Origin of the sequence: Variovorax sp. PBS-H4 (assembly GCF_901827205.1) — a bacterium.
Lineage (GTDB): Bacteria > Pseudomonadota > Gammaproteobacteria > Burkholderiales > Burkholderiaceae_C > Variovorax.
In genome coordinates, this window is sequence record NZ_LR594675.1 from 5,871,776 (window position 1) to 6,095,770 (window position 223,995).

The 223,995-nt window shown below is 67.2% G+C and carries 212 protein-coding genes (2 of these 212 only partly in view); 73 read left to right on the top strand and 139 right to left on the bottom strand.

Going from position 1 to position 223,995, the window contains the following annotated elements:
* Positions 1-353 carry the 5' portion of a PsiF family protein gene (locus E5CHR_RS27945; RefSeq protein ID WP_162583036.1) on the bottom strand. The gene continues 10 nt to the left of window position 1, outside the view, so only the first 353 of its 363 coding nucleotides appear in the window; the start codon lies at positions 351-353; its stop codon lies beyond the left edge, outside the window.
* A 126-nt stretch (positions 354-479) separates the two neighbouring features.
* On the opposite strand from E5CHR_RS27945, the gene argS reads away from it, so the two are divergent.
* The 7 genes from argS to E5CHR_RS27980 all read left to right on the top strand — a co-directional run bounded on the left by argS (position 480) and on the right by E5CHR_RS27980 (position 8,521).
* Positions 480-2,165, top strand: coding sequence for an arginine--tRNA ligase (gene argS / locus E5CHR_RS27950; RefSeq protein WP_162583037.1), 1,686 nt, complete (start codon positions 480-482; stop codon positions 2,163-2,165).
* Positions 2,166-2,179: 14 nt separating this feature from the next.
* Positions 2,180-2,911 carry an SPOR domain-containing protein gene (locus E5CHR_RS27955; protein WP_162583038.1) on the top strand — a complete coding sequence of 244 codons (732 nt, stop codon included), beginning with the start codon at positions 2,180-2,182 and terminating at the stop codon, positions 2,909-2,911.
* A gap of 85 nt (positions 2,912-2,996) precedes the next feature.
* Positions 2,997-3,641 (top strand): thiol:disulfide interchange protein DsbA/DsbL, encoded by a 645-nt coding sequence (locus E5CHR_RS27960; protein WP_162583039.1) that lies wholly within the window; start codon positions 2,997-2,999, stop codon positions 3,639-3,641.
* A gap of 185 nt (positions 3,642-3,826) precedes the next feature.
* A complete protein-coding gene (gene lptA, locus E5CHR_RS27965; RefSeq protein WP_162583040.1) occupies positions 3,827-4,513 on the top strand; it encodes a lipopolysaccharide transport periplasmic protein LptA in 687 nt (228 codons plus the stop codon).
* A gap of 14 nt (positions 4,514-4,527) precedes the next feature.
* Positions 4,528-5,310, top strand: coding sequence for an LPS export ABC transporter ATP-binding protein (gene lptB / locus E5CHR_RS27970; protein ID WP_162583041.1), 783 nt, complete (start codon positions 4,528-4,530; stop codon positions 5,308-5,310).
* A 14-nt stretch (positions 5,311-5,324) separates the two neighbouring features.
* Positions 5,325-6,914 carry an RNA polymerase factor sigma-54 gene (locus tag E5CHR_RS27975; protein ID WP_162583042.1) on the top strand — a complete coding sequence of 530 codons (1,590 nt, stop codon included), beginning with the start codon at positions 5,325-5,327 and terminating at the stop codon, positions 6,912-6,914.
* A gap of 2 nt (positions 6,915-6,916) precedes the next feature.
* A complete protein-coding gene (locus E5CHR_RS27980; RefSeq protein ID WP_232062220.1) occupies positions 6,917-8,521 on the top strand; it encodes a phospholipase D family protein in 1,605 nt (534 codons plus the stop codon).
* Between the two features lie 63 nt (positions 8,522-8,584).
* On the opposite strand, the gene E5CHR_RS27985 is transcribed toward E5CHR_RS27980, so the two are convergent.
* From E5CHR_RS27985 to E5CHR_RS28010, 6 genes are all read right to left on the bottom strand, one after another.
* Positions 8,585-9,253, bottom strand: coding sequence for a YceI family protein (locus E5CHR_RS27985; RefSeq protein ID WP_232062221.1), 669 nt, complete (start codon positions 9,251-9,253; stop codon positions 8,585-8,587).
* Between the two features lie 9 nt (positions 9,254-9,262).
* Positions 9,263-9,850 carry a YceI family protein gene (locus tag E5CHR_RS27990; RefSeq protein WP_162583043.1) on the bottom strand — a complete coding sequence of 196 codons (588 nt, stop codon included), beginning with the start codon at positions 9,848-9,850 and terminating at the stop codon, positions 9,263-9,265.
* The gene (locus E5CHR_RS27995) at positions 9,847-10,458 is read right to left on the bottom strand and encodes a cytochrome b (RefSeq protein WP_162583044.1); all 612 of its coding nucleotides are present in this window, start codon (positions 10,456-10,458) and stop codon (positions 9,847-9,849) included. The genes E5CHR_RS27990 and E5CHR_RS27995 overlap by 4 nt, the downstream gene beginning before the upstream one ends.
* A 199-nt stretch (positions 10,459-10,657) precedes the next feature.
* Complete coding sequence (locus E5CHR_RS28000; protein WP_162583045.1) at positions 10,658-10,927, bottom strand: hypothetical protein; 270 nt, start codon at positions 10,925-10,927, stop codon at positions 10,658-10,660.
* A 120-nt stretch (positions 10,928-11,047) separates the two neighbouring features.
* A complete protein-coding gene (locus E5CHR_RS28005) occupies positions 11,048-12,952 on the bottom strand; it encodes a sensor histidine kinase (protein ID WP_162583046.1) in 1,905 nt (634 codons plus the stop codon).
* Complete coding sequence (locus E5CHR_RS28010) at positions 12,952-13,614, bottom strand: response regulator (RefSeq protein ID WP_162583047.1); 663 nt, start codon at positions 13,612-13,614, stop codon at positions 12,952-12,954. The genes E5CHR_RS28005 and E5CHR_RS28010 overlap by 1 nt, the downstream gene beginning before the upstream one ends.
* A 118-nt stretch (positions 13,615-13,732) precedes the next feature.
* Here E5CHR_RS28010 and E5CHR_RS28015 point away from each other — a divergent pair, with 118 nt between their 5' ends.
* Together E5CHR_RS28015 and E5CHR_RS28020 are read left to right on the top strand one after the other, a co-directional pair.
* Positions 13,733-14,977: a THUMP domain-containing class I SAM-dependent RNA methyltransferase gene (locus E5CHR_RS28015; protein WP_162583048.1), complete on the top strand. Its 1,245-nt coding sequence runs from the start codon at positions 13,733-13,735 to the stop codon at positions 14,975-14,977.
* 399 nt (positions 14,978-15,376) lie between these two features.
* A complete protein-coding gene (locus E5CHR_RS28020) occupies positions 15,377-15,514 on the top strand; it encodes a hypothetical protein (RefSeq protein WP_162583049.1) in 138 nt (45 codons plus the stop codon).
* A gap of 34 nt (positions 15,515-15,548) precedes the next feature.
* Here E5CHR_RS28020 and E5CHR_RS28025 read toward each other — a convergent pair whose 3' ends face one another.
* Together E5CHR_RS28025 and E5CHR_RS28030 are read right to left on the bottom strand one after the other, a co-directional pair.
* Positions 15,549-16,127, bottom strand: coding sequence for a GNAT family N-acetyltransferase (locus E5CHR_RS28025; RefSeq protein ID WP_162583050.1), 579 nt, complete (start codon positions 16,125-16,127; stop codon positions 15,549-15,551).
* A 59-nt stretch (positions 16,128-16,186) separates the two neighbouring features.
* Positions 16,187-16,615, bottom strand: a complete 429-nt coding sequence (locus E5CHR_RS28030; protein ID WP_162583051.1) for a CBS domain-containing protein — start codon at positions 16,613-16,615, stop codon at positions 16,187-16,189.
* A 233-nt stretch (positions 16,616-16,848) separates the two neighbouring features.
* On the opposite strand from E5CHR_RS28030, the gene E5CHR_RS28035 reads away from it, so the two are divergent.
* Both E5CHR_RS28035 and E5CHR_RS28040 read left to right on the top strand, forming a co-directional pair.
* The gene (locus E5CHR_RS28035; RefSeq protein WP_162583052.1) at positions 16,849-19,734 is read left to right on the top strand and encodes a C1 family peptidase; all 2,886 of its coding nucleotides are present in this window, start codon (positions 16,849-16,851) and stop codon (positions 19,732-19,734) included.
* A 675-nt stretch (positions 19,735-20,409) separates the two neighbouring features.
* Positions 20,410-20,811, top strand: a complete 402-nt coding sequence (locus E5CHR_RS28040) for a putative toxin-antitoxin system toxin component, PIN family (protein ID WP_162583053.1) — start codon at positions 20,410-20,412, stop codon at positions 20,809-20,811.
* A gap of 98 nt (positions 20,812-20,909) precedes the next feature.
* Here E5CHR_RS28040 and E5CHR_RS28045 read toward each other — a convergent pair whose 3' ends face one another.
* Complete coding sequence (locus E5CHR_RS28045; protein WP_162583054.1) at positions 20,910-21,821, bottom strand: hypothetical protein; 912 nt, start codon at positions 21,819-21,821, stop codon at positions 20,910-20,912.
* Positions 21,822-21,923: 102 nt separating this feature from the next.
* On the opposite strand from E5CHR_RS28045, the gene E5CHR_RS28050 reads away from it, so the two are divergent.
* Both E5CHR_RS28050 and E5CHR_RS28055 read left to right on the top strand, forming a co-directional pair.
* Entirely contained in the window at positions 21,924-22,694 is a 771-nt protein-coding gene (locus E5CHR_RS28050) for a YecA/YgfB family protein (RefSeq protein WP_162583055.1), read from the top strand.
* Positions 22,684-23,922 carry an MFS transporter gene (locus E5CHR_RS28055; protein ID WP_232062222.1) on the top strand — a complete coding sequence of 413 codons (1,239 nt, stop codon included), beginning with the start codon at positions 22,684-22,686 and terminating at the stop codon, positions 23,920-23,922. Before E5CHR_RS28050 ends, E5CHR_RS28055 begins: the two co-directional genes overlap by 11 nt.
* A gap of 16 nt (positions 23,923-23,938) precedes the next feature.
* On the opposite strand, the gene E5CHR_RS28060 is transcribed toward E5CHR_RS28055, so the two are convergent.
* The 6 genes from E5CHR_RS28060 to E5CHR_RS28085 all read right to left on the bottom strand — a co-directional run bounded on the left by E5CHR_RS28060 (position 23,939) and on the right by E5CHR_RS28085 (position 28,021).
* The gene (locus tag E5CHR_RS28060; RefSeq protein ID WP_162583056.1) at positions 23,939-24,244 is read right to left on the bottom strand and encodes a GNAT family N-acetyltransferase; all 306 of its coding nucleotides are present in this window, start codon (positions 24,242-24,244) and stop codon (positions 23,939-23,941) included.
* Positions 24,241-24,726 carry a nuclear transport factor 2 family protein gene (locus tag E5CHR_RS28065; protein ID WP_162583057.1) on the bottom strand — a complete coding sequence of 162 codons (486 nt, stop codon included), beginning with the start codon at positions 24,724-24,726 and terminating at the stop codon, positions 24,241-24,243. Before E5CHR_RS28065 ends, E5CHR_RS28060 begins: the two co-directional genes overlap by 4 nt.
* Positions 24,727-24,746: 20 nt before the next feature.
* Positions 24,747-25,256: a CinA family protein gene (locus tag E5CHR_RS28070; protein ID WP_443083102.1), complete on the bottom strand. Its 510-nt coding sequence runs from the start codon at positions 25,254-25,256 to the stop codon at positions 24,747-24,749.
* A 5-nt stretch (positions 25,257-25,261) separates the two neighbouring features.
* Positions 25,262-25,822: a phosphatidylglycerophosphatase A family protein gene (locus E5CHR_RS28075; protein ID WP_162583058.1), complete on the bottom strand. Its 561-nt coding sequence runs from the start codon at positions 25,820-25,822 to the stop codon at positions 25,262-25,264.
* A gap of 92 nt (positions 25,823-25,914) precedes the next feature.
* Positions 25,915-27,405 (bottom strand): hypothetical protein, encoded by a 1,491-nt coding sequence (locus E5CHR_RS28080; RefSeq protein WP_162583059.1) that lies wholly within the window; start codon positions 27,403-27,405, stop codon positions 25,915-25,917.
* Positions 27,406-27,745: 340 nt separating this feature from the next.
* The gene (locus E5CHR_RS28085) at positions 27,746-28,021 is read right to left on the bottom strand and encodes a hypothetical protein (protein WP_162583060.1); all 276 of its coding nucleotides are present in this window, start codon (positions 28,019-28,021) and stop codon (positions 27,746-27,748) included.
* Between the two features lie 179 nt (positions 28,022-28,200).
* Between E5CHR_RS28085 and E5CHR_RS28090 the strand changes: the two genes are divergently transcribed.
* Together E5CHR_RS28090 and E5CHR_RS28095 are read left to right on the top strand one after the other, a co-directional pair.
* Positions 28,201-28,815 (top strand): response regulator, encoded by a 615-nt coding sequence (locus tag E5CHR_RS28090; RefSeq protein WP_162583061.1) that lies wholly within the window; start codon positions 28,201-28,203, stop codon positions 28,813-28,815.
* On the top strand, positions 28,815-30,614 hold the full coding sequence (locus E5CHR_RS28095) for an ATP-binding response regulator (protein WP_162583062.1): 1,800 nt from the start codon (positions 28,815-28,817) through the stop codon (positions 30,612-30,614). The genes E5CHR_RS28090 and E5CHR_RS28095 overlap by 1 nt, the downstream gene beginning before the upstream one ends.
* A 26-nt stretch (positions 30,615-30,640) precedes the next feature.
* Here E5CHR_RS28095 and E5CHR_RS28100 read toward each other — a convergent pair whose 3' ends face one another.
* Positions 30,641-30,844 carry a hypothetical protein gene (locus E5CHR_RS28100; protein ID WP_162583063.1) on the bottom strand — a complete coding sequence of 68 codons (204 nt, stop codon included), beginning with the start codon at positions 30,842-30,844 and terminating at the stop codon, positions 30,641-30,643.
* A gap of 104 nt (positions 30,845-30,948) precedes the next feature.
* Here E5CHR_RS28100 and E5CHR_RS28105 point away from each other — a divergent pair, with 104 nt between their 5' ends.
* Positions 30,949-31,764, top strand: a complete 816-nt coding sequence (locus E5CHR_RS28105; RefSeq protein WP_162583064.1) for an isocitrate lyase/PEP mutase family protein — start codon at positions 30,949-30,951, stop codon at positions 31,762-31,764.
* On the opposite strand, the gene E5CHR_RS28110 is transcribed toward E5CHR_RS28105, so the two are convergent.
* The gene (locus E5CHR_RS28110; protein WP_162583065.1) at positions 31,765-32,421 is read right to left on the bottom strand and encodes a helix-turn-helix domain-containing protein; all 657 of its coding nucleotides are present in this window, start codon (positions 32,419-32,421) and stop codon (positions 31,765-31,767) included.
* Between the two features lie 69 nt (positions 32,422-32,490).
* On the opposite strand from E5CHR_RS28110, the gene E5CHR_RS28115 reads away from it, so the two are divergent.
* Both E5CHR_RS28115 and E5CHR_RS28120 read left to right on the top strand, forming a co-directional pair.
* Positions 32,491-33,264: an aldolase gene (locus E5CHR_RS28115; RefSeq protein WP_162583066.1), complete on the top strand. Its 774-nt coding sequence runs from the start codon at positions 32,491-32,493 to the stop codon at positions 33,262-33,264.
* 11 nt (positions 33,265-33,275) lie between these two features.
* Positions 33,276-34,364 (top strand): TRAP transporter substrate-binding protein, encoded by a 1,089-nt coding sequence (locus E5CHR_RS28120; protein ID WP_162583067.1) that lies wholly within the window; start codon positions 33,276-33,278, stop codon positions 34,362-34,364.
* Between the two features lie 17 nt (positions 34,365-34,381).
* Here E5CHR_RS28120 and E5CHR_RS28125 read toward each other — a convergent pair whose 3' ends face one another.
* Together E5CHR_RS28125 and E5CHR_RS28130 are read right to left on the bottom strand one after the other, a co-directional pair.
* A complete protein-coding gene (locus E5CHR_RS28125; protein ID WP_197893914.1) occupies positions 34,382-35,287 on the bottom strand; it encodes an aspartyl/asparaginyl beta-hydroxylase domain-containing protein in 906 nt (301 codons plus the stop codon).
* Between the two features lie 204 nt (positions 35,288-35,491).
* Positions 35,492-36,244: a helix-turn-helix domain-containing protein gene (locus E5CHR_RS28130; protein WP_162583069.1), complete on the bottom strand. Its 753-nt coding sequence runs from the start codon at positions 36,242-36,244 to the stop codon at positions 35,492-35,494.
* Between the two features lie 158 nt (positions 36,245-36,402).
* On the opposite strand from E5CHR_RS28130, the gene E5CHR_RS28135 reads away from it, so the two are divergent.
* Complete coding sequence (locus tag E5CHR_RS28135) at positions 36,403-37,266, top strand: autotransporter domain-containing protein (RefSeq protein WP_162583070.1); 864 nt, start codon at positions 36,403-36,405, stop codon at positions 37,264-37,266.
* 102 nt (positions 37,267-37,368) lie between these two features.
* Here E5CHR_RS28135 and thiL read toward each other — a convergent pair whose 3' ends face one another.
* The 4 genes from thiL to apaG all read right to left on the bottom strand — a co-directional run bounded on the left by thiL (position 37,369) and on the right by apaG (position 41,290).
* On the bottom strand, positions 37,369-38,331 hold the full coding sequence (gene thiL, locus E5CHR_RS28140; RefSeq protein WP_162583071.1) for a thiamine-phosphate kinase: 963 nt from the start codon (positions 38,329-38,331) through the stop codon (positions 37,369-37,371).
* A gap of 11 nt (positions 38,332-38,342) precedes the next feature.
* The gene (locus tag E5CHR_RS28145; RefSeq protein ID WP_162583941.1) at positions 38,343-39,461 is read right to left on the bottom strand and encodes a YbdK family carboxylate-amine ligase; all 1,119 of its coding nucleotides are present in this window, start codon (positions 39,459-39,461) and stop codon (positions 38,343-38,345) included.
* Between the two features lie 68 nt (positions 39,462-39,529).
* Positions 39,530-40,798: a cation:proton antiporter gene (locus E5CHR_RS28150; RefSeq protein WP_162583072.1), complete on the bottom strand. Its 1,269-nt coding sequence runs from the start codon at positions 40,796-40,798 to the stop codon at positions 39,530-39,532.
* A gap of 96 nt (positions 40,799-40,894) precedes the next feature.
* Positions 40,895-41,290 (bottom strand): Co2+/Mg2+ efflux protein ApaG, encoded by a 396-nt coding sequence (gene apaG / locus E5CHR_RS28155; RefSeq protein ID WP_162583073.1) that lies wholly within the window; start codon positions 41,288-41,290, stop codon positions 40,895-40,897.
* Between the two features lie 50 nt (positions 41,291-41,340).
* Between apaG and rpe the strand changes: the two genes are divergently transcribed.
* The 3 genes from rpe to ligD all read left to right on the top strand — a co-directional run bounded on the left by rpe (position 41,341) and on the right by ligD (position 45,723).
* Positions 41,341-42,042: a ribulose-phosphate 3-epimerase gene (rpe, locus tag E5CHR_RS28160; protein WP_162583074.1), complete on the top strand. Its 702-nt coding sequence runs from the start codon at positions 41,341-41,343 to the stop codon at positions 42,040-42,042.
* A 10-nt stretch (positions 42,043-42,052) separates the two neighbouring features.
* The gene (locus E5CHR_RS28165) at positions 42,053-43,045 is read left to right on the top strand and encodes a succinylglutamate desuccinylase/aspartoacylase domain-containing protein (protein WP_162583075.1); all 993 of its coding nucleotides are present in this window, start codon (positions 42,053-42,055) and stop codon (positions 43,043-43,045) included.
* A 95-nt stretch (positions 43,046-43,140) separates the two neighbouring features.
* Complete coding sequence (ligD, locus tag E5CHR_RS28170; protein ID WP_162583076.1) at positions 43,141-45,723, top strand: DNA ligase D; 2,583 nt, start codon at positions 43,141-43,143, stop codon at positions 45,721-45,723.
* Positions 45,724-45,726: 3 nt separating this feature from the next.
* On the opposite strand, the gene E5CHR_RS28175 is transcribed toward ligD, so the two are convergent.
* Entirely contained in the window at positions 45,727-46,545 is an 819-nt protein-coding gene (locus E5CHR_RS28175) for a transglutaminase-like domain-containing protein (RefSeq protein WP_162583077.1), read from the bottom strand.
* 283 nt (positions 46,546-46,828) lie between these two features.
* On the opposite strand from E5CHR_RS28175, the gene E5CHR_RS28180 reads away from it, so the two are divergent.
* A complete protein-coding gene (locus E5CHR_RS28180; RefSeq protein WP_162583078.1) occupies positions 46,829-46,969 on the top strand; it encodes a hypothetical protein in 141 nt (46 codons plus the stop codon).
* Positions 46,970-47,005: 36 nt separating this feature from the next.
* A complete protein-coding gene (gene katE / locus E5CHR_RS28185) occupies positions 47,006-49,186 on the top strand; it encodes a catalase HPII (protein ID WP_162583079.1) in 2,181 nt (726 codons plus the stop codon).
* Between the two features lie 72 nt (positions 49,187-49,258).
* Here the strand turns inward: katE and E5CHR_RS28190 are convergent, their stop codons facing one another.
* The 5 genes from E5CHR_RS28190 to E5CHR_RS28210 form a co-directional block, all read right to left on the bottom strand.
* On the bottom strand, positions 49,259-50,143 hold the full coding sequence (locus E5CHR_RS28190) for a 2-hydroxy-3-oxopropionate reductase (protein ID WP_162583080.1): 885 nt from the start codon (positions 50,141-50,143) through the stop codon (positions 49,259-49,261).
* 12 nt (positions 50,144-50,155) lie between these two features.
* A complete protein-coding gene (locus E5CHR_RS28195; protein ID WP_162583081.1) occupies positions 50,156-50,953 on the bottom strand; it encodes an HpcH/HpaI aldolase family protein in 798 nt (265 codons plus the stop codon).
* A gap of 19 nt (positions 50,954-50,972) precedes the next feature.
* Complete coding sequence (gudD, locus tag E5CHR_RS28200; protein WP_162583082.1) at positions 50,973-52,307, bottom strand: glucarate dehydratase; 1,335 nt, start codon at positions 52,305-52,307, stop codon at positions 50,973-50,975.
* 8 nt (positions 52,308-52,315) lie between these two features.
* A complete protein-coding gene (locus E5CHR_RS28205; protein WP_162583083.1) occupies positions 52,316-53,275 on the bottom strand; it encodes a Bug family tripartite tricarboxylate transporter substrate binding protein in 960 nt (319 codons plus the stop codon).
* Positions 53,276-53,416: 141 nt separating this feature from the next.
* Positions 53,417-54,448: a LacI family DNA-binding transcriptional regulator gene (locus tag E5CHR_RS28210; protein ID WP_162583084.1), complete on the bottom strand. Its 1,032-nt coding sequence runs from the start codon at positions 54,446-54,448 to the stop codon at positions 53,417-53,419.
* A 163-nt stretch (positions 54,449-54,611) separates the two neighbouring features.
* Here E5CHR_RS28210 and E5CHR_RS28215 point away from each other — a divergent pair, with 163 nt between their 5' ends.
* Both E5CHR_RS28215 and E5CHR_RS28220 read left to right on the top strand, forming a co-directional pair.
* Positions 54,612-56,300 (top strand): serine/threonine protein kinase, encoded by a 1,689-nt coding sequence (locus E5CHR_RS28215; protein WP_162583085.1) that lies wholly within the window; start codon positions 54,612-54,614, stop codon positions 56,298-56,300.
* Positions 56,297-57,511, top strand: a complete 1,215-nt coding sequence (locus E5CHR_RS28220) for an OmpA family protein (protein WP_162583086.1) — start codon at positions 56,297-56,299, stop codon at positions 57,509-57,511. The genes E5CHR_RS28215 and E5CHR_RS28220 overlap by 4 nt, the downstream gene beginning before the upstream one ends.
* A gap of 80 nt (positions 57,512-57,591) precedes the next feature.
* On the opposite strand, the gene E5CHR_RS28225 is transcribed toward E5CHR_RS28220, so the two are convergent.
* The 4 genes from E5CHR_RS28225 to E5CHR_RS28240 form a co-directional block, all read right to left on the bottom strand.
* Positions 57,592-57,879: a hypothetical protein gene (locus tag E5CHR_RS28225; protein WP_162583087.1), complete on the bottom strand. Its 288-nt coding sequence runs from the start codon at positions 57,877-57,879 to the stop codon at positions 57,592-57,594.
* Between the two features lie 175 nt (positions 57,880-58,054).
* The gene (locus tag E5CHR_RS28230; RefSeq protein ID WP_162583088.1) at positions 58,055-58,528 is read right to left on the bottom strand and encodes a ferritin-like domain-containing protein; all 474 of its coding nucleotides are present in this window, start codon (positions 58,526-58,528) and stop codon (positions 58,055-58,057) included.
* A 162-nt stretch (positions 58,529-58,690) separates the two neighbouring features.
* Positions 58,691-60,979, bottom strand: a complete 2,289-nt coding sequence (locus E5CHR_RS28235) for a hypothetical protein (protein WP_162583089.1) — start codon at positions 60,977-60,979, stop codon at positions 58,691-58,693.
* Positions 60,980-61,206: 227 nt separating this feature from the next.
* Positions 61,207-61,713, bottom strand: coding sequence for a hypothetical protein (locus E5CHR_RS28240; protein ID WP_162583090.1), 507 nt, complete (start codon positions 61,711-61,713; stop codon positions 61,207-61,209).
* 234 nt (positions 61,714-61,947) lie between these two features.
* Between E5CHR_RS28240 and chrA the strand changes: the two genes are divergently transcribed.
* Entirely contained in the window at positions 61,948-63,288 is a 1,341-nt protein-coding gene (gene chrA, locus E5CHR_RS28245) for a chromate efflux transporter (protein WP_162583942.1), read from the top strand.
* Between the two features lie 53 nt (positions 63,289-63,341).
* Here the strand turns inward: chrA and E5CHR_RS28250 are convergent, their stop codons facing one another.
* The 6 genes from E5CHR_RS28250 to hisC all read right to left on the bottom strand — a co-directional run bounded on the left by E5CHR_RS28250 (position 63,342) and on the right by hisC (position 69,325).
* Positions 63,342-64,538 (bottom strand): CaiB/BaiF CoA transferase family protein, encoded by a 1,197-nt coding sequence (locus E5CHR_RS28250; protein ID WP_162583091.1) that lies wholly within the window; start codon positions 64,536-64,538, stop codon positions 63,342-63,344.
* Positions 64,531-65,481 (bottom strand): hydroxymethylglutaryl-CoA lyase, encoded by a 951-nt coding sequence (locus E5CHR_RS28255; RefSeq protein WP_162583092.1) that lies wholly within the window; start codon positions 65,479-65,481, stop codon positions 64,531-64,533. The genes E5CHR_RS28250 and E5CHR_RS28255 overlap by 8 nt, the downstream gene beginning before the upstream one ends.
* Before the next feature lie 101 nt (positions 65,482-65,582).
* Complete coding sequence (locus E5CHR_RS28260) at positions 65,583-66,488, bottom strand: aldo/keto reductase (RefSeq protein WP_162583093.1); 906 nt, start codon at positions 66,486-66,488, stop codon at positions 65,583-65,585.
* Positions 66,485-67,774 (bottom strand): NTP/NDP exchange transporter, encoded by a 1,290-nt coding sequence (locus E5CHR_RS28265; RefSeq protein WP_197893879.1) that lies wholly within the window; start codon positions 67,772-67,774, stop codon positions 66,485-66,487. Before E5CHR_RS28265 ends, E5CHR_RS28260 begins: the two co-directional genes overlap by 4 nt.
* Positions 67,771-68,145, bottom strand: a complete 375-nt coding sequence (locus E5CHR_RS28270) for an NADPH-dependent F420 reductase (protein ID WP_162583094.1) — start codon at positions 68,143-68,145, stop codon at positions 67,771-67,773. The genes E5CHR_RS28265 and E5CHR_RS28270 overlap by 4 nt, the downstream gene beginning before the upstream one ends.
* 184 nt (positions 68,146-68,329) lie before the next feature.
* Positions 68,330-69,325: a histidinol-phosphate transaminase gene (hisC, locus tag E5CHR_RS28275; RefSeq protein ID WP_162583095.1), complete on the bottom strand. Its 996-nt coding sequence runs from the start codon at positions 69,323-69,325 to the stop codon at positions 68,330-68,332.
* 215 nt (positions 69,326-69,540) lie between these two features.
* Here hisC and E5CHR_RS28280 point away from each other — a divergent pair, with 215 nt between their 5' ends.
* The 3 genes from E5CHR_RS28280 to sugE all read left to right on the top strand — a co-directional run bounded on the left by E5CHR_RS28280 (position 69,541) and on the right by sugE (position 72,559).
* On the top strand, positions 69,541-71,718 hold the full coding sequence (locus E5CHR_RS28280) for a malate synthase G (RefSeq protein WP_162583096.1): 2,178 nt from the start codon (positions 69,541-69,543) through the stop codon (positions 71,716-71,718).
* Between the two features lie 5 nt (positions 71,719-71,723).
* Positions 71,724-72,134: a PaaI family thioesterase gene (locus tag E5CHR_RS28285; protein WP_162583097.1), complete on the top strand. Its 411-nt coding sequence runs from the start codon at positions 71,724-71,726 to the stop codon at positions 72,132-72,134.
* A gap of 104 nt (positions 72,135-72,238) precedes the next feature.
* Positions 72,239-72,559 carry a quaternary ammonium compound efflux SMR transporter SugE gene (sugE, locus tag E5CHR_RS28290; RefSeq protein ID WP_162583098.1) on the top strand — a complete coding sequence of 107 codons (321 nt, stop codon included), beginning with the start codon at positions 72,239-72,241 and terminating at the stop codon, positions 72,557-72,559.
* A 37-nt stretch (positions 72,560-72,596) separates the two neighbouring features.
* Here the strand turns inward: sugE and E5CHR_RS28295 are convergent, their stop codons facing one another.
* On the bottom strand, positions 72,597-73,364 hold the full coding sequence (locus E5CHR_RS28295) for a ProQ/FINO family protein (protein WP_162583099.1): 768 nt from the start codon (positions 73,362-73,364) through the stop codon (positions 72,597-72,599).
* 226 nt (positions 73,365-73,590) lie between these two features.
* Between E5CHR_RS28295 and E5CHR_RS28300 the strand changes: the two genes are divergently transcribed.
* Positions 73,591-73,926, top strand: a complete 336-nt coding sequence (locus E5CHR_RS28300; protein ID WP_162583100.1) for a proteophosphoglycan ppg4 — start codon at positions 73,591-73,593, stop codon at positions 73,924-73,926.
* A 5-nt stretch (positions 73,927-73,931) separates the two neighbouring features.
* On the top strand, positions 73,932-74,585 hold the full coding sequence (locus E5CHR_RS28305; RefSeq protein ID WP_443083103.1) for a L,D-transpeptidase: 654 nt from the start codon (positions 73,932-73,934) through the stop codon (positions 74,583-74,585).
* Positions 74,586-74,591: 6 nt separating this feature from the next.
* Here E5CHR_RS28305 and E5CHR_RS28310 read toward each other — a convergent pair whose 3' ends face one another.
* A complete protein-coding gene (locus E5CHR_RS28310; protein ID WP_162583101.1) occupies positions 74,592-75,524 on the bottom strand; it encodes a LysR substrate-binding domain-containing protein in 933 nt (310 codons plus the stop codon).
* Between the two features lie 82 nt (positions 75,525-75,606).
* Here E5CHR_RS28310 and E5CHR_RS28315 point away from each other — a divergent pair, with 82 nt between their 5' ends.
* Positions 75,607-75,918 (top strand): DUF2917 domain-containing protein, encoded by a 312-nt coding sequence (locus E5CHR_RS28315; RefSeq protein WP_162583102.1) that lies wholly within the window; start codon positions 75,607-75,609, stop codon positions 75,916-75,918.
* A 22-nt stretch (positions 75,919-75,940) separates the two neighbouring features.
* Here the strand turns inward: E5CHR_RS28315 and E5CHR_RS28320 are convergent, their stop codons facing one another.
* A complete protein-coding gene (locus E5CHR_RS28320) occupies positions 75,941-76,900 on the bottom strand; it encodes a LysR family transcriptional regulator (RefSeq protein WP_162583103.1) in 960 nt (319 codons plus the stop codon).
* Positions 76,901-77,027: 127 nt separating this feature from the next.
* Here E5CHR_RS28320 and E5CHR_RS28325 point away from each other — a divergent pair, with 127 nt between their 5' ends.
* The 4 genes from E5CHR_RS28325 to E5CHR_RS28340 all read left to right on the top strand — a co-directional run bounded on the left by E5CHR_RS28325 (position 77,028) and on the right by E5CHR_RS28340 (position 80,731).
* A complete protein-coding gene (locus E5CHR_RS28325) occupies positions 77,028-78,035 on the top strand; it encodes an isopenicillin N synthase family dioxygenase (RefSeq protein ID WP_162583104.1) in 1,008 nt (335 codons plus the stop codon).
* Positions 78,036-78,086: 51 nt separating this feature from the next.
* Positions 78,087-79,082: a Bug family tripartite tricarboxylate transporter substrate binding protein gene (locus E5CHR_RS28330; protein ID WP_162583105.1), complete on the top strand. Its 996-nt coding sequence runs from the start codon at positions 78,087-78,089 to the stop codon at positions 79,080-79,082.
* A gap of 159 nt (positions 79,083-79,241) precedes the next feature.
* Positions 79,242-80,498: a 6-phosphofructokinase gene (locus E5CHR_RS28335; RefSeq protein WP_162583106.1), complete on the top strand. Its 1,257-nt coding sequence runs from the start codon at positions 79,242-79,244 to the stop codon at positions 80,496-80,498.
* On the top strand, positions 80,498-80,731 hold the full coding sequence (locus tag E5CHR_RS28340) for a cysteine-rich CWC family protein (protein WP_162583107.1): 234 nt from the start codon (positions 80,498-80,500) through the stop codon (positions 80,729-80,731). The genes E5CHR_RS28335 and E5CHR_RS28340 overlap by 1 nt, the downstream gene beginning before the upstream one ends.
* Here the strand turns inward: E5CHR_RS28340 and E5CHR_RS28345 are convergent.
* Complete coding sequence (locus tag E5CHR_RS28345; RefSeq protein WP_162583108.1) at positions 80,694-82,022, bottom strand: zinc-binding metallopeptidase family protein; 1,329 nt, start codon at positions 82,020-82,022, stop codon at positions 80,694-80,696. The genes E5CHR_RS28340 and E5CHR_RS28345 overlap by 38 nt on opposite strands.
* 124 nt (positions 82,023-82,146) lie before the next feature.
* Here E5CHR_RS28345 and E5CHR_RS28350 point away from each other — a divergent pair, with 124 nt between their 5' ends.
* From E5CHR_RS28350 to E5CHR_RS28370, 5 genes are all read left to right on the top strand, one after another.
* Positions 82,147-83,601: an MFS transporter gene (locus E5CHR_RS28350; protein WP_162583109.1), complete on the top strand. Its 1,455-nt coding sequence runs from the start codon at positions 82,147-82,149 to the stop codon at positions 83,599-83,601.
* Positions 83,602-83,627: 26 nt separating this feature from the next.
* Positions 83,628-84,392 carry a class II glutamine amidotransferase gene (locus tag E5CHR_RS28355; RefSeq protein WP_162583110.1) on the top strand — a complete coding sequence of 255 codons (765 nt, stop codon included), beginning with the start codon at positions 83,628-83,630 and terminating at the stop codon, positions 84,390-84,392.
* A gap of 214 nt (positions 84,393-84,606) precedes the next feature.
* The gene (locus E5CHR_RS28360; RefSeq protein WP_162583111.1) at positions 84,607-85,053 is read left to right on the top strand and encodes a hypothetical protein; all 447 of its coding nucleotides are present in this window, start codon (positions 84,607-84,609) and stop codon (positions 85,051-85,053) included.
* A gap of 10 nt (positions 85,054-85,063) precedes the next feature.
* Positions 85,064-85,543 carry a phage holin family protein gene (locus E5CHR_RS28365; protein WP_197893880.1) on the top strand — a complete coding sequence of 160 codons (480 nt, stop codon included), beginning with the start codon at positions 85,064-85,066 and terminating at the stop codon, positions 85,541-85,543.
* Entirely contained in the window at positions 85,540-86,484 is a 945-nt protein-coding gene (locus tag E5CHR_RS28370; protein WP_162583112.1) for a DUF3618 domain-containing protein, read from the top strand. The genes E5CHR_RS28365 and E5CHR_RS28370 overlap by 4 nt, the downstream gene beginning before the upstream one ends.
* 4 nt (positions 86,485-86,488) lie before the next feature.
* On the opposite strand, the gene gshB is transcribed toward E5CHR_RS28370, so the two are convergent.
* The 12 genes from gshB to E5CHR_RS28430 all read right to left on the bottom strand — a co-directional run bounded on the left by gshB (position 86,489) and on the right by E5CHR_RS28430 (position 100,611).
* Positions 86,489-87,433 (bottom strand): glutathione synthase, encoded by a 945-nt coding sequence (gshB, locus tag E5CHR_RS28375; protein WP_174255760.1) that lies wholly within the window; start codon positions 87,431-87,433, stop codon positions 86,489-86,491.
* Positions 87,433-88,710 (bottom strand): benzoate/H(+) symporter BenE family transporter, encoded by a 1,278-nt coding sequence (locus E5CHR_RS28380; RefSeq protein WP_162583113.1) that lies wholly within the window; start codon positions 88,708-88,710, stop codon positions 87,433-87,435. The genes gshB and E5CHR_RS28380 overlap by 1 nt, the downstream gene beginning before the upstream one ends.
* 27 nt (positions 88,711-88,737) lie before the next feature.
* Positions 88,738-90,606 carry a potassium transporter Kup gene (locus E5CHR_RS28385; protein ID WP_162583114.1) on the bottom strand — a complete coding sequence of 623 codons (1,869 nt, stop codon included), beginning with the start codon at positions 90,604-90,606 and terminating at the stop codon, positions 88,738-88,740.
* Positions 90,607-90,768: 162 nt separating this feature from the next.
* Positions 90,769-92,067 carry a glutamate--cysteine ligase gene (gene gshA, locus E5CHR_RS28390; RefSeq protein ID WP_162583115.1) on the bottom strand — a complete coding sequence of 433 codons (1,299 nt, stop codon included), beginning with the start codon at positions 92,065-92,067 and terminating at the stop codon, positions 90,769-90,771.
* Between the two features lie 143 nt (positions 92,068-92,210).
* Positions 92,211-93,503: a glutamate-5-semialdehyde dehydrogenase gene (locus tag E5CHR_RS28395; protein WP_162583116.1), complete on the bottom strand. Its 1,293-nt coding sequence runs from the start codon at positions 93,501-93,503 to the stop codon at positions 92,211-92,213.
* 81 nt (positions 93,504-93,584) lie between these two features.
* Positions 93,585-94,646, bottom strand: coding sequence for a DNA polymerase III subunit delta (gene holA, locus E5CHR_RS28400; protein ID WP_162583117.1), 1,062 nt, complete (start codon positions 94,644-94,646; stop codon positions 93,585-93,587).
* Positions 94,646-95,167 (bottom strand): LPS-assembly lipoprotein LptE, encoded by a 522-nt coding sequence (locus E5CHR_RS28405; protein ID WP_162583118.1) that lies wholly within the window; start codon positions 95,165-95,167, stop codon positions 94,646-94,648. The genes holA and E5CHR_RS28405 overlap by 1 nt, the downstream gene beginning before the upstream one ends.
* 8 nt (positions 95,168-95,175) lie before the next feature.
* Positions 95,176-97,839: a leucine--tRNA ligase gene (gene leuS, locus E5CHR_RS28410; RefSeq protein WP_162583119.1), complete on the bottom strand. Its 2,664-nt coding sequence runs from the start codon at positions 97,837-97,839 to the stop codon at positions 95,176-95,178.
* A gap of 122 nt (positions 97,840-97,961) precedes the next feature.
* Positions 97,962-98,423 (bottom strand): ExbD/TolR family protein, encoded by a 462-nt coding sequence (locus E5CHR_RS28415; protein WP_162583120.1) that lies wholly within the window; start codon positions 98,421-98,423, stop codon positions 97,962-97,964.
* A gap of 15 nt (positions 98,424-98,438) precedes the next feature.
* Positions 98,439-99,137, bottom strand: a complete 699-nt coding sequence (locus E5CHR_RS28420) for a MotA/TolQ/ExbB proton channel family protein (RefSeq protein ID WP_162583121.1) — start codon at positions 99,135-99,137, stop codon at positions 98,439-98,441.
* A 19-nt stretch (positions 99,138-99,156) separates the two neighbouring features.
* Positions 99,157-99,969 (bottom strand): 4-hydroxy-tetrahydrodipicolinate reductase, encoded by an 813-nt coding sequence (gene dapB / locus E5CHR_RS28425; RefSeq protein WP_162583946.1) that lies wholly within the window; start codon positions 99,967-99,969, stop codon positions 99,157-99,159.
* Between the two features lie 75 nt (positions 99,970-100,044).
* Positions 100,045-100,611, bottom strand: coding sequence for an outer membrane protein assembly factor BamE (locus E5CHR_RS28430; RefSeq protein ID WP_162583122.1), 567 nt, complete (start codon positions 100,609-100,611; stop codon positions 100,045-100,047).
* A 90-nt stretch (positions 100,612-100,701) separates the two neighbouring features.
* On the opposite strand from E5CHR_RS28430, the gene fur reads away from it, so the two are divergent.
* Positions 100,702-101,121 carry a ferric iron uptake transcriptional regulator gene (gene fur, locus E5CHR_RS28435; protein ID WP_068681825.1) on the top strand — a complete coding sequence of 140 codons (420 nt, stop codon included), beginning with the start codon at positions 100,702-100,704 and terminating at the stop codon, positions 101,119-101,121.
* A gap of 53 nt (positions 101,122-101,174) precedes the next feature.
* Here fur and hprK read toward each other — a convergent pair whose 3' ends face one another.
* From hprK to E5CHR_RS28455, 4 genes are all read right to left on the bottom strand, one after another.
* The gene (hprK, locus tag E5CHR_RS28440; protein WP_162583123.1) at positions 101,175-102,134 is read right to left on the bottom strand and encodes an HPr(Ser) kinase/phosphatase; all 960 of its coding nucleotides are present in this window, start codon (positions 102,132-102,134) and stop codon (positions 101,175-101,177) included.
* 28 nt (positions 102,135-102,162) lie between these two features.
* Positions 102,163-102,630: a PTS sugar transporter subunit IIA gene (locus tag E5CHR_RS28445; protein ID WP_162583124.1), complete on the bottom strand. Its 468-nt coding sequence runs from the start codon at positions 102,628-102,630 to the stop codon at positions 102,163-102,165.
* Between the two features lie 93 nt (positions 102,631-102,723).
* Positions 102,724-103,053: a ribosome hibernation-promoting factor, HPF/YfiA family gene (hpf, locus tag E5CHR_RS28450; RefSeq protein WP_162583125.1), complete on the bottom strand. Its 330-nt coding sequence runs from the start codon at positions 103,051-103,053 to the stop codon at positions 102,724-102,726.
* A 235-nt stretch (positions 103,054-103,288) separates the two neighbouring features.
* Positions 103,289-105,388 carry an ATP-dependent helicase gene (locus tag E5CHR_RS28455; RefSeq protein ID WP_162583126.1) on the bottom strand — a complete coding sequence of 700 codons (2,100 nt, stop codon included), beginning with the start codon at positions 105,386-105,388 and terminating at the stop codon, positions 103,289-103,291.
* Between the two features lie 210 nt (positions 105,389-105,598).
* Between E5CHR_RS28455 and corA the strand changes: the two genes are divergently transcribed.
* Positions 105,599-106,588, top strand: coding sequence for a magnesium/cobalt transporter CorA (gene corA / locus E5CHR_RS28460; RefSeq protein WP_162583127.1), 990 nt, complete (start codon positions 105,599-105,601; stop codon positions 106,586-106,588).
* Positions 106,589-106,624: 36 nt separating this feature from the next.
* On the opposite strand, the gene E5CHR_RS28465 is transcribed toward corA, so the two are convergent.
* The 4 genes from E5CHR_RS28465 to E5CHR_RS28480 all read right to left on the bottom strand — a co-directional run bounded on the left by E5CHR_RS28465 (position 106,625) and on the right by E5CHR_RS28480 (position 111,358).
* Complete coding sequence (locus E5CHR_RS28465; RefSeq protein ID WP_162583128.1) at positions 106,625-108,301, bottom strand: long-chain-fatty-acid--CoA ligase; 1,677 nt, start codon at positions 108,299-108,301, stop codon at positions 106,625-106,627.
* Between the two features lie 93 nt (positions 108,302-108,394).
* Positions 108,395-109,882, bottom strand: coding sequence for an NAD(P)(+) transhydrogenase (Re/Si-specific) subunit beta (locus E5CHR_RS28470; protein WP_162579641.1), 1,488 nt, complete (start codon positions 109,880-109,882; stop codon positions 108,395-108,397).
* A gap of 2 nt (positions 109,883-109,884) precedes the next feature.
* Positions 109,885-110,217 (bottom strand): NAD(P) transhydrogenase subunit alpha, encoded by a 333-nt coding sequence (locus tag E5CHR_RS28475; protein WP_162579642.1) that lies wholly within the window; start codon positions 110,215-110,217, stop codon positions 109,885-109,887.
* 25 nt (positions 110,218-110,242) lie between these two features.
* Positions 110,243-111,358, bottom strand: coding sequence for a Re/Si-specific NAD(P)(+) transhydrogenase subunit alpha (locus tag E5CHR_RS28480; RefSeq protein WP_162582233.1), 1,116 nt, complete (start codon positions 111,356-111,358; stop codon positions 110,243-110,245).
* 237 nt (positions 111,359-111,595) lie between these two features.
* Between E5CHR_RS28480 and E5CHR_RS28485 the strand changes: the two genes are divergently transcribed.
* From E5CHR_RS28485 to E5CHR_RS28495, 3 genes are read left to right on the top strand one after another with little or no spacing between them, the layout of a single operon-like run.
* Positions 111,596-112,312 (top strand): response regulator transcription factor, encoded by a 717-nt coding sequence (locus tag E5CHR_RS28485; protein ID WP_232062223.1) that lies wholly within the window; start codon positions 111,596-111,598, stop codon positions 112,310-112,312.
* Between the two features lie 22 nt (positions 112,313-112,334).
* Positions 112,335-112,769, top strand: coding sequence for a DUF4019 domain-containing protein (locus tag E5CHR_RS28490; protein WP_162583129.1), 435 nt, complete (start codon positions 112,335-112,337; stop codon positions 112,767-112,769).
* A gap of 10 nt (positions 112,770-112,779) precedes the next feature.
* Positions 112,780-113,265 carry an NUDIX hydrolase gene (locus tag E5CHR_RS28495; protein ID WP_174255761.1) on the top strand — a complete coding sequence of 162 codons (486 nt, stop codon included), beginning with the start codon at positions 112,780-112,782 and terminating at the stop codon, positions 113,263-113,265.
* Between the two features lie 62 nt (positions 113,266-113,327).
* Here E5CHR_RS28495 and mnmA read toward each other — a convergent pair whose 3' ends face one another.
* Positions 113,328-114,437 (bottom strand): tRNA 2-thiouridine(34) synthase MnmA, encoded by a 1,110-nt coding sequence (mnmA, locus tag E5CHR_RS28500; protein WP_162583130.1) that lies wholly within the window; start codon positions 114,435-114,437, stop codon positions 113,328-113,330.
* A 186-nt stretch (positions 114,438-114,623) separates the two neighbouring features.
* Between mnmA and E5CHR_RS28505 the strand changes: the two genes are divergently transcribed.
* Positions 114,624-116,234, top strand: coding sequence for a WS/DGAT/MGAT family O-acyltransferase (locus E5CHR_RS28505; RefSeq protein ID WP_162583131.1), 1,611 nt, complete (start codon positions 114,624-114,626; stop codon positions 116,232-116,234).
* Positions 116,235-116,279: 45 nt separating this feature from the next.
* Here the strand turns inward: E5CHR_RS28505 and E5CHR_RS28510 are convergent, their stop codons facing one another.
* A complete protein-coding gene (locus E5CHR_RS28510; protein ID WP_162583132.1) occupies positions 116,280-117,260 on the bottom strand; it encodes an LLM class flavin-dependent oxidoreductase in 981 nt (326 codons plus the stop codon).
* 103 nt (positions 117,261-117,363) lie between these two features.
* Between E5CHR_RS28510 and E5CHR_RS28515 the strand changes: the two genes are divergently transcribed.
* Complete coding sequence (locus E5CHR_RS28515) at positions 117,364-117,828, top strand: EVE domain-containing protein (protein WP_162583133.1); 465 nt, start codon at positions 117,364-117,366, stop codon at positions 117,826-117,828.
* An 18-nt stretch (positions 117,829-117,846) separates the two neighbouring features.
* Here E5CHR_RS28515 and E5CHR_RS28520 read toward each other — a convergent pair whose 3' ends face one another.
* The 16 genes from E5CHR_RS28520 to ssb all read right to left on the bottom strand — a co-directional run bounded on the left by E5CHR_RS28520 (position 117,847) and on the right by ssb (position 135,034).
* On the bottom strand, positions 117,847-119,817 hold the full coding sequence (locus tag E5CHR_RS28520) for a polysaccharide biosynthesis protein (protein WP_162583134.1): 1,971 nt from the start codon (positions 119,815-119,817) through the stop codon (positions 117,847-117,849).
* Positions 119,810-120,175: a VanZ family protein gene (locus E5CHR_RS28525; protein ID WP_162583135.1), complete on the bottom strand. Its 366-nt coding sequence runs from the start codon at positions 120,173-120,175 to the stop codon at positions 119,810-119,812. Before E5CHR_RS28525 ends, E5CHR_RS28520 begins: the two co-directional genes overlap by 8 nt.
* A 2-nt stretch (positions 120,176-120,177) precedes the next feature.
* A complete protein-coding gene (locus tag E5CHR_RS28530; RefSeq protein WP_162583136.1) occupies positions 120,178-121,353 on the bottom strand; it encodes a DegT/DnrJ/EryC1/StrS family aminotransferase in 1,176 nt (391 codons plus the stop codon).
* Between the two features lie 2 nt (positions 121,354-121,355).
* Positions 121,356-122,015: an acetyltransferase gene (locus E5CHR_RS28535; RefSeq protein ID WP_162583137.1), complete on the bottom strand. Its 660-nt coding sequence runs from the start codon at positions 122,013-122,015 to the stop codon at positions 121,356-121,358.
* The gene (locus E5CHR_RS28540; protein ID WP_162583138.1) at positions 122,012-122,617 is read right to left on the bottom strand and encodes a sugar transferase; all 606 of its coding nucleotides are present in this window, start codon (positions 122,615-122,617) and stop codon (positions 122,012-122,014) included. Before E5CHR_RS28540 ends, E5CHR_RS28535 begins: the two co-directional genes overlap by 4 nt.
* Entirely contained in the window at positions 122,614-123,735 is a 1,122-nt protein-coding gene (locus E5CHR_RS28545; protein ID WP_232062224.1) for a glycosyltransferase family 4 protein, read from the bottom strand. Before E5CHR_RS28545 ends, E5CHR_RS28540 begins: the two co-directional genes overlap by 4 nt.
* The gene (locus E5CHR_RS28550) at positions 123,732-124,805 is read right to left on the bottom strand and encodes a glycosyltransferase family 4 protein (protein WP_162583139.1); all 1,074 of its coding nucleotides are present in this window, start codon (positions 124,803-124,805) and stop codon (positions 123,732-123,734) included. Before E5CHR_RS28550 ends, E5CHR_RS28545 begins: the two co-directional genes overlap by 4 nt.
* Positions 124,802-125,737, bottom strand: coding sequence for a glycosyltransferase family 2 protein (locus E5CHR_RS28555; RefSeq protein WP_162583140.1), 936 nt, complete (start codon positions 125,735-125,737; stop codon positions 124,802-124,804). The genes E5CHR_RS28550 and E5CHR_RS28555 overlap by 4 nt, the downstream gene beginning before the upstream one ends.
* The gene (locus E5CHR_RS28560) at positions 125,734-126,681 is read right to left on the bottom strand and encodes an EpsG family protein (protein ID WP_162583141.1); all 948 of its coding nucleotides are present in this window, start codon (positions 126,679-126,681) and stop codon (positions 125,734-125,736) included. Before E5CHR_RS28560 ends, E5CHR_RS28555 begins: the two co-directional genes overlap by 4 nt.
* 20 nt (positions 126,682-126,701) lie before the next feature.
* A complete protein-coding gene (locus E5CHR_RS28565; protein WP_232062225.1) occupies positions 126,702-127,964 on the bottom strand; it encodes an oligosaccharide flippase family protein in 1,263 nt (420 codons plus the stop codon).
* A 17-nt stretch (positions 127,965-127,981) separates the two neighbouring features.
* Positions 127,982-129,004, bottom strand: a complete 1,023-nt coding sequence (locus tag E5CHR_RS28570; RefSeq protein WP_162583143.1) for an NAD-dependent epimerase/dehydratase family protein — start codon at positions 129,002-129,004, stop codon at positions 127,982-127,984.
* Between the two features lie 13 nt (positions 129,005-129,017).
* Positions 129,018-130,388, bottom strand: coding sequence for a nucleotide sugar dehydrogenase (locus E5CHR_RS28575; RefSeq protein WP_232062226.1), 1,371 nt, complete (start codon positions 130,386-130,388; stop codon positions 129,018-129,020).
* A gap of 63 nt (positions 130,389-130,451) precedes the next feature.
* Positions 130,452-132,671: a polysaccharide biosynthesis tyrosine autokinase gene (locus E5CHR_RS28580; RefSeq protein ID WP_162583144.1), complete on the bottom strand. Its 2,220-nt coding sequence runs from the start codon at positions 132,669-132,671 to the stop codon at positions 130,452-130,454.
* Positions 132,668-133,147 carry a low molecular weight protein-tyrosine-phosphatase gene (locus E5CHR_RS28585; RefSeq protein ID WP_162583145.1) on the bottom strand — a complete coding sequence of 160 codons (480 nt, stop codon included), beginning with the start codon at positions 133,145-133,147 and terminating at the stop codon, positions 132,668-132,670. Before E5CHR_RS28585 ends, E5CHR_RS28580 begins: the two co-directional genes overlap by 4 nt.
* Entirely contained in the window at positions 133,144-134,277 is a 1,134-nt protein-coding gene (locus E5CHR_RS28590) for a polysaccharide biosynthesis/export family protein (protein ID WP_162583146.1), read from the bottom strand. The genes E5CHR_RS28585 and E5CHR_RS28590 overlap by 4 nt, the downstream gene beginning before the upstream one ends.
* A gap of 232 nt (positions 134,278-134,509) precedes the next feature.
* The gene (gene ssb, locus E5CHR_RS28595) at positions 134,510-135,034 is read right to left on the bottom strand and encodes a single-stranded DNA-binding protein (RefSeq protein ID WP_162583147.1); all 525 of its coding nucleotides are present in this window, start codon (positions 135,032-135,034) and stop codon (positions 134,510-134,512) included.
* Between the two features lie 120 nt (positions 135,035-135,154).
* Between ssb and E5CHR_RS28600 the strand changes: the two genes are divergently transcribed.
* The 3 genes from E5CHR_RS28600 to atpE all read left to right on the top strand — a co-directional run bounded on the left by E5CHR_RS28600 (position 135,155) and on the right by atpE (position 140,037).
* Positions 135,155-136,531, top strand: a complete 1,377-nt coding sequence (locus tag E5CHR_RS28600) for a chloride channel protein (protein WP_162583148.1) — start codon at positions 135,155-135,157, stop codon at positions 136,529-136,531.
* Between the two features lie 62 nt (positions 136,532-136,593).
* Entirely contained in the window at positions 136,594-139,641 is a 3,048-nt protein-coding gene (gene uvrA / locus E5CHR_RS28605; RefSeq protein ID WP_162583951.1) for an excinuclease ABC subunit UvrA, read from the top strand.
* Positions 139,642-139,794: 153 nt separating this feature from the next.
* Positions 139,795-140,037: a F0F1 ATP synthase subunit C gene (gene atpE / locus E5CHR_RS28610; protein WP_068684783.1), complete on the top strand. Its 243-nt coding sequence runs from the start codon at positions 139,795-139,797 to the stop codon at positions 140,035-140,037.
* 231 nt (positions 140,038-140,268) lie between these two features.
* Here atpE and E5CHR_RS28615 read toward each other — a convergent pair whose 3' ends face one another.
* The 8 genes from E5CHR_RS28615 to gtdA all read right to left on the bottom strand — a co-directional run bounded on the left by E5CHR_RS28615 (position 140,269) and on the right by gtdA (position 148,369).
* The gene (locus E5CHR_RS28615) at positions 140,269-141,186 is read right to left on the bottom strand and encodes an acyl-CoA thioesterase (RefSeq protein ID WP_162583149.1); all 918 of its coding nucleotides are present in this window, start codon (positions 141,184-141,186) and stop codon (positions 140,269-140,271) included.
* A 90-nt stretch (positions 141,187-141,276) separates the two neighbouring features.
* On the bottom strand, positions 141,277-141,468 hold the full coding sequence (locus E5CHR_RS28620; RefSeq protein WP_162583150.1) for a hypothetical protein: 192 nt from the start codon (positions 141,466-141,468) through the stop codon (positions 141,277-141,279).
* A 117-nt stretch (positions 141,469-141,585) separates the two neighbouring features.
* Complete coding sequence (locus E5CHR_RS28625) at positions 141,586-142,932, bottom strand: FAD-dependent oxidoreductase (RefSeq protein ID WP_162583151.1); 1,347 nt, start codon at positions 142,930-142,932, stop codon at positions 141,586-141,588.
* Between the two features lie 122 nt (positions 142,933-143,054).
* Positions 143,055-144,017, bottom strand: coding sequence for a Bug family tripartite tricarboxylate transporter substrate binding protein (locus tag E5CHR_RS28630; protein WP_162583152.1), 963 nt, complete (start codon positions 144,015-144,017; stop codon positions 143,055-143,057).
* 149 nt (positions 144,018-144,166) lie between these two features.
* Positions 144,167-145,126 carry a Bug family tripartite tricarboxylate transporter substrate binding protein gene (locus E5CHR_RS28635; protein WP_232062227.1) on the bottom strand — a complete coding sequence of 320 codons (960 nt, stop codon included), beginning with the start codon at positions 145,124-145,126 and terminating at the stop codon, positions 144,167-144,169.
* 154 nt (positions 145,127-145,280) lie between these two features.
* Positions 145,281-146,492, bottom strand: coding sequence for a 3-hydroxybenzoate 6-monooxygenase (locus tag E5CHR_RS28640; RefSeq protein ID WP_162583153.1), 1,212 nt, complete (start codon positions 146,490-146,492; stop codon positions 145,281-145,283).
* Positions 146,493-146,523: 31 nt separating this feature from the next.
* Positions 146,524-147,228, bottom strand: coding sequence for a fumarylacetoacetate hydrolase family protein (locus tag E5CHR_RS28645; RefSeq protein WP_162583154.1), 705 nt, complete (start codon positions 147,226-147,228; stop codon positions 146,524-146,526).
* A gap of 70 nt (positions 147,229-147,298) precedes the next feature.
* Positions 147,299-148,369, bottom strand: a complete 1,071-nt coding sequence (gene gtdA / locus E5CHR_RS28650) for a gentisate 1,2-dioxygenase (protein ID WP_162583155.1) — start codon at positions 148,367-148,369, stop codon at positions 147,299-147,301.
* A gap of 131 nt (positions 148,370-148,500) precedes the next feature.
* Between gtdA and E5CHR_RS28655 the strand changes: the two genes are divergently transcribed.
* The 4 genes from E5CHR_RS28655 to E5CHR_RS28670 all read left to right on the top strand — a co-directional run bounded on the left by E5CHR_RS28655 (position 148,501) and on the right by E5CHR_RS28670 (position 157,541).
* Complete coding sequence (locus tag E5CHR_RS28655; protein ID WP_162583156.1) at positions 148,501-149,415, top strand: LysR family transcriptional regulator; 915 nt, start codon at positions 148,501-148,503, stop codon at positions 149,413-149,415.
* Between the two features lie 54 nt (positions 149,416-149,469).
* Complete coding sequence (locus tag E5CHR_RS28660; protein ID WP_162583157.1) at positions 149,470-149,919, top strand: acyl-CoA thioesterase; 450 nt, start codon at positions 149,470-149,472, stop codon at positions 149,917-149,919.
* Positions 149,920-150,069: 150 nt separating this feature from the next.
* A complete protein-coding gene (locus E5CHR_RS28665; protein ID WP_162583158.1) occupies positions 150,070-155,295 on the top strand; it encodes a HAMP domain-containing protein in 5,226 nt (1,741 codons plus the stop codon).
* On the top strand, positions 155,280-157,541 hold the full coding sequence (locus E5CHR_RS28670; protein WP_162583159.1) for a response regulator: 2,262 nt from the start codon (positions 155,280-155,282) through the stop codon (positions 157,539-157,541). Before E5CHR_RS28665 ends, E5CHR_RS28670 begins: the two co-directional genes overlap by 16 nt.
* 9 nt (positions 157,542-157,550) lie before the next feature.
* On the opposite strand, the gene E5CHR_RS28675 is transcribed toward E5CHR_RS28670, so the two are convergent.
* From E5CHR_RS28675 to E5CHR_RS28710, 8 genes are all read right to left on the bottom strand, one after another.
* A complete protein-coding gene (locus E5CHR_RS28675) occupies positions 157,551-157,913 on the bottom strand; it encodes a response regulator (protein ID WP_162583160.1) in 363 nt (120 codons plus the stop codon).
* Positions 157,914-157,960: 47 nt separating this feature from the next.
* Complete coding sequence (locus E5CHR_RS28680; protein ID WP_162583161.1) at positions 157,961-159,115, bottom strand: hypothetical protein; 1,155 nt, start codon at positions 159,113-159,115, stop codon at positions 157,961-157,963.
* Positions 159,112-160,101: a hypothetical protein gene (locus E5CHR_RS28685; protein ID WP_162583162.1), complete on the bottom strand. Its 990-nt coding sequence runs from the start codon at positions 160,099-160,101 to the stop codon at positions 159,112-159,114. Before E5CHR_RS28685 ends, E5CHR_RS28680 begins: the two co-directional genes overlap by 4 nt.
* A 459-nt stretch (positions 160,102-160,560) precedes the next feature.
* Positions 160,561-161,841: a fumarylacetoacetase gene (fahA, locus tag E5CHR_RS28690; RefSeq protein ID WP_162583163.1), complete on the bottom strand. Its 1,281-nt coding sequence runs from the start codon at positions 161,839-161,841 to the stop codon at positions 160,561-160,563.
* A complete protein-coding gene (gene hmgA, locus E5CHR_RS28695) occupies positions 161,838-163,157 on the bottom strand; it encodes a homogentisate 1,2-dioxygenase (protein ID WP_162583164.1) in 1,320 nt (439 codons plus the stop codon). The genes fahA and hmgA overlap by 4 nt, the downstream gene beginning before the upstream one ends.
* 14 nt (positions 163,158-163,171) lie before the next feature.
* Positions 163,172-163,396 carry a DUF2783 domain-containing protein gene (locus E5CHR_RS28700; RefSeq protein ID WP_162583165.1) on the bottom strand — a complete coding sequence of 75 codons (225 nt, stop codon included), beginning with the start codon at positions 163,394-163,396 and terminating at the stop codon, positions 163,172-163,174.
* Positions 163,393-165,138: an FAD-dependent oxidoreductase gene (locus E5CHR_RS28705; RefSeq protein ID WP_162583166.1), complete on the bottom strand. Its 1,746-nt coding sequence runs from the start codon at positions 165,136-165,138 to the stop codon at positions 163,393-163,395. Before E5CHR_RS28705 ends, E5CHR_RS28700 begins: the two co-directional genes overlap by 4 nt.
* A gap of 23 nt (positions 165,139-165,161) precedes the next feature.
* Positions 165,162-166,121: an MBL fold metallo-hydrolase gene (locus E5CHR_RS28710; protein WP_162583167.1), complete on the bottom strand. Its 960-nt coding sequence runs from the start codon at positions 166,119-166,121 to the stop codon at positions 165,162-165,164.
* Positions 166,122-166,245: 124 nt separating this feature from the next.
* Here E5CHR_RS28710 and E5CHR_RS28715 point away from each other — a divergent pair, with 124 nt between their 5' ends.
* A complete protein-coding gene (locus E5CHR_RS28715) occupies positions 166,246-167,070 on the top strand; it encodes an IclR family transcriptional regulator (RefSeq protein WP_162583168.1) in 825 nt (274 codons plus the stop codon).
* A gap of 10 nt (positions 167,071-167,080) precedes the next feature.
* Here E5CHR_RS28715 and E5CHR_RS28720 read toward each other — a convergent pair whose 3' ends face one another.
* The 8 genes from E5CHR_RS28720 to tsaB form a co-directional block, all read right to left on the bottom strand.
* Positions 167,081-167,581 carry a GFA family protein gene (locus E5CHR_RS28720; protein WP_162583953.1) on the bottom strand — a complete coding sequence of 167 codons (501 nt, stop codon included), beginning with the start codon at positions 167,579-167,581 and terminating at the stop codon, positions 167,081-167,083.
* A 213-nt stretch (positions 167,582-167,794) separates the two neighbouring features.
* A complete protein-coding gene (locus tag E5CHR_RS28725) occupies positions 167,795-168,142 on the bottom strand; it encodes a GFA family protein (protein ID WP_162583169.1) in 348 nt (115 codons plus the stop codon).
* A 65-nt stretch (positions 168,143-168,207) separates the two neighbouring features.
* Positions 168,208-169,677, bottom strand: a complete 1,470-nt coding sequence (locus E5CHR_RS28730) for a DUF1501 domain-containing protein (protein WP_162583170.1) — start codon at positions 169,675-169,677, stop codon at positions 168,208-168,210.
* A 10-nt stretch (positions 169,678-169,687) separates the two neighbouring features.
* Complete coding sequence (locus E5CHR_RS28735) at positions 169,688-171,550, bottom strand: DUF1800 domain-containing protein (protein ID WP_162583171.1); 1,863 nt, start codon at positions 171,548-171,550, stop codon at positions 169,688-169,690.
* A 176-nt stretch (positions 171,551-171,726) separates the two neighbouring features.
* On the bottom strand, positions 171,727-172,551 hold the full coding sequence (pyrF, locus tag E5CHR_RS28740; RefSeq protein WP_162583172.1) for an orotidine-5'-phosphate decarboxylase: 825 nt from the start codon (positions 172,549-172,551) through the stop codon (positions 171,727-171,729).
* A gap of 32 nt (positions 172,552-172,583) precedes the next feature.
* Complete coding sequence (locus E5CHR_RS28745; RefSeq protein WP_162583173.1) at positions 172,584-173,360, bottom strand: uracil-DNA glycosylase family protein; 777 nt, start codon at positions 173,358-173,360, stop codon at positions 172,584-172,586.
* A 10-nt stretch (positions 173,361-173,370) separates the two neighbouring features.
* Positions 173,371-173,946 carry a ribosomal protein S18-alanine N-acetyltransferase gene (gene rimI / locus E5CHR_RS28750; protein WP_162583174.1) on the bottom strand — a complete coding sequence of 192 codons (576 nt, stop codon included), beginning with the start codon at positions 173,944-173,946 and terminating at the stop codon, positions 173,371-173,373.
* Positions 173,947-174,004: 58 nt separating this feature from the next.
* The gene (gene tsaB / locus E5CHR_RS28755; RefSeq protein ID WP_162583175.1) at positions 174,005-174,709 is read right to left on the bottom strand and encodes a tRNA (adenosine(37)-N6)-threonylcarbamoyltransferase complex dimerization subunit type 1 TsaB; all 705 of its coding nucleotides are present in this window, start codon (positions 174,707-174,709) and stop codon (positions 174,005-174,007) included.
* A 76-nt stretch (positions 174,710-174,785) separates the two neighbouring features.
* On the opposite strand from tsaB, the gene dacB reads away from it, so the two are divergent.
* Together dacB and E5CHR_RS28765 are read left to right on the top strand one after the other, a co-directional pair.
* The gene (gene dacB, locus E5CHR_RS28760; RefSeq protein WP_162583176.1) at positions 174,786-176,216 is read left to right on the top strand and encodes a D-alanyl-D-alanine carboxypeptidase/D-alanyl-D-alanine endopeptidase; all 1,431 of its coding nucleotides are present in this window, start codon (positions 174,786-174,788) and stop codon (positions 176,214-176,216) included.
* Between the two features lie 134 nt (positions 176,217-176,350).
* Complete coding sequence (locus E5CHR_RS28765; RefSeq protein WP_162583177.1) at positions 176,351-177,706, top strand: lipase family protein; 1,356 nt, start codon at positions 176,351-176,353, stop codon at positions 177,704-177,706.
* 17 nt (positions 177,707-177,723) lie between these two features.
* On the opposite strand, the gene E5CHR_RS28770 is transcribed toward E5CHR_RS28765, so the two are convergent.
* The 3 genes from E5CHR_RS28770 to purE form a co-directional block, all read right to left on the bottom strand.
* Complete coding sequence (locus E5CHR_RS28770; protein WP_162583178.1) at positions 177,724-178,728, bottom strand: L-threonylcarbamoyladenylate synthase; 1,005 nt, start codon at positions 178,726-178,728, stop codon at positions 177,724-177,726.
* Positions 178,729-178,891: 163 nt separating this feature from the next.
* Positions 178,892-180,061: a 5-(carboxyamino)imidazole ribonucleotide synthase gene (locus E5CHR_RS28775; RefSeq protein WP_162583179.1), complete on the bottom strand. Its 1,170-nt coding sequence runs from the start codon at positions 180,059-180,061 to the stop codon at positions 178,892-178,894.
* Positions 180,058-180,600, bottom strand: a complete 543-nt coding sequence (purE, locus tag E5CHR_RS28780) for a 5-(carboxyamino)imidazole ribonucleotide mutase (protein WP_162583180.1) — start codon at positions 180,598-180,600, stop codon at positions 180,058-180,060. Before purE ends, E5CHR_RS28775 begins: the two co-directional genes overlap by 4 nt.
* 36 nt (positions 180,601-180,636) lie before the next feature.
* Between purE and E5CHR_RS28785 the strand changes: the two genes are divergently transcribed.
* Positions 180,637-181,557: a tetratricopeptide repeat protein gene (locus tag E5CHR_RS28785; protein ID WP_162583181.1), complete on the top strand. Its 921-nt coding sequence runs from the start codon at positions 180,637-180,639 to the stop codon at positions 181,555-181,557.
* A gap of 157 nt (positions 181,558-181,714) precedes the next feature.
* Positions 181,715-182,155 (top strand): META domain-containing protein, encoded by a 441-nt coding sequence (locus tag E5CHR_RS28790; protein WP_162583182.1) that lies wholly within the window; start codon positions 181,715-181,717, stop codon positions 182,153-182,155.
* A gap of 11 nt (positions 182,156-182,166) precedes the next feature.
* Here the strand turns inward: E5CHR_RS28790 and E5CHR_RS28795 are convergent, their stop codons facing one another.
* The 7 genes from E5CHR_RS28795 to E5CHR_RS28825 form a co-directional block, all read right to left on the bottom strand.
* The gene (locus tag E5CHR_RS28795) at positions 182,167-182,820 is read right to left on the bottom strand and encodes a Crp/Fnr family transcriptional regulator (RefSeq protein ID WP_162583183.1); all 654 of its coding nucleotides are present in this window, start codon (positions 182,818-182,820) and stop codon (positions 182,167-182,169) included.
* Positions 182,821-182,898: 78 nt separating this feature from the next.
* Positions 182,899-183,555, bottom strand: a complete 657-nt coding sequence (locus E5CHR_RS28800; protein WP_162583184.1) for a helix-turn-helix transcriptional regulator — start codon at positions 183,553-183,555, stop codon at positions 182,899-182,901.
* A gap of 131 nt (positions 183,556-183,686) precedes the next feature.
* Positions 183,687-184,592 (bottom strand): phosphoribosylaminoimidazolesuccinocarboxamide synthase, encoded by a 906-nt coding sequence (locus E5CHR_RS28805; RefSeq protein WP_162583185.1) that lies wholly within the window; start codon positions 184,590-184,592, stop codon positions 183,687-183,689.
* A 174-nt stretch (positions 184,593-184,766) separates the two neighbouring features.
* Positions 184,767-185,831 (bottom strand): class II fructose-bisphosphate aldolase, encoded by a 1,065-nt coding sequence (fba, locus tag E5CHR_RS28810; RefSeq protein WP_162583186.1) that lies wholly within the window; start codon positions 185,829-185,831, stop codon positions 184,767-184,769.
* A gap of 99 nt (positions 185,832-185,930) precedes the next feature.
* Entirely contained in the window at positions 185,931-187,379 is a 1,449-nt protein-coding gene (gene pyk, locus E5CHR_RS28815) for a pyruvate kinase (RefSeq protein ID WP_162583187.1), read from the bottom strand.
* A gap of 102 nt (positions 187,380-187,481) precedes the next feature.
* Complete coding sequence (locus E5CHR_RS28820; RefSeq protein WP_162583188.1) at positions 187,482-188,675, bottom strand: phosphoglycerate kinase; 1,194 nt, start codon at positions 188,673-188,675, stop codon at positions 187,482-187,484.
* A gap of 82 nt (positions 188,676-188,757) precedes the next feature.
* Complete coding sequence (locus E5CHR_RS28825; protein ID WP_162583189.1) at positions 188,758-189,669, bottom strand: LysR family transcriptional regulator; 912 nt, start codon at positions 189,667-189,669, stop codon at positions 188,758-188,760.
* Positions 189,670-189,759: 90 nt separating this feature from the next.
* On the opposite strand from E5CHR_RS28825, the gene E5CHR_RS28830 reads away from it, so the two are divergent.
* From E5CHR_RS28830 to E5CHR_RS28845, 4 genes are read left to right on the top strand one after another with little or no spacing between them, the layout of a single operon-like run.
* Complete coding sequence (locus tag E5CHR_RS28830; RefSeq protein ID WP_162583190.1) at positions 189,760-190,314, top strand: VOC family protein; 555 nt, start codon at positions 189,760-189,762, stop codon at positions 190,312-190,314.
* On the top strand, positions 190,311-191,432 hold the full coding sequence (locus E5CHR_RS28835) for an alpha/beta hydrolase family protein (RefSeq protein WP_162583191.1): 1,122 nt from the start codon (positions 190,311-190,313) through the stop codon (positions 191,430-191,432). Before E5CHR_RS28830 ends, E5CHR_RS28835 begins: the two co-directional genes overlap by 4 nt.
* An 8-nt stretch (positions 191,433-191,440) precedes the next feature.
* The gene (locus tag E5CHR_RS28840; RefSeq protein WP_162583954.1) at positions 191,441-193,093 is read left to right on the top strand and encodes an FAD-dependent oxidoreductase; all 1,653 of its coding nucleotides are present in this window, start codon (positions 191,441-191,443) and stop codon (positions 193,091-193,093) included.
* A gap of 2 nt (positions 193,094-193,095) precedes the next feature.
* Positions 193,096-193,299, top strand: coding sequence for a DUF2783 domain-containing protein (locus E5CHR_RS28845; protein WP_162583955.1), 204 nt, complete (start codon positions 193,096-193,098; stop codon positions 193,297-193,299).
* Here the strand turns inward: E5CHR_RS28845 and E5CHR_RS28850 are convergent, their stop codons facing one another.
* Genes E5CHR_RS28850 through def form a run of 5 tightly spaced genes read right to left on the bottom strand, consistent with a single transcriptional unit; the run spans position 193,300 to position 196,381 of the window.
* The gene (locus E5CHR_RS28850; RefSeq protein ID WP_162583192.1) at positions 193,300-193,650 is read right to left on the bottom strand and encodes an AzlD domain-containing protein; all 351 of its coding nucleotides are present in this window, start codon (positions 193,648-193,650) and stop codon (positions 193,300-193,302) included. It abuts the gene before it with no gap.
* Positions 193,647-194,387, bottom strand: coding sequence for an AzlC family ABC transporter permease (locus tag E5CHR_RS28855; RefSeq protein ID WP_162583193.1), 741 nt, complete (start codon positions 194,385-194,387; stop codon positions 193,647-193,649). Before E5CHR_RS28855 ends, E5CHR_RS28850 begins: the two co-directional genes overlap by 4 nt.
* Entirely contained in the window at positions 194,387-195,337 is a 951-nt protein-coding gene (fmt, locus tag E5CHR_RS28860; protein ID WP_162583194.1) for a methionyl-tRNA formyltransferase, read from the bottom strand. Before fmt ends, E5CHR_RS28855 begins: the two co-directional genes overlap by 1 nt.
* Before the next feature lie 7 nt (positions 195,338-195,344).
* Positions 195,345-195,851 carry a hypothetical protein gene (locus tag E5CHR_RS28865; protein ID WP_162583195.1) on the bottom strand — a complete coding sequence of 169 codons (507 nt, stop codon included), beginning with the start codon at positions 195,849-195,851 and terminating at the stop codon, positions 195,345-195,347.
* Positions 195,848-196,381 carry a peptide deformylase gene (gene def / locus E5CHR_RS28870; RefSeq protein WP_162583196.1) on the bottom strand — a complete coding sequence of 178 codons (534 nt, stop codon included), beginning with the start codon at positions 196,379-196,381 and terminating at the stop codon, positions 195,848-195,850. The genes E5CHR_RS28865 and def overlap by 4 nt, the downstream gene beginning before the upstream one ends.
* Positions 196,382-196,560: 179 nt before the next feature.
* Between def and E5CHR_RS28875 the strand changes: the two genes are divergently transcribed.
* From E5CHR_RS28875 to E5CHR_RS28885, 3 genes are all read left to right on the top strand, one after another.
* Positions 196,561-197,763, top strand: coding sequence for a LysM peptidoglycan-binding domain-containing protein (locus E5CHR_RS28875; RefSeq protein ID WP_232062228.1), 1,203 nt, complete (start codon positions 196,561-196,563; stop codon positions 197,761-197,763).
* Between the two features lie 18 nt (positions 197,764-197,781).
* The gene (gene dprA, locus E5CHR_RS28880; protein ID WP_162583198.1) at positions 197,782-198,924 is read left to right on the top strand and encodes a DNA-processing protein DprA; all 1,143 of its coding nucleotides are present in this window, start codon (positions 197,782-197,784) and stop codon (positions 198,922-198,924) included.
* Positions 198,925-198,989: 65 nt separating this feature from the next.
* Positions 198,990-199,499: a DUF494 family protein gene (locus tag E5CHR_RS28885; protein WP_162583199.1), complete on the top strand. Its 510-nt coding sequence runs from the start codon at positions 198,990-198,992 to the stop codon at positions 199,497-199,499.
* 9 nt (positions 199,500-199,508) lie between these two features.
* On the opposite strand, the gene E5CHR_RS28890 is transcribed toward E5CHR_RS28885, so the two are convergent.
* The 5 genes from E5CHR_RS28890 to E5CHR_RS28910 form a co-directional block, all read right to left on the bottom strand.
* The gene (locus E5CHR_RS28890; RefSeq protein ID WP_162583200.1) at positions 199,509-201,914 is read right to left on the bottom strand and encodes a DUF1631 family protein; all 2,406 of its coding nucleotides are present in this window, start codon (positions 201,912-201,914) and stop codon (positions 199,509-199,511) included.
* 131 nt (positions 201,915-202,045) lie between these two features.
* Positions 202,046-202,996, bottom strand: a complete 951-nt coding sequence (gene secF, locus E5CHR_RS28895) for a protein translocase subunit SecF (protein ID WP_162583201.1) — start codon at positions 202,994-202,996, stop codon at positions 202,046-202,048.
* Positions 202,997-203,010: 14 nt separating this feature from the next.
* Positions 203,011-204,891, bottom strand: a complete 1,881-nt coding sequence (secD, locus tag E5CHR_RS28900) for a protein translocase subunit SecD (protein WP_162583202.1) — start codon at positions 204,889-204,891, stop codon at positions 203,011-203,013.
* 47 nt (positions 204,892-204,938) lie between these two features.
* Positions 204,939-205,271, bottom strand: coding sequence for a preprotein translocase subunit YajC (yajC, locus tag E5CHR_RS28905; RefSeq protein ID WP_162583203.1), 333 nt, complete (start codon positions 205,269-205,271; stop codon positions 204,939-204,941).
* A gap of 219 nt (positions 205,272-205,490) precedes the next feature.
* Positions 205,491-209,096 carry an indolepyruvate ferredoxin oxidoreductase family protein gene (locus tag E5CHR_RS28910; RefSeq protein WP_162583204.1) on the bottom strand — a complete coding sequence of 1,202 codons (3,606 nt, stop codon included), beginning with the start codon at positions 209,094-209,096 and terminating at the stop codon, positions 205,491-205,493.
* Positions 209,097-209,277: 181 nt separating this feature from the next.
* Here E5CHR_RS28910 and E5CHR_RS28915 point away from each other — a divergent pair, with 181 nt between their 5' ends.
* The 4 genes from E5CHR_RS28915 to E5CHR_RS28930 all read left to right on the top strand — a co-directional run bounded on the left by E5CHR_RS28915 (position 209,278) and on the right by E5CHR_RS28930 (position 213,246).
* Entirely contained in the window at positions 209,278-209,790 is a 513-nt protein-coding gene (locus E5CHR_RS28915; protein ID WP_162583205.1) for an Lrp/AsnC family transcriptional regulator, read from the top strand.
* Positions 209,791-209,796: 6 nt separating this feature from the next.
* Positions 209,797-211,425 carry an MFS transporter gene (locus tag E5CHR_RS28920; protein ID WP_162583206.1) on the top strand — a complete coding sequence of 543 codons (1,629 nt, stop codon included), beginning with the start codon at positions 209,797-209,799 and terminating at the stop codon, positions 211,423-211,425.
* Positions 211,426-211,555: 130 nt separating this feature from the next.
* Positions 211,556-212,536 carry a tripartite tricarboxylate transporter substrate binding protein gene (locus tag E5CHR_RS28925; protein WP_174255809.1) on the top strand — a complete coding sequence of 327 codons (981 nt, stop codon included), beginning with the start codon at positions 211,556-211,558 and terminating at the stop codon, positions 212,534-212,536.
* Positions 212,537-212,721: 185 nt separating this feature from the next.
* Positions 212,722-213,246, top strand: coding sequence for an Rrf2 family transcriptional regulator (locus tag E5CHR_RS28930; protein ID WP_162583208.1), 525 nt, complete (start codon positions 212,722-212,724; stop codon positions 213,244-213,246).
* A gap of 13 nt (positions 213,247-213,259) precedes the next feature.
* On the opposite strand, the gene E5CHR_RS28935 is transcribed toward E5CHR_RS28930, so the two are convergent.
* Positions 213,260-214,471 (bottom strand): NAD(P)/FAD-dependent oxidoreductase, encoded by a 1,212-nt coding sequence (locus E5CHR_RS28935; RefSeq protein WP_162583209.1) that lies wholly within the window; start codon positions 214,469-214,471, stop codon positions 213,260-213,262.
* The gene (locus E5CHR_RS28940) at positions 214,461-214,844 is read right to left on the bottom strand and encodes a VOC family protein (RefSeq protein ID WP_162583210.1); all 384 of its coding nucleotides are present in this window, start codon (positions 214,842-214,844) and stop codon (positions 214,461-214,463) included. Before E5CHR_RS28940 ends, E5CHR_RS28935 begins: the two co-directional genes overlap by 11 nt.
* 145 nt (positions 214,845-214,989) lie before the next feature.
* On the opposite strand from E5CHR_RS28940, the gene E5CHR_RS28945 reads away from it, so the two are divergent.
* Entirely contained in the window at positions 214,990-215,532 is a 543-nt protein-coding gene (locus tag E5CHR_RS28945; protein ID WP_162583211.1) for a GAF domain-containing protein, read from the top strand.
* Positions 215,533-215,539: 7 nt separating this feature from the next.
* On the opposite strand, the gene E5CHR_RS28950 is transcribed toward E5CHR_RS28945, so the two are convergent.
* The 11 genes from E5CHR_RS28950 to dbpA all read right to left on the bottom strand — a co-directional run.
* Positions 215,540-216,322 carry a hypothetical protein gene (locus E5CHR_RS28950; protein ID WP_162583212.1) on the bottom strand — a complete coding sequence of 261 codons (783 nt, stop codon included), beginning with the start codon at positions 216,320-216,322 and terminating at the stop codon, positions 215,540-215,542.
* A 1-nt stretch (position 216,323) separates the two neighbouring features.
* A complete protein-coding gene (locus E5CHR_RS28955) occupies positions 216,324-216,572 on the bottom strand; it encodes a hypothetical protein (RefSeq protein WP_162583213.1) in 249 nt (82 codons plus the stop codon).
* Between the two features lie 224 nt (positions 216,573-216,796).
* Positions 216,797-217,018 carry a hypothetical protein gene (locus E5CHR_RS28960; RefSeq protein WP_162583214.1) on the bottom strand — a complete coding sequence of 74 codons (222 nt, stop codon included), beginning with the start codon at positions 217,016-217,018 and terminating at the stop codon, positions 216,797-216,799.
* Positions 217,019-217,269: 251 nt separating this feature from the next.
* The gene (locus E5CHR_RS28965; protein WP_162583215.1) at positions 217,270-218,460 is read right to left on the bottom strand and encodes an amidohydrolase family protein; all 1,191 of its coding nucleotides are present in this window, start codon (positions 218,458-218,460) and stop codon (positions 217,270-217,272) included.
* Positions 218,457-219,272 carry a 2-oxo-tetronate isomerase gene (gene otnI, locus E5CHR_RS28970; protein ID WP_162583216.1) on the bottom strand — a complete coding sequence of 272 codons (816 nt, stop codon included), beginning with the start codon at positions 219,270-219,272 and terminating at the stop codon, positions 218,457-218,459. The genes E5CHR_RS28965 and otnI overlap by 4 nt, the downstream gene beginning before the upstream one ends.
* 17 nt (positions 219,273-219,289) lie before the next feature.
* Positions 219,290-219,952, bottom strand: a complete 663-nt coding sequence (locus E5CHR_RS28975) for a class II aldolase/adducin family protein (RefSeq protein ID WP_162583217.1) — start codon at positions 219,950-219,952, stop codon at positions 219,290-219,292.
* Positions 219,949-221,211: a 3-oxo-tetronate kinase gene (gene otnK, locus E5CHR_RS28980; protein WP_162583218.1), complete on the bottom strand. Its 1,263-nt coding sequence runs from the start codon at positions 221,209-221,211 to the stop codon at positions 219,949-219,951. The genes E5CHR_RS28975 and otnK overlap by 4 nt, the downstream gene beginning before the upstream one ends.
* Before the next feature lie 8 nt (positions 221,212-221,219).
* Positions 221,220-222,116, bottom strand: coding sequence for an L-threonate dehydrogenase (gene ltnD, locus E5CHR_RS28985; RefSeq protein WP_162583219.1), 897 nt, complete (start codon positions 222,114-222,116; stop codon positions 221,220-221,222).
* A gap of 229 nt (positions 222,117-222,345) precedes the next feature.
* A complete protein-coding gene (locus E5CHR_RS28990; RefSeq protein WP_162583220.1) occupies positions 222,346-222,672 on the bottom strand; it encodes a hypothetical protein in 327 nt (108 codons plus the stop codon).
* Between the two features lie 69 nt (positions 222,673-222,741).
* Positions 222,742-222,912 (bottom strand): hypothetical protein, encoded by a 171-nt coding sequence (locus E5CHR_RS28995; RefSeq protein ID WP_174255762.1) that lies wholly within the window; start codon positions 222,910-222,912, stop codon positions 222,742-222,744.
* 34 nt (positions 222,913-222,946) lie between these two features.
* Positions 222,947-223,995 carry the 3' portion of an ATP-dependent RNA helicase DbpA gene (gene dbpA / locus E5CHR_RS29000; RefSeq protein ID WP_232062229.1) on the bottom strand. The gene runs 358 nt beyond the window's last position, so the window shows 1,049 of its 1,407 coding nt (coding positions 359-1,407); its start codon lies beyond the right edge, outside the window; the stop codon is at positions 222,947-222,949.

The following is a 223,995-nucleotide window of genomic DNA, read 5'->3' on the forward strand; positions in this document are numbered from 1 at the left end:
GGCTTGGACGAGAGGCATTCCTTCATGAAGGCCTTGCGCTCGTCGCCCTTCAGCGTCTTGGCCTTGGCGTCGGCGTTGCAGGTCTTCATTTTGTCCTGCTGCGTCACCGGCTTGGCCGAGAGGCAAGACTTCATGTAGGCCTTTCGCTCGTCTCCCTTCTTGTCGCCGGCCTCCTTGTTGCAAGTAGTCATCTTGCTTTGCTGGGTGGTGGTGGGGGCATTGGCGGTAGGCGAGGTCGGAGTGGGGGCCAGCGCCGGAGCGGTCTTGGCGGCCGGAGCGGCCTTGTCCTGCGCGTGCGCGGCTCCGATGGAAAGACAGGCGGCCATAACCATCAGGGGGAGAAGCTTCTTCATGGTGTGATGTCCTCGGGTGGGTTGTGAAGGCAGCCCCGGCCGGGGGCCGCCCATGCTAACGGGTGCCCCGCACCCGCGGATGACGTCGCCGCACAAGTGCGGGTTTGCCCCCGGTAAAATCCCGCGATGCTATTGGTCAAACAGGCGCTGCTCGCGGCACTCGCGAACACGCTCGAATCCCTTTCCCCCGGCGCCGGCGCCAAGGCGGTCTTCGAATCGCCCAAGGTCGCCGCCCATGGCGACCTCGCCTGCACGGCCGCCATGCAGCTCGCCAAGCCGCTGGGCCGCAAGCCGCGCGAACTCGCCGAGGACATCAGCACTGCGCTGCGCGCCACGCCGGCGTTCCAGCAATGGGTCGATGCCATCGAGATCGCCGGCCCGGGCTTCCTCAACATCCGCCTCAAGACGGCTGCCAAGCAGCAAGTGGTGCACGAGGTGCTCGCCGCGCGCGAAGCGTTCGGCCGGGAGCCCGGCACGGGCGAACGCGTGCTGGTCGAGTTCGTCTCCGCCAATCCCACCGGCCCGCTGCACGTGGGCCACGGCCGCCAGGCGGCGCTGGGCGATGCCATCTGCAACCTGCTCGCCACGCAAGGCGCCCAGGTGTATCGCGAGTTCTACTACAACGATGCCGGCGTGCAGATCCAGACCCTGGCCACCAGCACCCAGCTGCGCGCCAAAGGCTTCAAGCCGGGCGATCCGCAATGGCCCGAGCAGGCCTACAACGGCGAGTACATCGCCGACATCGCCGAGGACTTCAAGGCGAGGAAGACGGTGCGTTCGGACGATCGCGAATACACCGCCAGCGGCGATGTGGAGGACATCGATTCGATCCGCCAGTTCGCGGTGGCCTACCTGCGCCACGAGCAGGACCTGGACCTCAAGGCCTTTCAGGTGCGCTTCGACAACTACTACCTCGAGTCCAGCCTCTACACCAGCGGCCGGGTCGAGGCCACGGTGAAGAAGCTCGTCGAGGCCGGCAAGACCTACGAACAGGACGGCGCGCTCTGGCTGAAGTCGACCGACTACGGCGACGACAAGGATCGCGTGATGCGCAAGGGAGACGGCAGCTACACCTACTTCGTGCCCGACGTCGCGTATCACATCGCCAAGTGGGAGCGCGGCTTCCACAAGGTGGTGAACATCCAGGGCACCGACCACCACGGCACCATCGCACGCGTGCGGGCCGGCCTGCAGGCCGTCGGTACGTTCGACAAGCTGGGCATTCCGCCCGGGTACCCCGACTACGTGCTGCACACCATGGTGCGCGTGATGCGCGGCGGCGAGGAGGTCAAGATCAGCAAGCGCGCCGGCAGCTACGTCACGCTGCGCGACCTGATCGAGTGGACCAGCACCGACGCCGTGCGCTTCTTCCTGCTGAGCCGCAAGCCGGACACCGAGTACACCTTCGACATCGATCTGGCGCTGGCGCAGAACAACGACAACCCGGTCTACTACGTGCAGTACGCCCATGCGCGCATCTGCTCCGTGCTGGCGGCCTGGGGCGGGGACGCGGCGGCACTTGCGCAGGCGGAGCTTTCGCCGCTCGAGAGCCCGGCCGCGCAGTCGCTGCTGCTGATGCTGGCCAAGTACCCCGACATGCTGGCCGCCGCTGCCGAAGACTTCGCGCCGCACGACGTCACCTTCTACCTGCGCGAGCTGGCCGCGGCCTACCACAGCTACTACGATGCCGAGCGCATCCTGGTCGACGAGGAGCCGGTGAAACTGGCCCGCCTGGCGCTGGTCGCCGCCACCGCGCAGGTGCTGCACAATGGCCTCGCGATTCTCGGCGTGAGCGCGCCGCGCAAGATGTGATTGCTACTCTCACCATGACTCAAAGACGACAACGCGGCAACATCGTCATCGGCCTGATCATCGGGCTGGTGCTGGGCCTCGGCGTGGCACTGGGCATCGCGGTCTACGTGACCAAGGTGCCCATTCCCTTCATGACCAAGACCCAGCGCGGCGGCCCCGAACAGGACGAGGCCGAGGCGCGCAAGAACCGTGACTGGAACCCCAACGCCCCGCTGGCCGGCAAGGCCGGCGCCGTGCGTGCGCCGGAGCCTCCGGCCACGCCCGCGGCACCCGCGGCACCGCCGCCTTCTGCCGCTGCCCCCGCTGCGCCGCAGCCTGCCCCCGTCCCCGTGGTGGTGCCGCCCACCGCTCAGCAGCAGCAGCAGCAACAACAACAGCGCGCTGCGCGGCCGCCGGTGCCGGCCGAATCCAATGCACTGCCACCATCGAGCGACCCCATCGGCGATCTCGCGCGCGCCCGTTCCGGCGCAGGCGCCACCACGGCCGCCGCCCCGCCCAGCAGCAGCGATCCCTTCATGTACTTCGTGCAGGCCGGCGCCTTCCGCACCCCCGAGGACGCCGAGACGCAACGCGCCAGGCTCTCGCTGATGGGCGTGGAGGCACGCGTCACCGAGCGCGAGCAGGCCGGCCGCACCGTCTACCGGGTGCGCGCGGGGCCTTTCAACAAGAAGGAAGATGCCGACCGGCTCAAGGACAGGCTCGACGGCGGCGGCCTCGAATCCGCCCTGGTGCGCGTGCAGCGCTGAGCCTTTGTCTTTTCACACCTGCGTAGTCCCGGGGAACTCCGGCGCCATCGCGGGCTCTGTCAGCCGCACAGGAGAACCTTTACACATGAAACGCCGTGACTTTTCGCTGGCCGCCACCTCGCTGGGGCTGCTTCCTCTGATCTCCCCCGCGCACGGGCAGGCGCTGGCGCCCAAGGCGGGCACCGACTACGCGGTGCTCGACAAGCGCGTGCCGGTCGATGCACCGGCCGGCAAGGTCGAGGTGATCGAGTTCTTCTGGTACAACTGCCCGCACTGCAACGCGTTCGAGCCCGCGCTCGAGAGCTGGATCAAGAAGCTGCCGCCGCACGTGGCCTTCAAGCGCGTGCCGGTCGCCTTCCAGGCCAGCTTCCAGCCGCAGCAGAAGCTCTACTACGCGCTCGAGGCGATGGGCAAAGTCGACGAATACCAGCTCAAGGTGTTCAACGCCATCCACCAGCAACGCCAGAACCTTTCAGGTGAGCAGCAGATCATCGACTGGGCCGCCGCCAACGGCCTGGACAAGGGCAAGTTCACCGAGCAGTACAAGTCCTTCAGCGTGGCTAGCAAGATCCAGCGCGCCAAGCAGTTGCAGGACGCCTACCAGGTGGCAGGCGTGCCCTCGATCGGCGTTGCGGGCCGCTGGTATGTGGATGGCGATCTCGCAAAGAGCATGGAGCGCGCCCTGCAGGTCACCGACTACCTGGTCGGCGAAGCGCGCAAGAGCGCCTGAGTCGGCTCCGTTCCCGCAGGAAGCCCGCCTTGGCGGGCTTTTTCATCGCGGCTGCCCCAATGAAAACGCCCTGCGAGGCCTGCGGCCAGCTCAGCAAGAGAAGCATGGCGGAGCCGTCATCATCCGGGTGCCCCGAAGTCCGATCCGCGAGGCCGCATACAATTCTCAGCAAGTTTCGTGCCTTTATGACTTTGTTTGCATTTCCCTCCAGCCCCATCCACCTTTGTCGTGCTTTCGTTTTCGCCTCGATGCTGGCCGGGCTTGTCCCGCTGGCGCAGGCCGAGAAGGCCGACCGCACCAAGCCAATGAACATCGAGGCCGATGCGATGCGCTATGACGACCTCAAGCAGACCAGCGTCTTCACCGGCAACGTGGTGGTGACCAAGGGCACGATCATCATCCGCGGAACCCGCATCGACGTGCGGCAGGATCCGGAGGGCTACCAATACGGCGTGGTCACCGCGGCGCCCGGCAAGCTGGCCTACTACAAGCAGAAGCGCGACGCCGGCACCGACGAGTGGATCGAGGGCGAGTCGGAGGTGATCGAGTACGACAGCCGCGCCGACAACGTGAAGTTCATCCGCCGCGCCGTGATGCGCCGGCTTTACGGCGCCACCGTGAACGACGAGAGCAGCGGGCCGCTGATCGTCTACGACCAGAGCAACGACACCTTCACCGTCAACGGCTCCTCGCTGCCGCCCAACGCCGGCGTCGCGGCGCAGGGCGGGCGCGTCCGGGCCATCCTCACGCCCAAACCGGCGGCCTCCGCCCCCGGTGCCGGCAGCCGGCCGGCCACGGCGCCTGCCGCCGCACCAGCAAGCGGCAGCGGACTGCGCTCGACCACCACGCTCGGCGGGGAAGAACGCAAGTGAGGGCAGACCCAGAGATGGCCGTCCACCGCGCCGGCGACGCAACGGGCAGCCGCCTCGAGGCGCGCGGCCTGCAGAAGACCTACGGCAGCCGCAAGGTGGTCAAGGACGTTTCGCTGGGCGTCGACAAGGGCGAGGTGGTCGGCCTGCTGGGCCCCAATGGCGCCGGCAAGACCACCTCCTTCTACATGATCGTCGGCCTGGTACGGGCCGACGCGGGCGAGATCAGCATCGACGGCGTGCCCATCGCGCACATGCCGATCCACCGCCGCTCCCGCATGGGCCTGAGCTACCTGCCGCAAGAGGCCTCGATCTTCCGCAAGCTGACGGTCGAGGAGAACGTGCGCGCGGTGCTCGAACTGCAACGCGAGCCGAACGGCGACGGCCGGCCGCTGCCGCTGTCGAAGCAGCGCATCGAGGAGCGCCTGAGCGAGCTGCTGCACGACCTGCGCGTGGACCACCTGCGCGATTCCCCCGCGCTGGCGCTTTCGGGCGGCGAGCGCCGCCGCGTCGAGATCGCGCGCGCGCTGGCCACGCAGCCACGCTTCATCCTGCTGGACGAGCCCTTTGCAGGCATCGACCCGATCGCGGTCATCGAGATCCAGCGGATCATCAACTTCCTCAAGGAGCGCGGCATCGGCGTGCTCATCACCGACCACAACGTGCGCGAGACGCTGGGCATCTGCGACCACGCCTTCATCATCAGCGACGGGCATGTGCTGGCACAAGGTACGCCTTCGGAGATCGTCGACAACGCCGAGGTGCGGCGCGTCTACCTCGGCGAGCATTTCCGGATGTAGGGGCTCGCCATCCAATGAAGCAAGGGCTCTCGCTGCGTGTCTCGCAGCACCTGGCGCTCACGCCGCAGCTGCAGCAGTCGATCCGCCTGCTGCAGCTGTCCACGCTCGAGCTGAGCCAGGAGGTCGAGCAGATGCTCGACGAGAACCCTTTCCTGGAGCGAACCGCCGATGAAGCCCCGCGCGAGGAGTTCGGGCTGGAATCCGCCGACACACCGGTGCGCGAGGATGACCGCCAAGCCGAGGGGGAGAGCGAGTTCATCGCGGGTCCGGCCCCGGCTCCGATCGACAGTGCTCCGACCTCGGCAGCCGACAGCGAGACCGCCGCCACTGCCGAAAGCGCGGAGGGCGAGCCCGACTGGGAAGGCGACGGCACGGTCGACCTGGTGCCGGACGACAGCGAATGGGGCGGCGACGCGCCCGCGCGCAACAGCGGCACGGCCGACGGCGAGCGTCCCGATGCGACCGAGCTCGCCAGCAGCCAGGAGTCGCTGCAGTCCTTCCTGCACCGCCAGGCGCTGGCCTTGCGCCTGGAGGAGAACGACCGCGCCGCGCTGCGCTTCCTGATCGAATCGCTCAACGACGATGGCTACCTCGAGGACTCGCTGCCGTCTTTGGCCTCGGGCTTGGCCGGCGACGACAACGACCAGTTCGACGAACTGGTGCACCACTTCCAGGTCGCGCTCGGCCTGCTGCAGAGCCTGGAGCCGGTCGGCGTCGGTGCGCGCAGCCTGGCAGAGTGTCTCGCGCTCCAGCTGCGCGCGCAGCAGGAAGAAGACGACACCGAGGAAGACAGGCAGGTGCGCCGGACGGCGATTGCGGTCTGCAAGCAGCCGATGGAGCTGCTCGCCAAGCGCGACTTCAAGCGCCTTGCCACGCTCACCCGCAGCAACGAAGAGGAAGTGCGCGCCGCCCTGCAGCTGATCGCACGGCTGGAGCCGAAGCCGGGGCGCCGCTTCGCCAATGTCGAGCGCAACATCGTCATCCCCGACGTGATCGTCACGCGCATCGGCCACGGCACCAGCGCCAAGTTCCGCGTCATGCTCAACCCCGAGGTGATGCCGCGGTTGCGCGTGCACGACATCTACGCCGGCGCGCTGAAGGCGCACAAGGGCGAAGGCAGCCAGGCGCTCTCGCAACGGCTGCAGGAGGCGCGCTGGTTCATCAAGAACATCCAGCAGCGCTTCGACACCATCCTGCGCGTGTCCAACGCGATCGTCGAGCGGCAGAAGAACTACTTCGTCCACGGCGAGCTCGCCATGCGCCCGCTGGTGCTGCGCGAGATCGCCGACGAGCTGGGCCTGCACGAATCCACCATCAGCCGCGTGACGACCGCCAAGTACATGTCCACGCCTTATGGCACGGTCGAGCTCAAGTACTTCTTCGGTTCGGCGCTGGGCACCGAGACCGGCGGAAATGCCTCCAGCACCGCGGTGCGCGCGCTGATCAAGCAGTTCGTGAGCGCCGAGGACGTGAAAAAGCCGCTATCGGACAGCCAGGTCTCCGAGATGCTCAAGGAGCAGGGCATCGAGTGTGCGCGCCGCACCGTGGCCAAGTACCGCGAGGCGCTGCGCATCGCGCCGGCCAACCTGCGCAAGGCCTTGTAGCGATGCGCGTGCACCCGAGCTGCCTGCTGCAGTGGGTGCGCCTGGGCCTGGCGTTGGCGGCGGTGCTCTTCCTGGCCAGCGGCTGCGCCATGCTGCCCGCCGAGTTCGAGCGCACGCCCTCGAGGGCGGTGCCGCTGTCCCCCGAAACCGCGCTCGGCCGCATTGCAAAGAGCTCACAACCCGACCCTGACCTGAGCGGCTTCCGCCTGATGCCTGGCGGCGATTTCGCGCTCGACACCCGGCTCGAGCTCGCGCGCCGGGCCCAGCGCACGCTGGACGTGCAGTACTACCAGATCCACAACGACGAGACCGGCCGCTACCTGCTGCGCACGCTGCGCGATGCCGCCCAGCGCGGCGTTCGCGTGCGCCTGCTGATGGACGACCTGTACACCTCGGGCGAAGACGAACTGCTGCTGAGCCTGGCCGCCACGCCCAACCTCGAGCTTCGCCTGTTCAATCCTTTTCCCGCGGGGCGGGGCAGCATGCTCCGCCGCTTCTCGGCCTCGCTGCTCGACTTCGGGCGCGTCAACCGGCGAATGCACAACAAGCTCTTCATCGCCGACGGCGCGATGGCGGTGGCCGGCGGGCGGAACATCGGCAACGAGTACTTCACGCAGACCGCCGGCGCCAACTTCATCGACCTCGACACCTTCGTCGCCGGCGCGCTGATCCCGCGGCTGGCCAGCCTCTTCGACCAGTACTGGAACAGCGAGTACGTGCGCCCCCTCGAGACCGTGGTGGCCGCCTCCCTGGCGCGCGAGGAACGCCAGCGCCGCTTCGAAGCGCTGAGCAGCCCGCAGAGCACGCCGCCCCCGCGCCCGCCCGCACCCAACGACGTGCTGGGCTACAGCCCGATCGCGGAGGACATCAAGGCCGGCAAGCTGGACCTGATCTGGACCCGCGCCGAGGCCTACGCCGATTCGCCCGAACGCGTGATCGGCAAGCAGGTGACCTACGGCGGCATCCCGCTGCTGGACGTCGACAGCGTGCGCTACAACGTGATCGAGCAGATTCGCCGCGGCCGCTCCGACGTGACCATCGTCTCGCCCTACCTGATCCCCGGCAAGGGCGGGCTGGAGGCGATGCGCGAGGTACGCGGGCGCGGCATGAAGATCAGCGTGGTCACCAACTCCCTGGCCGCCACCGACGAGCCGGTGGTGCACACCGGGTACCGGCGTTACCGCGAAGACATGCTCAGGCTCGGCGTCGAGATCTACGAGCTCAGCTCGCAGCGCACCCGGCGCAGCGTGCGCCTGGGGCTATTCGGCACGCAGATCGGGCGCCTGCATGCGAAGTCGGCGGTGATCGACGGGCGCACGCTCTTCGTCGGGTCGATGAACTTCGACCCGCGCTCCGACGTCGTCAATACAGAGATCGGGCTGATCATCTTCAGCCGTGAAATGGCGCAACAGGTGCTCAAGCTGATCGAGGTGCTCAAGCAGCAGGGCGCCTACCAGGTGCGCTTCGCGCCCGGCACCGAACGCATCGAATGGGTCAGCGAGGAGGCCGGCGTCGAGCAGGTGCTGACCAGCGAGCCCGACTCCACCCTCTGGGATCGCGTGATGCTGGAGATACTGGCGCCGCTGGCGCCCGAGAGCTTGCTGTAGCCGGCGGTCGTCGCTCGTGGCCACGGCGCCGGCTGAAGCTCTTCGCTCGGCCGGAACTCGCGCTCAGCCCGGCCCGCCGGTGATGTTCACCGCCTCCACCTGCACCAGCAGCCGCACCTTGTCCTCGAATCCGAACGGAATGCCCCAGGTGATGCCCCAGTTGCTGCGCTCCACCGTCGTCTCGAAGTCGCCGCCGCAGACCTGGCGCTTGATGAGCGGGCTCAGGTAGCAACCGAAGCGGTTGGCCTTGAGCTTGACCGGCCGGGTCTGGCCCATCATGGTGAGCGAGCCGTCCACCTCGGCCACCTTGTCGCCGCTGAAGTCGATCCTGTCGGCCACGAAGCGGGCGACCGGGAACTCGGCGACATTGAAGAAATCCTTGCTCAGTACATGCCGATTGAGCAGATCGACGCCGGTGTTGATGGAGCCGATGTCCATCGTGATGTCGATCTTGCCGCCCTTGCCCGTGGCGTCGATCCTGATCGTGCCGTCCTTGGTACTGAAGCGGCCGCGGTTGGTGGTGGTGCCGTAGTGGCCCATCTCGTACATCACGAAAGTGTGCGTGGGGTCGACCACATAGCTCGCGCCCTTGACCGGTCCACCGGCCGGCTGCGCGGCCATTTCCGGCGCAGTCTGCGCAGCGGCGAGGGCAACGCCGGCCAGCAGCGCGGCGGCGCAAAGGGACTTGGTCAGCTTCATGGCGGGCTTGGGCATGGCGGTGATTGCGTGCATGGCGAGGAGTCAGAGGGGACGCAGGCCTGTGAGGACCAGCTTGAAGCGCACCTGCACTTCGTCGCCGATCATCGCGGTGTCGGCCCATTCGCCTTCGCCGACCTTGAAGGCGAGGCGCTGGATTGCAAAGCTTCCGGCGGCGGTCGAGCGGTCCGCGGATTGGGTGATCGTCACGGGCACCGTGAGTTCCTGGGTATGGCCCTTGATCGTCAAGCGTCCGGCGATCTCGAAGCGGCCGCCACCGAGGCTCTTGATCGCGCTGGACTGGAAGCTGGCTTTAGGGAAGCGCGCGGTGTCGAACCAGGGCGCCTTGGGCAGTTCGGCATCGCTCTGCGGCACGCCGAGCGTGGCGCTCGCCATGTCGATCTGCAGCGCCACGGTGCCGCCCTCGGGCTGCTTCGGATCGAAGGCGATCTGGGCATCGAACTTCTGGAACTGGCCCTCGACCGGCACGCCCATCTGCTTGCTGACGAAACCGATCCGGCTGGAGGCCGGTACGAGCTGCGCCACGGGCTCGGCGCCAGCCATCGTCGTGGCCGAAGCGAATGTCAGCGCGGCCACGCACAGGGCGCGCCACGCGGGGTCGAGAAGGCTCATCTTGCGTGTCCCTGGTGCGAAAACGGCCACATGCGATCCATCAAGCCGTCGTGGTCGATGAAGTGGTGCTTGAGTGCCGCCATCGCATGCAGCAGCACCACGGCCCCCAACGCGAAGGCGCAGCCGTGGTGCAGCGGTTTCAGCACGGCCTCGGCGAACGCCTTGTCCACCGCCACGAGGTCCGGCAGCGGCACCAGGCCCAGCCAGACGACGGGAAAGCCGAGCGCCGAGCTGTAGGCCCAGCCAGACAGCGGCACCGCGAAGAGCAGCAGGTAGAGCAGCAGGTGCGTGCCGCGGTGCGCCACCAATTGCCAGCCCGGCATCGCACTCGTGATGCAGGTCGGCAATGGCGGCGGCTGATGCGACAGCCGCCACAGCAGCCGCAGCGCCATCAGTCCCAGGATGGTGATGCCGGCCCACTTGTGCCAGTTGAAGAGCTTGAGCCGCAGCGGCGAGAAGGGCAGCCCGCTCATGTAAAGGCCGACGCTGAAAGAGGTGACGATCATCAGCGCGAGCAGCCAGTGCAGCGCCATGGCGACCGCCCCGTAGCGCCTTGCGGCAACGCGGTGGGTGGCTGCGGGCTCCGGATTCAGCGGCTCGACGTGCATGGGCGGAGCATAAGGCCACCGCTGCACGCCAGCCCCGCCGGCGGGAGGGAGTCGAGCTAGCCGAGGCTCCAGCGCGCGATCAGCAGCAGCCCAGGTCCCAGCACCAGCAGCAGCATGAAGGGCACGACCGCCCAGGGCGCGTCTTGCCGCTTTGTGTTTTCCAGTGTCTTCATGGCAATCTTCCCTCGATGGCAGACGCTCAGAAGGTGGCAACCGCTTCGTCCGGCACCGGTTCGGCGTTGTGCAGCACCTCGCTTGCAGCCGGGACCGCGAAGGCCCTGACGTCCGTTTCCATCGGCGCGGCAACCGCGGAGGCGGAAGCTTGGCTTGCCCTCACCTCCCAACGGCCAAGCAGGATCATTGCCGCAAGCAGCGCAACGGCCAGCGTCGCGGAAAACAGCAGTTGCGGCATGCGGCGCCGCAGGCGGGCAGGCCGATTGACGAAGACCGTGTGCGGATGCGGTTGCATGGCGGTTCCTTCCTTGCCTCATCGAAATGCGCGACGTGCGCATGGATGGACTCTAGAAAAGAAGGGCGCCGCCGAAAATTCCGCATTCGCGGCGGGCATCCCGCATTCGCGGGAGTCGGCTCAGGCTGCCGCTGCCATGGAAGCCGCCATCGGGAGGCGCAGCACGACGCAGCAGCCGCCCGTGCCCGCCGGGCGAAGCGCGAGCGTGCCGCCCAGCCGCTCGGCGCGCGAGCGCATGTTGAGCAGCCCACGGCCGCCCTGCCGGCCAGGCTCGGCATCCAGCCCGCAGCCGTTGTCTTCGATCTCCATCTCCAGCATCTCGCCCGCGCACCGCAGCCGCACCTGCACCCACGTGGCGCGCGCGTGCTTGAGCACGTTGGTCAGCGCCTCCTGGGCCACGCGCAGCAGTTGCAGCGCGGCGTGCGGCGAGACCGTCGCGCTGCCGTCGGGCAGGTCGACGTCCCAGCCGGAGCGCACGCCGGCCGCGAGCAGCTGCGGCTCCCAGCGGAACCGGAAGTCGCCCAGGGCCGCCCCCAGGTCGTGCTCGCCGGAGGCCAAGGCGTCCAGCGCCAGCCGCATGTCGGCGATGCAGGCGCGCAGCGCGCCAGCGATCTCGCCCTCGTCCATGTCGCCGCGTTCGACTCGCGACAGCGAGGTGAAGAGCTGCGAGCCCAGGCCGTCGTGCAGGTCCCGCATGATCAGTTGGCGCTCCTCGGCGGCGGCATGCTCGCGCTCCAGCGCGGCCAGGCGCGCGTAGTTGTCGGCCAGGGCGCGCTCGCGATCGGCCACCCGCGTCTCCAGTGTGCGGTTGAGTTCCTCCAGCGAATGAAGAGTGCGCAGGAAACGCGCCGTCAGCAGCGCCCCCATGGCCAGCAGCAGGGTGTTGGAGCCGTAGTGAAGCAGGTGGATGCGGTGGCCGGTCCATTCCGGAAAAAAGCGCCCGAGCAGGCCCGGGTCCCAGGTCAGCAGGTAGTCGTGGATCCCCACCAGCACTGCGAAGGCCATCACGGCTGAGAGCGCGGCGGCGGTCAGCGTACCGCGTCGCCGCGCATACACGAAGGCGACTGCGATGATCAAGAGTCCCACGCCCACCATGCCGCCCTGCCACCAACGCGCGATGGCCTGCTCCGCCGCGAAACCGCCCAGCGCAAACCAAAGCGGCCCCACCAGCCCGTAGCCGACCAGCGCCCGGTCCAGCCACACTCTGCGCATGCCCGCGTAGTGAAGCGTGAACACCGCCATGACGATCACGAACCCACCCGTGGCGCATTGGTAGAGGACGCGCCACCACTGCCACGCAGCAATCGGCAAGGTGTCGATCAGGAACGTCATGGTTCGCACGGCCCAAAGTACCGCGGCCAACCCGAACAGCCCGTAGAGCGACTCTTCCGGGCGACGCCACCAGATGAAGGCGACGAAGCCGGCCACCAGCAGCGAGACCAGCACGGTGAGCTCGGGCACCGTGCGAACCCAGAAGAGGCGCCGGTTGTGCAGCGGCTGGATTTCGTCCTGCGGCCCGATGCTGATTTGCGGGAACCGCAGCGGATAGTCCCTGGAAGGCGTGGCGCGGATGGCGAGCTCGTTGTAGCCAGGGCGCAGCAACGACGCGGGCAGCAGCGCCGCCTGCGGCCGGTAGGTGCGCGCATGGACCGTTTCGCTGCGCTCCGCCACGCTGCCGATGAGGCTGCCGTTGAGCCAGATCTCGCCGCCGTCGTAGAAGTACGGCACGTAGACGGCCCATTGAACCTGGCGCGCGGGGTCGTCCGGGTAGTCGAAGCCGAGGCGGTACCAGGCGGGCGCGCGCGCCAGCGCCGGGCGCGAATAGCCGGCGTCATCGGGCAAGGTCACCGGCTGCCAGGCGGCGCCTGGCGGCGGCGGCGTCCGCTCCACCGCAGGGGCCGAGAGCACGGCGACGTTGCGCGGCGACTGGAGCGCCGCCGCAGAGCCGCCCGCGATGCCGACCAGGACCAGCAGCAGCAGCGCCAACCCCGCCGCCCGCGCGCAGGGATGGCGCGTGCCGCGCATCACAGAAGCCCCATCTGGCTCGCTTCGTACACCGCCTCGCCGCGCGAATGCACGGCCAGCTTGCGGTAGATCTTCTTCACATGGGCCACCACCGTGTGCGGCGAGATCCCGGTCAGCTCGCCGATGGTCTCGAAGCTCAGGCCCTTGGCAGCCAGCCGCAGGATCTCGGTCTCGCGCTCCGTGAGCGGCGAAGGCGGCGCCTCCCTGGGCGCTGGCTGCGCGGGCGGCGTCGGCGCAGCACTGATGCGAAAGCGCGCCAGGACGCGCCGTGCGATGCTCGGGCTGATGGGCGAGCCGCCGGCGCGCAGCTCGTGGATGCTGGCCGCGATGTGCCCGGCGCCCGCATCCTTCAACAGGTAGCCGGTGGCGCCGGCCTCGATCGAGGCCACCACGTGCTGGTCGTCGCCGAACATGGTGACCACCAGCACGTCGCACTGCGGATGCCGGCGCGCCGCGTGGCGGATCACTTCCACGCCGTCGATGTCGGGCAGCCCCAGGTCGACCAGCATCACGTCGGGCGGCTGGGCATCCAGCATCGCGATCGCCGCGCGCCCGGTGCCCACCACGCCGGCGAGGGCGAGGCCCGGGTCGGCGAGCACCGCCTCCGAGAAGCGGCGCATGAACTCGGGTGTGTCTTCGACGATCAGCACGCTGGTGGTCATGGCAGCCCCTGTTGCGATGCGGCAATGCGACCGGGGGATTTTCCCACCGCGCCCGCGCCCGGCCATAGCGCAAACGCGGTACGGGACGCATGGGATACTGGCCGGCGATTCCCCCGACATGAACGACCTTTCCCTTTTCCTGCCCTGCGCCGCCGGCGTGGAGGACTTCCTGGCCCAGGAGGTGCACGCGCTGACCGGCCGCGCCGGCGATGAGCTCCTGGTCCTGCGCGGCGGCGTGCGCGTGCGCGCCGACTGGCGCGAAGCCCTGAAGCTCAACCTGCACTGCCGCCTCGCCCAACGCGTGCTGATCGAGCTGGCCCACGCGCCCTATCGGGACGAGCACGATCTCTACGACATCGCAGGCGGCGTGGCCTGGGAGCTCTGGTTCACGCCGAAGAACACTTTCAAGATCGAGACCACGGCCCAGCACAGTCCGCTCAAGAGCCTCAACTTCGCGACCTTGCGCATCAAGGACGCCATCGCCGACCGCTTCCGCGCCAAGGCCAACGGCGTGCGCCCCAGCATCGAGACCCAGTGGCCCGACGCGCGCGTCTTCGCGCACCTGGACGCGGAGCACTGCACGCTTTACATCGATAGTTCCGGCGAGCCGCTCTTCAAGCGCGGCTGGCGCCAGGACAAGGGCGACGCGCCGCTGAAGGAGACGCTGGCTGCGGCCATGCTGGCCGCCAGCGGCTGGTGGAACCCCGAGCGCGGCGAGGTCTCGCAGGTACCGCTGTACGACCCGTGCTGCGGCAGCGGCACCATCGCCATCGAGGCCGCGCAGCTGGCGTTGGGCATTGCGCCAGGGGCCCAGCGGCGCTTCGGCTTCGAGAAGCTGCTGCCCTTCCAGGCGCATGTGTGGCAGGGTCTCAAGGCCGAGGCACAGGCCGCGGTGAAGGAGGCGCTGCCGCTGCCCATCTTCGGCTCCGACGTGTCGCACCGCATGGTCGACTTCGCCGAACGCAATGCCGAGCGCGCGGGCGTGGCCGGTGCCGTGCAGCTGCGCGGCGGCGACGCACTGCAGCGCATGCCGCCGGCCGAGTCCGGCGTGATCGTGCTCAACCCGCCCTATGGCGAGCGCATCGAGGTCGCCGGCGTGGCGCGCGAGGGCCGCGGCAACCGCGGAAGCCGTGAAGAGGCCCAGACCGAGGACGGCGGCGAGTTCTTCGTGCAGCTCGCCAGTCACTGGAAGAAACACTACGCCGGCTGGACCGCCTGGGTGCTCACGCCCGACCTGCAGTTGCCCAAGCGCATGCGGCTCAAGGAGTCGCGCCGGGTGCCGATGTGGAACGGGCCGATCGAGTGCCGGCTGTTCCGCTTCGACATGGTCGCGGGCTCCGCGCGCAGCAGGACGGTTGCATAAAGCACACAGAGCGCAAGGAGAACGCGCCCCCCGGTTGACCCTGCCATGTTGCCTTGCAACAATCTCGCATCTTCATTTCGGAGCCTCGTGCGTGGACAGTGCCAGTCGAATCAGCGATGTGACGCGAACCCCGTCGTTTGCGGCATCTTCGGCACCCCAGTAGCGCAGCTCCCATGCGCTGCACGCCGAATCCGCCGCAGCGCAAAGCCTGTTACCCGCAGGCGCTTCTTCTTTCCCAGGTCCGCCTCGCCTCGCTGATGCATGCAGCCGTTGGTGCGCAGCCGCGCACTGCATGGCCGCAGTTGCCTGGATCGTCTTCCCGCGGGCTCTTCACTGCGAAGGAGCCTTGTCATGTGCCCACGGACGAACGCCAATCCGCCCGCTCACACGAGTGATCGGGTGACTTCATCGCCTGGCCCGGCCGAAAAGGAAAGCCCGCTGGACCAAGCCCAGTCGCTGGACCGGACCGGCCTGTGGCCCTGCCGGCGCATCCGCAACTTCCTGCTTGCGCAGCAACCCGCGCGCGCGCAGCGCTGAAGGTGCCGAGGGCGCAGTGAACGGAGCAACGGCCTCAGAGATCGATACGGTATCGCCACTCGGGCGTGCCGCCCAGCTCAGGCATCTTGATGAACTTCTCGACGAGGACGCCGCCGTTGGTGCAGATCACCCGCTGCGATGCCAGGTTCTCGGGACTGGTGGTGATCTCGACATAGCCCAACCCTTCGGCGCGGGCGTCGCGCAGTATCGACCCGAGCGCTCGAGTGGCGTGGCCCCGGCCACTCTTCCATGGCACCACGGCGTACCCGATGTGGCCCAGGCAGTACGCAGGCAAGGCGTTGCTGCCGCGCTGCCAGCGCAAGGAAATGCTGCCGCAGAACTCGCCGTCCCAGATCCAGCGCCGATAGCCGGGCAATCGGGGCACGACGGTACCGTCCGGCAGCGCGACCGGCAGCCCGGTGGCTTCGCGGTCGACCATCCCTGCGAGAAAGCGCGCGGGGTCGGCCCTGATCCGCGCCAGCTCCTCGAATCCCGCTGCGGGCACCAGGTTGTTGGGCGACCAGCCGCGCTCGAGCGCCGCAACATAGCTGGAAAGATATTTGCGCGCGGGCCAGACCAGTTCGCTGGCCGCGCAGTCATCGGGATGAGGCATGTTGTGAGTACTTCGCTTGCGCCGACCTCGACGCCGTCGCAGCGCAGCATGCCACGGCCTCAGCTCTGGATGTAGTTGCGCAGCTGCTCGATGGTCTCTTCGTGGTCCGCAATGATGTCGTCCATCAGGTCGCGGATGGAGATCATGCCGGCCACCCGGTCACCGTCCACCACCGGCAGGTGGCGGATGCGCTTCTGGCTCATCAGTGCCATGCACTCGCGCGTGCGGGTGGAAGGCGTCACCGTCAGCACATCGGGCGTCATCAGCTCGGCCACCAGCACCTCCTTTGAATTGCGCCCCTGCAGCGCGACCTTGCGCGTGTAGTCGCGCTCGGAGATCACGCCGACCAGCTTGTCGTGCGTCATGACCATCAGCGCGCCGACCTCGTGCCGGGCCAGTGCCTCCAGCGCGTCGAACATGGTGGCGCCCGGTTCGATGCGCCAGACGGCCGAGTTGCGGCGCTTGAGCAGTTCGGAGACGGGTTTCATGGGGTCGCAGCTCCCGAAGAGGGTTGGATCACCGCAGCCCATGCAAGGGCCGCGCCAGCGCCCATCGTAGACGCTGCGCGCGACATCCGGGATGCAATGCACGGCGCGCGAGCGGGGGCATCGGCACGAATGTCGCGGCCGACGGTCTAGCCGGTTCGAGGGATGGACACCCGCCGGTGCACGCAGCACCATGCGTCGCGCGGCGGACACCCATCGCCGCCCGAGGAGCTGCGATGCACATCCTGATGAGCAAGGGAAGCGCCGGAGAAGACGTCGATCGGCTGCGCTCTGCGCTCGCCAAGGCCCTTGGCGAGGACGCGAAGCTGTTCCCCTCGCTACAAGCCTCCGGCACGCCGATCGACGAAGACTTCGATGCCGCGATCCGCCGCTGGCAGGCCGGCGTCGGCCTGATCGGCGACGGTGTGGTCGGCCCACGCTGCCAGCTGCTGCTGGACCTGCTCGCGATCGACACCAGCAAGTTCGAGCTCACGCTCAACGTCGGCCACGTGAGCCGGCTGTTTCCCGCCACCAAGCCGGCCAACATCGCGCGCTACCTGCCCTACATCGAGGCCGCGCTCGGCGTGGCGGAGCTGACGGACCGCGCGATGATCCTGTGCGCCCTGGGCACGATCCGCGCCGAAACCGAGGGCTTCGTGCCTATCGCGGAGGGGCAGTCCAAGTTCAACACGCCGCCGGGCGGCGCGCCCTTCAGCCTGTACGACACGCGCGCCGCGCTGGGCAACAGCCGGCCCGGCGACGGCGAGCGCTACCGCGGCCGCGGCTTCGTGCAGCTGACCGGGAAGGACAACTACACCCGCTACGGCCAGCGCATCGGCGTTCCGCTCGACGCCGTGCCGGACCGCGCCAACGCCCCGGAGGTCGCGGCGGTGCTGCTCGCGCTCTACCTCTCGGACAAGGCGAGCAAGGCCCGCCAGGCGATCAGCAGCGGCGACTTCGCGCAGGCGCGCCGGCTGGTCAACGGCGGCGCGCATGGCCTGGACCGCTTCAAGGACGTGTTCGAGCGCGCTGCTGTGGTGTGGCCCGCACCGCGTGTCGGTGTGGGCGCCGCCCGTCGCGCAGCCGCCGCTTCCGGCGGTGAGGCAGCGGCTTCGCGCCGCTCCACGGTCTCCCGCACCCGCAGGGACGCAGCCGACCTGCGCGACCGGCTGTTTATGCCGAGCGCGATCAGCCTGCCCGACGACTTTCCGCCAGCCGAGGAGGTGCGCCAGTACCTGCCGGCCTACGCGCGAGCCGGCCTGATCCTGGACCAGGGCCGCGAAGGCGCCTGTACCGGCTTCGGCCTCAGCTGCGTCATCAACTACCTGCGCTGGGTCAAGTCGGGCCTGCCGCGGAAGATGGAATCCGTGAGCCCGCGGATGCTCTACACCCTGGCGCGCCGGCACGACGAGTACGAAGGCGAGAACTACGAGGGCTCGAGCTGCCGCGGGGCGCTCAAGGGTTGGTTCAATCACGGCGTCTGCCTGGAAACGGACTGGCCGTACCTGCCCGAGAAGGCAAACCCCGCCAAGTACGGCTTCGCGACGCGGGCAGCGCAGAACACGGTGGGCATCTACTACCGCATCGACACCGGCTCCATCACCGACGTGCAGGCCGCCATCGCGCAGCACCGCGCGGTGTTCGTGTCCGCCTTCACTCACGCCGGGTGGGACGCCGTCCCGACCGCGGCCGCGCCCAAGCGACATGCCGATCTGCCGCTCATTGCCTTCGACGGCCGCCGCTCCGAGACGGGCGGCCACGCCTTCGCACTGATCGGCTTCAATGCGCAGGGCTTCATCGTGCAGAACTCCTGGGGCAAGGGTTGGGGCGCGGGCGGCTTCGCGGTACTGGGCTACCTCGACTGGCTGGCCCACGCCATGGACGCCTGGGTGGTCTCGCTGGGCGTGCCCGGTGTGATTGCCGGCCAACTGGCCGCCGGCGGCAGCGGCGCCGCGGGCCTGACCAGCGCCGACCGCAGCAAGTGGTGGGACACCGGCATGGCCTACAGGCACAGCGTGGTGCTTGGCAACGACGGCCGCGTGAGCCGCTACCTCACCGAGGACGAGCCGCCGCGCAAGCTGCAGCAGCAGGCGTGCGTCCTGCCCGACGACTGGTTCCGCAAGCAGGCGGCGGCGCGCAAGCGGCTGGTGCTCTACGTGCACGGCGGCCTCAACGATGAGGACGAGGCGATCAAGCGCGCCAGCGCCATGGGCCGCTACTTCACCGGCAACGGCTGCTACCCCCTGTTCCTGGTCTGGAAGACGGGCTTTCTGGAATCGGTGACCGACGTGATCGCCGACGCTTTCAGGCGCGAGCCGGCCCGCGCCGGTTTCGGCGAATGGTTCAGCGAGCAGACCGATTTGTTGATCGAGAAGACCGTCGGCCGCCCGGCGGCGCGCCCGCTGTGGAGCGAGATGAAGGAAAACGCCGGCCTGGCCTTTGCCGAGCGGCGCGGCGGCGACCTGCTGCTGGACGCGATGCAGGCCCTCTGCGCAAACTGGGGCGAGCAATTCGAGCTGCACCTGATCGGCCATTCGGCGGGATCGATCGCCATCGGCCACCTGCTCGCTGCGCTGGCGGCTCGCAAGCGCGCCGGCCGCGATGGCGGCTTGAGCGGGCGCGTGGCCTCGATCAACCTTCATGCACCGGCCTGCTCGGTCTCCTTTGCGAACCGTCACTACGGCGGCGACGCGGCCGTGATGGAGCGCCTGCACATGGAGGTGCTCACCGACGAGATCGAGCGTCGGGACACCGTGGGGCCGATTTACCGCAAGTCGCTGCTGTACCTCGTCTCCAACGCGTTGGAGGCCGACCTGCACACGCCGATCCTCGGCCTGGACCGCGTCAACGACGAAGGCGACTCGGGCTGGGACGGCTCCTCCGACACCGGCGAGGCACTGGCGCTGTGGCGCCAAGCCGCCAAGGCCTCCAAGCTGGAGGCCCGCACCCATCGCATCGAGGGGCCGCGCATCGAGGTGGCGCTCGGTGCCGACGGACAGCCGCTGCTGCAGGCGGCGACGCATGGCGGGTTCGACAACGACATCGGGCTGATGACGCGGACGCTGGAGCGCATTACCGGCGGCGAGCTGGCGCTGCCGGTAGAGGATCTGCGGGGGTTTTAAGTGGCGGCGGGCGGGGGGAGAAGAGTTGATGCGGCATGGCGCGATACCGCCCCCGACGAGGAACGGTTCGATCTTCATGGCCAAACTCCGTTGTAATTGAGCACTGCTTTGAAATCGTCCGCAAAGTGCGTCGCACCTGTCCTGAGGCCGGATCAAGCAACCAGCATCCCGTGTGCGGGCGAAATTACTGTTGACCTGCGCTGTCCGATTTGCAGCAGTATCTGAAACTTTGAGAGACTTGGTGAGCCTTCTTCTCTCTTAAGACATATCCAAGCGGTCGAACTCTCTCGCAAAAGCTTCAAGGCACTCACCGACGTTCAAGTGATATTTTCAGAGAGCCGTAGCCGCTGCCAGTTGAAGAAATACCGTATCGGCAAGAACATCGTCGCATTGCTAAAACGGCACGCCTCGTAGCTCCGCAACCAGCGCGAGATACATGGCGATCGAAAAACATCGATGTGCGCGATATCAATACGTGCGCTGGCAATACGTGCGCTGGCAATGCAGCGATTTTTTTATTCACCGGCGAACCTCTCTTTTTTTGGTGTCGCGGACTGTAGTCGAGGCGAGAGCAAACCAAAACTGGTTTTATATCGCGCGAATCGTGCGACTCTCCTTTCGGTACATGTCCTGCGGCATCTCCCCGATCGTGAACAGCCGCTAGCATCGCCGCCCATGCGCATCGTCATCGACACCAACATCGCCCTCGACCTGCTGGTCTTCGACGATCCGAGTTGCGCGGCGCTGCTCGCCGCGCTTCAAGCCGGGGAACTGCAATGGATTGCCACCCCTGCGATGCGCGACGAGCTGGCGCGCGTGCTCAGCTATCGGCTGGTCGCCGAGCGCCTGGCGCGCAAAGGCCGCGACGCCGAGCACGTACTCGCTGCTTTCGATCGGCACGTGCAGCCGATGCAAGAGGTGCCACCCCGCGCGCTGTGTTTGTGCAGCGACCCCGACGACCAGATCTTCGTCGACCTCGCGGTGGCGCAGCGCGCGCGGTTGCTGAGCAAGGACCGCGCGCTGCTCGAGATGCGCAAGCAGCTTGCGGCGCTTGGCGTCGAGGTCGCCACGCAGTGACGCCATGCGCTCGCCGCAACGCATACCCGAGCCGGACCGCGACGGACCCGCATCAAGATTGGGTGAATGCGCCCTGAGCCGGCGCGCCAGCCTCGCGACTAGCGCGTCGCCGGCGGCGGGTCGGCGCAATACCAGCGCCACAGCAGGCGCGCCACCGCACGCGAGCGCTGCGTGTCCCGTCCCCATCGCCGCCCCGCCGGCAGGTGCCGCAGCCAGCGCATGCGCCGCGCCGCCAGGGCCAGGCGCCCGCGCACTTCGTCGCTGGCCTCGGCAAGCGCCGCATGCCAATGGGTGCCGGCGGCTCCCGACGAGGCGGCGCGCACCAGCATGGCGGTGGAGTGCAGGTAGCTGAGCCAATCACGCACCTGGCACTCGGCCAACGGCAGGGTCTCGCCGGGGTCGTCCTCGAAATCGATGTAGCCGATCGCGCCATCGGGGCACAGCACGAGGTTGCGGTCGAAAGCCTGGCTCAGGTAGGTACCGTGCGAGTGAACGTTGGCGATGGCGTCCAGGCCCTCGCGCCACACCGTCAGCAGGGCGCTCGGGCCGACGGCCGCGGCGTGGTCGAGTCGCTCCTGCAGCACCACCGGCGGCCGGCCGCTTTCGCCGAGATCGGAGATCAGCAGGCCATCGGGCTGCTGCGCCAGCACCGCCGGCACGCGCAGGCCGGCAGCGCCCAGGGCGCGCAGACGGCGGGCCTCGGTGGCGATGGCGGCTTCTCCGCCCGGATTGGGCACCGGCGTCAGCACATCCAGTCGCAGCAGCCCTGCCACCATCGCCATCACGTGGTAGCCCAGCTTGCCGTGGGGAGGGCCTGCCTTCTTGAGCCAGACGCGCTCGCTGCCGAGCCGGTGGCTGGCCACCGCCTTGTGCTGGTGCGGCAGCGTGGCGCGCAGGAATTCCGCGTAGTCGCCCGGCTCGAGTGGGGGCTGGTGGGTCTCCAGAGGCGCTGGCGCCGATGCCAGGCTCTTGCGCGTTTGTACGCGCGTAGCGCGTTTCACGGAGTTCATGAGGCCAGGGCTGCCTGTGCGGGTCCGAGGGCCGAGGACGGGGCTGGTGAAATGACGGGTCTCCGGGAGCTTGCTGCATCATAGAGGGCTGCCGCACCTGCCATGACCACGACGCCCCCGCCCTCCCCCGATCAGCCGCCCCTCGGTCCCGAAGACTTCGACGCGCTCGACCAGGCGCTTGACGCCATGCGCGAGCACGACGAGGAAATCCCGCAGTGGGAGTTCTGCGAGGGCTTCATGGCCGCCCTGGTGTGCATGCGCCGGCCGGTCGAGGGCGCGGAGTACTGGCCGGTGCTGCTCGGCGAGAGCTTCGTGCCGGCCCGGCAGATGGAGTTCGTGTGGCGCTGGAAGCGGCGCTGGCTTGAAATGGAAGAGGGCCTGGATGCCGAGGTGCAGTCGCTCGACGACGAGCGCGCCTGGCAGCCCGAGGTGCTCGACACGCGCGGCGCCGTCGCGGCGTTGCCGGAGGAAGAGCGTGGCGAAATTCCCGAGGAAGACATTCCCTCCTTCGCGCAGGTCTGGGCGCTGGGCTTCATGTACGCAGTCGAGAACTGGCCTGAGGAATGGACGCCGCCGCGCGACAAGGAGGCGGCTGCCATCCTGGACGAGGCGCTGGACGCCATCGTCGCCCTGACGGAGGACGACCGCGGCAAGCCCACGCTCTCGATGTACAGCGAGGAGGGTCCGCCCAGCGTGAGCCAGCAGCGGGTGGACGACTTCGGCGACGCCATCTGGGCGGTGTACGACCTGCGCCGGCTCTGGCGCAGCCAGGGGCCGCGGGTGGAGACCCTGCGCAAGGAAGCCACGCCGGGCCGCAACGACCCGTGCCCCTGCGGAAGCGGAAGGAAATACAAGAAGTGCCATGGCGCCTGAGGTGAGCCCGACGCTGCCGGCCCGCAGCGCATGGGCCATGGTGCTGACACTGTGCACGGCCTTCGCGCTCAGCCAGGCCTACCGCACGGTGGGCGCGATCATGGCCGGGCCCTTGCAGGCCGAGTTCAATCTGTCGGCGCAGGACCTGGGCCTGTTTTCCGGGGCTTTCCACTTTGCCTTCGGCGCCATGCAGCTCTTCATGGGCATTGGCATCGACCTGCACGGCGTGCGGCGCACGGTGCTCGTGGCCTTTCCACTGGCGATCGCAGGAGGACTGTTGTCCGCGATGGCGGCCAGCTTCCCGCTGCTGATCGCCGGGCAGGTGCTGATCGGCGTCGGCTGCGCGCCGGCCTTCCTGGTGTGCACCGTGTTCATTGCACGGCACTTCCCCGCGGCACGGTTCGCCTCGGTCTCGGGGCTGGTCCTGGGCATCGGCGGATTAGGCATGCTGCTGACCGGCACGCCCCTCGCGTGGTTGGTGGAGACCCGTTCGTGGCGCATGGGCTTCGCAGTCCTGACGGCCGCTTCGGCGCTGGCCTGGCTCAGCATCCTGTCGTGGGTGCGCGAGCCGGCGCGCGACGAGGCGCAGCCGAAGGAATCGCTGCTTGCCGCGCTTCGCCGCTTCGGCGCGCTGTTCGCGATGCCGCACACGCTGGGCATCCTGCTGCTGGGCTCCGTGTCCTATGCGGCCTTCATCTCGCTGCGCGGGCTGTGGCTGGGGCCGCTGCTGGTGGAGCGCCACGGCTACTCGCTGGTGCAGAGCGGCAACGTGGCACTGGTCATGTCGGTCGTCTCGCTGTTCGGGCCGCCGTTGTTCGGCCGGCTGGACCGCGACGGGCCGGTGCGCCGGCGGCGCATCGTGGCCTGCTGCGCGGCCTACGCCGCGCTGTTCGCCGCAATCGGCATCTTCCACGCGGCCTGGATCGATATCGCGTGCGCCATCGTGATCGGGCTGCTCTCGGGCTTCATCGTGTGGGAGTACGCCGACGTGAGGGTCGCCTACCCGGCTGCGCTCACCGGCCGCGCGATGGCGGTGTTCACCATGGCAATGTTCCTGGGGGTCGCGATGATGCAGTGGCTCACCGGCCTGGCAGCCTCGCTGGCGCAATCGCGGGGCATCGAACCCTACAGCGCCGTGCTGGGGACCATCTCCGCGCTGCTGGTGGCGGGCTGCGCGGCCTTCGCATGGCTGCCGGCGCCGCCGGGCGCGGTGGCCGGCAAGCCCTAGTCGCCGCTGCGGTTGGCTAGATGTGGAAGGCGCGCTGCGTTTCCGGCCGCACCAGGTCCACATACTCGCGGTGCTTGCGGATATAGCCAGCGATGAACTGACACGCCGGGATGACGGCCACGCCCTGCGCCCGCGCCTCGTCGAGGACATGCCGCGCGAGCGCCGAGCCCACGCCCTGCCCCTCGTAGGCGGGGAGCACCTCGGTGTGGGTGAACATCACCGCGTTCGAGAGCAGGTTGTATTCGCAGTAGCCCGCGAGCTGGCCTTCGATGGCGGCTTCGTAGCGGTGGGATTCGGGGTGGTTTGTAATGGTGATCGTCATGGTGTGCGCGCCATGTAGGCGGCGAGGTTCTTGGCGGCGCCGGCGCGGACCTTGTTCTTCAGCATCGGCGTCCAGCCCAGCAAAAGTCCGGGCGGCCCGAGTGCCTGGCGAGACCAGGCCCAGAAGTCGAAGCGGTCGCGCTGGGTTGCGATCAGGCCCCCGGGCGTGAAGCCGAACTCGGAGTCGATCGCGTTGTCGACGATGCGGCCGGTGCTGCTGAATCGGTAGTGCGCATCCCAGTGGGCACGGCCGGTGGCACCATCGGCCTGGACGTCGCGCCACTTGAGTTTCCATACATCGGCGCCCTTGGCGCGCGTGGCCTCGCACAGCATCTTCCACATCGCGCCGACTTCACGGCCGCTCTTCAGCGAGAAGGCCTCGTCGTCGAGGCGCGCATCCGGCGCGTAGCAGGACGCCATGGAGTCGCCGTCGAGCCTGGCAAAGGCCTCGTAAAGGCGCTGGATCGTGGCTTCGTTGGGCATGGGCGGGGATCGTAGCCGAGCTAGGCGCTGCGCAACAGCGCAAGCAGCGTCGCGAGGGCGTGGTGCACCGTGGCTGTACGCACGCGGGCCCGATCACCGTCGAAGCGCCGGCGCTCGGTGTGCACGCGGCCCGCGACCGCCCAGCCGAACCAGACGGTGCCCACCGGCTTCTCCGCGCTGCCGCCTGTCGGGCCGGCCACGCCCGTCACGGCCACAGCGACCTGCGCTACCGACCGCGCCACCGCGCCCGCAGCCATGGCGCGCACGACCGGCTCGCTGACAGCGCCCTCGGCCGAGATGAGCGCCGCGTCGACACCCAGCAGTTCGGTCTTGGCGGCATTCGAGTAGGTGACGAAGCCGCGTTCAAACCAGTTGCTGGACCCGGGCAGATCGGTGCAGGCGCCCGCGATCAGCCCACCGGTGCAGCTCTCGGCCGTCGCCAACATCCAGCCGTGGTGCTGCAGCAGTTCGGCCAGTTGGAGCACCAGCGCGTGCGTGTCGAATTCGGGTGCAGGAGAAGCATGGTTCATGGTCATCACCAGCTGCGAAAGAGGGCGATCACCAGCAGCGTGCAGAAGGCCGCCACCAGATCGTCGAACAGGATGCCGAAGCCCGCCGCCTTCCACGACATGGTGGCCGGCGTGGCCTGGCGCTGCTTGAAGAGCTGGTCGGCCCAGGCCACCGGGCCGGGCTTGGCAGCATCGAAAAGGCGGAACAAGGCGAAAGCCACCAGCTGAGCCAGCAGGCCGGCCGGCAGCACGAGCCATAGCACGAGCCAGAAGCCGACAACCTCGTCCCAGACGATGGCGCCGGGGTCGGCGATGGCCATGTGGCGCGCAGTCACGGTGCAGGCCCACCAGCCGAGGGGCAGCGCGGCGAGGATGATCCACCCGAGAGCGCCCGCCGGAAGCCAACGTTGCATCAGCATGAAGGCGGCCCAGGCCCACAGCGTGCCCACGGTGCCGGGCGCGCGCGGGGCGAGGCCGGCCCCGAAGCCCAGCGCGACCATGTGCGCAGGGTGGACGAGCATGAATCGCAGCGTGGGGCGCCGCAGCGGCAGGATCGGCAGTGCGCCGGAGGCAGGAGCGGATGGCATGGCACGACAGTGTCGCCCAAGATGCGCATCGGCACCCTTTCGACGTTACGGACCTTCGGGAAGAGAGATCCGTGCCTGCCGGCCTATCGCACTCACTTGGGCCCGGTGGTGTAGCACTTGGCAAACTCGACCGGATTTGAAAAGACCTCGACATTGACGTCGTATTCAAACACGCTGCCGCCCAGGGCGACGGTGCCGTCGCTCAACGCATCAACGACGGATCTCAGCTTGAGTGGCGCACTCCCAGTTGCAACACCCGGGACGATGGCGACGTATTGGCCATTGCTGTTGTCGCGAGGCAGTGTGACACCGTTCAACGTCACGTATGCATTGCCATAGTTGTTATCGCTTTCAGAGAAACCGAAATTAATCTGTTCACTCATTGAAGGGCACAGTTTCAAGGTAACGATGTTGTCTTTGAAGAAATAGTCGTCCCTGTACAGGGGGTTGCCCTGGACCGTCGCCAATTGGCGCCCGGGTTGCGTCGCCGTCATCGGCGTCAAGGTCACCGACACGGTCTTGCTGACAGCAGCCAAGTTCGCCGTCGCCCCGAGTGAGAAGGTCAAGGACGTCGTACCGGCTTTCACTGGATTCAGGACAACGCTGGGGCGGGGATAGTTGTCAGTGTCCCAGGATGCAGATCCAAAGTCTGGATTGCTCAGCGTGATCGTCGGTGTTCTTGCTTCCCCAGAGATCTCGTCATAGGTTTCGGCACCGACCGGGATGACCAGTTTATATGTGTAGGGCTGCGTCAAATCCGAGAGGGAAATTGACGACTTCCGCTTTTCGACAATCAAGTTGCCTGAGACCGTCCCGCCCTCGTAGTTGGCGCTGGGCACCTGCGTTGCCGTAATGACAGCAGTCCCGGCTGCGAATGCGGTGAGTGTCCGTCCGTCGCTTCCGAGGAACGCAACAGCCTCCTTCGAAGTCGACATCATGTTGGAAATTGCGTATTTGATGGCGCCGGTACTCTTTGTTCTGGCCTGGAGCAGGGCAGTTGATCCGAAAGCCTCGAGCGTCACTGTGGGCATCGCCAGATTCGACTGAGCCTTTTTAACCGTCAAGAGGATGTTTGCCCCCACCAATTGAGGTCCGGTCGGGTCAGCGATGTTTGCAGTGATCTGGGATGTGCCGGCGCCCACGATCGTCACCTTGCTGCCGGAAATCGTCGCGACTTCGGAATTGCTGCTGTAGAAGACGAGCGGTAGGCTGATGCCGGCCGGGCCGTTAAGCTTGAACGCAGGGTCTCCAAAGGTCCTGAGCACAGGCCCCCAAGGCACGCCCGGATCAGTATTCGATATTCCGGAGATGGGAGCCAGATTGATGCTGGAGGGTGGCGTGGTGGTGCTGCCCGAGGTGAATGAGGTACTGCTCCCGATGCCGCTGATGGGACTCAGGGCGACGGCCTGCAGACTGCCTCCCGACTTATCCGCAACGGAGGCGTCCGCGAAGCCGCCTGTTGCGTCTCCGGAACCGCCGCCGCCGCACGCTGCCAGCATCACGCTCAAGAGCAAAGCCGCGGCGATGCTGCTTGGTTTGCTTGCCTTGAAACGGCGCCTGATAGCGCCAGGAAAAACCTGCATGTCAGAACCCCTTTGAAGATGATTCGACCAGCAAGCGCAGAGAACCAACCTCTACGACAACCACCCAACAGGCGACTCTGGTCAAGAGCCGGAATTCTATTTTTTGCAATTCATATGAATCTGATGAATAAATTCACAGCGGATGCAACTGCAGAGAAAACGCTCGGTCGCCTGGCTGTGGATCAGCAGGACCACGAGTAGTGGCGACTCAGAAGGCCGTGCCTGCTCAGGAAACCCAAGATGCTGCCGCTGGGGGCCGGCGCTTGCGGCCGGTTGCTACTCGGGTTGCTTCACCTCGCCGGCCTTGGCGAAGCTTCGGGTGAAAGCTGAAGCCTGGGCTTCAGGCGGGCTGGAAATGCTGCTGAATCCGCTGCGCCACTCGCTTGGGGTGGCGGCGTAGCGCGTCGACTGGACAGGAGCCGACGAAAAGCCCGTCCATGTTGAGTTCGACGGTCGGGAAATAGGGGCCCAGCGATGCGCCAGCGTCGTACAGGCAGAACGCCAGCGAGTCGAAGGTGCCGCTATCGCCTGCGGCCCCCGCGCCGGCGACGAAGGCGCTGATGCGATAGGTAAAGGCGTGCGAACCGACACGTTGGATTTCGACCAGGGGCTTCATTCGACGGCAGACAAAGAGACAGGGGCGTGGATTTGTTGGGCTCGATGGTCGCTGCCGAGCGCAATTACGTAAATAGTCCAATTGGACCGGCCGCACGGCAAGGGGACTTGGGCAGAATGGCCGGACGCGCCCTCGCCTCTAGCCGCTCCCGTCTTTCTCCCGTCTTTCTCCCGTCTTTCATGCTGCCGCCCCGCATTCTTCTCGTCGACGACCATGCCCTCTTCCGCAGCGGGCTGCGCATGGTGCTGACTGCCGGCATCGCGGACCTGAAGGTAGCCGAGGCCGCATCGCTCGAGGAGGCCCTGCGGACCTCCATGCAGGACCCGGCCCTGGTGCTGCTGGACATCCAATTGAATGGCCTCAACGGACTGGAAGGCATCGCGCTGGTCCGGCGCAAGTGGCCGCAGGCGCTGGTAGTGATCTTGTCCTCTGAAGTCTCGCCGCAAAAGGTCCGGCTCGCGATGGAGCGCGGCGCGGCTGCCTTCGTCTCCAAGGCCGAACCGGCCGACAAGATCCTGGCGGTGATCGGCCAGTTGCGCCAAGGCCTGCCGGTTGCGGCCGATGAGCTGGAGCCCGGCGAGGGGGGTGCGGACTCGCAGCCATTGCTGACGCCGCGCCAGAGCGAGGTGCTCGACCTGATGTGCCAGGGCTTGTCCAACAAGCTGATCGGCCGGCGGCTCAACCTGTCCGAGAACACCGTGCGCGGCCATGTGCAGGCGGTGCTCGCGGCGCTGCAGGTCTCGAGCCGCTCCGAGGCCGGTTTCGCTGCGCGGCAGCGCGGCCTCGTGGCCTGATGATCGACAAGCCACGCCTGCCAGAGGAGCGCATGCTGGTGGAGCAGCTGCGGCTGCAGCTCGGCAACATCAGTGCCTCGGTCGTTCCGACCATCCTGCTGGCCCTGCTGCTGGTCTGGGTGCTCTCCAACGACTCCAACAGCCTGGCGATGCGGGCCTGGGCCGGCGCCATCATCCTGCTCAAGCTCTATCTCGCGTGGGATGCACGGCGCCTGCTCGCGTCCGAGATCAGCCCCGCGAGCGCGCGCCGGCTGCTGGCGCGCAAGATGGTGCTCAACGCCGTCGACGGCGTGGCGTGGGGCTCGCTGGCGTGGGCCGCCCTGGGCACCACCACCATGGCAGGCAACGTGCTGGTGGTGGCGGTGCTGGCGGGCGTGGCGGGCAGCTCCATGTCGTCTTTGGCGCCCATACTGCCGGCCTTCGTCGTCTTCGGCACCGCCGAGCTGATCGTGCTTGGAGCCAAGCTGTGGTCCATGGACGACCCCGCCTACGATGCCTTGGGCGTCGCCGCGATCATCTACACCGTGGCCCTGCTCGGGCAGGCGCGCAACGGCTCGCGCGCCGCGCGCCGGGCGATCGGTCTGCGCTTCGAGAACCTGGGGCTGATCGAGCGCCTGCGCATCGAAACCGAACACGCGCAGGCCGCGCACCGGGCTGCGGAAGAGGCGAACCTTGCCAAATCCCGGTTCCTGGCGGCAGCCAGCCATGACCTGCGGCAGCCGATCCATGCGCAGGGCCTGTTCCTCGAGGTGCTGTCACGCACCAAGCTTTCGGCCGACCAGTACGACGCGCTGGCCAACGCGCGCGCTACCTGGCAAGCCTCGGCCGAGATGCTCGACACCCTGCTGGACTTCTCGCGCATCGAGGCTGGCGTGGTCGAACCGCAAGCGCAGGTCTTCCCGCTGCAGCCGCTGCTCAACAAGATCGAGAACGAGCTGGCGCCGCAGGCCGATGCGAAGGGCATCGTTTACCGCTCGCGCGAGACGCATGCCGCCGTGCGCTCCGATCCGGCGCTGGTGGCGTTGATCCTGCGCAACCTGGTGTCGAACGCGATCCGCTATACCGAGCAGGGCGGGGTGCTGGTCGCCTGCCGCGCGCGCGGCGATCAGGTGTTGCTCGAAGTCTGGGACACCGGCATCGGCATCGAGCCCGCGCAGCACCAGGCGATCTTTCGCGAGTTCCACCAGCTTGGCAACGCCGAGCGCGACCGCCGCAAGGGCCTCGGCCTGGGCCTGGCCATTGCGCAGGGGCTGGCGCGGGCCCTGGGGCAGGAGCTCTCGCTCGCGTCGGTGCCAGGGCGCGGCAGCGTGTTCCGGCTCACGCTGGCCGCAGCGCGCGCCGGGGTGCTCGCCGAGGTCGGCGAACCGCTGCCGCCGCGACCCCGTGTTTTCGACCTGCGCGTGCTGGTGATCGACGACGACGAGTCGGTGCGCACCGGCATGCGCCAGCTGCTCGCCGCCTGGGGCTGTGTCTGCGACGTGGCCGACTCCATCGAAGAGGCCCAGGCGCTGGCGCGCGCGCACCGGCCGGGGCTGGTCATCAGCGACTACCGGCTGCGCGAGCTGCGCACCGGCGCCGAGGCCATCGCGGCCTTGCGTGCGGAGTTCGGCGCCAACCTGCCGGCGCTGCTGATTACCGGCGACACCGCGCCGCAGCGCCTGCGCGAAGCGCGCGCCACCGGCGTCCCGCTGCTGCACAAGCCGGTGCTGCCCAGCCAGTTGTATCGGGCGATGACTGCGGTGCTGAATGGGCGCGAGCTCGATTCCTCTTTCGCGTCGCTCGAGGCGCGGCGGGCCTGAGCCTCAGCCGCGGCGCCGGCGCCGCTCTACTCGCAGCGAAACCGCACGCCCTGCTCTGCCGGCGCCTTGCCCAGCATGCGGGCGCTCAACCCCTTGTCGCGGCAATGGGCGTCGGCCTGGACGTAGGTGGTCGTGCGCAGCGTGCCGTCGCGCAGCGGGACGACCTGGTTGGGTGGCACCCCGCAGCCAGTAACGAGCAAAGCGACAACGAGGGGGGCAAGCCAGTTCATCCGGGTATTTTGCAGTAGTTCCCTGGGTGTCTTCTGCGCGGCCGTGCTCTATAACCGGAGGCCGGGCCTCGTCCGAAGCCCGCCACCCCGGGAGCCTTGATTCCATGACCCGCACCGTCGCCGAAAAGCGCGCCCTCTTCCGCCAGCTCCATGCCGAGGGCTGCTTCGTGCTGCCCAACCCGTGGGACGTGGGCAGCGCACGCTTCCTGGAAAGCCTGGGTTTCAAGGCGCTGGCCACGACCAGCTCCGGTTTCGCGTGGTCGCGCGGCCATGCCGATGGCGCGCTGGCCCGCGAACAGGTCCTGGCCCATTTGCGCGAGCTCGTCGCCGCCACCGAACTGCCGGTGAACGCCGACTTCGAGAATGGCTTTGCGGCAGACCCGCAAGGCGTCGCGCAAAGCGTGCGCATGGCCATCGACACGGGCGTTGCCGGGCTGTCGATCGAGGACTCGACCGGGGACCCGGACCGCCCGCTCTACGACATCGAACTGGCGGTGACACGCCTGCGCGCCGCGCGAGCGGCCATTGACCAGGAGGGCGGCGAAACGCTGCTGGTCGGCCGGGCCGAGAATTTTTTCCAGGGGCGCCCCGACCTTGACGACACCATCGTCCGGCTCAAGGCCTATTCGGAGGCCGGCGCCGACTGCCTGTACGCGCCAGGCATCCGCACGCGGGAACAGATCGCTGCCGTGGTCGCCGCGGTGGCGCCCAAGCCGGTCAACCTGCTGGTCGGCTCGACCAGTGAGCTGACGCTGCAGGACATCGCCGCGCTCGGCGTGCGGCGCGTGAGCGTCGGCGGAGCGCTGGCGCGTGCAGCGTGGGGTGGGTTCATGCGCGCAGCGCGCGCGCTCGAGCAAGGGCGCTTCGAAGGCTTCGCCGATGCCGCCTCGGGGGTGGAGCTCAATGCGCTGATGCGCTGATCACTGCGCGGACAGCACCAGCAGCGCCCGCGCCTGCGCCCGTCCGACGCGCGCGATTCGGTGGTTCAAATAACCCGGGAAGTGGATGCAGTCGCCGACGTGCAGGCGCTCGGTCCGCTCGGGGAAGATGACGTCGATGGTGCCAGCCAGCACGTAGAGCATCTCCTGCCCCTCGTGCTGCGCCTGCAGCGAGCCGCCGCTCTGCCCAGGGTAGACGATGAAGGCCTCGAAGGCGCTGACCGAATTCCCGTGCAGCAACGGCGCGAAGCGGTGCGCCGCGGGCTCCTCCGCCGCGTAGCCGGGCGCCAGTTCGGCGCCGCGCGTGATCTTGATGTCGGCCTTGTCCAAGGTCTCGCCGACCAGGTGGCCCATGCTGGTGCCCAGCGCCTTGGCGAGCCGCGCCAGCATGTGGATGGAGGGTGTCTTGAGGCCGCGCTCGAGGCGGGAGACATGGGCCTTGTGCACGCCCACCGCATCGGCAAGTTCCTCCACGGTCATGCTCCGCAGGCGCCGCAGTGCCTTGATGCGCGGCCCCACGCTCTGGAAGGCGGGGACGGGCGCGGCTTCGTCCGGCGCCGGCGCGGCCGCAGGAGTGCGCAGCTTCCTTGCAGGCGACGCGGCCGCGGAGGCATTGCGGACGGGAGTTCTGGTGGCCATGGTGCTTTCGATGTTGACACAGGTCAACACGTTGACCAGAATAGGTCAACAAGTTGACTTGGAGCGCGCATGCAAGACGATCAGGACATCAAGGCGGCGGTCTACCGCGATCTGCAGGACAAGACCCGTGCTTCGTCGTGGAGCACGGTCGAGCAGCTGGTGCTGGCTTGCCGCATGCTCGCGGCCGAGGGGCACTGGGCCAACGGCCTGGCGGGGCAGATCACGGCGCGCGGCGAGCGGCCCGGCACGTACTACACGCTGAAGTTCGGCATCGGAGCGGACGAAGCGTCGCCTCAGGGCTTCATCCTTACCGACGACGACCTGCGCCCGCTCGATGGCATGTCGCTGCCCAATCCGGCGACGCGCTTCCACCTGTGGGTCTATCGCGCCAATCCAGCCGTGCAGTGCATCGTCCATACCCATCCGGCGGCGGTGTCGGCGCTGTCCATCATCGGCCAGCCGCTGATCGTCGCGGGGATGGATGCCACGCCCTTCTTCGAGAACTGCGGCTACCTGCCGGACTGGCCGGGGCTGCCGATCGGCAACGACGAGGGGCGCCTCATTTCCGAGGCCCTCGACGGACGCAAGGCACTGCTGCTCGCGCACCACGGCCTGCTGACCGCGGGCGCCACCGTGGCCGAGGCCGCGACGCTGGCGATCTGGATGGAGCAGGCCGCTTCAGTGCAACTGCGCGCCGCGGCGGCCGGCACCATCAAGCCGGTGCCCGCGCACCTGGCGCGCGAATCGCGCGACTTCCTGCTGAAGCCGCAGATCACCGACCTCACCTTCCAGTACTTCGCACGCCGCGTGCTGCGTGCTGACCCTGCCTGTCTCACCGCCTGAGGAAAAGCGCGATGCAACGACGTTCCCTGCTGGCCGGCGCTGCCGTCGCCGCGACTGTTTCCGCACCCGCCATCGCCCAGGGCGCGCCAACCGTTCGCTGGCGCATGCCTTCGAGCTTTCCGAAGTCGCTGGACACCGTGTTCGGCGGCGCCGTCGCCATCGGGGAGATCGTGCGCAAGCTCACCGACGGCCGCTTCACCATTTCGCCCTTTGCGGCCGGCGAGCTGATGCCGCCGCTGGCGGTGCTCGACGGCGTGCAGAACCGCAGCGTCGAGTGCGGCCACACGGCCGGTTTCTATTACGTCGGCAAGGAGCCGGCGCTGGCCTTCGACACCGGCATTCCCTTCGGCATGACGCCACGCCAGCACACGGCCTGGATGACCCACGGCGGCGGGCTGTCGATGATGCGCGAGATCTACGATCGCTTCGACGCGGTGCAGATCCCCTGCGGCAACACCGGCGCCCAGATGGGCGGCTGGTTCCGCAAGGAGATCAAGCGGGTGGAAGATTTCCAGGGGCTGCGCATGCGCGTGCCGGGGCTGCTGGGCCGTGTCTACGCCAAGCTCGGCGTGACGCCGCTGCAACTGGCCGCTGCCGACGTCTATCCGGCGCTCGAGAAGGGCACGCTCGACGCGGTGGAGTTCGTCGGTCCCTACGACGACGAGAAGCTGGGCCTGGCCAAGGTGGCGCGCTACTACTATGGGCCGGGTGTGATGGAGCTGGGCGCTTCGCTGTGCTTCATTGCCAACAAGAAGGCGTGGGCCGAGCTGCCCGACAGCTATCGCGCTGCGCTGGAGGCCGCGTGCGCGCAGGCCGGCGCCGAGATGCTGGCCAAGTACGACGTGGGCAACGTGCCGGCGCTGAAGCGGCTGGTGGGCAGCGGCGCCAAGCTCAACTACTGGTCCAAGCCGATCATGGACGCGCTGCACAAGGCCACGCAGGAGGTGCTGAAGGACGAGGCCGCGGCCAACCCGGTCTTCGCCAAGGTGCACGGCAAATGGCGCGAATTCCTCGACGAACAGCTGGTCTGGTCATCGGTGAACGACGGAGCGGCCGAACAGTACATGCTGGGGACCCGGCGCGCGTCAGTGGCGCGCTGAAACCTGGCGAGCGGTGCTCAGAAGAACAGCCAGTAGAACAGCCCGCCGAAGATCGCCCATTTGACGAGGTAGTAGCTGGGCTTGTTCCAGGCCTTCAGGCGCTTGCCGAGCACGCGGATCTTGTAGACCTGCGCGAAGGCCTTGTTGAGCCCACCGATCGGCTCGCCTTCGACGTTCTGCGTGGCGGCGGCCTTGATCATGCGCCAGCCGATCTCACGGTTGATCCAGCGCGCCAACCAGTTGTTCAGCGGCCGCTCGACGTCGCAGAACAGGATCAGCCGCGTCTCGTTCGTGAGGTTCTCGGCGTGGTGGATGTAGGTCTCGTCGAACATCACGGCCTCGCCGTCCTTCCAGTGGTAGGCCTGGCCGTCGACGAAGATCCTGCAGTTCGGCGCATCCTGCGGCACCTTGAGGCCCAGGTGGTAGCGCAGCGAGCCCGCGAAGGGATCGCGGTGCCGCACCAGGTTGCCGCCTGGCGGCAGGATCGCGAACATCGCCGCGCGCACCGAGGGAATGCCCGCCAGCAGCTCGGTGGTCTTCGGGCACAGGCCCTTCGCCGAAGGCAGGAAGTCGCCGTACCAGTTGAGATAGAAGCGCTTCCAGCCGGTACGGAAGAAGGAGTTGAAGCCGATGTCGGTGTACCCCGCCGCTGCCTTGATGTGCCCCTCGTCGAACAGCGCCAGGCCTTCGTCGCGGATGGTCTGCCAGTTCTGCTGGAGCACGTCGAGTTCGGGAAACTGCTTCAGGTCGAGGTAGGGCTTCGACGGCACCGACGAGAACCAGTACATCAGCACATTGAGCGGCGCCAGGAAGGTCGAGTGGTCGCTCAGTTGCCGGCCGATCCGGTGCCGCACCTGGCCTCTGAAGTGAACGAAGAGGCCGGAGGCCAGGAAGACCGCGGGGATCAGGAGCTTGTACGACAGGAAGCTGAACATCGAGGGCGCGACGCGCGAGCAACGTCGAAAGCGGCGAAGGCTGGAATTCTCGCCGAATCTCGCTTGGCGCGGAGTATTGGGCTGGGACGGATGATCCAGTTCCAGTCGGGCCGCCGTCCGCCTCGGTCATGCGCATCCCAAGTCCTTGCCCTGCGCGTCCGCCATGGGGCCGCGAGCGGATTTGGGCGCATTTCACCGCCCAAGGGGGTCGCTTCGTCGCAGCATTTCGAATGCGCGCGGCTCCCACTCGCGCATCGCTAGCAGCACCCCTGTGCCGCGCCGGAGGGCCAAGGGCGTTGCCGCCGATTCCTGATGCAACCTGGCCAGCTTGGCACGCAACAGGCGCAACTCCGCTTGAAACTCGGAGAACGCCGAGTTCGTCAACATGCCGTGAGAAAAATGCAAGGTTGCTTCGCTCTGGTCGAAACTGCAGTCGAGGAAATCATCCCTCAGTCCCAGTTCCACGAAGAACGTCTGGATCGGGCCATTGGGTATCCAATCGAAATCGCGGGCGATGCGCAACCGAATCCGGTCACCAGGAAGCAGTTGGATCAAGCCCATCCTGTCAAGCGTGAGCAACTGGCTCAAGCATTCAGCTTTAGTCAACCGATATGCGGCCACGATCTCCGACAAGGTCCAGTGATTGAGCGCGCATACGGTCACCAGCATCAGCGCGACATCCGACACCAACTGCTCCTCGTGCTCGAGGCTCAACGTGCGCAGTTGGCGCACCGACGATGCTGATTCTTCAACAAGCTCGGCCATCGTGAAGCCAAGGAACGCGCCAAGCTGAGAGAGTCTCTCGACGGTGAGGCGCTTGGCAGAGAACAGCCGCTTCACGGTCGGTTCGGAAAGCTTGAGCCCCTCGGCGACATCACGGTAGGTGAATCCCTGGCTTTTCAGTTGGCGTTTGATGGTCGCCAGCAGCTGCGTCACTTCAGACATGTAACGTATCAAAATGTGATTCTTAAATTACCAATTTGATCACTTTTTAAAGAACGAATTAGAAATCGTCTCGTCGTGGCATGCTGCCGCCCCCGGGACGCAGTCTTCTTGAATTGCACCGGAGCTGCGTTCTTTCGTACTTACCTATTTTGAATTAAATGAATTCTATTTATTTCTCGCGACAACTCGACAATTCAAATCTTTTTGAGCCATCCAAACGCACGCTCGGCATGCGGGCTCGTGCCTTGGCTGTCGGCCTTTCATGCACGGCGTTTTTTTCGTTGGCCCACGCCCAATCGCCATTTTTCGGACCGAGTGCAGACCTGACGATGCTCGGCAACATGTACCAACGACTCGGCGACGAGCATTCCGCCAGCCCGTCTTCAGCCGGTCCATTCCGGAGCACTTGGGGACGCGGCATCTATTCCGACAGCGGTTTCGCATCGAACAGCCACGCAGAGGGTGGCCAGGTCGGTACCGACCTATGGGCCAATGGCAATTGGCGCACGGGCGCCTACACAGGCTACCTGACGGGAGGCAGCGGGAACAGCACTTCGTACCTTGGCGCCTATGCGACCTGGAAGGACGCGAGCGGACTCTACGTCGATGGCGTGCTGCAGGGTGGTCGGCGCCGCTACGGTGATTCCAGCCTCGCGGTCTCCGTCGAGGTCGGCAAACCCTTCGCCTTGAGCCAAGACTGGAGCGTCGAGCCTCAGGCGCAACTGGCCTACCAGGATCACGGCAGTGGCTGGACCGGGCGCTTGGGCGGGCGCGTCAAGGGCGACTTCATCACGGGCGCGGGTCGTCTTCAGCCATACGTGAGCATGAATGTCTACGACAACAACACGGACGCCGAGACGGTTGCCTCCAGCACGCGCTGGGGCGCCGCCGTCGGAGCAACGCTATCCCTGACTTCAGCGACCAAGCTGTACGGCGAAGTCGGCGCACTCCGGAATGTCGCGGGGGATTCGATAGCGAAATCCTCGATTCAAGGCTCTCTCGGAATGAAGACGCACTGGTAGCGACAACAAGTCAGCCCGCCAGCGCGAGGGGCCTGACGGTGCAACCCGCCACATAGCTCACCTCGGTTCACCCGAGTCCGGGCTCGTGCCAGCCAGGTCCGACTAAGCCTGGAAATGATCGAAGGCCGCGAAGCGCTGTGAGACCGGCGCGCCCCTCGCGTCGACGATGCGCAGGCCCGGCGCCGCCTCGATGCGGCCGATGCGCGCGACCGGCGTGGCGCTCTGCCGCGCGGCCTCGAGCACGACAGCGGCAGCGGCGGCTGGCGCGGTGAAGAGCAGTTCGTAGTCGTCGCCGCCCGCAAGCGCGCAGTTGCGGCGCAGCGCGGGGTCCAGTGCGGCCGCGGCGGGGCTGCCGATCAGGGCGCAGGCGGCATCCGCGTCCACCGTCGCGCCCACGCCGCTGGCGGCCAGGATATGGCCGAGGTCGCCGACCAGCCCATCGCTCAGGTCGACGGCGGAACTCGCGATGCCGCGCAGCGCCAGCCCCAGCGCCACGCGCGGCTCGGGCTGCTCCATGCGCCGGCGTGCCGCTTCGAGGGCCTCGGCCGGCAGTGCCAGCGTGCCGCGAAAGACTTCGAGCGCGAGGCGCGCATCGCCCAGTGTGCCGCTGACCCAGAGCTCGTCGCCAGGTTCGGCGCCGGAGCGCAGCAGCGCCGTCCCGGCCGGCACCTCGCCGAAGACGGTGATGCAGAGATTGAGTGGACCGCGCGTGGTGTCGCCGCCGACCAGCTCGCAGCCGTGCGCGTCGGCCAGCGCGAACAGGCCGCGCGAAAACGCCGCGAGCCAGGCTTCATCCACGGCCGGCAGTGCCAGCGCGAGGGTGAAGGCCAGCGGCTTCGCGCCACAGGCCGCCAGGTCGCTCAGATTGACCGCGAGCGCCTTGTGGCCCAGCCGTGCCGGGTCCACGGTGGAGAGGAAATGCCGGCCCTCGACCAGCATGTCGGTGGACACCGCGAGCTGCATGCCGGGCGCGGGCGCGAGCAGCGCGCAGTCGTCGCCGACACCGAGCGGCGAACGCGCGGCCGGGCGCTTGAAGTACCTGTCGATGAGGTCGAACTCACCCATCGTCGCCACCTTCATCCGTGCCGAAAGCGCAGGGCCGCCTGCCGCACCACTTCGGCCAGCAGCCGCTCCTTGGCCTGGCGCTCGCGCAGCCAGCGCGCGTCGTTGCGGTTGGCCTCCACGCTGGTGCGCAACTGGCCCAGGGCCTGGGTGGCGTCCAGTGCCTCGCTGTGCCATTCGAGCTGGGTCATCGTCATGAGGATGTGGTCGCGCAGCGGCATGTGGCTGCCGGTGGCAGGGTCGACATAGAGCGCGTCCAGGCCGAATCGGCAGGCCTGGAAGCGGTTGTAGGTGTAGACCAGGTAGTCGTCTTCGGTCGGCGTGAAGGGCTGCTCCTGCAGGAACCAGGCAGCCAGCGACTGCACGTAGCCGGCCAGCGCCGCGGCGCGCTCGACCGTGAGCGGGGTGTCGAAGACGCGGATCTCGATGGTGCCGAACTCGGGCTTGGGCCGGATGTCCCAATAGAAGTCTTTCATGCTGCGCACGACACCGGTCCGGGTCATGCGCTCGAAGTAGTTGCCGAACTCGCGCCAGCTGAGCGTGAAGGGCGCGCGGCCCGACAGGGGAAAGGCGAAGACCGAGTTGAGCCGCGCCGAGTCGAACTGGGTGTCCTGCCCCTGCACGAAGGGCGACGATGCCGACAGCGCGATGAAGTGCGGGATGTAGCGCGACATGCGGTGCAGCATCAGCAGGGCGCCGTCGGCATCGGGGCAGCCGATGTGCACATGCTGGCCGAAGATCGTGAACTGCTTGGACAGGTAGCCGTACAGCTCCGACAGCTCGCGAAAGCGCGGCTTGTCGTAGATGCGGCGCTCATGCCACTGCTGGAAAGCGTGCGTGCCGCCGCCGACCACCGCGATGTTGAGCTTGTCGGCGTTCCTCACCAGCGCGTCGCGAATAGGCGTGAGCTGCGCCACCACGTCCTTGGCCGAATGGCAGATGTCGGTCGAGATCTCGATCATGCTCGAGGTCATCTCGGGCACCACGCTGCCGGGCAGCGGGGTCTGGGCCATCAGGCGCAGCATGTCCTCGGCATAGGGCGCGAGGTCGTAGTCGTGGGTGTTGACCAACTGGAGCTCCAGCTCGACGCCCAGCGACAGCGCCACCGATTTGTTGAAGGGCTCCAGCGGCACCACGCGGCTCTCGGGGGAGCCGGGGAGCGGCGGCGTTCCATCGGGCGGCAGGCCGGTTTCGAAAACACTCATCTCTGCGTGTCCTCTGTCACGCTGAAGGCCTCGGGCAGCCAGGGCCTGGAGCTTTCGCCGGCGCCGTGGATGGCGACGGTGGCGAGCACCGCACCGAGCACCTCCATCAGCAGGATGGCCGGCAGCGCGATCTGCGTGATCATCGCGCCCAGCAGCGGCGAAGCGGTGACGAAGGCCGAGGTGATCAGGAGCGCGATGGACGACAGCGGCGACATGGCGCAGCCCACCCAAAGCGCCTGGCGCCAGCTTGCGCCGCTGCCCGGGTTGGCAATGGCCACGCCCGCAACCTTGGCGACGGTGCGCACGACGATCACGGCCAGCACCACGCTGGCGACCGGCAGGCTCCAGTCGGCCTGCGCCGCCACCACCGAGACCAGCACGAACATCAGCATGGTGAGCAGCGAAGCGGCTGTGCCCAGCTGCCGCGGCCAGACCCAGGGTTTGGGATGCAGGGCCTTGAGCAGCACACCGCCGATCAGCGCGGCGAGAGGAGCCGAGCCGCCGAAGTGCGCGGCCAGCGCGGCACCGGCCGCGATGATCGCCAGCAGCAGGATGGAGGTGTTCTCGCTGGTGGGGCTCATCACGCGCAGCGCCGAGCGCAGCGACAACGCCATCAGCGCGCCCACCACGAACGACAGGCCCAGCACCACCGCCACGGGGTAGAGCTTCTGGAACAGGCCGAGCGGCGCGTGCTCGATCAGCCCGGCTTGCGCATAGCCCAGCGCCAGCGCATAGAAGGTGTTGAGCGTGGCCAGCGTCAGCGCGCGTTCGGTGACCGGGCCGGAGCCGCGGGTGTCCATCACCACCCGGCTGAGCACGGCCGGCGAGGCGACGATCGCCATCAGCGCGACCGGATTGGCCACCGGGTCGGGCACGTCCATCCAGTGCAGCGCCCAGAACACGCCGAGGTAGGTCAGCGTGGCTTCGAGCAGGCTCTGCACCAGCACCATCGGGTTGTGGCGGAACCAGCGCAGCGGCAGCCGGCCGCCGGCTTCGAACAGCACGATGGCAACGCCGAGTTCGAGCAGGAACAGGCTGATGCCCTGCAGCGGCCACATCGCGCCCTCGAAGCCCGCCAGGCCCACCACCGTGCCGACCACGGAGTAGCCGACCACCTTGGGCATGCCCGTGTAGCGCTGCACCAGGTGGCCGGCCGCGGCGGCCGCGGCCAGCAGCAGCGACCACAGCACCGTGGGCAGGCCGGCCGAGGGCCGCACCCAGTCGGACCAGAAACCCAGCAGGTCGTGGGGAATGAAAGAACTCATCAGGCCAATCTGTTCAACAAAGGGCAAACGCCGGACAGGCGCCGCGCCGCGAGCAGAGCGCACAAGGCGTTCGTGGCTCGAAGAAGAAGGTCGCGTTCAGTGCAGCACGCGCGAGACGGGCGGGCCGCCCGTATCGGCTTCGAGCACGAACACGGGAATCGCGATGTCGAAGCGCTCGCCGTGCTCGGTCACGAAGAAGTAGCTCCCATGCATGGTACCGCTGGGCGCCTCCAGCCGGCATCCGCTGGTATAGCGGAAGGACTGCCCGGGGGCCAGGAGCGGCTGCTGGCCGATCACGCCGAGGCCCTTGACCTCCTGCGTCTTTCCGGCCGCGTCGTTGATGAGCCAGTGCCGGGAGATCAGCTGCGCCGCCACGCGTCCCGCGTTGGTCATGGTGATCGTGTAGGCGAAGGTGTAGACCCGGTCTTCGGGCGAAGACTGGTCCGGCAGGTAGCGCGGGTCGACCTGGATGCTGATCGGTGGACTGGACATCGGGGCAATGTTAACAATTGGATGAAGACGGCCTGCGACAATTCACGCCCATGAGCAGCAGCCGCACCTTTCGCATCGCCCCTTCCATTCTCTCGGCCGACTTCGCGCGCCTCGGCGCCGAAGTGAACGATGTGATCGCCGCCGGGGCGGACTGGATCCATTTCGATGTCATGGACAACCACTACGTGCCGAACCTCACCTTCGGCCCGATGGTTTGCCAGGCCCTCAAACCGCACGCCAAGACCGCCGGCGGCACGCCGGTGCCGATCGACGTGCACCTGATGATCGAGCCGGTCGATGCGCTGGCCGCTGCCTTCGCTCAGGCCGGGGCCGACTACATCAGCTTCCATCCCGATGCTTCGCCGCACATGCACCGCAGCATCCAGGCCATCAAGGCCGCCGGCTGCAAGGCCGGGCTGGTGTTCAACCCGGGCGCCGGGCTGGAGCCGCTGGACTGGGCCATCGACGACATCGACCTGATCCTGATCATGAGTGTGAATCCCGGCTTCGGGGGCCAGAGCTTCATCGATTCGGCGCTGCGCAAGATCGAGCTCGCGCGCAAGCGCATCGATGCCAGCGGGCGCGACATCCGCCTGGAGGTCGACGGCGGCATCAAGACCGACAACATCGCGCGCGTGGCCAGTGCCGGCGCGGACACCTTTGTCGCCGGCAGCGCGATCTTCAATGCAAAGAGCTACGCAGGCGTGATCGCCCAGATGCGTGCGCAACTCGAGGCCGAGCACCAGCCCTGAGCCAACCCAGATGAGCGAGCAGCAGCCGACCGCACCCGACCTTCTGCGAATCCACGAGTTCGCCTCCCTCGAGCCCGGACCGAGGCTGATCGTCCTGGGCGGCGTGCATGGCGACGAAACCTGTGGCACTGCAGGCATCGAGCGCACGCTCATCGAGCTCGACCGCGGCGCCCTGCAGCTTCTGCGTGGTCAGCTCACCCTGGTGCCCGTGGCCAATCCGATGGCACGCCGGCTGGGGCGGCGCGAAGGCGAGCGCAACCTCAACCGCCTGTTCAAGCCCACGCCTGCCGGCCAAGTCCCAGCAGATTACGAAGCCCGGATCACCGACCTGCTGTGCCCGCTGCTGGAGCGGCACGACGTGCTGCTGGACCTGCACTCCTTCCAGAGCGCGGGCGAGGCCTTCGCGATGATCGGCCCGCGCGACAACGCCGGCACGCTGGAGCCCTTCGCCCGCGCCTTTGAGGAAGGGCAGCTCGCACTTCATTTGGGCACGCGGCGCGTGGTCGAGGGTTGGCTCGACATCTACGCGGCCGGCCTGGCGCAGCGCGCCGGCGGCAACGCGCCCGACGAGGCCGCTCTGGCCTTCGGCTGGGGCACCAACGAATACATGCGCACCCGCGGCGGCTACGGCGTCACGCTCGAATGCGGCCAGCACCAGGACCCCGCCGCGCCCGAGGTTGCGCACCGCGCCATCCGTGCGGCACTCCGCCTGCTGGGCATGATCGCGGCCGATCCCCGTGCCGAGCCGCCGGCCGCGCCTGCGCTGCTGCGCTTGACGCGCGTGACGGACCGCGACAGCGAAGACGACCAGTTCGTGCGCGAATGGGCCACCTTCGACCCGGTGGCCAAGGGCGAGCCGATCGGCGTGCGCGCCGATGGCAGCGTGCTGGTAGCCGAACGCGATGGCTTCATCGTGTTCCCGAACTCGGCGGCGCTGCCCGGCACCGAGTGGTTCTACTTCGCCGTCGAGAGCGAGCGCGACCTGCGTCTGCGCGCCGCCTAAGGGTCGCGCCGACGCCGGGCCCTGACGCGGGGGCCCTCCGCGTTCCTACATTCGGGCCCGCGGCGGCGTCCTAAGTTCTGCTCCGGAGAATTGCCATGCCCGTAGCCAAGACAAAGACCAAGACCAGGAGCGAGGCGCTGGCACCCTACCGCCGCAAGCGCGATTTCAAGACGACTCCGGAGCCCCACCAGGTGGGCCGCGTCGGCCCGGGCGGCCATGCCTTCGTGGTGCAGAAGCACCATGCCCGCCAGCTTCACTACGACTTCCGGCTCGAGCTCGACGGCACGCTTAAAAGCTGGGCGGTGCCGAAGGGCCCCTGCCTCGATCCGTCGGTCAAGCGCATGGCGGTGCATGTCGAAGACCATCCGGTGTCGTACGCGGACTTCGAAGGCACCATCCCGCCACGCCAGTATGGCTCCGGCACGGTGATCGTCTGGGATCGCGGCGAGTGGGAGCCCGAGGGCGATGCCGCGCGCGGCCTGGCCGAAGGGAAGCTCAAGTTCGAGCTGCGCGGCGACAAGCTGCGCGGCCGCTGGACCCTGGTGCGCATGCGCGGCAAGGGGGAGAAGCAGGAGCCCTGGCTGTTGATCAAGGAGCAGGACGGGGAGGCACGCTTGCTCGCCGACTACGACATCGTCGATGCCGAACCCGACAGCGTGCTGAGCGGTCGCGATGTCGATCACCCGCCGGCGGTGACCTATGGCCGGAACACCGCGCCCGCCCCCAAGGCGGAGCCCGTCCCGCAGCCCCAGCCCGCGCCTGCCCGCGCGCCGCGCAAGGCCGCGACACCGAAGCGCCGCACCGCTGCGCTGCCCAAGGAGCTCCAACCGGAGCTCGCCACGCTGGCATCCGCACCGCCTGCGGTGCCTGGCGACTGGCTCTACGAGCTCAAGTTCGACGGGTACCGCCTGCTGGCGCGCATCGAGGGCGACGAAGTCCGCTGCATCACGCGCAACGGCAACGACTGGACGTCGAAGCTCCCGACCTTGGCCAAGGCATTGGCGAAGCTGCCCACCCGATCGGCCTGGCTCGACGGCGAGATCGTGGTCGCCGGCAAGAATGGGGCGCCGGACTTCCAGGCGCTGCAGAACGCTTTCGATCACCGCGCGACGGCCGATATCGTGTATTGGCTCTTCGATGCGCCCTTTTTGGATGGAGAGGACCTGCGGGCGCTTCCCGTCGAAGAGCGCAGGGCGCGGCTCGCACGGATGCTGGGCACCAAGCCCCCCGCCGGCCTGCGGTTGTCCGAGGCCTTCGAAGCGTCGCCGGGCGAACTGCTCGCGTCGTCGGCAGAGCTGGGCTTCGAGGGGATCATCGCCAAGCGCAGGAACTCGCCGTACGTCTCGCGCCGGTCGCCGGACTGGATCAAGCTCAAGAACCAGCGGCGCCAGGAGTTCGTGATCGGCGGCTACACGGCGCCGCAGGGCTCGCGAACAGGCTTCGGCTCCCTGCTGCTGGGCGTGTACGGCGACCGGGGCCAGTTGCAGTACTGCGGCAACGTGGGCACCGGCTTCGACGCAGGCCGGCTGACGGACATCAAGGCCCGGCTCGACACGTTGGCGAGCGACGCGTGTCCCTTCGAGAAGCGGCCCGCGGGCGTCAAGGCGCAATGGGTCGAGCCCCGGCTGGTGGCCGAGGTCGCCTTCGGCGAATGGACCCGCGACGGCCGGGTGCGCCAGGCCGTGTTCCAGGGACTGCGCATCGACAAGCCGGCGTCGCAGATCCGGCGCGAACTGGCGCAGGCACCGGCTGCCCAACCTTCCGACCATGAAGCGAGCCCATCGATGAAGGCATTGCACATCACCCACGCCGAACGCGTGATCGACCAGGCCAGCGGCGTCACCAAGGGCGAACTGGTCGCCTTCTACGACCAGGTGGGGCCGCTGATGGTCCCGCACCTGAAGGGCCGCCCGGTCGCGCTGGTGCGCGCGCCGGAAGGCGTGGGCGGCGAGCTCTTCTTCCAGAAGCATGCAAACAGAAACGAGATGGCGGGCGTGAAGCTGCTGGACCCGGCGCTCGACCCCGACCACGACCCGTTGCTGCAGATCGACAGCGTGCAAGGCCTGCTCTCCGCCGCCCAGATGAACGTGCTGGAGCTGCACACCTGGAACGCCACTTCCAACGCGATCGACCGGCCCGATCGCATCACACTGGACCTCGACCCCGGCGAAGGGATCGAATGGGCCACGATGCAGGAGGCGACCCTGCTGGTGCGCACCCTGCTCGACGAACTGGGGCTGCCTTCATTCCTGAAGACCAGCGGCGGCAAGGGCATGCACGTGGTGGTGCCGATAAGGCGGCACTACGGCTGGGACGCGGTCAAGGGCTTCGCGCAGGCGCTCGTGATCCACCTGGCCGAGACCATTCCCGATCGATTCGTCGCCAAGAGCGGGCCGCGCAACCGGGTGGGCAAGATCTTCGTCGACTACCTGCGCAACGGCTTCGGCGCGACCACGGTGAGCGCATGGTCGGCGCGTTCGCGGCCTGGGCTGGGGGTTTCGGTGCCGGTCGAATGGGACGAGCTGCCGATGCTCCAAAGTGCCGCGCACTGGACTGTGCGCACCATCGGCGAGCGCGTGTCGGTCGGCAACAAGCCCTGGGCGGCCATGGAGAAAAGCCGCAAGGGCCTCGCGTCGGCGATGAAGCGCCTGGGCTATGCGCCCCCCGACGCGCCCTGACCGTCAGCCGACCACTTCCTCGGTCACCACCTCGAAGCGCTCGAGCGTGTGATTGCCGAACACCATGGTGATCGGCACGTCGGCAGCATCGCGGCCGTGCGCAATCATGATGCGGCCGATGCGCGGCGTGTTGTGCCTCGCATCGAAGGTCCACCAGCGGTCGCCGAGGTAGACCTCGAACCAGGCACTGAAATCCATGGGGTATGGCACCGGCGGGATGCCGATGTCGCCGAGGTAGCCGGTCACGTAGCGGGCGGGCACGTTCATGCAGCGGCACAGCGTGATCGCGAGATGGGTGAAGTCGCGGCACACGCCCACACGCTCGCGCCAAGCCTCCAGTGCGGTTCGCGTAGGGCGGGCGCTTCCATAGTCGAAGACCAGGTGCTGGTGCACGTAGTCGCAGATCGCCTGCACCAGCGTCCAGCCCTTGGGCACCTGGCCGAAGGTGCTCCAGGCGAAGGCCAGCAGCTCGCCGTCGACTTCGCAGTAGCGGCTCGGCAGCAGGAAGCGCAGGGTTTCCACCGGCAGCTGGTCAGGCGTGTGTTCGACCGCGCCGAGGTTGACCGGGTCGGGCCAGCCCGTGTCGAAGACCTGTGCCTCGTTGCGCAGGCGCACCCGCGTGACGCCCGAGGGCACGCGGACCCGTGCGCAATGGTTGTCGAAGACGTCGCGGTAGAAGTCGGTCGCGAGCGGCGGACTGAGGGTGATGCTCTCGCTGCCGACGATGTCGCCGGCACGCAAGGGATGCACCTGCAGCATGTAGATCAGCGCGGTCGGCGCGCTCACGCCGAGTTCGATGTCGTAGCCGATTCGGATGAGCATGGGCGGTGAAGTTCGCGAAAAGGAAGAGGCAGGAAGGGTCGGTGGAGCATCCTAAGCGGCGATGCAAGATTCGTGCGGGGCTTGCAGCGCGATTGCACGTAGGCCGGACTTCGAACCCGTCAGTTCGGTCCTACCGCAAGCCGCTGAGGCCTCCCACAGACGCCGGTGCGCGGCCACTACGGGCGTTTTTGCCTGCGCGGCCTAAGCTGCGTCATCGCACACGGCTGCATGTCGGCCGTGCCCCCACGCACCCGCATCCCCACCGACGACCCGGAGCGAAATCATGGAGCTTTCCTCGCTGTTCAACGCGCTTGACGCGGCATGGATCGACGACGTCATCCTCTGGTCCGTGATGTCGGTCACTGGCATTGCCGGCCTTGCGGTCGTGGTCAACGCCCTGGACGTCTTCTACGATGCCGGCTGATGCCGCGGCGCTCCGGAACAACTGAAGGAACGCCTGATGACCCCCGCCAAGAAACCCGCCGGCAGCCGCCGCCCCAAGCCGACGAACGGCAGCAACGACAAGCTCGAGCAACTCGCCGAATCGGTCGCCGAGAGCGCACCGCGCATCACCACCAACCAGGGTGTCCAGATCCCGGACAACCACAACTCGCTGCGCGCAGGCGTGCGGGGACCCTCGCTGCTGGAAGACTTCATCCTGCGCGAGAAGATCACGCACTTCGACCACGAGCGCATTCCCGAGCGCGTGGTGCACGCGCGCGGTGAAGCGGCGCACGGCTACTTCGAGGTCTACAAGTCGATGTCGCAGTTCACTTGCGCCGACTTCCTGCAGGACCCGTCGGTGAAGACGCCGGTGTTCGTGCGCTTCTCGACGGTGGCCGGCTCGCGCGGCTCGGCAGATACCGTGCGCGACGTGCGCGGCTTCGCCGTCAAGTTCTACACGCGCGAGGGCAACTACGACTTGGTGGGCAACAACATTCCGGTCTTCTTCATCCAGGATGCGATCAAGTTCCCCGACCTGGTCCATGCGCTCAAGCCCGAGCCGCACCACGAGATGCCGCAGGCCGCGAGCGCGCACGACACCTTCTGGGACTTCGCATCGCTGATGCCCGAGACCACCCACATGCTGATGTGGGCCATGTCGGACCGCGCGATCCCGCGCAGCCTGCGCATGATGGAGGGCTTCGGCGTCCACACCTTCCGCTTCATCAACGCGCGCGGCGAAAGCCACTTCGTCAAGTTCCACTGGAAGCCCAAGCTGGGTATCCACGGCCTGGCCTGGGACGAGGCCCAGAAGATCGCCGGCAAGGACCCGGACTTTCATCGCCGCGACCTGTGGGAAGCGATCGAACGCGGCGACTTCCCCGAATGGGAGCTCGGCGTCCAGATGATTCCGCAGAACAAGGAGCATTCGCTGCCCTTCGACCTGCTCGACCCGACCAAGCTCATCCCCGAGGAGCTGGTGCCGGTGCAGCGCATCGGCCGGCTGGTGCTCAACCGCAACCCGGACAATTTCTTCGCCGAGACCGAGCAGGTCGCCTTCCATCCCGGCCACGTGGTGCCGGGCATCGACTTCAGCAACGACCCGCTGCTGCAGGGCCGCCTGTTCTCGTACACCGACACGCAGCTCTCGCGGCTGGGCGGGCCCAATTTCCACGAGCTGCCGATCAACAAGAGCGTCTGCCCCTTCCACAACTTCCAGCGCGACGGCATGCACCGCCAGGCCATCGCGCGCGGGCACGTGGCCTACGAGCCGCATTCGCTGAACGACGGCAAGGAGTTCCGCATCGATGGCGGCAGCGCGGGCTTCCAGTCCTTTCCCGAGGAGATCGAGACGCCGAAGGTGCGGCGCCGCAGCCCCAGTTTCGACGACCACTTCACGCAGGCGCGGCTATTTTTCAACAGCCAGAGCGTGCCCGAGAAGGAGCACATCATCGCGGCCTTCCGCTTCGAGCTCTCGAAGGTCGCGGCGCCGATCATCCGCCAGCGCATGGTCGACAACCTTGCGCTGGTCGACGAGAAGCTGGCGCGCCGCGTGGCCGAGCCGCTGGGCATCGGTGCGCCCGATCCGAAAGCGGCCGCCGGGCGGGCCGGCTACCGCGAGCACCGGATGAAGCTGTCGATCGAGGAATCGCCGGCGCTGCGCATGGCCGACACGGGCGACGGTTCGATCAAGACCCGCCAGGTGGCGATCCTCGCGATGGATGGCATCGACTCTGCTTCGCTCAAGCCGATCCGCGAGGCCATCGAGCAGGCCGGTGCGAAATGCAAGGTGGTGGGGCCGCGGCTGGGCACGGTCATCAGCGCGTCGAAGCGACAGCTCGAGGTGGACGCCACCTTCCTCACCATGCCTTCGGTGATGTTCGACGCGGTACTAGTGCCGGCCGGCGCGCCGGGCGCCGAGGCCATGGCGCGCAACGGCGACGCAGTGCATTTCGTGCTGGAGGCCTACAAGCACTGCAAGGCCATCTGCACCGTGGGCGAGGGTGTGCAACTGCTGTCGCGGCTGGGCATCGGCGCCGAGCCGCCCACCGATGCGGCCGGTGTCGTGGTGGCGCAGACACCGACCACCAACCTCGGCGACAACAGCGCGGCGCTGAAGATCGCGCACGACTTCATCGCGGCGATCGCGAAGCACCGGCATTGGGACCGGGCGCATGTCGAGGGGGTGCCGGCTTAACGGGCTGGCGCAGTGACACCGTGGCGCGCGGCTCCGCCAGGGTACCTGCGCGGCTGACGCGGCCCGCCGCGTCTACTCGCTGTCCGGCGCCACCGGGTGCGCGGCCATCTGCTCGAGCGCCTTGACCAACGCCGAGTGATCCAGCTGGTCCCAGCCGTGCGCGGCGCAGGACTGCATCAGCTGCGCGGCCGAGGCGGTCTGCGGCAGTGCAACCCCCATCGAACGCGCACCGGCCAGCGCCAGGCTCAGGTCCTTCTGGTGCAGCGCGATGCGGAAGCCCGGGTTGAAGGTGCGCTTGATCATGCGCTCCCCATGCACCTCCAGGATGCGGCTGGCCGCGAAGCCGCCCATCAGCGCCTGCCGCACCTTGGCCGGATCGGCGCCTGCCTTGCTCGCGAACACCAGGGCTTCGCCCACGGCGGCAATGTTGAGCGCCACGATGATCTGGTTCGCCACCTTGGTGGTCTGGCCGTCCCCGTTGCCGCCCACCAGCGTGATGTTCTTGCCCATCTTCTCGAACAGCGGCTTCGCACGCTCGAACGCGGTCTCGGGTCCGCCGACCATGATGGTCAGGCTGGCCGCCTTGGCACCGACCTCGCCGCCCGAGACCGGCGCGTCCAGGTAGTCGCAGCCGAGCTCGTTGATCTTCGCGGCGAAGCGCTTGGTGTCGATGGGCGAGATCGAGCTCATGTCGATCACAAGTTTGCCCTTCGACAGGCCGGCTGCCACGCCTTCCTCGCCGAACAGCACCTGCTCGACGTCCGGCGTGTCCGGCAGCATGAGGATCACCACCTCGGCCGCGCGCGCGACTTCGGCGTTGGTGCTGCAGACGGTGGCGCCTTTCAGCGCGTCCGGCACCTTGCTGCGGGTGCGCACGACCATTTCGTGGCCAGCCTGCATCAGGTTCTGCGCCATCGGCGCGCCCATGATGCCCAGGCCGATGAATCCGATCTTCATGTCGATGTCCTTTCAGTAGGTGGCGGAGTTGGAAGGCGTTGCGGTGGGCGGCGTGGCCCGCATCGTGGCCAGCACTTGCTGCGCGCCGGCCGCCATCAGCCGCGCGTCCGAGCTCACGGTGACGAACTGGAACCCCTTGGCGATGCGCGCCAGCGCGCCCTCGGGCGTGCCGTTGTGGATGCCGGCGACCAGGCCGTGCGCCTTGGCGCGGGCCAGGATGTGATCGATGGCTTGGGCGACCGGGGCGTCCACGTCGTCGAAGACGGGCCGGCACCCGAGCGCCAGCGACAGGTCCGAAGGGCCGATGTAGACCGCATCCAGCCCCTCGACCGAAAGGATGTCGTCCAGGTTCTCCAGCGCCTGCGCGGTCTCGATCATCGCGAAGGTGACGATGGTGTCGTTCGCCTGCTGCGGGTAGTCGGCGCCGCCGTAGAGCAGCGCGCGCACCGGGCCGAAGCTGCGGGTGCCGCGCGGCGCGTAGTGGGTGTAGGCGACCAGGCGCTGGGCGTCCTCGCGTGTGTTGACCATCGGGCAGATCACGGCGTAGGCGCCCGCGTCGAGCGCCTTCATCAGCGCACCCGGCTCCAGCCAGGGGACGCGCACGACCGGCACGGTACCGGTGGTGGAGATGGCCTGCAGCATCGTGACCATGGCCTGGTAGTCGACCACGCCGTGCTGCAGGTCGATGGTCAGCGAATCCCACCCCTGGTGGGCCATGGTCTCGGCCGAGAAGCCATTGGGGATGGCAAGCCAGCCGTTGACGGCAGCCCCACCGGATTTCCACAGCGTGCGCAGGCGGTTCTCTCTCATGGGGCTTCCTTCAGGAGGTTCAGCGGACGAAGGCGGGACGCTTCGGGTCGAAACGCCAGCCGGGAAGCAGATATTGCATCGCAACCGCATCATCGCGCGCGCCCAGGCCATGCGCCTTGTAAAGCTGGTGCGCCTTCTCGATCTCGGCCATGTCCAGCTCGACGCCCAGTCCCGGCTTCTTCGGAACCTGTACCAGGCCGCCTTCGATCTTCAACGGCTCCTTCGTCAGGCGCTGGCCGTCCTGCCAGATCCAGTGCGTGTCGATCGCGGTGACGCGGCCGGGCGCCGCCGCGCCGACCTGCGTGAACATCGCGAGCGAGACGTCGAAATGGTTGTTGGAATGCGAGCCCCAGGTCAGGCCCCAGTCGCGGCAGGTCTGGGCCACGCGAACCGAGCCCGCCATGGTCCAGAAATGCGGGTCGGCCAGCGGGATGTCCACCGACTGCAGCGCCAGCGCGTGACTCAGCTGGCGCCAGTCGGTCGCAATCATGTTGGTCGCGGTCGGCAGGCCGGTGGCGCGGCGGAACTCGGCCATCACCTCGCGGCCCGAAAAGCCCTCCTCGGCACCGCAGGGGTCTTCGGCATAGGCGACCACGCCGCGCATGTCCCGCATTAGCCGGATCGCGTCCTTGAGCAGCCAGCCGCCGTTCGGGTCGAGCGTGACGCGGGCTTGCGGAAAGCGCTCGTGCAGCGCGGTCACGGCCTCGATCTCTTCCTCCCCGCGCAGCACGCCGCCCTTGAGCTTGAAGTCGTTGAAGCCGTAGCGCGCCTGCGCTGCCTCGGCGAGGCGCACGATCGCCTCGGGAGTCATCGCCTTCTCGTGGCGCAGGCGCGACCAGTCGTCAGCCGCATCGGCCTCACGGGCATAGGGCAAGTCGGTCTTGTCGCGATCGCCGACGTAGAAGAGGTAACCCAGCATCTCCACGGCATCGCGTTGCTGGCCTTCGCCGAGCAGCGCGGCAACCGGGACGTCCAGGTGCTGGCCCAGCAGATCGAGCAGCGCGGACTCGACGGCCGTCGCGGCATGGATGGTGGTGCGCAGGTCGAAGGTCTGCAGGCCGCGGCCGCCGCTGTCGCGGTCCGCGAACTTCTGTTGCACCTGCTGCAGCACCCGCTGGTGGGCACCGATGGGCTGGCCGACCACCAGTTCGCGTGCGTCCTCGAGCGTCTGGCGGATCTTCTCGCCGCCCGGCACCTCGCCGACGCCGGTCCGGCCTGCGCTGTCGGTCAGGACGAGCAGGTTGCGGGTAAAGAAGGGGCCGTGGGCGCCGCTCAGGTTGAGCAGCATGCTGTCGCTGCCGGCGACCGGGATCGCGCGCAGTTCGGTGACGACGGGAGTGGCGTTGTCGGACATGGTGGGCCTCAGTCGATCGTGATCTTGCCGGTCTCGATCACTTTCTTCCAGCGGTCGAACTCCTGTTTCTGGAAGCTTGCGAACTGGGCCGGTGTGTTTCCAACCACCTCGAGGCCGATGGCGGTGAACTGCTGCTTGACTGCAGGCTCGTTCAGCGCCGCCACCATCGCCTCGCTGGCCTTGGTGCGCACCGCAGGCGGCAGCCCCTTGGGGGCGACGATGGCCTGCCACGAGTAGACCTCCACGTTCTTGACCCCGGCCTCGGCCATCGTCGGCACGTCGGGCAGGACCGGCGAGCGCTTGGCGCCGGTCACGGCCAGCGCCTTGAGCTTGCCGCTCTTGATGTGCGGCACCACCGCGTTGACGTTCTGGAACGACGCTTCGACCTGGCCGCCGAGCAGGTCGGTGATGGCCGGCGCGCCGCCCTTGTAGGGCACGTGCAGGCCCATGGTGCCGGTCTCCTGCCAGAACAGCTCGGCCGTGAGGTGGTCGCTCGAGCCGTTGCCGGACGAAGCGAAGGTCATCTTGCCGGGGTTCTTCTTCTCGTGGGCGATCACGTCGGCGACCGTCTTGTGCGGCGAAACGGCAGGCACCACCAGCACATTGGGATCCTGTACCGCCACGGTGATCAGGTCGAAATCCTTCAGTGCGTCGTACTGCAGCCCCTTGATGAGGTGCGGTGCGATCACCAGGGGCCCGAGTGACGTGACGAGAAAGGTGTTGCCGTCCGGCGTGGCGCGCTTGACCAGCGTCGCACCGATAGTGCCGGTGGCACCGGCCTTGTTGTCCACCAGGAAAGGCTGGCCGAGCTTCTCGGTCAGCTTGGGACCTATGGCGCGCGCGACCATGTCGGTCGAGCCGCCGGCCGGGAAGGGGACGACCAGCGTCACCGGCTTCTGGGGCCATTCCTGGGCCTGGGCGAGGCAGGCAGCCAAGGCGAGGGCTGCGGCGCCGAGGAATTTTTTCATGAGGCGTGTCTCCTGAAGGTGAATTCGAAACAAACGGGATTTGCGGCTGCGACCGCTCTGGTAGCGCTACCGTGCTGATGGCCCAATGGTAGCGCTACCTTTTTCGAAGTCAAGACCCTGCTCATCAGGGTTTACCCCCGATCAAGCGCTTGCGCGCTCGACGATCGAAAAGCCGATGTCCACCACCTTGTCGGCCACCTCGCGGCCCTCGGCGCGGTCCACGATGAAGCGTGCGGCCTGCCGGCCGATGGCCACGCTGTCGATGCGCACGGTGGTGAGTGCCGGGTACAGGTCGGCCGCGAACTCCAGATCGCCGAATCCAACCACCGCCAGAGGGTCCGGCACTGCAATGCCTCGGGCCTGCGCCTCGGTCATCACGCCCAGGGCCAGCAGGTCGGAGCTGCAGAAAACGGCATCGATTCCCGGCGCCGACGCCAGCAGCCCGGCCAGCGCGCGGCGCCCGCTGCCCAGCGTGGTCGGCGCCGGAACGTAGATCAGCGGCACCTCGGGCAGGCCAGCCCCGCGCGCCGCGTCGCAAAAAGCCTGGTGCCGGCGCCGCGACCGCTCGTCATCGCCTGCGACCACCGCCAGCCTGCGGCGGCCCCTGGCGCGCAGGAACTCCACCATCGCGCGTCCCACCTCGGCGTGCGAGAAGCCGACCAGCATGTCGAGCGGCGTGGGCGTGAGGTCCCAGGTCTCGACAACCGGAATGCCGGCAGCCAGCAGGCGCCGCCGCCCCTCGGTCGAATGCAGGATGCCGGTGAGCACGATCCCGTCGGGACGGCGGCCGATGATGGCCTCGAGCAGCGCATCCTCGCGCGAATCGGTGTAGCCGCTCTGGCCCAGCATCAGCTGGTAGCCCTGCTCGGCCAGCGCCTCGGTGAGCGACTGCACGGTCTGCAGGAACACCGGCCCCGCGATCGTCGGTACCACCGCCGCGACCAGCCGGCTGCGCGCCGACGCCAGCCCGCCGGCCAGGACATTGCGGACATAGCCGGTGCGCGCGACGGCCTCGCTGACTTTCCGGAGTACCTCGGGCGAGACCTGGGCCGGCGTGTTGAGCGCACGGGAGGCGGTAATGGGTGCGACGCCTGCAAGCTTGGCCACGTCATGCAGCGTGACGGCGCCGCTGCCGCGGCGGCTGCGACGTGCGGGTGAAGTTTCGCCGGTCATGCCGCAGATTCTAGTGGTGAGGATAGCGCTACCGTCCCCGCCGGCGCGGCCATGGGAGCCGTGCTGCTCAAGACGCGAACCGCCTTTTCGCCTACTGCTTCTGGTGAATGCTTCTGTTTGCAACGAGCAGTAGAGTCAATGCTCACACAGGGGATTGGACGCCATGGACAGCTTTGCCACCCTCACCCTTCCCATCGTGCCGGGTCCGGCAACCGAAAGCGGCGACTGGCCGACGCAGCAGCCCGACTGGGTGCGGTTCGAACGCGACGGCCCGCGCGCACTGCCTGAAGGCTTGCACTTGCGCGATTACGAGATCGTCGGCCCCATCGGCGAGGGCGGCTTCGGCGTGGTCTACCTCGCGTGGGACTCCGTGCATCAGCAACATGTCGCGATCAAGGAATACCTGCCGGCGGTGCTGGCCGTGCGCGACCGCGCCTCCACCGCGGTGATCCTTCGATCACCGCGCCACCAGGACAGCTTCCGCATCGGGCTGCGCAGCTTCGTCAACGAGGCCCGCATCCTTGCGCGATTCGACCATCCCGCGCTCGTGCGCGTGCTGCACCATTGGGAAGACAACGGCACGGCCTACATGGCCATGCCGTACTACCAAGGCCCGACGCTGGCGCGCGCGCTGGCTGAACTGGGCCGCGCCCCGGAGGAAGCCGAACTGCGCGCATGGCTGCAGCCACTGCTCGACGCCCTGGGCACGATGCACGCGCTGAGCTGCTTCCATCGCGACATCGCGCCGGACAACATCCTGCTCACGGACACCGGCCCCGTGCTGCTGGACTTCGGCGCCGCGCGGCGCGTGATCGACGGCGCGGGGCAATCGCCGGCCGTGGTGTTCAAGCCCGGCTTCACGCCCGTCGAGCAGTACGGCGAGCTCGCCTCGATGCGGCAGGGGCCGTGGACCGACCTCTACGCGCTGGCGGCAGTCGTATACGCAGCGATCACCGGCCAGCCGCCGGTCTCGTCCATCGAACGCATGCCCGACGACCCGCTGCAACCGCTTTGCACACGCGCGCACGGCCGCTACAGCGAGCCCTTCCTGGCGACCATCGATGCGGCACTGTCGGTGCTTCCGCAGGATCGGCCGCAGAGCGCGGCCGAGTTCAGCGCGCGGTTGGGCGGCGATGCGGCGGCCTGCCAGGCGGAGGGCGACGCGGCGGACTTCGCGCCGGCCCAGCCGGCGGCTTCGGATGCTCTCGAGGCCGCAGCAGCGGACGCCGTCGTGCAGTGCTTCTTGCCCCCGATCGCCTGGCCCTCGGTGCCGCGGGTCGAGCCGCTCGCAGCCCTTCCGCCGCGACCGCGGCCGCAACCAAAGCCGGCACCGCGCATTCGCTCGAAGCGTCCGGCCCTGGCGGCGACGGCGGTGGTGCTGCTCGGTCTGATGAGCGCCGGGTACTACCGCATCGGAGATCCGGTCCGAACGGAGCCGCCGCTGGCCGTGCTCGCCGCCCCGCCCACGGCGATGCCCGAGCGGACGCTGCCGATGCCGGTACCTGCGCCGCCCGGCATGCAGCCGCTGCGCGTCGTCGCCATGCCCTCGGCAGCGTTCGACGCAGCACCGCCCGCACCCGCTGTCGAGCCCGCGCCATCAGCACGCCGTACGGCAAGGCCTGCACCTGCCCCGGAGCGTGCCGACCCCGCGCCCGGCACGGCGCATCCACCGGTCCGGGCGGCGCGCGCGCCTCGACGCGAGCCGGCCAAGCCTGCGGCGGAGCCGCCGCCCCGACTGCTGGCCGCCGCTGCGCCCTCTGATGGCGGCCGCTGCAGCGAGCTGCTGCTGCGCGCTTCGCTGCAACCCCTGGGCGCCGGCGAGGCGGCCAGTCTGAGAAGGGGATGTGAATGATGATCACGACATTCGCCCGCAGCCGCCTGGCCATGTCCTTGTCCGGCGCGCTGCTGATCCTGGCGGGCTTCACCGGTTGCGCCACACCCGTGCCGCCGCCGCCCTCCAAGGCCGAGCTGCCCTTCGACCAGGCCATCGCCCAGGCCACCGACAGTCTCGTGATGCAAACGCAGAAGCAGGCGCCGCTGATTGCCCGCGCGAGCGCCAGGCGCGGCGTGGTGCTCGATCCGATGATCGATGCCGGCAGCGCCCAGCAGACCGCGGCCACGCTGCTGCTGCAGGAAAGGGTCAGCGAACGCATGGGGTCCAGGCACGACATCATCGAGCTGCTGCCCTTGGAGAGCACGAACCTCGCCAAGGCCCGCTACCTGCTGACCGGCACCATGACGCGGCTTTCGGTTGAACGGGCGCGCAGCCCGCTGCGCATCGACCTGGCGATCACCGAGCTGGCCAGCGGCATGGTGGTCGCCCAATCGTCGGCGGTGGCGCGCGACGACGGCCTGGACCACACGCCGCTCCCCTACTACCAGGACACGCCGGTCCCCCTCAAGGACCAGGTCATCGACAGCTACGTGCGCACCACCACCACGCCGCCAGGCCGGCGTGCCGATCCTTACTACCTGGAGCACATCTCGGCGGCCCCGGCCATCAAGGACGCCACCACGCACTACAACGCCGAGCGCTACCAGGACGCGCTGGCGCAATACAACAGCGCCGCCCGCGCCATGGCAGGCAACGACGCCCAACTGCGCGTGCTCAACGGCATCTACCTGAGCTCGGCCAAACTGGGCCGCACCGCGGAGGCCGAGCAGGCTTTCGGAAAGATCGTGGCCTACGGCATCGCCCAGCACCAGCTGGGTGTGAAGTTCCTGTTCAATCCCGGCAGCACCGCCTTCTGGCCCGACGCCAAGGTCAGCGGCCCTTACCCCATGTGGCTGCGCGAGATCGCCAGGGCCAGCGCCGGCACCAAGGTGTGCATGGACATCGTCGGACACACGAGCCGCACCGGCTCAGTCGCCTTCAACGACATTCTTTCTGCGCAACGGGCGCGCTACATACGCCAGCGGCTGATCGACGAGGCCAGCGTGCTGGGCGAACGCACCAAGCCGAGCGGCATGGGTTTTCGCGAAAACATCATCGGCAGCGGAACCGACGACGCGGTCGATGCGCTGGATCGGCGGGTCGAGTTCAAGATCGTGGATTGCGGCTGAACGCCGCGAACCTGGAGGGACCAGGAGCCTTGCACTGGCAGCGTTCTCGGGCCCTGTGGGTATTCCTAAATGGATAGTTCTCAGGCGAGGCAGCGTGCTCGCCGATTCGACAGCTTGACCTGCAGCTCGTCGGCGACCTCGACCGCTCGATGCTCCATCACCGCCACCGGATAGCTGCCGACCACGATGTTGTCGACGCTCACGGTGGCATAGCTGAATTCGCGGCCCAGGGCCGCCGCAGCGTCCTGCAGGCACTGTGCCACGGAGGCCAGTCCTTCGCGTGCGTAGCGCCAGGTGCCGTCGCCGACGCCTACATAAGAATTGAAGTTGCGGTCGCCCCGCTTCGTGATTTCAACTGCCGGTTGCATCGCTGTTCTCCCAGAGTTCGCTGGAGCGATTCTGGCGAGAGCACGGGCCGCGCGGAACTGGCCATTGGTCGAGTCTGCCGCTCGACATCCTTCAATTTGAGGAGGCGGCTCCTACGACAGCGGAAGGATTTGAAGAGGCGGGCAGAAGCGCCACCTCTTCACCATTCATTTTTCCTCAACCGCGGGCGCGGGCCTGGTCTCGCAGAGACTTGATCTGATCATGATTGCGCTGGGCGCCCTCGGCCTGTCGCTCGACCACGCTGCGAACGTCCGCCGGCAGGTTCTGCTTCAGGGCCTTGCGGTAGCGCGCGACAGCTGCGTCCTCGCCGCGCTCGCATTCCTCGAGCATCGACAGTTCGCTGTTGGCGCCCACTGCACCCTTCACATGCACCCAGCCTCGGTGCATCGCGCCGGTCGTGGTGCCACCTTCGGCCGGCTTGCCGCCGCTGGCCACGATCAGTTGCGCGAGTTCGCTCGCCGCCTGCGCGCAGCCGGCGGCGCGATCGCTGAACACGCGCTTCATCTCGGCCGATTCCACTTCCTCGGCGCATGTGCGAAAGCCATACTCGCCGTCGCGCGAGTTCTCGAGCAGGTCGTTCAGGACGTCCACCACGTCGTCTGCGGCCATCACTTGGGTATCCATTGCCATGAAAGTACTCCTTGGGGTTCAGCGGTCCCGTGCGGGACGCTTGCTGGAGTCTTCATGATTGGCCGCAGGCCCGCGCGCGACGTCAGCATCGCCTGACGGCGCCTGTAGGGCGGTACCGCCCTCACAGCCTTCCAGGCGACTTCCGTCCACGCCCGATCCAAACTAAGTACGGCTGCGGGGGAACTTCGACGAGATCTGAAGCCACGCTTCCTGGCCCATGCTTGCCTCGATGTCCTTGCCGATCTTCAGGAAGCGCATCACTTGCAGCTCGAACAAGTGCACCATATCGCCCACGACATGGTTGGCCCGACGCTCCGGATCGAACCTGCACGGAGAAAGATCGTCCGCCAGGCTGATGAGCGCATGCGCCGCTGCGGCGTGCAGTTCCACCCTTCTGACCGGATCTTCAACCTGTCCCATCCAGACGAGGGTGTCGCGCCCCAGCTGCTTGTCGCTCAGCATGGCGCGCAAGACTTTGTGCAAGTCGCTGCCCGACAGCAAGAGCTGGTCGTTCACTTTCAACCTCAGCATGACGTCCAGGCCCTCCTGGGCCCAGGGGAACGGCAGCCGATGCAGCAATTCATCCGCGCCACCGCGCAGGCCGTCTGCGGCAGCGGCATCGATGGCGTTCATCGCCAGGAGAACCATGGGACCCGTCGGGAGGTCGGCGTCCCGGTCGAGCATGGCCCACAGCGCCCGCCAACCACGGGCCCACGATTGCGGGTCGCGAACCGGCTCGAACGGCACAAAGAATTTGCGCCAACGTTCGATCTGCCCCAAGGGCGTCCTGGCCGAAGGGTCCAAGACCCTCGCGATACGACCCTTGCCATCGTGACTGAACTGCACGAGGCCCTGGACGGCCAACAAGGCAGCCCCCAGATCAATGCGATCCGCGAGCCCGTTGAACAACGCCCGGATCTTTGGCGAGCTCCAGACGCCCGAGGCGAGGCCACGCACCACGGCTTGCGCGACCAACTTTCGGCCGTCTTCTATCATCAAAAGGATGTCGAGACCTACATGAGGCTCCTCGCTGCAAAAGCCGGGCAACGCATCGACCATGCGCGCCAGGAGGCTGCCGGAGGGGTTTGGAGTGGATTCACCGGATTCCAGGATTTGCTCGATGGCCCACTGCTGGAATGCCGCCGTGCGGAAGCGCGTTGCTACAAGCCTCGCCCCCGACCGCGCACATTGCGCGTCGCCCGTCGCAAGGAGCACGCGGGCCATCTGCACCTCCACCACGTCCCCTGCCTCCGCCGCCGCCGTCAGCCTCTCGGACACGCGCTGGACAAGGTCGCGGAGCGCCGTATCGCAGAACTCCGGATGCGGGCAGGCGCGGATGGCGAGTGCAGCCTTGAACAGATCCCCCGATTCGATGGCGCCGCGAAAGGCATCGGCCAGACCGATCAACGCCTTCGCAGACTTTGCAATGGCGTAGCCGGTCTTTGTCTTGACCGAAATCGACAACCGGGATTTCGCGACGGAGCCCCGGCTCAACATCGCCTCGAGGCAGGTCTTGTAGGCCTGATAGGCCGGGCCGCTGCAGCGCACCGCCTGCCATCCCACCACGACCATCATGTGAGACCGCAGCGCGAGGCCATCTCTTTCGTCGATCTTGTCGCTGAGCTCTGCAAGCCCGAGCAGGCGGGTCACGCACGCCTCGGGGGACGACTGGGTCAGCGCCTGTTCCGCTGCAACGCACAGGACTTCGGTTCGCATGCTTGCCGGCAATCCGCCGACCAGGTCGCGCGTCAGCTCGGGCAGCCGGGCCATTTCCCTCAGCTTGGTGGCGAATTCCGCGAGCCCGGCGTCGTCGGTGCCGGGAGGCAACTCGTCCATGGCGGGGCAGGCGACGGCCATGATCGTCAGCGCCCAGGGACCATGGGTCGTCTTGAGCAGGTCTGCGAACGACAGCAGCAGGTGCAGTTCCGCGAGGCATTTGCCCGCGTCCTGCGTCAGGGCGCGTTCCACCGTGAGGCGCACGGCCTCGACGAAGTCATCGCCGTCGAGCCCGTCCACCAACTCGAGCGTGAGCGCTGGAAACACGGCCGCCACGCTCGTCCTCGTCTCCACGGGGCACCACCGCAGCAGTCCGAACAGCTGACGCAGGTTTCCGTCGCGCAGCGCCTTGTGCGCCGCGGCATCCAACGCCCTGTTCAGCGGGTTGCGGACTTGCGGGTCGTCGCAACGCCTCCAACGGTCAACGCACTCGCCGCCGCACAGTTTCAACAGGTTGAACCGCACCGCCGGTTCGCACAGCCGAAGCAAGGTGCATGCTGCCACCAGGCAGTCTGCGTAGACCAGGATCCCGATCGCCTCGGCCATGCGGTCCACGTCCTGTTCGCCGATCATCGACAACGCAACGATGCGGTCGTCTTCGGTGCTCAGGCCCTCGACCTTTTTCAGGCACGTCAGGACCTTTTCCCATTTGTCGCCGCACGCCGCCTTCGTCAAAGGCGGAAGGGGCCTGGTGGTCTGTCTTCTGCCTTCGGTGTTCCGTGGCGAAACGACGGTCCGCAGACCTCGATTGGATGGCGAATCCGAGTTCGCCGGGGGCAACTCGTAGGAGGCAACGCGTCGCCGCAGGTCTGTCGTATCGCTATGGAGGGGTCTCACGAATTTTCCCGTCTGATGTGAGTGGAGATGTGAAGCGCCGGCAAGCCGTCCGGCGTGCGCCGGGCTCAGCAGCGCAGAAATGCGCCCGATCCGATCTCGGCCAGCCCGGGGTGGGTATCCGGCCGTGGATCAGGCGGCTCGGGATGCAGGCGGACGGCCCAGGACGCGCAGGTTCGTGTAAATGCCTCCAGCACGCCCGGCCATTCGCCCGGATCGTCCGGGACGGCGGGGAAGAGCATCGACAAGGTCAGCAAGCCAGTCTGTCGATGGACATCGACCGACCAGTGCGCCCCCCCGCCCGTCCAGCGCGCCACGATGTCCTGCACATGGCGCGGCGCGTCTTCGTCCAAGTCGTCGTCCTCGTCGGCTTCTGCGAGGGCTTGCAGCAATTCGGCGCGCACATAGCCTGCGCCCGCGAACAGTTCGACCCGGCCGCCCGGCACCATGGCGGCGTGGACCTGCAGGTCTTCTCCAGCCTCGAACGCGAGACTGCCATCGGAGCCGGTGCAGCTGGGCGTCCGCTCCACCGAGGCAAGATACAGGTCGAGGCTGTGAGCCAATTGAGCGGTCATCGGGTGTCGCTCCTCTGGGATAGTGGTTATCCCGCTGAGTGACTGATCTCTCGTCTTGGTTCCATCACGAGAGAAGATCACGCATGCCCGCCCGTGCTGCCTGCCGCTGCTGACCTCGAATCGGAGAAGAACCATGAAACATCGAATTCACCCATGGGCACCTGGAGGCCCGGCTGCACGCGGGTCCGGAGCGCCGCAGGCGGAGCGCATCTCGTGAGCGCCGTCTCCGACGAAATGGGCAAGGCGGCCGCCGCGCCCGCCTTCGTCACCTTCGCCGAGGCCTTTCGCTTCTGGCTCAAGCTCGGCTTCATCAGCTTCGGCGGGCCCGCAGGGCAGATTTCGATCATGCACACCGAGCTGGTCGAGCGCCGGCGCTGGATCAGCGAGAAGCGCTTCCTCCACGCGCTGAACTACTGCATGCTGCTGCCGGGGCCCGAGGCGCAGCAACTGGCCACCTACATCGGCTGGCTGATGCACCGGACCTGGGGCGGCGTCGTCGCCGGTGCGTTGTTCGTGCTGCCTTCGCTGTTCATCCTGATCACGCTGTCATGGATCTACCTGCGCTTCGGCCACGTGCCGGCGGTGGAGGGCCTCTTCTACGGAATCAAGCCCGCTGTCACGGCGCTGGTGCTGCACGCGGCGCACCGCATCGGCACGCGGGCGCTGCGCAATCCCTGGATGTGGGGCATCGCGGCGGCAGCCTTCGTGGCCATCTTTGCCTTCCACACGCCCTTTCCGGCCATCATCCTCGCGGCCGGGCTGATCGGCCACTTCGGCGCGCGCCGCGCACCGGCGGTGTTCGCGCTCGGGGGCGGCCATGGCGGCGCGCAGCACAGCTACGGGCCGGCGCTGATCGATGACGCCACGCCGACACCGCCGCACGCGCGCTTCTCGCGCGCCCACCTGGCGAAGCTGCTGGCCGCCGGACTGGGAATGTGGGCGCTGGCGATGGGCGCGCTCCTCGCCACGCAGGGCGTGCAGGGCACGCTGGCACAGATGGGCTGGTTCTTCACGAAGGCGGCGCTCCTGACCTTCGGCGGCGCCTACGCGGTGCTGCCCTATGTCTACCAGGGCGCGGTCGAGCAGCACCATTGGCTGTCAGCTGCGCAGATGATCGATGGCCTGGCCCTGGGCGAGACGACGCCGGGCCCGCTGATCATGGTGGTGGCCTTCGTAGGCTTCGTCGGCGGCTGGGTCCGGCAGGTACTCGGGCCCGACGCCGTCTTTCTTGGTGGCGCGCTGGCGGCCACGGTGGTCACCTTCTTCACCTTCCTGCCTTCGTTCGTCTTCATCCTGGCCGGCGGTCCCCTCGTCGAGGCCACGCATGGCAAGCTCGGCTTCACCGCGCCGCTGTCGGCGATCACCGCGGCGGTGGTCGGCGTGATCCTGAACCTGGCACTGTTCTTCGCCTACCACGTGCTCTGGCCGCAGGGCTTCGCCGGCCGCTTCGACTGGGTGTCGGCACTCATCGCCGTGGCTGCGGCGCTCGCCCTCTTCCGCTTCAAGATCGGCGTGATGCCGCTCCTCGGCGCGTGTGCGCTGGTCGGACTCGCCGTGACGCTGGGCAGGGGCTGAACACGCACCTCCGGACGCGGAGGACGCGAAGGTCGTCCGGACCTCCGCTTTCCTCAGTCGCCCGCGACGATGCCTTGCTGCTTGAGCCCCGCGATGTCGGCCTCGCTGTACCCGACCTCGCGCAGCAGCGCATCCGTATGCTCGCCAAGCAGCGGCGGCTGCAGCCGGATGCCCGGCCGCTCGCCGCCCAGGGTGAAGGGCATCAGCGGCACCTTCGACTCGCTGCCGTCGTTCATGCGCACCGGCGCCAAGCCGCCGGTGGCGTTGAGGTGCGGATCGTCGAAAAGCTCGTGCGGCCTGGCGATGGGCGCGAAGGGCAGCTCGTTCTTCTCGAACACGGCGCTGAGCTCGGCCGCGCTGTAGCCCGCGAGGTGCGAGCGCAGCAGGGGCATCATCCAGTCGCGCGCGAGCACGCGGTCGTTGTTGGTCTTCAGGCGCGGATCGGCCAGCATCTCCGCCAGGCCGAAGGCCTTGCAGAAGATGGCCCACTGCTTGTCGCTGACCGCGGCCAGGAAGATCTGTTCGCCGTCCTTCACGGTGAAGACGTCGTACACGCCCCAGGCCGAGATGCGGCTGGGCATCGGGTCGGCCGGCTTGCCGGTGGCCGCGAACTGCATCATGTGCTGTGCGACCAAAAAGATGTTGTTCTCGAACAGCGCCGACTGCACCTCGCAGCCTTCGCCGGTCTGCTCGCGCTGGCGCAACGCCGCCATGGCGCCGATCGCGCCGAACATGCCGCCCATGATGTCGTTGACGCTGGTGCCGGCGCGCAGTGGGTCGCCGATGCGGCCGGTCATGTAGGCGAGGCCGCCCATCATCTGCACCACCTCGTCGAGCGCGGTTCGGTGGTCGTAGGGGCCGGGCAGGAAGCCCTTGTGGCTCACGTAGATGAGGCGCGGGTCGCGTTTCTTCAGGCTTTCGTAGTCCAGGCCCAGCTTCTTCATCGTGCCGGGCTTGAAGTTCTCGCTCACGATGTCGGCGCTGGCGATCAGGCGCAGCGCGGCCTCGATGCCCTCGGGCTTCTTGAGGTCGAGAGCGATGCTCTTCTTGTTGCGATTGAAGGTGGGGAAGAAGCCGGCGCCGGAGCCCAGCAGGCGCCGCGTGGAGTCGCCCTCGACCGGCTCGACCTTGATGACCTCGGCGCCGAGGTCGGCCAGCATCATGCCGCAGGTCGGGCCCATCACCATGTGGGTGAATTCGACGACGCGGACGCCGGCGTAGGGCAGTGGCTTTGCGGTGCTGTCACGCATGTGCGGTTCCTTGGATTCCTTGAATTCTCTGGGCAAAGCCCTTGGGCAGGCCGGCCTCGGGCGTCATGCCATAGACCGGCTCGCCCGGCAGGCCGGCGATGAGGGGCTCACGCGCCGCGATGAGTTTGCCGATGTCGATGCCGGTGGCAACGCCCATGGCCTCGAACATGAAGACCAGGTCCTCGGTCACCACGTTGCCCGAGGCACCGGGCGCGTAGGGACAGCCTCCCAGCCCGCCGAGCGAGGCATCGAAGGTGCGCACCCCCTCCTCGAAGGCTGCAAGGCAGTTGGCCAGGCCCAGCCCGCGCGTGTTGTGCATGTGGGCCGCGCCGGCCTTGTCGCCCAGTTCCGCGCGCAGGCGCCTGAAGAGGCGCCGCACCTGGGCCGGATTGGCATAGCCGACGGTGTCGGACAGCCCCGATTCGTCGGCACCCGCCGCCACGCACTGCACCGCAAGGCGGATGACCTCGTCTTCCGGCACATCGCCCTGCAGCGTGCAGCCGAAGGCGGTGGAGATGCCGGCTTCGAGCTTCACGTGGGGCGCGATCTCGCGGCGCAGTGCGGCGATGGCGCGCACCTCCTCGACCATCTCCTCTCGCGTCTTGCGCACGTTGGCCAGTGAATGCGCAGCGCTGGCCGACACGGGCATGGTGAGCTTGTGCACGCCGGCCGCGAGCGCGGCTTCCGCGCCCTTGCGGTTGGGCACCAGCGCCATCACCGTGAGTCCGGGCAGCGTGACCGCGTGGCGCACGACGTCGGCGGCGTCGGCCATCTGCGGCAGCAGGCGCGGCGGGACGAAGGAGGCAACCTCGATCTCGCGAATGCCGGCGGCGTGGAGCGCGTCGATCCACCGCAGCTTGTCCGCGGTGGGCATCGTCGCCTTGACGGACTGCAGGCCGTCGCGCGGGCCGACCTCGCTGATCAGCACATCGGGGCTTGGCATGGGGCTTTTCTCCTGGAGCAGCGTTTGCAAGTGCGCGTTTCGGGGCCTTGCTTGATGGTTCTATTTCGCGAAAGGATATCTGCTCGACGCACCGTTCAGGTCTAAAGGCTCCGTACAAACTCGATCATCCGCCTGCGTTCGTCCGCGTCGGGCAGCCGTCCGCGCATCGCCCCCAGGTTCTCAGCCATGTGCCCGGCATCCGAAGTCCCCGGAATAACGGCCGTGACGCGTGGGTCGCCGAGCAGGAACTTCAAGAAGAAGGCCGCCCAGCCCGTGGCAAAGCCCGCTGCCCAATCGGGCACCGGCTTGCCACGCACCGCGCGGAAAAGCCGGCCGCGCCCGAAAGGCAGGGCCGTGAGCACGCCCGCCTGCACGTCGGCCGCCAAGGGCAGGATGCGCGCCTCGGCTTCGCGGTTGTCGATCGAATAGTCGATCTGCACGAAGTCGGGCTTCTCCCGCTGCAGCACGGCCTCCAACGCGGCGTAGGCGCCACGATAGGTGGACGTGATGCCGACGTAGCGACAGACTCCCTGTGTCTTCCATGCCTTGAAGCGCGACAGCGACTGCCGCGGATCGCTCACGTTGTGAAGCTGGAGCAGGTCGATGCGCCGTGTCGCAAGCCGTCCCAGCGAGCGCTCCAGTTCCGCCGCGTCCGGCGCCTCCAGCTTGGTCGCCACGAAGACCTTGTCGCGCCAGCCGCCGGCCGCCATCACCTGGCCCAGCACCTGCTCGGCATCGCCGTACACCGACGAGGTGTCGATGAGCCGGCCGCCACCCTCCAGGAGAGCCCGGACCACCCGCGTCGCGGCGTCGCGTGTGCGGTCGTCGTTGCTGTCGAACACCTGCGCTGTGCCAAGACCTACCGCGGGTAGCAGCTCGCCGCTGCCTGGTATCGCGCGCTGGACGAGGGCTGCGTCCCTGTTGCCCTGCTGCGCGAGCGCCGCGCGCTGCGCAAGCACGGCCGCGGCGCTGAGCGCGGTGAAGCCGCGCCGGGTCAATCCACTCATGGTGTTTCTCCTTTCTCGCGGCCGGGCAGCGCGGCACGGCGTTCCTGCGTGCGCCCGAGCAATACCGACAACAAGACCCACGCGAGCGCGATTGGCGCCGCGCACAACGCGATCGCGCCTATCTTGAGCCCGACCGCTTGCAGGCTGTCGAAGACCCAGCCGTAGAGGGCGTCGGACCCGCGGTAGACCACCACGTCGATCATGTTCTTCGCCTTGTACTTTTCCTCGCGCCCGACCACTGTGAAGAACACCTGACGCGCCGGATTGGCGATGGCGAAATTCGTCCACCGCTGCATGACCTGCAACACGACAACGACGGCAAGGCCCGGCATCCACGCCAGCACCAGGAACCCGACCACGTACACCGCCGGCAGCGCGCCCGCCGCCATGCCCGTGCCGAAGCGGCGCAGGAACTGCCCGGTGGCGAAGACTTGCGTCGCCAGCGTCAGCAGACCGACGATCAGGTCGATGCTGGCGAAGATGCGGGTCTGCGCGCCGCCGCCCTGCACGGTGGCGGCCACCACATTGGCCTGCACGAGATAAAGGATCGTCGCGCCAAAGGACAGCAGGCTGACCCACGCCGCCACACCGATCAGGTAGGGCGAGCGCACCAGCCCTGACAGCGCCGCGAAGGGACTGCCCCCGACGCGCCGCTGGTCGCGCCGCTGCCCTTGGGGAGCGCCGGCGCTGCGCTCGAGGCGCGCGGAGCAGAACACCGCGAGCTCGAGGAACACGATGGCCGCGATCAACAGGTTGTGCGGCCCCAGCGGCACCGACAGCGCGATGGTGATCACCGGCCCCAGCAGCCCGCCGGCGGTCCCGCCAGCACCGATGAAACCGAAGAGCCGCTTGCCCTGCTCGCTCGTGAACAGGTCCGCCATGAAGGACCAGAACACCGCGACCGCGAACAGGTTGAAGACACTGACCCAGACGAAGAAGACGCGCGCCACGAAGACCGGCTCGATGCCCATTGCCATCAGGAGCCAGAAGAGCGCCAGGTTGAGCACGAAGAAGTGATAGACGATGGGGATGAAGCGTGCGCGCGGCAGCCGGGCGACCAGCGCGCCGAAAATCGGTTGCGCCGCCAGTAGCGTCACGAAGGTGGCCGAGAACAACCATGGCAAGGCGCGGGTGCCTCCGGCGATGCCCATCTGGTCTCGCAAAGGCCGCAACACGTAGTAGCCCGCCAGCAGCGCGAAGAAGTAGCCGAAGGACCACAGCGCAGCCGCAAGCTCCTGCGGCGTCGCCGGGACCGCCCGCCGCAGCCAGCCCTGCAGCGCCGTCATGGCGCCAGGGATAACTTCTGCTTCAGCTCCGCCGCGCTCACAGGCTGGCCGTAGCCAGGCCCGCCGCGCTGGAAGCGCCGGGCATCGGCGAGCTTGCCGACCAACACGGGGTCGAACCCGGCGTCGCGCACCAGTCCCGCCGCCACCTGGACCGCGTGGGTGTCATCGCCTGCGATCGGCACGGCCAGCTTCGGATCGGGGCGGTGGGCCTCGCGCGCGAAGATCACGTAGGACATGGTGTTGAACGCGCGCACCAGCCGCGCGCCGGCAAGGTACTTTTGCGAGACCACGCCCACGCCTTCCTGCTCGCCGAGCGTGCAGCAGTCTGTGCGCTTGCGCGACCCGGTTTCAGCGCAGTGGCGACGGCCCATGCACCGCCGGCCGTCAGCAGCGCGCGGCGGGCGCGATCGAGGGATTGACGGAGCTGCATCGCAGACCTCCTGCGTTCGGGACTGCTTGCATCATGTTCCGCCATGTGCCGGTGCGCAAGTCCGGCGCGGGCGATCAGCTTGTCGAAGACAGTCGGCTCTACGGATATTCGCTCCCCCGGCAACTTCAGCGCGCCGGCGCATGATCGCGCAGCGCTGCCAGCACCGCCTCGATCTGCTCCGCCAGCCCCACGGTGATGCGCAGCCACTGCGGCAGTCCATACCCATCGAGCAGCGCCACCTCGATACCGGCGGCCAGCAGGCGCGCGTGCACGGTGCGGCCCTCGCCGACATGCACCATCAGGAAGTTGCCCGAGGAGGGGATCGAGCCGAGCCGAAGTTGGTGCAGCCCAGCCTCGAGCCGCGCCCGTCCGGTGGTGTTGAGCTGGTAGCTGCGCGCCAGGAAGGCCTCGTCGGCCAGCGCCGCCACTGCGGCAGCCTGCGCCGGCGTGCTGACGTTGAAGCGCGGCCGCCGCGCATCCAGTCGTGCCGCCAGCGCGTGCTGCGCGACGCCGTAGCCGATGCGCAGCCCGGCCAGGCCATAGGCCTTGGAGAAGGTGCGCGCGACGATCAGGTTCGGGAAGCGCCGCACCCAGGCGATGCTGTCGTAGCGCTGCATCGGCGCGAGGTATTCGCCGTAAGCCTCGTCGAGCAGCACCGTCACCTGCGGCGGTACCGATTCCAGGAAGGCAAGCAGTGGCCTGGCCTCGATGAAGCTGCCCGTGGGGTTGTTGGGATTGGCAACGAAGACCAGTCGCGTGTCCTCGCCGATGGCGGCGCGCATCGCATCCAGGTCATGGCCGAAGTCCCGCGCCGGCACCACCGTGCTGCGCGCGTGGGCGTGCGCGGCTGCCTGCCCGTAGACCACGAAACCGTATCGCGAGTAGACGACATGCTCGCCCGGCTTCACGCTGATCTGGGCCGCGAGCTCCAGGATCTCGCTGGAGCCGCTGCCCAGCACCAGCCAGTCTGCCGGCACGTCCAGCCTTGTCGACAGCGCGTGCTTGAGCGCTGTGCCGTTGCTGTCGGGGTAGTTGCCTGCAGCCTGGAGCGCTGCCGCGGCGGCGCGGCGGGCGGACTCGGGCATGCCGAGCGGGTTTTCATTGGAGGCCAGGAGAATCATCGCGACGGCCGGCTGGTTCGGGAGTTGACTTTAGGGGCCCTTTGCAGCGTGCCCACGAGGGCCTACCCTTTGCTGGGGGCCCTTGCCAGCCTCGGCGGGGGATTACCTTCGTTTTTGTCATCGATCATTCACGCCTGATGCTCTTACTCATCAGCAAGGTATCGAATAAAGTCGTCGACTGCATTCTTCCGTCTTGATTCAAGGAGTAGATACCCATGACCGCCCGCACGACCGTCCACGGCCTCCAGGTCGCCACAGAACTCCATCGTTTCATCGAAGACCAGGTCCTGCCGGCCACCGGCGTCGCCAGCGATGTTTTCTGGAAGGGCTTCGACGCCATCGTCAGCGATCTCGCTCCCAAGAACGTCGCGCTCCTTGCCGAACGCGACCGGCTGCAGTCGGAAATGGACGCGTGGCACCAGGCGCACCCCGGTCCGATCGGCGACATGCCGGCCTACCGTGCCTTCCTCGAAAAGATCGGCTACCTGCTGCCGCAGCCCGCGGGTGCCAAGGCCACCACCACGAATGTCGATGCCGAGCTTGCGCTGCAGGCTGGCCCCCAGTTGGTGGTGCCGATCCTCAACGCCCGCTACGCACTGAACGCCGCCAATGCGCGCTGGGGCTCGCTCTACGATGCGCTCTACGGCACCGACGCGATCCCCGAGACGGGCGGCGCCGAAAAGGGCCAGGGCTACAACCCCGTGCGCGGCGCCAAGGTGATCTCGTTCGCGCGCGAGGTGCTGGACCAGGCCGCGCCGCTGGCCAACGGCTCGCACAAGAACGCGACCGGCTACTCGGTGAAGGACGGCCAGCTCATGGTTGCGTTGCAAAGCAGCAGCACGCCCCTGGCAGACCCTTCGCAGTTCGTCGGCTACCAGGGCGATGCGGCGGCGCCCGGCTCGGTACTGCTCAGGCACAACGGCATTCACCTCGACATCCGGATCGATCGCAACACCCCCATCGGCAAGACCGACCCGGCCGGCGTCAGCGACGTGGTGCTCGAGGCGGCGCTGTCCACCATCCTCGACCTCGAGGACTCGGTGGCGGTGGTCGATGCGCAGGACAAGGTGCTTGCCTATTCGAACTGGCTCGGCATCCTGCAGGGCACGCTGACCGAGGAAGTGCAGAAGGGCGGCAAGACCTTCACCCGCGGCCTCAACCCCGACCGCGAATACACCGGGCCCGATGGCAAGCCGGTCAGGCTGCACGGCCGCTCGCTGATGTTCGTGCGAAATGTCGGTCACCTGATGACCAATCCGGCCATCCTCTACGGCGAGGGCAAGGAGATCCCGGAGGGGATCATGGACGCGGTGGTCACCACCACCATCGCCACGATCGACCTGAAGCGCAAGGGCAACTCGCGCACCGGCAGCGTCTATATCGTGAAGCCCAAGATGCACGGCCCGGCCGAGGTGGCCTTCGCCAGCGAGCTGTTCGGCCGCGTCGAGCAGATGCTGGGCTTGCCGGCCAACACGGTGAAGCTGGGCATCATGGACGAGGAGCGCCGCACCAGCGTCAACCTCAAGGCCTGCATCGCAGAGGCGGCGGGCCGCGTGGCCTTCATCAACACCGGCTTCCTGGATCGCACCGGCGACGAGATGCACACCGCCATGCGCGCCGGCCCGATGCTGCGCAAGGGCGACATGAAGACCACGCCCTGGATCCAGGCCTACGAGAAGAACAACGTGCTGGTGGGCCTCTCGTGCGGCTTGCGCGGCAAGGCCCAGATCGGCAAGGGCATGTGGGCCATGCCCGACCTGATGGCCGCAATGCTGGAGCAGAAGATCGGCCATCCGAAGGCGGGCGCCAACACCGCCTGGGTGCCCTCGCCCACGGCGGCGACGCTGCACGCCCTGCACTACCACCGCGTGAACGTGGCCGAGGTGCAGAAGGAGCTGGAGAAGATCGACGCCGACGCCGAGCGCGACAACATCCTCGCGGACCTGCTGAAAGTGCCGGTGGCGCCCGAGGCCAGGTGGACGGCTGCCGAGCGCCAGCAGGAGCTGGACAACAACGTGCAGGGCATCCTCGGCTACGTGGTGCGCTGGATCGACCAGGGCGTGGGCTGCTCCAAGGTGCCCGACATCCACAACGTGGGGCTGATGGAAGACCGCGCGACCCTGCGCATCTCGAGCCAGCACATTGCCAACTGGCTGCTCCACGGCGTGGTGACGAAGGAAGAGGTCGATGCCACCTTCCAGCGCATGGCCGCGGTCGTGGACGCCCAGAACGCCGGCGATTCGCTCTACCAAAAGATGGCGGGCAACTTCGAGACTTCGGCTGCGTACAAGGCGGCGCAAGACCTGGTGTTCAAGGGCGTGGAGCAGCCGAGCGGGTACACCGAGCCGCTGCTCCATGCCTGGCGGTTGAAGGTGAAGGCCGGGCAGGCCTGATCGACATGCCGGCCACCAAGGAAGAAATCGCAGCATTCATTGCACGCGAGTTTCCCCAGACGAAGTGCACCGTCCTCGAAGCCGGCAATGCCGGCGCGACGGTTGCGCACGAGGTGGGCCCCGCTGAGTTGCGGCCTGGAGGCACGGTCTCCGGCCCGGTGCTCATGGCCACCGCCGACGTGGCGCTCTACGTGGCGATCCTGGGTGAGATCGGCATCGTTCCGTTGACGGTGACCACCAGCCTGAACATCAACTTTCTTCGCAAGCCGGAGGCGAGCGCGCGCGTCGTCGGCGTCTGCAAGCTCATCAAGCTGGGGCGCTCGCTGGCGGTGGGCGAGGTCAGCCTCTATTCGGAAGGGAGAAGCGATGTGGTGGCGCACGCCGTGGGCACCTATTCGATTCCTTCGAAGCCGTGATGAGCCCAGGCGCTCGGTAGCCGCGCTCGCAAGCCCCCGCACGCGGCGGGACTCTTTGGCCGCGGAGACAATCGCGCGCTTGTTCATCACTCGGGGCAACGCTCATGGCCTGGATACTTCTGATCATTGCAGGCCTCCTGGAGGTCGGGTGGGCCATCGGCTTGAAGTACACCGAAGGCTTCACGCGGCTTTGGCCCAGCTTTTTCACTCTCGCTTCCATGGTCCTGAGCGTGGTGCTGCTGGGTATTGCCATGAAGTCCCTTCCCGTCGGCACCTCCTATGCTGTCTGGGTAGGCATCGGTGCGATCGGAACGGCCATCCTGGGCATCGTGCTGTTCGCAGAACCCGCAACTGCCGGGCGCATCGCCAGTCTCGCGCTTATTCTCGCGGGCATCGTCGGGCTGAAGCTGGCAACGCCGAGCTGAAGCGCCACGTCGCCCGGAGGCATTCGACGGCAGCGAGTCAGGCGGCGCCCGGTGGCTCGGGCCGCACGCGCGCAGCGCCCAGCGTTCGCTTGACCTCCGCCGGATCCATCCCGTACATCTCCGCGAACTCGGCGACGCTGCGACCGCTGGCTTCGAAGGCGCGGCGCAGTGCCTCGCGCTTCGCATTGCGCGCGCCCAACTCTGCAAAGGCCTCGTCGAGAACTGCGTTGGCCGTCTCGTCGTTGCTGCGCACGGCGAGCATGTAGTCCTCGCGCGAGAGTCCTGATGTCTCGATGGCCGCCATCAAGCGCGTGCGCAACTGCGGGCGCAGGTCTTCGCTGCTGCGCTCCTGGCGCCTGCGGAACACTTCGAGGATCGCGTGGTGCACATGCTCCGGCGCGACGGGCTCCACGGGCATGCCGTTCAGGTCATGGCGTGCCTTGCCCGCGGCCACGGCCTCTAGGTAGCGCGTGGAGCGCGCGTGCAGGCCGAGCGCGACCTTGAGGTCTTCGCGCTTGAATTCGTCGGCGTGCGCCGCGAGCAGGTCCTCGAACACGCCGAGCTTCAGCGGAAGGAAGCGGGCGCCGAACAGGCCGGGGTAGAGCTCGAACAGCCGCTCGAGCACCGGGTGGGTCTTGCGGGGACGCACGGGCTGCTTGCCCTGCGCCGGCTGCTGCGTATTCGACTCCTGCTGTGCGGGGCCGGCACGCCGGCGCCTGCGGCCGGCGCGTGCTTGAGGTTCCTTCATCGGCTGCGCGGGCTGCGGCAACGAAGCGGTTTCGGTGTCTGCTGTGTTCGAAGTCATGGATGTGGGGCCCTCCCAGGCCAGTTGCGGCACGAAGCGGCGCGGACCCGAACTGTAATGCCGCCGCGCCATGCCTAGCGGGCGATACAGCCTGCGGCGTGCTCCCTCCTCGTCCTACAGCCATGCGCGGGCCCTGCCGACCCGGGCGGGCATTCATGTGTTTACGTTTGCAAACACTGGGGCCCCAGTGACCGATCAGAACCATCCACCTTCAAGGAGATTGCTCATGACTTCCCTCACGTTCCGTGACGCGCTGAAAACGTCGGTTGCCGCCCTGGCCATTGCAGGTGCAGGCTTTGCCGTCGCCCAGGGCAACCCGCCCACCACCAGTTCGCCCAATCCCGCAACCGGTGCCGGCCAGCAGGCGCAGGGCACGCAGGGCACACAGGGCACCACACCCATGGGCACCACCGGCACCCCTGCCGCACAGGGCTCCGGCACGATGAACTCCGGTTCCACGGCCAGCGGCAGCACCTCGGCCAGCGGGAGGATGTCTTCGGCCGACACGACGATGCCAAGGTCTTCCGGCAACACGCGCATGGCGCGCGCTGACCGGAACTGAGCGCCATGGGAAGGTCGCCGACCGCGCGCGCCGCGGCACCCGGCTTCCTCGCGCTGGCCCTGGTCGCCGCTGCGCTGGCGCTGCCAGTGCCGGCGCGGGCCCAGGGCGAGCTTGCAAGCCTGGTCCAGTGGGTGCGCACCACCGGCGACAACCAGGGCACGCCCTTCGCCGTGGTCGACAAGAAAGGCGCGCGCGTCCACGTTTTCGATGCGCATGGAAAGGAGCGGGCGTCAGCGCCGATCCTTCTCGGCCTGGCGCGCGGCGACGACACTGTGCCCGGCATCGGCGATCGTCCCATGGCCCAGATCCGGCCGGAAGAACGCACGACACCGGCCGGCCGCTTTGCCACCGAGCCGGGCCGCAACCTGCAGGGCGAAGACATCGTGTGGGTCGACTACGACGCCGCAGTCTCGATGCACCGCGTGCGTGCCACCAACCCGGCCGAGCGCCGTCTGCAGCGGCTCGCGACGCCCAGTGTCGAGGACAACCGGATTTCTTATGGCTGCATCAACGTGCCGGCATCCTTCTACGATGCGCACGTGAAGCCAACGCTCGGCAGACACCCAGGCGTGGTCTACGTGCTGCCGGAAACCCGGCCGCTCGCAGCGGTGTTCGGTATAGGCACGCCGGTCGGCGCAACGCCGGTGGCGCAGCGCTGATGCGCGTCAGGCGCGCTGCGCGGCTTCGGCCTCGGCGCGCAGCCACCCGATGAAATCCTGTGCGTCGGCGTTCTGTGCCGCACGACGGGCGCTCTCGATGAAATAAGCCCGGCGCGAGGCCACGTCGGTGCCGAAAGGCGCCACAAGGCTGCCGTTTTCCACCAGGCCGCGCAGCAACGGCAAACGGCCGATCACCACGCCCTGGCCCGCCACGGCCGCAGCGACGGCGTCGGTGTAGAGGGTGAAGCGCAGGGAATTCTTCATGCGCAGGCCGGTGAGCCCCATGACCTCGAGCCAAGGCTCCCAGTCGACCGTGGGTGCGTCGTTGTGCTTGGGCATGTCGATGGTCAGCAGCGTCTGTTCGACGAGGTCGTCCGGCGAACGCAGCAGATCGGCGACCTTCGGGGCGCACAGCGGGATGACCGACTCCTCGAAAAGGGCAGGGCCGGTGCCGCGCTCGAGCGGCACGAAGCGCACGGCCACGTCGATGCGGCTGCGCTCCAGGTCCAGCACCTCCAGCGTGGCAGAAAGCCGCACATCGACGCGCGGGTGGTCGGCAGTGAAGCGCGCGAGCCGCGGGATCAGCCAGAAGGACGCAAAGCCCGGCGTGCAGGTGATGGCGACCTGGCGCAGCACCGGCGCTGCCCGCAATCGCGCCGTGGCGTCGCGCAGGCGCTCCAGGCTTTCGACGACGGCACGCTGCAGCACGCCGCCCGCCTCGGTGAGTGCCAGCGCACGATGGCGGCGCTCGAACAACAGCACGCCAACGCTCGCCTCGAGCTGCTGGATTTGCCGGCTGACGGCGGATTGGGTCAGGGAGAGCTCGGCAGCTGCGTGCGTGAAGCTCAAGGTGCGCGCCGCGGCCTCGAAGCTGCGCAGCAGCTCCAGGGGCGGTAGCCCGGTGCCTTCGACAGGTGGCCTGGCATTCTCTGGACGCATGCAACGAGTTCCATATGACCGTGTGACGACGGACCTTCGGCCCACTATATTCATTCCAGAGCCGAATGCAAAGGAGTCCGCCATGAACACCACCCCCGCCTGCTTCCAGCTCAGCCTGGCCAAGCGCACCATCTTCACGCTGCCCGATGCAGCCGGTGTGGAAATCGAATGCCGCAGCGGCAGCGTGTGGGTCACGGTGGACCATGATCTGCGCGACATCGTGCTGGCACCGGGCGAGCGATTCGAAGGCGACCAGCACCGGCGCCTGCTGGTGTCGGCGCTGGAGCCCTCGTGCATCACGGTGTCGGGCCCGCAGCCGGCGGTGCCGACGCCGCAGGAGCAACCTGCGCGGTCACTCTGGCGGCTGCGGTCGCACGGAATGTCCCCGGCTTGACGTGGGCGCTCGCCCGGATGGGCTAGCAGGGCGCTGAAAGCAGACCGAGGATCAGGTCGCGCACCCAGCGCTGCGCACTCGAGGCCCGCTCGGAGCCGCGCGACAGGAGCACGATCCGCACCGGGTCGATCCCGAACGGCGGCGGCTGCAGCACGATGGATTTGGCCGCACTCCCTTCAGGATCGGAGAACACGCCGCGCGCGAGCGTGGCGACCAGACCCGAGCCTTCCAGCATGGCCGGCACGCGCAGGAAACTCGGGACGATGCAGCGGATGTCCCGTCGGTGCCCCGCTGCCTTGAGCACCGCATCCACCGCGCTGTATTCGCCCTGCCCCACCGCAACGCGCAGGTGGGGCGCCGCCAGGTAGGCGGGCAGGTCCATGCCGGCGCCGTGGGCACGCCGCGAGAATGCGACCACATACGGGTCGGCGAGCAGTTCGTCGCATTGCACGGCGGCATCGGCCAGCACCGGATTGCCGACGATCGCCATGTCCATTGCATCGCCGAGCAGCATGCCTTCCGCGGCATAGCGGTCGATGGCGCGCACGGTCAGGCGCACGCCGGGGGCACGCCGCTCCAGGGCCATCCACAGGCGCGGCGAGAAGACGCGCTCGGCGTAATCGGTCATTCCGATGCGCAGCTCGAAGCCGTCGTGCAGCGGGTCGAAGAGCCGGCGCTCCTCGTGCAGCGAGTCGATCAGTGCCACGGCGGACTGGATCGTGGGATGGAGCTGCTGCGCGACCTGGGTCGGCCACATCTCCCCGCCGCGCAAGACGAAGAGCTCGTCGCGCAGCAGCTCGCGCAGGCGCGACAGCGAATGGCTCAGCGCCGACTGGCTGCGCCCCAGGCGCTGCGCGGCCAGCGTGACCTGGCGTTCCTCGTAGATGGAGAGGAAGGCGAGCAGGTGCTGGATCTCCACGCCGAAGGGCCGGCCGCGCAGTGAGCGCTGGTGTGAAGCCGGCGCGCCATTAGTCGGTTTCATACTGGGTTTCGTCCATATTCATGCCGGGGACCTGCACGATGCTCCACGCGCGGCTGGCGCAACTAGGATCGATTGCACGCAGGCGGACATGCGCCGCCATTCTCGATCCAACGCAGGAGACCTTCGCATGAGCGTCGTCATGGAAAGCAATACGCACGCGATCCCGGTGATCGACATCGCGCCCTTCTCCCGCGGCTCGCCGCAAGGTCGCCGCGAAGTATCGGCGGCGGTGCAGCAGGCCTGCGAGGGCCTTGGCTTCCTCGTCGTGACCGGCCACGGCGTGCCGGACACCGTGGTCGACGCCCTGTATCGGGAGGCGATGGCCTTCTTCGACTTGCCGCTGGAGGAGAAGAACCGGATTCGCAAGCCTGCCGGCACGGCCTACAAGGGCTATGGCGCGATGGGTGTGAAGACGATCGGCAAGCACATCGATCCGACGCTCAAGCCTTCGCTGCACGAAAGCTTCGCCATCGGGCCACTGGACGTGAGCGACGACCCGTACTACACGCGCCCGGAGGCCGGGAACAACTTCATGCCCAACCTCTGGCCCGCAAGGCCTGCGGCATTGCGCCCCGCAATGACGGCCTACTACCGCGAGATGGAGCGGCTGTCTGCCGACATCCTGCGCATCTTCGCGGACGTGCTGGACCTCGACCCCGCCTACTTCGCGTCACGCATCGACCGCCACACCAGCATCCTGCGCACCATCCACTACCCCGCGCTCGAAAGGCCGCCGGAAAAGGGCGAGGAGCGCTCGGGCGCGCATTCAGACACGACGGCGATCACGGTGCTGAAGATCGACGACGCACCCGGTGGACTCCAGGTCATGCTGCCCGACGGAGGCTGGCTCGACGTGCCGAAGATCCCGGGTGCCTTCGTGATCAACATCGGCGACATCATGATGCGCTGGACGAACGACCGCTTCGTCTCCACGATGCACCGCGTGGTCAACCCGCCCGAGGGCGCCGGCGCGCGTGCGCGCCGGCTTTCGATCCCTTACTTCTGCATGCCCAACTACGACGCACTCATCGAGTGCATCCCCAGCTGCATTGGCGAGGGCGCCCGCTACGCCCCGATCGCCTCCGGCAAGCTGCTGGCCGACCGCTACGCGGCGACTTACGCGACCGACAAATAGCCGCACGCCCCCTGCCCCCCGATGTTCCGCTGCCTCTCTGGAGCTACCGCCATGACACGCTCGATCTCCCCCGCCCTGCCGACCCGCCGCGCCTCGTGCCGGACCTTGCTCGCTGCGGTGATGCTGGCCGTCGGCACGGCTGCCTGGGGCCAGGGCGCGACCGGGACGCCGATCCGCATCGTCGTGCCCTATCCCGCCGGTGGCGGCGCGGACATCGTCACCCGGCGCATCGCCGAGCGGGCGAAGGACATCCTGGGTCAGCCCATCGTGGTCGAGAACAAAGTCGGGGCGGCCACTGCCATCGGCGCGCTCGCCGTGCAGAACGCCCCGCCGGACGGCCACACGCTGCTGCTCGCGACCTCCACCACGCTGGCAGTCAATCCCAACCTGCAGCGCAGCCTGACCTACGCACCCGACAGGCTGGTGCCCGTCGCCGCGCTGCAGGCCGTGCCTTTCATGCTCAGCGTCAACCCGCAGACGCCGATCTCCTCGCTGCGCGATTTGCCAGCCTATGCGCAGGCGCATCCCGGCATGGTGAACTACGGCACGCTCGGCGTGGGCAGCTCCAATCACATGCTGGGCGGCCTGCTCGAGAGGCGCGCGCCGGGCCTGGTCCCCATCCACTACCAGAGCTCCGGCCAGGCGATGCTGGCACTCGCCCGCGGCGACATCCACCTCTACTTCGACGGCATCTCGACCTCCGTGGCGCGCGTCAACGCGGGCGAGTTGCGCGGCCTCGCGGTGACCAGCCGCAAGCGCGTCCCCGCAGTACCTGGCATTCCGACGGTGGGAGAAGCCGGGTTTCCTGAGCTCGGGCTGTCCATCTGGTATGGGCTGGTGGCCCCGGCCGGCACGCCAGACGCGGTGATCCGCCGCCTCAACGGCGCCTTCAACCAGGTGCTCGCGCAGCCCGAGGTCATCGCCTTCATGAACGCGGACGGCACCGAGCCGCTGGCCATGACGCCGCAAGCCTTCGGCACGCTCATCCGCGAAGACCGCGCGGTATGGAAACGCACGATCGACGCGCTGCAGATACGGCTTGAGTGAGGCGCTTGCAATGCGGGCGGGCAAGATCGCCCGATCCAGCCACGGGTTCGACGCCGGGTCGCGCAAGCCGAAGGGCTGCGCGAGAATGCAGCAGCCTTCGCGCTTGCATCCGGCGGCGCCCGGCACCTTTGCAATGGCTGGATTCCAGGAGTTCACACCATGCCCCTCAATGCCTTTTATGCCCAATCCGGTGGCGTCACCTCGGTGATCAACGCCTCCGCTGCCGGGGTGATCGAGACGGCCCGCCGTCACGCCGACCGCATCGGCACCGTTTACGCCGGGCGCAACGGCATCCTCGGCGCGCTGGCGGAGGAGCTGATCGACACCAGCCGCGAATCGGCCGAAGCGATCGCGGCGCTGCGCACGACGCCGGCGGGCGCCTTCGGGTCCTGCCGCTACAAGCTCAAGTCGCTGGAGAAGAACCGGCGCGAATACGAGCGGCTGATCGAGGTCTTCAAGGCGCACGGCATCGGCTACTTCTTCTACAACGGCGGCGGGGATTCGGCCGACACCTGCTTCAAGGTGAGCCAGCTGTCCCAGTCGATGGGTTATGCGCTGCAGGCCATTCACGTGCCCAAGACCATCGACAACGACCTGCCGCTGACAGACTGCTGCCCCGGGTTCGGCTCGGTCGCGAAGTACGTCGCGGTCTCGACGCTCGAGGCCTCGCTGGACGTGCGTTCGATGGCCGCGACCTCGACCAAGGTCTTCGTGCTGGAGGTGATGGGCCGCCACGCCGGCTGGATCGCAGCGGCCGGCGGTCTGGCGGCGGACCACGGCATCCCGGTGGTGATCCTGTTTCCCGAAATTCCTTTCGACCAGCCGGCGTTCCTCGCGCGGGTCGATGCGCTGGTCAAGCACCACGGCTACTGCACGGTGGTGGTGTCGGAAGGGGCGCACCATCCCGACGGCAGCTTTCTCGCCGAGCAGGGCAGCAAGGACGCCTTCGGCCACGCACAGCTCGGGGGCGCAGCGCCGGTGGTGGCGCAAATGGTCAAGGAGGCGCTGGGCTACAAGTTCCACTGGGCGGTGGCCGACTACCTGCAACGCTCTGCGCGCCACATCGCATCCGCCACCGATGTGCGCCAGGCCTACGAGCTGGGCCAGCGCGCGGTCGAGCTCGCACTCGAAGGAAAGAACGCGGTGATGCCCTGCATCGAGCGCACATCCGACGCGCCCTACGCCTACCGCATCGGAAGCGCACCGCTCGACCAGGTGGCCAACGCCGAGAAGTTCATGCCGCGCGACTACATCTCTGCCGATGGCTACGGCATCAGCGAGAAGGGGCGCGCCTACCTGCTGCCGCTGATCCAGGGTGAGGACTATCCGGCGTACCGCGATGGCCTGCCGGTGTACGTGACGATGCAGAACCAATGCGTCGCGAAGAAGCTGCCGGCCTTCGAGATCGGGAAGTGATGGGCGCGAAGCCGGACATCGACGCCTCGCGCTGCCCGCTGTGCGGCGAAGCGAATCGCTGCGCGCTCGAGCTGGAACGCGAGACAGGCCAGCCGCAGGGGACGTGCTGGTGCATGCAGTCCGAGTTCTCACCGGGCGTGCTCGACCGGCTGCCAGCTGAATCGCGCGGCCTGGCCTGCATCTGCGCGCGCTGCGCTACGGCGGCAGCTGCGGCGGCTCCGGCTGCGCGGTAGCAGGCTCCGGCATCGGCTCGGCCTGGGCGTCCGCCTGTTCGGGCGCGGACGCCCCGGTGAGGGGCTCCTGCGGCTGTGTGCCGCGCTGGCGCTGCTCCGAAATCACTTCGTGGATGAACTGCAGCTTCCCCACCGCCGCGCGCGGCAGCACGAACGGGTAGTAGTCCGGCTGGCCCATGCTGCGTGACAGCTCGTTGAGCACGTTGGTCAGACGCACCCAGCCGTTGAGGAACGCGAGGAATTCGCCAGCCTCCGGATGCTCGGGCTGCCACAGGTCCGAGAGCTCGAACAGATCGCTGGTGAGTTCCACGTTCTGCGCATCGACGCCGAAGCTCATCGCCGTGTCGGCGGTGTCGGCCATGTGCAGGTAGTGGGCCCAGGTTTCGGCCCAGTCTTCCCACGGATGCGAACTGGCATAGCTGGTGACGAAGCGAATGGCCCAGTCCGGCGGCGGGCCGTTCTCGTAATGCGCCTGCAGCGCCGCCGCGTAGTCGGCACGCTCGTCTCCGAAGAGTTGGCGAAAGGGCTCGAGCCATCGAGTGGGCTGGACCAGCAGGTCCCAGTAGTAGTGGCCGATCTCGTGCCGGAAATGGCCCACGAGGGTGCGGTAGGGCTCGCGCATCTCGGCGCGGATGCGCTCGCGCACGGCGTCTTCCGCCTCCTCGGCATTCAGGGTGATCACGCCCATCTGGTGACCGGTCATCACATGCGCCTCCCCGGGCACATTGCCGAGGAAGTCGAAGGCCAGGCCGTGCACCGGATCGGCCAGCCGCGTGACGACCGGCAACTCGAGCGCGAGCAGTTGGGAGACCAGCCGGCGCTTGGCGAGCTCCAGCTTGCGCCACAGCTCGCCGTTGCCCTCGATCGAAAGGTCGGGGATGGTGCGCGTGACGCTGCAGGCCAGGCAGAGGCCAGGCACCAGCCCGTCGGTGTTGAAAGACGGACCGTCGCCCTCTCGCGGCGCAGGCACCATCCAGTTGCAGGCGGCCGGCGTCAGCAGGTTGTCGCAGCGGCGGTACGCCCTGCCCTGCGGATCATGGAAGACGGTGTAGGTGTCGGGCTCGGCGCCCTCGCGCGTGTCCGGCGCGAGCGGCACCACGCCCAGGTGCTCGGCGACGTAGCCCAACGGCGTGTGGCAGGCCAGGCACTCGCTGTTGCGCAGGAACACGGGACGGCCACACTGGCACTGGTAGGCGCGGGTGACGGTCGGCGCCTTCAGCTCGGCGGCCAGCGTGGGCGCGCCCTCGGCGCTGGCGCCTGCGGCTGTGTTGTCGTCGGTGACGGATTCCATTGCTCCTCTCTTCACCTTGGCGTGGTTTGCGGAAAGCACAACGGGCCATTGTCGAGGCGGCGGGCTCGGCGGCCGGGTCTGCAATGCCCGTATCCTTGTAGGACAGCCGAACAGCTGCCGCACGATGATCGACACACCACCTTCACCCCTCTCCCTCAGTGCCCGCTACGGAACGCGCTACCGCTGGCTCCTCCTCCTCTCGGTGATGATCGGGGTGATGGCTTCCATCATGTCCTCGACCATCGTCAACGTGGCGATCCCGGACATGAGCCACCACTTCGAGCTGGGCCAGGAGCGCGCGCAATGGGTCAGCTCGGGGTTCATGGTGGCGATGACGGTCTCGATGCTGACCACGCCCTGGCTGCTCTCGCGCTACGGCTATCGCCGCACCTATGTCGGCACCATGCTGCTGCTGCTGGTGGGCGGTGTCAGCGGCGGCTTGGCCAACCACTTCCCGCTGGTGCTGGCCGCGCGCGTGGCCGAGGGGCTGGCGGCGGGGGTGGTGCAGCCGATCCCGGCCATCATCATCCTGCGTGCATTCGAGCCGCACGAACAGGGCCGCGCCAGCGGCATCTTCGGCATGGGCGTGGTGCTGGCGCCGGCCGTCGGGCCGAGCATCGGCGGCGTGCTGGTAGACCTGTTCGGCTGGCGCTCGATCTTCTTCATGGTGGTGCCGTTCTGCATCGCGTCGATCTGGATGGCCTACAAGTTCGTGCCGGTCACCGCGCCCGGTGGCGCAATCGCCTCGCGCAGCAGCAGCCTGGACTGGGGCGGGCTGGCGCTCGGCACGGCCGGCACGCTGTGCCTGCTCAATGGCCTGGTCCAGATGCGCGGCGATGCGCCACTGCAGGCGGCGGCGCTGCTCGCCGGCGCGGGACTGGCCTTCGGTGCCTTCATCGCGTGGCAGCGCCGGCTCGCGGCCAGCGGCGGCATGCCGCTGATGAACCTGGCGCTGTTCCAGCACCGGCAGTTCGCCATGGGCAGCATCGTGGCCTTCATCTACGGCACGGCGCTGTTCGGTTCGACCTACCTGCTGCCCGTCTACATGCAGGTCGGCCTGCATCTTTCGGCCTCGCACGTGGGCACCATCCTGTTGCCGGCCGGGATCGTGCTGGCCGTCACCATCGCGGGGGTCGGGCGCTTGGCCGACCGGCAGCCGACCTGGCTGCTGGTGTGCATCGGCCTCGCGCTGCTGGCCGCTTCCTTCGCTTTGATGCTGGTGCTGCGGCTGGACAGCGCGATCTGGCTGCTGGCGGCGTTCGCGGTCATCGGGCGAGTGGGGCTGGGCTTCATCCTGCCCTCGCTCAACCTGGGGTCGATGCGCCCGCTGGAACGGGCGCTGATCCCGCAGGGGGCCAGCGCGATCAACTTCCTGCGCATGCTGGGCGGTGCCGCCGGCGTGAGCCTGTGCGCGATCGTGCTCGAATGGCGGCTCGCCGCGCATGGCGATTCGCTTGCAAACGCGGCCACCAGCACGGCGCGGCTCGCGGCCTTCGACGAGGTGTTCCTGCTGCTGGCCGGGCTGTGCGCGCTGGCGATCTGCGCCGCCTGGCAGCTCCGGGAAAAGCGCGAGCCCTGAAGCCGTGGTGCGTTCTAATCACCCGCATGTGCCAGCTTCTCGGAATGAACTGCAACACGCCGACGGACGTGACTTTCAGCTTCACGGGGTTCGCGCAGCGCGGCGGGCGTACCGATCACCACGCCGACGGCTGGGGCATCGCTTTCTTCGAAGACCGCGGCCTGCGGCATTTCGTCGACCACCAGCCGGCCTGCGAGTCGCCGGTGGCCGAGCTGATCCGGCGCTACCCCATCAAGAGCCGCAACGTCATCGCCCACATCCGCAAGGCGACGCAAGGCGCGGTGAACCTGCAGAACTGCCACCCCTTCGTGCGCGAGCTGTGGGGACGCTACTGGGTGTTCGCGCACAACGGCGACCTGAAGGATTTCCGTCCGCGGCTGCACGGCAACTTTCATCCGGTGGGCAGCACCGACAGCGAGCACGCCTTCTGCTGGATCATGCAGGAGCTGGCCAAGTCGCACGCCGGCGTGCCCACTGTCGACGAGCTGACGCTCACGCTGCGCGAGCTGGCGCCGCGCTTCGCACGCCACGGCACCTTCAACTTCATGCTTTCCAACGGACAGGCGCTGTGGTCCCATGCCTCGACGAACCTCTGGTACATCGAGCGGCGCCACCCGTTCCTGACGGCCGAGCTCTCGGATGAAGACCTGTCCGTCGACTTCGCCCAGCACACCACGCCGGACGATCGCGTCGCGGTGGTCGTGACCGCGCCCCTGACCCTCAACGAGACCTGGACGCCCTTCGCGTCGGGGGAGCTGGCGGTCTTCGTCGACGGGCAGCGCAGGTCCTGAACGGCCGCAGGCCCGGCGCCCGCGGCATCCGAAGGGCCGCCTGCCGACGCTGCACGCGCGCATCGTTTTCGGGCCGGAGCTCATCAGCAATAGGTATTCATTCCTACACCTTCGTCCTCCTGGCAGCTACACAGGGCCCCGCACGACGGCGAGTTACTCGCTTCGCAACGCAGCCGCCCTTGTGGGCCATGCCGGCCCGGAACCAGGAGTTTTCATGTCCACAGCTTCATATTCAACCAACGAAGACAGAAACTTCGACACTTCGGATGGCACGTCCGGGGATGGGCGCTCGAGCTGGTCCGAGGGCTCGACGACGCAGCAAGCGAAGGCGCGCGCGGGCAAGTTGCTCGAGGACGCCAAGGACAGCGCGCAGTCATTGGCCAACGAAAAAAAGGACGTCGCCGCCGATGAGCTGCACCACGTCGCAGGTGCGCTTCGCAATGCAGCGCAAAGCCGCTCTGGCGACGATCCGCTGCTCGGGCTGACCGGCTCGGCGGCAGACGGACTGGACCGCCTTTCGAACGCGCTGCGCAACAAGGACGTCAGCGTGATGATGCGCGACATGGAGTCGTTCGCGCGTGCGCAGCCCGTGGCCTTCTTCGGACTCGCGCTTGCGACCGGCTTCCTCGCCGTTCGTTTCATGAAAGCCAGTCAATCGTGAAGGAGTCATGATGAACGAGACACTTGCAAGTTCCACCGTCACCGCGCCAGACCGGCCGCAAATGACGCCTTCCGATCGAGACACCCGCTACGGCCGGTCAAGCGATACCGAGTCGGTCAGCGGCCTCTTCAGCGAACTCTGGCGCCACTCGACGGCGCTGGTCCAGGAAGAGGTCGAGCTGGCGAAGGCCGAGTTGTCCGAGAAGACGACGCACGCCGCGGTGAGCGCCGGTGCCATTGCCATCGGCGGCGCGGTGCTGTTCGCGGGATTCATCGTGCTGCTGCAGGCGGCGGTGAATGCACTCGCGCCCCTGCTCCCACCAGACATCGCGGCGTGGCTCGCCCCGGCGATCGTCGGGCTGGTGGTGATCGTCATCGGCTTCATCATGGTGTCGGGCGGCATCAAGGCGCTCGACATGAAGAAGCTCACACCCCATCGCACCATGGATTCGCTGCGGCGCGACACCAACATGGTCAAGGAGCACGTATGAACCACGGCGATCGCACTTCTGAACAGATCCAGGCCGACATCCAGCACACACGCGCCGACCTGGACCGGACATTGACGCTGCTCGAGCGCAGGCTCGAGCCGCGGCGCCTCCTGGACCAGGGCGTCGATTACCTGCGCGACAACGGCGCCCGTGAATACCTCTCCAACCTCGGCCGGGCCGCCAAGGAGCAGCCGCTGCCGTTGGCGCTCGTGGGCGTGGGACTGGCCTGGATGATGATGACCAACGGCCGCTCCGGCAGCAGCGTTACCGACGGGAGGGCCTTGGGTGACGCCATCGGCTCGGCGGCAGAAGAGGCACGTTCTCGCGCCGCCGAAGGCGTGGACGGACTGCGCAGCCGCGCTGGCGAATTGAGCGGAAAGGTCGGAGACGCGGCAAGCCAGTTGGCAAGCCAGACGCGCGATGCGGCCCAGCGGACTTCACAGGGTCTGTCGCAGGCAGCCGATGCAGCTCGCGCGCGTGCTGCGCAGGTCAGCGAGGCAACGCGGCAGGGCGCCCAGAAAGTCCGCTCGGGCTACGACCACCTCGTCAACGAGCAGCCGCTTGCGCTGGGCGCGATAGGACTTGCGCTCGGCGCGGTGCTCGCGGCGGCAGCGCCGCGCACGAGGCAGGAGGACGAATGGATGGGCGGCACCAGCGACAAGCTGGTCGACGACGCGACGCGCGCCGGCAAGGAGAAGCTGGACCAGGTGCAAAGCGCCGTGTCCGAAGCGGCTGGCCGCACGACGGAGCCCGTCGGCGCGTACGACCGCGGCGAATGGGACACCGAGGCAGACCGATCGGCGCAGGACCCCGGCGCGCGGCAGAGGCAAGACTGGATCCAGTCGCAGAAGCAGGCATCCGTCTCGTCCTACGGCGAGGGCACAGGGCCCATCACCCCCAGTCCGGCAACGGCAGGCACGGGCGACACGCAACCGATCTGAAGCCTCAGCGCAGCTCGGCCTCGAGCGTGTCGATGAACATCGCCGGCACGTCGAAGCCGGTCTGCTCCGTGATTTCCTGAAAGCAGGTCGGGCTCGTCACGTTGATCTCGGTCACCGCGTTGCCGATCACGTCGAGGCCGACCAGCAGCAGCCCGCGTTCATTGAGCACCGGCCCAATGGCCTCGGCGATGCGCCGGTCCTGGTCGGTGAGGGGCTGCGCGACGCCCTTGCCGCCGGCGGCGAGATTGCCTCGGACCTCACTGCCCTGTGGAATGCGGGCCAGGCTGTAGGGAACGGGCTGGCCGCCGATCACGAGGATGCGCTTGTCGCCCTGCGTGATCTCGGGCAAGAAGCGCTGCACCATGATGGTCTGCGCGCCGTTCATGTTGAGCGTCTCGACGATCGATCCAAGGTTCAGCCCGTCAGCCCGCACGCGAAAGATGCCCATGCCTCCCATGCCGTCCAGGGGCTTCAGGATGATGTCCTGGTGCTCGGCATGGAACGCCCGCACCGCTGCCGCATCGCGTGTGACCAGCGTGGGCGTGGTGTATTCGGCGAACTCCATGATGGCGAGCTTCTCGGGATGGTCACGCAGGGCGCGTGGCTTGTTGATGACGCGCGCGCCCTCGCGCTCGGCCTGCTCCAGCAGGTGGGTGGCGTAGATGTACTCGGCATCGAAGGGCGGATCCTTGCGCATCAGCACCGCGTCGAAGGCGTGCAGCGGGCGCTCGATCACGGCGTTCTCGCGAAACCAGGGCTGCTGCTCGCCGGTCAGCACGACCTCGCGCACCTTTGCGCTCACGCGGCGGCCGCGCTGCCAGGTGAGGTCCTGCGGCACGCAGGCCGAGACCTTGTGTCCGCGGCGCTGCGCCTCGCGCATCATCGAGAAGGTCGTGTCCTTGTAGATCTTGAAATGCTCGAGCGGATCGGCAACGAAGAGGATGTGCATCAGGATGTCTTTCCGGCGGTCGAAGAAGGACGGGCCGCGCTTCCGGCGGTCGCGGCGGCCCGGTGATCTTGCTTGATCTTGCAGCCAGGTGCGATGTCCCTGCAGGCGGAGGGTTTGCGGCCGAGCTGCTGGATGGCGAGCGCGAGTGCCCCCGCCACCACGCCCCAGAAGGCCGAGCCGATGCCCGCGAGCGTCAGGCCCGAGAGCGTGACCAGGAAGGTGATCAGCGCGGCTTCGCGGTGCGATTCGTCGCGCACGGCGGCGGCCAGGCCGCTGCCGATCGTGCCCAGCAGCGCCAGCCCCGCAATGCCGGCAACCAGTTCCTTTGGAAAGGCGGTCAGCAGCCCGGTGACTGCCGCACCGAAGAGGCCGATCACCACGTAGATGGCACCGCAGCTCACGGCCGCGGTGTAGCGCCGCGCAGGGTCTTCGTGCGCTTCGCGGCCCATGCAGATGGCCGCGGTGATCGCGCTCAGGTTGAGGGCGAAGGCGCCGAAGGGCGCGAGCACCAGCGTGGCGAGGCCGCTGATGGTGATGAGCTTCGAGATCGGCAGCTCATAGCCGGCAGCCCGGATCGCGGCCACGCCCGGCAGGTTCTGCGAGGCCATGGTGACGACGAAAAGCGGCAGCGCCAGGCTCACCACCGCCTGCCAGCTGAAGACCGGCAGGGTGAACACCGGCGCCGCCGCGCTGAAATGGACGGCGCTCCAGGCCAGCTCGCCGCGCCCCGCCACGAAGACCACCGCGGCCAGGAGCGTCAGCGGCACTGCGTAGCGGGGCAGCAGGCGCCGCGCCACCAGGTAGCAGAGGAGCATCAGCAGCACCAGCGGGAGCGCGGTGCGCGCGGCCAGGAAAGCCTCGAGCCCGAAGCGCGCCAGCACGCCGGCCAGCAGCGCCGAGGCCAGGGCCATTGGAATACGGTTCATCACGCGCTCGAACCAGCCGGTGGCGCCGGCCACCGTGATCAGCAGCGCGCAGACGATGAAGGCCCCGACCGCCTCGCCCATCCCGTAGCCAGCCCCGGCCACTGCCAGCACGGCGGCGCCGGGGGTGCTCCAGGCGATCATGACGGGCTTGCGCCACCACAGGGACGTGACCGCCGAGGTCAGTCCCATGCCGAGGCCGAGTGCCCACATCCATGAGCTGATGATCTCGGGCGTGGCCCCGAAGGCCTGCGCCGCCTGGAACACGATGGCCACGGAGCTCGTGAAACCCACCAGCACGGCGACGAAACCCGCGGTGAAGGACGCGAGGCTCAGATCCTTGAAGAAGCGCATGGTGGCGGAAGCAGGACCCGGATCTCGTCAGATCTCGATTTTCGAACCGAGCTCCACCACCGCGTTGTTTGGCAGGCCCAGAAATCCGGCGGCCCCGCTGGCGTTGTGGTGCATCTGCGCGAACAGCTTCTCGCGCCAGGGCGCCATGCCGCTGCCGAGTGTGGGAATGACCACGTCGCGCGAGAGGAAGTAGCTCGTGGTCATCGGTTCGAGCTGGCAGCCGCGCAGGCGCGCATGCTCGAGCGCGCGCGGCAGGTCGACGTCGTTCTTGAAACCGTAGTGCACGACCACCTGCCAGCAGTGGTGGCCGAGCGGCTCCATTTCGATGCGCTTGTCCATGGGGATCCACGGCACCTCATGGTTGCGCACGGTGACGAACAGGTTCTGCTCGTGCATCACCTTGTTGTGCTTCAGGTTGTGCAGCAACGCGTTGGGCACCACGCCCGGCTCGGCGGTCATGAAAACCGCGGTACCGTCCACGCGCGCAGGCGGGCTGACAAACACCGAGTCGAGAAAGCTGCGCAGGTCGATGGCCTCGGCCATCTGCATCTGGCCCATGAGGCGGCGGCCTTCCTTCCAGGTCAGCATCAGCATGAAGATGGAACCGCCGATCAGCAGCGGGAACCAGCCGCCTTCGAACAGCTTCAGCAGATTGGAGGCGAAGAACAGGAAATCGACCAGGAAGAACGCGCCGGTTGCCGCGATGCACAGCGCCAACGGGTAATTCCAGGCGTAGCGAATGACGAAGAAGGTCAGCACCGTGGTGATCAGCATGTCGGTGGTGACGGCGATGCCGTAGGCCGCGGCCAGATTGCTCGACGAACGGAACATGACCACCGCCAGCACGATGGCGGCGAACAGCCCCCAATTGACGAACGGGATGTAGATCTGGCCCGCGGTGCGCACGCTGGTGTGCTCGATGTTGAGGCGCGGCAGGTAGCCCAGCTGGATCACCTGGCGCGTCACGCTGAACGCCCCGGTGATCAGCGCCTGCGAGGCGATCACCGTGGCCGAGGTCGCTATCAGTACCAGCGGGATCAGTGCCCATTCGGGCGCCATCATGAAGAAGGGGTTTTTCACCGCCTCCGGGTTCTCCAGGAGCAAGGCGCCCTGGCCGAAGTAGTTGAGCGTGAGCGCCGGCATGACGACCGAGAACCACGCGATGCGGATCGGCCGCTTGCCGAAATGGCCGAGGTCGGCGTAGAGCGCCTCGGCACCCGTCACGCACAGCACCGTCGCGCCGAGGATGATGAAGCTGGTGCCCGGGTTGTTCCACATGAAGCGCAGGGCGAAATGCGGGCTGATGGCCTTGAGGATCGACGGGTGCGTGATGATCTGCGAGACGCCCAGCAACGCGATGACGGCGAACCACGCCAGCGTGACCGGCCCGAAGAAGCGGCCGATGCCGGAGGTTCCGTGCTTCTGCACTGCGAACAGGCCGAACAGCACGACCAGCGTGATGGGGATCACGTAGTGCTTGAAGTGCGGCGACACCACCTCCAGGCCCTCGACCGCCGACAGCACGGAGATCGCGGGAGTGATGACGCCATCCCCATAGAACAGCGACGTGCCGAAGATGCCGACCACCAGCAGCACCTGGCGCAGCCGCGGCTTGTCGACCACCGCCTGCGACGCCAGCGCCAGCATTGCGACGAGGCCGCCCTCACCTTCGTTGTCGGCCCGCAGCACCAGCACCACGTACTTGAGGGAGACGATCACTGTCAGCGTCCAGAAGAACATCGACAGGATGCCGTAGACGTTCTCGAACGTGAACGGAACGTGGCCGTGGCCGAACACCTCCTTGACCGCATACAGCACGCTGGTGCCGATGTCGCCATAGACGACACCGATGGCCGCGAGGATCAGCGCGGGGGAGGAGGATTTGGTCGGAGACACGGAAATCGGGTGCACAACGAGGGCGTGCGGCGTGGATGCATGCCGTGGCGCGTCGTATGGTCATGCGGCCTACGCGTCGCCCTCCGCCCTCATGTTTTCTGCGTTGCTGTGGGGTCGCTATTTTGCCGCCACCCGGACCCGCCGCAAGGCCGGACTAAGAAATCATTCGTACGTCTCGGCATCCGGATTGGTCGCTTCCATCTCGTAGCTGGCGGCCACCATGGCCAGCCGTCCGATCACCCCATACATATAGAAGCGGTTCGGGGCACTCGCTCCCGGCTTGGCGCCCGGCTGAGGTAAGTGCGCACTCTCCGAAAAAGCCAGCGGCACGAAGCTGGCACCCGGAAGATTGAGGTTCTCGTCCGGGCTGCGCTCCGCGTGCACCCGGTAGAAGCCGCCGACCACGTAGCGGTCCATCATGTAGACCACCGGCTCGGCCACGCCGTTGTGGACGCGCTCGTTGGTCAGCACGCCTTCCTGCACGATCAGGTCGCTCGCGATCCGCACCTCGTCGTTGGCGGCGGCCGAGCGGCTGCGAGCGCGGCGATTGAAGGCCTCCAGGTCCTTGAGGTCGCGCACCGTCATCACGCCCATCGGGTCCGCGCCGTTGTCGGCCTTGACGACGACGAAGGGCTTCTCGTTGATCCCGTATTCCTTGTACTTGCGCCGGATCTTGGTCAGCAGCGCATCGACATGGCTCGTCAGCACGTCCAGGCCCTTGCCTTCCGCCAGGTCGACGCCGCCCGCACGCGCATACATGGGGTTGATCAGCCACGGGTCGATGCCCAGCAGCTTGCCGAAGCGCTTGGACACTTCCTCATAGCTGTGGAGATGGTTGCTCTTGCGGCGCACCGACCAGCCGGCATGCAGCGGCGGCAGCAGGTACTGCTCATGCAGGTCTTCGAGGATGCCCGGCGTGCCGGCCGACAGGTCGTTGTTGAGCAGGATGGTGCAGGGGTCGAAATGCTTGAGCCCCAGGCGGCGCCGGCCGCGCACCACCGGCTCCAGGCACACGCTCTCGCCGTGCGGCAACTCGATCTTCTTGGGCGACTTGATGGCGGGGTCGATGGAGCCCACCCGCACGTTGAGTCCGGCCATGTGAAAAATCTTCACAAGGCGCGCCACGTTGGCCAGATAGAAGGTGTTCTTCGAGTGATTCTCGGGGATGACCAGCAGATTGCGCGCCTCGGGGCAGATCTTCTCGATCGCGGCCTGCGCGGCCTGCACCGCCAGCGGCAGCATGTCGTCGGTGAGGTTGTTCCAGCCGCGCGGATAAAGGCTGGTGTCGACCGGCGCCAGCTTGAAGCCGGCATTGCGGATGTCCACCGAGCTGTAGAAGGGTGGGGTGTGCTCCATCCATTCGAGCCGGAACCAGCGTTCGATGGCCGGCATGGAGTCGAGGATGCGCTGCTCGAGTTCGTTGATCGGGCCGGTCAGGGCGGTGACGAGATGGGGGACCATGAGGCGGCCTTGTTATGGGTGTTCTGCAACGAAAGGTGGAGTGGAATTGTAGGATTTGGGGGTGCAGGGATGGATGACAAGCCGCCTCGCCTACGCCGGCAGCGAACGACGCGAGAAACCCTCTCGTGCGGATGCCGGCTTTGTCAGCTCCGCACTTCCCCTTGCCCCAGCACCACGTATTTGAGCGAGGTCAGCCCCTCGATGCCCACCGGCCCGCGCGCATGGAACTTGTCGGTGCTGATGCCGATCTCGGCGCCCAGCCCGAACTCGAAGCCATCCGCGAAGCGGGTGCTGGCGTTGACCATCACGCTGGCCGAATCCACTTCGCGCAGGAAGCGCTGGGCATGCAAGTGGTCTCGGGTGACGATGGCGTCGGTGTGGTGGCTGGAATAGCGGTTGATGTGGGCAATGGCCTCGTCCACGCCCTCCACCACCTTGATGCTGATGACGGCCGCGAGATATTCCTCCGACCAGTCGGACTCGACCGCGTCGACCACCCGCGCGCCCGCCGGCAGCGTGCCAGCGGCCCGCAGGATGCGGGCGGCAGCGGGGTCGCAGCGCATCTCGACCCCTTTGGCCGCGAAGATGGTGCCGATCTCGGGCAGGAAGCTTTCGGCCAACGAGGCTGCCACCAGCAGGCCTTCTGCCGCGTTGCAGGGGCTGTACTTCTGGGTCTTGGCGTTATCGACGATGCGTACCGCCATGTCGAGCTCGGCTGTCTCGTCGACGTAGACATGGCAGTTGCCGTCCAGGTGCTTGATCACCGGCACCTTGGCCTCGCGGCTGATGCGCTCGATCAGCCCCTTGCCGCCGCGCGGGATGATCACGTCCACGAACTCGGGCATGGCGATGAGCCGGCCCACCGCCTCACGGTCGGTGGTCTGCACCAGCTGCACGGCCTCGACCGGCAGGCCGGCCTCCGCGAGCGCCTCGCCCACCAGCGCCGCCAGGGCCTTGTTCGATTCGATCGCCTCCGAGCCGCCGCGCAAGATTGCCGCGTTGCCGCTCTTGATCGCCAGGCTGGCGGCCTCGATGGTCACGTTCGGGCGGCTCTCGTAGATCATGCCGAAGACGCCGATCGGCACGCGCATCTGGCCCACGCGGATGCCGCTGGGCTGCTGCCGCATGCCGATGACCTCGCCGATCACGTCGGGCATCGCGGCCAGCTGCTCGCAGCCTTGCGCCACGGTCTCGATGGTCTTGGGCGTCAGCTTGAGCCGATCGACCATCGGCGCCGAGAGGCCGGCCGCCTGGGCGCGTTCAATGTCGCGCGCGTTGGCCGGCGCCAGCGCTTCGGCGCTCTCACGCAGGCGGCGCGCCAGTGTCCTGAGCGCCTGGTTCTTGGTCGCCGCGGGGGCCTTCGCCATCCGGGCCGAGGCCGCCTTGGCCTGCAACCCCAGGGCCTGCATGGTTTCGTTGACGTTGAAGGCATTCATGCCTTCCATTTTCCCACGCGAGGCCCGCGGAACTGGCCTTGCATGGAAACGCCGGGTTCCCGAATCAGCAACGCCGGGAGGTCAGCCCCTCGCCGGCGCGGTACAGGCGCGGCACAGCATCAGCGCGAGCCGCTGCAGCGCCTGCCAGCCGCTGGCCGGCCAGTCGGGCTGCTTCAGCCCCTTCACGATGCCGTCCACCACATGGGCGGCGCGCAGCAGGCGGGCGAGTGCCCGCTCGTCCAGCCGCGGCAGCACGCGCTCGAAGGCACGCTCGCGCGGGCCCCAGATGCGGTTTTCGCGCAGTGCCATGGGCAGCGGACGGCCGGCGGCCATCGCGTCCTTCACCCGCTTGAGCGAACGAATGTCTTCGGCCAGGGTGTAGTGCACCAGCACCTCGGCTTCTCCCTCGGCTTGCAGGCCGTCGAGCATGCGTGCCACGCGCCGGGGGTTGCCGCCAAGCACCGCCTCGGAGAGCTTGAAGACGTCGTAGCGGGCGACGTTGTTCACCGCGGCCTCGACCTGTTCCCAGCCGAGTTCGCCAGCGGGGTACAGCAGCGCGAGCTTCTGGATCTCCTGGTGCGCGGCCAGCAGGTTGCCTTCGACACGGTCGGCGAAGAACTGCAGAGTGCGCTGTCCCTCTTCGCCGCCCTTCACCCGCTGCGCCTGCCGCCCCAGCCGTTGCGCGATCCACTGCGGCAGCGCAGCGCGGTCGATGGTCTCCACGGGCACGCTGACGCCGTGGCTCTCGAGGGCAGCGAACCAGGCGCCCGTGCGCGTGGCCTTGTCCAGGCGTGGCAGCAGGACCAGCGTGAGGGTGCTGTCGTTGCCCGCTGCGGCTTCGGCAATCTGCTGCAGCGCCGCGCTGCCGTCCTTGCCGGGCTTGCCGGAAGGCACGCGAATCTCGACCATCTGCCGTTCGGCAAAAAGACTGAGCGAGCCCCCGGCCGCCAGCACTGCGCTCCAGTCGAAGTGCGCGCCGGCCACGGTGTACGAGCTGCGCTCGGTGTAACCCTGCTGGCGCGCCGCCGCGCGGATCGCATCGGCCGCTTCCTGCGCCAGCAGCGGCTCGTCGCCGTGGATGACGTAAAGCGGCTTCAGCCCCCTCTGCAAGTGGGCTTCCAGCTGGGCTGCGGCGAGCTGCATCAGAGGCTTTTGACGGCCGCGAGCCGGCGCAGTGTCTGCTGCGCGATGTCGGCTTGCATGTCGCGATACAGCAGCTCGGTCTCGCTTTCCTTGGCCAGCGCGGCGGTTTCGTTGTAGGTGATGTCGCGGGTCTGCTCGATCTGGGTCGGCGCCATCAGTTCCTTGCCGCCGGGCGTGCGCAGCCGGATGCGCATCGTCAGGCGCAGCTGCAGCTCGCGCACCTGGCCGGCGGAATTGGTGGAGAGCACGGCGCTGCCGCGGGACTCGGACAGCACGTCCAGCACGGCGTCGGCGCGCTGCTGCTCCTCGATCGGCACCAGCTCGACATTGCCCGCGGCGCGGAATTGGCGACGCAGCGTGTTCACGAAGGCCGAGGTGCCCGGCACCGCCAGTGACTTGAACGCGAAGTCCGGCGCCTTGCGCAATTCGAAACCGCATCCGGCGAGCGCCGCTGCAGAGAGCGCCGCGGCGAGCAGGGCACGGCGCGACAGGCAACCGTCGTCCCGGATCGATGTGTTCATGTTGCCCTTCATACCACCACGTTGACCAGCCGGCCCGGCACCACGATCACGCGCTTGGCAACGGCGCCCTCGGCATGCTTGGCGAAGGCTTCGCTGGCCAGCGCGATCTTCTCGATCTCGGGCTTGCTGGCATTGGCGGGCACGCGCAGCGAGCCACGCAGCTTGCCGTTGACCTGCAGCATCAGCTCGATTTCGTCCTGCTCGAGAGCGATCGTGTCGACTTCGGGCCAGGGTGCGTCGAGCAGTGTGCCGTACAGCTTGTCGTAGCCCAGTTCGTGCCACAGCGCGTGCGTGACGTGCGGCGTGGCCGGGTAGAGGCAGCGCAGCAGAATGCCGAAGCCCTCGCGCGCGGCGGCGCTGTCACCGGGGCTGCCGTCGGACTTGAAGCCCTCCAGCGCGTTCAGCAGCTTCATCGCGCCCGACACCACGGTGTTGTACTGCATGCGCTGGTAGTCGTAGTCGATCTGGCGCAGCACGGTGTGGACTTCGCGGCGCAATGCCTTGGCCTGCCCGCCGAAGGCCGAGCGCGGGTCCACCGAGGCCAGGTCGAGCTCCTCACCCTCGGGCACCGCGGCCTGCGCGGTGCCGAGCGCCACGCCGTAGTTCCAGACCCGGCGAAGGAAGCGGAAGCTGCCCTCCACCGCGGCGTCGTTCCACTCCAGCGTGGCCTCGGGCGGCGCGGTGAACATGGTGTACAGGCGTGCGGTGTCGGCGCCGTACTTTTCGATCAAGTCCTGCGGGTCGACCCCGTTGCGCTCGCTCTTGCCCATCTTGCCGACGCCGCCGTACTCGACCTTCGTGCCGTCGGCCAGCGTGCCGCCGGTGATGCGGCCCTGCGCGTCGAGCACCTGCGTCACCTCCGAGGGCGGGAAGTATTCCTTGCCGCCCTTTTCGCTGCGCCGGTAGAAGATGTGGTTGAGCACCATGCCCTGCGTGAGCAGCTTCTTGAAGGGCTCGTCCACCTTCACCAGCCCGAGGTCGCGCATCACCTTGGTCCAGAAGCGCGCATAGAGCAAGTGCAGGATCGCGTGCTCGATGCCACCGATGTACTGGTCCATCTCCATCCAGTATTGCACCCCCTCGGCGACCATGGCCTGGTCGTTCTTCGGATCGCAATAGCGCATGAAGTACCAGGCGCTGTCGACGAAGGTGTCCATGGTGTCGGTCTCGCGCCGCGCCGGCTTGCCGCAGACGGGGCAGAGCACGCCGGCGTGGAAGCCTTCGTGCTTGTGCAGCGGGTTGCCCGAGCCGTCCGGCACGCAGTCGGTGGGCAGCACGACCGGGAGATCCTTCTCGGGCACCGGCACTGCGCCGTGCTCCTCGCAATGGATGATCGGGATCGGCGTTCCCCAGTAGCGCTGCCGGCTCACGCCCCAATCGCGCAGGCGCCAGGTGGTCTGCATCTCGCCCAGGCCCTTCTGGCCCAGCGCATGCGCGACCGCCTTGACCGCTTCGGCATGCGACATGCCGCTGAAGTTGTCGGAATTGATCGTGACGCCGCGCTCCTTGTCGGCGTACCAGTCCTGCCAGCGGTGGTAGTCGAAGTGGGGCTCGTCGTCGACCAGCACGACCTGGATGATCTCGATGCCGTACTTGTTGGCGAAGGCGAAGTCACGCTCGTCATGCGCCGGCACGCCCATCACGGCGCCGTCGCCGTAGCCGATCAGCACGTAGTTGCCGACCCAGACCGGCACCGGTTCGTCGGTGATCGGGTGCCGCACTTGCAGGCCGGTCGGCACGCCCTTCTTCTCTTGCGTGGCAAGCTCGGCCTCGGTCGTGCCGCCGCTCTTGCATTCGTCGATGAACGCAGCCACCTCGGGGTTGGCCCTTGCGGCATGCAGCGCCAGCGGATGCTCCGGCGCGACGGCGCAGAAGGTCACCCCCATGATGGTGTCGGCCCGCGTCGTGAAGACGTACATGCGGCCGCCCTGGATGCGCTCGCCACGCTCGTCCTTGATGTCGTGCGGGAAGGCGAAGCGCACGCCCTCGCTCTTGCCGATCCAGTTTTCCTGCATCAGCTTGACGCGCTCGGGCCAGCCCGGCAGCTTGTGCTGGGTGTGTTCGAGCAGTTCCTCTGCGTAATCGCTGATCTTCAGGTAATAGCCCGGGATCTCGCGCCGTTCGACCGTCGCGCCGGTACGCCAGCCCTTGCCGTCGACCACCTGCTCGTTGGCCAGCACGGTCTGGTCGACCGGGTCCCAGTTGACCACCTGGGTCTTGCGGTAGGCGATGCCCTTCTCGAGCATCTTGAGGAACAGCCACTGGTTCCACTTGTAGTAGCTGGGGTCGCAGGTGGCGATCTCGCGGCTCCAGTCGATCGCCAGGCCCATGGCCTGGAGCTGGCCCTTCATGTAGCCGATGTTCTCGTAGGTCCACTTGGCCGGCGGCACGCCATTCTTGAGCGCCGCGTTCTCGGCCGGGAGGCCGAAGGCGTCCCAGCCCATCGGCATGAGCACGTTGTAGCCGCACATGCGCAGGTAGCGCGTGAGCATGTCGTTGATGGTGTAGTTGCGCACATGGCCCATGTGCAGCTTGCCGCTGGGGTACGGCAGCATCGAGCAGGCGTAGTACTTCTTCTTTTGCGCGTCCTCGGTCACGCGGTAGGCGTCGGCCGCGGTCCAGGCGGCCTGGGCGGCCGACTCGACGTCGCTGGGTTTGTAGCTGGGATTCATTGGGCAGAGAGCAACAACGGCCGGCATCGAACGGCCGGTGTAGGGGGATTATCGCGGCTGGCAATGTCCGACACGCGATGAACGGCGGGAAGCCCCGCCACACGCCCTCTCCGCGGAGGATGTCAGGGCTTGCGGGCCGGCTGGGCCTCGGTCACGAAGCCGATGCGGCTGAGCCCGGCCTTGTTCGCGATGCCCATCAGCTCGACCACGCGGCCATAGGGGACGGCCTGGTCGGCGCGCAGCTGGACCTCGGTGTCGCGGCTGTCGGCGGCCGCCTTCTGCAGACGGGCCGCGAGCTCCTCGGCGGTCACCAGCTGGTCGTTGAGGAACAGCCGACCGGCCGTGTCCACCGAAAGGCTCACGAACTTGGGCGTGTCGCCGGGCTGGCCGGCGTCGGTGCGCGGCAGGTCCAGCTTGATCGAACTCGCCATCAGCGGAGCGGTGATGATGAAGATGACTAGGAGCACCAGCATCACGTCCACCAGCGGCGTGACGTTGATGTCGGACAGCGGCCGCTGCCCGCCGGCGCCGGTCGCACGGCCACCGGTGGTGCTGCTGCCCAAGGAGGTGCGACCGAAGGCCATGGCAGTCTGAGACGGCTATGCAGGCATCGGGCGGGCGGGAGGCAGGACCGCCTCGCGCGCCGGCTCCTCCCCGAGGGCGCCGAGCAGGTCGTGCGCGAAGCCTTCGAGCTCGGCCTCGATGCGGCCGACCACGCGGCCGAACACGTTGTAAGCCAGAACGGCCGGGATGGCCACTGCGAGGCCGAACGCGGTCATGATGAGCGCCTCGCCCACGGGGCCCGCCACTTTGTCGATGGTGAAGCCGCCGCGCTCCCCGGCGATGCCAGTCAGCGCTCCGTAGATGCCCCATACGGTGCCCAGCAGACCGACGAAGGGCGCTGTGGCGCCAACCGTGGCAAGCAGGATCTGTCCGGATTGCAGCCGCCGCAGGGCGGCATGCAGGGCATCGCGCAATACCCGCGTGAGGCGCTGGGCTCGGGCCACCGCGCCGCCGAGCGTGGCGGGATCGGCCTGCGCGCCCACCTGGCGCACTGCGCTCACGGCCGGCAAGACCAGCGCAGCGCGGTCGAAGCCTCGCAGCCGCTCCTCGGCATCGCCCAGAGAGGCGGACTGCCAGAAAGCCGCAATGCTGCGCACCACGTCGCGGCTACCGCCCCGCAGCAGCCAGGCCTTCCAGAGGATCACGACCCAGCTGGCAACCGACATGAGCAGCAGCAGGCCTGCCACCGAGCGGCTGACGCCATCACCGTGGGTGAGCAGCTCCAGGACCGTCATTGCTTGCGCAGGCAGCCTTTTAGCGCAGCCCGAGCACGTCGAACATATCGAACAGCCCGTTCTTGCGGTCGGCCAGAAAGCGCACCGCGCGCAGGCTGCCCTGCGCGTAGGTTGCACGGCTTGCGGACTTGTGGGTGATCTCGATGCGCTCACCGGTCCCCGCGAAGAGCACCGTGTGGTCGCCCACGATGTCGCCGCCGCGGATGGTCGCGAAACCGATGCTGGAGGGGTCACGCTCGCCAGTGACGCCCTCACGCGCATAAACGGCGCAGTCCTTCAGGTCACGGCCCAGCGCGCCGGCGATCACCTCGCCCATCTTGAGCGCAGTGCCGGAGGGCGCATCGACCTTGTGGCGGTGATGTGCCTCGATGATTTCGATGTCGTAGCCGGTGGACAGGGCCTTGGCCGCCATCTCCAGCAACTTGAAAGTGACGTTGACGCCCACGCTCATATTGGGCGCCATCACGATGGCGATGTCTTTGGCAGCGGCTGCGATCTCGGCTTTCTGCGCCTCGCTGAAGCCCGTGGTGCCGATTACGGCCTGCACGCCCAGTTCGCGACACACGCCCAGATGCGCCAGCGTGCCTTCGGGGCGGGTGAAGTCGATGAGCACCTGGGCGTCCTGCAGGCCGGTGCGCAGGTCGGACACGATCGGCACGCCGCTGGTGAAGCCGAGGAAAGCGGCGGCGTCTCCGCCAATCGCCGGGCTGCCCGCGACGTCGAGGGCGCCGGCCAGGCGGCAGTCCTGCGCCTCGCGCACGGCCTCGATCAGCATGTGCCCCATGCGGCCGGAGGCGCCGGCGATCGCGATGCGGCGCAGCGGCGGAGTCATGGTGGAAGAGGAGTCGGTCACGCGGGTAGCTTCAAAAAATGCCGGGCGGTACGGCCGGCGGGGCCAGCGTGCTAGCTAGCGTGCCGCTTCAAGCGGCGGATAGCTGGGCGGCAACGGCGGCAGCGAGGCGGACGAGCTGTCGGCGTCAGCGTCCTTGCCTTTGTCCTTGGAAGGCTCGAACTTCTTGAGCTGGTCTTCGGTGGCCTCCAGCACCGGCACCTTGCCGGCTCGCCCGCGGGCATCGACCGCGGCGACGAATTCCTGCTCGCTGGGCATCGTGTCTCCCTCGAAGCGATCGAGGACGTCGCCGTTGAAGAAAACGGTGAGTCGCCGCTGCTGGGGATCGACACCCTGGCGCCGGATCGTGAAGACATAGTCCCAGCGGTTGGTGTGAAACACGTCGGTCAACAGCGGAGTGCCGAGGATTTCACGTACCTGCTGGCGCGACATGCCCGCCTTGAGCAGATCGACCTGCTCCTTGGAGACGAAATTGCCCTGCACCACTTCGACCTTGTAGGGTGTGATTGCAGAGAGGGCACCGCGCGAGCGCTCGGTGAAGCTGCTGCAGGCCCCCAGGCTCAGCATCGTGGCGACCGCGCCGGCGAGCAGCCAGAGGCGGCTTTCTTGGGAAAACTCAGGCATGGGAAAGGGCCGGGAGGGCAAGCGATATGATCGACCCATTGTAGCGGCTGGCCCTTCGAAGCCTCCGCCGGGACGGGCGCAGGAGTGACCATGGGCAACATCGACGAACTCAAGAATACCGGCCTCAAGGCCACCTTGCCGCGCCTCAAGATTCTCGAGATCTTCCAGAACGGCGGGCAGCGCCACATGACCGCCGAAGACGTGTTCCGGGTCTTGCTCAACGAGCATTCCGACATCGGCCTGGCGACCGTCTACCGCGTGCTCACGCAATTCGAGCAGGCCGGCATTCTCGAGCGCAGCCACTTCGAGAGCGGCAAGGCGGTCTACGAGCTCAACGAGGGCAAGCACCACGACCACCTGATCTGCACCGGCTGCGGCAAGGTCGAGGAGTTCTACGACGCCGAGATCGAGCGGCGCCAGCAAATGATCTCTAAGGACAAGGGCTGGATCCTGCAGGACCACGCCATGTCGCTCTACGGGCTCTGCGCCGACTGCACGAGCAAGCGCTAGGACTGCCGCCAGGGCCGGGGCGAGCCCCTGCCAAGCGCGGCTGCGCTATTCCCTCAGTCGTCGTCCCGCGCGCCTTCCATCGCCTTGTGGTGCCGCGCCACGAAGTCGGCATAGGTGTCGATGCCTCGCAATTGGAGAATGGAGTTGCGCACCGCCGCTTCGACCAGCACCGCGATGTTGCGACCGGCCACAACCTGAATGATCACCTTGCGCACCGGGATGCCCAGCACGTCCTGGGTCAGCGGCGCCGAGGGCATGCGTTCGTAGTCGCGCTCGAAGCTGTCGCGCCGCACCAGGTGCACGATCAGCTTGAGCCGCATCTTCCGGCGCACCGCGGTCTCGCCGAAGATCGCGCGAATGTCCAGCAGGCCGATGCCGCGTACTTCCAGGAGGTTTTGCAGCAGCTCGGGGCAGCGCCCTTCGAGCGTGGTCTGGTTGATGCGATAGAGGTCGACCGCATCGTCGGCCACCAGGCCGTTGCCGCGCGAGATCAGCTCCAGGCCGAGTTCGCTCTTGCCCAGGCCCGACTCGCCGGTGATCATCACGCCAAGACCCAGGATGTCCATGAACACGCCGTGCATCGAAGTGCGTTCGGCAAAGTGCTTGGAGAGGTAGGCGCGCAGCAGGTCGATCACGAAGGCCGACGACTCGCGGGTCGCAAAAAGGGGGAGCTGCGCGCGTTCGCAGATCGACAGCAGTTGGTCCGGCGCTGCCTGGCCATCGGCCAGCACCAGCATGGGCGGCTCCAGCGTCACGATGCGCGCGATGCGCCGCACACAGTCGTCGGGCGAACCGCGCGTGAGATAGGCCACCTCGCGCGCGCCGAGGATCTGCACGCGGTAGGGATGGATGTAGTTGAGGTAGCCGACCAGGTCTGCCGCCGATTGGGCGCGGCTGATGACGCCGGGGTCGAACTGGCGCTCCGAGGCGCCAAGGCCCGCAAGCCACTCCCAGCGCAAGGAGCCGCGGAACTCCTCGAACATCAAGTCGGCGCTGATGACGGTCGGCTTCATGCGCCAGACGCCGGACGACAGATTTGCTTCAAGCGACCTGGGCCGATTGCCATCCTGCGATCAGGGCATGCAGCTGGGCGGCGTCGTTGCTGGACTTGATCTGTTCGCGCAGGCCGGCATCGCTGAGCAGCTCGGCGATCTCGGAGAGTATTTCCAGATGTTTCTGGGTCGCCGCTTCGGGCACCAGAAGAAAGATCAGGAGCACCACCGGCTGCTCGTCCGGGGCATCGAAGCCAATCGGGTTCTGCAACTGGAACACCGCGGCCATCGGAGACTTCAAGCCCTTGATGCGGCCGTGGGGAATGGCCACGCCATGTCCCAGACCGGTGGAGCCCAGCCGCTCGCGGGCGAACAGGCTGTCGGTGATCAGGGCGCGGCCCAGGCCGTGAAGGTTTTCAAACAGCAAGCCCGCTTCTTCGAAAGCTCGTTTCTTGCTTGTGGCGTCGACGCTCACAAGGACTTGAGCGGGCGGCAGGATGGACGCGAGTCGGTTCATGTTGGGGCTGGGCGGGGGCGATTATGCACCCGCCCCGCAAAAAGCAAAGAGCCGCCCGAAGGCGGCCCGCAAGAGTGTTTGCCCGAAGAGACACTACATCACGCGCTTCGGCGCAGCGTGGAAGTGGTCTTTCAGGCACTCTTTGTGGCGCACGACCTGGCGGTCGAGCTTGTCGACCAGCTCGTCGACGGCGGCGTACAGATCAGCGTGGCTCGACTCGGCGAACATGTCACTGCCCTTGACGTGAATATTGCATTCGGCCCGTTGGCGCCTTTCTTTTTCCTTCTGCTTTTCCACCGTGAGGATCACCTTCACATCGACCACCTGGTCGAAGTGACGGGTGATTCGGTCCAGCTTGCTCGTGACGTAGCTGCGAAGCGCGGGGGTGACGTCGAGGTGATGACCGCTGATCGTCAAATTCATGAATGACCTCCTGGAATTGACGGTTGGGAAAATGGCCCTGCCTCATGGAAAGTGAAGCCTGGCCGGCGAAAAAAGAAGTGCGGGAGAGGGAGAGAAGAGAGAAGAGGAAGGGGTCGGTTCACTATGCCCATGCTGTCATCGAATTGCAATCCCTCCTGGCGCAATCCCCCGAGGGCCTTTGTGGTCAAGGCCCGCGTGCTATCAAATGTGTAGTGCTAAAGACCGCACGCCGTGCTCAGCTCCAAGCCGCGCGCAGCCGTTTGCGCAAGTCGATGACCGCGGCCGGCGGCGGGACCGGGGGGGCGCTCGGGGGCGCGGGCGGCCACGTGATCTGCTCGAAACTTCGGGCCTCGGCCGACGAGATGAAGCGCGTGCGCCCCGCATAAAGATGGCGGTCCCCGCGCACGGCCTGCTGGGTCACGTAGAAGCGCTGCGGCACGATCAGGTGCAGGTGGTCGCGCGCACGCGTCATGGCGACGTAGAGCAGGCGTCGCTCCTCCTCCAGTTCCTGGGCACCTTGCGCGACATCGGCCGGAATGCAGCCATCGACCACGTTGAGCACGTGCACCGAACGCCATTCCTGCCCCTTCGCCGAATGGATGGTGGAGAGGATCAGGTAATCCTCGTCGAGCAGCGGGGGGCCGGGCCGGTCGCTGGTGGCCTCGGGCGGATCGAGCGTGAGCTCGGTCAGGAAGCGCTCGCGCGAGGCATAGCCGGAGGCCAGGCGGGCCAGTTGCTCGACGTCGCCGCGGCGCAATCCGGCGTCGTCGTGCAGCCGCTCCAGGTGCGGCAGGTACCAGCGCAGCGCGAGCTCCATGTCGGCCGGCCAGGCGAGTTCGGGGGCACGCAGTTGCCCATAGATGTCTGCGAAGCGCGCCCACTCTTCCTGGGCGGCGGCAGGCGGCCGGAAAGCCTGCACCACGGCTGCCGGGTCTTGTGCCTGTGACATCGCCTCGAGCAGCCGCGCCGAGGTGGCGGGCCCGATTCCCGGGATCAGCTGGGTGACCCGGAAGCCCGCCATGCGCCCGCGCGGGTTCTGCGCAAAGCGCAGCACCGCCAGCAAGTCCTTCACGTGCGCCGCCTCCAGGAACTTGAGACCTCCGTACTTGACGAAAGGGATGTTCCGCCGGGCGAGTTCGAGCTCCAGCGCCGCGCTGTGGCTCGAGGTGCGGAACAACACGGCCTGCGACTTCAGGGCCAACCCGCCTTCGCGGTGCGCCAGCACGCGCTCCGCCACGAAGCGGGCCTGCTGCGCCTCGTCGGGGACCAGCACCAGTTGGGGCCGGCCCATCGAGGGCTTGTCGGTCCACAGCGTCTTGGCATGGCGTTCGGCGGCCGCAGCGATCACGGCATTGGAGACATCGAGGATCGGCTGGGTCGAACGGTAGTTGCGCTCGAGCGTGACGATCCGTGCAGGCTGGGTGAATTGCCCCGGGAAGTCGAGGATGTTGCGCACCGTGGCGCCGCGAAAGGAATAGATCGCCTGCGCGTCGTCGCCCACCACGGTGAGGCCGTGCCCATCTGGTTTGAGGGCGCGCAGGATGGCGGACTGCAGCAGGTTGGTGTCCTGGTATTCGTCGACGAGCACATGGTCGAAGCGCGCGCCAACCTGCGCTGCGAGCGAGGGCTCGGCCACCATCTCGGCCCAGTACAGGAGCAGGTCGTCGTAGTCGAGCACCTGCTGCGCCTGCTTGGCCTCGACATAGGCGCCGAACAGGCGCTTGAGCTCGGACTCCCATTCGGCGCACCACGGGAAGGCCTGGGCCAGCACCTCGGCGAGCGGCGCGCCGCCGTTGATGGTGCGCGAGTAGATCGCCAGGCAGGTGCCCTTGCGCGGAAAGCGGCGCTCCATGGCCGCCAAGCCGATGTCGTTGCGCACCAGACCCATCAGGTCCTCGGCGTCGCCGCGGTCGTGGATCGTGAAGCTGGCGTCGAGCCCGATCTGGGCCGCATATTCGCGCAGCAGCCGGGCGCCGATGCCGTGAAAGGTGCCGGACCAGGGCAGGGCTGGCGGCGCCTCCGAGCGCAACCCGAGCACTTTCGCCAGCACCAGGCCGGCGCGCCGCTCCATCTCTTGCGCGGCGCGGCGCGAGAAGGTCAGCAGCAGGATGCGCTGCGGATCGGCACCACGCGCGATCAGGTGGGCCACCCGGTGTGCCAGGGTGCTGGTCTTGCCCGAGCCGGCGCCGGCGATCACGAGCAGCGGCCGCATGTCGGGTGCCGCTTGGCCGGCTCCGTGCTCGACGGCGGCGCGCTGTGCCTCGTTGAGTTCGGCGAGCACCGCGGCAAGGCGCTCCTCCTGGCGCAGGGGGATTGGGATCGCGACGCTGGACATCGAGCGCGACTTTACTGGATATCCATCCAGATCCCATCAGGAAAATGCAAGAGGCCGGTGACATAATCGCGCCTCGCTGCAACCGGAGACTTCGAATGGACACCGTTCCGCCTCGGCAGCTTTCAACTCCCCTGTGACGTGTCGTTGGCCGGGGACTTGAAAGCGCCCCATGCCCCTTGCCAACGTCACAACACCCTCCGGGAGTGAGCCATGCTCAACATCTTCACGCTCGCCAACGGCCGTCTCGTCCAGGAAGAAATCGAAGCGCTCGAGGAACTGTCGAAGTTCCAGCCCATCTGGGTCGACCTCGAATCGCCCACGCTGGAAGAGAAGCGCTGGATCAAGCAGTACTACGGCCTGTCCATCCCCGAGGATGCGATGGACGAGGACATCGAGGAGTCGGCGCGCTTCTACGAAGAAGACAACGGCGAGCTGCACGTGCGCAGCGACTTCCTGATCGACGACGACGAAAACCCGCGCTCGGTGCGCGTGGCCTTCATCCTCAACCAGCACAACGCCGAGCTGCGCAGCCGCGGCGTGCTGTTCTCGATCCATGACGAGGATGTGCCGGTCTTCCGCCTGCTGCGCATGCGCGCCCGCCGCGCGCCCGGACTGATCGAGGACGCCAAGGAGGTGCTGCTCAAGCTCTTCGACGCCGATGCGGAGTACTCGGCGGATTCGCTGGAGAACATCTACGACGAGCTGGAAGTCGCCGGCAAGAAGGTGCTCGAAGGCAACGTGAGCGACGAGCTGGCCGGCGAGGTGCTGGCCGCGATCGCGCGCCAGGAAGACCTGAACGGCCGCATCCGCCGCAACGTGATGGACACGCGCCGCGCCGTGAGCTTCATGATGCGCAGCCGCATGCTCAATGCCGATCAGTTCGAGGAGGCGCGGCAGATCCTGCGCGACATCGAATCGCTGGACAACCACACGGCCTTCCTGTTCGACAAGATCAACTTTTTGATGGACGCCACAGTCGGCTTCATCAACATCAACCAGAACAAGACCATCAAGATCTTCTCGGTGGCCAGCGTGGCGCTACTGCCGCCGACGCTGATCGCGAGCATCTACGGCATGAACATGCAGTTTCCCGAGCTGCAAATCCTCGGCAGCGCAGGTTATCCCTACGTGCTGGCGCTGATGGCAGCCAGCGCGCTGGTGCCGATGTGGTACTTCCGCAGGCGCGGCTGGCTCAAGTAGCCAAAAGCCGGGTGCCGCCACGGAAAGATTTGCCCGCTACTTCTTGTCGCGCAGCTCGCGGCGCAGGATCTTGCCCACCGGTGTCTTCGGCAAGTCGGTGCGGAATTCGATCACCCTGGGCTGCTTGTAGCCTGTGAGGTTGGCGCGGCAGAACTCGCGCACCTGCGCTTCGGTGAGCTCCGGGTTCTTCTTGACGATGACCAGCTTGACTGCCTCGGCAGTTTTCTCATCGGCAATGCCCACTGCCGCGCACTCGAGCACGCCCGGAATCTGCGCCACCACCTCTTCGATTTCGTTCGGGTACACGTTGAAGCCCGAGACCAGGATCATGTCCTTCTTGCGATCGACGATCTTGAAGAAGCCGTGCTCGTCGACCACGCCCACGTCGCCGGACTTGAAGTAACCATCGGCCGTCATGACTTTCGCCGTCTCGTCGGGGCGCTGCCAGTAGCCCGCCATCACCTGCGGGCCCTTGATCGCGATTTCGCCAGGTTGCCCGGCCGGCACTTCGCTGCCCTCGTCGTCCAGCAGCTTCAGGTAGGTGCTCGGCAGCGGCACGCCGATGGTGCCGGTGTAAGCGGTGCTGGTGGTCGGGTTGCAGGTGGCCGAGGGCGAGGTCTCCGACAAGCCGTAGCCTTCGCAGATCGGACAGCCGGTCTTCTCGAGCCAGAGCTTGGCGACAGCGCCCTGCACCGCCATGCCGCCGCCGACGGAGACCTTGAGGTTCTTCCAGTTGACGGTGTTGAAGTCCGGGTGGTTGGCCAGCCCGTTGAAGAGCGTGTTGACTGCCGGGAAGCTGTGGAAGGTGTGCTTGGCCAGCTCTTTGAGCACGGCTGGAATGTCGCGCGGATTCGGAATCAGGATCAGCTTGCCGCCGGTGCGCATGGACAGCATCATGTTCACCGTGAAGGCGAAGATGTGATAGAGCGGCAGCGCGCAGACGCTGGTGGGCTGCTCACCGGCCGGCACCTTCTGCATGACGGGGTCGTTCCAGGCCTCGGACTGCAGCACGTTGGCGATCACGTTCCGGTGCAGCAGCACCGCGCCCTTCGAGACGCCAGTGGTGCCGCCGGTGTACTGCAGCACCGCGACGTCATCGGGCCCGATGGCCGCGGTCTGCACCGGCCGGCCCTTGCCTTTGTCGAGCGCGTCGTTGAAGCGCACGGCGCCAGGCAGGCTGTACGCGGGCACCATCTTCTTGACGTTGCGCACCACGTAATTGACCAGCGCGCCCTTGAGCAGCCCGAGCCGGTCGCCCATGCCGCTCAGCACCACATGCTTGACCGGCGTGGCGCCCATGCATTGCTGCAGCGTGTTGCCGAAGTTCTCCATGATCACGATGGCCTTCGAACCCGAATCCTTGAGCTGATGCTCCAGCTCGCGCGGCGTGTAGAGCGGGTTCACGTTCACCAGGATCAGCCCGGCGCGCAGGATGCCGCAAACCGCGATGGGGTACTGCAGGCAGTTGGGCATCATCACTGCGACGCGATCCCCCTTGGCCAGGCCCAGGCCCTGCAGGTAACTGGCGAAGGCGCGGCTCAGCTTGTCGACCTCGCCGTAGTCCATGTCCTTGCCCATGAAGCTGTAGGCCGTGCGATTGCCGAATTTCGAGAAGCTCTCCTCCATGAGCGCGACCAGCGATGGGTAGCGCGAAGCGTCGATGTCGGCCGGTACGCCTTGCGGGTAGCTGCTGAGCCAGGGACGGTCTGTCATCGATATGTCTCCTCAATGGATTCTGGATTCTGGTTACGGAAACGCCGCCCGGCCTTCTCGGCTCGGGCGGCGTGCCACGGAGCGCCGCCGCTCTTACTCGATCGCCTTGCCCATGTCCTCGACCACCTTCTTGGCGTCGCCGAAGACCATCATGGTCTTGTCCATGTAGAACAGCTCGTTGTCCAGCCCGGCATAGCCCGCGGCCATGCTGCGCTTGTTCACGATCACCGTCTTGGCCTTGTAGGCCTCCAGGATCGGCATGCCGTAGATCGGCGTGCCCTTGGTGAGCGCGGCCGGGTTCACCACGTCGTTGGCCCCCAGGATGATCGCCACGTCGGCCTGCGCGAACTCGCCGTTGATGTCCTCCATCTCGAACACCTGGTCGTAGGGCACCTCGGCCTCCGCCAGCAGCACGTTCATGTGCCCCGGCATGCGCCCGGCCACCGGGTGGATCGCGTACTTCACCGTCACGCCCTTCTCGGTGAGCTTCTGCGCCAGCTCGTTGACCGCGTGCTGCGCGCGCGCCACCGCCAGCCCATAGCCGGGCACGATGATCACGGTCTCGGCGTTGGAGAGCATGTAGGCCGCGTCGTCGGCGCTGCCGCTCTTGACCGGGCGCTGCTCCTGGGCCGCGCCCGTGGCCGTTGCCGGCTCGCCGCCGAAGCCGCCCAGGATCACGTTGAAGAACGAGCGGTTCATCGCCTTGCACATGATGTAGCTCAGGATCGCCCCCGAGCTGCCCACCAGCGAGCCCGCCACGATCAGCATGGCGTTGTTCAGGCTGAAGCCGATGCCCGCGGCCGCCCAGCCCGAGTAGCTGTTGAGCATCGACACCACCACCGGCATGTCCGCCCCGCCGATCGGGATGATGATCAGCACCCCCATCACGAAGGCCAGCAGCAGCATCAGGAAGAAGGCAGTCCAGCTCTCGGTGGCCATGTACACCAGCCCCAGGCCGATGGTCGCGAGCCCCAGCACCAGGTTGAGCATGTGCTGGCCCTTGAACTGCACCGGCGCACCCTGGAACAGGCGGAACTTGTACTTGCCCGAGAGCTTGCCGAAGGCGATGACCGAGCCGCTGAAGGTGATGGCGCCGATGGCCGCGCCCAGGAACAGCTCCAGCCGGTTGCCCGCCGGAATCGCCCAGCGCGCCAGGCCGTCGACCACGTAGGCACCCTCGGGCGTGTTGCCCCCGATGAGCGCAGCCACCGGAGGCGGCGTGATGCCGAAGGCCCACGGCTCGACCACGGCCGCCACCGCGATGAAGACAGCCGCCAGACCGATCATGCTGTGGAAGAAGGCGACCAGCTCGGGCATCTGGGTCATCTCGACAGTCTTGGCGCGGTAGGCGCCGTAGCCGCCGCCCACCACCAGGCCCAGCAGCACCCAGGCCATGCCCTGGCCCCTGCCGCCGGCGAGCTGCACGATCAGCGCCGCGGTGGTCAGGATGGCGATGGCCATGCCGGCCATGCCGAACATGTTGCCGCGGATCGAGGTGGTCGGATGGCTCAGGCCCTTGAGGGACTGGATGAAGCAGACGCTGGCGACCAGGTACAGCAGCGTGACGACGTTCATCGACATGGTCAGTGGCCCCCCGCCTTGGCCGCTGCAGCAGCCGGGGCCTTCTTGTCCTTCTTCCTGAACATCTCCAGCATGCGCCGGGTGACGAGGAAGCCGCCGAAGACGTTGACCGCTGCCAGGGCCACGGCCAGCACGCCCATGCCCTTGCCCAGCCAGGTGGTGGTGAGCGCGGCCGCGAGCATGGCGCCCACGATGACGATGGCGGAGATGGCGTTGGTCACGGCCATCAGCGGCGTGTGCAGCGCAGGGGTGACGGTCCAGACCACGTGGTAGCCCACGTAGATGGCCAGCACGAAGATGATCAGGTTGATGACGGTATGGGATACCGGGTCCATGGCTTTCTCCTCGTTCGGCTTGTTCTTACTTGCGGGTGAGCTGGCCGTCGCGGCTCATCAGGCAGGCAGCGACGATGTCGTCTTCGAGATCGATCTTGAAGCCGCCCTCCTTGGGGAGCACGAGCTTGAGGAAGTCGAGCACGTTGCGCGCGTAGAGCGAGGAGGCGTCGGCGGCCACGAGGGCGGGCAGGTTGGTCTCGCCCACGAGGGTGACGCCGTGCTTGACGACGGTGCGCCCGGGCTCGGTCAGGGGGCAGTTGCCGCCTTGGGGGGCGGCGAGGTCGACGACGACGGAGCCGGGCTTCATGGCCTTGACCATGTCCTCGGTGACGAGCACGGGGGCGGGCCGGCCGGGGATGAGCGCGGTGGTGATGACGACGTCGGCCTGGGCCACGCGCTTGGCGACTTCGGCTTTCTGGCGATCGAGCCAGCTCTGGGGCATGGGGCGGGCATAGCCGCCGACGCCTTCGGCGGCTTCCTTTTCTTCCTGGGTCTCGTAGGGCACGTCGATGAACTTGGCGCCCAGGGACTCAACCTGCTCCTTGACGGAGGGGCGCACGTCCGAGGCCTCGATGACGGCACCCAGGCGCTTGGCAGTGGCGATGGCCTGCAGGCCAGCGACGCCGACGCCCAGGATGACGACGCGCGCGGCCTTGACGGTGCCCGCAGCGGTCATGAGCATGGGAAAGAAGCGCTGGTAGCGGTCGGCGGCGATCATGACGGCCTTGTAGCCGGCGATGTTGGCCTGGGAAGAGAGCACGTCCATGCTCTGGGCGCGGGTGGTGCGGGGGGCGGCTTCCAGCGCAAAGCCGGTGAGGCCGGCCTCCGCGAGCCTTTGCAGGCCCTGGGCATCGAAGGGGTTGAGCATGCCCACCACCACGGTGCCAGGCTTCATGAGCGCAGCCTCGGCGTGCGTGGGTGCACGCACCTTGAGCACGAGCTCGCAGGCAAAGGCGCCAGCGGCATCGGTGATCTCGGCACCGGCACCCTGGTAGGCGGCATCGGTGAGCGACGCAGCAACGCCGGCGCCGGACTGCACACGCACCGTGTGCCCCTGCGCGACAAGCTTCTTGGCCGTCTCCGAAGTCACGGCCACTCGGGTTTCGCCGGGCACAGTCTCGGCCGGCACGCCTATCAGCATGGGGGATCTCCTCGGGGCTACGTTGGAATTCGCGCCGAGCTTACATGAAGATGACAGCGGGATGCCGCCTGCACTGTTGCCAGGGTGCACGGAGCTGGCGGTGGGCCCTCGCTGTGCACGCACGCCCCCTTCCAATTCAGCGCCTGCTTCATGTACAGTGCGATCCGCGCGTGACCGGCGCCCAGAATGGCCGGCCGCGTGGAACAAGAATTTTCAGGGAGTGCTATGCGAATAGCGATGCTCGACGACGAGCCGCGCGAGATCGAATCGATCCAGCGCGCGATGGCAATTAGCGGTCACGAGTGCCACGGCTATGCCAACGGCAAGTCTTTGCTGCGCGGACTCCGAGCCCAGCGCTACGACCTGCTGGTGCTCGGCTGGCGTCCCCCCGACCTCGAAGGAATCAAGATGGTCCGGCGGCTGCGCGAGCGCTTCGGCAATCGTCTCCCGCTGCTCCTCACGGCCGGCCCTGAGCACAGGGCCCGGCTGACCACCGCTCTGCTGGCCGGCGCGGACGACTTCATGGTGAAGCCGCTGGGTAGCGCCGAACTGCAGGCGCGCGTGCACGCCCTGCTCCGCCGTGCATATCCGACACGTTTCGAGAGAGAACTGGTCTACGGGCCCTATCACTTCTCACCGCTCACCGGTACGATCCGCCTGCACGGGGAACCGGTGCGGTTGAAACAGCGCGAGTACGAACTCGCGCTGCTCCTGTTTCGCAACATCGGCCGATTGCTTCCGCGCGCGTACCTGATGCTGAACGTCTGGGGGCAAGAGCTCGAGGCCGGTTCGCGTTCGCTCGACACGCATGTGTCGCGGCTGCGCGCCAGGCTGGATCTGCGTCCCGGCAACGGCATGATCCTGGCCTCGGTCTACGGGTTGGGTTACCGGCTGGAATACATCGCCGGTGACGATGCCGAGTCGCCGTATCCCACGGCAAAGGCAGCAGAATAATTAATCGAGGAGTGAAGTCACCATGAAACAAGCGTTCCGAATCCTATTGGCAGTTGTCCTCCTCGGCGGCTGGCTGCAGTTCGCCATCGCGCAGGACGCGGAACCGAGCGACCTGGTCCGTGGCGGCCTGCAAGCGATCCAGATGATCGATCAGAACAAGACCGGCGAACTCTGGGACGGCGCCACGCCAGCCGCCCGCAAGCGCGTGAGCCGCGACGACTTCGTGAACCAGGTCGCCAAGGCACGCACCCCGCTGGGCGCCGCGCAGCAGCGTACCTGGGTTGCCATCAATCGGCAGGTGGTTGCGGAGAGCAACCAGGAACTCGCCGGTCAATACGTGAGCATCGAATACGAGACGCGCTTTGCCAACAAGGCGAACGCCACCGTGCGCGAGCTGGTGACTTTTCAGCTGGGCGATGATCGGGTCTGGCGTTTTTCGGGCTACGTACTGCGCTGAGGGTGCGCTGATGGCGCATCGCTGGAAGCCCAACGTCACCGTTGCCGCGGTGATCGAGCAGGACGGCCGCTTCCTCGTGGTCGAGGAAGAGACGAGCGATGGCCTGCGGCTGAACTCGCCTGCAGGCCACCTGGATCCCGGTGAGTCCCCGGTCGAAGGCTGCGCGCGCGAGACGCTGGAAGAAACCGCCCACCGCTTCACCCCGGCCGCACTGGTGGGCATCTACATGGCGCGCCAGCACGGCGCGCGTGGCGAGGACACCACCTATCTGCGCTTCGCCTTCTGCGGCACGCTGGGCGCTCGCGAGCCCGGCCGCGCACTGGACCACGGGATCGTGCGCACCTTGTGGATGACCGCCGAGGAGCTGCGGGCGAGCCGCGAGCGGCATCGCAGCCCGTTGCTGTTGCAATGCGTGGACGACTATCTGGCCGGGCGACGCTATCCGCTGGCGCTCATTCATGTCCACCCCTCGGTGAACGGCGAGAGCGAGGCCTGAGCGCCCACGACCGCCCGGGCTGCAACTCGCACCAGAGCCGGTAACACGTGTTCCGATGAAGCTCAGCCCGCCCGCGAGATGACGCCGCCGCCCAGGCAAACCTCGCCGTGGTAGAGCACGGCCGACTGCCCCGGCGTTACCGCCCATTGCGGCTCAGCGAAGGAAAGGTGGAACGCCCCGTTGGCGCCCTCGGCCAGTGTGCAGCCGGCATCGGCTTGCCGGTAGCGCGACTTCGCCGCATAGCCGCCGGCGGACGGCGCCTCGCCGGCAACCCAGCTCGCATCCTCGGCCTCCAGTGCAGGCGAGAGCAGCCAGGGATGGTCGTGGCCCTGCACCACCCACAGGGTGTTGGTTTCGAGGTCCTTGCGCGCCACGAACCAGGGCGCATGCTCGCCGGCGCCCCGCTGCGCCCCCTTGGGCTTGAGGCCGCCGATGCCCAGGCCCTGGCGCTGGCCGAGGGTGTAGAAGCTCAGGCCCTGGTGCTCGCCGATGCGCCGGCCTCGCTCGTCGCGGATGGGCCCAGGCGCCTTGGAGATGTAGCGGTTGAGAAATTCCCGAAACGGCCGCTCGCCGATGAAGCAGATGCCGGTCGAATCCTTCTTCCTGGCATTGGGCAGGCCGATCTCATCGGCGATGCGGCGTACTTCCGTCTTGTGCAGCTCGCCGACGGGAAACATCGCCTTCGCCAGCTGCTGCTGGCTCAGCCGATGCAGGAAATAGCTCTGGTCCTTCGCTGGGTCGAGGCCCTTCAGCAGCTCGTAACGCTGGCTCGCGGCATTGAAGCGCACACGCGCATAGTGGCCGGTGGCAATCCTTTCCGCGCCCAGGCGCATCGCGTGATCGAGGAACGCCTTGAACTTGATCTCTGCGTTGCACAGCACGTCCGGGTTGGGCGTGCGGCCGGCCTGGTACTCGCGCAGGAATTCGGCAAAGACGCGGTCCTTGTAGTCGGCGGCGAAGTTGACGTGCTCGATCTCGATGCCCAGCACGTCAGCCACGCTGGCGGCGTCGACGAAGTCGATGTTCGAGGAACAGTATTCGCTGTCGTCGTCGTCCTCCCAGTTCTTCATGAAGATGCCGACCACCTCGTGGCCCTGCTGCTTGAGCAGGTGCGCCGTGACCGCGGAGTCCACCCCGCCGCTCAGGCCCACCACGATGCGCTGCTTGTCCATGGGGCGCGATTGTCCCAGGCCGGCCATGCCAACGCTGATGCGGGGTAATCACGGCACATGCGAAGGTGGCCGCCTCTGCGGGTCTTCATCCAGTTGAAAGAAGTGGCGCCGAGGTTCACACTGCAACGCCGATCGGAGGCATAACAACGCGGACGGAATGCCGAGACGTTCGCCAAGGAGACACGCATGGATCACCTCAGCGGCATGGACGCTTCGTTCCTGCACCTCGAGACCCCCGAATCGCCGATGCACGTCGGGAGCCTGCATCTGATCGATCTGCCGCCCGGCTACGACGGCGATTTCGCCGAGGATGCCAAGAAGTACCTGAGCGGGCGCCTGCACCTGGCCGCAGTGTTCGTGCGCAAGCTGGCGATGATGCCCTTCGACCTCGCCAACCCCGTGTGGGTGGACGACGACGACCTGGACCTGGACCACCACATCCACCACGTGATCATGCCGAGGCCCGGTACCCTGGCGCAGCTGGAGCGGCTGGTGGGGCGGCTGCATTCCTCCCTGCTGGACCGCAGCCGTCCGCTGTGGGAGATGCACATCATCGAGGGCCTGCAGACCGGCCAGGTGGCGCTCTACAGCAAGATGCATCATGCCGCGATCGACGGTCAGGCCGGGGTCGCGGTGGCCAAGGCGCTGTTCGACATCTCCGAGACGCACGCGCCGGTGAAGGCGCCGCGCGTGACGCGTCGCCCCGATGCGTCGCAGCTCGGCATGGCCGAACTGGCCACGGCTGCGCTGAGCAATGCGGTGCAGCAATACGTGAAGCTGATCCAGTCGATCCCCGCCACCGCCAAGGCCATCGGCAACGTGCTGATGCCGATGTCGGAGGGGAGCGGCCAGCGCAAGTTCGAGCTGCCCAAAGCCTTGCGCACCGCGCCGCGCACGCCACTCAACGTCTCGATCACCAACCAGCGCTCCTTCGCTGCGCGGTCCGTTCCGCTGGCCGAGGTCAAGCAGATGGCGAAGGCCACCGGCACCAGCCTCAACGACATCGTGCTGGCCATCTGCGCCGGCGCGCTGCGCCGCTATCTGGCCGACTACGGCTGCAAGCCCGCCAAGCCGCTGATCGCGGGTGTGCCGGTGTCGCTGCGCAGCGAAGGCAACACCGACCTCAACAACCAGGTCTCCGTGATGCTGGTGAGCCTGGCCACGGACATTGCCGATCCGCTGAAGCGGCTCGCGGCCATCCATGAATCTTCCAGCGAAGGCAAGAAGCTCACCGGCAATGTCAAGGCGGCGATCCCGACCGACTTTCCCTCGCTCGGTGTGCCCTCGCTGATGTCGGGCCTGGCGTCGCTCTATGGACGCTCAGGGTTGGCGGACAAGCTGCCGCCGGTCGCCAACGTGGCGATCTCCAATGTGCCCGGGCCTTCGTTCGCGCTCTACTTCGCGGGGGCCAAGGTGGCGAGCTACTTCCCGGTTTCGATTTCGGGCCATGGGCTCGCGTTGAACATGACCGTGCAGAGCTACAACGGCGCGCTCGACTTCGGCCTCACGGCTTGCCGGCGCGCGGTGCCGGACGTGGCGGACCTGGGGGACTATGTGGTGGCGGAACACAAGAAGCTGTTCGGATTGATCGTCGCGGACGCTGCGCAGGCTGCGGCGGTTGATTCCGCCGTCGTGCCAGCACCGGACACTGCCACCGTGGTGAAGGCACCTTCGAAGAAGCGTGCTGCAAAGTCGCCGGTGGCGAAAAAGAAAGTCGCAGCAAAAGCCGCGCGCCCTGCGATGTCGAAGGCCCCGCGCAAGACCGCCGTGGGCAAGCGCGCCGCAGCGCTGAACTGAACGCTCTCCCACAGCCCGCTTGCCGCCCCCTGCCGGGAGACGGCGTCAATCGCGAAGCCCGGCGAGAATTTCGTAGGACTTCAGGCGCGCTTCATGATCGAACACCTGCGAGGTGATCATCAGCTCGTCGGCGCCCGTCTGCTCGATGAAGGCCTTTACCCCAGCGCGCACCGTGTCTTTCGATCCCACCGCCGCACAGGACAGCACCGAGTCGAGCAGGGCGTTCTCGGCGGGCCCGATGCGCGCGCGGTAGTTCGCCACCGGTGGCGGCAGCTGTCCCGGCCGGCCGCTGCGCAGATTCACGAAGGCCTGCTGCCAGGAACTGGAGCGGAACTCGGCTTCCTCGTCGGTCTCTGCCGCGAACACGTTGAAACCCAGCATCACATAGGGCTTGGCCAGCTGCCTGGAGGGCTTGAAGGTGTCTCGATAGATGCGGATGGCCTGCATGAGCTGCTGCGGTGCGAAGTGCGAGGCAAAGGCATAGGGCAGGCCCAGGTGCGCCGCAAGCTGCGCCCCGAAGGTGCTCGAGCCGAGAATCCACACGGGCACCTCGAGGCCCGCGCCGGGCACAGCGCGCACCGCCTGTTGCGGCTGCTTGGACATGAAGTCCATCAGCTCGACCACGTCCTGAGGAAACTGATCGGCGTCGGATTGCAGGTCGCGCCGCAAAGCACGCGCAGTGCGCTGGTCCGAGCCCGGCGCGCGCCCGAGGCCGAGGTCGACACGGCCGGGGTAGAGCGACTCCAGGGTGCCGAACTGCTCGGCAATCACCAGCGGCGAGTGATTGGGCAGCATCACGCCGCCGGCGCCGATGCGGATGGTGGAGGTGCCGGCGCCGATGTGGGCCAGCAGCACGGCCGTGGCCGCACTCGCGATGCCCGGCATGCCGTGGTGCTCCGCGAGCCAATAGCGCCGGTAGCCAAGCTTCTCGCCGTGCTGCGCCAGGCCGAGCGAGTTCCGGAAGGACTGCGCGGCGTCGCTGCCTTCGGTGATGGGAGAAAGGTCGAGGATCGAGAAGGGCACCATGGTCGCGCATCATGGCCCGATCGCGATGATCGTGCTGGCGCAAGCCATTTCCGGGTTCTGATAAAACGTCGTGCTGTTGCCATCCACCAAAGCCGATGCTGCCATGTCCAAGTTCTGGTTGATGAAGTCCGAACCCGACGATTGCTCGATCGACGACGCGCTGGCCGCGCCCGATGCCACCGTGCCCTGGACCGGCGTGCGAGGCTGGCAGGCGCGCAACCTCATGCGCAACGAGATGCAGGTCGACGACGGCGTGCTGTTCTACCACTCGAGCTGCCCACAGCCGGGCATCGTGGGCATCGCGCGCGTGGCTTCCGGCACGCGGCCTGATCCGACGCAGTTCGACCCCGAGTCGCCCTACTACGACCCGGCGTCGAAGCCCGAGCATCCGCGCTGGCTGCTGCTGGACGTGCAGGCGCTTCGCAAGACCCGGTTGCTGGGTTTGCCCGAAATGCGCGCGACGCCCGAGCTTGCAGAGATGGTGGTGTTGCGCCGGGGCAATCGCCTCTCGATCACGCCGGTCGAGCCGGTGCATTGGCACTTGATCGTGGACAGGATGCTCGCCTGAGCGCGGCCTGCCCCTGGGTCAAAGGCCCGCGACGGCGAGCTCCGCGCGCTGCTCCAGGTGAATCCAGTCCACCACATCGCCGCGCGGCCGATAGCCGCGGACCATGTGCTGCAGTTGTTGCCGGATCAACAGCGCGTCGTTGACTTCGAGCGCTGCCTTCAGGCGCTCCAATTGCGGGGAAAGCGCGGCCCACGACAGGAAATCGTCTCGCGCCTTGAGGATGCGGGTATGCGGGGTGGGCAGCGGGTTGTCGCCGATCAGCAGCTCTTCGTAGAGCTTTTCGCCAGGACGCAGGCCCACCACCCGGATCTCGATGTCTCCCGAAGGGTTGTCGCCGTCCCGAACCGTCATCCCGGAAAGCTCGATCATGCGGCGGGCAAGATCAGCGATCCTGATGGGCTCGCCCATGTCCAGCACGAACACCTCGCCGCCATGGGCCATGGCGCCGGCCTGGATGACCAGCTGGGCTGCCTCGGGAATGGTCATGAAGTAGCGGGTGATGTCGAGGTGCGTCAGCGTGATGGGGCCCCCGTTGCGGATCTGCTGTCGAAACAGGGGAACCACGGAGCCCGAAGAGTCCAGCACATTGCCGAAGCGCACCATCGAGAAGCGCGTGCCGTTGGCCCGGCGAGACGCCTGCTCGGCCATTGCCTGCAGGCCCATTTCGGCCAGCCGCTTGCTGCAGCCCATGATGTTGGTGGGCCGGACGGCCTTGTCGGTGCTGATGAGCACGAAATCGCGCACGCCGTGCGCGGCCGCAGCCCCGGCCGTTATCAACGTCCCGAAGACGTTGTTGCGAACCCCTTCGGCAGGGTTGTGCTCCACCAGCGGCACGTGCTTGTAGGCCGCTGCATGGTAGACGGTGTGCGGATGCCAGGCTGACATGATCTCGCGCATGCGGCGCGCATCGGCGACCGAGGCGAGCAGCGGCACGATCCGCGGCGCGTCCGCGCCCCTGCCTTCCATTCCTTGCAGCAGTTCGCCGTGAATGGTGTAGAGCGCAAATTCCGAGCGCTCCACCAGAAGCAGCGTGGCGACGCCGCCTTTGACGATCTGGCGGCACAGCTCGCTGCCGATGGAGCCCCCGGCTCCCGTCACCAGCACCACCTTGCCACGAATGTTCTTGCGGAGCAGCAGAGGGTGGGGCGCGACAGCGTTGCGCCCAAGCAGGTCTTCGACGTCCAGCTCGCGCAAGTCGCTGACCTGGACCTTGCCTTGGGCGAGCTCCATCAGGCCCGGCAACGTGCGTACCGATACCCGGGCCTGCCGCACCTGCTCCAGGATCTCGTGGCGCCGCTGGCGCGAAGCCGACGGGATAGCCAGAAAGATGTCGCTGACGCGCAGCGCGGCCACCTCCGCCTTCAGCTTTGCGGGGTCCTGGACCGGCAAGCCGTGAATCAGGCCGCCTTGCAGGCGCTTGTCGTCGTCCAGGAAGCCCAGCAGCCGCAGCTCGCTGCTGGCCGACAGGGCCTGGGCAAGCTTGCGACCGGCATCGCCCGCGCCGTAGATCAACACCCGCGGCAGTTCCCCGCGAGTCAGCAGCCCTTGGTAGATCCCGCCCAGCCAGCCACGGGCAAGCAGACGCGAGGCGCTCACTGCCAAAAGCAACAGCAACGGCTGGATCAGGCCGATGGTGCGCGGCACACCTGGCAGGCCGATCGCCGCGAACACCAAACCATAGGCCGCGGCGTAGATCCCCACCGCCTTGGCAATGGCCGCGATGGCCGGCCACCCACCGTAGCGGAAGATGGCGCGGTACAGGCCGAACCTCACGAACAGCGGCAGTGCCAGCGACAGCGAAATCCCCACGGTCCAAACGTCGCGACCGGACAAGATCACCCAGGCGTCGAAGCGCAGCGACAGTGAGAGCCAGACCGTGAAGACGCACAGGCAGGCGTCCATCCCCAGCACCAGCGCGCGCTTGGCGGCGCGGGGTAGCGCCAGCAAAGGGGCAGCGGCCTGTGTGAGGACCTTCGAGCGCTCATTCATCGATTGACCTCGGTGCAATCCACCGCAGAAGGAGCCAGGTCATCATCTGGCCGAGACCCAAGCCTGCAACGAGTCCGAACCCGTCTGCCAGCAGATCCCCCCATTCGGCAAAGCGGTCAGGCGTGAGCGATTGCAGCAGCTCGATCAAGGCGCCGTAAGCCAATAGGCCGCACACAAGGTGCACCGTGCGGCCGGCGTAGGCCCAGCGGCCCAGTAGCATCAGCACGGCAAAGGCGAGCATGTGGTTGCTCTTGTCCCAACCCGTGGTCGGCATCTGCGGCACCGGCGGCATGAGCGACATTGCGAGGATCGCCAATGCGCACGCCCAAAAAGCAGAACGCAGCATGGTCGTGCGCATGATCAGGCACTCGCCTCGCGCAACACCTGGTTGATCGCCGTGCAGGTCCTGGCGATTTCTGCCGCCGTCAGCGTCGGGTGCACCAGGAACATCAAGCTGGTCTCTCCGAGCCTGCGCGCGGCCGGCAGCCGCTCTGCCGGCCGCCAACCGGTTCCGTCGAATGCCTTCTCGAGATAGACCTCGGAGCACGATCCCTGATAACAGGGGACGCCACGCGACTGGATGGCTTCGATGATGCGGTCGCGGCTCCATCCCGGTGCAAGCCGCTCGGGCTGCACGTACGCATAGCACTTGTAGTGAGCATGGGTGCACGAGCCAGGCAGCCGGGGCACGCGCACGACGGCGTACGGCGCGCACGCCGCCCAGATCGCGTCGGCATGGCGCGCGCGCCTCGCGGCCCAGTCGGGCATGCTGCGCAGTTGCATCCGCCCGATGACGGCCTGCATTTCCAGCATGCGCCAGTTGGTGCCGAAGCCCTCGTGCAACCAGCGAAAGCCTGGTGGATGCTCACGTTCGTACACCGCTTCGTGGCTCTTGCCATGGTCCTTGTATTGCCAGACCTTGCGCCACAAGTCTTTGTCGTGCGTCGTGACCATGCCGCCCTCGCCGCCGGTGGACATGATCTTGTCCTGGCAGAAGGACCAGGCGCCGGCATGGCCGAGGGTGCCGACGGACTTGCCTTTGTAGCGCGCCCCGTGGGCCTGCGCGCAGTCCTCGATGACCTTGATGCCGTGCTCGGCGGCCAGCGCCATGATGGGATCCATGTCGCAGGGCCAGCCGGCCAGGTGCACACAGATGACGGCCCGGGTACGGGGCGTGATGGCCCGGGCAATGGTCGAAGCCGAAAGGTTTCCGCTGTCGTGCTCGACGTCGGCGAAGACAGGCGTTGCGCCGGCATTGACGACGCAGGACACGCTGGCAATGAAAGTGCGTGGCGTGACGATGACCTCGTCGCCCGGGCCTATGCCCATGGCCTTGAGCACGACATCGAGCGCCAGCGTGCCGTTGGCGAGCGCCACGGCATGCGCGGCCCCGGTCCAGGCGGCGAACTCTTGTTCGAATGCGCGACACTCCTCACCAGTCCAATAGTTGACCTTGTTGGAAATCAGCACCCGCACCACCGCCTCGGCTTCATGTGTGGTGAAGCTGGGCCAGGGAGAGAAGGAAGTGTTCAGCACGATCAGCCCTTGACGAGTGGTCTGGCGGGATTGCCGGCGACCGTCGCGCCCGCGGGCACGTGGCGCGTGACCACGGCGCCCATGCCGACGATGGCGCCGCGGCCGATGACCAGCGGCCGGCCGGGCCTGCCTTGCTTGATCACGGCCCCAGTGCCGATGTAGGCATGGTCTTCGACAACGACGTTGCCGTTGCACTTGACGCCCGGGGCGAAGGTGACGAAGTCCCCGACGACGCAGTCATGCTCGACATAGCTGTAGAGGTTGGCGTGGAAGTGCCGGCCGATGCGGACATTGGAGCCGAGGGTGACGAAGGGACTGAGGATGGCGCCTTCCCCCAGCGTGACCTCGTCCATCACCACTGCGTTGGCCGCGATGACTGTCCAGGGCCGCACGCCACCGGCGAGGCAGCGGTCGGCCAGTCGCTTCCGGACTTCCCCGTCGGCGACGGCGAGCGCGGCATGACGCATGCCAGCCGGCGCTTCCACGAATTCCTCATACCGCAACGCGCGCTGGCCGTTCACGACCGCCGCCTCGGGCTGGTCGTCCACAAAGACCAAACGAATCGACGGGATTGCCTGGCGCTGCAACTGAGAACGCGCGAGGGGCATGACGCTTCGGCCACAGCCGCTGGCGCCGTAAACGGCGAAGAGTGGCGCGTTCATCGCTCGTGCTCCATCTGCGGTCCGGCAAAGCGTGGCATCGTCGCCTCCCCGGGCGCGCTGATGCCGTCGCGCGCCAGGACTTTGCACAAGGTGAACCGCAAGATCCGGAAATCGAGCCACGGCGATCGGTTGTCGACATACCAGACGTCGAGCTCGAGCTTCCGGTCCCACGATACGGCGTTGCGCCCGTTGACCTGCGCCCAGCCTGTGATGCCGGGGCGCACTTCATGGCGTCGGGCCTGAACGCGGGAGTACAGCGGCATGTACTCGAGCAGCAGGGGCCGGGGCCCCACCAGACTCATGTCTCCCTTGAGCACATTCCAGAGCTCGGGCAATTCGTCCAGGCTGCTGGCGCGCAGGAAGCGGCCGAAGGCAGTGAGACGCTCCGCGTCAGGCAGCAGCTGTCCATCGAGATCTCGGGCATCCGTCATGGTCCGGAACTTGACCATTCGGAACGGACGGCCGTCCAGACCTGGACGCACTTGGCAAAAGAACACCGGAATGCCGAGTTCACGGCGCACCCTCCAAGCAAGCAAGAGCAACGGAATTGCAAGAAGTAGCAATGCCAGAGCGGCGCAGACGATGTCGAAGAATCGCTTCATGCAATGCCCATCTCGCGCAACATGACTTCGTTGACCTTGTGCACGTCGTACTTCTCTTCCGCGATCTCTCGGGCCCGCCGGCCCATGCGCGTGATCAGGGCATGGTCGGCAACGAACCTGTTCATCGCATGCTCCAGCGCCTCCACGGAACGGACAGGAACAAGGAAGCCGTTGTCCCCATGCACCACCGTTTCTCGACAACCGGGTGCGTCAGTGGTGATGACCGGACGGCCCCTCGACATGGCTTCGAGAACGGTGCGCGGCGTTCCTTCGCGGTATGAGGGAAGCACGTAGACGCTGCACGCCGCAATCGCCGGGCGCACATCCGACAACCGGCCCAGATAGCTCAGCGTCCCATCGGCCACCCACGCCTCCAGTTCAGCTTTCTCGATCGCGTCGGGATTGGTGTCGATCCAGCCGGCAATTGCAAATTGAACATCCGGATGACGAATGCGCACGCGGCGCGCGGCCTGTGCGTACTCTCGTACGCCCTTGTCGCCAAGCAGCCTGGCAATCAACAGGAAGCGCGGTGGACCGGGGGGAACGGCAGCCGCGCTGAAGCGAGCGACATCGACCCCTGAACCATTCACGACGCAGGAAGGCGTGGCCGCTTTCAAGATGGCACATCGCCGGAACAGCAGTTCGTCGTCGGGATTCTGGAAGAAGACCTTGTGCGCGCGGCCTAGTGCGAGTCTGTAGAGACGCCGAACCAACGCCTGCAGTCGTCCACGCCGCTCATGTTCCTGAAATACGTAACCCAGCCCGGTGATCAGCGCATAACGATGAGGTACACGGGCCAGCCAAGCGGCCAGTGAGCCATAGATGACCGGTTTGACGGTATACCCCAGCACCCAGTCCGGCCGGATACGACGCATCAACGCGACCAGCGCGAGCAGCGCACGCAGGTCCGAAAGCGGATTGGCACCTGTGCGCTGCAACGGAATGTCGTGCACCGTGATACTCAGTTGCTCCAGTTCCCGCCGGAACTCGAGGCCCGGCTGCAGGCCGGGCGCCGCCACGTGCAACTCCAGGCCCCGCGATTGCAGTGCGGCGATCAGGGCGCCGCGAAAGCCCAAAAGAGATTCGGCGAAACCAGCGATCAGGAGGAACTTCATCATGCTTGCTGCGCCTGGCCGGTCTTCAGCAGCAACTCGCCCAAGAACGGGGCGGTGCGTTGAAGGCAATATTCCGTTTCGACGCGCCGCCGTCCTGCTTCTCCCATCGCTTGCCTCAATGCGTCATCGCTCAAGAGCTGTGCAAGCCTGTCGGCCCAGCTGCTTTCCACGTCAGCAAGGAAGCCGTTCTCACCGTCCCGGACAATCTGCCTGTTCGCTCCGACCGGCGAGGCGACGACCGGCAGGGCACAGGCCATGTACTGAATGAGCTTGTAGCCGCACTTGCCCCGCTCCCACGGCGAATCGCTCAGAGGCATGATGCCGATATCGCATTCGGCGAGGGCGTCCGCTTCGGTCGCTTCGGTCCAAGGCACGCACTCCGTTTGAACGCCCGGAATGTGAAGTTTCCCCCCGATGATCCTCAAGCTGAAAGCCGTGCGGCGAGCCAGCGCTGACAGTGGAACCGAAAGCGCCGCCAGGTACCGGACGGTCGACGGCGAACCGATCCAGACAATGCGGGGTGCCGTCTTGGCCTTGCGGGCCGCCTGTCTCAGCTCGTAGCGGTTGAGATCAACCACGGTCGGTACCACTTCCACGCGTGTGGCACCTGCATCCCGTGCGCGCTCGGCAAGGTAATCGTTGCCGGCGACCACGAGGGACGCGCCCATCATCAGTCTGTCGATACGGCGCCCGAGCAGGCGCCGTATCCAACGGGAGCGGTGCAGGTCGTAGTGGTGGAAGATCGCGTCGTCGTAGTCGAGCACATAAGGCATGCCGCGAAGCAGCAGGCGCTCGACCCACGCCGGCAGCCACGGCAAGGCCTCCTTTTCGATCCAGATCAGATCGAACCCATGGCGACGCATGAGCTGCAACGCACGGTTCCCGTAGGCGCTGAGCACCTCGATCGGCCGATACCCCCCGGCGCGGTATCTTGCTTCGAGCGCCCGGTCGGGGAGCAGCGGCCGAATGGTGCAGGTCATGCCGACGGACTCGAACCAGGGTGTGTATTGCAGAGAACGAAGGCGCGATGACGCGCCAAGGCGCCCATAACGCGTGAGCAGCAAGACATTCATGATCGCCGCCCTCCGAAAATCGCCGGCAGCGCCCTGCAAAGCAGCATGTAGCCGTGCAGGGTGTTGTGGGCCTCCGCAAATCTGCCACGCAGGAAGAAAAAGAAGAAACGACAGACAGGCTCCAGCAGAAGCGTCACGACCACCAGCAGCCAACGCTGCAACGGCGAAAAATGCTTGAAGCCATACTGCAGTCGACTCCGTAACGAGTAGAAAAGCCGCCTCGCCTTGATCTGCCGGGAAGTGCCGCCCCCTGCATGAAATGCCCGTGCGCTTGCAAGATAGACGCGTTGCCAGCCGGCCTGATGGGCTCGCAAAGAAAGATCCAGATCCTCGAAATACACAAAGAAGCGTTCGTCGAATCCGTTGAGAAGTTCAAAGACGGAGCGGCGAATCAGGTAAAACGCTCCGATCACATGATCTACTTTGCCGGTGTTCAGGTGATCCCAATCTTCCATCCGGTGGCCCCACGCCCTGAATGCATGCAGCCTGTTCAATCCGAGTGCCTGGGCAGCAAAGCTCAGGACGGAAGGAAATCGCCAGCACGACGGCGATATGTCGCCGTTGCCATCGATCATCTGTATGCCGCAGATCCCGACATTCGCGTGCTCCGACCGCTCCAGATAGTCGAAGGGCGCAAGCAGCGAGTTTGGATACAGCTGCGTATCTGGATTCAGCAACAGCAGATAGTCGTTTCCTGACGCTTGCGCGCCCAGGTTGCACGCTTTGCCAAAGCCCAGGTTCGTACCCGCACGCAGAACTGTGACGCCCGGCAAGCCTTCGACACTGGCCTCGGATCCATCGCTCGACCCGTTGTCCACGACAATGACGTTGCCCAGGAGGCCACCACCGTATTCAATTATCGAGCGAATACATTGGAGCAATCCGGCGCCGGCATTCCAATTAACGATGACAATATCAATCCTGGGTTTCATGACAGGAGCGGGTCATAGACAAATACAAGATAGATATTCAATACACCAGTTGTCACGGCGTATATCAAGGATGTCCATCGCACCACCCGGTACTCTGAAACCGAAGCTCTGACCACATATACCAGCAGGAACATCGACAGCAATTCGCGGAATCGCGAAGCGAGCACCGAATGTTCCACCAACCCGAAATGAAATGCTGCGCCGATCGCCACCCCCAGGGCGCAATATTTCATCGCGACGTCGCTCTTGCCCCACATACCGAGCATAAACATGAAGAATATTAAATCCACCAAATAAGGCAAGGGAACCAAAGTCGCGCCCCCCACGCCGTCATAGGTCTCGAACACGCTAAAGAATCCTGGAAGCACAGAAATAAAAAAATTCTTCGAAATTTCAATAACAGCGAATCCAAAGATTGCTAGCGCGACAACTCGAATCCGGGTCAAGTTTCTTGCGAGATACACAAACAGGAAAACAACCGCAGAATAATGAAACAGTGCAGCGACTGCCAGCATCACCACTTCTTTCAGCTCCGCCCTGTCACTCTCCTTTCTTGCAAATACAAAAAAGGCTATCGAAAAAGCACACGCTGCACGCAGCACCGTTACTTCGAACAGGACAAAGTATCGGGTAAAAAAATAAAAGCTAAAGACGAGAAATGTGAACCAATAACTCCTGCTCGAGGATATGGACAAGTACTTCAAGAAAACAATAGCCCATACAATCAGCCCGTATATCAGATTGGGACTTGAGGTCAACAATCCGAACAAATAAACGGATAGGAAAAAGCCGGGTTCGAACCTGGAGGCAAGATCGAGTCCGTTGTGGGACTGGAGCACATGACTGAAATAGAAGATGTAGTTTTCATAATCCCTGCTTGTGCCGAGAAGTTCGTAGCTCACTACGACCGCGCAGCCGAGCGCAATTGCGGCAGATGAGATCAAGGAACGGACGGAGCTCCTGTTCATCGCCGAGCCACATTCCAGCAGGCCAATGCAGCCGCATCGAGGAGCATTCGACCGACCCACGCCCAGGCGGCGCCAACGACGCCGTACCGATCCACCAGCAGAAGCAGCGCACAAATGAAAAGGGGGAGCTCGATCAGGTGCAACCGGGCGCTGATGTCAGGTCTTCCTCGTGCATGGAGCAGCGCGTAGAACATCGATCCGATCGCGTTCGCAAAAACGCCAAGACACAGGATCTGTCCAACCTTGATGGATGCCGGATCCAGGTTTCCCTGAATCCAGGGAGGAAGCAGCAACGGCAGCAACACGGCCAATGCAATGCAAACCAGCGCCATGAGGCCTCCTACGCGCCTCAGCCACTTGCGGAAATAGGGCTGCCATTGATCGGGCTTCTCCCGAATCGTTCGACTCAGGCCAGGGAACATCACGGACGTCACCGCGCCCACCAGAATCAGGCTCTGGACCACGACTTCGTAGGGTAAGACGTAGGCACTTACCGCAGCAGCCGAGAGCGCGGAGGCAATCACGAAGCGGTCGGCCTGAACCAGGACCGGACTCACGATGCTGCTCACCGTGACCCAGCCGCCGAACGCGAAAAGGGATCTCGCAATACCCGGCGAATACGAACCGATCCTCCGCGGATGGTGAAGGGATTCCAGGCAAGAAATAGCCAGACGGCGGAAGACGAGAAGCGCCAGGAGCCGGCTTGCCACCAATGTCAGAACGAGCCACGGAAGACTCGGCGTGAAGAGAGCCACCACATAGGGGCCGCCGAAGTTGACGATGCCCAATCCCACACGCAGAAGGTTCACTCCCATGAAACGCAGAAAGGCTTCGTTCATGCCTTTGTAGGTGGCAGTCATGGCTTGTGCAGGCAACGCCACGGCAAGCAGCAGCAAGGCGTTTGTGATCTCGCCAGGGGGAGTGCTCTCGACTCGTATCCAGGAACCAGCCCCGGTCCAAGCCAGCACTGCAATCAGGAAGCCGCCTGCCAACCCGGCCATCAGCGTCATTCGCCCCGCGGTTGCGAGCACATCCGGAATGAGCGCGAGGTTGGTCTCGCCGCGCAGTTGAGACACCTTTTGCGTCAGAGCGCGCCCAATTCCGAGATCCAGGGCACCTGCATAGCCGATCAACCCCCAGGCCAGCGCCAGCAAGCCGAAGCGCTCGTGTCCCAGCTTCTCGATCAGCAGAGGAACGGTAAAGACTGCCACCACCAAAGGAAGGGCCAAGCCGCCAACGTTCCATGCAAGGTGGGACATGCGCATGTCAGGCCTGATCAGCTCTGCTTCACGTACCAGGTGAGTGCCTCCGGCACGCCCTCGGCAACGGTATGTGTTGGGGCGTACCCCAGCAAAGTACGAGCCTTGCTGATATCTGCCTGGCTGTGGCGAACGTCGCCGGCCCGGAACTCCCGATATACCGGCCGTGCACAGGCTGTGACCCCTTGCGCCTTCAGGCCCTCGCGCAAGAGCTCGAACAATGCAGCCAAGGACGTACGGCCACCCACGGCCACGTTGTAGACCTGATTCTTCGCGGCCTGGTCTTCAGTCGTGGCTGCCAACAGATTGGCCTGCACGACATTGGCCACATAGCAGAAGTCGCGACTGGTTTGGCCGTCGCCGTTGATGTAGACGGGCTCGCCCCTCAGCATCGCCGCCGCCCACCGCGGAATGACTGCCGCATATGCGCCGTTTGGATCCTGACGTCGGCCGAACACATTGAAGTAACGCAAACCGACGGTGTCGAATCCGTAGCACCGCGAGAACACTTCGGCGTAAAGCTCGTTCACATACTTGGTCACCGCATAGGGACTCAGCGGCTTGCCGACGAATTCCTCCACCTGAGGCAGTGAGCGGCGATCGCCATAGGTGCTGCTGCTGGCGGCATAGGTGAAGCTCTTGACCTCCGCATCGCGCGCTGCCTCCAGCATATTGAGGAAGCCGGTAATGTTGACGCCGTTCGTGGTGATCGGATCAGCCACACTGCGTGGAACACTGCCAAGAGCGGCTTGGTGCAATACATGCTGCACGCCTTCGCATGCATGCCGGCAATCACCCGCCTCGCGGATGTCCGCCTGCAAAAATCGAAAGTTATCCCACTGCGCCGGCGTCACCAGGCCTTGCACCTGCTCCAGGTTGCGACGATGGCCGGTCGAGAAGTTGTCGATGCCAACGACGCGCTGCCCAAGCTTGAGCAGGGCCTCGAGCAGATTGCTGCCGATAAAGCCTGCGACGCCGGTGACGAGCCAGGTCCGAGGGTCCGTGGCAAGGCGCGCCTGCAACTGCGCGTAGGCGATCACGAATTGCCGCCTGTCACAGCCGTGCGTCCGCGACGCCCGGCGGGAGCACACCCTTGACGTCGAACAACACGGCCCCCGGTTGGGCCAAGGCCTTGACACCAGCTTCTCCGAGCGCGATGAACTGGCGGTGGCTCACGGCAAGGATCACGGCTGCATATTGGCCGGACGCCGGGATCTCGCTCAAACAACTCAGACCATGCTCGTGCTCCGCCTCGGCCAAGTCAATCCAGGGGTCGAACACGCTCACCTGCATGTTGTAGCCCTGAAGGGTTCGAACCAGGTCGATCACCTTGGTGTTTCGCACATCGGGGCAGTTTTCCTTGAAACTCAGTCCCAGCACCAGCACCTTGCTGTTGAGTACCGGCAGGTTCTTGCGCAGCATGAGCTTGACGACTTCGTCGGCCACATGAATGGCCATGTGGTCATTGATGCGGCGGCCCGCCAGGATCACCTGGGGGTGATAGCCCACTTGCTCGGCCTTGTGCGTCAGATAGTACGGGTCCACCCCGATGCAGTGCCCGCCTACCAATCCAGGCCTGAAGGGCAAGAAATTCCACTTGGTGCCTGCAGCCTGCAGAACCTCCAACGTGTCGATCCCGAGCTTGCGGAAGATGAGGCTCAGCTCGTTCATCAGAGCAATATTGAGATCCCTCTGGGTGTTCTCAATCACCTTCGCCGCTTCGGCTACCTTGATGCTGCTGGCCTTGTGAGTACCGGCGCTGATGATCTGCCCATACAGTTGGTCCACCGCATCGGCCACGTCGGGCGTGCTGCCGCTGGTCACCTTCTTGATGGTCGACAGGCGGCGCTCCTTGTCACCTGGATTGATCCGCTCCGGGCTATAGCCGCAGAAGAAGTCGAAGTTGAACTTCTTGCCCGACACCCTCTCGAGCACCGGCACGCACACCTCCTCGGTCGCGCCGGGATAAACCGTCGACTCGTAGACGACGATCGCGCCACTGGGCATGACGCGGCCCACGGTCTCGGTCGCAGCGATCAAGGCGCTGAGGTCGGGCCTGTTCGCAAGATCTACGGGCGTGGGCACGGTGACGATGAAGACCCGGCATCCCGCGATGTCCTTGATGCAACTGGTGAAGCGAAGCTTGCTCGCCGCGCGCAGCTCGGCCGGGCCGACTTCGAGTGTCGCGTCCCTCCCGGACTGCAGTTCGGCAATGCGCGATGTATTGATGTCGAATCCGACGACCGTTCGCACCTTGCCAAATTCCGCGGCAAGCGGCAGGCCCACATAGCCGAGGCCTACGATGGCGATCGCTTCGCTGTCGGCAATCAGCGCGCGTGCCGCCTCGAGGATCGCAGGCTCGTCGGCAACCGCGCGTCCACCGCAGGCCACGTCGAGCATTTCATCCGGTAGATGTCTCATCATTTTCTTGGTTTCCCCTCCAACGAGTGGCTACGGGGTTCGCTCCCCTGTAAAAAAACGGCTGAATCAGTACCGATAGTCGACATAGCGGTACGCCCCGTGCTTCGCACCCCCGTATCGACGCCTGGTCGTGTCGAGGTCGTTGAAGATCACACCGTTGACCGTGACGCCGGCACCAAGCAGTCGCTTGGCCGATTCCTGCAGCTCGCCTTGAGTGCTGGCCCCTGCCCGGGCCACCAGGAAAACTGCGCCTGCCATCGGTGCGAGGATGGCGGTGTCGGACGCTGCCAGGACCGGCGGGGTATCGACGATGACCCAGTCGTAGTGCCTGGCGACCTGTTGCAGCAATGCCTGAACCAAAGGCTTCATCAGCAGTTCGGCCGAATTCGGCGGCAACACCCCGGTCGACAGAAAATCCACATTGGGTGCTATAGCGCGATGCAGCACCTTGTCCCATTGCAAGCCGCCGCAGATGACCTCGCTCAGGCCTTCCTTGCGGTTCACGCCGATGTCGTGGTTCAAGCGACCTTTGCGCAGATCACCATCGATCAACAGCACCTTCTTGTCGGCTGCACCAAGGACGGCCGCCAGGTTGGCGCTGACAAAGGACTTGCCCACGCCCGGCGTCGGGCCGCTGATCAGGATGATGTTGGTGGCCGAATCCAGCATGGTGAACTGCAACGCCGTTCGAAAGCTTCGAAGGCTTTCCACCACTGGGTCCTGAGGATTCGCCGTGGCGAGCAGCGGGCGTCTCGCGGCGGACTTGCTGGCTTCACGCAAAAGCTTCGCCTGCGCATCGGAATGCGGCACGGTCGCGAATACATGCAGTCCGGTACGTTGCTCGATCTCGGTCGGGTCCTTGAGGCCTGGCCGCAGACTGTTGCGCACACAAGCCATTGCCAAACCAGCCAACAGGCCAAGAGTGGCTGCAAGCACGACCGATAAAGCGCGCAAGGGCTTCGCCGGCTTTCTCGGCGTGGCGGCCGTATCCACGATGCGCACGTTCGCAACCTTGCCTTCCTTCACCAGGCGCAGTTGCTGGGCGTTGTCGAGCAGCTTGAGGTATAGCTCGCTGTTGACCTTCACGTCTCGCGTGAGGCTCAGGAGTTCCTGCTCTACGTCGGGGAGCGTCTTGACGCGCTTGTTCAGTTTGTCCAGCTCGCCTTGGAGGCCAGCGATCTGCGCGTCGATCGTACGGATGCTGTAGTGTTCCGCGGTGTAGCGTGCGCGCAGTTCCTTGCGCTTCTGCTGCAGCTCCACCATGCTGGTCTGCAGCTTGACGGCCTCCTCCAGGATCAGCTTACCCTCCGCATCCAGGTCGAAGGTGCCCTTGCGATTGCGGAACTGGCTGAACTTGGTCTCGGCCGCCTCCAGCTGCCCGCGTACTTCAGGGAGGAAGCCGCTCAGGAAGGTCAGCGACTTGTCCGCCTCGGCGACCTTGCGTTCGACGTTCTGTCTTACGTACAGCGTGCCGATCTCGTTGAGCACGCGGGCAATTTCGCGAGGGTCTCCGCCTTCGAGGCTGGCTCGGATCACGCCAGACTGCTTGCCTTCTTCCACGATCACGAGGTCTTTTTGAAGCTGCTCGATGACTTCCAGGCGGACATAGCGCGTGAGATTGAATTCGGCGCCTGGCTTGCCCTCTGCCGCACCCACCAGCAGCAGGCCTTGCCGGCCATCTACCGAGAACGCGAGCGGCTGTCCAATTCGCTGCGCGCCCAAACGCTCGTCGTCGGGCGACAGCAGCTCATAGCCGTGAGCGGTCAGCCGTACACGAAAGCGTGCTCCTTCCAGCGCTTCAGGCACCTCGAAGCGATCCACGCGCAGCGACTCGTTGCCAGTCACATAGCCCGACAGCATCAAGAAGCCGGGGTCGGAGGGTTCGCTTGCATGACGTGCCAGCCAGGGTCCGAAGATCGGGAGGTATCTCGGGCTCACCTCCACGTCGAGCCCCAGGTTCTCCACGGTCTGCCCGAGCACCAGCCGCGAGCGCAGGATCTGCATCTCCGCCGATGCCGGGGAGCGGATGTCGAACAGGCTGGCAGCGTCGCCCAGCAACGTGCCAGCCCCGCCTTTGCTTTCTTCCACTTGCACCATGGTGCTGGCTCGATAGATGGGCGTGGCGAGCAACGCATAGGCCACGCCGAACACGAGACCGAGCACCGTCACCCCTGCAATGAGCCATCGGTTGTCGAGAACGACATCGAGCAGCTCGAGCAGGCTGATCTCGTCTTTCGCCCGCGTTAGCAGCGGGGCGTTGGCAGTGACGGGCGTAGGTATGTTCATTCGCAATGGACGGCAGGCTGCCGTGGCAGAACGAGGCTGCGTTCCAGCTCGCGAATGCGCCGCGCCCACGCGGCGACGCCGGCGGCGACATCGATGCAGGCGGCTTCGAAGGTCTTTCGGGGCTTGCGGTACGGGTCAGCGATGTCGAAGCCTGCCGCTTCACCCAGCCTGAACACCTTTCCCCATACCTGCGGGTATCTCCGCCTGAGCTCGGCGGCGTGGCGCTGCTCCATCACCAGGATGAGCTCGGCGGCCCGGCACATCGCAAAGGTCACGTGCTGCGCGCGGTGGGCTGAAAGATCGAGGCCTCGCGCCGCCGCGAACTCGATCGCCATGGGATCGGCGGGAGCACCCACCGGCGCGGCCAGGCCCGCCGACCTGATCGTCTTGCCAGGAAGCTCATGCGCCAGCAGCGCCGCAGCGACGGGGCTGCGGCAAACGTTGCCCGAGCACAGGACCAGGATATGTCGTGTCATTTGACGTTGTTGGCCACGTTGACCACCTGCGCACTCGGAAGGATCAGGCTGACGACGCGGTTCCAGCGCACCAGGGCCACGGGATCGACATAGACGACATCGCGCGCCTTGAGTTCGAACCCTTCCGCCAGCGCGTAAGCCACCGGGGTGCTCGCATCGAGATGGAAGATCTGAACCGAGCCGGCTGCACCGGCGCGCACCACATAGATCTGCTGCGGATTTCCCGTCGTGGTGCTGACACCGCCCGCTTCGCCCAGCGCCTGGTTGAGCGTGAGTCGCCCGTTGCGCAGGGGCTGGGCGACCGGACGCGTGACCTCACCCATTACATAGACCTTTGCGTCCTCGCGACTGAGGACCCGCACCAGGTCGCCGGCGGCCAGGAGGATGTCGTTCGGATTGACGCCCAGGGCCGTCAACCGTGGCAGGTCGACCACGGTGCTCGTGCCGCTGCGCGAGACGCTGACGGAAGAGCGATCGGCCTCGGCTGTGAAGCCGCCGGCTCGGTGGATCGCCTCCGGCAAGGTCATCGGGATGTCGTTGACGGCTTGCAGGCCTGGCGCGCGCACCTCACCATCGACATACACGCGGCCAGCCCGGTAGGACTGGATGCGGACCGTGACCTTCGGCTCGCTGAAATACTTGGCCAGACGTGCGACCAGGCGGTCGCGCACTTCTGATTCTGTGAGTCCGGCGACCTTGAAACTGCCCACATAAGGAAACTGGATCGTCCCGTCCGCGCCCACGTTGTAGCCATTGCTGACGGGAGAGCCGGTGATGGCGTCGGTGGTAAGGGAACCTGCAGGCGCGAGCACCAGGTCCGGGTGGTCCCACACGACGATGTTCAAGATGTCGCCGCTGCCGATCCGGTACGGCTGCGCGACACCGAAAAGGCGCTTGACATCCGAGCCCACCACAACGTTGGCTTGAGCCGCCCGCTGGCTGCGGATCAGTTCGGAGGTGATGCTCTGCAGTGCCCCGGGCGGCGGCGGATCGGCAGCATCGCTGGACGGGCTATCCGAACTTGCCGCCGGGGCTGAGACAGTGCCACCGAAGTTCACACCCGGTGCAACTGCGCAGCCACTCAGCACTGCGGCCGTGCAAATCAATGCGCATCGGAGGAACGGGGTCATCGCTGCTGTCGTTAAGGGTTGTAGCCAAGCGATGCGTATGGTGCTGAAGAGTCATCGTTGGAAACAATTGCCGCGACAATTCATCAGGATCTGCGCAACCTGCGCGCGCTCTTTCCTCCACTGCTGCACGAAGCCGGGCCCCTGCTGAGACTCGATCGCCCGAAGGGGCGCAATAAAAAAGGCGCAGGGCCGTCAAGCCCTGCGCCTCAGAAGGCGATGTGGAAGGATCTCGTCAGAAAGGAATGTCGTCGTCCATGTCGTCGAAGCCGGACGAGGACTTGGCAGGTGCCTGGCGTGCAGCCGGCGAAGCGGCCGGCGCGCGCGGTGCAGCGGCCGGCGGGCGCGAGTAGCCGCCGCCCCCGCCCTGCGAAGAACCACCGCCATAGCCGCCGTCGTCGTCACCCGAGGGAGCACCCTGCCCCTGGCGGCTGCCGAGCATCTGCATCTGGTCGACGCGAATGTCGGTAGCAAATTTCTCGACGCCATCCTTGTCGGTGTACTTGCGCGTGCGGATCTGGCCCTCGACGTAGATCTGCGAGCCCTTGCGCAGGTACTGCGCGGCGATCTCGGCCAGGCGGCCGTTGAATACAAGGCGGTGCCACTCGGTGGCCTCGCGCATTTCGCCGCTCTGCTTGTCCTTCCACTTGTCGGTGGTGGCCAGGGTCACGTTGCAGATCTGGTCACCGCTCGGGAAGGTGCGGGTTTCCGGGTCGCGTCCGAGATTGCCGACGAGGATGACTTTGTTGACCGATGCCATATGTGTTGCCCCTGGGATGAGTGGACGGTAGACGGTAAACGCGACATTGTGCCGCATCGAGGCCGCCATTCGTCTTGCTGGCGAATGCCGCCAGCGCTGCTGCGAGAATGAACCGCTTCGATGAACCGCGAACCTGATTTCCTCGAAAACCTGCGTGCCGAGTTGTCCAGCGGCCGCCTTTGGCTCGATCGTGCCATCGTGCTGGCCTATGCGGTGGCCGCGGGCCTGTTCGTGGTGGGCTTCACCCTCGCGAGCGATGCGGCCTTCGGCATATTCCGCCGCCTGCACCAGGCGCAACCGTGGGCACTGCTGCTGTGGACACCGGCTCTCACTGTCGCCATCGTCTGGGCAACCCGCCGATGGTTTCCGGCTGCCGCAGGCTCGGGCATTCCGCAGGTCAAGGCCGCACTGCACCCGGCTCTTCCGCCGGAACGCCGTGGCCGACTGGTGTCGCTGCGCCTCACCATTGCCAAGATTGGGCTGGCCGTCGCGGGCCTGGCGGCAGGCCTCTCGATCGGGCGCGAAGGGCCTTCCGTGCAAGTGGCTGCCGGGGTGATGCAGCATGCGCGCCGTTGGCTCTCGCCAGCTTCCACCATCGATGCGCGCGCGCTGCTGGTCGCGGGCGGCGCGGCCGGAATCGCGGCCGCCTTCAATGCACCGCTGGCAGGCGTGGTGTTCGCGATCGAGGAGCTGTACGGACGGCTGGAGACGCGCGCCAGCGGCCTGATCATCACCGCGATCGTGCTGGCAGGCCTGGTGGCGGTGTCCGTGTTCGGCAACCTCAGCTACTTCGGAATCATCCGGGTGCCCGACCTGGGCTGGTCGGCGCTGGGGCCAGGCCTGGCGGTCACGCTGGCGAGCGGCGTGGCTGGCGGACTCTTTTCGCGTCTGCTGGCCGCCTCGCTGACCGGCGCACCGGGCCGGCTGAACCAGGTCCGCGCGCGGTGGCCGCTGCGCTTCGCGGCAGCAGGCGGCCTGCTCATCGCGCTGATCGGTCTGGTGACGGGCGGTGCAACCTTCGGGGCGGGCTCCGAAACCGTGAAGGGCATGCTGGCAGGCCACCAGGACCTCTCGCCGTTGCACACCCTGCTCAAGTTCATCGCCACCTGGCTCACCGCTTGGTGCGGCGTACCCGGCGGCATCTTCGCGCCGGCGCTGACCATCGGCGCGGGCATCGGCAACAGCGTCTCGCAACTCACCGGTGCCGGCGTCGGGCCGGCGCTGATCGCCCTGGGGATGGCCGGCTTCCTGGCGGCCGTGACGCAGACCCCGCTGACGGCGTTCATCATCGTGATGGAAATGGTCGACGGGCATTCGATGGTGTTGAGCCTGATGGCCTCGGCCATGCTGGCCAGCCTGGTGTCGCGCATGATCAGCCGGCCGCTTTACGAATCACTGGCAGAGCACATGGTGGCCGGAGCGATCGGCTCCCCCGCGCCAGTGCTGACGCCATCCGAATCCCAGCAAGGGGCCGCCAGTACCGCCCCCGTGCCCTGAAATCCCAGGGGATTTATCATGTTCGGTTGTCCAAAATCGACCGTCCTGTGAATTCCACCCTCCTGGATAGCGCCAGCGGCGCCCATCTCGGCGAGAGCACCAGCGGCGCCTACCTCGGCGCCGCGCTCGCGCAGCAACGCATCAGCATCCGCGGCGCCCGCACGCACAACCTCAAGAACATCGACCTCGACATTCCGCGCAACAAGCTCGTGGTAATCACCGGTCTTTCAGGCTCGGGCAAATCCAGCCTGGCCTTCGACACGCTTTATGCCGAGGGGCAGCGCCGCTATGTGGAAAGTCTGTCGGCGTATGCGCGACAGTTCCTGCAGCTGATGGACAAGCCCGACGTCGACATGATCGAGGGCCTGTCGCCCGCGATCAGCATCGAGCAGAAGGCGACCAGCCACAACCCGCGCTCCACCGTGGGCACGGTGACCGAGATCCACGACTACCTGCGCCTGCTGTACGCCCGCGCCGGCACGCCTTACTGCCCCGACCACGACCTGCCGCTGCAGGCCCAGACCGTCTCGCAGATGGTGGACGCGGTCATGGCCATTCCGGACGAGCCGCGCCTGATGATCCTGGCCCCCGTGGCCCGCGAGAAGAAAGGCGAGTTCCTCGAGCTTTTTTCCGAGATGCAGGCCCAGGGCTACGTGCGCTTCCGCGTCGACGGCCAGACCTTCGAATACAACGACCTGCCCAAGCTCAAGAAGACGGAGAAGCACGACATCGACGTGGTGATCGATCGCCTGCGCGCGCGCCCCGACATGCAGCAGCGCCTCGCCGAGAGCTTCGAGAATGCGCTGCGCCTGGCCGAGGGCCGCGCCATTGCGCTGGAGATGCACGAGGGCGGCGCCACCAAGGAACACCTCTTCAACGCCAAATTCGCCTGCCCCGTCTGCCACTACTCGCTGGCCGAGCTGGAGCCGCGCCTTTTTTCCTTCAACTCGCCGGTGGGCGCCTGCCCGAGCTGCGACGGCCTGGGCCATCGGGAGTTCTTCGATCCGCAGCGTGTCGTCGCGTTTCCGACGCTGAGCCTGGCCAGCGGCGCGATCAAAGGTTGGGACCGGCGCAACGGCTATTACTTCAGCATGCTGGAGAGCGTGGCCAAGCACTACAAGTTCAGCGTCGACACGCCGTTCGAGGACCTGCCCGCCTCCGTGCAGCAGGCGGTGCTGCACGGCTCGGCCGAGGAGGAGATCAAGTTCTCCTACACCATGGAAAGCGGCCAGCAGTCCGGCAGGAAACTGGTGCGCAAGCATCCTTTCGAAGGCGTGATCCCGAACATGGCACGGCGCTACCGCGAGACCGACTCGGCCATGGTGCGCGAGGACCTTTCGCGCTTCCGCAACCTGCAGCCCTGCCCCGACTGCGCCGGCACGCGCCTGCGGCGCGAGGCGCGCCATGTTTACCTGGTCGACGAATCGGACGGCGGCGCGCAGCGCATGGCGATCTACGAGATCAGCCATGCCACGCTGCGCGAGAGCCTGGCCTACTTCCAGCGGCTGCACCTGCACGGCGCGAAGGCCGAGATCGCCGACAAGGTCGTGCGCGAGATCGGCCTGCGGCTCAAGTTCCTCAACGACGTGGGCCTCAACTACCTGAGCCTCGACCGCAGTGCCGAGACGCTCTCGGGCGGCGAGGCCCAGCGCATTCGCCTGGCCTCGCAGATCGGCTCCGGCCTCACCGGCGTGATGTACGTGCTCGACGAGCCCAGCATCGGCCTGCACCAGCGCGACAACGACCGGCTGATCGGCACCCTCAAGCATCTGCGAGACATCGGCAACAGCGTGATCGTGGTCGAGCACGACGAGGACATGATCCATGCTGCCGACCACGTGATCGACATGGGCCCTGGCGCCGGCGTACACGGCGGGCGCGTGATGGCGCAGGGCAGCTACGCACAGGTCGCCGGCCATCCCGATTCGCTCACCGGCCAGTACCTCTCGGGCGCCAGGAAGATCGCGGTGCCCAGGCGCCGCACCCCCTGGCTGCCCGTGGTCGCCAAGGCGGCGGCCGCGGAGCCCAAAAAGGCTTCGCGCTTCCCCATGAGCCCGGCAGCCGAGCGGCGCGCGGCGCGCGAGGCCGCGCACCTCGCCACGCAGACCGACCTGCAGGAGATCCGTGTGGTCGGCGCCACCGGCAACAACCTCAAGAACGTCAGCGTGGCCTTCCCCGTCGGCCTCTTCACCTGCGTGACCGGCGTCTCGGGCTCGGGCAAGTCCACGCTGGTCAACGACACCCTCTACGCTGCCGTCGCGCGCACGCTCTACCGCGCGCACGAGGAGCCCGCCGAGCACGAGGCGGTGGAGGGCATCGAGTATTTCGACAAGGTCATCAACGTCGACCAGTCGCCCATCGGCCGCACGCCACGCAGCAACCCCGCCACCTATACGGGCCTGTTCACGCCGATCCGCGAGCTGATGGCTGAAACCAACACCGCGCGCGAGCGCGGCTACGGCCCCGGCCGCTTCAGTTTCAACGTCGCTGGCGGGCGCTGCGAGGCCTGCCAGGGCGATGGCGTGGTGAAGGTCGAGATGCACTTCCTGCCCGACGTCTACGTACCCTGCGAGGTCTGCCACGGCCAGCGCTACAACCGCGAGACGCTGGAGGTCCAGTACAAGGGCCGCAACATCGCGCAGATCCTGGACATGACGGTGGAGGCCGCCCACGAGTTCCTGAAGGCCGTGCCCACGATCGAGCGCAAGCTGCGCACGCTGCTGGACGTCGGCCTGAGCTACATCAAGCTGGGCCAGGCAGCGACCACGCTGTCGGGCGGCGAGGCGCAGCGCGTCAAGCTGGCGCTGGAGCTCAGCAAGCGCGACACCGGCCGCACGCTCTACATCCTCGACGAGCCGACCACGGGCCTGCACTTCGCCGACATCGAGCTCCTGCTCAAGGTGCTGCACCAGCTGCGCGACGCGGGCAATACCATCGTGGTGATCGAGCACAACCTCGACGTGATCAAGACCGCCGACTGGCTGATCGACATGGGCCCCGAAGGCGGCGCCGGGGGCGGCTCGGTGGTGGGCGAGGGCACGCCGGAGGCACTGGCGGCCAACGAATCCAGCCACACGGGCCATTACTTGAAGCGCCTGCTGCCCGGATGAGCGGTCGGCCCTGCGCCGGAGCGCAGCGGCGAGCCGCCATGACCTCCGAGGTCATCGACGCCACGCACCGGCTCCGCGACATTGGAGGCAAGCCGGGACCAAGGGGGTGCCGGCAGCCACCAGGCCGAACTTCCAAGGCCGCGAAAGAGCACCATGACCCAAGGCTTCGACATCCTTCCCCTCGCCGTCGCGCTTCTCATCGGCATTGCCGCCGTGGGCTCCTGCATCGGCATCGGCATCGTCGGCTCGAGGCTGCTGGAAGGCACGGCGCGGCAACCCGAGCTCAAGGACCAGTTGCAGACGCTGTTTTTCCTGATCGCGGGCGTGACCGACGGCGCCTTCATCATCGCCACCGGCATCGGCCTCTGGTTCGCGACCGCGAATCCGTTCCGCTGAGCGCACCGGAGGCGGCGCCTGCACGCCACGGATGCGCGGGCCCCAATGCCCGCCCTGCACGCATTTCACCCTGCGCCAGCTGCCCTTCTCGTTCCCCGACCTTGATCGCTCCGGCTGGGCGAGACGGTCACCTGGCAGGACTGGGCCGCGGTAGTGCTGATGATGGTGGCGATCGCGTGGGTGCTGTGGCCGGCCGCCGCGCCCCGCGCAGATTGATGAACGTGCGGTTCTTCAGATCGGTGCCGCGCCGCCGCTGACGGCCCACGGACTTCCTTCGGGCAGCACGCGGATCATCCCTTCCTGGGCGGCCGACGCGACCAACCGCCCGTCCCGCGTGAACAGACTGCCGCGCGACAGGCCGCGGGCGCCGCCGGCGCTGGGCGAGTCGATCACGTAAAGCAGCCAGTCGTCCATGCGGAAATCGCGGTGGAACCACATTGCGTGGTCGAGGCTGGCCGGGCGCACCCGGCCGCTCATGAAGCTCAGGCCATGGGGCAGCATCGCGGCTCGCAGCAGCCCGTGGTCGGACGCATAGGCGAGCAGCGCCCGGTGCACGACCGGATCGTCCGGCAGCGGCGCGATCGCGCGCATCCACAGTGCGGCCTGCGGGGGGCGCGGCGCCGGTGCAAGCAAGTCGTCGGGATCGACCCGGCGATATTCGATGCCATGGGGCGAAAGGGCGGCGTTGCGCCAGCGCTCGGGCAAACGGTCGCCGAGCGCGCGGCGCTGTTCCACTTCGCTGAGCAAGCCTTCGGGGCCGGCCTCCGAGGGCATCGGCAACTGGTGCTCCACGCCCTCGTCCACCGTCTGGAACGAAGCCGACATCTCGAAGATGATGCGATCGCGCTGGCGCGCCACCACATGCCGCGTGGTGAAGCTGCGGCCGTCGCGCACGCGGTCGACCGCGTACTCGATGGGCGCATGCTCGCCGGGCAGCAGGAAGTAGGCGTGCATCGAATGCACCGGCCGGTCAGCGGCCACCGTACGGCTGGCAGCCACCAGCGACTGGCCAAGGACCTGGCCGCCGAATACGGCCGGAGTGCCGATGTCTTCGCTCTGCGCGAGGAAGCGGTCATCGCCCAGCGGCTCCAACGCCATCAGTTCTACGAGTTCTCCGACGAGGCGGGCGGCGGTGGCGGGGTCGGTCATGGTGGGGAAATCGCGGCAAGGGAACAGCGACGATAGCAAAGAGCTTGCCCCACGCCTGTCCCGCGGCTGTCACCCGCACATGCGGAACGTTCAGGCTACCGCTTGCGCGGTGTCGTGCAGCAACCGGGGGCAAATGCTTGGGCCCTGTCCCGTGTTCACGGCCGAGTCTTTCATCCACAGGAATACCAGCAGGATGCCGCCGAGTATCAGGGCGACCGCGAGGATGGCCATGCGGCGAAACGCGCGCTTGGCTGCCGGGTCGTCCTCTCGCTGCTGCTTCATGGAACACCTCCCACGGGGAAGGCTCCACGCTAGGACCGGAGCGCCGCCGGCGGTGTCGGACGGCAGCGCTCGCGATTGAGGCGAAAACCTCCTCGGTCGATCGGCGGCGGGGCTCGCTCAATGATCGAGATCGACGCCGTCGGACGCCAGCGTCTTCTGCAGCGCCGCCACGTCGACCCCGGTGAAGCGCGAACTGCCCAGCGAAGCCGCCGCCGTGCCCGCAGCCTGCCCCATCACGAAACAGCCGCCGCTCGCGCGCGCGGCCGACTGGCCCTCGTGCGTCATCGACGCGCAACGGCCGGCCACCAGCAGGTTGTCCACGCCGCACGGCACCAGCATGCGCCATGGCAGCTGGTTGTAGGTGCGCTGCGTGTCGCGCGGGAAGGCCCACTCGATCTTGCCCGCGGCATGCATCTCCATCGGCCAGGCGTTGATGCCGATGCTGTCGTCGAAGCGCGCCGAGGAGAGGATGTCCTCGCCCGAGAGCGCATAGAGGCCTTCGATGCGCCGCGTCTCGCGGATGCCCACCTGCGGCGCGATCTCGACGATGGCCGACTCTTCGAAGCCCGGCACTTCGGCCTTGAGAAAGCGGAAGTACTCGCCAATCTGGCGCCGGCCTTCGATCTCGCCGTCGCTGAGCTCGCGTGCGTCCACGCCGTTCATTGCATCGCCCCTGGCGTTGCGGATCTGCGTGACGTTGGCGCGCCATTCGCGCGGATCGATCTGCGGCCGAAGGATCGCGCCCTCGCGCGGGAAGCGGTAGGCGCCAGGGCTGCGCTCCAGCGCCTTCGCCATCAGCTCGTTGATGGCCTTGAACTCGCCCACCGCGGCCAGCGCGCGCGGCGCATCCACATGGCCGACGCGAAACATGGTGGAAGGGAAGAGCCCGCTGCCGTGTCCGTCGCCGACGGCGAACGGCACGCCCGCGAACGCGGCCACGTCGGCATCGCCGCTGGCATCGATGAAGGCGCTGGCGCGGATCGCGATGCGGCCGGACTTGGTCTCGACCACTAGCGCGGCGATGCGTGAGCCGTCCATCACCACCGCCGCGGCGAGCGCGTGGAACAGCAGCTCGACGCCGGCATCGAGCAGCAGCTGGTCGGCCGCGCACTTGTAGATCGAGGTGTCGTAGGAGCGCACGCGGATGCGCCCCTGCATGCCGTCCTGCGGCTTGTTGAGCCCGCCCAAGGCATCCATGCGCGCCAGCAGGTCGTCGACGACGCCGTGCACCAGCTGCGTCATTTCGCCGTCGCGCTTGCCGTAGAGACCGGCGAAGTTGGTCACCCCGCCGGCCGTCCCCATGCCGCCGAGGAAGCCGTAGCGCTCCACCAGCAGCGTGCGCGCGCCGTGGCGCGCCGCACTCACCGCCGCGGCGAGGCCGGCCGGACCGCCGCCGACCACGACCACGTCGTACTCGCCGAAGACCGGCAGTTCGCGCGCAGATTCACGAAGAGTCGAATTCATCTGATGCCTCGATGGGGTCGGCCGTTTGGGGGAACACCGCGGAACCGGCTTTGCCGGGCCGCTGGTGTTGCCCCCGGTGAGGGGGTGGGCGGCTACACGAAGTAAGCCAGCCTGGGGGAGAGCTATTGCAGCTTGATTCCTTGCGTGGAAATGATCCTGGTCATCACCGCCGCTTCTTCCTTCACACGCGTGCGCATGCCGTCGGGGGAGGTGCCCACTGCCTGCCAGCCTTGGTCGAACAGCTTTTGCCGCACCTCGGGCGACTTCATCACCACCGCCAGCTCGCGCGTGATGCGCTCCTGCGCTGCCTTGGAAAGGTTCGCCGGGCCCAGCAGCGCGGTCCAGACCTCGAGGTTGAAGTCCTTCACACCGGCATCGGCCAGCGGCGGCAGCTCGGGCACCAGCGCGCTGCGGCCGCTGGTGATCCCGATGGCCCTCACCTTGCCGGCCTTGACCTGGGGCATGGCGATGCCGGGCGGGATCAGCGCCATCTGGATCTGGTTGCCGATCAGGTCGGTCATGACCTGCGGGTTGCCCTGGTAAGGCACGTGCACCGCCTTCAGGCCCGGCACGCGGCTCTTGAGCAGCTCCATGCCGAGGTGGCCCACGGAGCCGACGCCGACCGAGCCGTAACTCCATTTGTCGCCGCCCTTGCGGCCGGCCTCGAAGAAGGCGGGGCCGGTCGGCAGGCTGTTCTGGGCCACCAGCACCAGCGGAGCGGTGGTCAGCAGCGAGAGGTAGGTGAAGTCCTTGGCCGGGTCGTAGGGCAGCTTCGGATAGAGCATCTTCGACGAGGTCAGGTTGCCGTTGATCACGACCCCCAAGGTGTGATCGTCGGTCGCCTTGGCCACCTGGTCGGCCGCGATGTTGCCCGAGGCACCCGGCTTGTTGTCGACCACGACCGGCTGACCCAGCGCCTTGGCCAGCGGCTCGGCGATGGTGCGCGCGGCGATGTCGGGCGTCGATCCGCCCGGGAAGCCGACGACCAAGCGGATCGGTTTGGTGGGCCAGGCAGCGGTCTGCGCGGCGGCGACCAGCGGCAGCACGCAGGCGGCGATCAGGAGGGCGCGTTTTGAAGCTTGCATGTGAAGACAGTGAAATGGATGAGGAACCGTCGAGGATACGTGCCCCACTCCGGGGATACCGCGGAACCGGCTTTGCCGGGCCGCTGGTATGGCCCCCGGTAGGGGGTGGGCGGCTACACGAAGTGAGCCAACCTGGGGGCGAGCAACAGTCATTCGAGGCTGATGTTCCCGCGCCGCACCAGCTCCCCGTAGACCTTGGACTTGGCCTCCGCCTGGCGTCGGATCTCATCGGGCGACCAGGCCAGGGGCTCGAAGGCGAAGGTGTCGAAGCGGGCGCGGATCTCGGGGTCGGCGATGGCCTTGGCGACGTCGGCGTTGATCTTCGCCTGGATCGCCGGCGACACGCCCTTGGGCGCGAGCAGAGAGACGAAGGAAGTGACCTCCAGGCTGGCCGGGCCGCCGGCCTCGGCCATCGTGGGCACGTCCGGCATCTGCGGGACGCGCTTGGGCGTGGCGACCGCGATGTAGCGCAGCTTGCCGGCCTTGTAGACGCCCTGGCTCGAAGGGATGCTGGCGAAGGCCCACGGCACCTCGCCCGAGCCCACGTTGGTGTAGAGCTGCGACACCTCGCGGTAGGGCACGTGCTGCATCTGTACCCCGGTCAGCGCCTCCAGCTGCTGCGCGCCCAGGTGCCCCGGGCTGCCAACGCCCCACGAGCCATAGCTCAGCGGGGCGGCCTTGGCGGCGGCGATCAGGTCGCTCATGTTCTTCCACTTCGAGTCGGTGGGCACCGCGACGAAGAAGGGCGTGCGGAACAGCGAGGCCACCGGATCGAAGTGCTGCAGCGTCACGAAGTTGCGCGACTTGTACAGGTGCGGCAGCGCCGCGACGTGTTCGCTGTCGAGCTGCAGCAGGGTGTAGCCGTCAGGGGCGGCGCGCCGGGCCTGCTCGATGGCGATGAAGCCGCCGCCGCCCGGCTTGTTGTCCACCACCACGCGCTGGTTCCAAATGCGGCCGAGCTTGTCGGCCACCAGGCGCAGCACCGCGTCGGGCCCGCTGCCAGCCGCGAAAGGCGTGACCAGCGTGACGGGCTTGCTCGGGTAGTCGGCGGGCTGCGCGAGTGCAGCCGTCGTGACCAGGGCCGCAGCCAGCGAAAGGATGGTTTTCATGACGATTTCGTCTCCTGTTGAACAAAGCTGCATCACCGGCCGGCGAAGCCTGGCCCGTTCGGGGAACACCGCGGAACCGGCTTTGCAGGGCCGCTGGTGTTGCCCCCGGTGAGGGGGTGGGCGGCTACACGAAGTGAGCCACCCTGGGGGTGAGTCACGGCTCCAGACACTGCGCGGGATCCCATGCATAAAGCCATTCGACCGCATCGTAGAAGCGTTCGGGCGTGCGGCCCACCCAGAGGCTGTTGCGCACCAGCCGCTCCACGCCCTTGGCATGGTAGAGGCGGCCCATCTCGCGCACCGACAGCACGACACGCGCGGTGCGCGCCACGCGTGCCGACGAATAGAGCCGGAACGCCGCGGGCAGGTCGAAGTCGCAGGCCTCGACCGCGGCGCCCAGTGTCACCGCGTCCTCGAGCGCCATGCACGCGCCCTGTGCGAGGTACTGCATCATCGGATGCGCCGCGTCGCCCAGCAAAGTGGCTGGGCCCTGGCTCCAGTTCGCGACCGGGTCGCGGTCGGCGGTGCTCCATCGGCGCCAGGAGGTCGGCCGGTCCAGGAGTTGCCGCGGGCGCGCATGCACGCCTTCGAAATACGAGAGCACCTCCTCCTTGCTGCCGTCGGTCACGCCCCATTCCTCGTCATCGCGGCTATGGAAGGTCACCACCAGGTTGTACTGCTCGCCATGGCGCAGCGGATAGTGGACCAGGTGGCAGTCGGGGCCGGCCCAGACCACGGGCGCGTTCCAGCGCAGGTCCTCGGGCATGTCGGCCGCCGGCACCACCGCGCGGTAGACCACGTGGCCCGAGACGCGCGGCGCATCGCCGATCAGCTTGCTGCGCACCACCGACTTGACCCCGTCGCACCCGACGATGGCGTCGGCCTGGAAGCGCCGGCCGTCGCGGGTGACGGCCACGACGTCGTGCTCGCGGCGCTCGCCGATGTCGATCGTCTCGACCTGTGCCGAGGTGTGGAAGCGGATCAGCGGGTGCTGCTTCACCGCCTCGTGGATGGCGCCATGCAGGTCGGCGCGGTGGCTCACCGCATAGGGGTTGCCGAAGCGGGAGCGAAAGGCCTCGCCCACCGGGACGGAGGCGATTTCGCTGCAGTCGACCGCATCCATCATGACGAGCCGGTCGGTGAACACCGAGCCGCGCCGCACCGCTTCTCCGACGCCCAGCGCGTCGAGCGCGGCAAAGGCGTTGGGGCCGAGCTGAAGCCCGGCGCCGATCTCGCCGATGGCGGCGCTCTGCTCCAGCAGCTCGACGGTCAAGCCCAGGCGCGCCAGCGCCAGCGCCGCCGCCATGCCGCCGATGCCGCCGCCGACCAGCAGCACGGAGGGCTTCTCTTGTCGTGGGGTGCTCATGGTTTTCGTCTCCGGAGGTGGAATCGCGAACTCAATCCACGCGCACGGCAATGGGCTCGAGGCCGTCGATGCGCACGTTCATCGTCTGGCCGCGCTGCACCGGGCCCACACCTTCCGGCGTGCCGGTGAAGATCAGGTCGCCCGGCTGCAGGGCGAACAGGGTGGAGAGATTGGCGATCACCTCGTTGACCGACCAGGTCAGGTTGCGGATGTCGCTCTTCTGGCGCGTCTCGCCGTTCACCTCCAGGGTGATCGCGCCGCTGTCGATCTCGCCCGCGTCGGCGCGCGTGCGCACCGGCCCGATGGGCGCCGAGAAGTCGAAGGCCTTGCCGATCTCCCAGGGCCGGCCCTGCTCGCGCATCCTCATCTGAAGATCGCGGCGCGTCATGTCCAGGCCGACCGCGTATCCGTAGATGTGCCCGGCGGCCTCTTCCACTTTGATTTCCCGGCCACCCTGTCCGATGAGCACCACCAGCTCGGCCTCGTAATGGTAGTTGGCGGTCTGGCCCGGGTAGGGGATGCCCACCGTCTCGCCGGCCGGCACGGGCACAACAGAGGCGTCGTCATTGGGCTTGCAGAAGAAGAAGGGCGGCTCGCGGTCGGGATCGAAGCCCATCTCGCGCGCATGAGCCGCGTAGTTGCGGCCGACGCAGTAGACGCGGCGCACGGGGAACAGGCCGGACGTTCCGACGATGGGAAGGCCGACGGTGGCCGGCGGCGCAAAGACATAGGACATGGAAGCTCCCGCCGCAGGGCGGCACGTGGTTCGGAAAGAAGAAAGATGCCGCCGCGCGGACGGCGCGATGTCAGGCGTCCTGCAGGAAGGCCTCGCGCAGCACGCCCATGGCTTGCTGCACGGGACGGTCGGAGAAGCTGAACAGCACAACGTCTTCGACGGCCGAGAGGCGCAGCGGCGCCCACGAAGGCACGACGAAGGTATCGCGCGGACCGAAGTCGAAGCGCTGGCCGCCGATCTCGGCGGTGCCGCGCCCCTCGACCACGCTGTAGACCGTGCCGTCGGTGCCGCGGTGTGTCTTGCCGGCAAAGCCCTCGGGCAGCAGCTGCAGGTGGGTCCCGATGGTGGGCATCGGCGAGCCGCCGGTCAGCGGATTGACGTAGCGCAGCTTGTGCCCCAGCCAGGCATCGGGCGCCTCCTGCTTCTGCAGCTGGGCCAGTGCCTCCCGGCTGCGCGCATAGGGGTAGTTGAAGATCGGCGAGGTCGGCGCCACATGGTCGTGCCGCACCGGCACCATGTTGTGGCCGAAGCGCGCCAGGCTGTTGCCTTCGGGCCGGGCCACCTGCTGCATCTTGGCGTCGTCGTTCTCGGCGAAGCCGGCGTCGAAGAAGCGCAGCATCGGGATGTCGAGCCCGTCCAGCCACACCACCGGCTCGCTCACGCCTTCGAGGCCCTCGTTGCCGTGGTCGTGCCAGGCCCACGAAGGCGTGATGATGAAGTCGCCCGGGAACATGGTGGTGCGCTCCCCGCCCACCGTGGTGTACGCACCCTTGCCGTCGACGATGAAGCGCAGCGCCGACTGCACGTGGCGGTGCGAAGGCGCGACCTCGCCCGGCATGATCAGCTGCAGGCCGGCGTAGAGCGACTGGGTGATGGAAGAGCGGCCGGGGATCGCCGGGTTCTCCAGCACCAGCACGCGACGAACTGCTTCCTCGGCCGTGATGAGCGCGGCCGATTCCATCAGCAGCGGCCGGATCTCGTCGTAGCGCCAGAGCGAAGGCACGCAGGGCGTCTGCGGTTCGCGCGGCACCAGCGCGTGCAGCGATTCCCACAGGGGCGTGAGGTTCAGCGGACGGATGCGTTCGTAGTAGTCGCGGCGCTCGGCGGCGTCGCTGCGCGCGGCCTGGGGGGCGGTGTTCATGGGGGTGTCTCCAGGCGTCCTGCGCCTTTGCGGGCTATTGTTTGCCTGGACCACTATTTGTTCAAGCCCTGCAGGCAATAGTCCGGATCATGTTTTTCGATAATGGGACTTCACCGCGGAAGGAGAGACCCATGGCGAAGCTCGATCTCGAATGGCTCGCAGTGTTCGACGAGATCTACAAGACAGGCAGCGTCTCGAAAGCCGCCGAGCGCCTGGGCCTGGCGCAGGCCGCGGCCAGCACCATGCTCAACAAGCTGCGTGTGCACTTCGACGACCGGCTGTTCGCGCGCACCGCGCAGGGCATGCAGCCCACGCCGTATGCGCAGCGCATGCTGCCGCACGTGCGCGCGGCCCTGTCGCAGATCGAGCAGGCACGCGGCAGCCGCAGCAACTTCGACCCCGCCCGGGCCCAGCGCAACTTCCGCATCTGCATGACGGACATCAGCGAGGTGGTGCTCCTGCCCGGCCTGCTCGACCACTTGCGCCGAACGGCCCCCGGGGCGCACATCGAGACCGAGATCATCTCCACCGACAGCGGCCGGCGGCTGGCCGACGGCGAGGTGGACCTCGCGGTGGGCTTCATGCCGCAGCTGGACGCGGGCTTCTACCAGCAGACGCTCTTCATGCAGAACTTCGTCTGCCTGGCGGCGCGCAACCACCCGCGCATCGGCGAGCGGCTCACGCGCAAGCGCTTCGAGGCGGAGGCGCACGCGGTGATCTCCTCTTCCGGCACCGGGCATGCGATCGTCGACAAGACCATCGCCCGGCTGGGCGTGAAGCGCGAGGTGGTGGTGGCACTGTCCAGCTTCCTGAGCGTGGCGCGCATCGTGGCGCACACCGAGTTGATCGTGATCGTGCCGCGAATCCTCGGCGAGGTGCTGGCCACGCAGGAGCCGGTGAAGCTGCTGGAGCCGCCCTTCGCGCTGCCGCACTACGCGGTGAAGCAGCACTGGCACGAGCGCTTCCACGCCGATCCCGGCAACGCCTGGCTGCGGCGCACGGTGGCGCATCTCTTCGGCGCCGGCAAGGCAAAGGGGCTCGCATAATCGCCGCACTCCAGCTGCTCCTCCCCTCCTTCCTTTCTATTACCGAGACCTCGCATGACCAGCATCACCCTGCGCTTCCTCGCCGAGCCCAGCACCGTCAACTTTGGCGGCAAGGTCCATGGCGGCACCGTCATGAAATGGATCGATGAAGCGGGCTACGCCTGCGCGACCACCTGGTCCAAGCGCTACTGCGTGACGGTGTTCATTGGCAGCATCCGCTTCCACCATCCGATCATGATCGGCGACCTGGTCGAGGTCGAGGCCCGGCTGGCCTACACCGGCACCAGCAGCATGAACATCGTCGTGGAAGTGCGCAGCGGCGACATGAAGGGCGGCGAAATGCAGAAGACGGCCGAATGCCTGATCGTCTTCGTCTCGGTCGACTCGCATGGCCGGCCACTGCCGGTGAGCGCCTACACCCCCGTCGCATCGGAGGACCTGGTCCTTGCAGAGCGGGTGCGCGTTCACCTGACCGCCTCCCGCTCCGCATCCGGCCAGAGCTAGGCACGGCAGGCGCGACCGAGCGAGTCGAGCGCCCCTGTTTTGTGCGATCTGTCTGACGTGGATTCAAGACCGCCGTCGATACACTGCCCGTTACAACTGCGGCTGAAGCCCCCTGTTTGACGCCCCTTCATGTGGGCGGAGGAAAAAGAAATGAACGTGCTGGACAAGTCGATCGCGACAGGGTCGCTCGAGGAAATGGCCATCCTGCTCGACGCGCTGACCCGCTTTCGCAAAGGGGATGCCGAGATCCGCCTGCCGCAGCACTGGACGGGCCTGTCCGGCAAGGTGGCCGATGTCTTCAACGACGTGGTCGAACAGAATGCGATGCTGGCGGCCGAACTCGTACGGTTGCGCCAGGTGGTCGGCAAGGAGGGCCAGCTCAAGCAGCGCGCTGCCATGTTCGAGACCCGCGGCTTCTGGGGCGAATCGATCGAGTGCGTCAATGCCCTGATCGACGACCTGGTCCATCCCACCACCGAGGTCGCGCGCGTGATCGGCGCGGTGGCCCAGGGCGACCTGTCCAAGAGCATGGCGCTGGAGGTCGACGGCCGGCCCCTGGAGGGTGAGTTCCTGCGCACCGCCAAGACCATCAACAAGATGGTGGAGCAGCTCGGCAACTTCTCGGCCGAGGTGACACGGGTGGCGCGCGAGGTGGGTACCGAGGGCAAGCTCGGCGGCCAGGCCAAGGTCAAGGGCGTGGCCGGCACCTGGAAGGACCTGACCGACTCCGTCAACTCGATGGCCGGCAACCTGACCGACCAGGTGCGCAACATCGCGGACGTGACCACCGCCGTGGCCAAGGGCGACCTGTCCAAGAAGATCGACGTGGACGTGAAGGGCGAGTTCCTCACGCTCCGGAACACGATCAATACCATGGTCGATCAGCTGCGCTCGTTCGCGTCCGAAGTGACCCGGGTGGCGCGCGAGGTGGGCACCGAGGGGTCGCTCGGTGGCCAGGCGCGGGTCGAGGGCGTTTCGGGAACCTGGAAGGACCTGACGGATTCGGTCAACTCGATGGCCGGCAACCTGACTTCGCAGGTGCGCAACATCGCCGACGTGACCAAGGCGGTCGCCGCCGGCGATCTCTCCAAGAAGATCACGGTGGACGTGAAGGGCGAAATCCTGGAGCTGAAGAACACCGTCAACACCATGGTCGACCAGCTCAATTCCTTCGCCGCCGAGGTGACGCGGGTGGCGCGCGAGGTGGGCACCGAAGGCAAGCTGGGCGGCCAGGCCGACGTGCAGGGCGTCGCCGGCACCTGGAAGGACCTCACCGAATCCGTCAATTTCATGGCCGGCAACCTGACCTCGCAGGTGCGCAACATTGCCGACGTGACCAAGGCCGTGGCTGCCGGCGACCTGTCCAAGAAGATCACGGTGGACGTGAAAGGCGAGATCTCCGAGCTGAAGAACACCATCAACACCATGGTGGACCAGCTCAACTCCTTCGCCGCCGAGGTGACGCGGGTGGCGCGCGAGGTGGGCACCGAAGGCAAGCTCGGCGGGCAGGCCGACGTGCAGGGCGTGGCCGGCACGTGGAAGGACCTCACCGAGTCGGTCAACTCGATGGCCGGCAACCTGACGGACCAGGTGCGCAACATCGCCGACGTGACCACCGCCGTGGCCAAGGGCGATCTTTCCAAGAAGATCACGGTGGCCGTGAAGGGAGAGATCCTGGAGCTGAAGAACACCGTCAACACCATGGTGGACCAGCTCAACTCCTTCGCCGCCGAAGTGACGCGGGTGGCGCGCGAGGTGGGCACCGAAGGCAAGCTGGGCGGGCAGGCCGACGTGCAGGGCGTGGCCGGCACGTGGAAGGACCTCACCGACTCGGTGAACTCGATGGCCTCGAACCTGACTTCGCAGGTGCGCAACATCGCCGACGTGACCAAGGCCGTGGCCGCAGGCGATCTCTCCAAGAAGATCACGGTGGACGTGAAGGGCGAGATCCTCGAGCTCAAGGCCACCATCAACACCATGGTGGACCAGCTGTCCTCCTTCGCCGCCGAGGTGACGCGGGTGGCGCGCGAGGTCGGCACCGAAGGCCGGCTGGGCGGGCAGGCTCAGGTGCGCGACGTGTCCGGCACCTGGAAGGACCTCACGGACAACGTCAACTTCATGGCCGGCAACCTGACCGGACAGGTGCGCGGCATCGCCAAGGTGGTGACAGCTGTGGCCAATGGCGACCTCCAGCAGAAGCTGATGGTCGAAGCCAAGGGCGAGATCGCCGCGTTGGCCGAGACCATCAACAGCATGACCGACACGCTGGCCACCTTCGCCGACCAGGTCACGACGGTGGCGCGTGAGGTGGGCGTCGAAGGCAAGCTCGGTGGCCAGGCCAAGGTGCCCGGCGCGGCCGGCACCTGGAAGGGCCTGACCGAGAACGTCAACCAGCTGGCTGCCAACCTGACGACCCAGGTGCGCGCCATCGCCGAGGTGGCGACTGCCGTGACCCAGGGCGACCTGACGCGCTCCATCACGGTGGAGGCGCGCGGCGAGGTCGCGGCCCTGAAGGACACGATCAACGAGATGATCCGCAACCTGAAGGACACCACCCAGAAGAACACCGAGCAGGACTGGCTCAAGACCAACCTGGCCAAGTTCAGCCGCATGCTGCAGGGCCAGAAGGACCTGCTCACGGTCGGGCAGCTGATCCTCTCCGAGCTCGCGCCCGTGGTGGGCGCACAGCAGGCCGAGTTCTACATGCTGACCAGCAACACGGCCACGCCGCGGCTGAAGCTCTTCGCCAGCTATGCCTCGGGCGGGCAGGCGGTGCACGGCAAGGAAATCGACCTGGGCCAGGGCCTGGTGGGCCAGTGCGCGGTCGAGAAGACCAAGATCCTGTTGACCAACGTGCCGAGCACGGCGTTCCGCATCGCGACCGGCCTGTCCGAAGGCGCGGCCATGGACGTGATCGTGCTGCCGGTGATCTTCGAGGGCGAAGTCCGCGGCGTGCTGGAGCTGGCCTCGCTGGAGCGCTTCAATCCCTCGCACCAGGCCTTCCTGGACCAGCTGACCGAGTCGATCGGCATCGTGATCAACACCATCTCGGCCAACATGCGCACCGAAGACCTGCTCACGCAGTCGCAGTCGCTGGCCGAGGAGCTGCAAAGCCGCCAGCAGGAGCTGCAGCAGACCAACGAGGAGCTGCAGGAAAAGGCGCGGCTGCTGGTGCACCAGAACCAGGAGGTCGAGCGCAAGAACCAGGAGGTGGAGCAGGCCCGCCAGGCGCTGGAGGAAAAGGCCGAGCAGCTCGCGCTCACCTCCAAGTACAAGTCCGAATTCCTGGCCAACATGTCGCATGAGCTGCGCACGCCGCTCAACAGCCTGCTGATCCTGTCGGACCAGCTGTGCAAGAACAGCGAAGGCAACCTGACGGCCCGGCAGGTGGAGTTCGCCAAGACCATCCACCTCTCGGGCAACGACCTGTTGATGCTGATCAACGACATCCTCGACCTGTCGAAGATCGAATCGGGCACGGTGGCGGTGGAGCTCAGCGAACTCAGGCTGGACGATCTGCAGCGCTCGGTGGAGCGCAGCTTCCGCCACGTGGCCGAGGCCAAGCACGTGGACTTCGACATCCGTTCCGCGGGGCCGCTGCCCGAGACCATCGTGACGGACGTCAAGCGGCTGCAGCAGATCATCAAGAACCTGCTGTCGAACGCCTTCAAGTTCACGCACCAGGGCTCGGTGGCGATGACGGTGTCGATGGTCGACAGCGGCTGGTCGGCCGACAACGAGAGCCTCAACCGAGCCGGCCGGGTCATGGCCTTCTCGGTGGCTGACACCGGCATCGGAATTTCGGCGGACAAGCAGCAGATCGTGTTCGAGGCCTTCCAGCAGGCGGACGGCTCGACCTCCCGCAAGTACGGCGGCACCGGTCTGGGCCTGGCAATCAGCCGCGAGCTGGCACGCCTGCTGGGCGGCGAGATCCGGCTGGCGAGTGCGCCGGCGCAGGGCAGCACCTTCACGCTGTACCTGCCGCAAAGCTACAGCTCGCCGCGCGGCACCCGGCTCGGCCGGTCCGCCGCGGCGGGGCATGACCGGCCCGCCGAGTCGCGAAGCGAAGCGCGCAAGCCGGCTCGCCGCGCGCTCTCCGCCGACGAGCCGGCCCTGACGCCGCATGTCGAGCAGGAAGCCACGGGCGAGATGCTGTCCTCGCTCAACATTGCCGAAGACGATCGCGACAACATCCTGCCGGGCGAGAAGGTGCTGCTGGTCGTGGAGAACGACCTCGCCTTCGCCAGGATGCTGCTGCAGGCGGCACGGCGCGCTGGCTACAAGGGCCTGGTGAGCCCGAGCGGCGCGGGCGCGCTGGCGCTTGCGCGCGACCACCGGCCGATGCTCATCACGCTCGACATCTACCTGCCCGACATGGAGGGCTGGCGCATCCTGGAACGCCTCAAGGCAGACCTGGCGACCCGGCACATCCCGATCTGCGTGGTGTCGACCGACGACTCGCGCGAACGCGCGATGGAATCCGGCGCCGTCGGCTTCCTCGCCAAGCCGCTGCAGTCGATCGACGAGGTGGACGCAGCGCTGGCACAGTTGAACCGCTTCGTCGAGACCTCGAGGCGCAAGCTTCTGATCGCGATGCAGCCGAGCGCCTTGCGCGACAGCTATGTGGCCGCCCTGCCCCGCGCCGACATCGATGTCGTGATCGCAGAAAGTGCCGATGCGGTGCGGCGTTCGCTCGGGCTCGGCGACATCGACGCCTTCGCGACGGACGGCAGCCTGGACGGCCTCGGCCGCACGGACGTGGCCGAGTTCGTCGAAAGCCGCCCCGCGGCCCTCCGGCAGTTGCCGGTGCTCCTCTACAGCGCGCCGCCCGGCGGTCCCGTGCCAGGTTGGGAGCATGGTCCAGCGGGCGCCGTGATGCGGGTCGCGGAGTCCCTCGAAGCGCTGATCGACGCCACCGCCTTCAGCCTGCATCGCGGCATGGCCCGGATGTCGGAGCGCGAGCGCCGCGCGGTGGAGGCGACGCACCAGGCCTCTGGTTCCCTGGCGGGCCGGAAGGTACTGATCGTCGACGACGACATGCGCAACATCTTCGCGCTGGCGGCCGTGCTGGACGCCCAGGGCATGGCCGTCGTGTCGGCGGAGAACGGCCGTGACGCCATCCGCCTGGTGAAGCAGGACCCTTCCATCGACATCGTGCTGATGGACATCATGATGCCGGAGATGGATGGCATGCAGACCATGCGCGAGCTCCGCAAGTTGCCCCGCGGCAAGCAGCTGCCGCTGGTGGCCGTCACGGCCAAGGCCATGAAGGGCGACCGCGAGAAGTGCATCGAGGCGGGCGCCTGGGACTACCTCTCGAAGCCAGTCGACACGGCCTACCTGCTGATGGTCCTGAGGGGATGGCTGTGCAAATAGAAGACGGCTTCATGCCGCCGCCCGAGGACGCGGACTCCGGCCCCATGGCCGGCGAGGAGAAAGCCGACATCCTCGTGGTGGACGACCTGCCCGAGAAGCTGCTGGTGTTCCGCACGGTGCTCGAGGAGCTGGGCCAGAACCTGGTCCTGGTGCGCTCGGGCGCCGACGCCCTGCGCGAGATCCTGCAGCGCGACTTCGCGGTGATCCTGCTGGACGTCAACATGCCGGGCATCGATGGCTTCGAGACCGCGACGCTGATCCGCCAGCACCGCCGCTGCGCGCACACCCCGATCATCTTCATCACCTCCTACGCCGACGAGATGCAGACCGCGCGCGGCTACTCTCTGGGCGCGGTGGACTACATCCTGTCGCCGGTGGTGCCGGAGATCCTGCGCAGCAAAGTCTCGGTTTTCGTCGCGCTCCACCAAATGCGGCGACAAGTCCGGCGCCAGGCCGATGCGCGCGCGGCCGTGATGGCGGCGCAGGCGGCGCGTCGCGTCGCCGAAGAGAACGACCGGCGCTCGGCCTTCCTGGCCCATGCAAGCCGGGTGCTCAGCGGCTCGCTGCAAATCAGCGTCGCGATGCGCGAGCTGGCGGAGCTGCTGGTGCCTGAGCTGGCATCGCTGGCCGTCGTGCTCCTGGCCGACCCGGACCTCGGAACCGGGGAGATGGTGGCAGCGGCCCAGTCCCCCGGTGCGAAGTTGCAGTTGTCGACCGGACTCGGCTCGCGGCTCGACGAGCGCGTGCACACCGCGCTGAGCGGCGCAGTGGGCGAGCGCCGGGCCACCCGCCTCGACGAGGCGGCGCTGGCGACGCTCACGCCCGCTGCCCTCGGCTTGACGAAGGCAGGCGATGCCTTCCCGCCGTTGCGCTCGGCGCAGGCCGTGCCGCTGATCTTCGGCGAGCGCATGCTGGGCGTGGTCCTGGTCGCACGCAGCGACACGGGCGAGCGCGGCGCCCCTGAGGCCGCGCTGCTCGAGGAACTGGCCGCGCGGGCCGCCACCGCCTTCGAGAATGCACGCCTCTACCTCGTGCTCCAGCGCGAGATGCTGGAGCGGCAGGCCGCACAGGAGGAGCTCCAGCGCACCAACAAGCGCAAGGACGAGTTCCTCGCGATGATGTCGCACGAGCTGCGCAACCCGCTGGCGCCCATCCACACGGCGGTGCAGGTGATCCGTCGCGTCGCCGCGCCGCACCCGAAGGTGGCCTGGGCGCTGGACATCGCCGAGCGGCAGCTCAAGCAGTTGACACGGCTGATCGAGGAACTGCTGGACGTGGCGCGGATCAGCCAGGGCAAGATCGTGCTGAAGCACGAAACCCTGGAGCTGAGCACCGTCATCACCCAGAGCGTCGAGACGGTGCAGCCCTTCGTCGACGGCCGCCGCCAGGCCTTGGCAGTGGTGGTGCCCCAGCAGCCGGCATGGCTGCTGGGCGACATGGCCCGACTCACGCAGGTGATCGCCAACCTGCTGCACAACGCGGCCAAATACAGCCCCGAGGGCACCGGCATCGACATGGTTTGCTGGCTCGAGGAGGACGAGGTCGTCCTCTCGGTGCGCGACCAGGGCATCGGCATCGACCCCGAGCTGCTCCCCCGCATCTTCGAGCTCTTCGAGCAGGGGGAACGCGGCCTCGACCGGGCGCAGGGCGGCCTGGGCGTCGGGCTGACGCTGGCGCGGCGGCTGACCGAAATGCACGGCGGCCGGATCGAGGCCTTCAGCGAAGGCCGGGACCGCGGCTCCGAGTTCAGGCTGCGGCTGCCACGTGTCGGCGCAGTGCAGCCTGCCGACCCGGCCGCGCCCCTGCCCGCGGCGGCAGCGTCGCGCAGCGAGGGCCTGCACATCCTGGTCGTCGACGACAACCACGACGCAGCGACCGGGATTGCCGCGATGCTCGAACTGGAAGGCCATGTGGTCCGCACAGCCCACGACGGCGAGGAGGCGCTGCGCGCCGCCGCGATGCACGGCCCCGTCGTGGTGGTGCTGGACATCGGTTTGCCGCTGCTCGACGGCTACGAGGTCGCACGACGGATGCGCGCCATGCCCGAACTGGCCAGCGCCCTGCTGATCGCGGTGACAGGCTATGGCCAGAGCGAGGATCGCGCGGCCGCCATCGGCGCGGGCTTCGACCACCACTTCGTCAAGCCGGCCGATCCCGAAGCCTTGCTGGAGTGCATCAAGGCGTGGTCAGGACAGCGCTATCAGGGTGAGGCCGGGAAGCGGCGGGCCTCCGCGGCAGCGTCGTAGCGCCCGGCGCTACCGGGCGGCGGGCTGCACGAGGATGCGGTCGAGTGCCTCGAAGTCGATGGGCTTTTGCAGGTGGTGGTCGAACAAGCCCGGCGCGGCGGCATCGCCGGAGTCTTCCTTGCCGTAGCCGGAAACGGCCACCAGCAACAGTGGCTTGCCGCCCTGGTCGGCGCGCATGCGACGCGCCAACTCTGCGCCCGAGAAATCCGGCAGGACCAGGTCGACCAGGGCCGCATCGAAGTCGGTGGCGGCTGCCGCGTCCATCGCGTCTTTCGCGCAGTAGCTGCAATGCACCTCGTGATCCTGCAGGGTCAGCAGCTCGCGCAGCAGATCGGCAGCGGCCTTGTTGTCGTCGACGATCAGCACATTCACGGCAAGGGTCCCCTCAAATTTTAGGCGCCCCAGTATCGGCAGGCGCACTACGAAATTGCGTAGGAAAAGGCGCCGTTCGACTGCGCCTGGATGCCTTCGGGTTTTCCGCGCGGCGAACGCAGGAGGCGTATTTCGGATTCAAGCCGCTCCCAATCGCTCATGGATATCGAGCGTAAACGGACCGCGGACTCGACGTTTTCTTTGATCCTCTCCTTGTCCCAGTATCCGGTCCGCAAGAACTCATTCACTGCAGCTCCGAGGGTTTTCAGGGCGTGATACTTAAGATCGGCGTTGATGCCGCACACCTCGTCCACTTTGACGAATGCATCAAAGCTATGCAGCTCAACTTCGTACGCGTGGCCAAATAGCCGGAGTTCGTTCAAGGCCGGTGAGTGCTTTGATTTGGGGTCATGAAGCTCGGCGTAGGTGTTTCTGAAGGCTTCGAGCCGCTTTGGAGTCTCCGCGTCAGGGTCGTTCTTCGAGCGGTCGACGAGTTCAGTTAGACGCTGCGCCTCGCTCGGCGGGTCCATCACGGGTCGATGGGCGTTCGGCTCCGCTTCAAGACGGGGCGCAGTTGCAATGTGATTAGCCGTGCTGACCGGGCGCTCAGCGGGAGGCAAACCGCGATGGCCTTGGGTACCGGGCTGTTCAAGGTCTTTGCGGATATGTTGAAGCATTTCCGCGTGGGTCAGCTGCGAGTCGTCGTGTTGGTCGATAAAACGTAGAGCCCAGTCCAGGTCCTGGCCATTTTGCTGGGGATGCTCGGCCAGGACGGCTTTGACTCTATCGAGAATCAACGAGAGTTGCGTAAACAAAATCTCCATGCGAGCTCTGACTCTGAGTTGTTCGAACTTGCTCGCTGTCGGCGGGAGCCTTGTGTATTCAGCCTGGGCACTCTCCAGAGCCTTCTCGAGGATCTTCTCTTTCGAGCGGAGACTGGGAATATCGGTGATGCGCTCCACTCGCTCCTTGTAGTTTGCAAGCGGGGTGAACCGGACGCCGTTTCGCGCGTCCAAGATCGATTCCAAGGGATCCCGTGGCCGATAGGCACCACTCATTTCCTTCTTCCTGATGTTCATCAGGATTCCCGCATCGGACTCAGGTTCCGGCTCGCGCGGAGGAAGCCCTTCTGCCGCTACTTGAGCAGCTAGTCGATTGACCTCCTGCTGGATTCGGACACGCTGTACTTGGATGGGATTCATACATTATTCCATTCTGATGGGTGTGATAAATGATTGGAGGGCATTGCTGCTGAACCAGGATGGGGCGCCAAAGTCCAAGCGGGATGGCTGGAATCCGTGTGGGAGGACTGTCTCCACATCATTGCGGACAGGGCCAGTTGTTGCATGGTTCCAGAAAGCGTCCTGTCGTCCTCGAGGTCGAGCGCTCCCAAGTGGCTTGCAAATACCAGGTTCGCCTCCTGGTCAAAATGCAATGTGATCTGCCCCTCGGCAGAGTGAAATCTGTTCAGTTCGAGCAGACGAAGCAAGACCGCTTCGGCATCCCGATGTGATACGGGCCCGTACGAGCAGCGAATTTCGAAAGTCTCCGGTCCATCTTCCTTGCCGTGCAGCAGTGCGATGGGTATGTCATGGACGTCAAACGCGAAACTCAAGGTCTGATCGTTCGTCGTCCGCAACGGGATCGCCCAATCGCACCTCTTGCGTGTCTTCTCCACCAAGGAAATGAATTTCGCGCGACAAGCGCGGAACGATTCGTCATTGAACTGCGGACGGCAAGGGCGGTATTGCGGCCCTTGCACAAAACCAGCTTCGCGCCACCCGCTGGGGAATTGCGAAGCGCTCATGAGGATTTCAACAAGTGCGCTGGGCTCCATTCCGTGAAGTGGCAGGTGGAATCCGCAGGTCGCCACTTTGTCGTCGGGGTTGAAGCCGATCGCTGCCACGCGCGTTCCATGAACGAGATGTCTGACGGGAGTCAGCAATTTCCGCATGGCCGCTTCGACATCCTCCTGAGGCAGGGGCCCGAGGGAGACTTCAACGAAGATTTCTTCTGCGCGGCCATCGGGATCATGTCCAAGGACAAAGTCGGTTCCGTGGAGTCTCAAATCCAAAACCGCAGGCTCATGGGTGTCTTGAAGCAGGATGGGTGCGTCTTCGCCCGATTCCCGAAACAGGCCCTCCACGAGCGTGGTGAACTCAAATCGCGACTGGTCATCTCTTGTCATGGAACCGTCTTTCGTACAGGGTGCAGTCTCTCTGTAACGTTTCGGTCCGGCCGGTTCCGTGCACGATAACTTGGGCCGTGTCCCCGCTTTGGCCGGCCTTGGCCGCGACATTGCCGATGGGGCTGGTCATTGACCATCTCACCTCGAGGAATTGATTCCTCAATGTTTATTTCGAGAATCGAGTAAGCAATCTCTCGGCCAGCGAAGAGTGGTTCATCATCCACGCCAGGAATCGTTTGCTGCCACGATCTTCCTGAATCGTGTAACGACGAACTTAGCCTTTGATCGCAGACCAGGCATCCCATGGAGCCATATCCACGGGCCAGCACGCGGGAAGATTTTTACCGCCGGAACCACGGCGGCGAGACCCTCGGCCAGCGGACGAGAGCAAACGCTGCGCGCGGCAGAAGGCGAAAAACCGTCTCGAGAGACGGAGAAGAACCAGGAATGCCCTTGCCTCTAGCCGCCACCCGCCGGCTCGACCGTCCCGCTGACCTCGCCCAGCCCGATGCGCACCGCGCCTTCGCGCTCGCACCAGCCGCGCAGCGTCAGCGTGTCGCCGTCTTCGAGGAAGCTGCGGCGCTCGCCGTTGGGCAGCTCGATGGGCCGTTTGCCGCCGAGGGTGAGCTCCAGCAGGGAGCCGGCCTCTTCAGGCTTCGGCCCCGAGAGCGTGCCGGAGCCCAGCAGGTCGCCCGGCTGCAGGTTGCAGCCATTCACGGTGTGGTGCGTGACCAGCTGCGCCGGCGTCCAGTAGGCGGCCTCGCGGGCGTTGCCGCGCGTGAGCCGCACAGGTGCCTCGCCGGCCTCGCGCATGCGGGCCGTCTGCAGCCAGGTTTCCAGCACGATGTCGAGCGCGCCCGCGGCAGTGTTGGCCGGCGCGTCCAGGTACGGCAGTGGCTGCGGATCGCCGGCCGGACGCTCGAAGGGCGCGCGGAAGGGGGCGAGCGCCTCCGAAGTCACGATCCAGGGCGACAGCGTCGTGGCGAAGTTCTTGGACAGGAAAGGGCCCAGCGGCTGGTACTCCCAGGCCTGGATGTCGCGTGCCGACCAGTCGTTGAGCAAGGTGACGCCGAACAGGTGCGCCTCGGCGTCGGCGATGTCGATGGCCTCGCCCAGCGCATTGCCCTGCGCGACGAAGAAGCCGAGCTCGAGCTCGTAGTCGAGCCGCTTCGACGGCCCCAAGGCCGGCGCGACGGCGTCGGGCGCCTTGGTCTGGCCCTTCGGACGCTTGAAGTGCTGGCCGCTCACCCCGATCGATGAGGCGCGGCCGTGGTAGCCGATCGGCACCCACTGGTAGTTGGGGAGCAGCGGCGCATCCGGGCGAAACAGGCTGCCCACGGTCCGGGCGTGGTGGATGCCGGTGTAGAAGTCGGTGTAGTCGCCGATGCGGCAGGGCACCGTCATTTCGACGCCCGACTGCGGCAGCAAGGCCTTGGCCCACTCGGCGGCCTCTGCGCTGCCTTCGGAAAGGCCAGCGGAAATCGCGGCGCGCAAGGCCTGGCGCTCGGCCGGGTTCCTGGCCATCAGCAGGTTCATGTCGTCGGTGTGGATGAGGCCTGTGGCCTTCAAATCGAGCACTTGGTCGCCGATGGCGATGCCGATGCGGAAGGCTTCGCCGCTGCCGGCAGGCCGGAACCGGCCATAGGGCAGGTTCTGGATCGGGAAGTCGCAACCGGCCTGGTTGGCGGAGGCGACCCAGCTGCGCAGCTGAGGGTTGTGGGTGGCGTTCAGTGGGGTCATGGCTTGAATCGGTCCTGCAGGCCGGCCCAGCAGTCGGCGTACTCGTGGTCGAGCGCCGGGCTCTGGAGGGCCCATGCGGTGGGGATGAAACGGTAGCGGCTCTCGAACATGAAGGCCAGCGTGTTGTCCAGCTTCTGCGGCTTGAGCTCGGCACCGCTGGCTTTCTCGAAAGCCTCCTCGTCCGGTCCGTGCGGCACCATCGCGTTGTGCAGGCTCGCGCCTCCTGGCTTGAAGCCGCCCGGCTTGGCGTCGTACTCGCCGTAGACCAGCCCCATGAATTCGCTCATCAGGTTGCGGTGGTACCACGGCGGACGGAAGGTGTCCTCGGCCACCAGCCAGCGCGGCGGAAAGATCACGAAGTCGCAATTGGCGGTGCCGGGCGTGTCCGAGGGCGAGGTCAGCACGGTGAAGATCGACGGGTCCGGATGGTCGAAGCTGATCGAGCCGATCGTCATGAAGTGGGCCGTGTCGTACTTCACCGGCGCGAGGTTGCCGTGCCAGGCGACCACGTTGAAGGGCGAGTGCTTCATCGGCGCGCGCCAGAGGCGGCCGCCGGATTTCTTGACGAGTTCGTAGCCACCGGTCTCACTCTCGAAGGCGGCGACAGGGGCCTGGAAGTCGCGTGCGTTGGCCAGGCCGTTGGAGCCGATGGGCCCCAGCTCGGGCAGGCGGAACTGCGCGCCGTAGTTCTCGCAGACGTAGCCGCGCGAGGGGCCGGCGCCGGCTTCCGAATCCGGCAGCGCGACCTTGAAGACCACGCCTCGCGGCAGCAAGGCGATCTCGCCGGGCTTGACGTCGAGCACGCCCATTTCGGTGGTGATGAGCAGCCGGCCCTGCTGCGGCACGACCAGCAGCTCGCCGTCGGCATTGACGAAGGCGCGGCGCTGCATCGACTTGTTCGCAAGATAGACGTGGGCGGCCACGCCTTGCTGCGCCTCGACGTCGCCATTGGCGGCCAGGGTGTGCATGCCGTCGACAAAGTCGGTTTCGGCTTCAATGAAGGGAATCGGATGCCAGCGCATGGGCTCGGGCGCCAGCGCGACGCCACGGTCGGGGCCGGTCTGCCAGGTGGGCTGCGCATAAGCCTCGTAGCGGCCCGACACCACCGAGGGCTGGCGCCGGTACATCCAGCTGCGCCGATTCTCGTGGCGCGGGGCGGTGAAGGCGGTGCCGGAGATCAGCTCGGGGTAAAGGTCGAAGGGCGCACGCTGCGGGCTGTTGCGGCCCCGCGGAAGGGCGCCGGCGACGGCCTCGCTCGCATGCTCGTTGCCAAAGCCGCTCTGGTAGCGGCGCTCGGCGGCGGAATCGTTGCTCATGGATGGGGTCCTCTTCAAGTGCCGGGTGTGTCGCCCGGAGCAGTTTGTCTGGCAGCCGCGAGCGCTCGCTTCAGCACGGCCGTCGAACCGATGTGGTTGGCCAGCACCAGGACCAGGCGCGCATTGAACGCGTGGCTTTCCTCGGTGCCGAGGCCTTCGTGCGCCGCCAGCAGGGCTTCGTAGAAGTCGTCGGCGGCGTCCAGGTTGGGCGCGGTGATCAGCTCGTCGTGCTGCTTCATGACGGGCTCCCCGTGCCTTTGGCGAGGGCGCGATCGAAGGCCTCGCGCAGCGCCTGCGCCCCGGGTGCACGCCAGCGCGCGCAGACATGCTGGTCGGGGCGCAGCAGGTAGACGGTGCCCGGCCGCGCGTCGTAGCGCCGCGCGGCAAGCTCACCCTCGCCGCAGGCGGTCACGCGCACGACGTGGAGCGGCCGGTCGGCCTCGGCAATGGCGGCAAGGCTGCGCTCAGCGGCCTCGCCCTCGCCGAAGACCAGGGCGGTGAAGCGCGCCGGCAGTGCGCGCAGCAGCCAGCCGGTGCTGCCGTCGGCGCGCACGATGGGCGCGTCGGCAGCCGGCGCGCCGGGCACCATCCGCCCTTCGAAGGCATCCACGTCGGGCGTGTTCAGCGGCGAGCCGTGCAAGGTGCTCGGGACCGAGAGCCTGCCGCTGTTGACCAGCGCGCGGGCGAAGGGCTGGGTCTTCGACAGCTCGAGCACCGCGTCGCGGAACAGTCGGCTCACTTCGCTCTTGGGCGTGATGAAGTCGGTGGCCCGGGTGGAGTTGCGGATGTTCTCGTCGGCGGCGTACTCGCGCTCGCTGCCGTAGCTGTCGAGCAGCGCGTCCGGGGCCGCGCGCTTGACCACGGCAGCCAGTTTCCAGGCGAGGTTGTCGGCGTCCTGCACGCCGGAGTTGGCGCCGCGCGCACCGAAGGGCGACACCCCGTGCGCCGAGTCGCCGGCGAACAGCACGCGGCCGTGGCGAAAGCGCTCCATGCGCTGGCAGGCGAACGTGTAGACGCTAGCCCAGCCGATGCTGAACTGGACACGTTCGAAGCCGATGCTGTCGAGCAGCGCACGCACGCGCGGGGTGATGCGTTCGTGCTTGCGCTCTTCCACGGGGTCGGCATCCCAGCCGAGCTGGAAATCGACGCGCCACATGGCGTCGGCCTGCTTGTGCAACAGCACGCTCTGGTGGGGATGGAAGGGCGGGTCGAACCAGAAGCGGCGCTCGTTGAGGGCTTCGGCCCCCACGCTCGGCACTTCGTGTCCTCGCTGCCCCCCGAGGGGGCGCTCGCCCGCCTTGGGGCGGCCCGGCGGCGGGCGGTCGAGATCCATGCGGATGTCGGCGATCAGGAACCGGTCGCGGAACACGCGGCCTTTGGCCTCCTGGCCCAGCAGCTGGCGCAGGTTGGAGCGCGAGCCGTCGCAGGCCGCGACGTAGTCGGCGGCGAGGCGGTAGAAGCCCTCGGGCGTCTCGATCTGCAGCAGCACGCCATCGGCACCGTTGTCGATCCCCACCACCTTGTTGTTCCAGCGCAGGTCCACCAGCGGCAGCTCGGCGGCGCGTTCGGCCAGGTAGCCTTCGACGTAGTACTGCTGGAGGTTGATGAAGGCAGGCCGCTCATGGCCGGGCTCGGGCAACAGGTCGAAGCGATAGACCTGCTCGTCCCGGAAGAAAACCTTCCCCACGTTCCACGACACGCCCTTGGCCACCATGCGCTCGCCGCAGCCCAGGCGGTCGAAGACCTCGAGCGTGCGCTTGGCGAAGCAGATGGCGCGCGAGCCGGTGGAAAGCGTGCAGTCGTTGTCGAGCAGGACGACGGGCACCTGCTGCTGCGCGAGGTCGATGGCGAGCGCGAGCCCGACCGGCCCCGCGCCGACCACCACCACGGGATGACGCGCAGGCGTTGCGGCGTCCTGGTCGGGGTGGCGGCGGTAGTCGAAGCGCAGCGACTGGTAGTCGACGGGAGCGGATGCGTCCACGGTCTTGCCTCCGTAGAAACCGCTCAGCCTTCGAGCGCCTTCCACATTTCGACGTCTCGCTCGGCCGTCCACACGCGCGGATCGCGGTGGCCCGACGCTTCGTCGTAGGCGCGGCTCACGTCGAAGGGCATGCAGTGGTCGAAGATCACCCACTGGCTGTACTTGGGCTTCAGCTTCGCGTAGGTCTCCCGATACACGGCGTTGAGGTCGCGCCCCGCCTTCACGCCGGCCTGCACGCTCTCGTAGACATCGGCGATGAAGCTGCGCGTGCCGGCCAGGCCCTTGGCCACTTCTTCGGGCGTGGTGAGCGCGGCGCCACGGCCGGGCACCAGCGCCTTGGGGCCCAGCGCGGCGATGTTGTCCAGCGTCTTCGGCCAGTCCTGGAAGTAGGCGTCGCCGGCGTAGGGCGTGGCATCGAACTCGACCAGGTCGCCCGACAGCAGGGCCTTCTCGCCCGGCAGCCAGACCACTGTGTCGCCCTTGGTGTGGCCGCGTCCGAGCTGGATCAGTTGCACTTCGAGCTTGCCGAGCCACACGGTCATCTTGCCGCTGAAGGTGATGGTCGGCCAGGTCATGCCCGGGGGCACGGTCTCGACGTTCTGGAACAGGCGCGGGAAGCGGCCGATCTCGCTGGCCTTGTCGGCTTCGCCGCGCTCGACGATGAGGTCGTAGGTGTCCTGGCTTGCGAGGATTTCCTGCGGCTCATACGCGCTCGCGCCCAGCACGCGCACCGCGTGGTAGTGGGTGAGCACGACGTACTTGATGGGCTTGTCGGTGACCTCGCGGATGCGGCGCACCACGTCGGCCGCCATGGCGGGGGTGGCTTGGGTGTCGGCCACGAGCACGGCGTCGTCGCCGATGATGATGCCGGTGTTGGGGTCGCCCTCGGCGGTGTACGCCCACGCGTGCTCGGAGATCTGGCTGAAAGTGATCTTCTTTTCTTCCAGGTCGGCCTGGCTCGCGAAAACCTTGGTCTGGCTCATCGGGGGTCTCCTTATGGGAATTCGTCTAAGTTGAACTGATTCGCAGGGAACGAACGGCGCAAAGTGTAGTCCGGCTTTCCGTTCATGTCTAATGCCTTCTGCATGAACAAACGGCGAAAGGGTCATGGCCACTGACAACAGTGATCGCGCGCAGCGCGGCATCCAGAGCATCGAGGTGGGCGGCCAGCTGCTGCGCGCACTGGTGCACCACGGCCGGCCGATGGCGTTGAAGGATCTCGCGCGGGAGGCCGACATGTCGCCCGCCAAGGCGCACCCCTACCTGGTCAGCTTCAGCCGGCTCGGGCTGATCGAGCAGGACCGCGCCAGTGGCCACTATCTGCTCGGTCCTCTCGCCTTGCAACTGGGGCTGATCAGCCTGCAGCAGGCCGATCCGGTGCACCTTGCCACGCCGCTCGTGGCCGCGCTGGCGCAGCTGATCGGCCACACCACGGCGATCGCGGTGTGGGGCGATCGCGGCGCCACCATCGTGCGGGTGGCCGAGTCGCCGGCCGCCCTGCATGTGAGCATGCGGCATGGCACGGTGTTCTCGCTGACCAGTACGGCTTCGGGCCGGCTGTTCGCGGCCTACCTCGAGGCCGACGAGGTCAAGCGCATGCTGGAGAAAGAGCGGCGGCGCGAAAGGAGCAGCGCCCAGCCGGAGAGCCACGTCGGCATGCCGCCGGCGCCGCCGCTGCCAGACTGGAAGGGATTCGAGGCGCAGCTGCACGCGGTGCGCAAACACGGCATGAGCCGCTCCGATGGCGAGATCGTGCCGGGGGTGAGCGCGATGTCGGCGCCGGTGTTCGACCACACCGGCGCGATCGCGTTGGCGATCACGGCGATCGGGACCACGGCGGTCTTCGATGCCAGTTGGGAAGGGCCGGTCGCGCAGGCACTGAAGCGCTGCGCCGGCGAGGTTTCGCAGCGGCTGGGCGCGACGCGGCTCTGAGCGGCCCGGCTCAGCCGCCGGTCGCGGTTCGTGCCGCCTTCAGCGCCTTGCCGCGCGCCAGGCTCTCGGCCGGCCAGTAGTCGGCGCTGCGGTAGTACTCGGGCACGGCGGGCACGCCGGGCGGCAGTTGGACCCAGGGCTGCTTCGAGGAGGTGAAGATGTGGATGTCGGGCGGCAGGAGGTCGGGTGCGTCGAGCGTGCCCACGCGCACGAAGCACACGGCCTCGCCGGCGCCGGCGTAGTGGCTCCACAGCGCGACGCGGCAATGCGGGCAGCGCGCGATCTTTTGCCCCTTGCCGCTCAGCGAGGGCGTGAGCACCAGCTCGACTTCGCCCTGCAGCCGTTGCAGGCGGTCGGCCTCGATCATGGCGTTGAGGGCGAAGGCGCTGCCGCTCTCGCGCTGGCACCAGCGGCAATGGCAGCAATGGACGAAGAGCGGGCGCGTGGTCATGCGGTAGCGCACGGCCGTGCAGGTGCAGCCGCCCTCGAGCGGGAAGGGGGAGATCGTCATGGTCGGCGTACTGTGGCGCCGCAGCCGACGGAAGGCAACGGGGGTTTCAGGCCGCCGATGCGCCCAGCGCAACGAATTCTCGCGGTGGATGATGTTGGGCGCCAGCGGTGCCGCGAGCACGACGGCTGCATCGTCGGCCGTCAGCACGCTCACCTGCATGGCCTTCGACAAGGGGGATGTGTGCGTGAAGATAGGCCTCGAGCTCGGGAGGGCTCACTTCGAGCGCCCGTCGAAATGCTGCACCGGCACCGACTCGAGATCGATGCCCTCGAGGCATCGGATATTGATGGCCGCCATCTTGTTGCCCTTCGGGTCGGTGCCCTCGCCAAAGGGGTGGATGCCGCAGACCGGGCAGAAGCGGTGCGAGATGACGTGCTTGTTGAACAAGTATGTGCTCATGTCCTCGGGCGGGGTCTTGAGCACGAGCTTGTCGTGCGGCACGAACCACATCAGGGAACCCTTGCGTTGGCACATCGAGCAGTTGCACGCCATCGCGCCCTGGATCTCGCCCTCGACCTCGAAAGCGATCCGGCCGCAATGGCAGCTGCCTTGGTAGTTCATCGGAGTCTCCGTTGGAAATGCGGGAACTCAGTATGGCATCGCGGGGGGGCCTGGAAAGAGTCTGGTCAGGCCAGGAATCCGACGTTCTTCGGGTAGTTGATCCCGTTCACGTTGCCGCCGAAGTTCCTGAGGTTCGGCAGGATGTTCTCCAGGCTCCCGGCGGGCACGCCGAACCAGCTTGCCAGCGTGGCGCCGTACTGGTCGACCGAGGTCGAAGGGATCAGCCGCCCCTGACCCACATGGCCTTCGTAGCCGGGCAGCTTCGAGTCGTTGTTGATGCTGACGACCTGTGGCGTGCCGTAGACCTGCTTGCCCTTCACCGCGCCGCCGACGACGAAGTGATGACCACCCCAGCCATGGTCGGAGCCGTCGCCGTTGGAAGCCAGCGTGCGGCCGAAGTCGGAGGCGGTGAAGGCGGTGACCTTGTCGGCCATGCCGAGCGCGACCGTCTCGCGGTAGAAGGCCGCCATGGCGTCGCTCAGCTGCTTCATCAAGCCCGGCTGATTGGCGATCAGGTTGTCGTGCAGGTCGAAGCCGCCCATCGAGACGAAGAACACCTGCCGCCGGGTGCCCAGCGTGGCGCGGCCGCGGATCAGCCGTGCGACCATCGCGAGCTGGCGGCCGAGCCCGGTGTCGGGGAAGGTGCCCGCCGCGTAGGCGGCGCCGATGGCCGAGGTGATGCTGCCTTCGGCATCGACCGCGCGCTTCGTGATGCGGTTGTATTCGTTCTCCAGCGCATGGCCGCGCGCCTGCTGCACCAGCTGCGCCATCGCAGCCTTGACCGAGCTCGAGCCGTACACGTTGCCCCCGGTCACGCTGCCGATCCTGACCGCGCCGCCGGTGCTGACCTGGTACTGCAGCGCCGCGTCACCCGACAGGAACACCGCGTTGCCCGCGACCGACATGCAGGTGAACAGCGCGTTGCTGTTCTGCGTGAGCACCAGGTCGCCGATGTTGCCGCCCCAGCCCACGGTCGAGCCCTCGGGTGATGAGGACTGCCAGGTCGACTGCTGGTCGTTGTGCGAGAACAGCTTCGGCGGCTGCGGGTAGAGCTTCTTGTTGCTATTGTTGAACTGGGCGCGCGTGAGCGGCACCACGAGTGGGCCGACGTTGAGCTGCACCGCCATCTTCGCGTCGGTGTTGAACAGGCCCGCCAGCGCGGTCATGGCGGGGTGCAGCGCGTACTGCCGCCCGTCGGGCAGCGGCGTCGTCGGACTGAGCAGCGTCGGCACCAGATCAGCCTTGGCCAGCGCGACGCCGCCTGCGGCCTGGCCGGCAGCGCCGCCGCGGATCGCGCTGTAGGCGTTGTAGCTGGGGTCGTCATAGGTGACGACGGTGTTGGCGTAGTCGTTGCCGCCGAACAGGAAGACGCACACCAGCGCCTTGTAGTCGTCGCCGGGGGCGGCCTGCGCGGCCGCCTCGCCGATGGCAGCGAGGTTGAGCGCGAAGGGCAGCGCGCTGCCGGCCATGGCAAGCTGCCCCGAGCGGCGCAGGAAGGCACGGCGGGTGTGAGCCTGGGGATCGATCAGGTGCATCGCGCGTTCCTTATTTCTGGATCAAGTAGCCCGGCGCGGCCATCACCATCAGCACGGCGGCGTACACCCGGTTGTTCTTGAGGGTGTCGCTGCTGGTCGTGGTGACGGCCGGCGTGGCCAGGGCGTTGGTGATCAGCGCGACGGTGTCGGCATCGAGCTGGTTGGCCGACATCAGCAGGTTCAGGCGGCGCACCAGCGCGGCCGGATCGAGCACCAGCGCCTTCTCGGCCGCATAGCTCGCGACCACGTCCCTGCCGTTGAAGCCGTTGGGCACCACGTTCTGCATGGTGTTGAGGTAGCCGCCCACGCTGGTCTCGTTGACCAGCTGGAACTCGGGCGCGACCCGCTTCGCATCCGCCATCGCGCTGGAAGGCGGCACGTAGCCAGGCCGGAAGAAGTTGAAGACGGAAGGCGAGCGCAGCGGGCTCTGGCCGAGCGAGTTCGCTGCGTCGGAGCGATTGCCGATCTTCCAGGTGCCGGCTGCCGAGGTGACGCCGAAGGTGCGCCCCCACTGCACCAGCCGCAGCATCGGCTCGCGCAGGTGGCCGAAGTTCGGGTCCACGAGACCCGCGGGGCTGCGCGCCTCATTGTCGAGCAGCACCGCGGCAAACACGCTCTTCATGTCGCCGCGCACGCCGGCGCCGTTGTCGGCGAAGACGTCGGACACGCGCTTCACGTAGGCGGCGCTCGGGTTGCTGGTGACCAGGCGCTGGATCAACTGCCGGCCGATGAAGGGGCCGACGTTGGGATGGTTGGACAGCGCGTCCAACGCGATCTTGAGCGCGGCCTTGCCTTCGGTGTTGGCCGGCACCGTGGCACCGAGGAACTTCGCCTCCTGCATCGAATGGCGCGAGGCGATGAGCGCCATGGGCCGTTGGGTCCAGGCGTTGCTTTCGATGGTGTAGCTCTCGCCCGGCGGCGCGAATGCGTTGCGCTCGGCGGCGGGGATGTCGAGGTCGTAGCCGGTGAACACGCGTGCCAGCTGGGTGACGTCGTCCTGGACGTAGGTCTCCAGCGGTGCGCCATCGGCGCCGGTCTTGACCGAGCCGTCGGCATTGAGCTGGTACAGGCCGATGCTCATGAGCTGCATGACCTCGCGCGCGTAGTTCTCGTCCGGCTGGCGGCCCTGGGCGTTTTCCTTCTGGTTGCCCCGGGTGTTGAGGTAGTAGCCCATCGCCGGGTTGAGCGTCACGCTCTCCAGCAATTGGCGGAAGTTGCTCGTGACGCCCGCGGCCAGCATGTCCCAGTACTGGGCGAACATGTGGGCGGTCCAGTTGGAGCTGACGTCGTTGGCCGAGACCACGAAGATCTCCGAGAGCGCCAGCGCCATGCGCTTGCGCACGCCGTCGGGCGAGGTCATGAGCTGGTTCCAGATCATGTCGTCACTGGTGACGCTGCCGTAGGCCTTGCTTGCCACCCAGGCCCAGCCGGTCTGCGCCGGTGCCCGGTCCATCTGCTCGCCGAGCCACGGCAGGTAGCCTTGGGCGCGCACCGCGGCGATCTCGGATTCGGAGGCGGAGAACTGCGCCTGCAGCAGGAAGCGCACAGCCTCGTCATCGGTCTTGGCCTGGCTGTAGACGTAGGTCTGTGCGCTCGGCGTGCTGGCGAGTGGCGACAGGGTGCCGGCCTGGACCGTTTCGCCGCTGGCGCCACCGCTGTCGCCGTTGCCCAGCCCCGCGAAGCCTCCGCCGCCACCACCACCTCCACCACCTCCTCCGCAGGCGGCGAGCGCCGCCGCGGAGGCTAGGGCAGTCGCCAGCGGCAGGGGGCCGCGCGGTCCTGCCACTGCCGAAGGGCTGTCTGCGAACGCTTCAGGCGCGCGCGGCGGCTCGTCGATCGCTGGCGCGCGATCGGTCGCTAGATCTTCCACCATGAGTTCCTCGCTCCTCGGCGTATGACGCCATGCCGCTCAAGGCAATTGCCGTGCCGGGCTGGGAACGCCTGAAGGGAACCAAAAAAGCCGGGAACTACCGACGACAATTGTTCCGAAATGTGACTTTTTTCGTCACGGGACACAATTGATAGTGGTCCACTTCGACGAGGATGGTTTCAGTTTTTGGCTTGCTCCAGACCATCGCGAGTACGAATGGCCTCATTCCGTGCGGCCTGCTCGAAGTCTTCGCCAGCCGACGCATAGCAAATGGCGCGCGAGGAACTGACCACGATCGGCGCGTCGGCGCGCCAGCCGGCGCGCACAGTGGCGACCGCATCGCCGCCCTGGGCGCCGACGCCGGGAATCAGGAGTGGCACCGTCGGCGCCAGCGCGCGCACCCGCTCGATTTCGGCCGGGTAGGTCGCGCCCACCACCAGGCCTAGCTGGCCGTTCAAGTTCCAGGGGCCCTGCACCAGCTTCGCGATGTGTTCATACAGGAAGGGCTGGCCTTCCATGCCGGCGAGACGCTGGGCCTGCAGGTCGTCACCGCCCGGATTGCTGGTCCGGCACAGCAGGAAGGCGCCCTTGCCTTCGTAGCGGAGGTAAGGCTCGACCGAATCGAAGCCCATGAAGGGAGAAAGCGTGACCGCGTCGGCGCCGTAGCGCTCGAACGCCTCCCGCGCGTACTGCTCGGCAGTCGACCCGATGTCGCCGCGCTTGGCGTCGAGGATCACCGGCACCTGGGGGGCATTGCGGCGCAGATGCTCCATCAGCTTTTCGAGTTGGTCTTCGGCGCGGTACGCGGCGAAGTAGGCGATCTGCGGCTTGAAGGCGATCACGAGGTCGGCGGTGGCGTCGACGATGGCGGCGCAGAAGTCGTAGATCTTGCTGGCATCGCCCTTCAGGCGGGCGGGGAACCTGGCGGGTTCGGGGTCGAGGCCCACGCACAGCAGCGAGCCGTTGCGGCGCTCGGCGGCGCGCAGCTTGTCCAGGAAGATCATGGGGCGGAATTCTAGGCGCCGCCCGTGCGGGCTCAGTTCGGCGGCGGCTGGAATTGCGCCGCGGCCAGGCACAGGTCGGCCCAGGCGCGGGCCTTGTCCGCCGGATTGCGCAGCAGGTAGGCCGGATGGTAGGTCGCGACGACGGGAACGTCCTCCCACCCTGGCATGGCCACGCGCGCCGGCCGGCCGCGCAGCCGGCCCAGCGGCTCGGCGCTTTGCAGCAGGCTCTGTGCGGCCAGCGGGCCCATCGCCAGCACCACCTGCGGCGCCGCCGCCGCATCGGCCCATCCTTCGGCGATGGGACGCGGACTGCCCGGCTGGCCCGAGGCGACGCCGCGGTGGGTGCGCATCAGGCGCACGGGAGCCGTACCGCCATGCAATTGCAGCGCGCGCAGCATCGCCTCGAACAGGCGGCCGGCATCGCCGGAGAAGGGTTCGCCATGGCGGCCGTCGAACTCGGGCGGCATGTCGGCGACGATCAGCCAGCCGCCCTCCGCTTCGGGGCCGTAGAGGCGGCGCGTCGCCTCGATCAGCACGCTTGCGCCCGAGGGCGCGGCCGACGGGCGAGCCGCGGCCGGTGGCGCGGAACTCGGAACCGGCGCCGGAACCGGAGCCGGAGCCGGCGTCGGAACCACGGCGCGGACGGCTGCAGGCGCTGCCGTGACGGCTTCGTCGGGCGCGTTGCGCGGCGGAGCCGCCTGCACGGCTGCCGGTGCATCCACAGGCGCCACGGCGGGCCACCAGAGCTTGATGCCCATCTCGTCGAGCATTGCGCGCTGCCGCGCATCCAGGTTCAGCGTACCGTTCATGTCTTGTCTGCTATTTCAAGCCGCCCCAGGCGCTGTTGGATTCGTTCAGACGCAGGCTCATCACCACGGCGTCCTCGCGTGCATGGCCTTCGGCCGGGTAGTAGCCCTTGCGCACCCCCACGCGCCGGAAGCCGTGGCGCTCATAGATGGCCAGTGCCCGCAGGTTGCTGGCTCGCACCTCGAGCCAGAGCCACTGCGCGTTCTGGCCGCGCGACCAGCCGGACAGCGCCTCCAGCATCAGCGGTGCCCAGCCCTGGCCCTGGCAGGCAGGCGCCACGGTGATGTTGAGGAGGTGTACCTCGTCGACGCCCTTCATGGCGACGAAATAGCCGATCAGCGTCTCCCCGGGTTGTGGCGCCAGCCGGCTCCACAGGGCGCGCGGCCGCCGTGCCGCCACCGCGTCGCCGGACGCAGCAGCCGGGGCCACCAAACATTGGCAGTGGTAGCCCGCAATGATCGAATCGCTGAAGTTGGCCGGCGTCCACGGATGGGTGTAGGCACTGCGTTCGATCGCGCAAACGGCCGGGATCCGTTCGATCGTGATCGGTTCGAGGCGGGCTTCACGCGGCTGAAGAACTGCGCTCATTCGATAAACCTCCGCCCTGCGGGCTGCGGTGAATTTGCCTTCGGAACGCCCGTGCAACTCATGTCGGCCCGGTGGCGCGTGTCGCCTTGAGCGCAGCGCGCTCCTCGGTGGTCTGTGCAACTTTATCGCGAACATACAGTGGCCATGCCTGTGCTGGCGGCACCCCCCCGCCGGCAGCGAGCAATTCGGGGGCCAGTCTCAGCATCGCCTCGGCAGCGGGCAATACCTCGTGGCACGCCGTGGCGGCTGGCAGACGCGCGCCGTAGGCAGCGAAGACGTTTCCGGCAAGCGCCCAGCCGGGCGGCACCTGCACTTGCTCCGGCGAAAGCAGCAGCGGCTCGGCTTCGCTCCGGGCGGGCTGCCCGAAATCGTAGTGGGCGGCGTAGAGCTCATCCATGCGCGCGTCCAGCAGCGCGACCACGCGCGTGGCGCCGAAGCGGTGCCGCGCCTCCTCTGCCACCGCGTGCAGCGTGTCGACCGGCAGCAACCGGACACCGGCGCCGAAACCCAGCCCCTGTGCGACCGAGCAGGCGGTGCGCAGGCCGGTGAAGGAGCCGGGGCCGCGCCCGAAGGCGATGGCGTCGAGTTCGGCCATGGCCAACCCCGCTTCCGCGAGCAGTTCCTGAATCAGCGGGATCAGGCTGCTGGAGGCTTGGGCGCCCCCTGCGCTGGTGCGCGAAAGCAGGTGCTCCCCGTGGCGCACGGCGACCGACAGCCATTCGGTGCTGGTGTCGAAAGCCAGGAGCTTCGTTGGTGCGGGCATCGCGCGATTATCCGGGGGCTGCCATGCGCCGCGCTGTCCGAAGCCCATGCGGGGCGACGCTCTGGATAATTGCGCGATGCCTCCTGCCCCGAAGCTTCTGGCGCAACGCGCCGTCCGCCTGTTCATCCTGTTCACCGCGCTGGCTTCGGCGCCTGCGCTGGCCCAGCCGCTTCCGGCGGAGGTGGAAGCCGCCCTGGCCCGCGCCCGGGTGCCGCGCGACGCCGTGACGATGCTGGTGGCCGACGCCGATGGCGTGCGCGCCCCGCGCCTGGCCTGGCGCACACAGGTGCCGGTGAACCCGGCCTCCGTCATGAAGCTCGTCACCACCTACGCCGCGCTCGACCTGCTCGGACCGGCCTTCACCTGGAATACGCCGGTGTACGTCGACGGGCCGGTCCGTGACGGCGTTCTGGCCGGCAACCTCTACATCCAGGGCCAGGGCGATCCCAAGCTGGTGCTGGAACGCCTCTGGCTGCTGCTGCGGCGGGTGCAGGGACTGGGCATCCACACCATCGCGGGCGACATCGTGCTGGACCGCAGCGCGTTCGAGGTGGCCGACACCGACCCGGCGGCTTTCGACGGCGAAGGCCAGCGGCCGTACAACGCCGCGCCCGATGCACTGCTGATCAATTTCAAGTCGGTGGTCATGACCTTCCAGCCGAACCGCGACGGGCAGACGGCCCAGGTCAGCTTCGAGCCTTTCCTGAGTGGCGTGAGCACGCCGTCGACGGTGCCGCTCTCGGCCGGCGAGTGCGGCGACTGGCGTGCTGCGCTGGCGCCGGCCTTCGGAGATCCGGCGCGCATGGGCTTCGCGGGCAGCTATCCCGCGGCGTGCGGCGAGAAGACCTGGGCGGTGGCGTATGCGGACCCGCGCAGCTACGCAATGCGGGCGGTCGGCGGGATGTGGGCCGAGATGGGCGCCCACTTGAAGGGTCAGGTGCGCGAGGGTGCCGTGCCGCGCGGGCTCAAGCCGGCCTTCGTGTTCGAGTCGCCGCCGCTGGCCGAGGTGGTGCGCGACATCAACAAGTACAGCAACAACGTGATGGCACAGCAGCTGTTCCTCACGCTCGGGCTGCAGCAGAAGCGGCGCGGCACGCTGGAAGGCGCCCGCGCCACGCTGCGCCAGTGGTGGAACGATCGCATCGGCACCGGGGAAGGCCAGCCGGTGTTCGACAACGGCTCGGGGCTGTCGCGCGAGGAGCGCATCAGCGCGGCGGCACTGGCGAAGATGCTGCAGGTGGCCTGGCGCTCGGCCCAGATGCCCGAGCTGGTGTCGTCGCTGCCGGCGATGGGGGTGGACGGCACGCTGCGCAAGCGCGCGCTGCGCTCGGGCGGGGCGGCCCACCTGAAGACCGGGAGCCTGCGCGACTCGGCGGGCATCGCCGGCTACGTGCACGGCGCCAGCGGGCGGCGCTGGGTGGTGGTCGCGATCGCGAACCACGCCAGTGCAAACGCCGCGCGCCCGGCCTTCGATGCGCTGGTCGACTGGGCGGGTCAGGACAACTGAAAGCGACCCGGTCGCCGAGGTGACCCGGTCGCAGCCGTGCTTGGGGTTTCCCTCGTCCTCCCTGGGAAGGGGCCAGCCTAGGATCGTGCGTTTTGTGCCTCCTCTTACCAAAATTCATCGATCGGAGACAGCCCATGAGACTTCGTCTGCATCTTCTGAGCGCCGTCCTGGCGGCCAGCCTGCTCGCCGCCTGCGGCGGCGGCGGCGGTGGCGGCTTCGCCTTTGTCGGTGCCGGTGCGGGCGGGGGCAGCGCTGGTCCAGGAACGGGCGCGCTCAAGGAGCCACCCGTCATCGTCACGACACTGACGACCTCGCAGATCGACAGCGGCACTGCTCGAATCGGCCTGCAGGCGCTGAGCGGCAAGGCGCGATGCGACGTCAACGTGATTTCGCTCAACTACAGCACAGTGGGCCCGAAGGGCGAGGTCACCAATGCATCGGGCGTGCTGCTGATGCCGGCGGGAACCTGCGCCAACGCGGCACCGCTGGTGGCATATGCCAAGGGCACGGACGTGCAGAAGCCTCGCACGCTCGTCAATCCGCAGGACTCGGAGACCTTCCTGCTGACCGCGATGTACGCGGCGCAGGGCTACGCGGTGGTGGCCACCGACTATCTCGGCTATGCCAAATCAACCTTCCCCTACCACCCCTACCTGCATGCCGACTCTGAAGCGCGCACGGTGCTCGACTCGGTAAGGGCGGCGCGCGCCGCGGTAGTGAGCGCGGGCGGTTCGCTCTCGGGCAAGGTGATGTTCACCGGCTATTCGCAGGGCGGTCACTCCTCGATGGCGGCGCACCGCGCGGCCGAGCGCGACAACGCAGCCGAATTCAACGTGGTGGCCGGCGCGCACCTGGCGGGGCCCTACAACCTCTCGGGCTCGTTCAAGCTGCCGCAGGCAATCGCGGGCTACCAGTTCTTCGTGCCCTTCATCGTCAACTCATACCAGAAGGTTTACGGCGACGTCTACACCGACGTGAACACGGTCTACAAGCAGCCCTACGCCAGCTACATCGAGAACCTGCTGCCCAGCCCGACACTGAACTACACCACCCTGGTGACCAGCGGAAGCCTGCCGGGCGCGAACGGCGAGACACCGAACCAGGCGCGCGACGCGATCTTCCAGAGCGCCTTCCTCGCGGACGTCCAGACCAATCCGAACAATGCGCTTTTCCTCGACGCCAAGAAGAACGACCTGCTCGGCTGGAGCCCGCGCGCCAAGACGCTGCTGTGCGGCGGCGCCGGCGACCCCACTGTCCCGCCGGCGCTGCACATGGTGGTCGCGAAAGCAGACTTCGATGCGCGCGGCGTGACCACGGTCACGACTGTCGATGTGGATGCGCAGGTCCAGGCGACCTACGGTCCCGGCGGCAAGGCGCCGACCGATCCGACCACGGCGGACTATGCGACCTACTTCGGCGCCTACCACGGCACCTACGAGCCGCCTTTCTGCCATGCGCGCGCACGGGCACTGTTCGACACGGTGAAGTAGCGCAGGCTCCTGCGGGCTCAGGCTGCAGCGGCGCGCTGCAGCCGGTCGAGAACGCCTTCCCATTCGGGGCCGGCGGGCGGCGTCTCCACCCAGATCAGCTTGGCGCCTTCGGCATCGAAGCTGCGCAGCACCGCGAAGAGCTGCTGCGCGGCGGCCGCGGCATCGTCGGGCATTCGCCGAAGCAGCACGCGCTGCGAACGGCCCTTGAGCGGACTGCGCGACCACACAGCCAGGTGCGCGGCGTTGGCGCCCAGCACGTCGAGGCCGGCTTGCAGCGCCTTGGCGTCCAACAATCTCACTTTGGCGCTGGGCGCGTAGTGCGCTTCCAGCGTGCCCGAAGCGCGCGGATCGGGTAGCGCCAGCTGGTGCCGGTCGCGCAGCGGCTCGCCGCAGGCGGCCTCGATCTGCGTGCGGGTGATCGCACCGGGGCGCAGCAGCACCGGCTGGCCGCGGCTGCAATCGACGATGGTGGATTCGATGCCGACCTCGCACGCGCCGCCATCGATCACCAGCAGCGCGTCGCCGAACTCCTGCTGAACATGCAGGGCCGTGGTGGGACTCACGCGGCCAAAGCGGTTCGCGCTCGGCCCTGCCACGCCCGGCACGCCTTGCTCGGCGCAGGCGACCAGCAGGGCTTGCGCCACCGGATGGGCCGGGCAGCGCAGGCCGACAGTGTCCTGCCCGCCGGCCGCGGCGGCGGCGACCCCGGGCTGGCGCGTGACGATCAACGTGAGCGGGCCCGGCCAGAAGGCCTGCACCAGCTTCTGCGCGAAGGGCGGCAGCGGCTGGGCGAAGCGCGACAGCGCCTCCGTGCCCTTGACGCCTGCGGCCACATGGACGATCAGCGGATGGTTGCTGGGCCGGCCCTTGGCCGAGAAGATCCCGGCCACGGCATCGTCGCTCGTCGCATCGGCGCCCAGGCCGTAGACCGTTTCGGTCGGGAATGCGACCAAGCCGCCGGCGCGCAGCACGCGAACGGCTTCCTGGATGGCTTCGGCCGAATGGCCGTCGCGAATGGTCATCGGTCCACCCCAAGGGCAGACTGAGCTTGCAGGTCGCGCCGTCGCGAGACGCGACGGCTCTTCGTGCCGTCCAAGCCTGCACCGGGAGGCCTGGAGCCGCGGCACTCGGCCCTCTCGGGGGGCAACGAATACACGATGTGATGAGCGTGGGGGCGCATGCCGGCTATTCGGAGAGCGGAATCGGCAGGCCCAGCAGCGCGGCGGCGAAATCCGCCGTACTGCGGATGGCCTCGATGTCATTGCCGGTGATGGTGAGATGGCCCATCTTGCGGCCGCGCCGTGCTCCGGCCTTGCCATAGAGATGCAGGTGCGTGCCCGGCAGCGCCAGCACGTCGGCCCAGCGCGGCTGGACGGCCTTCGGCTCATCTTCAGGAAACCAGAGCTCCCCCAGCAGGTTCAGCATCAGCGCGGGACTGTGCTGGCGCGGCGGATTGAGCGGCAGGCCGGCCAGGGTGCGCACCTGCAACTCGAATTGCGACACGTCGCAGGCATCCAGGGTCCAGTGGCCGCTGTTGTGCGGGCGCGGTGCCATTTCGTTGACCACCAGGGCGCCGTCGGCCAGCACGAAGAACTCGACGCACAGCACGCCCACATACTGCAGGCCTTCAGTGATGGCCACTGCGGACTCGACCGCCAGCCGCCCCGTCGCCTCGGGAATGTTGTTCGCATGCACTTCGGTGACCGCGAGGATGCCGCCGCGGTGCAGGTTGCGCTGGGGCGGGAAGTGCACGATCTGGCCGTCGTGTCCGCGCGCGACGATCACCGAGCACTCGAAGTCCAGCGGCAGCAGCTTTTCGAGCACGCACGGCACCTGGCCCGCGCGGGCCCAGGCGGCGGCCAGTTCTTCGCGGGTGTCGACACGCTGCTGGCCCTTGCCGTCGTAACCCAGGCGCGCGGTCTTGAGGATGCCCGGCAACAGGTTCGGCGGCACGAGCCCCACCTGGTCGGCCGACTCGATGACGGCGTACGGCGCGCAATCCACGCCGCAGCCGACGAAATGGCTCTTCTCGCGCACGCGGTCCTGCGCGATCGCCACCGCGGTGGCGCCGGGCCGCACCGGCCGGGCCACCGACAGGTGCTCCAGCGAGGTCGCCGGCACGTTCTCGAACTCGGTGGTAATCGCATCCGCCAGGCCGGCAAGGCGCGCGAGGCCGTCGACGTCGGCGTAATCGGTATGGATGTGATGATGGCTCACGCGACCGGCGGGGCTGTCGGCATCGGGGTCGAGCACGGCGGTGAGATAGCCCATGCGTTGGGCCGCATGCACGAACATGCGGCCGAGTTGGCCACCCCCCACCACGCCAAGCGTGGCGCCAGGCAGGATGGCGGTCACAGCGCGCCTCCGCCCTGTGGCGAGAAGGGAGACACCGCCGGTGCATCAGGCGGCGGCAAGGTCATCGATCTCGCGGCTTCGGTCTGATCGGCACGGAACGCATCGAGCCGCGCGCGCAAGGCCGGGTCGGCCAGGGCCAGCATGGCCACCGCGAACAAGGCCGCATTGGCGGCGCCGGCGTTGCCGATGGCGAAGGTCGCGACCGGCACGCCCTTGGGCATCTGCACGATGCTGTAGAGCGAATCCACGCCCTGCAGGTGCCGGCTCGCCACCGGCACGCCCAGCACCGGCACCGTCGTCTTGGCCGCCAGCATGCCCGGCAGGTGCGCCGCCCCGCCGGCGCCGGCGATGATCGCGGCCAGGCCGCGCTCGGCAGCGCTTTCGGCGTACGCGAAGAGTTCGTCGGGCATTCGGTGGGCGGAGACCACCCGCGCCTCGTGGGCAATGCCGAATTGCTGGAGAATCTCGACCGCGCTGCGCATCGTCTCCCAATCGGAGTTCGAGCCCATCACGACGCCGACCTGTATGGCTTGCTTCATGGTTTCAATTTTACGTTTCACCCCCAGCTTCCCGCGATGATCGACATCACCCTCGAAAACTTCCAGACCGAGCTGATCGAAGGCTCGATGACCACTCCGGTGCTGCTCGACATCTGGGCCGAATGGTGCGGCCCTTGCAAGCAGCTCGGGCCGGTGCTCGAAAAACTGGAGACCGAGTATGGCGGGCGTTTCACGCTGGCCAAGCTCGACGCCGACAAGGTGCCCCAGATTTCCCAGCAACTCAGCCAGATGTTCGGTGTGCGCAGCATCCCCTTCTGCGTGATGTTCAAGGACGGCCAGCCGATCGACGGCTTCGTCGGCGCCATCCCGGCCGAGCAGATCCGCGCCTTCCTTGACAAGCATGTGCCGGGCGAGGACGAGCTCGAGGCTGCAGAGCACGAAGAAGCTGCACAGGATGCGCTGGCCGAAGGCGACACCGACGGTGCGCTCGAACGGCTGCAGCATGCCGTGGCCACCGACCCGTCGAACGACGACGCGCGCTTCGACTACGTCAAGCTGCTGCTCCAGGAAGGCCGCGTCGACGATGCCAAGGTGGCCTTCGCGCCGGTGATCGCCAAGGCGCCTGCGGTGCGCAGGCTCGACGCCCTGCAGCGCTGGATGGATGCGATCGACTTCGCCGCACCAGGCACGGGCGCGGCACCGGCCATCGCCGATGCCGAGGCGCGCATCGCCGCCAACAAGCGCGACTTCGAGGCCCGGTTCGACCGGGCGCGGCTGCTGATGGCCACGCAGCGCTGGACCGAAGCGATGGACGAGTTGCTCGACATCCTCATGCGCGACAAGAACTGGAACGAGGAGCTGGCGCGCAAGACCTACATTGCGATTCTCGAGATCATCGAGCCGCCCAGGCCCAAGGTGGCAGACGGCCAGATCCCGCCGGACGATCCGACGGTGGCAACCTACCGGCGCCGCCTCAGCAGCGTGGTGCTGAGCTAGCGCACAAGCTGGCGTGTAGCTCCGCTAACGGCAAAGTGAGCGCAGGCTTATCTTCCTGATCAACCATGCAGGCAAGCCGGGCCGGATGACATTGGCGCTCTGACCGGGCTCGCATACGATTGGCGGGTTTCGACATGTTGCAAAGGAAAGTCCGGCCATGCGCTTCCTCTTCTTGACGACGGCCTTGTTTGCATCGCTGCTGGCGAGCGGCTGCAGCAGCGGCATCAACCTCGACGAGCCGATCGAAGGGCCGGTCTGGCAGCTGGAGCAGCTCGGCAGCGAACTGATCGAGCCAAGCAGTGATCCGGGGCGCAACGCGCAGATCCAGTTCGATCGGAGCAGCGGAAGGGTGACGGGGTCGGGCGGCTGCAACCGGGTCACGGGCACCTACGAGCGCAGCGGCAGCACGCTCAGGGTGCGGCAGCTGGGCGCCACGCGCATGGCCTGCCCCAACGAGGCCAGCACCATCAACGAGACCCAGTTCTTCGCTGCGCTGCAGGCCACGGCCAGCTACCGGCTGCAGGGAATGTCCAAGCTCTCGCTGCTCGACGCGAGCGGGCGAACGGTCGCGACCTTGAGCAATGGCGGAGTGCGCTGAGCCGTTCAGGCTCACCATTTCGCCGGCAACGGCTTGAGCAGGACCAGCCGCCGCCCGAGCACCGCCACGTAGCCGCCGCTTTCCAGATCCTTCAACAGCCGGCTCACCATCTCGCGCGAGCATCCGATTTCGCTGGCTATCGCCTGGTGGGTCAGCCGATCCATCTGCAGGGTGCCGTCAGGCTGCGGCTGCGACCGGCCTTCCAGCAAAGCGCGCAGGCGGCTGTAGACATCGAGCAGGGCCATGCTCCTGGCGCTCTCGGTGGCCAGCCTCGCGCGCCGGATCAGCCGCATGATGAGTTCGCGCGCCAATTCGGGGTCGAGCGCCAGATGCCGAAGCATGGTTTCCCGCGTCACGACCACGCACACCGTTGGCACCGCGGCCTGAACGCTGGCCGAGCGCGGCCCGCCATCGAGCGACATCTCGCCCACATACTCGCCCGGGCCGTGCAGGCCCAGGGTCACCTCGCGCCCGCGCGCATCCGAGACGAAGGCACGCAGCTGGCCCGAGAGCACGATGTAGACGGAGCCGCCCTGGTCGCCCTCCTCGATGAGCATGGCGTGAGCCCGGTAGCGGCGCTGCACGCCGAATGCGGCGAGCTTCTGGAGCGGTGGCGGCAGTTGGGCGAGAGGGTCGGCGCGAGGTGCAGCGGGCGTCGGCGGCATGCGCGGACTATACGGCCGCACCCTGTGCGGCGCGATCGCCGGCGCGACGCCATGCGCAGCGAGCGCTACCGTTCAGTCCTAACCGGCGAGCCGCAGCGACGACACGATCTGAGGCATGCGCGACAGCTCGCGCACGATCTCGCGGACGCTGCCGCGGCCGGTCTTCTGGCGCACGTTCTTGATGTGGGTGCGAACCGTCGAAACGCGGATGCCCTGTTCGCAGGCGATCTCCTGGGCACCGCGCCCCGCGCACAGCTGCGTCAGCACCGCCTGCTCCGCCGGCGTCAGGCGCTTGGCACGGGCGAACATCTGCACGGTGAGCGTCTCGCAGTTGGAGCGCCGGCTGCAGATGATCAACACCGCGTCGACACTCGCGCCGCCATGGGCCAGCGGCACGAAGGCCAGCGAGAGCGTCTCGCCCTCGGGGTCGAGCTCCACGATGCTGCGGCAGTCGCGCTCCGCGTCTTTCAGCGCCTGGCGCAGCTTGGCCTGCGAGGCGGGCAGTGTGGCACACAGCAAACCATCGACCGTCCGCAGCGCGCGGCCACCTGCCAGCTCGCGGCGCGCGGGCTGGTTGGCGTGCAGGACGCGGCCGCTCAAGTCGACGAGCAGCAGTCCGTGGTCGATCTCGTCAAGGGCGCGTGCCAGCAGAACGGCGTGCAGCGCATCGGACGCCGGGGCTGCGGCGCGGACTTCGTCTTGGGGAGTGGGCAGTTCGGCAATCGTCGCGTTCATGGCACTTGTCCTCATCCGTTGGAATGAGGACAAGTGTGTGAAATCGTGGCTTTGCCGTGCGGTGACTATTGCCCGAAGTTTTGTGACTTATTCACCTCCGGCGAGCGGCGGTCTTCCAGGCGATCAGCCGGTCAGCCGGTCAGGCGGTCCAGCGCCTCGCGGTACTTGGCGGCCGTCTTCTCGATCACCTCGGCGGGGAGGCGCGGCGCCGGCGGGGTCTTGTCCCAGGGCTTGCCGTTGACCTTGACCCCTTCCAGCCAGTCGCGCACGAACTGCTTGTCGTAGCTCGGCGGGTTGGCGCCCGCGGCGAGTGCGGCCTGGTAGCCCTCGACCGGCCAGTAGCGTGAGCTGTCGGGCGTCAGCACCTCGTCCATCAGGACCAGCGTGCCGGCCTCGTCGAGGCCGAACTCGAACTTCGTATCGGCAATGATCATGCCCCTGGCCAGCGCAATGGCGGCAGCCGTCTCGTAAATGGCGATGCTGGTGTCGCGGATCTGCTGCGCGAGCGTGGGGCCGACCACGTCGACCACGCGCTCGTAGCTGATGTTCTCGTCGTGTGCTCCTGCCGCCGCCTTGGCCGCGGGCGTGAAGATTGGCTGGGGCAGCTTGCTGGCGTTGCCCAGGCCCTCGGGCAGGGGCACGCCGCAGACCGCACGGTTCTGCTGGTATTCCTTCCAGCCGCTGCCTGCAAGATAGCCGCGCACCACCGCCTCCACCGGGATGGGCTTGAGACGCTTGACCAGCATCGAGCGATCGCGCACCTGCGGCACCTCGGTGGCCGTCACCACGCTCTCGGGCGCCTCGCCGGTCAGGTGGTTGGGGCACAGGTGGCCCAGCCGGTCGAACCACCACAGCGCCATCTGCGTCAGGATCACACCCTTGCCCGGGATCGGCTCGCCCATGATCACATCGAAGGCCGACAGGCGGTCGCTGGCCACCATCAGGATGCGGTCATCGCCGACCGCGTAGTTGTCGCGCACCTTGCCGCGCGCAAGCAGGGGCAGGCTCTGGATGGAGGAAGTGTGGACGGTGGTCATGACGATGGTGGAACGGCGGAACTGGAACGACCGAGATTGTGCGCGTGAAAAATGGCCCGCACGCTCCCTCACTTCGTGTGGTCACTGCCCCCCGAGGGGGGTTTTTCATCTTGGGGCGGCCCGACACAGAAAAAAGCCACCGCGAGGGTGGCTTCGGCAGGGAGGGCGAAGCGATCAAACGACTTCTTGCGCGAGCTCGCCCTTGGCGTACTTGGCAGCCACCACCTGCAGGGTCTCGCCCTTGATCTTCGCGCCCTGGCCTTCGCAGCCGAATTCGATGTAGCGCTGCTTGCAGATCTGCTTGGCGGCCTCGCGCGCAGGCTTGAGCCATTCGCGGGCATCGAACTTCTCCGGGTTCTCGGCCATGAACTTGCGCACCGCGCCGGTCATCGCCAGGCGGATGTCGGTGTCGATGTTGATCTTGCGCACGCCGAACTTGATGGCTTCCTGGATTTCCTCCACCGGCACGCCGTAGGTTTCTTTCATGTTGCCGCCGTACTGGCGAATGATGGCCAGCAGGTCTTGCGGCACGGAAGAAGAGCCGTGCATCACCAGGTGGGTGTTCGGGATGCGGCGGTGGATTTCCTTGATGCGGTCGATCGCCAGGATGTCGCCGGTGGGCTTGCGCGTGAACTTGTAGGCGCCGTGGCTGGTGCCGATGGCAATGGCGAGCGCATCGAGCTGGGTTTTCTTGACGAAGTCGGCGGCCTGCTCGGGGTCGGTCAGCAGTTGCTCGCGCGTCATGGTCGCGTCGGTGCCGTGGCCGTCTTCCTTGTCGCCCTTCATGGTCTCAAGAGAGCCGAGGCAGCCCAGTTCGCCTTCGACGGTGACGCCGACCTTGTGGGCCATGTCGACCACCTTGCGCGTGACGTCGACGTTGTAGTCGTAGCTGGCAATGGTCTTGCCGTCGGCTTCGAGCGACCCGTCCATCATCACCGACGAAAAGCCCAGGTTGATGGCGCCCTGGCACACGTCGGGGCTCTGGCCGTGGTCCTGGTGCATCACCAGCGGAATATTCGGATAAGCCTCCACGGCGGCGAGGATCAGGTGCTTGATGAACGGCTCGCCCGCGTACTTGCGTGCGCCCGCACTGGCTTGCAGGATCACCGGTGCCCCGGTCTCCTTGGCCGCTTCCATCACGGCCTGCACCTGTTCCAGGTTGTTGACGTTGTAGGCCGGAATTCCGTAGCCGTTGGCCGCGGCGTGGTCCAGCAGTTCGCGCATCGAGACAAGTGCCATGGGGTGTACCTCGCGGGAAAAATTAAGAAGAAAAACTACCGCGATTCTACTGAGCACCCCTGTCGGACGGCTCCGACGCGTCGTCCGGGGCGCCGCGCTTCAACCAACTCTGCAGATCTTGAGCATGTTGGTGCCGCCCGGCGCGCCCATGGGCTCGCCACAGGTGATGGCGTAGATGTCGCCGGTCTGCACGATGCCGCGCTTCTTGAGGTGGGCCTCGGCCTGCAGCAGCGCCGTGTCGCGGTCGCTCTCGGCATCCATCAGCAACGGACGCACGTTGCGGTACAGCGCCATCTTGCGCTGGGTGGTCAGGCGCGACGTCAGGGCGTACATCGGGATATGGGCGCGGTGCCGGCTCATCCACAGCGGGGTGGAGCCCGATTCAGTCAGCGCGACGATGGCCTTGGCGCCCAGGCGCTGCGCGGTGAAGAGCGCGCCCATGGCGATCGACTGGTCGATCCGGCTGTAGGCCTGGCCGCTGAAGTCGGCATCGAGGTGCGGATCCTCGGCCGCTTCGGCGGCCTCGCAGATCCGGCTCATCTCCTGCACGGTCTCCAGCGGATAGCGGCCCGACGCGGTCTCGGCCGAGAGCATCACGGCGTCGGTGCCGTCGAGCACCGCATTGGCCACGTCGCTGACCTCGGCGCGCGTGGGCACCGGATTGCTGATCATCGACTCCATCATCTGGGTTGCCGTGATGACCACCTTGTCCATTTCGCGCGCCATGCGGATCATCTTCTTCTGCAGCGCAGGCACCGCGGCGTTGCCCACCTCGACCGCCAGGTCGCCGCGCGCGACCATGATGCCGTCGCTGGCACGCAGGATTTCATCCAGCTTCGGAATCGCCTCGGCGCGCTCGATCTTGGCGATCAGCCCTGGCTTGTGGCCGTACTCGGCCGCCGCGACATTGCACAGCTGGCGCGCCATCTCCATGTCCGTCGCATTCTTGGGAAAGCTCACGGCCACGTAATCGGCCTGGAAGCTCATGGCGGTCTTGATGTCCTCCATGTCCTTGGCCGTCAGCGCGGGTGCCGTCAGCCCGCCGCCCTGCTTGTTGATGCCCTTGTTGTTCGACAGCTCGCCGCCCAGCCGCACAGTGGTGTGCACCGCCTCGCCCTTGACCGCGTCGACGGCGAGCACGATCAAGCCGTCGTTCAACAGCAGGCTGTCGCCCGGCTTCACATCGCGCGGAAGGTCCTTGTAGTCCAACCCTACCGCGTTGACGTCGCCAAGTTCGGTGCGGGCCCCATCGAGTACGAACTTCGCGCCCGGCTCCAGCCAGACCTTGCCCTCGGCGAACTTGCCGACGCGGATCTTCGGGCCCTGCAGGTCGGCCATGATCGCCACCTCCCGGCCCGCCCGGCGCGCTGCCTCGCGCACCATGGCGGCGCGCCCGACGTGGTCCTGCGCCGTGCCGTGGCTGAAGTTGAGCCGCACCACGCTGACCTTGTAGTGGATCATCTGCTCGAGCAGCTCGGGCGTGCTCGAGGCCGGGCCGAGCGTGGCAACGATCTTGGTGGCGTGGCGGGGAAGGCGGGTCGTGCTCATGCGGCGGGTCTCCGGTTTGTATTCCGTACTGTATACACTTTGCAGGCCCTGCGATAGCCCCCCGGGCCACGCGGCGGTGCCCGACGCACCCGCGTGCCGGACTCAGCCCGCGGCGCGCTTCTCCAGGATCTCGAAAGCCGGGAGCGTCTTGCCTTCGAGCACTTCGAGGAAGGCGCCGCCGCCAGTCGAGATGTAGCCGACCTGGTCTTCGATGCCGTACTTGGCGATGGCGGCCAGCGTGTCGCCGCCACCGGCGATCGAGAAGGCGCTGCTGTCGGCAATGGCGCGCGCGATGGCTTCCGTTCCCTTGGAGAAGGCATCGAACTCGAACACACCCACCGGGCCGTTCCAGACGATGGTGCCGGCCTCGCGCAGCTGCGCCGCCAACATCTCGGCGGTCTTGGGGCCGATGTCCAGAATCAGGTCATCCTCGACCACCGCGTTCGCTTCCTTCACGGTGGCGGACGCATCGGCGGCGAAGGTCTTGGCGGTCACGACGTCGACCGGGATCGGCACCGCGGCCCCGCGCGCTCGCATGGCTTCGATCACCGCCTTGGCCTGGTCCTGCAGGTCGGGCTCGGCGAGCGACTTGCCGATGGGAAGCCCGGACGCCAGCATGAAGGTGTTGGCAATGCCGCCACCGACGATCAGTTGGTCGACCTTGGCGGCCAGGCTCTCGAGGATGGTGAGCTTGGTGCTGACCTTGGAGCCCGCGACGATCGCCACCAGCGGCCGCCTGGGGTGCGCCAGCGCCTGGGTGATGGCGTCGATCTCGGCCGCCAGCAGCGGGCCCGCGCAGGCGATCTTCGCGAATTGCGCGATGCCGTAGGTGGTGGCCTCGGCGCGGTGTGCCGTGCCGAAGGCATCGTTGACATAGATGTCGGTCAGCGCGGCCAGCTTGCGGGACAGCGCCTCATCGTTCTTCTTCTCGCCCTTGTTGAGGCGGCAATTCTCCAGCAGCACGACCTGGCCCGGCGCGACCTGCACGCCGTCGACCCAGTCGGCCACCAGTGGCACCCCGCGGCCCAGCAGCTCGCCCATGCGCCGGGCGACCGGCGCCAGGGAATCCTCGGGCTTGAACTGGCCCTCGGTCGGGCGGCCGAGGTGCGACGTGACCATCACCGCGGCGCCGGCATCCAGCGCCTGGCGGATGCAGGGAATCGAGGCGCGGACGCGCGTGTCCTCGGTGATGTTGCCGGCGTCGTCCTGCGGCACATTGAGGTCGGCTCGGATGAACACGCGCTGGCCGGCGACTTTGCCTTGCGCGACAAGATCGGTGAATCGAAGGACGTTCATGGATAGAAAGGGGGATGAAAGCGACGAAGGCACCTCGACAGAGGCGAAAGGCCATTGTAGGTTTGGCAGCGCGGCAACTGTATCAACGCGGCGGCCGGGGCTTCTGCACGAACCGCTCCAGGATCTGGACGAAGCCCGCCGCCGCAGGCGACAGCGAGCGCCGCGCCGCCGCGTACACGCAGACCTCGCGATGGAAGTCGGGCCGGTTGAGCTTGACCATCTTCAGTCCGTGGGCCTCCACCAGCGAGGCCGAGTAGGTCGGGCAGACCGTCACCCCGAGCCCTGACGCCACCATACCCAGCGCCGTCGTCATGTACGACACCTCCTGGGTCGAGGTCCGCATCAGGAAGGCGCGCGCATCGGCCTCCAGCTCGGGCAGCACGCGCTGGCGGAAGTCGCGCGTGGGCGCGATGAAGGTGCAGGGCCCGAGCTCGCTCCAGCGCACCTGGCGCCGGCGCGCAAACGCATGGTCCTGCGGACAGATCAGCCAGTGACGATCGCGGAACAGCGTGCGGCGCTCGATGGCCGCAGCGTCCACGTCCACATCCTGGCCCACTGCGAGCTCCGCCTCGCCGGAGGCCAGCCCGGCGAGGAGATGCTCGGGCAGCGTGTCGACCAGCCGTACGTCGATGTCCGGATGGCGCGCACGGTAGGCCGCGATCACGCGCGGCATCAGCGTGCAGGCCATCAGCTGCGGCGCGGCCAGCCGCAGCAGGCCGCGCTTCTGGTCGCGCAGCTCGGTCACGGCGGCCACCGCACCGGCGAGGTCGCCCAGCAGGCGCTGCACCGAGGGCTGGAAGGCGCGACCGGCCTCCGACAGCAACACGCGCCGTGTGTGCCGATCAAAGAGCTGCACGCCCATCCCGCGCTCCAGCTCGCGTACCAGAACGCTCAGCGCCGACTGCGTGAGGTGCAAGCGCGCGGCCGCCGCGGTGAAGCTGCCGGTCTCGGCCACGGCGTCGAAGGCGCGCAGTTGGCGCAGGGTCAGATTCATGGCCTTGCTTCATCAATCGATGAATTTATTTCGATTGAATCATAAGAAGAAGAAGGGCCCAATCCGGTCTGTTGCCACGGAGACAACGCCATGCCACCTGCAGAGACAGTGCCGCTCGCCCATCCGCCGGTGCCCGTACGCGGCCTGCACCACTTCGCCTGGCGCTGCCGCGACAGTGAAGAGACGCGCCGCTTCTACGAGGACCTGCTGGGGCTGCCGCTGGCGCACGTGATCAAGAGCGACCATGTGCCGAGCACCGGCGAATACTGCCCCTACGTCCACATCTTCTTCCAGATGCGCGACGGCTCGTACATCGCCTTCTTCGACCTTGGCGACGACACCGCCGCGCTGCCTTCGCCCAACACGCCGGCCTGGGTCAACCACATTGCACTGCGCGTCGATTCGGTGGCCGACCTGCTTGCCGCCAAGGCGCGTCTCGAATCGGCCGGCGTCGAGGTGCTCGGCGTGACCGACCACCACATCATCGAATCGATCTACTTCTTCGACCCGAACGGTATTCGCGTGGAGCTGACCACCCCGACGGTGCCCCAGGCCGAAATGCAGGCCCACGCGCGGCGCGCCCGAGCCGAGCTCGACGCCTGGACGCTGCGCAAGGCCGAGCTGCGCGCAAATGCGGCGGCATGATGGAACTGCAGCTCGCCGTCATCGACGTCAAGCCCGGCGCGGCGATGGAGTCCCAGTCGGGTCTGCAGATGCTGCGTCCGCGCATCTACGGCGCCTACCGTGCGCCAGCGGGCCCGAAGAAGATCGCCGCGATCGTGATGCACCCCACCAGCAACTTCATGGGCCACTACCTGATCGGGCCCCTGGCCGAGCGCGGGATCTGCTGCATGGGCCTCAACTCGCGCTACATGGGCAACGACACCATGCTGCTGATGGAGCGCGCGATCCAGGACCTCGGCGCGGGCGTGCAGTTCCTGCGCAGCCTGGGCTACGAAAAGGTGGTGCTGATCGGCAACTCGGGCGGTGCTGCGCTTTCGAGCTTCTACCAGGCGCAGGCCGAGGAGCTGACAGCCCACCACTTTCCCGACGGCGATCCCACGCACCTGCACCCTGGCGACCTGCCGCCGGCCGACGGCATTGCGCTGTGCGCGGCGCACCAGGGCCGCTCGAAGCTGATGCGCGACTGGATCGATCCGTCCGTCACGGACGAGCACGACCCGCTCTCGGTCGATCCCGCGCTCGACATGTACGACGCGCAGCACCGGGTGCCGTACGCCGCCGGCTTCCTTGCGCGCTTCGGTGCCGCGCAGAAGGCGCGCCTCGATCGCCTCGAAGCCTGGGCCATGGAGCGCTTGCGCCTGTTGCGAAGCACGCCCGGCGCGCCGCGCGACCAGGCGTTCATCGTCTACCGCACGCATGCCGATCCGCGCTGCGTGGATCTCTCGATCGATGCCAACGACCGCGCCCCGGGCAGCGTCTGGGGCGATGCAAGGCAGGTCAACTACTCGGCCAACGCGATGGGTCGCACGACCTCGCTGACGGCCTTTCTCTCGCAGTGGTCCTCGCGCTCGCAGGCCGACGGCCCGTCGAACCTGGCGCGCACGCGTGTGCCGAAGCTGCTGCTGACCTACACGGCCGACCAGTCGACTTTCCCGAGCACGCGCGATGCATGGATGAAGGCCGGCGGCGACCGCATCCGCAATGTCGATATCGTCGGCGGCAACCACTACCTCGCGGGCCAGCCGGAGCTGGTGCCGCGCGCGGCCGATGCCATCGTGGAATGGGCGCGCTCACTGTGAGGCCGGGGATGGAGGAGTTTCGCTTCGCCCCCGAGTACGAGCTGCCGCGCTGGCCCTTCGTCCCCCCGCCCGAGCTGCGCGGCGGTGCCGTCGTGCGCCATCCGATCGTCATCGTGGGCGCGGGCCCGGCCGGCCTGACGCTGGCCTGCGACCTTGCGAAGCGCGGCGTTCGCGCCCTGCTGCTCGACGAGGACGACACGGTGGGCGTGCGCGGCGCATCGTCGCGCGGCATCTGCTATGCGCAAAAAAGCCTGGAGATCTTCGAACGGCTGGGCATCTACCAGCGCATCGCGGACAAGGGCATCACCTGGTCCTTCGGGCGCACCTTTTCGGGCGAGACCGAGGTCTACAACTTCAACCTGCAGGCCAACAGCGTTTCGGCGCAGCCGCCCTTCATCAACCTGCAGCAGTTCTACGTCGAATGGTTCCTGGTGGACCGCATCCTGGAACTGGGTGGCGTCGAGCTGCGGTGGAAGAACCGCGTGACGCACGTCGAGCCTGGAGACGATGGCGTGCGCGTCGAGGTCGAGACGCCGGTGGGCAACTACGTCATCGAAGCCGAATGGCTGATCGATGCGACCGGGGCCAACAGCCCCATTCGCGCGCAGCTCGGGCTCGAGGCCCACGCGTCGCGCAGCACCGACCGCTGGTGCATCAGCGACGTGCGCTTCAAGAAGCCGCTGCCGGTGGAGCGCTGGACCTGGGTGGATGCACCCTTCAACGACGGCCGGGCCGTGTGGCAGCACCTGATGGCCGACGGCGTCTGGCGCATCGACTACCAGATGCCCGAGGACTGCGACACGGCCCACATCAGCAAGCCGGAAGTCGCGGGCGCGCGGCTGCGCGAACAGCTTGGGCCCGGCGTGGAGTTCGAGTTCGTCTGGATCGGACCTTACGGCTACCGCGACCACCTGCTCGACCGCTTCCGTCACGGGCGCCTGTTCTTCATCGGCGATTCGGCGCATGTGGTGAGCCCCTTCGGCGCGCGCGGCGGCAACAGCGGCATCCAGGACGCCGCCAACCTTGGCTGGAAGCTGGCGCTGGTCACGGAGGGGCGCGCGGGCGAGGCGCTGCTCGACACCTATGACGCCGAACGCAGGGCGGCCGCGGTGCAGAACCTGCAGGTCACAAGCCGCTCGGCGCGCTTCCTTGCGCCGCGAACCCCCGCCGAGCACACGATGCGCCGGGCAGTGGTCGCCTTGGCCTCCCGTTATCCGTTTGCAAGGGCGCTGGTCAACACCGGGCGCATGTCGGTGGCCAACGACTACCCGGGCGGTCCGCACCTGCCCGAGGGCGGGCGCAGTGTGCAGAACCTGCCGCTGCGCTGGTGCGACGGCCAACCATGCACGCTGATGCAGCTGCTGGCCGAGGGCACGCGCTGCCTCGGCTTGTGGTTCGCGCCGACGACGGAACAGGTGGGGGCGGTGGCAGACACCGTGGCTTCGCTGCCGCTGCAGCTCGTTGCCGTCGGCGGGGACAGCGGCCTGCCCACGCTCGAGCCCACGGAGGCGCTCGCGAAGCACCTGGGAGGGGGCGCTGCGGGAAGCCTCTGCCTGGTCCGGCCCGATGGCTATCGCGCCGCGCTCCTGCGCCACCCCACGCCGGCGGGCCTCGCCGCCACCATCCACGCCGCCCTGGCTCACGACCGAAGCGCTGCATGAGCATGATCACCGAACCCAACATCCACGATGCCGACGGCTTCTACGCCGAATGGCTGGCTGCCCACGAAGGCTTGACCGAACAACAGAGTGCCGACCTCAACGCTCGCCTGGTGCTCCTGCTGGCCAACCAGTGCGGCGACCAGGCCGTGCTGCTGCAATGCATCGCCGCCGCGCGCGAGGCCGGGAGCGCAGTGCCGCTGGATTGATCACCAGCCCAGCCCGAGATGCAGGGGCAGGTAGACAGCCATGCCCGCGAGCATCGTCCCCAGCACGCCGCCCCGCCAGAAGAAGTACGCGGTGCCGGCCGCTGCGCCGTACAGCCGCGCGTCTTGCCAGGAGGAGATCAGGTGGCCCTGCGTCATGACGATCTCCGGAATGATCACGGCCGCAAGCGCCGCCACCGGGGCGTAGTGCAGCGCGCGGTGCGCCCAGTCCGGCAGGCCCCAGGGGCGATCGAGGATGAAGAAGAAGCAGCGCGTGAGCACCGTCACGCAGGCCAACCCGACGATCACGGCCAGGGTCCAGGGGTCGGTGGTGCCGTCAGCGCCCAGGCTCATCGGTCGTCTTCCGCATCGGGGTCGAGCCCGGAATGCTTTTCCAGCCAGAAGCACAGCAGCACCGCCACGCCGATGCCCGCGACGATATTCAGCTTGAGCGGCAGCGCGTAGGCGGCGACGGCGGTTGCCCCTGCAATCAGGGCCGCAAGGATGCGCAGGCGCGTGGTCGCCATCGAGCAGACCACCGCGACCAGGCAGAGCACGCCGGCAAAGCCCAGTCCCCAGCTCTGCGGAATCAGGTTCGCCAGCAAGACGCCGATCATGCTCATGCCCATCCACGAGCACCAGAGGACGAAGTAGTTGCCCGTCAGATAGGCCTCCTGCGCACGCTCTTCGGCCTCGTTGGCGGGCGGGTGCGCGTACTGGCGGGTAAAGAAGGCGTAGGTCATGTCCGCCGTGAGATAGCCGTGCGTCATGCGGCGCCAGCGCGGCATGTGCATGAGGTAAGGCCGCAAGTGCAGGCTGAACACCACAAAGCGCAGGTTGACGCAGAAGCCGGTGGCCAGGATGACCCACGCCGGAGCTCCTGCGATCAGCAGCGGAATGGCGGCCAGTTGCGAACTGCCGGCATAGACCAGCAGCGTCATCGCCATCGACTCGAAGATGCTCATGCCCGCCTTGACCATCGCGACGCCTGTCATCAGGCCCCAGGCGCCGGTGCCGAGAGCGATCGAAGACATGTCGAGTGCGCCCCGGCGGAACTCGGGAAGGCGGCGAATGGAAGAAAGAACGAACATCAGCCGAAAACCTGCCCGGGCTTCAGGTCGAAGCCGCGCAGGAAGTCGGCCACGGGCAGGCGCTTGCCGCCGGGGCGCTGCAGCTCGGTGAGCACCACCACGCCCTCGCCGGCAGCCACGGCCACACCCGCTGGCCCGACCGCCAGGATCGTTCCGGGTGGCTGCGCCGGCGGGTCCGATCGGACTTGCGCAGCCCAGAGCTTGAGCGTCTCGCCATCCAGCGTGCTGCTGGCGCCGGGAAAGGGGTCGAACGCACGGGTGCGCCGCACGATGGCCGCTGCCTCGTGCGTCCAGTCGATCTGCGCCTCCTGCTTCTCGACCTTGTGCGCGTAACTCACGCCCTCGGCAGGCTGAGCTTGTGGACGGAGGGTTCCAGCATCGGCCTGCTGCAGCGCATCCACGATCAATCGGCCGCCCAACGTGGCCAGCCGGTCGTGCAATCGCGCGGTGCTGTCCTCGCCGATCGGGATCGATTCGCGAAGCAGCATGTCGCCGGTATCGAGCCCGGCGTCCATCTGCATGATGGTGACGCCGGTCTGCGCATCGCCCGCTTCGATCGCGCGATGGATCGGGGCGGCCCCGCGCCATCGCGGCAGCAAGCTGGCGTGGATGTTGAGGCAACCCAGCCGCGGCGCGTCGAGAACCCACTGCGGCAAGATCAGGCCGTAGGCTGCGACCACCATTGCATCGAGCCCGGCATCCAGGATGGCTGCGCGCGCCGCGGCCGCGTCCTCCGGGTACTTGCCGTCCAGCCGCAAACTGCGTGGCTGCACCACGGGCCAGCCGCGCGCTGCCGCAAACTGCTTGACCGGCGAGGCCTGCAGCTTCATGCCGCGGCCCGCGGGGCGGTCGGGCTGGCTGAGAACCAGCGCGATCTCGAAGCCGGCCGCGGCGATCGCTTCCAGCGCGACGCGGGCGAACTCGGGCGTGCCCGCGAATGCGATCCTCATGCGGCCCTCACACCGGCGCCAGCAACTCGAGCATCAGGTCGTCACCCGTGTGGTAGCGCCGCACCACGCCGGTCGGGTCGATGTAGATGTAGAGGAGCCGCGGCGAGTTCTGCCACTTGTAGCGCCAGGTCCAGATGTTGCCGTCGAAGGAGCTCACCTGCGTGATCTCGAACGGGCGGCCGTACGTGCGCAGCACGTCGGCCTCGCGCCAGCGGCTGACGTTGGGCTGAATGGTGCGGTCGAACAGGCGCTCGTCGAGCTCCTGCCGCACGGAAACGACGTGGCCGCTTGCATCGAGATCGACGTTGTTGACCTCGAAGCCCGCCGGCGCGCGCGAATACTGCAGCCGCTCGCCGCCGCCGGGGAGGGCATAGGCGGCCGTCGGCGTTCCGAGCTCGCGCAGCGTCTGCTCGCGCGAGCTGCCGATGGCCAGGCGCGTGGGCTCGCCAGCGCAAGCAACCAGCAGCACCGCCGCAAGGAGCGTTGCCGGCGCGGTGCGCAGGGACAAAGTCAACGCCGGCCTTCCCGTTGATCGACGCGCTGGTCTTCGCGCTGCTGCTTGAGCAGCTTGCTCTTGATGCGGTTGCGCTTCAGCGGCGAAAGATATTCGACGAACACCTTGCCCAACAGGTGGTCGAGTTCGTGCTGGATGCATACGGCCAGCAGGCCCTCGGCCTCGACGGTGCGCAATTCGCCGTCGGCATCGAGCGCCGTGACGCGCACCGCGGTGGAACGCTCCACGCCGTCGTAAATGCCGGGAACGGACAGGCAGCCCTCCTCGTTGAGGACTTTTTCATCACTGGCCCAGACGATTTCCGGGTTGATCAAAACCAGTGGCTCGTTACGCTCCTCGGAGACGTCGATCACGACAAGACGTTCGTGCACGTCGACCTGCGTGGCTGCGAGGCCGATGCCGTTGGCCTCGTACATGGTTTCGAGCATGTCGGCGACCAGCGTCTTGATGCGTGCATCAACCCCCTGCACCGGCTTGGCGACCTTGTGCAGGCGCGGGTCGGGATAGCTCAGGATGTTTCTTTTGGCCATGGACGGAAGGAAATAGTGTCGTTATTTTCGCCATTTCCGCGACGCCCAGAAGCTCAGCGACTTGAAAACGTTGCCCGATCAAGGGCTTCAGCGCAAAATTGGTTTCAAATTGTGAGCGTCCGTGGGCCCTGCTATGGGTCGCGCATGCTCCACGCCATCCGACCATGAAGAACCACCGCATGAACCACAGCCTGCGCCCGAACCTCCTCGCCACGCTGGCGGCGATCACCATGGCGGGACTGGGCGTGACGGCCCAGGCACAAAGCTACCCCGTGACGCCGCAGCAGCGCACGACGGCGCAGCAGGCGGCGCAGGCCGGCGTGCCTCTGTCGGAACTGGCACCGAACGCACCCGACGAGTACACCGTCAAGCCGCGTGACACGCTGTGGGCCATCTCCCGCCTTTATCTGCGCAGCCCTTGGCGCTGGCCCGAGCTGTGGGGCATGAACATGGGCGAGATCCAGAATCCGCACCGAATCTATCCTGGGCAGGTGCTGTATCTCGACAAGAGCGGCGGCCGCGCGCGGCTGGCGCTGCGACGCGACGGCAGGGGCACGCCTGAAGGCGGCACGATCAAGCTCTCGCCACGCACGCGCTACGAATCGCTGGCAGACATGGCGCTGCCGACGCTGAATCCCAGCGTGATCGAGCCCTTCCTGGCTGAGCCCGTGGTGGTCGACGCCGCAACGTTGGCGACGGCCCCGCGCATCGTGGCGGGCAACGACAGCCGCGTGGTGCTGGCGCGCGGTGATCGGGCCTATGCACGCGGCGAACCCGACGCACCGCTCATGGAAGCCCCCGGCCCGATCCGGACCTACCGCGTGTTCCGCAGCGCGACACCGCTCAAGGACCCCGGGACGGGCGAGATCCTCGGTTACGAGGCGCAATACCTCGGCAAGGCCCAGCTGCAGCGCGGCGAATCGAGTGCCAAGGCAGAAGTGGAAGGCAAGGAGGTCGTATACCCGGTGCCGGCCACGATCGACATCGTCGCTGCACGCGAGGAGATGCGTGCCGGAGACCGCCTGCTGCCAGAGCCGCCTCGCCAACTGCTGAGCTACGTGCCGCGCGCGCCGGCGCAAACCATCACCGACGGCCGCATCGTCTCGGTCTACGGCAACGCGGTGCAATTCGCCGCCCAGAACCAGGTGGTGGCCATCAACAAGGGCACCATCGACGGTATCGAGAACGGCCATGTGCTGGCCATCCTCAAGAACGGCGACACCATCATCGACAAGACCGGCGCCACCAAGGAAACGCTGAAGCTGCCGAACGAGCGGATCGGCCTCCTGATGGTGTTCCGCCCCTTCGAGCGGGTCTCGTATGCGCTGGTGCTCGAGATCAACGACGCGCCGCGCATCGGCGATCTGCTCATCAATCCGTGATCCGGCCCCAACCCTCGCGTGGAACGTGACGAACTCGCGAGCTGGCTGCGGCTCACACTGACGCCAGGCATCGGCAACACGGCCGCGCGAAAGCTGCTCTCGGCCTTCGGCCTGCCCATGGAGGTCTTTGCCCAACCTGCCGCAACACTCCGGCAGGTGGTGACCGACGTCCAGGCCAGCGCGCTGCTCGAAGCGCCGGCGGAGCTCGCTGCAGGGGTCGAGCGCACCGTCAAGTGGCTCGGCAGCAAGGGGCCCCAGGGCGAGACGCACCGCATCCTCGCCCTGGGCGATCCTGCCTATCCGGCCTCGCTGCTCGAGATGGCCGATCCTCCGCTGGTGCTCTACCTGATCGGCCCTGAGCGATTCGAGCTCGCACAGCTGGCGCGCAGCATCGCGATGGTGGGCAGCCGCAATCCCACAGCGCAGGGCAGCTCCAATGCGCGGGCCTTTGCCCGAGCTTTCGGAGAGGCCAGCATTGCGGTGGTGTCGGGACTGGCCCTGGGCATCGACGGTGCTGCGCACGAGGGCGCGTTGGACACCGCTACCGATGCGATGCGGCCGGCGACGGTCGCGGTGGTCGGCACCGGGTTGGACCGCGTGTACCCCGCGCGTCACCATGCGCTGGCGCAGCGAATTGCCGCGCAGGGGTTGATCGTGAGCGAGTTTCCACTTGGCACGCCACCGCTCAACCAGAACTTTCCGAAGCGCAACCGCATCATCGCCGGCCTCTCACGCGGCACGTTGGTGGTGGAGGCGGCGCTGCAGTCGGGCTCGCTGATCACCGCGCGACTCGCGAGCGAGCAAGGCAAGGAGGTGTTCGCCATACCGGGCTCCATCCATTCGCCTCAGTCGCGCGGCTGCCATGCCCTGATCCGCCAAGGCGCCAAGCTGGTCGAGACGGTCAACGACGTGCTCGAGGAGCTGCGCTTTTACGGGTCCCCCACGCCTGCCACACCGCCGCTGCTGGAAGAAGAAGAGTCCACCGCCGCCGGCGCAGGCCTGCTGCGGGCGATGGGGTACGACCCGGCGAGCCTGGATACGCTATGCGCGCGCACCGGCCTCCCCGCCGCAGCCCTGCAGGCGCAATTGCTGGAACAGGAGCTCGCCGGCTACGTGGCCCGCCTTCCGGGCGGCCTCTTCCAGCGGGTGATGCAAGGTTGAGCAGTTGCGGCGTCCCGTCTGCGCAACGCAGCCGCGACAGCGCCGACCTGGGCTATATTGGCTCCATGTTCGAAGTGCTCGTGTACGTTTACGAAAACTACTGGCGCGGCGATGCCTGCCCCCAAGCCGAGCAATTGGGCCGCAAGCTCAGTGCCCAGGGCTTCGACCCCCAGGAAATCCGTGATGCGCTGCAGTGGCTCGATGGCCTGAGCCTCGCCACGCAGGGTATCCAGCTCACCCTGCATGCCAAGGGCACCAGCGCGACGGTGAGCCTGGAAGGCCCGGCGGCAGTGCCCGAATCGCCAGGCTCCATGCGCGTCTACTCGATGGCGGAACAGGAACACCTCGGCGCCGAGTGCCTGGGCTTCGTCAGCTTTCTGGAGTCGTCGGGCGTGCTGCCGGCGGGTCTGCGTGAGATCGTCATCGATCGCGCCATGGCCACGACAGCGGAACCGCTGGAACTTGGCGAGCTCAAGATCATCGTTCTGATGGTGCACTGGAGCACCGGCGTCGAGCCCGACGCTCTCGTGCTCGACGAGCTCTGCGACAACGCGGTGAACCGCGTTGCGCATTGAGCGCCAGCTTCAGTTCAAGAGGCGTTCCGGATTCGCGTCCAGCTTGGCCAGCGCTTCACGGGTCGCGCGCACGGTGAGCGTCTCTTCTTCGGCCGGCACCAGCAGTCCTGCCTGTAGGTAGGACGCCAGGCGGCCCACCTGGATCAGGAAGCTGCGCCCGTCGCTCGAAGCGAAAAGGTGCAGCTGCTTGCGCTCGCTGCGCCAGACGAACTGAACCTGGCTGACCCGGTCGTTGTGGTCGAGCATGAACCAGGTGCCGACCTGCAGCTCGTGTGCCCACTGGAGCATGTCCTCACCGACCTTGGTACCGGTGTCGGGCACGACTTCGAGCGAGGCGGCGTCCACGCCCAGCAGCAGCTCGATGCTTGCGGCGTCCAGCGGCAGGTCGGTCGCGTCGCCCGCTTCCGTGACGAAATCCTCGAGATTCGCCAGCCGCTTGGCCATGGCCTCGATCTTGGCGGGCGGAATGGCCTCGGTCTTGGACAGGAATGCGTCGGAAAGCGTCGAGCCGATGACCTTGATCTGCGCTTCCTGCGGCTCGCCTTCGATGCCCAGCAGACTCATGCCCTGGCGCAAGCGCTGCAGCAGCTGGGGCAGGTCCTGGATCACGCGCGCGCGGTCGTTGCGGTTGGGCTTGGCGCTGGCGGCCCACACCAGATCCGAAGCGGCGCGCTTGAGCGTGACGGTCTGCTCGTCCTGCGCGCCGTAGCGCAGCGCCGCAATCGCCAGCACTTCGGCCCAGATCTTGAACAGGAACTCGCGGATCTCCTCCCGCACCGGCATGTCATTGAGCATCTTGCGCAACTCGATGGTGTACTGGATGGCCATCGTCTCCTTCTGCTCGACCTGCTGTGCCACGCTCATCACGCGCTGGGTAGCGTCGCTCTGCGTCAGGTACTTGTTGAGGAAGGCGACAAATTCGTCGAACACCAGCTTGAACACGCGCTGGCCGGTTTCCGGGTATTGCTCGATCACCTGCACCACCCGGCGGATCTCACCTTCGAGCGCACTGCCGGAGATGGCGGCGGCATCGAAGCCCATCACGCAGGAACCCATGCGGTCGATCAGCATGCGCGCCGGATGCTGCAAGGTGCCGAAGAACTCCGGCTCGGCGATCGCCACGCGCAGCACCGGCATCTGCAGGCGTGCGAACCAGACGCGCGCCGAAAACGGGATTCGCTCCTCGGCCAGGATGGCCTGGAACATCAGCGCCACGATCTCGACGGTGGCTTTGTCGGCGGTGGTCGGCGCCTTCTTCTTGAGCTCGCTGGTACGCCGGCGCAACTCGGCCGCAGTCTGGTGCATGGCGGTCGCCTCGTCGCCAACCATGTACTGCGATGCCATCGCTTGGTAGGCCGCCTCCGCGTCGGCAATGGCGGCGGCAAAGGCGGGCGCAGCCAACCCGACGCCCACACCTCGGCCACCCGCACTATTCGCCGAACCGGCAGCGGGCCCCTGGCCACCCGCCGCGCGCGTCTGGCCCAGGTCGCCGCCGATGCGAGCCGTCACGAAGCGCTTGAGGTTGAGCAGCACGCCTTGCGCGCGCTGGCGCGCCAGTACCAGTGGGGAGCCGCCCGTGGCAATCAGGGTGTCCCCACCTGCCCCGCCGCCTCCGCGACCCGCACCTACGCCGATCGCCGCCGGGGCGAAGCTGCCCGGGGGGGCGCCGAATCCGCCCGGCCCTTGAACACCGCCTGTGCCGAAAGAGGCGCTGGCGGGTTGCGACGAGCGCGCAAAACTCCCGCCCAGTGGCACGCTGTTGGAACCGGCGCTGCCGGTTCGCTTGACGAAGCTCTTGAGATCGATCTCGGGCATCACGCCGCGCTCGATCAGGAAAGTATTGGCGTCCTTGTACGCCGCGACAACCGCATCGACCAAGCGCTGCCTCACCACATCCTGCACACGCGCCCAAGTCTCGCGGCTCAGTCCAGCGGCCAGCCACTGATCGACGAGAGTGCGGGCCAGCGCCTCGGGCTTGAGCACATCCTTGGCGTCCAGCTCGCCGGTGCCCTCCAGGTACTGGATGCGCAAGCGCAGGTCGTTGAGCTCGAACTGGGCCTTGTCCTGGATCGACTGCGCCAGGCGCGAGGACAGGATGTTGTTCTCCACCACCTCATCGCCGATCAATTCCAGTCGCAGGCCTCCGGTAGCTCCGCTCTGCCCGCCGCCGCCCAGCGCCTTGCGCCATGCGGTCTGGGACATCGGCACCCAGCTGGAGCCCTGCGCCTGGAAGGCCAGGAAATCGTCGCGGTGCTGCTGCATCTCGCGCACACTGGCAGTCATTCCGGCAAGCGCCGCCAGCCGCTCACGGACCGCGACAGCGATCGGAGCGATTGCCCCCTCCGTCGCGGCCACGAAACGCTCACGGGTCTCGCGGGCGAGCTGCTGGGAGGAGGCGGGTGACCGCGAGATCATGTGAAAGGCGAGGACGGCAATTAAAACGGTTCAACAAGTCCGAGCTTGCAACGCGAAGCGTAACCGCACAAGGGTGCTGGATGCATCTCGGCAACCCGAATCCGCAATTGCCTCGTCGGGGACCGCGCCCGTCAAACCGTGGCGCCGGCGTTGGGGTCGTCCGGATCGCCCTGCTTGGGTGTCGTCTTGACCAGGTCCTCGCGCTTGACGCCCAGCCACATCGCGATCGCCGCCGCCACGAAGGCGGACGAGTAGATGCCGAACAGAATGCCGATGGTCAACGCCAGCGCGAAATAGTGCAGCGTAGGCCCGCCGAAGAAGAACATCGACAGCACCACGAGCTGGGTCGAGCCGTGCGTGATGATGGTGCGACTGATGGTGGAGGTGATGGCGTTGTCGATCACGTCGCGGGTGGTCATCTTGCGATAGCGCCGAAAGTTTTCGCGGACCCGGTCGAAGATCACGACCGACTCGTTGACCGAGTAGCCCAGCACCGCCAGCACGGCCGCCAGCACCGCCAGCGAAAACTCCCACTGAAAGAACGCAAAGAATCCCAGGATGATGACGACATCGTGGAGGTTGGCAAGCACGGTGGCGAGCGCGAACTTCCATTCAAAGCGGAAGGCCAGGTAGATCATGATGCCGACCACCACCATCCCCAGCGCCTTGAGGCCGTTGGTGGTGAGCTCCTCACCCACCTGGGGACCGACGAATTCGTTGCCGCGCAGCGTGGCTGAAGCGTCGACCGCCTTCAGCGCTCCCATTACCTGTTCGCTCTGCTGCGCCGAGGTCTGGCCCTTCTGCGCCGGCAGACGGATCTGGATGTCGCGCGAGGTGCCGTAGTTCTGCACCTGGACGTCGGGATAGCCGAGCTTGGCGATGGCCTCGCGCACCTTGCCCACATCCACCGACTGCTGGTAGGCGACCTCCATGACAGTGCCACCTGTGAACTCCACCGACAGGTGCAGCCCGCGGTGGAACAGGAAGAAGACCGCCAGCAGGAAGGTGAGGACGGAGATCGCGTTCAGCACCAGCGCATAGCGCATGAATGGAATGGTGCGGTGGATTCGGAAGAACTCCATGATTCAGTGCTTCCTTATTTGGCGGCCGCCGCGGCATTGTCGGCAGCAGGTTTCCAGACCGTGCCGATGGACAGGCTCTTGAGCTTCTTCTTGCGGCCGTACCAGAGATTCACGAGGCCGCGAGAGAAGAACACGGCCGAGAACATCGAGGTGACGATGCCGATGCAATGCACCACGGCGAAGCCGCGCACCGGCCCTGAACCGAAAGCCAGCAGTGCAACGCCGGCGATCAACGTGGTGACGTTGGAGTCCAGGATGGTGCCCCAGGCGCGGTCGTAGCCCGCGTGGATGGCGGCCTGCGGCGAGGCGCCGCTGCGCAGCTCCTCGCGCACGCGCTCGTTGATCAGCACGTTGGAGTCGATGGCCACGCCGATCGCGAGTGCCATGGCGGCGATGCCGGGCAGTGTGAGCGTGGCCTGCAACATGGACAGGATGGCCACCAGGAGCAGCAGGTTGACGGCCAGCGCGATCGACGAGAACAGCCCGAACAGCATGTAGTAGACGCACATGAACACCATGATTGCGGCGAACCCGTACATCACGCTGTCGAAACCCTTCTGGATGTTGTCGGCGCCCAGGCTGGGGCCGATGGTGCGCTCCTGGATGATCTCCATGGGCGCGGCCAGCGAGCCGGCGCGCAGCAGCAGTGCCAGGTCGTTGGCTTCCACGACGTTCATCGAGCCCGAGATCTGGAAGCGATTGCCCAGCTCGCCGTTGATCGACGGGGCCGTGAGCACCTCGCCCTTGCCCTTCTCGAAGATCAGCATGGCCATGCGCTTGCGGAAGTTCTCGCGGCTGACGTCGCGCATGATGCGCCCACCCTTGGCGTCCATGGTCAGGTCGACCTTGGGCTGCTGAGTCTGGGAGTCGAAGCCCGGCTGGGCGTCGGTGAGGTTTTCGCCGGTCACCAGAACCTGCTTCTTGACGATGACGGTCCGGCCCTCGCGGTCGAGGAATTTCTCCGAGCCGAAGGGCACCGGGCCGCTGCCGGTTTCGGCCGCGCGGCCCTCGGCGGACTCGTCTACCAGGCGCATCTCGAGCGTGGCGGTGCGGCCCAGGATGTCCTTTGCCTTGGCGGTGTCCTGAACCCCGGGAAGCTGCACCACGATGCGTTCAAGTCCCTGCTGCTGGATCACGGGCTCGGCGACGCCGAGTTCGTTGATCCGGTTGTGCAGCGTGGTGATGTTCTGCTTGAGAGCGGCGTCCTGCAGCCGGCGCGCGGCCTCGGGCTTGATGGTGGCCGTGAGCCGCCACTCGCTGCCGTCCTGGCGGTCGGTGGTGGCAAGGTCGGGGAACTGGTCCTGGATCAATGACTTGGTCGCGTCCAGTGCGGCGGCGTCGCGGAAGCGGACCTCGATGGCCTGGCCGTTGCGCGTGACCGCGGCGCCGCGAATGTTCTTGTCGCGCAGGCCCGAGCGCAGGTCATTGGCAAAGGATTCCGCCTTTTTGTCGATGGCGCCCTTCATGTCGACCTGCAACAGAAAGTCCACCCCGCCGCGCAGATCCAGGCCCAGGTACATGGGATGGGCGCGCAGCGCGGCCAGCCAGGTGGGCGAGCGCGACACCAGGTTGAGCGCCACGACGTAGGGCGGATCACTCGGGTCAGGCACCAGCGTGCGCTGCAGCACGTCGCGGGCTTTGAGCTGGTCGTCGGTGGTGGCGAAGCGCGCCCGCACGGAATTGGCATCGAGCGTCAACAGGTCCGGCGTGAGGCCGGCTGCCTTCAGGGCCTCCGCCACGCGCGCCTGGGTCCCGGCGTCGATCTTGACCGTCGACTTGCCCGAGGACACCTGCACGGCAGGCGCCTCGCCGAAGAAATTGGGAAGGGCATAGATCAGCCCCACGAGCAGCACGACGACGATGATCGCGTACTTCCAGACCGGGTAACGGTTCATCTAGTCAACCTCGAAGGACGCAGGTGCGTGGCACCCACGTTTTCTCCTTACTTAATTGCACCTTTGGGCAAGACCTGGACAACTGCGCTGCGCTGCAGCTGCACCTCGACGCCCTTGGCGATTTCCACGGTCAGGTACTGCTCGCCGATCTGCGTGATCTTGCCCAGCAGGCCACCGGCGGTCGCGACTTCGTCGCCCTTGGCCAAGGCTTCGATCATGGCCCGTGCTTCCTTCTGGCGCTTCATCTGCGGCCGGATCATCACGAAATACAGCACCACGAACATCAGCACCAGCGGCAGCATGCTGCCGAGGGACGACATCATGTCGCTGCCACCGGCAGCAGCGGGCGCGGTCTGGGCGAAAGCGGAGGAAATGAACAAGGGAAACTCCAGCAGAGAGGAAGGTATGAGTGCGGCCCCCTGCGGGGTTCGCGATTCTGCGCAGTGCATGGCACGGGCCATGGAACAGACGCGCTAAGGCGGGGCTGGGCCCCGCAGAACATCGCGCATTGTATTCGGCGGCGCTCGCCCCGCCGGAGCTAAGCCGGCAGCGCTCTCAGGGCTTTCAGGGCCGCCTCGCCCGCCAGCTCTCCGTCAGGCTCAGGCCGCCACGCGGGCAGCTTGCGGGTTGCGCCACCTGGCCATCAGCTCGGCCCAGCGGATGCGCGCCGCCTTGAGGTTGCGCTCCTTCACGTGGCCGTAGCCGCGGATCTGCTCGGGCAGGCTCGCGATCTCGAGGGCCAGCGCGTGATTGCCGGCATCGAGGCCCGACAGCAGCTCTTCGATGCTCGCTCGGTACTCGCCGATCAGCGCGCGCTCGGTCTTGCGTTCGTCGGTACGGCCGAACGGATCCAGCGCAGTGCCGCGCAGGCCCTTGAGCTTCGCGAGCAGGCGGAAGCCGGTCAGCATTGCCGGGCCGAACTTCTGCTTCTGCAGCTCACCCTTCGCGTTGCGCTGGGCAATGATCGGCGGAGCGAGGTGGTAGTTGAGCTTGTAGTCGCCCTCGAACATGCCATCGACCCGTTCCAGGAAGCTGCGGTCGCTGTGCAGGCGCGCGACCTCGTACTCGTCCTTGTAGGCCATGAGCTTGAACAGGTAGCGCGCGACCGTCTCGGCAAGGCTGGTCTTGCCCAGCACCGCCTCCGCCTGTTGCACCTTGGCGACGAAGGCCTTGTACTGCCCTGCGTAGCCCGCATTCTGGTAGGCCGTGAGAAATTCGACGCGGCGTGCCACCAGGTTCTCGATGGTTTCGCGCTTCTTGAATTCGACGATCTGGCCGGGCGCGACCCGCTTGCGCAATTCGTCAGGGCGCTGCGCCGCCTGACGGCCCCACTCGAAAGCGGCCTTGTTGTTGTCGATCGCCACCGCATTGAGCTCGATCGCGCGCATCAGCGATGCGTGCTCGAGCGGGATCCAGCCCTTCTGCCACGCATAGCCCAGGAGCATCGGATTGACGTAGATGGTGTCGCCCATCAGCGAAGTCGCGGCGGCATCGGCGTCGAAGGCACCGAGCCCGTCGGCGCCCACCGCACGCGCGATTTCGGCAGCGCATGCATCCTGCGGGTTCTGCCAGTTGGCGTTGCGCACGAAGGCCGCGGTCGGCGTGCTGTGGCTGTTGAGCGCCACGTGGGTGCGGCCCTCTCGCATGCGCGCCATCGTCTCGGCGTTGATGCTGACGAGGGGATCGCAGGCCAGCACCAAGTCTGCGGCGGCGGTGCCGACGCGGGTGGTGCGGATGTCGTCCTGCGTGTCGGCGATCAGCACGTGGCTCCAGGTCGCGCCGCCCTTCTGCGCGAGGCCTGCCGCGTCCTGCGTGACGATGCCCTTGCCCTCGATGTGCGCGGCCATGCCAAGCAGCTGGCCGATGGTGATCACGCCGGTGCCACCGACGCCGGCGACCACGATGCCCCAGACCTTGCTACCGGCCAGCGAAGGCAGCGCCGGATCAGCCAGTGCGCCGAGTTCGGCCGGCATGGACGCCTTGTTCTTTGCCTTCTTCTTGAGCTGCCCCCCCTCGACGGTCACGAAGCTCGGGCAGAAGCCCTTGAGGCAGCTCATGTCCTTGTTGCAGGTGCTCTGGTTGATGGTGCGCTTGCGGCCGAACTCGGTCTCCAGCGGTTCCACGGACAGGCAGTTGCTCTGGACGCTGCAGTCGCCGCAGCCTTCGCAGACCAGATCGTTGATCACCACCCGCTTGGCCGGGTCCACAGCCGTCCCGCGCTTGCGGCGACGGCGCTTCTCGGTTGCGCAAGTCTGGTCGTAGATGATGGCGGTGGTGCCCTTGATCTCCCGGAACTCGCGCTGGATCTCATCCAGCTCGTCGCGATGGCGCACCTTGACGTCCTGGCCGGGAATGTTCACCCCTTCGTACTTCTCGGGTTCGTCGGTCACCACTACGACCTTGGCCGCGCCTTCGGCGTGCAGGCTCTCCGCGATCTGCAGCACTGAATGGCCTTCGGGCCGCTCGCCGACCTGCTGGCCGCCGGTCATGGCGACCGCGTCGTTGTAGAGGATCTTGTAGGTGATGTTGACGCCCGCCGCGATGCTTTGGCGGATCGCGAGCAGGCCGCTGTGGAAGTAGGTGCCGTCGCCCAGGTTGGCGAAGATGTGTGCGTCGGTGGTGAAGGGCTGCTGGCCGACCCACGGCACGCCCTCGCCGCCCATCTGCGTGAAGCCGAGCGTGGACCGGTCCATCCACGTCGCCATGAAATGGCAGCCGATGCCGGCCATGGCCCGCGAGCCCTCGGGCACCACGGTGCTGGTGTTGTGCGGGCAACCCGAGCAGAACCACGGCTGGCGCGCCGCGTCGGCCACGCCCACGGTCTGCGGTGCCGCCATCGCGCGCTCCTTGGCCTCGAGGATGGCAAGCTGGGCGTCGATGCGCGCCGCCATGTCTGCGCCGGCGGCGGCCAGGATGCCGGTCTTCTTCAGGCGAGTGGCAATGGCCTTCGCGATCAGCGCGGGGTTCAGGTCGGCGTTGGCGCGCAGCAGCGTGTGGGCCGTCGGGTTGGGCATCGACCATTCGCCGCCCGAGTAGCCTTCGGCCTCGTGCACCTCGCCCTCGTCGAACTTGCCGACCACGTTGGGCCGCACGTCGGCGCGCCAGTTGTAGAGCTCTTCCTTGAGCTGGTACTCGATCACCTGGCGCTTTTCCTCCACCACCAGGATCTCCTGCAGGCCGGTGGCGAAATCGCGCGTGAGCTGGGCCTCGAGCGGCCACACCACGGCCACCTTGTGCAGCCGGATTCCCAGCTGGCGGCAAGCGGCGTCGTCCAGGCCGAGGTCGATCAGAGCCTGGCGGGTGTCGTTGTAGGCCTTGCCACTGGCCATGATGCCGAAGCGGTCGTTCGGACCCTCGATCACGTTGTGGTTGAGCCGGTTGGCGCGGATGTAAGCCAATGCGGCGTACCACTTGTAGTGCATCAGCCGCGCTTCCTGTTCCAGCGCATGGTCGGGCCAGCGGATGTGCAGGCCGCCCGGCGGCATCTGGAAGTCGGTGGGCATCACGATTTCGACCCGCTCGGGGTCGATCATCGCGGTGGCGCTGGATTCAACGATCTCCTGGATGGTCTTCATGCCCGACCAGATGCCGGCAAAGCGGCTCATGGCAAAGGCATGGATGCCGAGGTCGAGGATTTCCTGCACGTTGGTCGGAAAGAACACCGGCGTGCCACAGGCCTTGAAGATGTGATCGCTTTGGTGCGCCGCCGTCGAGCTCTTGGAGATGTGGTCGTCGCCGGCCACCGCAATCACGCCGCCCCAGGGCGTGGTGCCGGCCATGTTCGCGTGCTTGAAGACATCGGAGCAGCGGTCGACCCCCGGGCCCTTGCCATACCAGATGCCGAACACGCCGTCGTACTTGTTGGTTCCCGGCGGCGCGAAGCCCAGCTGCTGCGTGCCCCAGAGCGCGGTGGCGGCAAGTTCTTCGTTCACGCCGGGCTGGAACACGATGTGCTGTTCCTTCAGGTACTTGCTTGCCTTCCAGAGCGCCTGGTCGTAGCCGCCGAGTGGCGAGCCACGGTAGCCGCTGATGAAGCCAGCCGTGTTCTTGCCGGCCTGCTGATCGCGCAGGCGCTGCAGCATGGGCAGCTTGACCAGGGCCTGCACGCCGCTCATGAAGGCGCGGCCGTAATCCAGGCTGTATTTGTCGTCGAGCGTGACCGTTTCGAGTGCCTTGCGAATGTGCTCCGGCAGCGGTGCGTTCATCGTCGTTGTCTCCGTGACTGTGCCTCATGGGCGGCGGTTGAGGGGGCGAGGCATCCGGGTAGGAATACTCCCCCGCAGCCATCATGCTCGCAAAGTGTAGGCTTGGCGCCTTGATAGGTGTTTGCGTTCTTTGCCCATTCCAGGGCCCGGTTTGAAAGGATCTTGCTTAAGATTCCGTGCAATGGAAAGCATTGACAAATTCGACCTCGCGATCCTGCAAGAACTGCAGGCGGATGCCCGGCTCACCAACGCCGAGCTGGCCCAGCGAGTGGGCTTGTCGGCCGCGCCCTGCTGGCGCCGGGTGCGGGCGCTGGAGGCAGCAGGCTACATCCGGGGCTACCACGCCGAGATCGACCGCCACAAGATCGGCCTGGGCGTGCTCGCCTTCGTGCGCCTGGACACCGATCGCGCCACCGGCGAGGTCACCCGCAAGATAGAGGAAGCGATCCGCAAGCTTCCGGAGGTCGTGGCCTGCCACTACATCAGCGGCACCGGCATGTTCGAGCTGCAGGTGGTGGCCGAGGACCTGGACGGCTTCTCCCGCTTCGCCCTCAACAGCCTCATGCACCTGCCCAATGTGAAGGATCTGCACACCAGCTTCTCGCTTGGCGAGGTCAAGGCGAGCCGGGCGCTGCCGCTGGGACATCTTGCGCGCAAGACTGGCAAGGCCGGGCGGCCAGGGACTGGACAATAGCGGCACATGCCACCCATCTCGACCGAGGAAACCCCAGTCGCCCCGAAGCGCGTGCAGCCGCCGCGCATCGGCCCCTTCGAGCCGCTCAAGCTGCCGGTGTTCCGCATGCTGTGGAGCACGTGGCTGGTGGCCAATGTCTGCATGTGGATGAACGACGTGGCGGCGGCCTGGATGATGACCTCGCTGACCACCTCGCCGATGTGGGTCGCGCTGGTCCAGTCCGCTTCAACCCTGCCGGTGTTCCTGCTCGGATTGCCCAGCGGCGCACTGGCGGACATCCTGGACCGGCGGCGCTGGCTGGTCGCCACCCAGTTCTGGCTGGCCGGGGCCGCGATCGTTCTGTGCGGGGCTGTGGTGATGGACCTCATGAACGCGCCGCTGCTGCTGGCCCTGACCTTTGCCAATGGCATTGGCCTGGCGCTGCGTTGGCCGGTGTTTTCGGCCATCGTGCCCGAGCTGGTGCCGCGCACGCAACTGCCGGCCGCACTCGGGCTCAACGGCGTCGCGATGAACGCGTCCCGGATCGTCGGCCCGTTGTTGGCCGGCACGCTGATTGCCAGCGCGGGCACGGTCTGGGTGTTCGGGCTCAATGCGGCGCTGTGCTTGATCTCCGGCTTCATCGTGCTGCGCTGGCGGCGCGAGCACAAACCCAACCCGCTGGGCCGCGAGAAGCTGATCAGCGCAATGCGCGTGGGCGTGCAGTTCGTGCGCCAGTCGCAGCGCATGCGTGCGGTGCTCACGCGCATCTCGATCTTCTTCCTGCATTCCACCGCGCTGCTGGCGCTGCTGCCGCTGCTGGCGCGCAATCTGCGCGGCGGCGGCGCCGGCACCTTCACGCTGCTGCTCGCGGCAATGGGCTCGGGCGCGATCCTGGCAGTAATGTTCCTGCCGCGGCTGCGCCAGGCGCTGACGCGCGACCAGTTGGTGATCCGCGGCACCATGCTGCAGTCCACCGCGACCGCGGTAATGGCGGTAGCGCCCACCGCCTGGGTCGCGGTGCCGGCGATGTTTTTCGGTGGCATGGCATGGATCACGGTCGCCAATTCGCTCTCGGTATCCGCGCAGCTGGCGCTGCCGGACTGGGTGCGCGCACGCGGCATGGCCACCTACCAGATGGCCATCATGGGCGCCAGCGCTTTCGGCGCGGCGCTCTGGGGCCAGGTGGCGGAGCTCTCCTCGCTCTACGTCAGCCTCGGCATTGCAGCAGCGAGCGGCACTGCCGCCATGCTGCTGGCCATCCGCCACGTGACGGACGGCGTCGGCGACGAGGACGACACCACGCCCGCCCACAAGGGCTGGACCAAGGGCCCGCCCGCCGAGGCCCCCGGCGAGGAAGGGCGTGTGGTGGTCACCATCGAATACATGATCGATCCGGCACGGGCCGGCGCCTTCCACGTGGTGATGCAGCAGACGCGCCGGGCCCGCCTGAGCCAGGGCGCGATCGGCTGGGAGCTGCTGCACGACATCGCCGAGCCAGGCCGCTATGTCGAGGAGGTCGTCGACGAGTCGTGGACCGAGCACCTGCGCCGTTTCCACCGCGCCACTGCCGCCGACATGGCGCTGCGCGAGCGTCGCCTGGCTTTCCACCAGGGCGAGACGCTGCCGGTGGTGACGCGCTACGTGGTGCGGCGCTAAGCTGCTGCACGTCGGCACCGCGAAGCGACCGCCAGCTGTCTTGAACCCCGGCGCGCCGAATCACGACTTTCAAAAGACCATGGAGACAAGAATGAACGATCCCGAGCCCGCCGAGCCCCTGCCCCGGTCCATGACCGCGCGCCGCCATCTGCTGGGCCTGACGGGCGCCCTCGGGTTGGCGGCGCTTTGGCCCCACCCTGCCCGCGCCCAGGCGGTTTGGCCGGGTAAGCCGGTCCGCTTCGTCGTGCCTTTCGCGCCTGGCGGCAGCTCGGAGATCGTGGCCCGCTCGGTGGCGGCCGAACTCTCGCGCACCCTGGGGCAGAGCGTGTTCGTCGAGAACAAGCCGGGCGCTGCCGGCAACATCGCGATGGCCGAGGTGGCGCGCAGCGACGACCAGCACACGCTGATCCTCGGCCATATCGGCACGCTCGCGGTCAATCCGTACATCTTCGAGAAGCTGCCCTACGACGCCAACAAGGACTTCAAGCCGGTCAGCCTGCTGGCCAAGGTGCCCAGCCTGTACGTCGTGCACCCGGACGTACCCGCCAGGAACCTGCGCGAGCTCATCGCCTATGCGCAAGGCCGACCCGGCAAGCTCAGCTACGGTTCCGCCGGCAACGGCAGCGCCGGCCACCTCGCCTTCGAGTACCTCAAGATGACGGCCAACATCTTCATGCTCCACGTGCCGTATCGCGGCACCGGCCCGATGCTGACCGACCTCATGGCCGGGCGGCTCGACGCCTCCGCCATCGGCGCCGCGGCAGTCATCCCCTTCATCAAGGCAGGCAAGCTGCGGTGCATCGCCACCGGGTCGGCCACGCGCCTGCCGCAGCTGGCCGAGGTACCGACCGTGGCCGAGCAGGGCTTTCCGGGGTTCGAGATGACGCAGTGGTACGGCATGCTGGCGCCAGCGAACTTCTCCAGCGCGAACCTGGCCAGGCTTTCGGCCGAGACGACGAAGGCCATGAGGTCGCCCGGCGCAATGGAGCGGCTCAAGGGCGATGCCGCCGAAGCGGTGGGCGACACGCCGGAGCAGTTTGCAAAATTCATTGCCGGCGAGCAGGCGCGCTGGAAGAAGGTGATCGCCCGTGCCAACATCAAGCCCGATTGACGGCGAAAAGCGCTTGGCGGGGAGTTGAAGGCCGCCGCGCCGGCGCGGTAGCATCAGGTGCCTGCCGAGACTGGGAACCTAATCCGCGGCTCAGACTCTCAAGGCATGATCGGCTGCATACAAGGACCCCGCGTCCACCACGACAACAGCAGCCCGCACCCGCACAACAGACAGGAAGCCCTTTCATGCGACTGACCACCAAAGGCCGTTTCGCAGTCACTGCCATGATCGACCTGGCGCTGCGTGAGCGCACGGGGCCGGTGACGCTCGCCGCCATCAGCCAGCGGCAGCGCATCTCGCTGTCGTACCTGGAACAGCTGTTCGGCAAGCTGCGCCGCCACAAGCTGGTCGAATCCACCCGCGGCCCTGGCGGCGGCTATTCGCTGGGCCGCAAGGCGGCCGACATCACGGTCGCCGACATCATCTTCTCGATCGAGGACGCGCCCTCCGGAAAGGCCCGGCCTGACGCGGACGCCGACGGCCGCTGCAGCACCGAGGAACTGTGGGCCTCGCTGAACCGCCGCACCGTGGAATTCCTCGATTCCGTCACGCTGCAGAGCCTGGTCCTGGAACAGCTCGCCAAAGGCGTGAAGGTTGAAGACGGCGCAGCCGTCAAGCGCGTACCTGCCGCAGCGCCCGTCAAGCGGCCGCGGGTGAATGCGCCCAACTCGGTCTTCGCCCTGGGCCGCCCGCTCGCGACCAAGCGCTGAGCCTCCCCGCGCTTCAGTTCACAGGCAGGAGCATGCGCAACAGCCCGCGGGCCGTCACCAGTTCGCGGGGGTCGTAGCTTTCGTCCAGCACCCCGCCGAGCCTGCGCACGATGCCCGGACTGCGTTGTGCCCGCCAGATCACGAAGTCGGCAATCCACGGATGGTTGTTGACGCGATTGGCCTGCTCGTAGGCGGCGAAGCGCGGCTTCAGCGCCTTCAGGGCTGCCTCGTACCGCGCCCCCACCGCGGCGTCGCCGACAACGCAGGCCGCCACGAGGGCCTCGGCCGCCAGCATCCCACTCTCCAGTGCCTTGCCGATGCCCTCGCCGGTGAACGAATAGGTACTGCCTGCGGCTTCGCCTGCCACCAGCAGGCCCGGCCGCGACCAGCGCGCCCCATCCAGGGAGCAGCGCAGCGGCGCGCCCTTCAGCTCGCCCTGCAGGGAGCCGCCCTGCATCAGGGCGCGGGCGGGCGCGTGAACGCGCGTGAAGGTGGCGAATAGCTCGCGCAGGTTGACATCCGGCTCGAAGCCTCGAGGGCCGTCCAGCAAGCCCACGCCGATGTTGAACACCCCCGCGCCGCACGGAAAGATCCAGCCGTAGCCGCGCCGCAGCGCGCGATGCCAGACCACTTCGAAGGGGCGGCTGCGGCCGGCCGCGGCGTCGTTCTTCACGTAGCCACGCAGAGCGATGCCGCTCGCCGCGCGCCGGCTGCACATGTCGGCCGCCAGCAGCGGCGGCGCCGCCGCGCCGGTCGCCAGGACGGTCCAGCGCGCGCGAAGCGTACGCAGGGTACCGTCGGGCAGCCGCAGGTGCGCGCCCGCCACCCGCCCGGACGCATCCTGCAGCGGTGCCTCGTAGCGGGCCGGCGCGAACCAGCGCGCCCCGGCCTGCAGGGCGGCACGGCGCACGATTTCATCGAGCTCGCGGCGCCGCAGCACGGCCAGGCTGGCCGGCACCTCCACCCGCCAGCCGTGCGGCGCGACACAGGCCACATGGCTGGCCACTGCGGCGCGCCCCAGCACGGCATCCAGCACACCGAGCCGGGCGAGCGCTCGCTGGGCGTCGGGAATCAACCCGTCGCCACAGACCTTCTCGCGCGGAAAATCCTGCCGATCGACCAGCAGAACATCCAGCCCCGCGCGCGCCAGCATTCGCGCGCAGGCGCTGCCTGCCGGGCCTGCGCCGACCACCAGCACCTCGCAATCGGCAGGCTCAGGCGCCACTTCCGTACGGGCGGGTGATGATCTCGAGCCGGTGGCCGTCGGGGTCGTCCCAGTAGACGCCGCGGCCGCCGTCGTGGTGATTGATCCGGCCGGGCTGTTGCTGGCCTGGGTCGGCCCAGTAGGTCAGCCCGCGGGCGCGGATGCGCCCGAAGATCTCGTCGAACTCTTCCTCGCTCACCAGGAAGGCGTAGTGCTCGATGGGGATCTGCTCCTCGCTGCGGATGTAATCGAGCGTGACGCCGTTGTCGAGCTGCACGCAATGGAAAGGCCCGAAGGTGGTGGGCTCGTCGCACCCGAGCACCTCGGCCAGGAAGAGGGCGGACGCCTTCGGATCGCGCGCCGGAACGATCGTGTGGTTCAACTGGATCGGCATGGTGTTGCTCCACAAAAGGGGGCAAGGCGTGAAGAGAGCCCATGGTAAGGCGCTCGGCCCCGACAGTGCAGTTTCGCCGCACCTCGCGCGTTCTGCCGCTTCCGCTTCGACGCATTAGGATCGTACCCAGCCAGGAGGGGCCAACATGAAAAACAGGAGCGAGGACAGCGTCGGGTTCGACAGCGGCCCAGCAGATAGCCGCGAGCCGGGTTTCGACGCGCTGGATTGTGACGGAGCGCTTGTGGTCCAGGCGCTGTCCTCGATGCTCGAGCTCATCCGCGAACAGCTCGGCATGGACGTGTTCTTCGTCTCCGAGTTCGTCGAGGGGCGACGCGTGTTCCGGCACGTCGCGACCGCCCCAACCATGGGCATCATCCACGTGGGTGGGTCGCACGCCATGGAAGACAGCATCTGCCAACAGGTGCTGGATGGCCGAGTGCCCAACCTTGCGCGCGACCTGCGCGTGCTGCGCACCCGCCAGCCGCTGCCGGAGGTGACCAAGCCTATCGGCACCCACATCAGCGTCCCGATCGTGATGCCGGATGGGAGCATTTACGGGACGCTGTGCGGCTTCGCTGTCGAACGAACCGTGGACCTGAGCGCGCGCGACGTGCGGCGCCTCGAGGTTGCAGCGCAGGCAACCGCTCGGGTGCTGGCGCAGGCGGCGGGGCACGCAGCCGCGGGCTGACCCGGGATCAGCCCATCAGCGTTGGATTGCGCCGCGCTTCGTCCAGCCTTTGCTGACGCACGGTCTCGCCGCATTGGGCGCTGCGGCGCATTTCCGGGCGAGCGCATTCGCTGTTCATGCAAACCGCACGCGCAACAAAATTCAGGCCTCCGCAGCGGGCGATGGGAGTCTCGACGCCTGCGCTTCGCGCCAGGCGCGGCTTCGAGGCCAGCGGAGACGACGTCCGCGCCGACTTGGCCGTGACGGGCGATTCCGGCGGAGAGCTCGGCATGGCGGCCTCGAGTGCTGGCATCAGCGGGGGCGCGTCGGCAGGGGTTGCCGCCACCGGCAGCAGTCCCTGCGCAAGCCGCGCGGTGTCGGCGGCAGCTGGGGGATCGACCAACGCCACCGCGCGCTCGATGGGCGCCGGCAGCGCCGCGTGCTCGAGCGGGAGCGAAGGAACGCCCGCGTCGCGTGGACCGTGGGCCAGGAACAACGCAACCGCGGTCACCGTGGCCCACAGCCCGCCCAGCGCCAACAGGGCGTAGCGGGAACTGCGGGCGCGGGCATGGTTGCCGGTGATCAGTGGCGAGGGATGCGTCTCAGCTTCCACCGCCGCGAAATAGGCCGGCAGCTTGCCGTCACAGCCCTTGCAGAAGCGCGCGTGTCGCGCGTTGATGGTCCGGCAGACTTCGCAGACCTCGGCTTGCGCGGGCGCGCTGCGCAAGCGCACCAAATCCAGCAGACTTCCGAAGACAACAGCGGGCATGGGCCTCTGTCGCTCGGGGAACAGCGGGGCGACGGCACTCATTTCACCGCTCCGAGCAAAGGGCCGCGTGGCCCTCGTGCTGCGACGAGATCGCCATCGCGCGGCGTTGAACGCGCATTTCCGACAGGGCAGACCGCGCGAAAAGGATCAGTTCATCATCCGACGGCTCGGGGCCGCCTTCCAGATGGGCGCGGAACGAATTCACGATCTGCGCCTGCGCAACCATTCGCAGGCCGACGGCCTTGAGGGCGGCATGCGGCGCAGTCGCTTGTGCATGCATCGGAAGGTTCATGTCTGACTCCTTGCATCAGCAAGGCCACGGGGCGTCTGCGGGGTCGATCCATGCAGCCCGGAGCCTTCGGAAGCCGAAGCCCCCTTTGTTGACCGAGGGCCTCCCTACCCTTGTCGGACAACGCCTGATGCGCCCGTCGTCATCAGCAGCTCGCCGGGCTGGACGGAAAAGGAAGGACCGACCGTCAAATCGCGTCAGCGACTGACGGTTTGGTCACTCGCACTTCAGTGAGGCTCGCGAGGCTGGACGAACGGTGTCGCGTACTCGCGGCCAATCATCCCGCGGGCGAAGAGATAGTTGTTGCGAGCCTTCTCGCTCATCGCGTCGAGGTTGACCAGGCCCGTGCTGTCGCACGGGAAGGCCAACGCACGGCCTTGGTTGAACAGCGACTGAAACCGGATCTCGAACGCGGCTGCAGTCTGCATCGAAGAAGAGCTGTGCGACATGAACGTCTCCTGCGGGCGGCAAAGCCTGGTGCCCTGAATCAATAAAAGGCTGGCGCGGAACCCCGCTCGCCGATCCACTTGCATCAATCGTGCCGGGCTCATCCGGATAACGATCCGCAGGGCTCGCGGGCCTAGGGGATTACGCAAAAAAGACGGTGCCGCTTGTGCGGAATGCCACGATCTGCGAGATTTGGGCGCAACTTTTCGACGCGCGCTTGCCAATGGCCTCGTTGGTCATCGCCTGCCCATGCTCATTCGCCCTGCTCCAGGCATTTCCCGGCTCGAATGACGGTGCGTCGCCGTCCGGCCGCGTCCAGCAGTTCGTACTCGTCGCGCGCGGCCAGCAGCACCAGGTCAGCCGGGCAACCCGGCGCGAGGCGGCCATCCCATGGCAGCCCCAGCGCACGCGCGGGGCTGACGGTGACTGCGTCCAGCCAGTCGACAGCCGGTGCCAGGTGTGCGACCTGGACGCCGAGGCCGAAGGTCTCGACCAGGTCGTAGCCCCCGTAGGGGTAGAAGGCATCCTGCACGTTGTCGGTGGCCAGGCTCGCGCGCAGCCCCAGCGCCGCAGCCTCGCGGATGCGGGTGATGCCGCGCGGCACCGGCGTGCGGTCCCAGGCGCCCTGCAGGTACAGATTGGTGGTGGGAAGGGCCACCAGGTGCAGGCCGGCCTCGGCGCACTTGGCAAGGGTGTCGCGGGCGAAGCCCTCGTCCTGCACCGACAGCGAGCAGGCATGGCCGCAGACGACGCGCCCGTGCCATCCGCGCGCGATCGCCAGCTGCGCGATGCTGCGCAGGCCCGTGGCGTCGGCATCCAGTCCCTCGTCCACGTGGAAGTCCAGTGCCAGCCCGTAATGCTGCGCCAGGTCGAAGACGCGGCCCAGCTTGTGGACGATCCCTTCGTTGCGATAGACAAAGGCGCCCAGCACGCCGCCCGCGCCGTGCACGGCCTGCGCGATGCGCTCACCGGCGGCCGGGTCGGCATAGGCATCGAGCGGCACCAGCGCGACGAACTGCAGCATGACGCGGTCCCGCCATTGCGCGCGCAGCGCCTCGAAAACGGCGAGCGAAGCCGGTGCGTCGTCGCCGATCCAGTCCAGGTGCGTGCGCAGCGCGCGCGTGCCGGCACGCCAGGCCTCGTCGAGGGCTCGCGTCATGCGCGCACGCAGCGTCTCGGCCGTCCAGCTGGCGCGGTGCGCGGCCATGCGCTCGATGGCCGTGAACAGGCTGCCCTCGGCTGCGCCAACGTCCTGCACGGTGTAGTTCTTGTCGATGTGGGCGTGCGCATCGACAAAGGCGCTCAGCAGGGTGCCGCGCGCCGCCTCCCGGCTTGGCGCAATGGCGGCGACCCGGGCGCCGTCGAGCACCACGTCGAAGACTTCGGCCCCGTCCGCCGCGAAGCCCCGCAGCCGCGGTGGAATCCGTACCGCCTCGAGCTTCATGCGCGCGGCAGGGCGCGCAGCCAACCCAGACCGTCGGAGGTGCCGCGGGCGACGGCCCCGCGCGCCGGCCGGTATTCGCAGCCGACCCAGCCCTCCCAGCCACATTGCGCCGCCACCTCGTCGATCACCCGGAACAGGTAAGGGTGGTTGAGCTCGCCGACGTCGGGCTCGTGGCGCTCGGGCACACCCGCGATCTGGAAATGGCCGACGCGGCCGGTGGGCAGGTACTTTCGAATCTTCATCGCCACGTCGCCCTCGACGATCTGGCAGTGGTACAGGTCCATCTGCACCTTGAGGTTGGGCGCTCCCACCGCTTCGGCGATCTCGTGCGCATGGTCTTGGCGGTTGAGGAAGAAGCGCGGAATGTCGCGCGTGTTGATGGGCTCGATGAGCAGGTCGCACCCGGCCTGGGCTGCCTCGGCCGCAGCCCAGCGCAGGTTGTCGATGTAGGTGGGCTGCACCGCCTCGCGCTCCACCCCCGCCGGCACCAGGCCCGCCATGACGTGCACGCGGGGACAGCTCAGGGCCTCTGCATAGTCCAGGGCCTTCCGCAGGGCCTCGCGGAACTCGGCCTCACGCCCCGGAAGGCAGGCCAGACCGCGCTCGCCGGCCTCCCAGTCGCCGGGCGGGCTGTTGAAGAGCACCTGCTGCAGGCCATTGGCCGAGAGCCGCGCCGCGAGCTCGCGCCGCTCGTATGAATAAGGAAAGAGGTACTCGACGGCCTGGAAGCCGTCCTTCGCAGCGGCCTCGAAGCGGTCGATGAAATCGAGCTCGGGGTAGAGCATCGAGAGGTTGGCGGCGAAGCGTGGCATGGAATGTCCTTGGTGTCTTACCAGCGCGCGCCGAAGTGGCGGCGCAGTTCGTCGATCCGGGATGGCGCGAGCGGTTGCGCCGACTGCCTGTTCAACAGCCACAGGCGGGCAGTCTCTTCGAGCTCCTCCAGCACGGCCATGGCGGCGGCCGGCGTGTCGTGCCAGACGTTGGGGCCCAGGCGCTCCAGCATGACCGCGCGAATCGGCGTGCCGCGCTCGCCGTAGCGCCCGATGGCCTGGGCCACCTGCTCAGCCGCGCCGGGCGCGCCTGGACGGTGGTAGGGGATCACCGGCACGTGGCCGACCTTCATCACGAAATAGGGCGTGAGTGCCGGCAGCAGCTCCTCGCCGGGCGCGTCGAGCGTCAACGTCACGCAATGCGTGCTGTGCGTGTGGATCACGCAGCGCGTGCCGGAGTCGAAGCGCATGGCGGCGGCGTGGATGCGGGCGTGCAGTGCGATCGTCTTGCTGGCCCGGTCTCCGCTTGTCTGGTTCAAGTCGGCGTCGAGCCGGGCAAGCTTCGCCGGGTCGAGAAACCCAAGGCAGGCATCGGTCGGGGTGATGAGATAGCCTTCGTCCAGCCGCACGCTGATGTTGCCGGCGGTGGCGTGCACAAGACCGCGATCGAACAGGCTGCGGCCGACGCGGCAGATCTCGTCGCGTGCCTGGGTTTCATTCATTCGAGCAATGTAAATGCTTTGGTGAAGAAGTCGTCGGTGCCGAAGTTGCCGGACTTCAGCGCAATGTGCAAGCCGGCGCCGCCCTCCACCTGGGCGTGGCACCAGGGGACGCCGGGATCGATCTGCGCGCCGATCTGCAGTTGCCCGATGCCCAGCGCCTGCACGCAGGCACCGGAGGTCTCACCGCCCGCCACCACCAGCTGCCGCACGCCCTGCGCGACGAGGCCGCGGGCAATGGCGGCCATGGTGCGCTCCACCATGGCGCCGGCCTCCTCGACCCCGAGCCGCCTTTGGACCGATTGAACAGCACCGGACGCCGCCGTCGAATAGACCAGCACCGGTCCGTCTTCGATCAAGGGCGCTGCCCAGGCCAGCGCCTCGGCCGCGACGTCTACACCCTCCGCGATGCCCAGCGGATCGATCGCCAACGCCGGCCGGCCTGATTCGATGAAGTGGCGCACCTGCCGGTTGGTGGCCAGCGAGCAGCTGCCGGAAACCACCGCCCGCAAGCCGCCCGCTACCGGAAGCGCGCTGGCGCCTGCGGAGGGGGCGATGCCGAAGTTGGCCGGCAGCCCGATGGCGACCCCCGAACCCGCCGTTACCAGCGGCATGTCCGCCAAGGCCGGGCCGAGCCGCAGCAGGTCGTCGTTCGAGACCGCGTCGACGATGGCAATGCCCACGCCTTCGGCGCGCAGCGCGCCGATGCGCTCCCGGATCGCTTCCGGCCCGCGGGCAACCACCGCATGGTCGATCAGCCCGACCTTGCGGCGCGTCTGCGCCTGCAGCACTCGCACCAGGTTAGGGTCGGTCATCGGCGTGAGGGGATGGTTCTGCATTCCGCTTTCGTTGAGCAGCACCTCGCCCGCGAACAGGTATCCCTTGAACACGGTGCGCTTGTTGTCCGGAAAGGCAGGCGTGGCGATGGTGAAGTCGCAACCCATTGCATCCATCAGCGCCTCGCTTACCGGGCCGATGTTGCCTGCGGGCGTGCTGTCGAAGGTGGAGCAGTACTTGAAATAGATCTGCCGCGCGCCTTCCCCCTGAAGCCGGCGCAGCGCTTCGAGCGATTGCGCCACCGCCTGGGCCGGTGCAATGGTGCGCGACTTCAGTGCCACCACCACCGCATCCACATCGGCGGCAAGCGGTGCGCTCGGCACGCCGATCGTTTGGACCACGCGCATGCCGGCGCGCACCAGGTTGTTGGCAAGATCGGTGGCGCCGGTGAAATCGTCGGCGATGCAGCCCAGCAGCAAGGTCATGGCTTGTTCTAGTCGGTGTTGGAAGGCGAGGGCAGCTCGATGCCCGGAAAAATCTTGATCACGGCGCTGTCGTCCTCCCGGGCGAAGCCTGCGCTGGAGGCTTGCATGAACATCTGGTGCGCGGTGGATGCCAGCGGCAGCGGAAACTTGCTGGCCCGCGCGGTGTCGAGCACCAGGCCGAGGTCCTTGACGAAGATGTCGACCGCCGACAGCGGCGTGTAGTCGCCCGCCAGGACATGGGCCATGCGGTTCTCGAACATCCAGCTGTTGCCTGCGCTGTGCGTGATGACTTCGTACAGCGCCTCGGCGGCCACGCCCTCTCGCAGGCCCAGCGCCATGGCCTCGGCCGCGGCCGCGATATGCACGCCGGCCAGCAGCTGGTTGATGATCTTGACCTTGCTGCCGGCGCCGGCGCGGTCGCCCAGGCGGTAGACCTTTCCGGCCATGGCCTCGAGCAGCGCATCGGCCCTGGCGTAGGCCTCCGGCTTGGCCGAACTCATCACCGTCATCTGGCCGCTCGCGGCCTTGGCCGCGCCGCCCGAAATGGGCGCGTCGACGTAGTGGATGCCGGTGGTGCCGAGGCGCTCCTCGAGTGCGATCGACCAGTTCGGGTCCACGGTGGAGCACATCAAGAACACGCTGCCGGGCTTCATCGCGGCAGCCGCGCCCTGCTCGCCGAACAGCACGGCCTCGGTCTGCTCGGCGTTGACCACGACCGACACCAGCAGCTCGCATTCGGCTGCCACCTGCGCCGGCGTGGCCCACGCGACGCCGCCCTGCTCTGCAAACGCGATGGCGGCGCCTGGACGCGCATCGCACACATGCATCTCATAGCCCTTGCCGCGCAGCGTGGCGGCGATGCCCGCGCCCATGGCGCCCAGGCCGACGAGTCCTGCTTTTTTCATGGGGGTTCCAAAGGAGAGTGTCAGTGAAGGCTCGGTCTTTGCCGCCGGAGGCGCATGCTGGCAACTGCTCTTGTCCTGAGTCCCACCCGCGTGATAAGAGAATCGCCAGCGCGTGTCGCCGCTCGCGAAAGCCTGCTCAAGGGCGAAGTTTTCGCGCCAACCGGCTCGACGCCAGCAATCCGCTGCGTGCCGCCGCGCTGCACGTGCGCCTCGCCACGGCCTGCCGGGCTCAGCGGCCCGCGTGCGGGTGTTCGAAGGGCGCGCTGCTCCAGCCGAGCAGTTCGGCCAGCCGCCGGACGATCCACGTGGCTTCTGCCCCGGAGACGCCGGCCTCGGGCGTGCTCAGGCCGTCATGGATGCGCGTGAGGATCTCCGCTTCCAACGGTACCTCGACATGGTTCAGCACCTGCGCGTGGGAGACGAGGTGGTTGGCAAGGTCCTCGCAGACCTCGTAGCGGTCCCGCACCCTGGCAATCGGTTCGGTCAACCGCTGCCGCGCATCGGCATAGAGGGCGAAGAAGGAAGGCGGGATGTGGATCTGGTAATCGTCGGACATGCGCTGGTGGCCCCAAGAAAAACGCGCCCGTAGGCGCGTCGTTCGTGCAAAGGGAAGAACCAGTGGGGCTCAGCCGCCCTTCTTGGCGCGCTTGCCGGGGTTCTTCTTGCTGCGGGTTGCTGTACCGCGCTCCAGGCTCACCTTCTGGCCTCCGCCCATCCGGGGCAGGGTGTAGCCGGACATCGGAACGGGCTTGGGAGTGGCCTTGCGGTCGGCCTCGGTGCGGATCTTCTGGGTCATGAAAGGCTCGGTCAAAAAAGAAGGAAGGGCGACATTAGGCCACATCGAGCAGCCGAACCTTGACGGACCGGCCCTTGACGCGACCCGTTGAAAGCTTGTGCGCGGCCTCGCGCGCAATGCGCCGGTCGACCGCGACGTAGGTCGAGAATTCGTTGATGCTGATCTTGCCGACCTGATCGCGGGTGAAGCCGGCCTCGCCGGTCAATGCGCCCAGCACATCGCCGGCCCGGATCTTGTCCTTGCGGCCACCGGTGATCTGCAGCGTGGCCATGGGCGGCTGCAGGGGGCCGTCGGCCTTGCTCGCGGCGGCGGCCAGTTCGGCCAGCGGATGCCACTCCGAAACACGGCCCTGAAGCTGCTCGATTTTGCCGACGCGGCCCATCTCGTCCAGGCTGGCCAAGTTGAGCGCGAGGCCTTCGGCCCCGGCGCGGCCGGTGCGGCCGATGCGGTGGACATGGACCTCAGGGTCGGGCGTGACGTCGACGTTGATCACGGCCTCGAGCTGCGCGATGTCGAGCCCCCGCGCCGCGACGTCGGTGGCGACCAGCACCGAGCAGCTGCGGTTGGCGAACTGCACCAGCACCTGGTCGCGCTCGCGCTGCTCGAGCTCGCCGAACAGCGCGAGTGCGCTGAAGCCCTGGGCCTGGAGCACCTGGGCGAGGTCGCGGCATTGCTGCTTGGTGTTGCAGAAGGCCAGCGTGCTCTGCGGCCTGAAACTGTTCAGCAGCAGGCCGACGGCATGCAGCCGCTGGCTGTCTTCCACCTCGTACCAGCGCTGGCGGATCTTGCCTTCTTCATGCCGGGTCGATGCCACTGCGATCTGCTGCGGGTTCTTCATGAACTGGGCGGCGAGCCTGGCGATGCCTTCGGGATAGGTGGCGGAGAACAGCAGCGTCTGGCGCTCCTTCGGGCATTGGCGCACGACGGTCGCGATGTCGTCGAGGAAGCCCATGTCGAGCATGCGGTCGGCCTCGTCGAGCACCAGGGTGCCGAGTGCCTCGAGCCCGAGGCTGCCGCGCTCCAGGTGGTCGAGCACGCGGCCGGGCGTACCGACCACGACGTGCGCGCCGTGCGCGAGGCTGG

Coding starts and splice junctions, on each gene's coding strand:
- argS (WP_162583037.1), top strand. CDS start 480: ATGCTATTGGTCAAACAGGCGCTGCTCGCGGCACTCGCGAACACGCTC.
- E5CHR_RS27955 (WP_162583038.1), top strand. CDS start 2,180: ATGACTCAAAGACGACAACGCGGCAACATCGTCATCGGCCTGATCATC.
- E5CHR_RS27960 (WP_162583039.1), top strand. CDS start 2,997: ATGAAACGCCGTGACTTTTCGCTGGCCGCCACCTCGCTGGGGCTGCTT.
- lptA (WP_162583040.1), top strand. CDS start 3,827: ATGACTTTGTTTGCATTTCCCTCCAGCCCCATCCACCTTTGTCGTGCT.
- lptB (WP_162583041.1), top strand. CDS start 4,528: ATGGCCGTCCACCGCGCCGGCGACGCAACGGGCAGCCGCCTCGAGGCG.
- E5CHR_RS27975 (WP_162583042.1), top strand. CDS start 5,325: ATGAAGCAAGGGCTCTCGCTGCGTGTCTCGCAGCACCTGGCGCTCACG.
- E5CHR_RS27980 (WP_232062220.1), top strand. CDS start 6,917: ATGCGCGTGCACCCGAGCTGCCTGCTGCAGTGGGTGCGCCTGGGCCTG.
- E5CHR_RS27985 (WP_232062221.1), bottom strand. CDS start 9,253: ATGCACGCAATCACCGCCATGCCCAAGCCCGCCATGAAGCTGACCAAG.
- E5CHR_RS27990 (WP_162583043.1), bottom strand. CDS start 9,850: ATGAGCCTTCTCGACCCCGCGTGGCGCGCCCTGTGCGTGGCCGCGCTG.
- E5CHR_RS27995 (WP_162583044.1), bottom strand. CDS start 10,458: ATGCACGTCGAGCCGCTGAATCCGGAGCCCGCAGCCACCCACCGCGTT.
- E5CHR_RS28000 (WP_162583045.1), bottom strand. CDS start 10,927: ATGCAACCGCATCCGCACACGGTCTTCGTCAATCGGCCTGCCCGCCTG.
- E5CHR_RS28005 (WP_162583046.1), bottom strand. CDS start 12,952: ATGCGCGGCACGCGCCATCCCTGCGCGCGGGCGGCGGGGTTGGCGCTG.
- E5CHR_RS28010 (WP_162583047.1), bottom strand. CDS start 13,614: ATGACCACCAGCGTGCTGATCGTCGAAGACACACCCGAGTTCATGCGC.
- E5CHR_RS28015 (WP_162583048.1), top strand. CDS start 13,733: ATGAACGACCTTTCCCTTTTCCTGCCCTGCGCCGCCGGCGTGGAGGAC.
- E5CHR_RS28025 (WP_162583050.1), bottom strand. CDS start 16,127: ATGCCTCATCCCGATGACTGCGCGGCCAGCGAACTGGTCTGGCCCGCG.
- E5CHR_RS28030 (WP_162583051.1), bottom strand. CDS start 16,615: ATGAAACCCGTCTCCGAACTGCTCAAGCGCCGCAACTCGGCCGTCTGG.
- E5CHR_RS28035 (WP_162583052.1), top strand. CDS start 16,849: ATGCACATCCTGATGAGCAAGGGAAGCGCCGGAGAAGACGTCGATCGG.
- E5CHR_RS28040 (WP_162583053.1), top strand. CDS start 20,410: ATGCGCATCGTCATCGACACCAACATCGCCCTCGACCTGCTGGTCTTC.
- E5CHR_RS28045 (WP_162583054.1), bottom strand. CDS start 21,821: ATGAACTCCGTGAAACGCGCTACGCGCGTACAAACGCGCAAGAGCCTG.
- E5CHR_RS28050 (WP_162583055.1), top strand. CDS start 21,924: ATGACCACGACGCCCCCGCCCTCCCCCGATCAGCCGCCCCTCGGTCCC.
- E5CHR_RS28055 (WP_232062222.1), top strand. CDS start 22,684: ATGGCGCCTGAGGTGAGCCCGACGCTGCCGGCCCGCAGCGCATGGGCC.
- E5CHR_RS28060 (WP_162583056.1), bottom strand. CDS start 24,244: ATGACGATCACCATTACAAACCACCCCGAATCCCACCGCTACGAAGCC.
- E5CHR_RS28065 (WP_162583057.1), bottom strand. CDS start 24,726: ATGCCCAACGAAGCCACGATCCAGCGCCTTTACGAGGCCTTTGCCAGG.
- E5CHR_RS28070 (WP_443083102.1), bottom strand. CDS start 25,256: ATGAACCATGCTTCTCCTGCACCCGAATTCGACACGCACGCGCTGGTG.
- E5CHR_RS28075 (WP_162583058.1), bottom strand. CDS start 25,822: ATGCCATCCGCTCCTGCCTCCGGCGCACTGCCGATCCTGCCGCTGCGG.
- E5CHR_RS28080 (WP_162583059.1), bottom strand. CDS start 27,405: ATGCAGGTTTTTCCTGGCGCTATCAGGCGCCGTTTCAAGGCAAGCAAA.
- E5CHR_RS28085 (WP_162583060.1), bottom strand. CDS start 28,021: ATGAAGCCCCTGGTCGAAATCCAACGTGTCGGTTCGCACGCCTTTACC.
- E5CHR_RS28090 (WP_162583061.1), top strand. CDS start 28,201: ATGCTGCCGCCCCGCATTCTTCTCGTCGACGACCATGCCCTCTTCCGC.
- E5CHR_RS28095 (WP_162583062.1), top strand. CDS start 28,815: ATGATCGACAAGCCACGCCTGCCAGAGGAGCGCATGCTGGTGGAGCAG.
- E5CHR_RS28100 (WP_162583063.1), bottom strand. CDS start 30,844: ATGAACTGGCTTGCCCCCCTCGTTGTCGCTTTGCTCGTTACTGGCTGC.
- E5CHR_RS28105 (WP_162583064.1), top strand. CDS start 30,949: ATGACCCGCACCGTCGCCGAAAAGCGCGCCCTCTTCCGCCAGCTCCAT.
- E5CHR_RS28110 (WP_162583065.1), bottom strand. CDS start 32,421: ATGGCCACCAGAACTCCCGTCCGCAATGCCTCCGCGGCCGCGTCGCCT.
- E5CHR_RS28115 (WP_162583066.1), top strand. CDS start 32,491: ATGCAAGACGATCAGGACATCAAGGCGGCGGTCTACCGCGATCTGCAG.
- E5CHR_RS28120 (WP_162583067.1), top strand. CDS start 33,276: ATGCAACGACGTTCCCTGCTGGCCGGCGCTGCCGTCGCCGCGACTGTT.
- E5CHR_RS28130 (WP_162583069.1), bottom strand. CDS start 36,244: ATGTCTGAAGTGACGCAGCTGCTGGCGACCATCAAACGCCAACTGAAA.
- E5CHR_RS28135 (WP_162583070.1), top strand. CDS start 36,403: ATGAATTCTATTTATTTCTCGCGACAACTCGACAATTCAAATCTTTTT.
- thiL (WP_162583071.1), bottom strand. CDS start 38,331: ATGGGTGAGTTCGACCTCATCGACAGGTACTTCAAGCGCCCGGCCGCG.
- E5CHR_RS28150 (WP_162583072.1), bottom strand. CDS start 40,798: ATGAGTTCTTTCATTCCCCACGACCTGCTGGGTTTCTGGTCCGACTGG.
- apaG (WP_162583073.1), bottom strand. CDS start 41,290: ATGTCCAGTCCACCGATCAGCATCCAGGTCGACCCGCGCTACCTGCCG.
- rpe (WP_162583074.1), top strand. CDS start 41,341: ATGAGCAGCAGCCGCACCTTTCGCATCGCCCCTTCCATTCTCTCGGCC.
- E5CHR_RS28165 (WP_162583075.1), top strand. CDS start 42,053: ATGAGCGAGCAGCAGCCGACCGCACCCGACCTTCTGCGAATCCACGAG.
- ligD (WP_162583076.1), top strand. CDS start 43,141: ATGCCCGTAGCCAAGACAAAGACCAAGACCAGGAGCGAGGCGCTGGCA.
- E5CHR_RS28175 (WP_162583077.1), bottom strand. CDS start 46,545: ATGCTCATCCGAATCGGCTACGACATCGAACTCGGCGTGAGCGCGCCG.
- E5CHR_RS28180 (WP_162583078.1), top strand. CDS start 46,829: ATGGAGCTTTCCTCGCTGTTCAACGCGCTTGACGCGGCATGGATCGAC.
- katE (WP_162583079.1), top strand. CDS start 47,006: ATGACCCCCGCCAAGAAACCCGCCGGCAGCCGCCGCCCCAAGCCGACG.
- E5CHR_RS28190 (WP_162583080.1), bottom strand. CDS start 50,143: ATGAAGATCGGATTCATCGGCCTGGGCATCATGGGCGCGCCGATGGCG.
- E5CHR_RS28195 (WP_162583081.1), bottom strand. CDS start 50,953: ATGAGAGAGAACCGCCTGCGCACGCTGTGGAAATCCGGTGGGGCTGCC.
- gudD (WP_162583082.1), bottom strand. CDS start 52,307: ATGTCCGACAACGCCACTCCCGTCGTCACCGAACTGCGCGCGATCCCG.
- E5CHR_RS28205 (WP_162583083.1), bottom strand. CDS start 53,275: ATGAAAAAATTCCTCGGCGCCGCAGCCCTCGCCTTGGCTGCCTGCCTC.
- E5CHR_RS28210 (WP_162583084.1), bottom strand. CDS start 54,448: ATGACCGGCGAAACTTCACCCGCACGTCGCAGCCGCCGCGGCAGCGGC.
- E5CHR_RS28215 (WP_162583085.1), top strand. CDS start 54,612: ATGGACAGCTTTGCCACCCTCACCCTTCCCATCGTGCCGGGTCCGGCA.
- E5CHR_RS28220 (WP_162583086.1), top strand. CDS start 56,297: ATGATGATCACGACATTCGCCCGCAGCCGCCTGGCCATGTCCTTGTCC.
- E5CHR_RS28225 (WP_162583087.1), bottom strand. CDS start 57,879: ATGCAACCGGCAGTTGAAATCACGAAGCGGGGCGACCGCAACTTCAAT.
- E5CHR_RS28230 (WP_162583088.1), bottom strand. CDS start 58,528: ATGGCAATGGATACCCAAGTGATGGCCGCAGACGACGTGGTGGACGTC.
- E5CHR_RS28240 (WP_162583090.1), bottom strand. CDS start 61,713: ATGACCGCTCAATTGGCTCACAGCCTCGACCTGTATCTTGCCTCGGTG.
- chrA (WP_162583942.1), top strand. CDS start 61,948: ATGGGCAAGGCGGCCGCCGCGCCCGCCTTCGTCACCTTCGCCGAGGCC.
- E5CHR_RS28250 (WP_162583091.1), bottom strand. CDS start 64,538: ATGCGTGACAGCACCGCAAAGCCACTGCCCTACGCCGGCGTCCGCGTC.
- E5CHR_RS28255 (WP_162583092.1), bottom strand. CDS start 65,481: ATGCCAAGCCCCGATGTGCTGATCAGCGAGGTCGGCCCGCGCGACGGC.
- E5CHR_RS28260 (WP_162583093.1), bottom strand. CDS start 66,488: ATGAGTGGATTGACCCGGCGCGGCTTCACCGCGCTCAGCGCCGCGGCC.
- E5CHR_RS28265 (WP_197893879.1), bottom strand. CDS start 67,774: ATGACGGCGCTGCAGGGCTGGCTGCGGCGGGCGGTCCCGGCGACGCCG.
- E5CHR_RS28270 (WP_162583094.1), bottom strand. CDS start 68,145: ATGGGCCGTCGCCACTGCGCTGAAACCGGGTCGCGCAAGCGCACAGAC.
- hisC (WP_162583095.1), bottom strand. CDS start 69,325: ATGATTCTCCTGGCCTCCAATGAAAACCCGCTCGGCATGCCCGAGTCC.
- E5CHR_RS28280 (WP_162583096.1), top strand. CDS start 69,541: ATGACCGCCCGCACGACCGTCCACGGCCTCCAGGTCGCCACAGAACTC.
- E5CHR_RS28285 (WP_162583097.1), top strand. CDS start 71,724: ATGCCGGCCACCAAGGAAGAAATCGCAGCATTCATTGCACGCGAGTTT.
- sugE (WP_162583098.1), top strand. CDS start 72,239: ATGGCCTGGATACTTCTGATCATTGCAGGCCTCCTGGAGGTCGGGTGG.
- E5CHR_RS28295 (WP_162583099.1), bottom strand. CDS start 73,364: ATGACTTCGAACACAGCAGACACCGAAACCGCTTCGTTGCCGCAGCCC.
- E5CHR_RS28300 (WP_162583100.1), top strand. CDS start 73,591: ATGACTTCCCTCACGTTCCGTGACGCGCTGAAAACGTCGGTTGCCGCC.
- E5CHR_RS28305 (WP_443083103.1), top strand. CDS start 73,932: ATGGGAAGGTCGCCGACCGCGCGCGCCGCGGCACCCGGCTTCCTCGCG.
- E5CHR_RS28310 (WP_162583101.1), bottom strand. CDS start 75,524: ATGCGTCCAGAGAATGCCAGGCCACCTGTCGAAGGCACCGGGCTACCG.
- E5CHR_RS28315 (WP_162583102.1), top strand. CDS start 75,607: ATGAACACCACCCCCGCCTGCTTCCAGCTCAGCCTGGCCAAGCGCACC.
- E5CHR_RS28320 (WP_162583103.1), bottom strand. CDS start 76,900: ATGAAACCGACTAATGGCGCGCCGGCTTCACACCAGCGCTCACTGCGC.
- E5CHR_RS28325 (WP_162583104.1), top strand. CDS start 77,028: ATGAGCGTCGTCATGGAAAGCAATACGCACGCGATCCCGGTGATCGAC.
- E5CHR_RS28330 (WP_162583105.1), top strand. CDS start 78,087: ATGACACGCTCGATCTCCCCCGCCCTGCCGACCCGCCGCGCCTCGTGC.
- E5CHR_RS28335 (WP_162583106.1), top strand. CDS start 79,242: ATGCCCCTCAATGCCTTTTATGCCCAATCCGGTGGCGTCACCTCGGTG.
- E5CHR_RS28340 (WP_162583107.1), top strand. CDS start 80,498: ATGGGCGCGAAGCCGGACATCGACGCCTCGCGCTGCCCGCTGTGCGGC.
- E5CHR_RS28345 (WP_162583108.1), bottom strand. CDS start 82,022: ATGGAATCCGTCACCGACGACAACACAGCCGCAGGCGCCAGCGCCGAG.
- E5CHR_RS28350 (WP_162583109.1), top strand. CDS start 82,147: ATGATCGACACACCACCTTCACCCCTCTCCCTCAGTGCCCGCTACGGA.
- E5CHR_RS28355 (WP_162583110.1), top strand. CDS start 83,628: ATGTGCCAGCTTCTCGGAATGAACTGCAACACGCCGACGGACGTGACT.
- E5CHR_RS28360 (WP_162583111.1), top strand. CDS start 84,607: ATGTCCACAGCTTCATATTCAACCAACGAAGACAGAAACTTCGACACT.
- E5CHR_RS28365 (WP_197893880.1), top strand. CDS start 85,064: ATGAACGAGACACTTGCAAGTTCCACCGTCACCGCGCCAGACCGGCCG.
- E5CHR_RS28370 (WP_162583112.1), top strand. CDS start 85,540: ATGAACCACGGCGATCGCACTTCTGAACAGATCCAGGCCGACATCCAG.
- gshB (WP_174255760.1), bottom strand. CDS start 87,433: ATGCACATCCTCTTCGTTGCCGATCCGCTCGAGCATTTCAAGATCTAC.
- E5CHR_RS28380 (WP_162583113.1), bottom strand. CDS start 88,710: ATGCGCTTCTTCAAGGATCTGAGCCTCGCGTCCTTCACCGCGGGTTTC.
- gshA (WP_162583115.1), bottom strand. CDS start 92,067: ATGGTCCCCCATCTCGTCACCGCCCTGACCGGCCCGATCAACGAACTC.
- E5CHR_RS28395 (WP_162583116.1), bottom strand. CDS start 93,503: ATGAATGCCTTCAACGTCAACGAAACCATGCAGGCCCTGGGGTTGCAG.
- holA (WP_162583117.1), bottom strand. CDS start 94,646: ATGCAGCTCGCCGCAGCCCAGCTGGAAGCCCACTTGCAGAGGGGGCTG.
- E5CHR_RS28405 (WP_162583118.1), bottom strand. CDS start 95,167: ATGAACACATCGATCCGGGACGACGGTTGCCTGTCGCGCCGTGCCCTG.
- leuS (WP_162583119.1), bottom strand. CDS start 97,839: ATGAATCCCAGCTACAAACCCAGCGACGTCGAGTCGGCCGCCCAGGCC.
- E5CHR_RS28415 (WP_162583120.1), bottom strand. CDS start 98,423: ATGGCCTTCGGTCGCACCTCCTTGGGCAGCAGCACCACCGGTGGCCGT.
- E5CHR_RS28420 (WP_162583121.1), bottom strand. CDS start 99,137: ATGACGGTCCTGGAGCTGCTCACCCACGGTGATGGCGTCAGCCGCTCG.
- dapB (WP_162583946.1), bottom strand. CDS start 99,969: ATGACTCCGCCGCTGCGCCGCATCGCGATCGCCGGCGCCTCCGGCCGC.
- E5CHR_RS28430 (WP_162583122.1), bottom strand. CDS start 100,611: ATGCCTGAGTTTTCCCAAGAAAGCCGCCTCTGGCTGCTCGCCGGCGCG.
- fur (WP_068681825.1), top strand. CDS start 100,702: ATGGGCAACATCGACGAACTCAAGAATACCGGCCTCAAGGCCACCTTG.
- hprK (WP_162583123.1), bottom strand. CDS start 102,134: ATGAAGCCGACCGTCATCAGCGCCGACTTGATGTTCGAGGAGTTCCGC.
- E5CHR_RS28445 (WP_162583124.1), bottom strand. CDS start 102,630: ATGAACCGACTCGCGTCCATCCTGCCGCCCGCTCAAGTCCTTGTGAGC.
- hpf (WP_162583125.1), bottom strand. CDS start 103,053: ATGAATTTGACGATCAGCGGTCATCACCTCGACGTCACCCCCGCGCTT.
- E5CHR_RS28455 (WP_162583126.1), bottom strand. CDS start 105,388: ATGTCCAGCGTCGCGATCCCAATCCCCCTGCGCCAGGAGGAGCGCCTT.
- corA (WP_162583127.1), top strand. CDS start 105,599: ATGCTCAACATCTTCACGCTCGCCAACGGCCGTCTCGTCCAGGAAGAA.
- E5CHR_RS28465 (WP_162583128.1), bottom strand. CDS start 108,301: ATGACAGACCGTCCCTGGCTCAGCAGCTACCCGCAAGGCGTACCGGCC.
- E5CHR_RS28470 (WP_162579641.1), bottom strand. CDS start 109,882: ATGTCGATGAACGTCGTCACGCTGCTGTACCTGGTCGCCAGCGTCTGC.
- E5CHR_RS28475 (WP_162579642.1), bottom strand. CDS start 110,217: ATGGACCCGGTATCCCATACCGTCATCAACCTGATCATCTTCGTGCTG.
- E5CHR_RS28480 (WP_162582233.1), bottom strand. CDS start 111,358: ATGCTGATAGGCGTGCCGGCCGAGACTGTGCCCGGCGAAACCCGAGTG.
- E5CHR_RS28485 (WP_232062223.1), top strand. CDS start 111,596: ATGCTCGACGACGAGCCGCGCGAGATCGAATCGATCCAGCGCGCGATG.
- E5CHR_RS28490 (WP_162583129.1), top strand. CDS start 112,335: ATGAAACAAGCGTTCCGAATCCTATTGGCAGTTGTCCTCCTCGGCGGC.
- E5CHR_RS28495 (WP_174255761.1), top strand. CDS start 112,780: ATGGCGCATCGCTGGAAGCCCAACGTCACCGTTGCCGCGGTGATCGAG.
- mnmA (WP_162583130.1), bottom strand. CDS start 114,437: ATGGACAAGCAGCGCATCGTGGTGGGCCTGAGCGGCGGGGTGGACTCC.
- E5CHR_RS28505 (WP_162583131.1), top strand. CDS start 114,624: ATGGATCACCTCAGCGGCATGGACGCTTCGTTCCTGCACCTCGAGACC.
- E5CHR_RS28510 (WP_162583132.1), bottom strand. CDS start 117,260: ATGGTGCCCTTCTCGATCCTCGACCTTTCTCCCATCACCGAAGGCAGC.
- E5CHR_RS28515 (WP_162583133.1), top strand. CDS start 117,364: ATGTCCAAGTTCTGGTTGATGAAGTCCGAACCCGACGATTGCTCGATC.
- E5CHR_RS28520 (WP_162583134.1), bottom strand. CDS start 119,817: ATGAATGAGCGCTCGAAGGTCCTCACACAGGCCGCTGCCCCTTTGCTG.
- E5CHR_RS28525 (WP_162583135.1), bottom strand. CDS start 120,175: ATGCGCACGACCATGCTGCGTTCTGCTTTTTGGGCGTGCGCATTGGCG.
- E5CHR_RS28535 (WP_162583137.1), bottom strand. CDS start 122,015: ATGAACGCGCCACTCTTCGCCGTTTACGGCGCCAGCGGCTGTGGCCGA.
- E5CHR_RS28540 (WP_162583138.1), bottom strand. CDS start 122,617: ATGAAGCGATTCTTCGACATCGTCTGCGCCGCTCTGGCATTGCTACTT.
- E5CHR_RS28545 (WP_232062224.1), bottom strand. CDS start 123,735: ATGATGAAGTTCCTCCTGATCGCTGGTTTCGCCGAATCTCTTTTGGGC.
- E5CHR_RS28550 (WP_162583139.1), bottom strand. CDS start 124,805: ATGAATGTCTTGCTGCTCACGCGTTATGGGCGCCTTGGCGCGTCATCG.
- E5CHR_RS28555 (WP_162583140.1), bottom strand. CDS start 125,737: ATGAAACCCAGGATTGATATTGTCATCGTTAATTGGAATGCCGGCGCC.
- E5CHR_RS28565 (WP_232062225.1), bottom strand. CDS start 127,964: ATGTCCCACCTTGCATGGAACGTTGGCGGCTTGGCCCTTCCTTTGGTG.
- E5CHR_RS28575 (WP_232062226.1), bottom strand. CDS start 130,388: ATGATGAGACATCTACCGGATGAAATGCTCGACGTGGCCTGCGGTGGA.
- E5CHR_RS28580 (WP_162583144.1), bottom strand. CDS start 132,671: ATGAACATACCTACGCCCGTCACTGCCAACGCCCCGCTGCTAACGCGG.
- E5CHR_RS28585 (WP_162583145.1), bottom strand. CDS start 133,147: ATGACACGACATATCCTGGTCCTGTGCTCGGGCAACGTTTGCCGCAGC.
- E5CHR_RS28590 (WP_162583146.1), bottom strand. CDS start 134,277: ATGACCCCGTTCCTCCGATGCGCATTGATTTGCACGGCCGCAGTGCTG.
- ssb (WP_162583147.1), bottom strand. CDS start 135,034: ATGGCATCGGTCAACAAAGTCATCCTCGTCGGCAATCTCGGACGCGAC.
- E5CHR_RS28600 (WP_162583148.1), top strand. CDS start 135,155: ATGAACCGCGAACCTGATTTCCTCGAAAACCTGCGTGCCGAGTTGTCC.
- atpE (WP_068684783.1), top strand. CDS start 139,795: ATGACCCAAGGCTTCGACATCCTTCCCCTCGCCGTCGCGCTTCTCATC.
- E5CHR_RS28615 (WP_162583149.1), bottom strand. CDS start 141,186: ATGACCGACCCCGCCACCGCCGCCCGCCTCGTCGGAGAACTCGTAGAA.
- E5CHR_RS28620 (WP_162583150.1), bottom strand. CDS start 141,468: ATGAAGCAGCAGCGAGAGGACGACCCGGCAGCCAAGCGCGCGTTTCGC.
- E5CHR_RS28625 (WP_162583151.1), bottom strand. CDS start 142,932: ATGAATTCGACTCTTCGTGAATCTGCGCGCGAACTGCCGGTCTTCGGC.
- E5CHR_RS28630 (WP_162583152.1), bottom strand. CDS start 144,017: ATGCAAGCTTCAAAACGCGCCCTCCTGATCGCCGCCTGCGTGCTGCCG.
- E5CHR_RS28635 (WP_232062227.1), bottom strand. CDS start 145,126: ATGAAAACCATCCTTTCGCTGGCTGCGGCCCTGGTCACGACGGCTGCA.
- E5CHR_RS28640 (WP_162583153.1), bottom strand. CDS start 146,492: ATGAGCACCCCACGACAAGAGAAGCCCTCCGTGCTGCTGGTCGGCGGC.
- E5CHR_RS28645 (WP_162583154.1), bottom strand. CDS start 147,228: ATGTCCTATGTCTTTGCGCCGCCGGCCACCGTCGGCCTTCCCATCGTC.
- gtdA (WP_162583155.1), bottom strand. CDS start 148,369: ATGAACACCGCCCCCCAGGCCGCGCGCAGCGACGCCGCCGAGCGCCGC.
- E5CHR_RS28655 (WP_162583156.1), top strand. CDS start 148,501: ATGGCGAAGCTCGATCTCGAATGGCTCGCAGTGTTCGACGAGATCTAC.
- E5CHR_RS28660 (WP_162583157.1), top strand. CDS start 149,470: ATGACCAGCATCACCCTGCGCTTCCTCGCCGAGCCCAGCACCGTCAAC.
- E5CHR_RS28665 (WP_162583158.1), top strand. CDS start 150,070: ATGAACGTGCTGGACAAGTCGATCGCGACAGGGTCGCTCGAGGAAATG.
- E5CHR_RS28670 (WP_162583159.1), top strand. CDS start 155,280: ATGGCTGTGCAAATAGAAGACGGCTTCATGCCGCCGCCCGAGGACGCG.
- E5CHR_RS28680 (WP_162583161.1), bottom strand. CDS start 159,115: ATGAATCCCATCCAAGTACAGCGTGTCCGAATCCAGCAGGAGGTCAAT.
- E5CHR_RS28685 (WP_162583162.1), bottom strand. CDS start 160,101: ATGACAAGAGATGACCAGTCGCGATTTGAGTTCACCACGCTCGTGGAG.
- fahA (WP_162583163.1), bottom strand. CDS start 161,841: ATGACCCCACTGAACGCCACCCACAACCCTCAGCTGCGCAGCTGGGTC.
- hmgA (WP_162583164.1), bottom strand. CDS start 163,157: ATGAGCAACGATTCCGCCGCCGAGCGCCGCTACCAGAGCGGCTTTGGC.
- E5CHR_RS28700 (WP_162583165.1), bottom strand. CDS start 163,396: ATGAAGCAGCACGACGAGCTGATCACCGCGCCCAACCTGGACGCCGCC.
- E5CHR_RS28710 (WP_162583167.1), bottom strand. CDS start 166,121: ATGAGCCAGACCAAGGTTTTCGCGAGCCAGGCCGACCTGGAAGAAAAG.
- E5CHR_RS28715 (WP_162583168.1), top strand. CDS start 166,246: ATGGCCACTGACAACAGTGATCGCGCGCAGCGCGGCATCCAGAGCATC.
- E5CHR_RS28720 (WP_162583953.1), bottom strand. CDS start 167,581: ATGACGATCTCCCCCTTCCCGCTCGAGGGCGGCTGCACCTGCACGGCC.
- E5CHR_RS28725 (WP_162583169.1), bottom strand. CDS start 168,142: ATGAACTACCAAGGCAGCTGCCATTGCGGCCGGATCGCTTTCGAGGTC.
- E5CHR_RS28730 (WP_162583170.1), bottom strand. CDS start 169,677: ATGCACCTGATCGATCCCCAGGCTCACACCCGCCGTGCCTTCCTGCGC.
- E5CHR_RS28735 (WP_162583171.1), bottom strand. CDS start 171,550: ATGGTGGAAGATCTAGCGACCGATCGCGCGCCAGCGATCGACGAGCCG.
- pyrF (WP_162583172.1), bottom strand. CDS start 172,551: ATGATCTTCCTGGACAAGCTGCGCGCCGCCGAGCGCCGCAACGGCTCG.
- E5CHR_RS28745 (WP_162583173.1), bottom strand. CDS start 173,360: ATGAACGGTACGCTGAACCTGGATGCGCGGCAGCGCGCAATGCTCGAC.
- rimI (WP_162583174.1), bottom strand. CDS start 173,946: ATGAGCGCAGTTCTTCAGCCGCGTGAAGCCCGCCTCGAACCGATCACG.
- tsaB (WP_162583175.1), bottom strand. CDS start 174,709: ATGCCCGCACCAACGAAGCTCCTGGCTTTCGACACCAGCACCGAATGG.
- dacB (WP_162583176.1), top strand. CDS start 174,786: ATGCCTCCTGCCCCGAAGCTTCTGGCGCAACGCGCCGTCCGCCTGTTC.
- E5CHR_RS28765 (WP_162583177.1), top strand. CDS start 176,351: ATGAGACTTCGTCTGCATCTTCTGAGCGCCGTCCTGGCGGCCAGCCTG.
- E5CHR_RS28770 (WP_162583178.1), bottom strand. CDS start 178,728: ATGACCATTCGCGACGGCCATTCGGCCGAAGCCATCCAGGAAGCCGTT.
- purE (WP_162583180.1), bottom strand. CDS start 180,600: ATGAAGCAAGCCATACAGGTCGGCGTCGTGATGGGCTCGAACTCCGAT.
- E5CHR_RS28785 (WP_162583181.1), top strand. CDS start 180,637: ATGATCGACATCACCCTCGAAAACTTCCAGACCGAGCTGATCGAAGGC.
- E5CHR_RS28790 (WP_162583182.1), top strand. CDS start 181,715: ATGCGCTTCCTCTTCTTGACGACGGCCTTGTTTGCATCGCTGCTGGCG.
- E5CHR_RS28795 (WP_162583183.1), bottom strand. CDS start 182,820: ATGCCGCCGACGCCCGCTGCACCTCGCGCCGACCCTCTCGCCCAACTG.
- E5CHR_RS28800 (WP_162583184.1), bottom strand. CDS start 183,555: ATGAACGCGACGATTGCCGAACTGCCCACTCCCCAAGACGAAGTCCGC.
- E5CHR_RS28805 (WP_162583185.1), bottom strand. CDS start 184,592: ATGACCACCGTCCACACTTCCTCCATCCAGAGCCTGCCCCTGCTTGCG.
- fba (WP_162583186.1), bottom strand. CDS start 185,831: ATGGCACTTGTCTCGATGCGCGAACTGCTGGACCACGCCGCGGCCAAC.
- pyk (WP_162583187.1), bottom strand. CDS start 187,379: ATGAGCACGACCCGCCTTCCCCGCCACGCCACCAAGATCGTTGCCACG.
- E5CHR_RS28820 (WP_162583188.1), bottom strand. CDS start 188,675: ATGAACGTCCTTCGATTCACCGATCTTGTCGCGCAAGGCAAAGTCGCC.
- E5CHR_RS28825 (WP_162583189.1), bottom strand. CDS start 189,669: ATGAATCTGACCCTGCGCCAACTGCGCGCCTTCGACGCCGTGGCCGAG.
- E5CHR_RS28830 (WP_162583190.1), top strand. CDS start 189,760: ATGCCACCTGCAGAGACAGTGCCGCTCGCCCATCCGCCGGTGCCCGTA.
- E5CHR_RS28835 (WP_162583191.1), top strand. CDS start 190,311: ATGATGGAACTGCAGCTCGCCGTCATCGACGTCAAGCCCGGCGCGGCG.
- E5CHR_RS28840 (WP_162583954.1), top strand. CDS start 191,441: ATGGAGGAGTTTCGCTTCGCCCCCGAGTACGAGCTGCCGCGCTGGCCC.
- E5CHR_RS28845 (WP_162583955.1), top strand. CDS start 193,096: ATGATCACCGAACCCAACATCCACGATGCCGACGGCTTCTACGCCGAA.
- E5CHR_RS28850 (WP_162583192.1), bottom strand. CDS start 193,650: ATGAGCCTGGGCGCTGACGGCACCACCGACCCCTGGACCCTGGCCGTG.
- E5CHR_RS28855 (WP_162583193.1), bottom strand. CDS start 194,387: ATGTTCGTTCTTTCTTCCATTCGCCGCCTTCCCGAGTTCCGCCGGGGC.
- fmt (WP_162583194.1), bottom strand. CDS start 195,337: ATGAGGATCGCATTCGCGGGCACGCCCGAGTTCGCCCGCGTCGCGCTG.
- def (WP_162583196.1), bottom strand. CDS start 196,381: ATGGCCAAAAGAAACATCCTGAGCTATCCCGACCCGCGCCTGCACAAG.
- E5CHR_RS28875 (WP_232062228.1), top strand. CDS start 196,561: ATGAACCACAGCCTGCGCCCGAACCTCCTCGCCACGCTGGCGGCGATC.
- E5CHR_RS28885 (WP_162583199.1), top strand. CDS start 198,990: ATGTTCGAAGTGCTCGTGTACGTTTACGAAAACTACTGGCGCGGCGAT.
- E5CHR_RS28890 (WP_162583200.1), bottom strand. CDS start 201,914: ATGATCTCGCGGTCACCCGCCTCCTCCCAGCAGCTCGCCCGCGAGACC.
- secF (WP_162583201.1), bottom strand. CDS start 202,996: ATGGAGTTCTTCCGAATCCACCGCACCATTCCATTCATGCGCTATGCG.
- secD (WP_162583202.1), bottom strand. CDS start 204,891: ATGAACCGTTACCCGGTCTGGAAGTACGCGATCATCGTCGTCGTGCTG.
- E5CHR_RS28910 (WP_162583204.1), bottom strand. CDS start 209,096: ATGAACGCACCGCTGCCGGAGCACATTCGCAAGGCACTCGAAACGGTC.
- E5CHR_RS28915 (WP_162583205.1), top strand. CDS start 209,278: ATGGAAAGCATTGACAAATTCGACCTCGCGATCCTGCAAGAACTGCAG.
- E5CHR_RS28920 (WP_162583206.1), top strand. CDS start 209,797: ATGCCACCCATCTCGACCGAGGAAACCCCAGTCGCCCCGAAGCGCGTG.
- E5CHR_RS28925 (WP_174255809.1), top strand. CDS start 211,556: ATGACCGCGCGCCGCCATCTGCTGGGCCTGACGGGCGCCCTCGGGTTG.
- E5CHR_RS28930 (WP_162583208.1), top strand. CDS start 212,722: ATGCGACTGACCACCAAAGGCCGTTTCGCAGTCACTGCCATGATCGAC.
- E5CHR_RS28940 (WP_162583210.1), bottom strand. CDS start 214,844: ATGCCGATCCAGTTGAACCACACGATCGTTCCGGCGCGCGATCCGAAG.
- E5CHR_RS28945 (WP_162583211.1), top strand. CDS start 214,990: ATGAAAAACAGGAGCGAGGACAGCGTCGGGTTCGACAGCGGCCCAGCA.
- E5CHR_RS28950 (WP_162583212.1), bottom strand. CDS start 216,322: ATGAGTGCCGTCGCCCCGCTGTTCCCCGAGCGACAGAGGCCCATGCCC.
- E5CHR_RS28955 (WP_162583213.1), bottom strand. CDS start 216,572: ATGAACCTTCCGATGCATGCACAAGCGACTGCGCCGCATGCCGCCCTC.
- E5CHR_RS28960 (WP_162583214.1), bottom strand. CDS start 217,018: ATGTCGCACAGCTCTTCTTCGATGCAGACTGCAGCCGCGTTCGAGATC.
- E5CHR_RS28965 (WP_162583215.1), bottom strand. CDS start 218,460: ATGAAGCTCGAGGCGGTACGGATTCCACCGCGGCTGCGGGGCTTCGCG.
- otnI (WP_162583216.1), bottom strand. CDS start 219,272: ATGCCACGCTTCGCCGCCAACCTCTCGATGCTCTACCCCGAGCTCGAT.
- E5CHR_RS28975 (WP_162583217.1), bottom strand. CDS start 219,952: ATGAATGAAACCCAGGCACGCGACGAGATCTGCCGCGTCGGCCGCAGC.
- otnK (WP_162583218.1), bottom strand. CDS start 221,211: ATGACCTTGCTGCTGGGCTGCATCGCCGACGATTTCACCGGCGCCACC.
- ltnD (WP_162583219.1), bottom strand. CDS start 222,116: ATGAAAAAAGCAGGACTCGTCGGCCTGGGCGCCATGGGCGCGGGCATC.
- E5CHR_RS28990 (WP_162583220.1), bottom strand. CDS start 222,672: ATGTCCGACGATTACCAGATCCACATCCCGCCTTCCTTCTTCGCCCTC.
- E5CHR_RS28995 (WP_174255762.1), bottom strand. CDS start 222,912: ATGACCCAGAAGATCCGCACCGAGGCCGACCGCAAGGCCACTCCCAAG.